This is a genomic window from Chromohalobacter canadensis, assembly GCF_034479555.1.
Classification (GTDB): Bacteria; Pseudomonadota; Gammaproteobacteria; order Pseudomonadales; family Halomonadaceae; genus Chromohalobacter; species Chromohalobacter canadensis.
In genome coordinates this window covers 3,196,264-3,426,949 of the sequence record NZ_CP140151.1, presented here as the reverse complement: position 1 = coordinate 3,426,949, position 230,686 = coordinate 3,196,264, and the positions used below count along the sequence as shown (strand labels likewise).

Annotated in this window: 210 protein-coding genes, 6 tRNA genes and 1 pseudogene (2 of these 217 running past the window's edge); 61 read left to right on the top strand and 156 right to left on the bottom strand. The window is 59.1% G+C overall.

What is annotated here, in order from left to right:
• The 36 genes and pseudogenes from SR908_RS15945 to SR908_RS15770 all read right to left on the bottom strand — a co-directional run.
• Positions 1-886 carry the 5' portion of an ISL3 family transposase gene (locus tag SR908_RS15945; protein WP_246925810.1) on the bottom strand. The gene continues 365 nt to the left of window position 1, outside the view, so 886 of the gene's 1,251 nt are visible here — the first part of the coding sequence; it begins with the start codon at positions 884-886; the stop codon falls past the left edge of the window.
• Between the two features lie 168 nt (positions 887-1,054).
• Positions 1,055-2,152 carry a glycosyltransferase family 92 protein gene (locus SR908_RS15940; RefSeq protein ID WP_246925808.1) on the bottom strand — a complete coding sequence of 366 codons (1,098 nt, stop codon included), beginning with the start codon at positions 2,150-2,152 and terminating at the stop codon, positions 1,055-1,057.
• A 15-nt stretch (positions 2,153-2,167) separates the two neighbouring features.
• Positions 2,168-3,156, bottom strand: a pseudogene (locus SR908_RS15935) (DDE-type integrase/transposase/recombinase).
• 101 nt (positions 3,157-3,257) lie between these two features.
• A complete protein-coding gene (locus SR908_RS15930; protein ID WP_246925805.1) occupies positions 3,258-3,872 on the bottom strand; it encodes a sulfotransferase in 615 nt (204 codons plus the stop codon).
• A gap of 76 nt (positions 3,873-3,948) precedes the next feature.
• Positions 3,949-4,839 carry a hypothetical protein gene (locus tag SR908_RS15925; protein WP_246925802.1) on the bottom strand — a complete coding sequence of 297 codons (891 nt, stop codon included), beginning with the start codon at positions 4,837-4,839 and terminating at the stop codon, positions 3,949-3,951.
• 209 nt (positions 4,840-5,048) lie between these two features.
• The gene (locus SR908_RS15920) at positions 5,049-6,269 is read right to left on the bottom strand and encodes an O-antigen ligase family protein (protein ID WP_246925798.1); all 1,221 of its coding nucleotides are present in this window, start codon (positions 6,267-6,269) and stop codon (positions 5,049-5,051) included.
• Positions 6,270-6,334: 65 nt separating this feature from the next.
• Entirely contained in the window at positions 6,335-7,723 is a 1,389-nt protein-coding gene (locus SR908_RS15915) for an undecaprenyl-phosphate glucose phosphotransferase (RefSeq protein ID WP_246925796.1), read from the bottom strand.
• Between the two features lie 126 nt (positions 7,724-7,849).
• Positions 7,850-8,359: a glycosyltransferase gene (locus SR908_RS15910; RefSeq protein ID WP_246925786.1), complete on the bottom strand. Its 510-nt coding sequence runs from the start codon at positions 8,357-8,359 to the stop codon at positions 7,850-7,852.
• Positions 8,356-8,784, bottom strand: a complete 429-nt coding sequence (locus tag SR908_RS15905; RefSeq protein ID WP_246925777.1) for a UDP-N-acetylglucosamine transferase subunit ALG14 — start codon at positions 8,782-8,784, stop codon at positions 8,356-8,358. The genes SR908_RS15910 and SR908_RS15905 overlap by 4 nt, the downstream gene beginning before the upstream one ends.
• Complete coding sequence (locus SR908_RS15900) at positions 8,781-9,671, bottom strand: glycosyltransferase family 2 protein (protein ID WP_246925775.1); 891 nt, start codon at positions 9,669-9,671, stop codon at positions 8,781-8,783. The genes SR908_RS15905 and SR908_RS15900 overlap by 4 nt, the downstream gene beginning before the upstream one ends.
• 99 nt (positions 9,672-9,770) lie before the next feature.
• A complete protein-coding gene (locus tag SR908_RS15895; protein ID WP_246925764.1) occupies positions 9,771-11,999 on the bottom strand; it encodes an alginate lyase family protein in 2,229 nt (742 codons plus the stop codon).
• Positions 12,000-12,043: 44 nt separating this feature from the next.
• Positions 12,044-13,795 carry a hypothetical protein gene (locus tag SR908_RS15890; protein ID WP_246925761.1) on the bottom strand — a complete coding sequence of 584 codons (1,752 nt, stop codon included), beginning with the start codon at positions 13,793-13,795 and terminating at the stop codon, positions 12,044-12,046.
• Between the two features lie 82 nt (positions 13,796-13,877).
• Positions 13,878-15,776 (bottom strand): glycosyltransferase family 2 protein, encoded by a 1,899-nt coding sequence (locus tag SR908_RS15885; RefSeq protein ID WP_246925758.1) that lies wholly within the window; start codon positions 15,774-15,776, stop codon positions 13,878-13,880.
• Between the two features lie 52 nt (positions 15,777-15,828).
• Positions 15,829-16,686 carry a glycosyltransferase gene (locus SR908_RS15880; protein WP_246925755.1) on the bottom strand — a complete coding sequence of 286 codons (858 nt, stop codon included), beginning with the start codon at positions 16,684-16,686 and terminating at the stop codon, positions 15,829-15,831.
• Between the two features lie 19 nt (positions 16,687-16,705).
• Entirely contained in the window at positions 16,706-17,584 is an 879-nt protein-coding gene (locus tag SR908_RS15875; protein WP_246925752.1) for a hypothetical protein, read from the bottom strand.
• 18 nt (positions 17,585-17,602) lie between these two features.
• Entirely contained in the window at positions 17,603-19,045 is a 1,443-nt protein-coding gene (locus SR908_RS15870) for a glycosyltransferase (RefSeq protein WP_246925749.1), read from the bottom strand.
• A complete protein-coding gene (locus SR908_RS15865; RefSeq protein WP_246925747.1) occupies positions 19,042-20,652 on the bottom strand; it encodes a phosphohexomutase domain-containing protein in 1,611 nt (536 codons plus the stop codon). The genes SR908_RS15870 and SR908_RS15865 overlap by 4 nt, the downstream gene beginning before the upstream one ends.
• A gap of 3 nt (positions 20,653-20,655) precedes the next feature.
• Positions 20,656-21,822 carry a nucleotide sugar dehydrogenase gene (locus SR908_RS15860; RefSeq protein WP_246925744.1) on the bottom strand — a complete coding sequence of 389 codons (1,167 nt, stop codon included), beginning with the start codon at positions 21,820-21,822 and terminating at the stop codon, positions 20,656-20,658.
• Positions 21,823-22,208: 386 nt separating this feature from the next.
• On the bottom strand, positions 22,209-22,997 hold the full coding sequence (locus SR908_RS15855; RefSeq protein ID WP_246925733.1) for a sulfotransferase domain-containing protein: 789 nt from the start codon (positions 22,995-22,997) through the stop codon (positions 22,209-22,211).
• Between the two features lie 412 nt (positions 22,998-23,409).
• Entirely contained in the window at positions 23,410-24,192 is a 783-nt protein-coding gene (locus SR908_RS15850; RefSeq protein ID WP_281505546.1) for an IS3 family transposase, read from the bottom strand.
• Positions 24,193-24,209: 17 nt separating this feature from the next.
• Complete coding sequence (locus tag SR908_RS15845) at positions 24,210-24,503, bottom strand: DUF1153 domain-containing protein (protein WP_322527401.1); 294 nt, start codon at positions 24,501-24,503, stop codon at positions 24,210-24,212.
• Between the two features lie 104 nt (positions 24,504-24,607).
• A complete protein-coding gene (locus SR908_RS15840; RefSeq protein ID WP_246925724.1) occupies positions 24,608-25,555 on the bottom strand; it encodes a hypothetical protein in 948 nt (315 codons plus the stop codon).
• A 30-nt stretch (positions 25,556-25,585) separates the two neighbouring features.
• Positions 25,586-27,787: a glycosyltransferase gene (locus SR908_RS15835; protein WP_246925717.1), complete on the bottom strand. Its 2,202-nt coding sequence runs from the start codon at positions 27,785-27,787 to the stop codon at positions 25,586-25,588.
• A gap of 17 nt (positions 27,788-27,804) precedes the next feature.
• On the bottom strand, positions 27,805-29,583 hold the full coding sequence (locus SR908_RS15830; protein WP_246925709.1) for a LamG-like jellyroll fold domain-containing protein: 1,779 nt from the start codon (positions 29,581-29,583) through the stop codon (positions 27,805-27,807).
• A gap of 15 nt (positions 29,584-29,598) precedes the next feature.
• Positions 29,599-30,153: a dTDP-4-dehydrorhamnose 3,5-epimerase gene (rfbC, locus tag SR908_RS15825; RefSeq protein ID WP_322527372.1), complete on the bottom strand. Its 555-nt coding sequence runs from the start codon at positions 30,151-30,153 to the stop codon at positions 29,599-29,601.
• A 38-nt stretch (positions 30,154-30,191) separates the two neighbouring features.
• Positions 30,192-31,064: a glucose-1-phosphate thymidylyltransferase RfbA gene (gene rfbA, locus SR908_RS15820; protein ID WP_246926060.1), complete on the bottom strand. Its 873-nt coding sequence runs from the start codon at positions 31,062-31,064 to the stop codon at positions 30,192-30,194.
• 61 nt (positions 31,065-31,125) lie between these two features.
• Positions 31,126-32,004: a dTDP-4-dehydrorhamnose reductase gene (rfbD, locus tag SR908_RS15815; RefSeq protein ID WP_246926063.1), complete on the bottom strand. Its 879-nt coding sequence runs from the start codon at positions 32,002-32,004 to the stop codon at positions 31,126-31,128.
• A gap of 8 nt (positions 32,005-32,012) precedes the next feature.
• Positions 32,013-33,095, bottom strand: a complete 1,083-nt coding sequence (gene rfbB, locus SR908_RS15810; RefSeq protein ID WP_246926066.1) for a dTDP-glucose 4,6-dehydratase — start codon at positions 33,093-33,095, stop codon at positions 32,013-32,015.
• A 1-nt stretch (position 33,096) separates the two neighbouring features.
• Positions 33,097-33,480, bottom strand: a complete 384-nt coding sequence (locus SR908_RS15805) for a hypothetical protein (RefSeq protein ID WP_322527371.1) — start codon at positions 33,478-33,480, stop codon at positions 33,097-33,099.
• Positions 33,481-33,744: 264 nt separating this feature from the next.
• The gene (locus tag SR908_RS15800) at positions 33,745-35,106 is read right to left on the bottom strand and encodes an IS1380 family transposase (protein WP_040244555.1); all 1,362 of its coding nucleotides are present in this window, start codon (positions 35,104-35,106) and stop codon (positions 33,745-33,747) included.
• A 79-nt stretch (positions 35,107-35,185) separates the two neighbouring features.
• Positions 35,186-35,674 (bottom strand): FkbM family methyltransferase, encoded by a 489-nt coding sequence (locus SR908_RS15795; RefSeq protein ID WP_322527370.1) that lies wholly within the window; start codon positions 35,672-35,674, stop codon positions 35,186-35,188.
• Complete coding sequence (locus tag SR908_RS15790) at positions 35,674-36,663, bottom strand: coiled-coil domain-containing protein (RefSeq protein ID WP_246921000.1); 990 nt, start codon at positions 36,661-36,663, stop codon at positions 35,674-35,676. Before SR908_RS15790 ends, SR908_RS15795 begins: the two co-directional genes overlap by 1 nt.
• 80 nt (positions 36,664-36,743) lie before the next feature.
• Positions 36,744-38,657: a sulfate adenylyltransferase subunit CysN gene (gene cysN / locus SR908_RS15785; RefSeq protein ID WP_246921002.1), complete on the bottom strand. Its 1,914-nt coding sequence runs from the start codon at positions 38,655-38,657 to the stop codon at positions 36,744-36,746.
• A gap of 49 nt (positions 38,658-38,706) precedes the next feature.
• Positions 38,707-39,060, bottom strand: a complete 354-nt coding sequence (locus SR908_RS15780) for a four helix bundle protein (protein ID WP_224114507.1) — start codon at positions 39,058-39,060, stop codon at positions 38,707-38,709.
• Between the two features lie 56 nt (positions 39,061-39,116).
• Positions 39,117-40,034 (bottom strand): sulfate adenylyltransferase subunit CysD, encoded by a 918-nt coding sequence (gene cysD / locus SR908_RS15775; protein WP_246921005.1) that lies wholly within the window; start codon positions 40,032-40,034, stop codon positions 39,117-39,119.
• 271 nt (positions 40,035-40,305) lie between these two features.
• Positions 40,306-42,072, bottom strand: a complete 1,767-nt coding sequence (locus SR908_RS15770; RefSeq protein WP_246921008.1) for an SLC13 family permease — start codon at positions 42,070-42,072, stop codon at positions 40,306-40,308.
• A 654-nt stretch (positions 42,073-42,726) separates the two neighbouring features.
• Between SR908_RS15770 and SR908_RS15765 the strand changes: the two genes are divergently transcribed.
• From SR908_RS15765 to SR908_RS15745, 5 genes are all read left to right on the top strand, one after another.
• On the top strand, positions 42,727-44,109 hold the full coding sequence (locus SR908_RS15765; RefSeq protein ID WP_246921010.1) for an aminotransferase class V-fold PLP-dependent enzyme: 1,383 nt from the start codon (positions 42,727-42,729) through the stop codon (positions 44,107-44,109).
• Between the two features lie 101 nt (positions 44,110-44,210).
• Positions 44,211-44,642 (top strand): DUF2384 domain-containing protein, encoded by a 432-nt coding sequence (locus SR908_RS15760; protein ID WP_075370550.1) that lies wholly within the window; start codon positions 44,211-44,213, stop codon positions 44,640-44,642.
• Positions 44,643-44,703: 61 nt separating this feature from the next.
• Positions 44,704-44,958 carry an RES family NAD+ phosphorylase gene (locus SR908_RS15755; RefSeq protein WP_322527369.1) on the top strand — a complete coding sequence of 85 codons (255 nt, stop codon included), beginning with the start codon at positions 44,704-44,706 and terminating at the stop codon, positions 44,956-44,958.
• Between the two features lie 28 nt (positions 44,959-44,986).
• Entirely contained in the window at positions 44,987-45,178 is a 192-nt protein-coding gene (locus SR908_RS15750) for an RES family NAD+ phosphorylase (RefSeq protein WP_322527400.1), read from the top strand.
• 156 nt (positions 45,179-45,334) lie between these two features.
• Positions 45,335-45,625, top strand: a complete 291-nt coding sequence (locus SR908_RS15745) for a HigA family addiction module antitoxin (protein ID WP_280564586.1) — start codon at positions 45,335-45,337, stop codon at positions 45,623-45,625.
• A 205-nt stretch (positions 45,626-45,830) separates the two neighbouring features.
• Here SR908_RS15745 and relB read toward each other — a convergent pair whose 3' ends face one another.
• The 6 genes from relB to SR908_RS15715 form a co-directional block, all read right to left on the bottom strand.
• Positions 45,831-46,022: a type II toxin-antitoxin system RelB family antitoxin gene (gene relB / locus SR908_RS15740; RefSeq protein WP_246921012.1), complete on the bottom strand. Its 192-nt coding sequence runs from the start codon at positions 46,020-46,022 to the stop codon at positions 45,831-45,833.
• A 116-nt stretch (positions 46,023-46,138) separates the two neighbouring features.
• Complete coding sequence (locus tag SR908_RS15735; RefSeq protein ID WP_246921014.1) at positions 46,139-46,660, bottom strand: hypothetical protein; 522 nt, start codon at positions 46,658-46,660, stop codon at positions 46,139-46,141.
• A complete protein-coding gene (locus SR908_RS15730) occupies positions 46,657-46,956 on the bottom strand; it encodes a nucleotidyltransferase domain-containing protein (protein ID WP_246921015.1) in 300 nt (99 codons plus the stop codon). The genes SR908_RS15735 and SR908_RS15730 overlap by 4 nt, the downstream gene beginning before the upstream one ends.
• 45 nt (positions 46,957-47,001) lie before the next feature.
• Complete coding sequence (locus tag SR908_RS15725; protein ID WP_246921017.1) at positions 47,002-47,310, bottom strand: HigA family addiction module antitoxin; 309 nt, start codon at positions 47,308-47,310, stop codon at positions 47,002-47,004.
• Between the two features lie 18 nt (positions 47,311-47,328).
• Positions 47,329-47,604 carry a type II toxin-antitoxin system RelE/ParE family toxin gene (locus SR908_RS15720; protein ID WP_246921019.1) on the bottom strand — a complete coding sequence of 92 codons (276 nt, stop codon included), beginning with the start codon at positions 47,602-47,604 and terminating at the stop codon, positions 47,329-47,331.
• Between the two features lie 176 nt (positions 47,605-47,780).
• Positions 47,781-48,086, bottom strand: a complete 306-nt coding sequence (locus SR908_RS15715) for a helix-turn-helix transcriptional regulator (RefSeq protein ID WP_246921021.1) — start codon at positions 48,084-48,086, stop codon at positions 47,781-47,783.
• Positions 48,087-48,212: 126 nt separating this feature from the next.
• Between SR908_RS15715 and SR908_RS15710 the strand changes: the two genes are divergently transcribed.
• The 3 genes from SR908_RS15710 (at position 48,213) to SR908_RS15700 (ending at position 49,094) form a co-directional block, all read left to right on the top strand.
• On the top strand, positions 48,213-48,446 hold the full coding sequence (locus SR908_RS15710) for a hypothetical protein (protein WP_246921023.1): 234 nt from the start codon (positions 48,213-48,215) through the stop codon (positions 48,444-48,446).
• Positions 48,443-48,631 carry an RES domain-containing protein gene (locus tag SR908_RS15705; protein WP_246921025.1) on the top strand — a complete coding sequence of 63 codons (189 nt, stop codon included), beginning with the start codon at positions 48,443-48,445 and terminating at the stop codon, positions 48,629-48,631. Before SR908_RS15710 ends, SR908_RS15705 begins: the two co-directional genes overlap by 4 nt.
• A 121-nt stretch (positions 48,632-48,752) precedes the next feature.
• Positions 48,753-49,094, top strand: coding sequence for a type II toxin-antitoxin system HicB family antitoxin (locus tag SR908_RS15700; RefSeq protein ID WP_246921027.1), 342 nt, complete (start codon positions 48,753-48,755; stop codon positions 49,092-49,094).
• Between the two features lie 69 nt (positions 49,095-49,163).
• Here the strand turns inward: SR908_RS15700 and SR908_RS15695 are convergent, their stop codons facing one another.
• From SR908_RS15695 to SR908_RS15655, 9 genes are all read right to left on the bottom strand, one after another.
• The gene (locus SR908_RS15695) at positions 49,164-49,628 is read right to left on the bottom strand and encodes an RES family NAD+ phosphorylase (RefSeq protein ID WP_246921030.1); all 465 of its coding nucleotides are present in this window, start codon (positions 49,626-49,628) and stop codon (positions 49,164-49,166) included.
• Positions 49,625-50,077 carry a type II RES/Xre toxin-antitoxin system antitoxin gene (gene parS / locus SR908_RS15690; RefSeq protein ID WP_246921033.1) on the bottom strand — a complete coding sequence of 151 codons (453 nt, stop codon included), beginning with the start codon at positions 50,075-50,077 and terminating at the stop codon, positions 49,625-49,627. The genes SR908_RS15695 and parS overlap by 4 nt, the downstream gene beginning before the upstream one ends.
• A gap of 28 nt (positions 50,078-50,105) precedes the next feature.
• On the bottom strand, positions 50,106-50,498 hold the full coding sequence (locus SR908_RS15685) for a hypothetical protein (RefSeq protein ID WP_246921037.1): 393 nt from the start codon (positions 50,496-50,498) through the stop codon (positions 50,106-50,108).
• On the bottom strand, positions 50,495-50,794 hold the full coding sequence (locus SR908_RS15680; RefSeq protein WP_246921039.1) for a nucleotidyltransferase domain-containing protein: 300 nt from the start codon (positions 50,792-50,794) through the stop codon (positions 50,495-50,497). The genes SR908_RS15685 and SR908_RS15680 overlap by 4 nt, the downstream gene beginning before the upstream one ends.
• Positions 50,795-50,853: 59 nt before the next feature.
• Positions 50,854-51,174: a nucleotidyltransferase family protein gene (locus SR908_RS15675; protein ID WP_075370443.1), complete on the bottom strand. Its 321-nt coding sequence runs from the start codon at positions 51,172-51,174 to the stop codon at positions 50,854-50,856.
• Positions 51,171-51,575 carry a nucleotidyltransferase substrate binding protein gene (locus SR908_RS15670; protein ID WP_075370442.1) on the bottom strand — a complete coding sequence of 135 codons (405 nt, stop codon included), beginning with the start codon at positions 51,573-51,575 and terminating at the stop codon, positions 51,171-51,173. Before SR908_RS15670 ends, SR908_RS15675 begins: the two co-directional genes overlap by 4 nt.
• 176 nt (positions 51,576-51,751) lie before the next feature.
• Positions 51,752-52,588 carry a 3'(2'),5'-bisphosphate nucleotidase CysQ gene (gene cysQ, locus SR908_RS15665; protein WP_246921041.1) on the bottom strand — a complete coding sequence of 279 codons (837 nt, stop codon included), beginning with the start codon at positions 52,586-52,588 and terminating at the stop codon, positions 51,752-51,754.
• Between the two features lie 125 nt (positions 52,589-52,713).
• Positions 52,714-53,025 (bottom strand): hypothetical protein, encoded by a 312-nt coding sequence (locus SR908_RS15660; protein WP_246921043.1) that lies wholly within the window; start codon positions 53,023-53,025, stop codon positions 52,714-52,716.
• 242 nt (positions 53,026-53,267) lie between these two features.
• Entirely contained in the window at positions 53,268-53,561 is a 294-nt protein-coding gene (locus SR908_RS15655) for a BrnA antitoxin family protein (RefSeq protein WP_075370438.1), read from the bottom strand.
• A 191-nt stretch (positions 53,562-53,752) separates the two neighbouring features.
• On the opposite strand from SR908_RS15655, the gene SR908_RS15650 reads away from it, so the two are divergent.
• The gene (locus SR908_RS15650) at positions 53,753-54,781 is read left to right on the top strand and encodes a CNNM domain-containing protein (protein WP_246921045.1); all 1,029 of its coding nucleotides are present in this window, start codon (positions 53,753-53,755) and stop codon (positions 54,779-54,781) included.
• Here the strand turns inward: SR908_RS15650 and SR908_RS15645 are convergent.
• Positions 54,753-55,877 carry a putative sulfate/molybdate transporter gene (locus SR908_RS15645; protein ID WP_246921047.1) on the bottom strand — a complete coding sequence of 375 codons (1,125 nt, stop codon included), beginning with the start codon at positions 55,875-55,877 and terminating at the stop codon, positions 54,753-54,755. The two genes, SR908_RS15650 and SR908_RS15645, sit on opposite strands and share 29 nt — an antisense overlap.
• Before the next feature lie 430 nt (positions 55,878-56,307).
• Here SR908_RS15645 and SR908_RS15640 point away from each other — a divergent pair, with 430 nt between their 5' ends.
• Positions 56,308-56,973 (top strand): hypothetical protein, encoded by a 666-nt coding sequence (locus SR908_RS15640; protein ID WP_246921049.1) that lies wholly within the window; start codon positions 56,308-56,310, stop codon positions 56,971-56,973.
• 83 nt (positions 56,974-57,056) lie between these two features.
• Here SR908_RS15640 and SR908_RS15635 read toward each other — a convergent pair whose 3' ends face one another.
• From SR908_RS15635 to SR908_RS15615, 5 genes are all read right to left on the bottom strand, one after another.
• Positions 57,057-57,260, bottom strand: a complete 204-nt coding sequence (locus SR908_RS15635; protein WP_040243594.1) for a cold-shock protein — start codon at positions 57,258-57,260, stop codon at positions 57,057-57,059.
• Between the two features lie 239 nt (positions 57,261-57,499).
• Positions 57,500-57,763 carry a hypothetical protein gene (locus SR908_RS15630; RefSeq protein ID WP_246921051.1) on the bottom strand — a complete coding sequence of 88 codons (264 nt, stop codon included), beginning with the start codon at positions 57,761-57,763 and terminating at the stop codon, positions 57,500-57,502.
• 266 nt (positions 57,764-58,029) lie between these two features.
• Positions 58,030-59,463: a putative bifunctional diguanylate cyclase/phosphodiesterase gene (locus SR908_RS15625; protein ID WP_246921054.1), complete on the bottom strand. Its 1,434-nt coding sequence runs from the start codon at positions 59,461-59,463 to the stop codon at positions 58,030-58,032.
• Positions 59,464-59,876: 413 nt separating this feature from the next.
• On the bottom strand, positions 59,877-60,254 hold the full coding sequence (locus tag SR908_RS15620) for a histone-like nucleoid-structuring protein, MvaT/MvaU family (RefSeq protein ID WP_246921056.1): 378 nt from the start codon (positions 60,252-60,254) through the stop codon (positions 59,877-59,879).
• A 179-nt stretch (positions 60,255-60,433) separates the two neighbouring features.
• On the bottom strand, positions 60,434-61,780 hold the full coding sequence (locus tag SR908_RS15615) for a Na+/H+ antiporter family protein (RefSeq protein WP_246921058.1): 1,347 nt from the start codon (positions 61,778-61,780) through the stop codon (positions 60,434-60,436).
• A 458-nt stretch (positions 61,781-62,238) separates the two neighbouring features.
• On the opposite strand from SR908_RS15615, the gene SR908_RS15610 reads away from it, so the two are divergent.
• The 6 genes from SR908_RS15610 (at position 62,239) to SR908_RS15585 (ending at position 67,990) form a co-directional block, all read left to right on the top strand.
• Positions 62,239-62,364 carry a hypothetical protein gene (locus SR908_RS15610; protein WP_322527368.1) on the top strand — a complete coding sequence of 42 codons (126 nt, stop codon included), beginning with the start codon at positions 62,239-62,241 and terminating at the stop codon, positions 62,362-62,364.
• Positions 62,365-62,851: 487 nt separating this feature from the next.
• Positions 62,852-64,183, top strand: a complete 1,332-nt coding sequence (locus tag SR908_RS15605) for a hypothetical protein (protein ID WP_246921060.1) — start codon at positions 62,852-62,854, stop codon at positions 64,181-64,183.
• 334 nt (positions 64,184-64,517) lie between these two features.
• Positions 64,518-65,462 (top strand): GGDEF domain-containing protein, encoded by a 945-nt coding sequence (locus SR908_RS15600; protein WP_246921061.1) that lies wholly within the window; start codon positions 64,518-64,520, stop codon positions 65,460-65,462.
• 222 nt (positions 65,463-65,684) lie between these two features.
• Positions 65,685-66,335, top strand: a complete 651-nt coding sequence (locus SR908_RS15595; RefSeq protein WP_246921064.1) for a hypothetical protein — start codon at positions 65,685-65,687, stop codon at positions 66,333-66,335.
• On the top strand, positions 66,332-67,072 hold the full coding sequence (locus SR908_RS15590; RefSeq protein ID WP_246921066.1) for a DUF3307 domain-containing protein: 741 nt from the start codon (positions 66,332-66,334) through the stop codon (positions 67,070-67,072). Before SR908_RS15595 ends, SR908_RS15590 begins: the two co-directional genes overlap by 4 nt.
• Positions 67,073-67,096: 24 nt before the next feature.
• Positions 67,097-67,990 carry an N-acetylmuramoyl-L-alanine amidase gene (locus tag SR908_RS15585; RefSeq protein ID WP_246921068.1) on the top strand — a complete coding sequence of 298 codons (894 nt, stop codon included), beginning with the start codon at positions 67,097-67,099 and terminating at the stop codon, positions 67,988-67,990.
• Here SR908_RS15585 and SR908_RS15580 read toward each other — a convergent pair.
• Positions 67,968-68,525 carry a helix-turn-helix domain-containing protein gene (locus tag SR908_RS15580; RefSeq protein ID WP_246921070.1) on the bottom strand — a complete coding sequence of 186 codons (558 nt, stop codon included), beginning with the start codon at positions 68,523-68,525 and terminating at the stop codon, positions 67,968-67,970. The genes SR908_RS15585 and SR908_RS15580 overlap by 23 nt on opposite strands.
• 149 nt (positions 68,526-68,674) lie before the next feature.
• On the opposite strand from SR908_RS15580, the gene SR908_RS15575 reads away from it, so the two are divergent.
• Positions 68,675-69,853: a benzoate/H(+) symporter BenE family transporter gene (locus SR908_RS15575; protein WP_246921073.1), complete on the top strand. Its 1,179-nt coding sequence runs from the start codon at positions 68,675-68,677 to the stop codon at positions 69,851-69,853.
• Positions 69,854-69,882: 29 nt separating this feature from the next.
• Here the strand turns inward: SR908_RS15575 and ppc are convergent, their stop codons facing one another.
• From ppc to cysM, 5 genes are all read right to left on the bottom strand, one after another.
• On the bottom strand, positions 69,883-72,534 hold the full coding sequence (gene ppc, locus SR908_RS15570) for a phosphoenolpyruvate carboxylase (RefSeq protein ID WP_246921075.1): 2,652 nt from the start codon (positions 72,532-72,534) through the stop codon (positions 69,883-69,885).
• 107 nt (positions 72,535-72,641) lie between these two features.
• Positions 72,642-73,484 (bottom strand): nucleoside triphosphate pyrophosphohydrolase, encoded by an 843-nt coding sequence (gene mazG / locus SR908_RS15565; RefSeq protein WP_246921077.1) that lies wholly within the window; start codon positions 73,482-73,484, stop codon positions 72,642-72,644.
• Positions 73,481-75,733: a GTP diphosphokinase gene (relA, locus tag SR908_RS15560; RefSeq protein WP_178998220.1), complete on the bottom strand. Its 2,253-nt coding sequence runs from the start codon at positions 75,731-75,733 to the stop codon at positions 73,481-73,483. The genes mazG and relA overlap by 4 nt, the downstream gene beginning before the upstream one ends.
• The gene (gene rlmD / locus SR908_RS15555; protein WP_246921079.1) at positions 75,717-77,144 is read right to left on the bottom strand and encodes a 23S rRNA (uracil(1939)-C(5))-methyltransferase RlmD; all 1,428 of its coding nucleotides are present in this window, start codon (positions 77,142-77,144) and stop codon (positions 75,717-75,719) included. Before rlmD ends, relA begins: the two co-directional genes overlap by 17 nt.
• 1 nt (position 77,145) lies before the next feature.
• Positions 77,146-78,042, bottom strand: coding sequence for a cysteine synthase CysM (cysM, locus tag SR908_RS15550; RefSeq protein WP_246921081.1), 897 nt, complete (start codon positions 78,040-78,042; stop codon positions 77,146-77,148).
• 148 nt (positions 78,043-78,190) lie between these two features.
• Here cysM and SR908_RS15545 point away from each other — a divergent pair, with 148 nt between their 5' ends.
• Positions 78,191-80,950, top strand: a complete 2,760-nt coding sequence (locus SR908_RS15545; RefSeq protein ID WP_246921083.1) for an ATP-binding protein — start codon at positions 78,191-78,193, stop codon at positions 80,948-80,950.
• A gap of 154 nt (positions 80,951-81,104) precedes the next feature.
• Here the strand turns inward: SR908_RS15545 and pdxJ are convergent, their stop codons facing one another.
• The 9 genes from pdxJ to rpoE all read right to left on the bottom strand — a co-directional run bounded on the left by pdxJ (position 81,105) and on the right by rpoE (position 90,596).
• Positions 81,105-81,926 (bottom strand): pyridoxine 5'-phosphate synthase, encoded by an 822-nt coding sequence (pdxJ, locus tag SR908_RS15540; protein ID WP_246921085.1) that lies wholly within the window; start codon positions 81,924-81,926, stop codon positions 81,105-81,107.
• A 50-nt stretch (positions 81,927-81,976) separates the two neighbouring features.
• Complete coding sequence (gene recO / locus SR908_RS15535) at positions 81,977-82,681, bottom strand: DNA repair protein RecO (RefSeq protein WP_097023287.1); 705 nt, start codon at positions 82,679-82,681, stop codon at positions 81,977-81,979.
• Between the two features lie 30 nt (positions 82,682-82,711).
• Positions 82,712-83,611, bottom strand: a complete 900-nt coding sequence (era, locus tag SR908_RS15530; RefSeq protein WP_097023286.1) for a GTPase Era — start codon at positions 83,609-83,611, stop codon at positions 82,712-82,714.
• On the bottom strand, positions 83,608-84,300 hold the full coding sequence (rnc, locus tag SR908_RS15525) for a ribonuclease III (protein ID WP_097023285.1): 693 nt from the start codon (positions 84,298-84,300) through the stop codon (positions 83,608-83,610). Before rnc ends, era begins: the two co-directional genes overlap by 4 nt.
• 81 nt (positions 84,301-84,381) lie before the next feature.
• On the bottom strand, positions 84,382-85,185 hold the full coding sequence (lepB, locus tag SR908_RS15520) for a signal peptidase I (RefSeq protein ID WP_246921087.1): 804 nt from the start codon (positions 85,183-85,185) through the stop codon (positions 84,382-84,384).
• 11 nt (positions 85,186-85,196) lie between these two features.
• Complete coding sequence (lepA, locus tag SR908_RS15515) at positions 85,197-87,017, bottom strand: translation elongation factor 4 (protein ID WP_097023283.1); 1,821 nt, start codon at positions 87,015-87,017, stop codon at positions 85,197-85,199.
• Positions 87,018-87,217: 200 nt separating this feature from the next.
• The gene (locus SR908_RS15510) at positions 87,218-88,651 is read right to left on the bottom strand and encodes a DegQ family serine endoprotease (RefSeq protein WP_246921089.1); all 1,434 of its coding nucleotides are present in this window, start codon (positions 88,649-88,651) and stop codon (positions 87,218-87,220) included.
• A 343-nt stretch (positions 88,652-88,994) separates the two neighbouring features.
• Positions 88,995-89,771 carry a sigma-E factor negative regulatory protein gene (locus SR908_RS15505; protein WP_246921091.1) on the bottom strand — a complete coding sequence of 259 codons (777 nt, stop codon included), beginning with the start codon at positions 89,769-89,771 and terminating at the stop codon, positions 88,995-88,997.
• A gap of 219 nt (positions 89,772-89,990) precedes the next feature.
• Positions 89,991-90,596, bottom strand: a complete 606-nt coding sequence (gene rpoE, locus SR908_RS15500; RefSeq protein ID WP_246921094.1) for an RNA polymerase sigma factor RpoE — start codon at positions 90,594-90,596, stop codon at positions 89,991-89,993.
• Positions 90,597-90,983: 387 nt separating this feature from the next.
• On the opposite strand from rpoE, the gene SR908_RS15495 reads away from it, so the two are divergent.
• Positions 90,984-92,063, top strand: coding sequence for a 3-deoxy-7-phosphoheptulonate synthase (locus tag SR908_RS15495; RefSeq protein ID WP_246921096.1), 1,080 nt, complete (start codon positions 90,984-90,986; stop codon positions 92,061-92,063).
• A gap of 58 nt (positions 92,064-92,121) precedes the next feature.
• On the opposite strand, the gene dinG is transcribed toward SR908_RS15495, so the two are convergent.
• Entirely contained in the window at positions 92,122-94,287 is a 2,166-nt protein-coding gene (gene dinG, locus SR908_RS15490) for an ATP-dependent DNA helicase DinG (protein ID WP_246921098.1), read from the bottom strand.
• 3 nt (positions 94,288-94,290) lie between these two features.
• Positions 94,291-95,565: a DEAD/DEAH box helicase gene (locus SR908_RS15485; protein ID WP_097023277.1), complete on the bottom strand. Its 1,275-nt coding sequence runs from the start codon at positions 95,563-95,565 to the stop codon at positions 94,291-94,293.
• A gap of 230 nt (positions 95,566-95,795) precedes the next feature.
• On the opposite strand from SR908_RS15485, the gene SR908_RS15480 reads away from it, so the two are divergent.
• Positions 95,796-96,044, top strand: a complete 249-nt coding sequence (locus tag SR908_RS15480) for a hypothetical protein (protein WP_097023276.1) — start codon at positions 95,796-95,798, stop codon at positions 96,042-96,044.
• Positions 96,044-96,859, top strand: a complete 816-nt coding sequence (gene xthA / locus SR908_RS15475; protein ID WP_246921100.1) for an exodeoxyribonuclease III — start codon at positions 96,044-96,046, stop codon at positions 96,857-96,859. Before SR908_RS15480 ends, xthA begins: the two co-directional genes overlap by 1 nt.
• A 29-nt stretch (positions 96,860-96,888) precedes the next feature.
• Here xthA and SR908_RS15470 read toward each other — a convergent pair whose 3' ends face one another.
• The 8 genes from SR908_RS15470 to SR908_RS15435 form a co-directional block, all read right to left on the bottom strand.
• Positions 96,889-98,157 carry a tetratricopeptide repeat protein gene (locus SR908_RS15470; protein WP_246921102.1) on the bottom strand — a complete coding sequence of 423 codons (1,269 nt, stop codon included), beginning with the start codon at positions 98,155-98,157 and terminating at the stop codon, positions 96,889-96,891.
• A gap of 3 nt (positions 98,158-98,160) precedes the next feature.
• Positions 98,161-98,961, bottom strand: a complete 801-nt coding sequence (locus SR908_RS15465; RefSeq protein ID WP_246921104.1) for an energy transducer TonB — start codon at positions 98,959-98,961, stop codon at positions 98,161-98,163.
• The gene (locus SR908_RS15460; protein WP_246921106.1) at positions 98,958-99,368 is read right to left on the bottom strand and encodes an ExbD/TolR family protein; all 411 of its coding nucleotides are present in this window, start codon (positions 99,366-99,368) and stop codon (positions 98,958-98,960) included. The genes SR908_RS15465 and SR908_RS15460 overlap by 4 nt, the downstream gene beginning before the upstream one ends.
• The gene (locus SR908_RS15455; protein ID WP_246921107.1) at positions 99,361-99,894 is read right to left on the bottom strand and encodes a MotA/TolQ/ExbB proton channel family protein; all 534 of its coding nucleotides are present in this window, start codon (positions 99,892-99,894) and stop codon (positions 99,361-99,363) included. Before SR908_RS15455 ends, SR908_RS15460 begins: the two co-directional genes overlap by 8 nt.
• The gene (locus SR908_RS15450) at positions 99,878-101,302 is read right to left on the bottom strand and encodes a MotA/TolQ/ExbB proton channel family protein (protein ID WP_246921109.1); all 1,425 of its coding nucleotides are present in this window, start codon (positions 101,300-101,302) and stop codon (positions 99,878-99,880) included. Before SR908_RS15450 ends, SR908_RS15455 begins: the two co-directional genes overlap by 17 nt.
• Positions 101,299-102,075, bottom strand: coding sequence for a DUF3450 domain-containing protein (locus SR908_RS15445; RefSeq protein WP_281504802.1), 777 nt, complete (start codon positions 102,073-102,075; stop codon positions 101,299-101,301). The genes SR908_RS15450 and SR908_RS15445 overlap by 4 nt, the downstream gene beginning before the upstream one ends.
• 244 nt (positions 102,076-102,319) lie before the next feature.
• Complete coding sequence (locus SR908_RS15440) at positions 102,320-103,246, bottom strand: electron transfer flavoprotein subunit alpha/FixB family protein (protein WP_246921115.1); 927 nt, start codon at positions 103,244-103,246, stop codon at positions 102,320-102,322.
• The gene (locus SR908_RS15435) at positions 103,243-103,995 is read right to left on the bottom strand and encodes an electron transfer flavoprotein subunit beta/FixA family protein (RefSeq protein ID WP_246921118.1); all 753 of its coding nucleotides are present in this window, start codon (positions 103,993-103,995) and stop codon (positions 103,243-103,245) included. The genes SR908_RS15440 and SR908_RS15435 overlap by 4 nt, the downstream gene beginning before the upstream one ends.
• A 381-nt stretch (positions 103,996-104,376) precedes the next feature.
• Between SR908_RS15435 and SR908_RS15430 the strand changes: the two genes are divergently transcribed.
• Positions 104,377-106,017, top strand: coding sequence for an electron transfer flavoprotein-ubiquinone oxidoreductase (locus SR908_RS15430; protein ID WP_246921438.1), 1,641 nt, complete (start codon positions 104,377-104,379; stop codon positions 106,015-106,017).
• Positions 106,018-106,069: 52 nt separating this feature from the next.
• On the opposite strand, the gene SR908_RS15425 is transcribed toward SR908_RS15430, so the two are convergent.
• From SR908_RS15425 to SR908_RS15355, 15 genes are all read right to left on the bottom strand, one after another.
• Entirely contained in the window at positions 106,070-108,265 is a 2,196-nt protein-coding gene (locus SR908_RS15425) for an ATP-dependent helicase (protein ID WP_246921121.1), read from the bottom strand.
• Positions 108,262-108,816, bottom strand: coding sequence for a DUF1285 domain-containing protein (locus SR908_RS15420; protein WP_246921124.1), 555 nt, complete (start codon positions 108,814-108,816; stop codon positions 108,262-108,264). Before SR908_RS15420 ends, SR908_RS15425 begins: the two co-directional genes overlap by 4 nt.
• 22 nt (positions 108,817-108,838) lie before the next feature.
• Positions 108,839-109,666: a TatD family hydrolase gene (locus tag SR908_RS15415; protein WP_246921128.1), complete on the bottom strand. Its 828-nt coding sequence runs from the start codon at positions 109,664-109,666 to the stop codon at positions 108,839-108,841.
• Between the two features lie 66 nt (positions 109,667-109,732).
• Entirely contained in the window at positions 109,733-110,062 is a 330-nt protein-coding gene (locus SR908_RS15410; RefSeq protein ID WP_040243652.1) for a PilZ domain-containing protein, read from the bottom strand.
• Between the two features lie 72 nt (positions 110,063-110,134).
• Positions 110,135-111,112, bottom strand: a complete 978-nt coding sequence (locus tag SR908_RS15405) for a DNA polymerase III subunit delta' (protein ID WP_040243654.1) — start codon at positions 111,110-111,112, stop codon at positions 110,135-110,137.
• Entirely contained in the window at positions 111,103-111,741 is a 639-nt protein-coding gene (gene tmk / locus SR908_RS15400) for a dTMP kinase (protein WP_040243656.1), read from the bottom strand. Before tmk ends, SR908_RS15405 begins: the two co-directional genes overlap by 10 nt.
• A gap of 18 nt (positions 111,742-111,759) precedes the next feature.
• Complete coding sequence (gene mltG, locus SR908_RS15395) at positions 111,760-112,761, bottom strand: endolytic transglycosylase MltG (protein WP_246921131.1); 1,002 nt, start codon at positions 112,759-112,761, stop codon at positions 111,760-111,762.
• A 14-nt stretch (positions 112,762-112,775) separates the two neighbouring features.
• Positions 112,776-113,591, bottom strand: coding sequence for an aminodeoxychorismate lyase (pabC, locus tag SR908_RS15390; protein ID WP_246921134.1), 816 nt, complete (start codon positions 113,589-113,591; stop codon positions 112,776-112,778).
• Positions 113,592-113,596: 5 nt separating this feature from the next.
• Positions 113,597-114,829, bottom strand: a complete 1,233-nt coding sequence (gene fabF / locus SR908_RS15385) for a beta-ketoacyl-ACP synthase II (protein ID WP_246921138.1) — start codon at positions 114,827-114,829, stop codon at positions 113,597-113,599.
• 173 nt (positions 114,830-115,002) lie between these two features.
• Positions 115,003-115,236 carry an acyl carrier protein gene (acpP, locus tag SR908_RS15380; RefSeq protein ID WP_011506901.1) on the bottom strand — a complete coding sequence of 78 codons (234 nt, stop codon included), beginning with the start codon at positions 115,234-115,236 and terminating at the stop codon, positions 115,003-115,005.
• A gap of 98 nt (positions 115,237-115,334) precedes the next feature.
• Entirely contained in the window at positions 115,335-116,078 is a 744-nt protein-coding gene (gene fabG / locus SR908_RS15375; RefSeq protein ID WP_246921141.1) for a 3-oxoacyl-ACP reductase FabG, read from the bottom strand.
• A 20-nt stretch (positions 116,079-116,098) separates the two neighbouring features.
• A complete protein-coding gene (gene fabD / locus SR908_RS15370; protein WP_097023258.1) occupies positions 116,099-117,055 on the bottom strand; it encodes an ACP S-malonyltransferase in 957 nt (318 codons plus the stop codon).
• Positions 117,056-117,060: 5 nt separating this feature from the next.
• A complete protein-coding gene (gene plsX, locus SR908_RS15365; protein WP_179703075.1) occupies positions 117,061-118,194 on the bottom strand; it encodes a phosphate acyltransferase PlsX in 1,134 nt (377 codons plus the stop codon).
• A 24-nt stretch (positions 118,195-118,218) separates the two neighbouring features.
• Positions 118,219-118,389 (bottom strand): 50S ribosomal protein L32, encoded by a 171-nt coding sequence (gene rpmF, locus SR908_RS15360; protein ID WP_040243667.1) that lies wholly within the window; start codon positions 118,387-118,389, stop codon positions 118,219-118,221.
• 29 nt (positions 118,390-118,418) lie between these two features.
• A complete protein-coding gene (locus SR908_RS15355) occupies positions 118,419-118,946 on the bottom strand; it encodes a YceD family protein (protein WP_097023256.1) in 528 nt (175 codons plus the stop codon).
• Between the two features lie 120 nt (positions 118,947-119,066).
• Between SR908_RS15355 and SR908_RS15350 the strand changes: the two genes are divergently transcribed.
• Positions 119,067-119,648: a Maf family protein gene (locus SR908_RS15350; RefSeq protein WP_246921144.1), complete on the top strand. Its 582-nt coding sequence runs from the start codon at positions 119,067-119,069 to the stop codon at positions 119,646-119,648.
• A 16-nt stretch (positions 119,649-119,664) separates the two neighbouring features.
• Here SR908_RS15350 and sppA read toward each other — a convergent pair whose 3' ends face one another.
• Genes sppA through SR908_RS15335 form a run of 3 tightly spaced genes read right to left on the bottom strand, consistent with a single transcriptional unit; the run spans position 119,665 to position 122,457 of the window.
• On the bottom strand, positions 119,665-120,744 hold the full coding sequence (sppA, locus tag SR908_RS15345) for a signal peptide peptidase SppA (RefSeq protein WP_246921147.1): 1,080 nt from the start codon (positions 120,742-120,744) through the stop codon (positions 119,665-119,667).
• A complete protein-coding gene (locus SR908_RS15340) occupies positions 120,741-121,451 on the bottom strand; it encodes an HAD family hydrolase (protein ID WP_246921445.1) in 711 nt (236 codons plus the stop codon). Before SR908_RS15340 ends, sppA begins: the two co-directional genes overlap by 4 nt.
• Before the next feature lie 58 nt (positions 121,452-121,509).
• Entirely contained in the window at positions 121,510-122,457 is a 948-nt protein-coding gene (locus tag SR908_RS15335; protein ID WP_246921150.1) for an RluA family pseudouridine synthase, read from the bottom strand.
• Between the two features lie 727 nt (positions 122,458-123,184).
• Between SR908_RS15335 and rne the strand changes: the two genes are divergently transcribed.
• The gene (gene rne, locus SR908_RS15330; RefSeq protein ID WP_097023253.1) at positions 123,185-126,658 is read left to right on the top strand and encodes a ribonuclease E; all 3,474 of its coding nucleotides are present in this window, start codon (positions 123,185-123,187) and stop codon (positions 126,656-126,658) included.
• Between the two features lie 161 nt (positions 126,659-126,819).
• Here the strand turns inward: rne and murB are convergent, their stop codons facing one another.
• The 7 genes from murB to SR908_RS15295 all read right to left on the bottom strand — a co-directional run bounded on the left by murB (position 126,820) and on the right by SR908_RS15295 (position 134,423).
• Positions 126,820-127,821 (bottom strand): UDP-N-acetylmuramate dehydrogenase, encoded by a 1,002-nt coding sequence (murB, locus tag SR908_RS15325; protein ID WP_246921153.1) that lies wholly within the window; start codon positions 127,819-127,821, stop codon positions 126,820-126,822.
• Entirely contained in the window at positions 127,808-128,311 is a 504-nt protein-coding gene (locus SR908_RS15320) for a low molecular weight protein-tyrosine-phosphatase (RefSeq protein WP_246921156.1), read from the bottom strand. The genes murB and SR908_RS15320 overlap by 14 nt, the downstream gene beginning before the upstream one ends.
• On the bottom strand, positions 128,308-129,081 hold the full coding sequence (gene kdsB / locus SR908_RS15315) for a 3-deoxy-manno-octulosonate cytidylyltransferase (protein ID WP_246921159.1): 774 nt from the start codon (positions 129,079-129,081) through the stop codon (positions 128,308-128,310). The genes SR908_RS15320 and kdsB overlap by 4 nt, the downstream gene beginning before the upstream one ends.
• Complete coding sequence (locus SR908_RS15310; protein ID WP_097023250.1) at positions 129,078-129,302, bottom strand: Trm112 family protein; 225 nt, start codon at positions 129,300-129,302, stop codon at positions 129,078-129,080. The genes kdsB and SR908_RS15310 overlap by 4 nt, the downstream gene beginning before the upstream one ends.
• 3 nt (positions 129,303-129,305) lie before the next feature.
• Entirely contained in the window at positions 129,306-130,298 is a 993-nt protein-coding gene (gene lpxK, locus SR908_RS15305) for a tetraacyldisaccharide 4'-kinase (RefSeq protein WP_097023249.1), read from the bottom strand.
• On the bottom strand, positions 130,295-132,070 hold the full coding sequence (msbA, locus tag SR908_RS15300; protein WP_097023248.1) for a lipid A export permease/ATP-binding protein MsbA: 1,776 nt from the start codon (positions 132,068-132,070) through the stop codon (positions 130,295-130,297). The genes lpxK and msbA overlap by 4 nt, the downstream gene beginning before the upstream one ends.
• Before the next feature lie 76 nt (positions 132,071-132,146).
• Entirely contained in the window at positions 132,147-134,423 is a 2,277-nt protein-coding gene (locus SR908_RS15295) for a DNA internalization-related competence protein ComEC/Rec2 (protein ID WP_246921165.1), read from the bottom strand.
• Between the two features lie 120 nt (positions 134,424-134,543).
• On the opposite strand from SR908_RS15295, the gene SR908_RS15290 reads away from it, so the two are divergent.
• Positions 134,544-135,071 (top strand): DUF2062 domain-containing protein, encoded by a 528-nt coding sequence (locus tag SR908_RS15290; RefSeq protein WP_097023340.1) that lies wholly within the window; start codon positions 134,544-134,546, stop codon positions 135,069-135,071.
• Between the two features lie 9 nt (positions 135,072-135,080).
• Here the strand turns inward: SR908_RS15290 and lolD are convergent, their stop codons facing one another.
• The gene (gene lolD / locus SR908_RS15285) at positions 135,081-135,809 is read right to left on the bottom strand and encodes a lipoprotein-releasing ABC transporter ATP-binding protein LolD (RefSeq protein ID WP_245846408.1); all 729 of its coding nucleotides are present in this window, start codon (positions 135,807-135,809) and stop codon (positions 135,081-135,083) included.
• Positions 135,802-137,043, bottom strand: coding sequence for a lipoprotein-releasing ABC transporter permease subunit (locus SR908_RS15280; RefSeq protein WP_246921168.1), 1,242 nt, complete (start codon positions 137,041-137,043; stop codon positions 135,802-135,804). Before SR908_RS15280 ends, lolD begins: the two co-directional genes overlap by 8 nt.
• A 226-nt stretch (positions 137,044-137,269) precedes the next feature.
• Here SR908_RS15280 and SR908_RS15275 point away from each other — a divergent pair, with 226 nt between their 5' ends.
• The 3 genes from SR908_RS15275 to SR908_RS15265 all read left to right on the top strand — a co-directional run bounded on the left by SR908_RS15275 (position 137,270) and on the right by SR908_RS15265 (position 140,271).
• Positions 137,270-138,367, top strand: a complete 1,098-nt coding sequence (locus tag SR908_RS15275; RefSeq protein WP_246921169.1) for an agmatine deiminase family protein — start codon at positions 137,270-137,272, stop codon at positions 138,365-138,367.
• 4 nt (positions 138,368-138,371) lie between these two features.
• On the top strand, positions 138,372-139,271 hold the full coding sequence (locus SR908_RS15270; RefSeq protein ID WP_246921173.1) for a carbon-nitrogen hydrolase: 900 nt from the start codon (positions 138,372-138,374) through the stop codon (positions 139,269-139,271).
• A 139-nt stretch (positions 139,272-139,410) separates the two neighbouring features.
• The gene (locus SR908_RS15265) at positions 139,411-140,271 is read left to right on the top strand and encodes a DNA replication terminus site-binding protein (RefSeq protein WP_246921176.1); all 861 of its coding nucleotides are present in this window, start codon (positions 139,411-139,413) and stop codon (positions 140,269-140,271) included.
• Positions 140,272-140,276: 5 nt separating this feature from the next.
• On the opposite strand, the gene SR908_RS15260 is transcribed toward SR908_RS15265, so the two are convergent.
• From SR908_RS15260 to SR908_RS15210, 11 genes are all read right to left on the bottom strand, one after another.
• Complete coding sequence (locus tag SR908_RS15260) at positions 140,277-140,561, bottom strand: YrhK family protein (RefSeq protein WP_246921179.1); 285 nt, start codon at positions 140,559-140,561, stop codon at positions 140,277-140,279.
• 122 nt (positions 140,562-140,683) lie between these two features.
• Positions 140,684-142,102 carry a Si-specific NAD(P)(+) transhydrogenase gene (gene sthA / locus SR908_RS15255; protein ID WP_261505550.1) on the bottom strand — a complete coding sequence of 473 codons (1,419 nt, stop codon included), beginning with the start codon at positions 142,100-142,102 and terminating at the stop codon, positions 140,684-140,686.
• A gap of 176 nt (positions 142,103-142,278) precedes the next feature.
• Positions 142,279-142,536 carry a (Na+)-NQR maturation NqrM gene (gene nqrM / locus SR908_RS15250; RefSeq protein WP_097023241.1) on the bottom strand — a complete coding sequence of 86 codons (258 nt, stop codon included), beginning with the start codon at positions 142,534-142,536 and terminating at the stop codon, positions 142,279-142,281.
• Complete coding sequence (locus SR908_RS15245) at positions 142,533-143,585, bottom strand: FAD:protein FMN transferase (RefSeq protein WP_246921184.1); 1,053 nt, start codon at positions 143,583-143,585, stop codon at positions 142,533-142,535. Before SR908_RS15245 ends, nqrM begins: the two co-directional genes overlap by 4 nt.
• Entirely contained in the window at positions 143,582-144,814 is a 1,233-nt protein-coding gene (gene nqrF / locus SR908_RS15240; protein WP_246921187.1) for an NADH:ubiquinone reductase (Na(+)-transporting) subunit F, read from the bottom strand. Before nqrF ends, SR908_RS15245 begins: the two co-directional genes overlap by 4 nt.
• A gap of 22 nt (positions 144,815-144,836) precedes the next feature.
• On the bottom strand, positions 144,837-145,457 hold the full coding sequence (gene nqrE, locus SR908_RS15235) for an NADH:ubiquinone reductase (Na(+)-transporting) subunit E (RefSeq protein ID WP_040243701.1): 621 nt from the start codon (positions 145,455-145,457) through the stop codon (positions 144,837-144,839).
• Positions 145,457-146,131: an NADH:ubiquinone reductase (Na(+)-transporting) subunit D gene (locus tag SR908_RS15230; RefSeq protein ID WP_075367885.1), complete on the bottom strand. Its 675-nt coding sequence runs from the start codon at positions 146,129-146,131 to the stop codon at positions 145,457-145,459. Before SR908_RS15230 ends, nqrE begins: the two co-directional genes overlap by 1 nt.
• Before the next feature lie 2 nt (positions 146,132-146,133).
• On the bottom strand, positions 146,134-146,910 hold the full coding sequence (locus SR908_RS15225; RefSeq protein ID WP_097023238.1) for a Na(+)-translocating NADH-quinone reductase subunit C: 777 nt from the start codon (positions 146,908-146,910) through the stop codon (positions 146,134-146,136).
• Positions 146,907-148,142 (bottom strand): NADH:ubiquinone reductase (Na(+)-transporting) subunit B, encoded by a 1,236-nt coding sequence (locus SR908_RS15220; RefSeq protein ID WP_075367883.1) that lies wholly within the window; start codon positions 148,140-148,142, stop codon positions 146,907-146,909. Before SR908_RS15220 ends, SR908_RS15225 begins: the two co-directional genes overlap by 4 nt.
• Before the next feature lie 2 nt (positions 148,143-148,144).
• Positions 148,145-149,494 (bottom strand): Na(+)-translocating NADH-quinone reductase subunit A, encoded by a 1,350-nt coding sequence (locus SR908_RS15215; protein ID WP_075367882.1) that lies wholly within the window; start codon positions 149,492-149,494, stop codon positions 148,145-148,147.
• 305 nt (positions 149,495-149,799) lie between these two features.
• Positions 149,800-151,254, bottom strand: a complete 1,455-nt coding sequence (locus SR908_RS15210) for a glyceraldehyde-3-phosphate dehydrogenase (RefSeq protein ID WP_075367881.1) — start codon at positions 151,252-151,254, stop codon at positions 149,800-149,802.
• Between the two features lie 273 nt (positions 151,255-151,527).
• Here SR908_RS15210 and mfd point away from each other — a divergent pair, with 273 nt between their 5' ends.
• Positions 151,528-154,980: a transcription-repair coupling factor gene (mfd, locus tag SR908_RS15205; protein WP_246921190.1), complete on the top strand. Its 3,453-nt coding sequence runs from the start codon at positions 151,528-151,530 to the stop codon at positions 154,978-154,980.
• A 159-nt stretch (positions 154,981-155,139) separates the two neighbouring features.
• Positions 155,140-156,261 carry a L,D-transpeptidase family protein gene (locus SR908_RS15200; RefSeq protein WP_246921193.1) on the top strand — a complete coding sequence of 374 codons (1,122 nt, stop codon included), beginning with the start codon at positions 155,140-155,142 and terminating at the stop codon, positions 156,259-156,261.
• On the opposite strand, the gene SR908_RS15195 is transcribed toward SR908_RS15200, so the two are convergent.
• The 6 genes from SR908_RS15195 to topA all read right to left on the bottom strand — a co-directional run bounded on the left by SR908_RS15195 (position 156,231) and on the right by topA (position 162,401).
• Complete coding sequence (locus SR908_RS15195) at positions 156,231-156,872, bottom strand: L,D-transpeptidase family protein (RefSeq protein ID WP_246921196.1); 642 nt, start codon at positions 156,870-156,872, stop codon at positions 156,231-156,233. The two genes, SR908_RS15200 and SR908_RS15195, sit on opposite strands and share 31 nt — an antisense overlap.
• A gap of 156 nt (positions 156,873-157,028) precedes the next feature.
• Complete coding sequence (locus tag SR908_RS15190; protein ID WP_097023233.1) at positions 157,029-157,292, bottom strand: Lpp/OprI family alanine-zipper lipoprotein; 264 nt, start codon at positions 157,290-157,292, stop codon at positions 157,029-157,031.
• Positions 157,293-157,663: 371 nt separating this feature from the next.
• Positions 157,664-158,776 carry a cobalamin-independent methionine synthase II family protein gene (locus SR908_RS15185; RefSeq protein ID WP_246921199.1) on the bottom strand — a complete coding sequence of 371 codons (1,113 nt, stop codon included), beginning with the start codon at positions 158,774-158,776 and terminating at the stop codon, positions 157,664-157,666.
• A gap of 189 nt (positions 158,777-158,965) precedes the next feature.
• A complete protein-coding gene (locus tag SR908_RS15180) occupies positions 158,966-159,211 on the bottom strand; it encodes a hypothetical protein (protein ID WP_097023231.1) in 246 nt (81 codons plus the stop codon).
• A gap of 98 nt (positions 159,212-159,309) precedes the next feature.
• Entirely contained in the window at positions 159,310-159,771 is a 462-nt protein-coding gene (locus SR908_RS15175) for a DUF6586 family protein (RefSeq protein ID WP_246921201.1), read from the bottom strand.
• Complete coding sequence (topA, locus tag SR908_RS15170) at positions 159,768-162,401, bottom strand: type I DNA topoisomerase (RefSeq protein WP_246921203.1); 2,634 nt, start codon at positions 162,399-162,401, stop codon at positions 159,768-159,770. The genes SR908_RS15175 and topA overlap by 4 nt, the downstream gene beginning before the upstream one ends.
• 433 nt (positions 162,402-162,834) lie before the next feature.
• Between topA and pyk the strand changes: the two genes are divergently transcribed.
• Positions 162,835-164,304, top strand: a complete 1,470-nt coding sequence (gene pyk / locus SR908_RS15165) for a pyruvate kinase (RefSeq protein ID WP_246921205.1) — start codon at positions 162,835-162,837, stop codon at positions 164,302-164,304.
• A gap of 160 nt (positions 164,305-164,464) precedes the next feature.
• A complete protein-coding gene (locus SR908_RS15160; RefSeq protein WP_246921208.1) occupies positions 164,465-166,675 on the top strand; it encodes a DUF3141 domain-containing protein in 2,211 nt (736 codons plus the stop codon).
• A 12-nt stretch (positions 166,676-166,687) separates the two neighbouring features.
• On the opposite strand, the gene oadA is transcribed toward SR908_RS15160, so the two are convergent.
• On the bottom strand, positions 166,688-168,502 hold the full coding sequence (gene oadA, locus SR908_RS15155; RefSeq protein ID WP_246921210.1) for a sodium-extruding oxaloacetate decarboxylase subunit alpha: 1,815 nt from the start codon (positions 168,500-168,502) through the stop codon (positions 166,688-166,690).
• A 13-nt stretch (positions 168,503-168,515) separates the two neighbouring features.
• Positions 168,516-169,931: an acetyl-CoA carboxylase biotin carboxylase subunit gene (locus tag SR908_RS15150; RefSeq protein WP_246921211.1), complete on the bottom strand. Its 1,416-nt coding sequence runs from the start codon at positions 169,929-169,931 to the stop codon at positions 168,516-168,518.
• A 176-nt stretch (positions 169,932-170,107) separates the two neighbouring features.
• Here SR908_RS15150 and SR908_RS15145 point away from each other — a divergent pair, with 176 nt between their 5' ends.
• From SR908_RS15145 to lipA, 3 genes are all read left to right on the top strand, one after another.
• Positions 170,108-171,082: a LysR family transcriptional regulator gene (locus SR908_RS15145; protein WP_097023224.1), complete on the top strand. Its 975-nt coding sequence runs from the start codon at positions 170,108-170,110 to the stop codon at positions 171,080-171,082.
• Positions 171,083-171,170: 88 nt separating this feature from the next.
• Complete coding sequence (locus tag SR908_RS15140) at positions 171,171-172,193, top strand: zinc-binding alcohol dehydrogenase family protein (protein WP_246921213.1); 1,023 nt, start codon at positions 171,171-171,173, stop codon at positions 172,191-172,193.
• 267 nt (positions 172,194-172,460) lie between these two features.
• The gene (lipA, locus tag SR908_RS15135) at positions 172,461-173,513 is read left to right on the top strand and encodes a lipoyl synthase (protein ID WP_246921216.1); all 1,053 of its coding nucleotides are present in this window, start codon (positions 172,461-172,463) and stop codon (positions 173,511-173,513) included.
• Between the two features lie 117 nt (positions 173,514-173,630).
• Here the strand turns inward: lipA and lipB are convergent, their stop codons facing one another.
• From lipB to SR908_RS15080, 11 genes are all read right to left on the bottom strand, one after another.
• Positions 173,631-174,287: a lipoyl(octanoyl) transferase LipB gene (gene lipB / locus SR908_RS15130; RefSeq protein ID WP_178998151.1), complete on the bottom strand. Its 657-nt coding sequence runs from the start codon at positions 174,285-174,287 to the stop codon at positions 173,631-173,633.
• Between the two features lie 6 nt (positions 174,288-174,293).
• Positions 174,294-174,590 (bottom strand): HP0495 family protein, encoded by a 297-nt coding sequence (locus tag SR908_RS15125; protein ID WP_246921219.1) that lies wholly within the window; start codon positions 174,588-174,590, stop codon positions 174,294-174,296.
• Between the two features lie 118 nt (positions 174,591-174,708).
• Positions 174,709-175,911 carry a D-alanyl-D-alanine carboxypeptidase family protein gene (locus SR908_RS15120; protein ID WP_246921222.1) on the bottom strand — a complete coding sequence of 401 codons (1,203 nt, stop codon included), beginning with the start codon at positions 175,909-175,911 and terminating at the stop codon, positions 174,709-174,711.
• A gap of 24 nt (positions 175,912-175,935) precedes the next feature.
• Complete coding sequence (locus SR908_RS15115; protein WP_035410005.1) at positions 175,936-176,850, bottom strand: septal ring lytic transglycosylase RlpA family protein; 915 nt, start codon at positions 176,848-176,850, stop codon at positions 175,936-175,938.
• Positions 176,850-177,878 carry a lytic murein transglycosylase B gene (mltB, locus tag SR908_RS15110; RefSeq protein WP_035410008.1) on the bottom strand — a complete coding sequence of 343 codons (1,029 nt, stop codon included), beginning with the start codon at positions 177,876-177,878 and terminating at the stop codon, positions 176,850-176,852. Before mltB ends, SR908_RS15115 begins: the two co-directional genes overlap by 1 nt.
• A 58-nt stretch (positions 177,879-177,936) precedes the next feature.
• Positions 177,937-179,034 (bottom strand): rod shape-determining protein RodA, encoded by a 1,098-nt coding sequence (rodA, locus tag SR908_RS15105; protein ID WP_246921448.1) that lies wholly within the window; start codon positions 179,032-179,034, stop codon positions 177,937-177,939.
• A 34-nt stretch (positions 179,035-179,068) separates the two neighbouring features.
• Complete coding sequence (mrdA, locus tag SR908_RS15100) at positions 179,069-180,970, bottom strand: penicillin-binding protein 2 (RefSeq protein ID WP_246921224.1); 1,902 nt, start codon at positions 180,968-180,970, stop codon at positions 179,069-179,071.
• Positions 180,971-181,033: 63 nt separating this feature from the next.
• Positions 181,034-181,501 (bottom strand): 23S rRNA (pseudouridine(1915)-N(3))-methyltransferase RlmH, encoded by a 468-nt coding sequence (gene rlmH, locus SR908_RS15095; RefSeq protein WP_246921226.1) that lies wholly within the window; start codon positions 181,499-181,501, stop codon positions 181,034-181,036.
• Positions 181,498-181,869 (bottom strand): ribosome silencing factor, encoded by a 372-nt coding sequence (rsfS, locus tag SR908_RS15090; protein WP_178998144.1) that lies wholly within the window; start codon positions 181,867-181,869, stop codon positions 181,498-181,500. The genes rlmH and rsfS overlap by 4 nt, the downstream gene beginning before the upstream one ends.
• Positions 181,870-182,010: 141 nt before the next feature.
• Positions 182,011-182,667 carry a nicotinate-nucleotide adenylyltransferase gene (gene nadD / locus SR908_RS15085; RefSeq protein ID WP_246921228.1) on the bottom strand — a complete coding sequence of 219 codons (657 nt, stop codon included), beginning with the start codon at positions 182,665-182,667 and terminating at the stop codon, positions 182,011-182,013.
• Positions 182,654-184,003 carry a glutamate-5-semialdehyde dehydrogenase gene (locus SR908_RS15080; protein WP_281504805.1) on the bottom strand — a complete coding sequence of 450 codons (1,350 nt, stop codon included), beginning with the start codon at positions 184,001-184,003 and terminating at the stop codon, positions 182,654-182,656. The genes nadD and SR908_RS15080 overlap by 14 nt, the downstream gene beginning before the upstream one ends.
• Before the next feature lie 63 nt (positions 184,004-184,066).
• Here SR908_RS15080 and SR908_RS15075 point away from each other — a divergent pair, with 63 nt between their 5' ends.
• Genes SR908_RS15075 through SR908_RS15065 form a run of 3 tightly spaced genes read left to right on the top strand, consistent with a single transcriptional unit; the run spans position 184,067 to position 187,270 of the window.
• Positions 184,067-184,936, top strand: a complete 870-nt coding sequence (locus tag SR908_RS15075; protein WP_246921232.1) for a hypothetical protein — start codon at positions 184,067-184,069, stop codon at positions 184,934-184,936.
• Complete coding sequence (locus tag SR908_RS15070) at positions 184,929-185,864, top strand: diguanylate cyclase domain-containing protein (protein WP_246921235.1); 936 nt, start codon at positions 184,929-184,931, stop codon at positions 185,862-185,864. The genes SR908_RS15075 and SR908_RS15070 overlap by 8 nt, the downstream gene beginning before the upstream one ends.
• A 2-nt stretch (positions 185,865-185,866) precedes the next feature.
• Positions 185,867-187,270: a bifunctional DedA family/phosphatase PAP2 family protein gene (locus SR908_RS15065; protein WP_322527399.1), complete on the top strand. Its 1,404-nt coding sequence runs from the start codon at positions 185,867-185,869 to the stop codon at positions 187,268-187,270.
• A 25-nt stretch (positions 187,271-187,295) separates the two neighbouring features.
• On the opposite strand, the gene SR908_RS15060 is transcribed toward SR908_RS15065, so the two are convergent.
• The 3 genes from SR908_RS15060 to mpl are packed head-to-tail and all read right to left on the bottom strand — an operon-like array spanning position 187,296 to position 189,902.
• Positions 187,296-187,919 (bottom strand): LysE family translocator, encoded by a 624-nt coding sequence (locus SR908_RS15060; protein ID WP_246921240.1) that lies wholly within the window; start codon positions 187,917-187,919, stop codon positions 187,296-187,298.
• Positions 187,916-188,542, bottom strand: a complete 627-nt coding sequence (locus SR908_RS15055) for a flavin prenyltransferase UbiX (protein WP_246921243.1) — start codon at positions 188,540-188,542, stop codon at positions 187,916-187,918. Before SR908_RS15055 ends, SR908_RS15060 begins: the two co-directional genes overlap by 4 nt.
• Positions 188,532-189,902 carry a UDP-N-acetylmuramate:L-alanyl-gamma-D-glutamyl-meso-diaminopimelate ligase gene (gene mpl / locus SR908_RS15050; protein WP_246921245.1) on the bottom strand — a complete coding sequence of 457 codons (1,371 nt, stop codon included), beginning with the start codon at positions 189,900-189,902 and terminating at the stop codon, positions 188,532-188,534. The genes SR908_RS15055 and mpl overlap by 11 nt, the downstream gene beginning before the upstream one ends.
• A 142-nt stretch (positions 189,903-190,044) precedes the next feature.
• Between mpl and SR908_RS15045 the strand changes: the two genes are divergently transcribed.
• Positions 190,045-191,304 carry a 6-phosphofructokinase gene (locus SR908_RS15045; RefSeq protein ID WP_246921248.1) on the top strand — a complete coding sequence of 420 codons (1,260 nt, stop codon included), beginning with the start codon at positions 190,045-190,047 and terminating at the stop codon, positions 191,302-191,304.
• A 134-nt stretch (positions 191,305-191,438) separates the two neighbouring features.
• Here SR908_RS15045 and SR908_RS15040 read toward each other — a convergent pair whose 3' ends face one another.
• From SR908_RS15040 to hemA, 5 genes are all read right to left on the bottom strand, one after another.
• The gene (locus SR908_RS15040) at positions 191,439-192,194 is read right to left on the bottom strand and encodes a HesA/MoeB/ThiF family protein (protein WP_246921451.1); all 756 of its coding nucleotides are present in this window, start codon (positions 192,192-192,194) and stop codon (positions 191,439-191,441) included.
• Between the two features lie 57 nt (positions 192,195-192,251).
• The gene (locus SR908_RS15035; RefSeq protein WP_040243754.1) at positions 192,252-192,749 is read right to left on the bottom strand and encodes an Lrp/AsnC ligand binding domain-containing protein; all 498 of its coding nucleotides are present in this window, start codon (positions 192,747-192,749) and stop codon (positions 192,252-192,254) included.
• 155 nt (positions 192,750-192,904) lie between these two features.
• Positions 192,905-193,759, bottom strand: a complete 855-nt coding sequence (prmC, locus tag SR908_RS15030; protein WP_246921251.1) for a peptide chain release factor N(5)-glutamine methyltransferase — start codon at positions 193,757-193,759, stop codon at positions 192,905-192,907.
• Complete coding sequence (prfA, locus tag SR908_RS15025; RefSeq protein WP_246921254.1) at positions 193,759-194,844, bottom strand: peptide chain release factor 1; 1,086 nt, start codon at positions 194,842-194,844, stop codon at positions 193,759-193,761. The genes prmC and prfA overlap by 1 nt, the downstream gene beginning before the upstream one ends.
• A complete protein-coding gene (gene hemA, locus SR908_RS15020) occupies positions 194,841-196,115 on the bottom strand; it encodes a glutamyl-tRNA reductase (RefSeq protein WP_246921256.1) in 1,275 nt (424 codons plus the stop codon). The genes prfA and hemA overlap by 4 nt, the downstream gene beginning before the upstream one ends.
• A gap of 257 nt (positions 196,116-196,372) precedes the next feature.
• On the opposite strand from hemA, the gene SR908_RS15015 reads away from it, so the two are divergent.
• From SR908_RS15015 to SR908_RS14975, 9 genes are all read left to right on the top strand, one after another.
• Positions 196,373-198,151, top strand: a complete 1,779-nt coding sequence (locus tag SR908_RS15015) for a tetratricopeptide repeat protein (protein WP_246921259.1) — start codon at positions 196,373-196,375, stop codon at positions 198,149-198,151.
• Complete coding sequence (gene lolB, locus SR908_RS15010; protein ID WP_246921261.1) at positions 198,148-198,792, top strand: lipoprotein insertase outer membrane protein LolB; 645 nt, start codon at positions 198,148-198,150, stop codon at positions 198,790-198,792. The genes SR908_RS15015 and lolB overlap by 4 nt, the downstream gene beginning before the upstream one ends.
• A complete protein-coding gene (ispE, locus tag SR908_RS15005) occupies positions 198,789-199,673 on the top strand; it encodes a 4-(cytidine 5'-diphospho)-2-C-methyl-D-erythritol kinase (protein ID WP_246921263.1) in 885 nt (294 codons plus the stop codon). Before lolB ends, ispE begins: the two co-directional genes overlap by 4 nt.
• 75 nt (positions 199,674-199,748) lie before the next feature.
• A tRNA-Gln gene (locus tag SR908_RS15000) sits at positions 199,749-199,823 on the top strand.
• 63 nt (positions 199,824-199,886) lie between these two features.
• The gene (locus SR908_RS14995) at positions 199,887-200,828 is read left to right on the top strand and encodes a ribose-phosphate pyrophosphokinase (RefSeq protein WP_175575845.1); all 942 of its coding nucleotides are present in this window, start codon (positions 199,887-199,889) and stop codon (positions 200,826-200,828) included.
• Positions 200,829-200,945: 117 nt separating this feature from the next.
• Complete coding sequence (locus SR908_RS14990; RefSeq protein ID WP_246921265.1) at positions 200,946-201,599, top strand: 50S ribosomal protein L25/general stress protein Ctc; 654 nt, start codon at positions 200,946-200,948, stop codon at positions 201,597-201,599.
• Between the two features lie 20 nt (positions 201,600-201,619).
• A complete protein-coding gene (pth, locus tag SR908_RS14985; protein WP_097023196.1) occupies positions 201,620-202,204 on the top strand; it encodes an aminoacyl-tRNA hydrolase in 585 nt (194 codons plus the stop codon).
• Positions 202,205-202,315: 111 nt separating this feature from the next.
• Positions 202,316-203,407 (top strand): redox-regulated ATPase YchF, encoded by a 1,092-nt coding sequence (gene ychF, locus SR908_RS14980; RefSeq protein ID WP_246921267.1) that lies wholly within the window; start codon positions 202,316-202,318, stop codon positions 203,405-203,407.
• 85 nt (positions 203,408-203,492) lie between these two features.
• Positions 203,493-203,569: transfer RNA gene (locus SR908_RS14975), tRNA-Met, on the top strand.
• A gap of 64 nt (positions 203,570-203,633) precedes the next feature.
• Here the strand turns inward: SR908_RS14975 and SR908_RS14970 are convergent.
• Complete coding sequence (locus SR908_RS14970) at positions 203,634-204,932, bottom strand: M18 family aminopeptidase (protein WP_246921269.1); 1,299 nt, start codon at positions 204,930-204,932, stop codon at positions 203,634-203,636.
• A gap of 131 nt (positions 204,933-205,063) precedes the next feature.
• Here SR908_RS14970 and SR908_RS14965 point away from each other — a divergent pair, with 131 nt between their 5' ends.
• Together SR908_RS14965 and ligB are read left to right on the top strand one after the other, a co-directional pair.
• On the top strand, positions 205,064-207,130 hold the full coding sequence (locus SR908_RS14965; protein ID WP_246921271.1) for a carboxy terminal-processing peptidase: 2,067 nt from the start codon (positions 205,064-205,066) through the stop codon (positions 207,128-207,130).
• 167 nt (positions 207,131-207,297) lie between these two features.
• The gene (ligB, locus tag SR908_RS14960; RefSeq protein WP_281504806.1) at positions 207,298-209,052 is read left to right on the top strand and encodes an NAD-dependent DNA ligase LigB; all 1,755 of its coding nucleotides are present in this window, start codon (positions 207,298-207,300) and stop codon (positions 209,050-209,052) included.
• Between the two features lie 19 nt (positions 209,053-209,071).
• On the opposite strand, the gene SR908_RS14955 is transcribed toward ligB, so the two are convergent.
• The 5 genes from SR908_RS14955 to SR908_RS14935 form a co-directional block, all read right to left on the bottom strand.
• Positions 209,072-209,147, bottom strand: a tRNA-Asn gene (locus tag SR908_RS14955).
• Positions 209,148-209,175: 28 nt separating this feature from the next.
• Positions 209,176-209,251, bottom strand: a tRNA-Asn gene (locus SR908_RS14950).
• A 21-nt stretch (positions 209,252-209,272) separates the two neighbouring features.
• Positions 209,273-209,348, bottom strand: a tRNA-Asn gene (locus SR908_RS14945).
• A gap of 201 nt (positions 209,349-209,549) precedes the next feature.
• Positions 209,550-209,626: transfer RNA gene (locus SR908_RS14940), tRNA-Met, on the bottom strand.
• A 94-nt stretch (positions 209,627-209,720) separates the two neighbouring features.
• The gene (locus SR908_RS14935; protein ID WP_075369174.1) at positions 209,721-210,671 is read right to left on the bottom strand and encodes a choline ABC transporter substrate-binding protein; all 951 of its coding nucleotides are present in this window, start codon (positions 210,669-210,671) and stop codon (positions 209,721-209,723) included.
• 239 nt (positions 210,672-210,910) lie between these two features.
• Here SR908_RS14935 and betI point away from each other — a divergent pair, with 239 nt between their 5' ends.
• The 7 genes from betI (at position 210,911) to SR908_RS14900 (ending at position 225,110) form a co-directional block, all read left to right on the top strand.
• On the top strand, positions 210,911-211,522 hold the full coding sequence (gene betI / locus SR908_RS14930; RefSeq protein WP_175575867.1) for a transcriptional regulator BetI: 612 nt from the start codon (positions 210,911-210,913) through the stop codon (positions 211,520-211,522).
• A 40-nt stretch (positions 211,523-211,562) separates the two neighbouring features.
• On the top strand, positions 211,563-213,047 hold the full coding sequence (betB, locus tag SR908_RS14925; RefSeq protein WP_097023192.1) for a betaine-aldehyde dehydrogenase: 1,485 nt from the start codon (positions 211,563-211,565) through the stop codon (positions 213,045-213,047).
• Between the two features lie 77 nt (positions 213,048-213,124).
• Positions 213,125-214,807 carry a choline dehydrogenase gene (gene betA / locus SR908_RS14920; protein WP_246921276.1) on the top strand — a complete coding sequence of 561 codons (1,683 nt, stop codon included), beginning with the start codon at positions 213,125-213,127 and terminating at the stop codon, positions 214,805-214,807.
• 258 nt (positions 214,808-215,065) lie between these two features.
• A complete protein-coding gene (locus tag SR908_RS14915; RefSeq protein WP_246921278.1) occupies positions 215,066-216,274 on the top strand; it encodes an efflux RND transporter periplasmic adaptor subunit in 1,209 nt (402 codons plus the stop codon).
• Positions 216,271-219,393 carry an efflux RND transporter permease subunit gene (locus tag SR908_RS14910; RefSeq protein ID WP_246921280.1) on the top strand — a complete coding sequence of 1,041 codons (3,123 nt, stop codon included), beginning with the start codon at positions 216,271-216,273 and terminating at the stop codon, positions 219,391-219,393. The genes SR908_RS14915 and SR908_RS14910 overlap by 4 nt, the downstream gene beginning before the upstream one ends.
• On the top strand, positions 219,390-222,494 hold the full coding sequence (locus tag SR908_RS14905; RefSeq protein ID WP_246921282.1) for an efflux RND transporter permease subunit: 3,105 nt from the start codon (positions 219,390-219,392) through the stop codon (positions 222,492-222,494). Before SR908_RS14910 ends, SR908_RS14905 begins: the two co-directional genes overlap by 4 nt.
• A gap of 165 nt (positions 222,495-222,659) precedes the next feature.
• Positions 222,660-225,110 carry an acyl-CoA dehydrogenase gene (locus SR908_RS14900; protein WP_246921285.1) on the top strand — a complete coding sequence of 817 codons (2,451 nt, stop codon included), beginning with the start codon at positions 222,660-222,662 and terminating at the stop codon, positions 225,108-225,110.
• 48 nt (positions 225,111-225,158) lie between these two features.
• Here SR908_RS14900 and SR908_RS14895 read toward each other — a convergent pair whose 3' ends face one another.
• From SR908_RS14895 to SR908_RS14885, 3 genes are all read right to left on the bottom strand, one after another.
• Positions 225,159-225,551, bottom strand: coding sequence for a septal ring lytic transglycosylase RlpA family protein (locus SR908_RS14895; protein ID WP_246921288.1), 393 nt, complete (start codon positions 225,549-225,551; stop codon positions 225,159-225,161).
• Positions 225,551-226,528: an NADPH:quinone reductase gene (locus tag SR908_RS14890; RefSeq protein WP_246921292.1), complete on the bottom strand. Its 978-nt coding sequence runs from the start codon at positions 226,526-226,528 to the stop codon at positions 225,551-225,553. Before SR908_RS14890 ends, SR908_RS14895 begins: the two co-directional genes overlap by 1 nt.
• A gap of 139 nt (positions 226,529-226,667) precedes the next feature.
• Positions 226,668-227,240, bottom strand: coding sequence for a hypothetical protein (locus SR908_RS14885; protein WP_246921295.1), 573 nt, complete (start codon positions 227,238-227,240; stop codon positions 226,668-226,670).
• 312 nt (positions 227,241-227,552) lie between these two features.
• Here SR908_RS14885 and SR908_RS14880 point away from each other — a divergent pair, with 312 nt between their 5' ends.
• The 4 genes from SR908_RS14880 to SR908_RS14865 all read left to right on the top strand — a co-directional run.
• Positions 227,553-228,305, top strand: a complete 753-nt coding sequence (locus tag SR908_RS14880; protein WP_097023336.1) for a glycerophosphodiester phosphodiesterase family protein — start codon at positions 227,553-227,555, stop codon at positions 228,303-228,305.
• 143 nt (positions 228,306-228,448) lie between these two features.
• Positions 228,449-229,267 (top strand): motility protein A, encoded by an 819-nt coding sequence (locus tag SR908_RS14875; protein WP_097023335.1) that lies wholly within the window; start codon positions 228,449-228,451, stop codon positions 229,265-229,267.
• A complete protein-coding gene (locus tag SR908_RS14870; protein WP_246921298.1) occupies positions 229,264-230,106 on the top strand; it encodes an OmpA/MotB family protein in 843 nt (280 codons plus the stop codon). Before SR908_RS14875 ends, SR908_RS14870 begins: the two co-directional genes overlap by 4 nt.
• 207 nt (positions 230,107-230,313) lie before the next feature.
• On the top strand, positions 230,314-230,686 hold the 5' portion of the coding sequence (locus tag SR908_RS14865) for a NupC/NupG family nucleoside CNT transporter (RefSeq protein ID WP_246921301.1). It continues 872 nt past the right edge of the window; the window shows 373 of its 1,245 coding nt (coding positions 1-373); it begins with the start codon at positions 230,314-230,316; the stop codon falls past the right edge of the window.

The window sequence follows — 230,686 nt, the reverse complement described above, 5'->3', positions numbered from 1 at the left end:
GATCGGCCACCAGCTCGTGCAGGGCGGCCAGCTGCTTGGCCGTCTGGTTGCCGTTATCCAGATTCTTCAAGATCGCCCAGCGGAGGGCTTTGGGATGCCCCTTCTCACGGCGCTCCTTCTTGCGAACCTCGTCCAGCGCCTTGGTGAAGGTCTGCACGATGTGAAACCAGTCGACCGTCACTTCGGCGTTGGGTAGGTGCTCGGCAACGCCGCTCAGGAAGGCCTGAGACATGTCGCAGACCACCTCGACCACGTTGTCCGGGTCGCCGCTATGTTCCGCCAGGAAGGCCTTGATGGCGGCCTTTCCGTGGCCGGGCACGGCGAAGAGCACCGGCTCCTGCTTGCGCTGCATATCGAGAAACACCGTGACATAGCGCTGACCACGCCGAGACGCGGTCTCATCCACGCCGACGGTGGCTACGCGGGACAGGTCCAGCTTACCCAGCATGCGGCCGACGTAGTGGTGCACGACGATGCGCCACAAGCGCTTGTCGGAGATCTCCAGTTGCCGGGAGACGGCCAGCACCGGCATCTCCTTGACCAGTGACATGGCGGCCTGCTCGAACAACAGGGTGAAGTCGCTGCCGGGCCGTGCCCAGGGCACCTCGATGCGCTTGACGCCATGCTCGGGGCACTTGGTGCGAGGCACCCGCGCATGCAGGTAGCAGTGGTGCTGAAAGAAATTCAGGTGCCGCCACGTCTTGTCGGTAACGTCGTGGGCCGGGCAGGCCCTGGCGCACTCCGGGCAGGGGTAGAGGCTGCCTCGTTCGGCCTCGACATAGAGATCCAGACGGTGGGGTGACACGGAGGTATCCAGGTGTTGGTCCTTGAGGATCCAGGGCGCTTCCAGGCCCAGGCCGAGGGTCAGAATCTGGGTGCCGTCCATGCCATGCCTCCTGTCCAAGTGGAGGTCATATCTTGGCCCAGATTAGGGGGCGAATTCCACACCCAACGACGAAGAGCCCACGGCACCAACGGCGGCCTGTCTCCGATGGGGTTCGAAAAGCAGTACTTTGAGCAGCTCTCAAGTGTCTAGAATATCGGGGGCTTGCCACTATTCGCCTTCTTTCATGCTTTTGTTATAACGCATCTTTATATGAGATTTGTCTGGTTCGAGGGAGTCTAGGGGAGTCTCTTTTAGCTTTTTAAGGCCTGGTTGCCAATTGGTTGTAATGCCCAAAAAATGCATAAAAAAGCCGTTTTTCGACTCTAGTTTGTCGGGTTTGTTTCGTTTTACTTTTTGTTTTATAAAGATGTTCTTGAAGGTCCATGTGTTATGCTGAGATATAATATCGACTGCGTTGTGCAGACACACAAATTTTCGGGCTGACTTTCTCCGGTTTTTCTCACGATAGCTGAAATCGTAATATGAGTAGTCGTCTTTTCCTGGGTTTACGAAAGGTACGTTGTAGCTGTCAAAATAGACGGTTCCGTTTTTCTCTAGCTCGCTGTCTATATCACTTTGGTTGGCTATGAGCAATTCGTCTATATCAAAATTGAAAAGCACGCCTTTTTTTGCAAAACGGTTTAAGCAATGGTTTAAAGCACCAGGTTGGGCGAATTTATTAAACCGTTTTTTAGGTGGGCCATAAGGGTGGTTCCAGCGGATGACTTTGGCGCGTCCCTCAAGTTTGTGCTCTAACTCATCAACATTTTTGCTGCCGTTGTCATAAATGTAGACACCATCAAGATCGTAGTTTTCTCTATAGAAATCAACCCAGTCTGAGATCCACTCAGTTTTGTTATTCTTGGATATGGCTGCGAGGACTTTGTTACCGTGCGGTATGTTAAGGCTTTTTAGCTTCAAAGTCGTACTGAAGTCTTTAAACTTAAATTCAATCTCGTAATCCTTTCCAGAAGAAATCCTCGCTTTTAAAAAGCAGATTTTGTGTTCTTCATGCTCTTTTAATGAGAACGGGGTTTGTACGCCATTTACAATTAGCTTGGCTTTTTTTATGTAATCTTTGAGGTTTAGGCATGGCGGGCCAATGGCGACCAGTGAGGCGTCTTGCTCATCAATATAGACATCATAAAATATTGTTTTATGATCGAAGTTTATTAGTTCGCCTGGCGCGAACGTATCTCTCGTATTTGGGTGTCGCTTCAGGTCCATATCACCTGGAATGAAGACTGGATTTATCTCTTTGCTCATAATTTAATTCAAGCCTTAGATGTCGGGTCCCGTGTGATTAATTACCCGTTTATTAAATAACTCGGGGCGCTTAATTTGCCATTCTTTCATCGTTGAGATCGGTGACTGATGGTGCAGCGCCTTCTGGGGGATATGGTGATTGTAAAGCCAATTGTAGCGCTTCAGTGTCTGCTCCAAATCCTCGCCTGACTCATACCGACGGGTGACGAGAACGTCGCTAATACGGCCGTTGAAGCGCTCCACCATGCCATTTGTCTGAGGTCGCCCAGGTTTGATCAGACGGTGCTCAATGCCTTTCTTTTGGCACACTTGGTCAAAGGGATGGCGGCCACTCAGTCTACGTTCACCCGCTCGCGTGAAGCGGTCCGTGAACGATTTACCATTGTCGGTAAGGACCGTCTGGATCTTGAACGGCGCCTTCTCTTCCACACACGTCATGAAAACTTGCGCGTCCTTGGAAGATTGGCTGTTCTTGATCTCCAAATATACCCAGCGAGTAGCCCGATCGATGGCAACGTACAAGTAGCGTTTCTGCTGTTCATCAGGCATCTGCGGGAGATGCCTGATATCGATTGCACATAACCCGGCTCATAATCCTTGAACGGCTTGTGTCGGGGCTTATGGTCATCGCCAGCATCTTGTCGAGCTAGTTCTGCCAGTGTCTGCACCTCGCGACGTTTGAGCATACGGTGCAGTGCGGAACGTGACAAACGAGGATTCAAGAACTCGCGTGCCACAATTAACAGGTCATCCAAGCCCAGGCGCAGGAATTCACGGGCAGCAATAACAATTTCTTCTTGCTCAGGCGTGAGGGTAGCGAGCAGATTACGACGCGTGTGCGGCCGGTCATGAACATCGTCACGGTACCGCCAGCGCCGGATCGTCGAATCGGTCACGTTAAACTGACGCGCCAATTCACTATCACTGATATTGGCAGGCGCTGCCTGAATCTCAGCACGGATTTTGGATGTCGTAGTCGCTTGCTTATGCAGTTTGATGTCCATAGGCCTGCTCCCGAATGAATTGCTGTAGAAGCTCTCTAGCGGCCAATAAAGGATAACTTCTATAGCTCATGTGATCATAAGGGACCCTACAAAACCACTTATCACCCTCCCTTTATTCTTGCTAACAGAGGCCTCTTGCTTTTATTACGATGAGGGAACAGAGACACATCCAACCGTGGAAAATCGTCGCTAAGGAAAGCTGCAATATCTTCTGGCTTCATCCGGTCAACATCGTAAATCATGAACTTTTGATTACCCGAAAAGAAACCGACGCATTCGTGATGGTGAGCATACCAGTCCATCATCCATCGCTCAACGACCTCACTATCAGTATTGCACCCTAAGGCTGACTTATACCGTTCATAAAGGGTGCCATGGTTTTTCCTGCTACGAACCCAATCAAAAGCATTTCTAGTATTAAGTATATAGTATGCATCTGGGTAATAACGATATATGTACTCAAACTCTCTGAAAGGTTCAAGCACATTCTCGTGATCAACATGAATCATATCCGAGAACGCCGTCACCGTTTCATAGTCCAGAAAAGGGTCTTCTCCCTTACTCATTCTTTCGAAGAAGGATACGGCGATTCTCCCTTCATCCCAATGAACGGAAGATATGTCATTAGCTTTAAGGAACTTGTCTATGCTAGACGTTGCACACTTATTAAAGCCAATGATGAAGATTTTTGGCATTTCTGCCGCCTTATCTGACATTCATCCCCCGGAAAGAGTAAAAACTATAGAATTCGTTTGTAACGCTTTAGAACCAAACCAGACATAAACTGGCCAATCAAGCAGCTTGGACCACTCCGCCGGGGTCCAGCGCACCGGACCGCGATTCCGGAACACAGTTTCGCAACGTTGCCCCTACTTTATCCAGCGCAATCTGCCCTCTGGTCTCACCGACCACCCGCTCCCACCACTGGCGATGCACGGCCTTAACCATCACCGGCACGCTCGGCAGGCCTAGATGCTGGGCCATCGCCAAACGATGCAGGCCCCGGTTGATCTTGAGGAGCCGCCCTTCACGTGTGACGGCCACGCCCAGCATGTCTTTCCCGCGTGTAGAGTCGAAGCCGCGTATGGCCATGTCGTCCATGAAGCTCAAGTAAACCTTCAAGAAGGTGAGAATGCGGGCCTCGCTATCCAGTAGGATACCTTGCTGATGTGATGACCAGGGCTTGCCGGCCTTCAAGCGTGCCATGTACTTGGCGAAAGCTTCCGACTGCGAGAGATCGTCGCGATGGGCATCGATATCTTCAATAAAGCGCGTTCGAGATCCTTGGCGTAGATCACCGCGCCGTAGATCCCACTCCCCGTCCCAAATGAACGCCGAGGAATTCGGGCGGTGCTTATGGGGCCAGCCTTGCCAGTGAGTGGCGCGAACCAAGTCATTCGGATTCACGTGCAAGATCAACTGATCGCCAAGCGTTAACTCAACGGCACGGCGCGGTAAACCAATACGCTCGACCCAGGCGGCGCCCGGCAGATTATATTGCCACAAGCGAAGCAAGCCACACTCCACGGGCACGCCCAGGGATTGAGCGCCCTCCCTCACCGTTTTTGCCAAGCGCGCCCGCTGTACCGGCCAGTACATGCGGGGGTCTTCCAAGGGGGCGAAGGCGGGGTCGCCTGCGGGCGGGGTGGGCAACCGGTGCTCACCAAGCAGCAAAGACTTCACGCTGCGCCTCCCTGCCTCACCAGAGAAGCAAAGGAGACGACTTGCGGAAGTCGCCCTAAAAAGTGTCGGGTAATATACGGTTGCCCATGTTCCATGCGTCGTGCCTCGTTATATGCTTCATGCTGTCTTAATAGTTAGCATGATAGCAATTAACGGACACGTTGCGTAGGACTAACGTCTGACATACCCCAAGGCGAATCACGTCGCCTTCAGGTCATCGGCAACGATTTCCTCTTCGCCTGAAAACATCCCCACAGTACCGCCAGCCAGAATGCATACACCATGGCACCGCTGTTGTGCTCCATGAGCGACTGGGTCAGCCCGAAATCGATATAGGCAACAGGCAGCAAAGTGCCTGCCGTGGCCAGCGCCCGCAACGACATATCCGGCGCGCGCAACTCCCGCGCGAACAACTTCAATGGCACCAGGTAGAGCGCCAGCAATATCACCAGCCCCAAGACACCCTGCTTGACCTGCGCATTGAGCAACTCGTTATGCGGATGGCCATAACGTTCGGCGACCCGAGAATTGACGATGCCCTCCTCGGCGAGGCGCTCCATGCCCTGGCGATACCCCGTTTCGCCCCAGCCGACCAAGGGCTTCTCGGCGACCAACCGGCTGGCGCCCTGCCACATTTCAAAGCGCGCCCCCAGCGACGAGGTCTGCCCACCGCCCGCCGCGTACTCAGCGATATCGCTGAAAGCGCTATTCACACGGTGCTGCACCCCCATTTGCGGGATGGCGTATACGGTCGCTACGCCCACGACGCATAGCACCGCCAGCACAGCCTGAGTCCGGCGTGTCATGAGGCCGCCATAGGCGCGGTAAAGCACCAGAAAAACGAATGGCAACCCAACCCAGCCGCCCCGGCTCCCCGAGAAAAGCGATCCCAACAAACCACCCAATGCACCCAGCAGCAATAGAGCGCACCACGATTTACGCTGAGGCTGCGCCAAGGCCCAGCCCAAGCCGGCGAGGCATAGAATCCCCAATAGCATGCTGATATCGCCGAACTGAATCACGTAAGTGTAACCCGTGGCTCTATCGGTACCTTCCACCAGTTTTTGCCACCCGGCCCAGCCTCCGGCGCCGAGCGCGCCGACCACTAGCCCCGACCAGAGAAAAGCGAATCGCGGCGGATACGCCATGACCAGCAACAGCACCGGTATCGCCAATAAGAACCGACTCGGCCTATCGAACTCCCGCAATGCCTCCCCAGAAACCGCGATCTCCCACAGGCCAGTCAAGCAGAACGCCAGCATCACCAGCATGATCCACTTATCCTGGCGAGAAAGCGCCAGCCGTGGGCGGGTAAACAACAGCACGGCGCTCCCCAGCAACAGCAACAGCGCGCCTAATGAGTAGCCTGAAGGAATGACCAGTGCGACGGCCCCAAGCAGCCAGACAGCCACCGATGTATAAGTGCGCATTCCACGACCCAGCAAAACACAAGACTTATCACTACGCGGCATCATCGCCTCTCAACATACATACACTAATAGGCATTCTTGTGAATAAAGCCTCGCAGAGGAGTCAAACCAATAATGCGTAGATCCAGCCAAAGCGACCAATTGTCGATGTACCACAAATCGTACTCAACCCTCTTTTCCATTTTATCGATGGTATCCGTCTCGCCGCGAAAACCATTCACTTGCGCCCACCCGGTGATCCCCGGCTTGACCTTGTGTCGCTTCATGTACGACTCGACAAGTTCCTTGTAATGCTCGTTGTGTTTCAAGGCATGCGGCCGAGGCCCCACAATGGACATACGCCCTTGCAATACATTGTAGAATTGCGGCAGTTCATCCAAAGATGTGCGACGTAGGAAGGCGCCGAAGGGAGTCACGCGCGGATCGCCCCGCTGCGCCTGGGTCATCTGGCCAGAAGGCTCATCGTGGACCTCCATCGAGCGGAATTTATACACCTTGAACCGTCGACCATTCACGCCCGTTCGATGTTGCTTGAACAATACCGGGCCTGAGGACTCACATATCAAGATAAGCGCGATCACAGCACCGACTGGCAGCGAGACCAGTAAAAACAGAGAGCCCAGCACAACATCCTCCACGCGCTTGAGAAAGCGTGCCGTTTCCGTCATTGGCGTGACACTCAAATCAATTGAGAAGCGCCCCGCCACCTCGCTGATACGATGATTGAGCAACTTCAGATCCTGAAATTCCGGCAGAAAACGCACTTCAGCGGTCTGGTGGCGCAATGCGAACATGATGTCTCGCACGGTACCGCCCATCTCCAGCGGCAGGCATAACCAAACCTCTCGCGCTCCGGATTCCTCTACACGTCGCGCCAGAGACGCTAAACAGGCCTCGTCAGGCGCCATCACCAAACGCTGCACGCCGGAGATAGCAAAGCCTTCGCCCGGTGACTGGCGCATTCCCCGTGCGACATTGAGTAGGTGCTCCTGAGGACCAACGAGAAAAACACCGCGTAGATTTTTCCCTTGTGCTCGCGCGCGTTTAAGTAACAGCATTACAAGAACGCGAAACCCGGCCGATATCGCAAACGAGAAAAGCAACGTCATCCCTAACCACAAACGTGAGTACTTTACAGACGCTTCTGCTAGATAGATGATCGATGTGGCTAATAACGCTACGATAAGCCAGACGCACAACAGCCGGAAAAGGATATTGGATAAGCGAGTGGTACGCCAGCGGACGTATGCACTATCCAAAAAATTCGCCATTATCACGAAAATGGTGATAATAAGCATGCCTAACAAAAAACGGTCATGGACATCGGTCGAGCCGAACCGAATGCAATAGGCCAAGAAACCTGACAGTAGCACAGCACCCGCATCCACTAAGGGTACGAATATCTGCGCTGGAAAACGCTCAGTTACAATTTTCTTCTGCCTAGTCGTTTTCATTGAAAAGAATAAAATCCAAAGCTATTGCATAGATGAAAGATAGTATGTACGAAACCGCTAGCACACTTTAGCTTTAATTTAGCTAATAAGTACTAATAAAATAAGACTTTACAGAAAACACAAGGCCTAAAGTTTCTTCACAAGCGCATTAAGGTTCTCGCTAAATTTACTGCGCTCAGCGCTAATATTCTCCCACATATCTGATGACATCGTCTTGGTAGGCTCGTAATTCACAATTGCGTCTATCAGCGCTTGGTGATCAAAAAAATAAGGCACGTTATATATCTTATTTACAGACTCAGCTGTAGCTATTTGATGATCATTACGGTGCTCAGAACATTGTACTAATCGCGGCATTATGATTGCCGACTTACTCGCCTCTAGACAGGTAATAATATTACCCATACCTGCATGAGTCACCACGAGCTCCGCAGCCTCAAATATAGCCTTGAACTCCTTCACAGGAAAAAGCGGGTGTACGCGCACACCTACTCGATGTGGCAAAGCATCCCCCTCCGCGCCTGGCCCAGCCTGATACACCAACGTCCAGCTCGGTCGAGCGTCCGCGACGGCTTCGATCACCCGGGCCATGCGTGGAAAAATGAATTGAGTTCCTGCCGTGAACAGTACATTCACAGTAGCTTTCCTAGATAGTGGACACGTCGTGTTTCTAGCTGAGGCCATTGCGTGAGCGTGCGAGTGGCGAACCGCTGCGCAGCACGACACGAGAGTGAAAGCCGCTGGCTATTGGCGATGCTATCAACCCAAAGCGTCTTGCGCCGCAGCAGAAACCCTGCGAATAACATCAGCAGGCCAGGTGCCGCGCCCGTGCTAACGATGAGATCCGGATTGCAGATCTTAACGATACGCAGCGCCTTAGGCAATTGACGAAGCCCCGCCCAAAGCTCGCGTACACTGAAGTCTTCCAGGTAGTAGCTCGCGGCTTTATTGTGCTGACCCCAGGTCGACACGAAAACGCTTTCGTCAGCCGTTATCAGCTCGGAAAGACGTAGCAACTGCACCCAGTGACCGCCAAAAGAAGCCACGTAGAGGATTTTCAACGTTCGCGCCCCTGTGCCATACGATTCCCGCTAAAATTTAAAGTGAGTCGATGACGAACCTTGACAACCTTTATATAGACCAATACAAGCAAAGCCCAGAAGCGCTCGCGATGCGTCATATCGGATCGCTGCCGCAGATAATCGATATCACTCAAAAAAACACTTGCCACCCGCCGTATTCCATCCAGCACCCTCTTCTCACGGTATAACGCTCGGCTCCCAGCGGAGACACGGCGAGCCTTACTGCATAGCGCCTTGAGTGTCATACGTGCAGGATGCCGAATCACCGCATTTTGACAGTAAACCAGCCGATTACCACGGGTAGTAGCCCGGCGAGTCCACTCAAAATCGCCACCGGACATCATCTCCTCGTCAAAAGTTCCGACCTGAGTAAAAACCTGCTTTCTTACAAATAAATTGGCAGTGACCGACACCCCATTCTTGACATTCTGTAGTTGACGAAATGCAAAGGCCTTCTCAAAGCATTCTGCAGGCATCAATCGCTCGGAACGATACGTCAATTCGATGCAACCAGCTAGCAAGTCTGCGCCAGTTGAATCTAGAGACCAGATCCCGGCTGCCAACCAATCGTTTTCAGGTACACAGTCTGCATCCAAAAAGGCCAGCACCTCGCCTCTTGACTCATAAATACCAAGATTACGAGCAGCATAAGAACCCGGCTTAGCCTCTTGACAAAAGCGTACATTCATTTCACTTGGTACTACTAGGTCTAATGGTGAGAAAGGCGACTTATTATCTACGACAAGTACCTCGAAATCATTAAACGAAAAGGTTTGACTGGACAAAGCATAAAGACAACATTGAAGCGCTTGCTGGTCTAAATAGGTCGGTATAATAATAGAAACCCGAGGGGCATCGTTGGTCATTTAACGCTTTCCCTTTGTATACTCATTTCCACACTTCTAAAAATAGCCCCACCTTCATTGCACAAGCACTTCATAGCAAATTAAAAAATAAAGCTATGGTCACGTAAATTGCCAAAAAGGCCTTATTCCGTCATGTGAAAAGAAAAAAGGTTTAACACATTCTTTGCTCGGGACAGAATGATCAACCTTAAAAGGAAGCTCCCCATATTTATCGACGTACACATGATAAATTGGTAACAACCTGCCTTTATCGAAATCATCAATTTGTTTATAAGGCCATTCCTTACCAAGAAAAGAAAGGATCCATTCCATGGACTTTCTCAACCCACGCCCATCTGAGCCTTCAATTGTCCACAAATCTATACCATAGCGCTCTGCTAGCTCCGCAAGGTGAATCCAGCCTTGCAGATTAAAGCAACAATAGTGTTCGGTTGTTGCTCTCTTCATTTCCTCAGGCTGGTGACCATTAGGAGAAAACTGTTGAATGATACGACATTGACTATCCAACAACGTATTTTTTAGCAGTGAAGTCTTCCCTAAAAAGGCTGCAACAGCTACAATCTGCAAATCATAATAGGTACCATGATTATTTAATGACGACCTTTCTCGCCTCCCCTGTGGACTATTAACTAGCCAGTCTAGGTAGCACTCTAACCATGTCTGAAAACAACTCATTTCCTTCTCATCCAAAGCGCCATTAGAGTACAAACACCCGACAGCATCAAGAAAGAAATAAAAATCTTTAAGCTCAACAATCCCAAAGCTGCTCCCTTGATTATTATTCCAACCACGCCTCACTTGCGCATACTTCAAGTGAGGAGACATGGCCGTTTTTGGATTAATGAACCAACGACGTACCAACGAAGCTGCATGATTTAGAAAACGAACTTCTGAAAATTCATTGTATGCCAAAGTCAATGTATAAGTATCATCAAATAGTCTTTGAACACGCGTGCGATCGTAATTGTCACTCATTGCTTCGTAAAGCCGTGTCCCGGGCACACGTTTTCCATCTCTCGGCAAATACGGTAAGCCAGGAATCGGGATGGGGTTTGGCCAATAATAAGGGGCAGGATGCCAATAGTCATGCTTATCTTTACTAGGGGGTAAGGTTTTCTTATCTGTAACAGAATAGGGACCGCGGGCCAAAGCTTCTTCAGACAATCGCCGCAAGTAATTCACCAAATCCGAAGTCGGCAAAAAACTACTCTTCTCACCTAGTTTAAAGCTACCATTAATGAATAAGTTGTTCTTGAACTCACAGCTAGATTGCAAAACTTGTAGGTCTAGCCGTTCAATCAACTCTCCAATCGCATCATTACGAGCAACACCACGGTCAACTAGCCCCGATGACGTGTTTTCCAGATGAGCTTGCCCCGAGAATAACCTAGCTACCCATCCTGCTTGAGCGTAAGCCCCAGCATCAGAGCTCAGAGATGGACGCGGCAAATCCCATGGCTCATTTTTCCAACGCTCCCAGGGCCCAGCTATACCCAGCCGCCAGAAAAGCTCAACCTTGGGCCGACGACCATAGAAGAAGTTAGGATCAAACTCTTCGTTGCTATCACTACGAAAAATTAATTGAGGTTCTTCGTGTGCCTCAGGCTGAAAGCCCTTTCTAAATAACAGGTTATTATCTTCAAGGCGTGCCATCGGCACAAGAAAATAAGGATACTCGGGGCTAAGAGAAACATCGGAAACGATCTGTTCCCAAGCCTCGGCTGTCACAAAGCAGTTCCCATCCCAAGGCAATACCCATTTGGCAAGAGACCTTCCCTGTCGCAATGCTGAATTTCTTGCTCCATTATTATTCATTACATAGTTATTCTTATGACGATAGAGCCTCATCATCACACGCTTTTGTTCCGCCTCCCCCAACTTTGAGAACTTTTTTGTATAGGGAAAATATTCTGTAGGCACGCCTTCGTAATCAATCCGAGCAGCTCGATATTCATCACAGTCAAAGGGTATATGGATATAATACAATCCGGCCGATTCCAGCATCTCAATAATTGAGCGCTCTTCATCCCGGTCAACAATACGATTGACAATAAAACGCTTTTCACACCCAGGTAGTTCCGGTTCGTTTTCTAAGATGAAAGCGAGGTTCGACTTCGATTGCCCTTTAGCGTGACGAGGAATCAAGTCGTTGCCAATAATTCTATAGAGAGCAAAACTATCTACTTGTTGGCTTGCCGGAGAATTTATATAGTCTTTTCTTAGATTTTCAGCGGCTGCTTTTTTAAATTCCCCTGTATTTTGTTTATGTAAAAAGGGTGTAAGAAGCCGGCTTATTTTATTAACAAAACAACTAGCAAGCACTTTCATGGCAATCACTGACCTAATATATATAGTAATTTACACATAACCAACTAGCGCTCACTCACAATATAAGGCAGTTGCAAGAAATGCAGCACAAAATTCATATTCTCTAGAGCAGCTTTGTAGCGTTCTCCTCGAATCGCTCTCTCCATAAGGTAGCAGGCATTAGCATAGCGTAAGTCGCCAGCTGAAAGGTTACTATTTATATCGCCCCTCTTTGTACATACTTCATCTAACAGGGGGGTTAATAAATCATCAGAAAAGGAACCAGGTATAACTGAGCCTATTGGTAATATTTCCCAGCGCCCCCATGTCATCACCAGAACATCCTCCCCACCATTGCTGCTAATTACGTTAGCCCTATTAGCATCTGGGTTATGTACATAGACTGGCAGCTCAGAAAGATATTTGACTATTGCTTTTAGATGATAACGAAAAGTGGTTAAAACAGTCTTTTCTTCACCACTGTCAATTGCAATTGAAGCTCGCGACAGAAACTCGTCACTAAAGCGCTTATGTAAGACTTTATGTGAAGCGGAATAAGCGTCAATTAATGACTTGGGGGGTTGGCAAGCCCAAATCCGTTCAAAAAGCTTAGGCTCCCATTCTCGCCATGAATCACCTTCTAGAGTAACGGCGTCACCAAATTCACATATTTGACATTCGAATGTTCCAACAGAAAAACGCGAATGTATTTGTGGAGCCATTAACCGTTCACGGGCTACATGAGAAAACAAGAACGCTTCATTTTCTAAATTGCTCAGACGATTGGGGGGATATACCTGTTGCTGATAATACTCTGTTTTTCCTTCATTCTCTATATTAATTTTAAATGTTTTTACTGCTGGTATCGTCGAATCCATCCATTCTGACGTCACATGCACATCTTCATCGCTGAACTCGAACTGCCGAGCAGCCATTATCTCACGATTCTTATTTTCAAAGAGGTCACGAAGAGCTTTGCTGTAGCGATGCTCCCTGTCTTCCAGTTGGTGTTCACGGAAAACTAATGTATTAATACGGTGACGACTCTTGGCCAGGGCAACGCAGCTAGAAAGCAATGAACTGAGCATATTCAATGCCTGTCGAATCAGTATAATAGACACTATAGCAAATAGTACATTATACCCCTGCCCAACAAGGAAAGGATAAATAATAACAAAAAAACCAATCAGGAAGTTTATGGTTTTTAGAATGCTTAAATAAGTGCCGAGCTTATATAATACCGTAGATTTTAACTTCCCTGGATTAATATCGTCAGCGCCAGAAATGGCCCAAACAGAAAAGGAAAATTCGACAGCCAAGGCAAGCAACAAGAAAACAAGAAGGTTAAAATTAACCCAATAAAGAACGATCAATACAAGAAGTATAAAAGCTGAGTACGAGACTATGGAACAGAAGCTAGAAAAATACGAAGTGGCCTTTTCACCTTGATCCGCAATGACCGTAATCTCATTTGCACTCTCGAGAATTTCACTGCTAGCTGATTGTGCGAGTTTCCTTGAGGCACTTTCAATTATGGAGGTGGTTATAAATAGGCCAACGGTCCCAGCCGACAAAATAGCAATCCATACAGACTTTTCATCTAAAGGTATAAAAAATTGAAAATACCGAGGCACCCCATCCGATCCAGCAAGCAATATAACTTTCAACGGCAAAAGCGTCGAGAGCATACTGGTAACTTGGCCTATAGCATTCAGTATAACTACTGCAGCTGTAGTCAATGGGCGTGTGTTAAAAAAAGCCCTCATCACTTGGAAAAACCACGGCCAAAAAAAGTACTGTTGACGGAACAAGTTCATGGCAAAGGGGCCTTAACAACGAAATTGCATATTTAATGACTTACATTCTAACATGTATTGCTCTCAAATTGACGACTAGAGACTATATTGAATCAATGCCAATATCAGCTGCTTTTCCCCATTTCGTCTCAAGACCGAATAGCGTTCTTAAATTGTCATCTACCGTATGTGAAGAAATTTTATAGCCACTTTTAAACTCTTGACTTGTTTCCACATCCGCTACAATCAGAATATTATTCGATTCTATGCTCGGCGGTCGATCAATCACATACACAAGCGCTAATGGATTTAGCGCCACCACTTCCGATGCGACAATATTCTCCCCCGAGACAAAAATAGAGACCTTCTTCTCGAGCGCAAGCTGCCGTAGTTCATTGTTAATTGGTTTAGTTACATCAGCACGATAATGAGGCCAATGAAATAATCCCACATGCTTCCCTTGTGCCAGAAAGTGATTAACATACTCCATATTAGTCACATGCCGCGTTCCAACCCTTCCGCAGTCCATGATCAGTAACACATCAGTACTCACGCAATTTTTCTTATCAGCCTGCATGAAGCTCGGCGCAGGAAAAGGGCGCTCACAAAGATTATTATCAAGCTGTAACTGGCTTTCGGAAACATGCTTATGCCAAAAATCGGCCATTTCGCGATACTCTCGCCTGACCCCGTAGTGGATAGACCAAACATGCGAATGGCTTTGACGAGTCAAAGATGATGGATCTTCTAAGGCAAAAGAAAGGGGGATATCTTTATAAATTTTTGCAAGTTTCTTACCCGTAAAGTGCTCAAGTCGCCATATTAATTCTGTATCACCGGTAATACGAACTTTATCCCATCCACCTAATTGCAAAAGCAATTCGCGCGACATCATAAGCGACGAATGATTCCACTGAATCATGTGGTTAGTCGGTCGCGACGTGCCTCTGAACAAAAGGTTAGGAAACACCCTAACCCAGTGCGTAACATTTGCGACAAAATCATTTCTATTAGCTAGCAAATGAGAAATTTGCGTCTCTATTTTCTGGGGGTGAGACCAATCGTCAGCATCGTGCGTTGTTATAAACTCTCCGGTCGCCTTGGACAAGGCTAAATTGCGCGCTGAATAAGAGCCTTGATTCACTTCCTGTTTGAATGCTTTAACTCGTGAATCTATCTTCTCATATTCTCTAGCTACAGAAAACGTATCATCTGGACTACAATCATCAACAATTAAAATTTCTAAATTTTCCCAAGATTGTCCAAGCAAGCTATCTACTGCAATATGTAACGTTTCTTCAGCCTTATAAACAGGCATGATTATGGTAACTTTTGGGCATTCTCTGCTTGCAACTGCAACAGGCTTTCCAGTAGCCGCCGCTATGTTTCCCATTCCTAATGGTTTTTCTTGTTGCCTAATTGATATCTCATCAAAGCCTTGCTGCATGTAAATTTTGTTAATAATGCTCAAGCGCTCGTTATCGTCATTTGATATATATGTGTTAGCTAGGGCAAGCACCAGTTGGGTATTACCCGGACGATATTCCAAGGCCGTACCCGCGACAGCTCTTGCCTCTTCATGTCGGCCAAGATTAACTAAGCAGTCTACCTCTAGTAATGCTTGAGCAAGATCGAAGGGTTTCCAAGTGCACCATTCACGTACTAACACTGCATGCTGAAGTGCGCTTTCATAATCCTCCTTACAAGCAAACCATCTTGCCAGAGCCCAAGCTGCGTACACCCTTACATGTAACTTAGCTTCTGTGTCGTCACGCAGTTCATGTAAATCTAATAGCGCCTGGGTAGAGAACCCCCCCCAGAGTTTATCTTCTAGCTTACGCGCACGGTTTTTTTGCTTTTGAAACTCATTAACTTGTTTCTTAAGAACCAAACCTTTAATTTTATCTACTTTTTCTTGCGAAAGTCGGTCTCGCAAAAAGTGCCTAAGAGACTGAGGAGTACATTGAAAGGCTAACGTTACACAGTGACGGATAATATTCATCAAAAATACTCAAGACTAGAAAACAGATAACTAAAAAATCAAAGGCTTTGTCTTAATTATGCTCAGGAGCGAAATCTTTATCCGTCAGATTAAATCTTTTTATTAACTCAGCACTCTTAGCTGACGGTGACTTTTCTTTGAGTTTCACAAAATTGGCATCACGCGTATCCTGCTCATCGTAACTCGTTCTCACATAGGCTGGCGCCGAATAATCAGCTATCATAGCGCTTTTGCTGTCTACTTTCGTATGATTTCCGACCGCATAGATATGTGAGAATTTTGACTTAAACTTACCACTCACACCATCGTAACTCGAAATGTAAGCTAAGCTCGAAGCCGTCTTAGGCACTTTCATCGACAAACTTTCTGTCAGCTTGTAATTTTCTTTATCTAACCTACAAATAAATCCGGCAGGAAATGTGACACTGAACCCGACAAAGTCTTCCCTGACATATTTCCAGAGCATTTTTAAATAATCAGTCGCGAGAAAATCGTCATCATCTAAACGAACAGTGGCTATGGTGGAATTTTTCCCCTTATTGTCTTTTTCGATATAGTCCCTGACTTTATCAAAAAATTTATCTTCTGGATCTAAGTCTATCACCTCTATCCATGTTTTGTCCCTCACTGTGGCATTTAAATCTCGCCTCGCTTTTTCTGGTAAATCTTTCGACGTATAAACCAAAAGCTTTACGTCAGATAGGCCTGCACTTTGTTTTTCCAAACTAGGGACAACATATTTCGAGAAAATATTATAATGACAGTCAAGCCTGTTTTGTTCAAAAAGCAGCCTTTTATACTCCTCAAATTCTTGTTCTCGTCCAATATTCCAGCCCTTCTTCTCTCTGGAAAGAATGCTATAGCGCATCACAAAATAGACACGTTTACGAACTTTGCTTTTAAACAACATATCGACCACCTTGACTCTGCTAAAGCAGGCCCATTATTTCGCTAAAAACGGCTTTCGTCTCTGTCCCTGAATGCCCTTCTTTATGCTCAAAAAGGAGCGTATTGAATTTCTCTGACTTTATAGGCGTCGTTCCATCGTAGCCGCGCATTGCACAATACGGAAGGTAGTGATTAGTATAGTGGTTAGTGTCTACAGTATTTTGAACCAAAATTACTCGTTTTTCTTTTAAGCTGTTCGCATCGTACATCAAGTTGAAACGTGAAGAATGTAAGCTAAAGTCAAAATCATCATACTTTTTATCAAAACAGGCTCTTAAGAAACTATTCACCGTCACCTTTGAATATTTCTTTATTTCTGTTTGCGGGTTTATGGCAATGCTAGTCATTTCAGGTATAAAATCGGCCAGCCGCATTGATGCGTATCCGCCACCGCTAGACCCGTATCCAATGATACCTGAGTTTTTTACTCCTAAATGGTTCGCTATTTCCATAACAATAGCAGATATGTTTTTTAAATGATCAACCTTTTCAGTCCCTATGTACCAGCCTAAAGACAGTGTCTCATTTAAGTATAATGATGGGTCTGATACATAAAGCACATTACCAGGGAAACGTTCCGCCCACTTCCAGCGTTGGAACACAGGTGGGCTTAATTTTTTTCTATCAACATAACCGCTAAAAACAACAAATAGCTTATCACTTTTTTTGGGTGACAGTATGAAGTCGTAGCGATGGCCCTCTACGGTTTTAACAGAGACACAAGGCTCGGCAGGTCTATGCGAAAAAATATCACTATAAGAAACTCTGGAGAGCGAATCCAAAGACGAGAGATCAACTTTACTTGGGCTAGCAAACTTGATTTTATTTAACGAGTAAGACACCAAAACCACCTCGCTCAAGAATATATTCCATACAACTCAAGTTAAAAACCCAGCAATGTCGCCAGAATAAAGATTCGTTAATTGACCTTTCCAGCTCGTATTTGAAGCGCCACTTTCAGCGAACCTAGCGACTGGAACAATCACATCCACTCCTTTATTCAAGCTCAATTCTTTTTCAAAGAACCCTCGATTCTCAACATCCTGGCCAGCGTTACAACCAGATCCTTCTATGTTGGAAGCCAATATACTTCCAAGCGTATCAGCAGTCACTGGGACAATAGCGCCTCGGTCGGCCAACCACTGTGTTGATGGTGTCACCTGCGCAAAAACCACTAGCCCCATCGCCAGGGCATCTACCAGTTTCGCTGGAAGTTGATACTGCGCCACCAAAGAGCTGGACTCTTGCAGTAGAACCGTATAATCACCCAACGCGACGATATCTGGAATGCTCTGATAGGGCTGGCCGCCGATAAAACGGTACTGCACACCGTCTATCGAGAGCAGCTCCTCTTTGAGAGAAGCGTCGGGGAAATCGCCTACAATCACGAACCAAAGGTCATCTCTACCAAGGGAGGCAATAGCTCGTGCTGTCGCCAAAAGCCCTTTGTGCTTACGCGGCGTACCAAAGAACAGTACCACTTTGTCATGCTCTGGCACTCCCCACCGCCGTCGGGCAATCGCCCTACGAGCCTTGCTAGGGACGAAGCGTGTCTCGTCTCGGACATGCGGAATGATTTCGCCACCATATCGCGCTTGCAGTGCAGGGTTCGACACCGTTACCGCTGCAAAACGCGAGGTCTGGCCCACTGCCAGGCGTGTCCAGAAGGTATTATGAAGCTTCTCTAGTGGCGGCAACCGGCCCCGGCCATCCAGCGCCTGCTGCAATGACAAGGAGTCGGTTGCCTGCACGAAACCTAGCTCCTCGTCATCGATATCCCACACCACCTTGGCGCCCCATACCAATTCATACAGTAACCCGAACACCAAGTTTGGGAAGCGTGGCTTTGAGAGATGCACGAGATCGTAGGGGTGCTTCGCCACCAATTGCAATGCGTGACTGATGAAGTTCGCCTCATCTTCCACCAACAACGTATGGCAAGGCGTCGCCATGCCGCGCATGGGTGGCCATGGTTCACGCCCCCACCGTGGGAAAATCGAACCGATAATTTCCACCTTAGCGCCTGCCCGTCGATAAATGTCGACTAAGGTAAGCACCCGGCCAGCAGGGTTGTGGGCAAGCTCCCAGCCACAGACCGCCACCCGTTGAGGACTACCTCGATGCCGAGCTTCACGACGCCGTTGCCGGTAGTGTTGTCGTGCCAACTCGAGATTGCCCTCCAGCATACTCACAAAGGGGGAGATATCACCCTCATGACGTGACATCGCTTGCAAATAATGCTGTATGGCATCCTGAGGACTGCCCTCGCGCAAAGCGGCGTTGCCTTTCTGCAACGCAGTACCGCCAGTTGGCCGCATCATGAGGTCGTCAACGCCTGATCAAGAAACCGCTGAGCCTCATCAACCAAGGTCTTCAAATGCTGCTCACTTACAAAGCTCTCGGCGTAAATCTTGTAAAGGTACTCTGTACCGCTAGGGCGAGCGGCAAACCAGCCACGGGCAGTGACGACTTTGACGCCGCCAATCGGTGCGTGATTGCCGGGAGCCGCCACCAGAATATCTTCAATGGCATCACCAGCGAGAGTCGCACCTTCAAAAAGATCCGAGCTCAAGCGTTTGAAGGCGGCTTTCTGCTCAGCGCTACAAGGGGCATCCAGCCGCTGATAAAAAGGTATACCGTATCGCTGAGTAAGCACTTGGTACGCCTGACTCGGCGACTTGCCCGTTACTGCCATACTCTCAGCCGCGAGAAGGCAGAGAATGATGCCATCCTTGTCCGTAGACCATGGCCGCCCATCCTGGGTCAGGAAACTAGCACCAGCGCTTTCTTCCCCGCCAAATGCCAGCCATCCCTGATACAGACCTTCCACGAACCATTTGAATCCCACCGGCACCTCATATATAGCGCGCTTTCGCCCTACCACCACGCGGTCAATGATGGCGGAAGACACAAGTGTCTTGCCGACCTGCAACTCAGCAGACCAACCATCACGGTGCGCTAACAGGTAATCGATGGCCACCGCCAGAAAATGATTGGGATTCATCAAACCATTGGCATCGACGATGCCATGGCGATCGGCATCCGGGTCATTGCCAAAAGCCAAGTCGAAATCGTTCTTCATGGCCAGCAGGTTGACCATAGCAGCCGTGCTAGAACAATCCATGCGGATCTTGCCATCATGATCCGGTGGCATAAACGCAAAATCAGGGGATTGCTGATCGTTCACGATGGAGACATCCAGGCTGTAGCGTTCCGCTATTGCCTGCCAAATCGGTAGCGCCGTACCCCCCATGGGGTCCACGCCCAACTTCAGACCTGACGCGGCAATCGCGGTCATGTCCACCACCTGGTCAAGCCCTGCCACATAGGTCTCGACGAAATCGTAGGGCCGAGCACGCTCACGCGCCTTGGCCAACGGTATCCGCTTCACCCCCTGCAAGTCTTGAGTGAGGTAGACGTTGGCCTGACGCTCAATCCAAGCCGTCACCTCTCCCTCTGCAGGCCCCCCATGGGCGGGATTATACTTAATCCCCCCGTCCTCAGGAGGATTATGTGAAGGCGTAATAATCAACCCATCCGCGCGCTGTGAGTCATGCTCGGCATTAAATTGCAGAATGGCCCGACTGACCAAGGGCGTCGCTACCACGCCCTCCTGACCATCGACACAAACGTCCACGCCATTGGCAATCAACACCTCAAGCGTGATCTCCCAAGCAGGTTGAGACAGCGCATGCGTGTCATGTCCCAGAAACAGAGGACCGCTATAGCCCGCCTTCTGGCGATAGTCGACGACCGACTGAGCGATAGCGCTGATATGGCTCGCATTGAAAGATCCCACGAGAGAGCTGCCACGGTGCCCTGAGGTGCCGAAGCTAACCCGCTGTTCCACCTTCTCTGGATGGGGCCTGACTTCATGAAACGCCCTCACGACAGCCTCGACTGATATCGCCGTTTCGCCCTCTACCATTTGTCAATCACTCCCAAACAAATCACGCGTATACACCTTCTCAGCCACATCGCTCAGCTCTTCCACCATGCGGTTAGCGAGAATCACATCCACCTCGGATTTGAAAGTCTCCAATTCATGAACCACCCGTGAGCCGAAGAAGGTCTTCTCTTCCAGCGCAGGTTCAAAAACGACCACTTCAATGCCCTTGGCTTTGATGCGCTTCATCACACCCTGCATTGCGCTGGCACGGAAGTTATCGGAGCCTGACTTCATGATCAGCCGGTAAACACCCACCACTTTGGGATTACGGCGCAGCACGGACTCCGCGATGAAGTCTTTGCGGGTACGGTTAGCCTCGACGATGGCCTGGATAATATTGTTGGGTACTTCATCGTAATTGGCCAATAGCTGCTTGGTATCTTTGGGCAGGCAATACCCGCCATAGCCAAAGCTAGGATTGTGATAGTGGCTACCGATACGTGGGTCCAACCCTACCCCCTCGATGATCTGACGCGCGTCCAGGCCATGGGTCTCGGCGTAGGTATCCAGCTCGTTGAAGTAGGCCACGCGCATCGCCAGGTAGGTATTGGCGAACAACTTGATTGCTTCTGCCTCAGTGCTATTGGTGAATAACACTGCCACGTCTTCTTTTACTGCGCCTTGTTTCAGCAAGCCGGCAAAGGTCTCGGCACGCTCAGAGCGCTCCCCAACGATAATGCGCGAAGGATGCAGGTTATCGAATAGCGCCTTACCTTCACGCAGAAATTCCGGAGAAAACATCAGATTCTGAGTGCCGAACTTTTCACAAGCTTCAACCGTGTATCCAACCGGCACCGTGGACTTGATCACCATCACCGCTTGAGGATTGATGCTCATCACATCCTGGATGACGGCTTCGACACTAGACGTATTGAAGTAGTTAGTCTCCGGATCATAATCCGTCGGCGTAGCGATCACCACGTAGTCGGCATCACGATACGCCTGTTCTTTATCCAAAGTCGCCGTAAAGTTCAGTTCACGATTGGCGAGAAATTCAGAGATTTCCGCATCCTCGATGGGAGATTGCTTGTCATTAAGCAACTCCACCTTTTCAGGCACAATGTCTAGAGCAACGACCTCATTGTGCTGCGCCAACAGCATGGCGTTGGACAGGCCTACATAGCCAGTACCGGCAATAGCGACTTTCACTTACAACTCCTTAGTTCTTTCGCAGTAACGTATAAGCTTCAAGCTTCTACATATCCCACTGGTTCTTCACACTCTGCGCAGTTAAGCTGGGCATGCTCGAGGTGCCATATATGCAGAGACTTATGTAGCTTTTAGTCATTGTAGTATTTGGCCCAGCGGTTAATTACGACCATGGCTTGGCCCAGCGATTCGAAATAGAGCAGCCAGATACATCTGCTTTCAAGGATCAAAAAAGCGCTCGACGGGCCCATGCTCGTTCCGGTGTATACGGCGTCGTAAACTCCTGCGTGAGTGAGATCCATGGCCCGGCGCTCATTCTTTCTGTCCTCCTGATTACAGTATAGCCTGTGCACCTCAAAAAAAGGGATAGTTTACATGAGTTTTCTTTAGCCCTTAAATTCATGCCATTTACTTGTGTCAATTTTGAACTGCTCTCTTAGATGTGCAACATCATCACTATAGAGACTTGTCAATTTTTCTATATCAGTCCGGTCGGCTATTTTGTTTTCCTGATTATCCATTACACCATTCACGCCCCTAGTAAATCCAAGCCCTCTATGAACACCTTTGGCAAGGTATTGACTGCCATCATCCGCAATCCCTGTTAGGAACTTTGACAGATCACGCCTAGCCTCGGAGTTAGAAAAGAACTCTTCGTAACTAACCACATGGATGTTATTACTGGAGAAAGTCTCAAGATATCTTAAAAGATGGGCATAATAAAAACCCATATGCACGATGCCAAATTTATGGGCAACATCAAAAAATCTTTCTGACTCATTTATACGATTTTTCTTTTTATGGTGCATAAATGCGCTCATTGCCCTATCAATGGGATTACGCAAGATTGCCACAATTTTTACATTAGGACCCAGGTTCGCGTAAATCCTTTCTGGTATAGCCTGCCTAAATTCACTTGGAGGATTCCATTCAGGATAACTGGAAGAGACCCACATATAGCCTGGAGTAACTTCTCCGATTACTGTCTCTTTTTTAACATCTTCGAAAAAATTATAATACCACTCACTTCCTTTCCTATAATTTGCCTCTACGTCAAAGAACATTAGCTCTTTTTTTGAGGGTACGTACAAATCTTCTCTCTGTGAAAACCAATGGTGAAGCCATGTAGTACCAGACTTCTGGGCACCAATACATAAAAAATTAGGTTTTTGCATAAGAACGTCCCTTATTGCACTGCGGATGTATACTTTGAGTAAAAATAGAGTATTTACTTAGTAGCCGATATAGAAAATGTATGCCCTTTGCTTTCTGAACGCCTACATATCCTTAAGAAAGGTTTTAAACCCGTTCTCCATGCTGCGTAGGGCTTCTTCAATCCAGCTTTCAATCTGGGAGACAGCGAGATCATACTGGGGCCACCTCACCAACTGTGATATTACCTTTGAAGATATCGATGACCTTGGCGGCCTTGCGGCTTCACGGTCCATCGATTGATGGGAAGGTTGTCGCGCATCCTGTCCTTTTGATGGCTTCTCTATATCCTATGCAACTTTGGAGAGGGGCACTTCACCATAGCAACACATTGTAATGCCCCCCCCCCCCTTAGTTTCTGCACACCCTACGCCGTTAATGCGGGGTGTGCTCGGGGGCCACGTAGTCCAGAGACTGATGTGGCCGCTCTTCGTTGTAGTACCGGATCCAGCGATGGATCACGACCCTGACTTGGCCCAGCGATTCGAAACGATGAAGCCAGATGCACTCCTCCTTCAAGGACCGGAAGAAGCGCTCCACGAGCCCGTTCTGTTCCGGTGTATACGGCGTCGTGAACTCCTGCGTGAGGCCATAGGCCTTTACCGTGCCCGTGTAGTGGCGGCTACTGAAAATGAGCCCGTTGTCGGAGCGAAGTGCCAGCGGTTGCTGAACGCGTCCCAGCGCCCCCAGCCGATAAATCAGTGCTTCCTCCAAGGCGGCCTCCGCTGTCTTGCTGTTACCATTGTCCGATAACCGCCAACCGAGGATCTCACGCGTGCAACAGTCGATGATGACCGCCAGGCTGGCCCGCCGATCCTTACCGCACCACACGTGGGTGAGATCCGTGGCCCAGCGCTCATCTGGCCGTGAGGTGATCGACGGCAAGCTTCTGGCGCGAGGTCGGAAGCCCTGCGGTCGCTTGCGCACCTGCCAGCCCTTGAGCTGCAGGATGCGCTGGACCGGCTTGCGGTTCTCACCCAGCACGCACGCCAGCCGACGATAGCCGTAGCTAGGAAAGCGTTCCAGCGTCACCCGGGCCGTCAGTTCCGTATTAACGACACGAGGCCGGGCCTTTGGCCGGTAATACAGACTTCGCCGTGGGAAGCCCAACCAGCGGCAAAGTTTGGCCAGTGATACCACGTGGCCTTCCTGGGCCATTTCCGCCTGCAACGACCTTACGAGTTCTCGTCCTTGTCGAGCAGGAGACGCCACTTTTTTAGTGCGTAGATCTGCAAGCGGGCCTCGCCCAGCGCCTCCTTGGTTTCCCGCAAGTCGGACTCGTATTGCTCGCGGATATCCTTGGGACGGGCCTTGACCCCGTTCTCCATGTTGCGCTGGGCTTCATCGATCCAGCTTTCGACCTCGGAGACGGTGAGGTCATGCTGTCGCGCGACCTCAGCGACCGTGGTCTTGCCCTTGAAGATGTCCATGACCACAGACGCTTTGCGCTTCGCGGTCCATCGCTTGATTGGGGGTGTCGTCGTTCATCTTCTCCTCCTGGTGACTGCACTATAGCCTGTGCAGCTGTGGAGGGGGTCACTTCAACATTTTCTCTGCTTACTGGAAGTGAACATCATTTTACAGAACTTTTAATTTCCTTCCTCAAGGGGAATGCAAGCATTTCCTCAATGCCATAGTTATATTTTAAAACATCCTTTAATTTATACATATCGCTTTGAATAAAAGCTGACCTATCGACTAAATATCCAAGCCCAAATTTAGCAAGGTCATCAAACCTTTCTTTAATAATTGACTCTAAAATAAGAACAAATAGTTTAAACCTTACGTCGAGGTGATCCTCAAGAACCTTAAAGTCACTGGCAGTGATAGTTTCTTGGAACTCTTGATAATACCCACTCCCACCCCAACCAATACTTTTTCGCTGATATGTTTGTTGTTTAGGCCCGCTTGTTCTTCCCAGCGGGTCCCTAGAAAGAGACATATGAACACCTAATTCTGGCCGTTCCCTAAAGTCGGCTGGAACCATATAACCTTTTCGACTTACAATCAAATATAACAAATGCTCGTCATTATTCCTAAGAAGATCTAGATCGGAAAGATCAGGAAGTGGATATAATTTATTATATTCTGAGAAATGTAGTCCCGTTAGTCGTTTTTTACTGTCTTCAGGGTTTCTTATTATATTAGAAAATGGGATTTTATGCTCTTTGATAAGATCCAGATGCTTTGACTTGATATCATCCATAATCATGATATCAATATCACCAATATATATATATTTTGCAACACTCTCAGGCTCTTCAACAAACCTTCTTGCATTTAAATTGATATAATTTCGGCCAGTTAGCTGGCTTTTTCTAATAACAAACCTATCACCATAAAGCTCATATAAAACTTCAACCCCTCGACACGATTTCAACAAAGGGGAATCATGATCGTCAAGAACAACTTCCACAATGGCATCTTTATTATATTTTAACGAAAAGAAAATATAAGGAAGCACAAAAATTTCGTATTCTTTGTCAGCAAATACGTAAACCAATAGCCTATCATCACACATCAAAACACCTTTTAATTTAATAAAATACAGTTACGCAAGCGCATTTAATATAGTTACAGAAGCTTTATGCACTGAGTATTCCGAGGCGGTTAAAATAGCATTTTTCTTCATAACAGAGGATAAACGATTAAAGTCAAAACGACCGTAAGCTTCGCTAAATACGTCACAAAGCATGCAGTTACTATTATCCTGAGCGTACTCTTCTACCCCGCCGAATTTAGTAATCATAACTGCAGCACCACATGCCATTGCTTCTAATCCAGTACGCCCAAAAGCCTGGTAATCAGAAAAATCTACAAAATAATCTGAGCGTTTCAATATAGAAGCGACTCCTTCACGGGTCAACACACCATAATTGTGATATGTAAAATCGCGCTCCAATTTTTGAAACCGTGGATCACTTTCCTCACAACCAAATATCTCAATATGAATATTTTCGTTCATTTCATCGAACAAATTTTTCAAGAATTGCATGGTTCGTTCAGCACCACGCCGAGGGGTTTTTGGTCTGATCATGGCTGACATAACGAGCTTATCGCTCAAACCAGCTTTGGCCTTAGCAGATACATCAGGGTGATAAATATCATGATCTATACTTGGAGAAACTTTTTTAACTTTCACACCATGAACGTCAAAAATTTTCTCACATATCCAGTCCGTTTTGGCGAACAATATAGCGTGGGGCAATAGCTTATAAGAATCGTAGGCTTCTTTCCAAGAGTTACTTCCAGGCTCCGAAAAAAGTGGTTCATAATCTTGGATATAGTAGGCTGGTATTATTTCCTTATTTACTTGGCTTATCTTTTCCACGAGCTTCATCGAAGTGTAAATAGTCCCAATGATTACGTCATACCCCCCTGAGATATCAATCAAATCTGTATCTTCAAACCCTAAAAAAATATCTTCCCGATCTTCAACATCCTCATAAACTTTCAAAAATTTATGGCGATGCTTTTGGGGTACAGCTATATTAGCCTTCACCCCGATTCGACGCATCCCTATGGTTTCCTGCACAATAGAATGGACCCCACCACCGCCACCAGACACGGGCAGTAAAAATAGAACTCTTTTTTGCAGGGGATCAGAGTATTCTTTACATGTGTTTCTAAACGCTAGTCCATTTTCAACCTTATCGCGAATATTTTGAAAAACCTTCATATCCCGAATTTGGCCAGCTAAGCTGTTCACCTTCTCGTCACCATGCTTCGCTTTCAGGCTGGCTGAACCCTTCTTGGAATATTCCTTACGCTTTTCATGGCCAAAACTTTTCGATTTAGCGTGAAAGACGTATGTATCGTCCGCTATGGCTAACTCAAACCCCGCTTGGGCAGCGCGCAGGCAGTAATCATTCTCTTCTCCATAACCAGTCGGGAACGTGGCCTCATCCAGATATCCTATTTTTTCAATAACTTCCTTAGTAATTATGAAACAGAAGCCATTAACAAATGGTACACGCGGATAAAGGTGATTAGATACTTTTAGCACCAATTCCGCCATATCATTTGGTGTCATATCATGAGGTAATTCATTGACAGCAAACTGGTTATTTTTATCATAGAGCGCCGGTACATTCTGCCAGCTTGCAGCATTCGATAAGGGACCAACAATACCTAGCCTGTCACCTGTTCTCATACAACGTACTAACCCTTGTAACCAGCCTTTGGTAACAATGGCATCACTATTCAACGTAACTACATAGTCCGATTTAGAAGCTTTCAACCCATCATTAACGGTTTTGGTATAACCACAGTTCTTCTTATGTTCAATTAGCTCAAAGCCTTTGTGCTGTTTACAAAAGCTTCGTAGAAAAGCGGTGGTATTTTCCTCTGACGCATCATCTACGATATAGGTCGTAATTCTGAAATTATCTGTATGCTTAACTACAGACTCAAGACAGCGCTTAACATCTTCAAGCGCATTATAAACAGGTATAACTATATCTACAGTGTAAAGCTGATGGTTTAGTAGGTAAGGTGCCGCAGGATGGTTTTTTGAGTAATACTCAATATTATTTACTAAATTTTGGCCTAAAACTTCATTCGTACTGACTAACTCTCTTTTACTTGGAAATGAAAAAGAAGTCGATGCTATCTTTCTTCTTGCCAATTTTATATTAAAATCAGAAAAAAAAGATACCGCTGGGTTTTCTTCTGCCGCCTTTTCATATAGATTTACAGCTTCTTTAAGCTGTTGGTTCCTGAAAGCAGAATTCCCTTTTTTTAGATAACTCATAAAACCCCTTAGCTCTTTTAATATTCGTAACAAAAATCAACATCTTCAGCCAATGCAATAGCATTCTCAGCGGCTTGAAAAACACGATAACCACATTCTTCCAGAAATTTGTATAACCTCTGAACACTGGAAAAACTAAAATGATTCGCTTCAAAATAAATAATTTTAGGCTTTATTCCATCAGATAAGGTTGAGTAAATGATGGCATCATCAAAACCTTCTGTATCAATTTGCAAAAGATCGATCTCTCGACTAAATCCTTTTTCTTTAAGCAAGGTACACAGCGATTCGCAAGGAACAATCACTTCTTCAATGGCATCTTCTAGGCTTTCAGCTGCAAGATGCTTTTTCAGCCACTGTTTGACATGATTTTTATTAGCAGATGTTACTCCGCTGGGAGCCCTATAGATCGGCCATTTCCTTTCTCTGGCATAAGGTACATTCAACTCTTTCCAGTATTCTGATTTAACGCGGTACAGTGTAAGCTGTCCTTTTCCCTCAATAGCACAGTTAACAATATGTGCATTCGGATGAAAGGCGTAGTTTTCTTTAAGGTAGGTAATTAATTGAGATTGTGGCTCAACCAATAGCAGTTGGGTATCTCTTTTAGTAGTGCGCACATACTCAAAAAGTGGATCGTTGTACTTGCCATCATTAGCACCTACAACAACCAGAGTGAGCATCTTACCTGGCAGCGCATCGATGAGTTTGTGGTAATCCAGTGAACGAACACGAGAAGCCGCTGAAGATCTGATCTGCATAGCACGCTTAAGGGCTAAATTATCCATTGGCAGAATGTTGTCCGTGTAGCTTATTTCACCCTCAGCATGATCCATATTTAATTTTGGCGGTAGCTCTCTCATCAATTGGCAGATATCAGAAGATGACAGGGCTCTATCATATAGATAAAATTTTTGAACATTAGCATCTAGGGAGCGGCCAGAATTCTTATTTCCTAAAAGTTCTACTTTGCTAGCAACAATATCTGCACCTCCCATCCCTGAAATGTCTCTTTCAGAACGAATAATCCCGTCCACGTATAGTCGACTATTTTTATCGCTCTCTTTTACAACAGCTAGATGCACCCATCTATTCAACTTAAACGAATCATTTGGAGCCCAAGAATTTAATACTACTGCCTTCCCTTTTTTCCCGCAGTAAAATTGGCCTTCGTATTTATTTTTTATCCGCAAGCAAAATTCATTTTCAGTGTCAGTTTTCAATTTTCCTACTATTTGCGTCCACTCTTGAGGCCAGCTTCTCAGGTTGAGCCATAAACAAAATGTCAAGTCCTCATTAAAGGGTCTGTTTTGTGTATGTTCAAGCTCAACACTTAATCGTTCACATTGAATTTCTGTGGTTTTTTCGTCTAACCCTACCTGTGCGTTTTGTTCTAGCACACGTGTTTTGTAAACAGACAGTGGTAGATTAATACCACCGCTCAGATTGAGTGCAGCTATGTAGTGCTCTTCTGCTTTAGCTCGATTGTCTTGTAAAGCTCTAGCTTTTCCCAAGACATTGTAAACGGAAGCTAACACCGCTCGTCGCAAAGGAACGGATGACTTCCCAAATTTTTCGCGCAATAGCTTCTTTGCTTGTATCACTTCATTGTTCTGCAGATAAGCAACCAGCTTGAAAAGCTGAACATCCTGCTTTTCATACTCATTATCCAGCTGATCAGCATCCAGCTCTTTTAAAGCCTCCCAGTCCCCTGCTTGCCACAAATTAATCGCGTGCCAATACATACTTGTTATATTTTTTATATATTTTCTGGGATCTGAAATGGCTTGATACATAACTTGGTTACTCGCTTAGATAAACTTCGGGCATTTTTCCCATTCCATCGCCTGCCCCGCTTCATCTTTAGTGGAAAGCTGCGGTTTATGACCATGCACCAGAGGCCAGTCAATTTTTAAAATGGACTCGTTCCACTGTAGAGAGCATTCATCACCAGGATTGTAGTAGTCACTACATTTGTATTGAAACTCAGCGCTCTCGCTGATCACGTAGAAGCCGTGAGCAAAACCCGGTGGAACCCACAGTAACTGCTTGTTTTCAGCACTCAGGTGAACTCCCACCCATTTTCCAAATGTCGGACTACTCTGGCGCATATCTACAGCAACATCATAAACTTCGCCTTGCGTGACACGCACCAACTTACCTTGGGGCTTTTCATACTGGTAGTGTAGCCCACGTAGAATGCCTTGTTTGGATTTACTGTGATTTTCTTGTACGAAGGTATAAGCACCACAGTGTTCTTCAAATTCACTTTGACGGAAGGTCTCCATGAAAAAGCCTCGCTCGTCGCCAAAGACTTTGGGCGTCATCAGAACGACATCAGGTATTTCCAGAGGCTGAAACTGCATTACGCTGTTCCTCTTATAAACTTGGAATAGATTGAGTGCTATGCCCCAACACGACGCAGGAGGTACTGTCCATATTCAGTCTTTTTAAGCGCCTCAGCTGAATTCACAAGCTGTTCCTTGGTGATCCAGTCATTTTGCCAGGCGATTTCTTCTAGACAGGCTACCTTTAGACCTTGGCGATGCTCTATGGTCTGCACGTATTGCGAGGCTTCCAGTAGACTATCGTGGGTGCCGGTATCCAACCAGGCGAAGCCACGCCCCAGTCGTTCTACCGTCAAGTCGCCGCGCTGTAGATACGTGTTGTTTATGCTGGTGATTTCCAGCTCACCACGTTCCGATGGCTCAACAGTCTTGGCGATGTCCACCACATCGTTGTCATAAAAGTAAAGCCCCGTTACGGCGTATTCAGATTTCGGCTCGTCAGGCTTTTCTTCGATTGAAATAGCCTTACCTTGCTCATCGTACTCAACTACCCCAAAACGCTGGGGGTCCTTGACCAAGTAACCGAATACCGTCGCACCGTTGGCTTGCTCGCTGGCTCGCTTAAGCTGATCGGAGAAATGTTGGCCGTGAAAGATATTGTCACCTAGCACCAAACAAACTGCATCATCACCGATGAAATCTTCTCCGATGATGAAGGCTTGCGCCAGACCGTCCGGCGTCGGCTGCACGGCATACTCCAAGCTCAAACCGAACTCTTCACCGCCTCCCAATAGCTTCTCATATTGCGAAAGATCTTCCGGAGTGGAGATGATGAGAATTTCACGAATGCCTGCCAGCATCAGCACCGAGATCGGATAATAGATCATCGGCTTGTCATAGATAGGCAGTAACTGCTTGGAAACACCCCGAGTGATGGGGTGCAGACGGGTACCGGAACCACCGGCAAGAATGATGCCCTTGCGCGCCATGCCACATTCCCCTAGCGAATAATGAAAGTAGTGTTGAGTGAATTGGAGAACCTGATAACGATCAGCTTGATCCAACCAGGTGTTCTTTTAGCGTTAGCGCCAATTGGGGTTGCCACTCAGGCAGCTTTCGCTCAAGCTCACGCTCCAGCTTTTCCAGCGCAAGCCGCGAGTTGAGTGGGCGAGCAGCCGGCGTTGGGTAATTAGCGGTAGGAATCGCATCGACCATTTCGGGCGATATCGCGAGCTGCTCGCCGTGAGAAGCCGCCAAGCGAAAGATCTCGCGCGCAAAACCGCACCAACTGGTCTCACCGCGTGGGGCTAGATGATAAATCCCGCTGGAAAGTTGCTGCTCTAAGGCCAGGCTGGTTACCTGAGCGATCAAGCGAGCCGGGGTCGGGGCGCCGATCTGGTCCGCCACGACGGAAAGAGCCTCACGCTCACGCCCCAGGCGCAGCATGGTTTTCATGAAGTTATTGCCACGGGCACTGTAAATCCAGCTAGTGCGGAAGATCAGGTGCCGGCATCCGCTGGCCTCGATAGCCCGGTCACCTTCGAGCTTGGTCTGGCCGTAAACGCTCAAAGGTCGCGGCTCGCTGCTTTCTTGCCAGTACTGCTCACCATCGCCTGGGTATACATAATCGCTGGAATAATGCACCAACGGTATCTGGTGATCGGCACAGTAAGCCGCAAGCTGTGCTGGAAGCTCGACATTCAAGCGCTGGGCCAAAGTTGGCTCGCTTTCCGCCTTATCCACTGCTGTATAGGCAGCCGCGTTGACGATTAATTCAGGGCGGTTGCTTTTCAACCAAGTCTCTACTGCTTCAGCGTCTGAAAGGTCCAGCTCCTGGCGCTTAGGCGCCAATACATGGCCTAGAAGTGAGAGTTGACGCTCAAGTTCGAAGCCAACTTGGCCATTTGCTCCCGTTAAAAAAATATTCATCGCTGGACTTAAGCTCCCATCCCCAAACGTTGGCCTTGATAGCTGCCATCCTGCACGCGTCGCCACCAAGTCTCATTGCTCAAATACCACTGTACCGTTTTACGCAGGCCGCTTTCGAAAGTCTCTTGTGGGCGCCAGCTGAGTTCACGCTCGATTTTGCCGGCATCAATCGCGTAGCGCAGGTCGTGGCCAGGACGATCCGTCACGAAAGTAATGAGCTCCAGATGCGAGGTACCAGGCTTGAGGTGTGCGGTGCCCACGAGCTCATCCAACAGCTGGCATAACGTTTCGACGACCTCGAGATTGGTCTTCTCGTTATGACCACCGATGTTGTAGGTCTCGCCTACCGTTCCTTCTGACGCGACTTTAATCAACGCACGCGCATGGTCTTCCACGTAAAGCCAGTCGCGAACCTGCTGTCCATTGCCGTAGACGGGCAACGATTTACCATCCAGCCCATTGAGGATCATCAACGGGATCAGTTTTTCGGGGAAGTGGTAAGGACCGTAATTGTTGGAACAATTCGTGATAAGGGTCGGCAGGCCAAAGGTTCGCTGCCAGGCACGCACCAAGTGATCGGACCCAGCCTTGCTGGCTGAATACGGAGAACTGGGGGAATAAGAGGTTGTTTCGGTGAAGAAGCCTTCTGGCCCATCCAGGTCACCATACACTTCGTCGGTGGAAATATGGTGGAAGCGAAAAGCCTCAGCTTTGGCCGGATTCTGCTCCTGCAGACCCTTCCAATAACTGCGCGCGGCCTCCAGCAACACCGTGGTGCCCACCACATTGGTCTGGATGAACTCGGCCGGGCCATCGATAGAACGGTCTACGTGGCTCTCGGCAGCTAGATGCATCACAACATCGGGCTGGTGATGCTCGAAAGCTTGGTGCATCGCTTGGGCATCGCCAATGTCGGCCTGGATGAAGCTATAGCGAGGGCTCTCGGACACGGCTTCCAAAGATTCCAAGTTGCCGGCATAGGTCAGCTTGTCGACGTTCACCACGCGATGGCCAGTGCTGGCGATTAACTCACGCACGACTGCCGATCCGATAAAACCAGCGCCGCCAGTGACAAGAAACGTCTTGGCCATGTCACGCATCCTTTTCTTGCGTTTCTTCTCGATCTGGTGTTTTTTCCAGGGCTTCGCCTTCGTTGAGAAATAACTCTTTGATCAATTCGACTTGGACCTCCGCTTTACGCAGCTCTTCTTCTAGCTGTTGCTGACGCTGATGAATTTCCTCGTTTTCTGCTTTTAGCTGGCGATTTTCCTGCTGTAATTCACTGTTGCTGGTCTGCAGTTTCTCAAGCCGTTGGCGATCTCTTTCCGCTGCTTCAAGGGCCTTTTTCAAATCACGCGATGCCTGCCCAACGCTTGTAGCGTGGTAAACCAGTTGATCAGACTGTGTCAGCACGTGTTCCAGCCGATAGCCGATCTCTTCCAAGGTCTGGAGCAGTACGAGTCGCGTCTGTTCCATCTGTGGCGTCAGGCTACCAATGGCTAGGGAAAGGTACCTGATTCCGTGAAGCCAGCGCCGACACTTCCCCTATCACCGCCAGCGAGCATTTTCTGACCGCCGATTCCGTCTCAACCGCTGAACGCATACCGGGGAGGACCAACCATGGCGACGCTGACCGACGAGAGCAGCCCATTTTGACAGGCATTTCTACCCGCCGGGCACGCTGATACTGGCTGCCGATGACCGTCAGCTCTCTGCGTGGTGCCTTTGTCCGACAGACGATCAGCATGGCGTGCCTCGGGGATAGCGCAGGCGGCTTCGCAAGGTGTTCAACACCGTCATGCGTCCGATGTCCTGCCCGAAGTCGAGGATGATCTGCCGCGCCTTGTGAATCACGAGCGCCGCACGATGCACCAGCTCTTGTAGCACGGTGCGGATCCGGCGCCGCTTGGCGGGATGGCGCACCGGGCTCAGCTCGCCGGTCATGCCCAGCTGCCCCATCAGCCGCAGGATGTTGTAGGCCAGCTGGGCGAGGTGCAGGATCAGATCGTTGGTGGCGAACTTGCCCGACGGCAGCCGCTCCAGGTCGAGATCGGTCTTGATCTCACTGTGGAATTGCTCGTGGGTGGCATGCGCCTGGTAGCGTTTGATCACCGCCTCCGGCGCCTCGTCCAGGCTGGTCCACCAGCCTTCCAACTCATAGTCCGGTTCGAGCAGCAACTGGCCATCGCGATCGGCGGTGCGCTCTACCAGGCGCATCACGCGTTGGACGACGTATTCGGTCTTGTTGTCGTCGTGGATCGAGACGGTCTGCGTCCACAGCGCCTGGCGCTTGCCAGGACGCAGCTCTTCCCAGTAGTCCGCCGCCACAGCCAACCAGGTATCCTGATCCGCCGTGGCCGAGCCGCGCGGGTTCCATTTGACGACATAGTCGAGCCGGCGCCCCTCGTCGGCAAAGACCTGGCGCTGCTGTTCGAGAAGCGCCAGGTGCGCCTGGCTGTCGAAGCCGCTGTCCTCGCGTAACAGGATCGGTTGCTTGGTCAGGCCTTGGGCGCGAGGCAGTACCCGCTCCAGAAAGGCGTTGCTCTCCTTCATGGTGTGCTGCTTGCCAGGCCGCAGTTCCAGACCCAGGCACCACCCTTCGTTGCCCAGATAGGCGGCGATCGGGGTGTAGCCATCGACCTTCTGGTAGGTCCGCGAGACGCCTTCCTTCTTCGAGTTGCTGTTGTCCATGACGAAGGTGTCGATGTCCAGGCAGACGTGCGTCGTCTCGGCGGTGATCGGTGCTTCGATCAGTGACAGCAGGGTCGTGGACCAGGTGGCGGTGCGCGCCTGCAGGTCGTTGGCGGCAAGTTTCTCCAGCCGCTGTCGCAGCGTCGCCGCGCTCGGCACCTTCTGCAGGGTCAGCAGTTGTTGGAAGGGCTTGTCGCGGCGGAAGTTCTCGACAGCGTCATAGTCGCTCATGCCCAGACACAGCAGGCCCAGGTAGCTCTTGATCACGTCACTGGTGCGCATGCCCAGCGTGGTGGGGAAGCGGCTGTCGATGCTGTCGACGCCAGCGATCTCGAAGCATTGCCCGATGATGGACAGCCCGGCGTGGCTGGTGAGGGTGCGGCGACTGGCGCGGAACTTGACGTTGGGCATGGCACTGTCTGGGTGAATGGCGATATTCGCTATATTGCCATGCAGTTCAGTAGGTTAGAAGCATTTCTGGGGGCTGGTCTCACGGATTCAGGAGGTATCCAAACCGTTGTGACAATGCATGCTCACGCATGGCGTGCAGCACTTGTTGTTCTTCACCGGGGACCTCGACCACTAACCAGTGCTGCTTATCATCCGCCAAGGTTACCTGGGTGAGTAGCTGATCCAAACTAAGCGTCTTTACTGGTGAGTTAGCAAGCTGGCGTAATCCTGGCCACCGATTAGGCGCTTTTTTCAGCGCGTGCAGGGTCGCTTGGCCACTCGCATTATAACGATACAGTGTGGCTTCGCCCCCTTTCGCCGCGACTGCCACTTCGATCACCGTTACCCTTGGCTCTTTGTGGGTACGTTGACGCAGAGACTGGGCCGCTTCGGGATCTGGCTCTACCAGTACGATCTGCTCGGCTGCGGTTGCCAGATAGGTCTGGAGCTCGCGGCATTCGCCGGCGCCGAGATGCATAATCGTGCCATCCACTTTATCCAGTGCCGATATCAGGTGCTGCTGCTCCATCAGGCTGCCCCTTTGTTTTTCTTTCCATTGAAGATATGCATAACCTTGCGCAGAGGTGCTGTCAGCGCCCATGATTTGGAGCTACGCAGGGAGTTCAACTCTTTTTTCTTTGTCTCCAGCTGTCCCCTCAACCACTTATTCTTCTGCGAGAAGCTGTGAAGCTTTTCATTCTTCTGCTGGATATTACGCTCAAGCTTCTCGACTTTCTGCCCGCCGTTCTTGTTACCTAACAAGTATTGTTCTAGCTCTTCCTGTGTCTTATGCAGTTGCTCGATCACTAGATCGTTTTCCTGCTGCACGTCCTCCAGCTTGTTCTTTAGTTCTTCGTATTCAGTACTGCTCCCTGACGACTGTTTGAGAAGATCGTAGGTGCCGTCCAGCCATTCCAATAAATCAGTCGAATTATCAAGAGGAAGAGAGCTCGCTTCCAACTCCTGCAAAAGCCGCTTGGCTGGTGGATGCTCGAGTGCCTGCCGTGCCAACAGGAGGTACATGGCCCGTTGTGACTGATGCACTGGGTCGGTTTCGGCCGTGTTCGCGGGTTTTGCAGGATCGACTCGCCCCAACGCTATACCGCTACGCGTCGAGAGTTGCTCACATAGCGCTTTCGGCTCGGCCTCGAAGTCTTCCTGTGTCACCAAGGTAATGCGTTGATAATGCTCCCGATAAAGCTCCAGCAATGCGTCAGTCTGGTTCGTCCAATTCGCCAATGCCTGGGAGGGTGCTCGGCCTTTTCCAAGACAGTTGGCTATCTGACGCTCAGAAGAGTCGTAACAGATCAATGCATGGAACCTTGGTTGCGACTGTAGCAGCGCTTTTACTTGGGACAAGTCATCAATGAGCTCTTCATGCCAAGGCTGTCCGGCATCACGCATAGCCTCTAACCAGTCCTCCCCCCCCATACTTGACAGGTTAACCAAAATCAGTTGGTTAGCTTTAGCGTTTATGTTGGTGCCTTCCGGTACCGTCCCAGCGGTAACACTCTGCATTTAGTTCTCCTTTTCAGTTCCCGGATTATTAGTGGTAGGTCTTTAATTATATGCTTTATCGAAGAAAATTAAGAAGGAGATCAAAGCACTTTAAGCAGCCGACTAATGATCTCTTGTTGGCTAAGCGTCTCAGTATTGATCTTGACCTCGGCTGCCCTAGGCACCTCGTAAGGGCTATTGATCCCCGTGAAGTCCTTGATCTTGCCTTGGCGGGCCTTTTCGTAGAGCCCCTTGGGATCGCGCTGCTCGCAGATATCCAGCGGTGTGTCGACATGTACCTCGATGAAGTCGCCGTCGTCGAACAGCGCACGGGCGGTATCGCGGTCGGAGCGGAACGGCGAGATGAAGGCAGTAATCACGATGATGCCGGCATCGGCGAACAGCTTGGCGATCTCCCCTACCCGGCGGATGTTCTCGGTGCGGTCGGCTTCGCTCATGGCGAGGTCTTTGCACAGCCCGTGGCGAATGTTGTCACCGTCCAGCAGCATGGTGTGGTAGCCGCGCCGGTTGAGTTCGACTTCCAGCGCGTTGGCCAGGGTGGATTTCCCCGAGCCGGAAAGCCCAGTGAACCAGATGCACTTGCCGGCATGCCCCTTGATGTGCGCGCGCATCTCGGGTGTCACGCTGGAGCGGTTCCACACCACCTCGGCCTTGCTGTCGTGGGTGCGGTATTCGTAGGGCGGCTCGCTTTCCAAATGCCGATGCACCATGCCCGCGCCCACGGTGACGTTGGTCAGTCGGTCGATGACGATGAAGCTGCCGGTACCGGGGCTCACGCGGTAATCGTCCACCGGCAGCGTGCCGGCCACTTCGACACGGCAGCGGCCGATGGCGTTGAGATTCAGCGTCTCGGCGGCGTGATGCTCGAGCGTGTTGACGTCGGTCTGGTAGTCGATCCGGCTGATCTTGCCCGCCAGGTCCCGCGTGGCGAGCTTGAGGTCATACAACCGGCCGGGCTCCAGCGCGGTGTCGTGCATCCACACGATGTCCGCCTCGAAGGCATCGGCCAGCGGCACCTCGGCGTTGGCAGCGACCAGCCAGTCGCCCCGCGAGATGTCGATCTCGTCGTCGAGCGTGACGGTGATCGCCTGTCCCGGATAGGCCACCTCGAGGTCGCCGTCGAAGGTGACGATGCGCGCCACCGTGGAGGACTTGCCGGAGGGCAGTACCTTGACGCGCTGGCCGGGCCGCAGGATGCCAGCCTCGAGCGTGCCGCAATAGCCGCGGAAGTCGAGGTGTGGGCGATTGACGTACTGCACCGGCAAGCGCAGATCCGTCAGGTTCCGGTCGTAAGTGACCTCGACGGTCTCCAGCAGATTGAGCAGCGCCGGGCCGTCGTACCAGCTCATGGCCTCGCTCTTGTTGACGACGTTGTCGCCTTCCAGCGCGGACAGCGGTACGAAGTGAATGTCCGGCGCGTTGAGCTTGGCAGCGAAGTCCCGGTACTCGGCGACGATCTCGTCGAAGCGCGCCTGGGAATAATCGACCAGGTCCATCTTGTTGACCGCGATCACCAGGTGCTGGATGCCCAGCAGATCGGCGATGAAGCTGTGCCGCCGGGTCTGGGTCTGCACACCGTGACGGGCGTCGATGAGGATCACCGCGAGGCTGGCCGTGGAGGCGCCGGTCGCCATGTTGCGGGTGTACTGCTCATGCCCGGGGGTGTCGGCGATGATGAACTTGCGCTTGTCGGTGGAGAAGTACCGATAGGCGACATCGATGGTGATGCCCTGCTCACGCTCGGACTGCAAGCCGTCGACCAACAGCGCCAGATCGACCTTATCGCCGGTGGTGCCGCTGGTCTTGGAGGCCTGGGTGATCGCCGCCAGCTGATCCTCGTAGATCATCTTGGAGTCGTGCAGCAGGCGCCCGATCAGGGTCGATTTGCCATCGTCGACGCTGCCGCAGGTGATGAAGCGCAGCAGGTCTTTGTTCTCATGCTCGTGCAGGTAGCTCTGAATATCGTCAGCGATCAAATTCGATTGGTGTGACATAACGAAACCTTAGATATAAGAGATAAGAAGGAAGAGGGAAGAAACCCCATCACCCCACGTCAAAGTCGGCTTGCCTACGCGTCAGGCCCGTTAACATGGCGGCGATCTCTTTGGTTTCCGCTACCCATTGGCGCCCTTTGTCTCTCGTGATGTAGTCGATTTCCATACCGATGTAGATCTGGGTCCGCAACTCGGCACACGACCCCTTGGCGATATGAAGAAACTTGACCCGGTCTTTGACGGTTGGCCTTGTCATGCCTTCAGCAATATTACTGGGCACGGAAAGACCTGAACGGGTGATCTGGTCCTTGAAGCCGAAATCGCGGGAATCGCTGAAGTGGCGATAGAGATCAGCAGATAAGCGTGCCGACCGCTTCCAGACATCCAACTGCTCAAAGTCCATGCCCTCTTCCCTCTTCTAACTTCGTTCTTCCGTCTTTCTAACGCGCCTCCGGCGCGTTAGAAGTACCCCTCCCGCTTCTTGCGTTCCATGGACCCGACTTGGTCTTTGTCGATGGCGCGGCCGGAGCGTTCGCTGGTCTTGGTCAGCAGCATTTCCTGGATGATCTCGGGCAGCGTGGCGGCGGTGGATTCCACGGCGCCGGTGAGCGGGTAGCAGCCCAGGGTGCGGAAGCGGACCCATTTCTCTTCGGGGACTTCGCCTTCTTCGAGCGGCAGGCGCTCGTCATCGACCATGACCTGCATGCCATCACGCTCGACCACCGGGCGCGGGGCGGCGTAGTACAGCGGGACGATGGGGATCGATTCCAGGTAGATGTACTGCCAGATATCCAGCTCGGTCCAGTTGGAAAGCGGGAAGACGCGAATCGACTCGCCCTTCTCTACCTTGCCGTTGTAGATGTTCCACAGCTCCGGGCGCTGGTTCTTGGGGTCCCAGCGGTGGTGCTTGTCACGGAAGGAGTAGACGCGTTCCTTGGCGCGCGAGGCTTCCTCGTCGCGGCGCGCGCCGCCGAAGGCGGCATCGAAGCCATGCTTGTCCAAGGCTTGCTTGAGCGCCTGGGTCTTCATGATATCGGTGTACTTGGCGCTGCCGTGATCGAAGGGATTGATGCCGGCGGCCCGGCCTTCCTCGTTGATGTGCTCGATCAACTCCATCCCGACCTCCGCGGCCATGCGGTCGCGAAACTCGATCATTTCCTTAAACTTCCAGGTGGTGTTGACGTGCATCAGCGGGAACGGCGGCGTGCCGGGGTAAAACGCCTTACGTGCCAGATGCAGCATCACCGACGAATCCTTGCCGATGGAATACAGCATCACCGGGTTGGCGAATTCGGCGGCCACCTCGCGGATGATATGGATCGACTCCGCCTCAAGCTGTTTGAGGTGGGTCTGGCGTTCGGGAGTTATCTCAGACATCTGAAAACCTTGGTTGTTAGAAACGGGTGTTAAGGCGATTTGAAAGCCAGAGACTGAAGAAGTAAGAAATAAGAAGGAAGACGTAAGACATAAGAGGGAAGACATAAGAAGGAAGGAAAACCAACGGCCACCCCCGTCTTCTTTGTTTTGCTTCTGCCCTCTTCCTTCTGTCTTCTTCCAGCCGCGAAGCGGCGTTCTTCCATCTCCCGGCGAAGCCGGGGACTTCCCTCTTCTAGCTTCCAGCCGCGAAGCGGCGCTCTTCCACCTTTGTTCAAAATCCCCACACCAGCGGTATAAGCCCAATGGCGATGACACCGACCAATAGGCTCATGGGGGCGCCTAGGCGCAGGTAATCCACGAAACGATAACCGCCGGGGCCGAGGACCATGAGGTTGGTCTGGTAGCCCAGCGGGGTCATGAAGCTGGCCGAGGCGGCGAACATGATGCCGATGGCGAAGGGCATGATACTCACGCCCAGTTGCTCGGCCACGGCGGTGGCTACCGGGAACATCAACACGGCGGCGGCGTTATTGGTGATCAGCTCGGTGAAGATGACGGTCAGGGCATAGACCATGGCCAGGGCCATCCAGGGCGAGAGGCCGTCCATCAGGAGTAGCCATTGCGCGATCTGGCTCGCGGCACCGGTCTTGTCCATGGCGCTGCCCAGCGCGAACGAGGCGGCGATGACGATGAGCACCGAAAGCTCCAGATAGCGCCGTGCCTTGCTCGCCGTGACGCAGCGCGTGAGCAGCATGGCGCCGCCGGCCAGAAACGCGGCCTCGAGAATGCTCAACAGCCCCGTGGCGCTGACCAGCACCATGGCGCCGAGAATACCCAACGCCCAGGGCGCCTTGCGAAAATCCGGCGGCGTGGAGTCGTTGAGCGCGCTGACGAGCAGGAAGTCCTTGCGGTACTGGTATTGCGAGACGAATTCCTGGGCGGTTTCCATCAATAGCGTATCGCCCACCTGAAGACGGATATCCCCCAACTTGCCAGGCAACCGGCGGCCATGGCGAGAAATGGAGAGGATCACCGCCTGATAGCGCGAGCGAAAACGCGATTCGCGCACCGTCTGTTCGATCCCGGTGAAGTCCGGGCCGATCACGGCCTCGACCAGGCAGCGCCGGTGGTGCGCGATATCCAGCTTGCGCACGTCGCCGTTGGCCGGGCGCAGGCCGTGGACACGGCGCAACTCACGGGCGCATTCGGGGGCACCGACGAAGACGAGAATGTCATCGGCCTGCAGCTTGGTCTCCGGCGGCACGGCGGTCATCAGCTCGCCGCCACGCTCGATGTCCGCCAGGTAACCATGCGCCAGGCTACGCAGGCCCGCATCAGCAATGCTTTTGCCTTCCAGGGGGCCTTGCGGAATCACGCGGACTTCCACGGCGTATTCCCGCGCCTGTTCGAGCTGTTCCAGCGCCCCCTGGCGGTTGGGCAGCAGGCGGTCCGCCATCAGGTAGAGGAAACCCCCGGCGATGACCACCAGCGGCACGCCTACCCAGGCCAGCTCGAACATGTGCAGCGCGATGCCCCGCTCGCTCTGCAGCAGGCCATCCACCACCAGGTTGGTGCTGGTGCCGATCAGCGTGCAGGTGCCCCCGAGTATCGAGGCGTAGCTGAGCGGCAGCAGCAATTTGGAGGTCGGCAACCGCAAGCGCGCCGCCCATTCCTGAATGGCCGGGATAAACATGGCCACCACGGTGGTGTTGTTCATGAAGGCGCTCAGCCCCGAGGCCGGAAGCAACACGCGCAACTGCGCCTGACGCAAACGTCGGGGCTGGCCGAGCAGGCGATGCGCCAGCCACTGAATGGCGCCGGTTTCCTTCAGCCCCGCCGCGACCACGTAAAGCGTGGCGATGGTCATCACGCCGGGGTTGGCGAACCCCGCCAACGCTTCGCTGGGCGTGAGAATACCGCTCACCACCAGAAACGCCAGCGCCCCCATCAGTACGACATCGGGGGCGACTCGGGTAAGCGCAAGACAGGCAAGGACGGAAAAGATGAGGACTAACGTGGTGAGTGCTGCAGGTTCCATCCCATATGCCGAATAAAGAGGATTCAAATAAAACTACGTTTGGACACGCTACCGCCCGAGGATTGTTCCGGGCGTCTTCCCAAGGCCCTTGAGTGTCGTGCAGCCACTATTAGGTAATGCCAAGAAAGAGATGCCGTACCCAAGCACGGCCGCAGATAGTGAATCCCTTTCCTCACGACACGCCGTAGTATCGCTGTTGTGGTCACGCAGGCCGCGTGACTGCGCCATCTTCCTGATCGCGCCGAGATGGAGCCATTCTATGCAAGTCCCCGAGAGGCCTCTAGCGTTATGGCGTTGAAATTTGTGTGCATTTAGGAAAAATTGTCGCCTATTAACGACGCCCCTTGTGTCGTTTTTTCCACACACGATGGGGGCTGAACGCCATTCCCTTACCTCCCCATACAGTGTAGGGCAATCTCTGCGCTCACCATTGTTAGTCAACTATCTAATATAAGGGCACAAAAAAACGCGGTCTCGGCCGCGCGTCGTCCATATTAAGGGAAGTAAGGATTCGTTACCAGAATCGTCATGCCAGCGATCCGCACCGCGATTCGCCTTTATCTAATGCAGCGGATGCTTCTATGTGCTTAACTTAACCAATAGTCGCTAATTTTACGATCCTTTTGGTTACGTTAGCTTAGGGGGCGGTTGAGAATGGCGATGCCAGGCGCGGCACATGCAAGGCAAGACCACAGCGCGGCAACGTGCGACCAGGCGATCAGCCTGCCGCCCCGGTTGCTCAATCAGGTACGGTCGCACTTCTATTACGTCGACCACTGCCCCGTTGATGGCAGGCGCATCCACTTGAACGCCGCCGGGGAGCCGCTGGCTTTGAAGGCGGCGGTGCAGGTGGGCGCGGAGCTGGCGAGTTTGCCGGCGCCGCTGGAGGCGGATGCACCGGGGTATTCAGCCCAGGCAGCGGTGGCCACCCACGGCTGGGAGGATCTCGAGACTTTGCTAGGCGCGACGCATGGCGGCTTGTGGCGAGCGCCCAGCGTGGATGAGTGCTGGGCGCGGGTGTTGGCCCTGGCGCTGGAGGCGATTCCCCCGAAGAACCATGTGGTAACCACGGCGCTGGCGTCTAGTGATGAGACTACGGCTATTGCGCTGCACGCCAGGCAGCGGGGGCTGAGCACCGCCACGGTGCCGGTGAACCCGCTGACCGGTCGACTGGAAACGCTCGATTACGCCCGCTGCGTGATGCCCGAGACGTGTGTTGCCACGCTCGTGCATACCTGCCCCGTCACCGGCATTCGCCAGGATGTGGCCGCGATTGCCCGCACCATACGCGAGGTCGCGCCCTCTTGTTTCATTCTGGTGCTGGGGGCGCATCACGCCGCGCATGGGCCGCTGGATGTGGCGCAGTGGGAGGTCGATGCTTATGTGGTGGGGTCTGAAGCGCTCTTCTGCCGCCCTCGTCAGGGATTTGCGTGGCTGTCGCGGCGGTTGTGTCTGGCCATGCGCGATGCACCGCCGAGCGGCCTGATGCCGCCGCATCGGGATGAGGAACCCGCAGTGTTGGCGAGTATCACCGAGTGGGTGGCGTACCTGGATTGGCTGGGCGGATATTTCTCCACGGCCATTCCCCGGCGCCCGCGCCTTGTAGCGGCGAGCGAGGCCATTCGGGCCCATGAGCGGGCCTTGCTGCAGCGCCTGTTGCATGGCGTCGATGATGGCATGCCGACGACGGGCGCCACCATTACCACTACCACCACCACGCCCCCGCTTTCCCGCTGCGGCTTGCAGGGGCATCCCCGCGTGCGGGTGATCGGCGCGCCGCATGCGCGATGGCGAGACGGCACCCTGGCCTTCGATGTGCGGGGAATCGAGGCGTGGGAGGTGGTGCAGTGGCTCGCGGCCACGGGGATCAGTGCCCAGCTTTTGCACTCGCCCGAAGCCGAGCGCTTGCTCGCGCCCTTCGGGTACGAGGCGGCCACGCGCTTGTCGGTGAGCCATTACAACAGCGAGGAGGAGATCGTCGCCTGCTTGCAAGCGCTGGAGCCCTTGCTGGAGCGGCCGTCGAAGGGGAAAGGATAGGCTTCGGGCCTCGAGCGCCCACATCCTGCACACTATGACCGACAATGCTATGCTACATGGAAGTAGCAATTACGTAGCATATTCGTTGCGAGGCGCTTCCCATGACCGCTGAAGTTCTGAAAGACCCCTTGCCCGACCCGGCTGAGTATCACGCACCGGCATCGTATGCACGTTTCGTTGAGGACCTGAAAGCCTCGGCACGTGCAGAAGGCGAGCCGGTCATCAGTCCACGATTGTTTGCCAGTGCCCTGCGCATGGATATTCAGACACTTGCCAGCCGCGCCCACGTGCATCGATCCACCATCACTCGGGGCCAAGGGGCCGAAAAGCTGCAAAGCTTTCTACGCGATGCCATCCGCGTGCTGGGGGTAGCTGCGGATATCAATGGCAACTTGCCGGACGCTCTATTCTGGTTCCGTAATGAGCCGATACCGCCTTTCGACTATCAAACCCCCGAGCAACTGGTGAGTGCTGGCCGCACTGATGACTTGGTGCGCTATGTACAGTCGCTTAAAGCCGGGGTCACCGGATGATCCAGCGCCTGCGGTTTGAGACAGAGGCCTATCGTGTCCAACAGAGGCCTATCGTGTCCATGTGCCTAGGTGGGCATTCGCTCCTACTAGCGGAGCCGGTGCGGGTGAGCATGGTGGTCGACTGAACCGCCCTGGGGTACCGGCACTTTACCTGGCTCTCGAAGAAGCCACCGCGTTGGCTGAATACAAGCAGCTTTCAAGTTTGATGCCGCCAGGGCTCATCGTGAGCTACGAAGTCAGGATACGCCACGTCGTAGACTTCAGCAGAGGGTACAACGAGGACTGGGACGAGATTCTGGCAAGAGCTCCACTGTGATTGGCGCAGACTATGGTTTAACGACCATATTGAGCCCCCTTCCTGGCTTCTCGGCGATATTGCCCTCGCTGCGGGCAGTTCAGGCATTCTCTTCCCTTCGCAAGCCAATCCTGCTGGCACCAACTTGGTCATCTACCCTGAATCACTGGAAGAGGACGATATGTTAAAGGTCCATGATCCCAATGGGCTGCTTCCCAAAGACTCAAGTTCTTGGGAGTGACGTGAACATGTTAGTGCGACTCGAATCGCGCCAGAGCGTGCCGTTCAGCGAGCAGCTACGCTCAGGAGGGCTGATCTAATGGAAAAACTTTTGAACTTCGAAACAGGCACTACCAAGGGAATTCGCACCGACCACGCCAAGCGTCTGAGGTGACACATGGCCCACATGCACAATCCCCCGCACCCCGGTGAGACGCTGCGCGAAGATGTGTTGCCAGCGCTGGACATCAGCGTAACGGAAATGGCTCGCCGTCTGGGGCTGGCGCGGGAAACCCTGTCACGGATTCTACACGGGCGGGCGCCGATTAGCCCCGACCTCGCCGTTCGCCTGGAACGGGCCGGCATCGGCCAGGCGCGTACCTGGCTGGCGGTACAAGGCGATTACGACTTGTGGCAGGCCGAACACCGCGCCCAGCCGGACATCGAGCGCTTCGCCAAGCTGGCGTAAGCGTGGTTTGAGAAAATTTCCCCAAGCCAAATGGATTATGGGTAGGGCGCCACAACGGCGCCCTTTGACTGTGTCGATCAACCACTAAATCCGGACACCAGTAACGACCGTCGAAGGCGAGAGAAACTGGAGCGCCAGCCCGGTGCATCACCGTTGACGGCTAGGGATATTCCCGGCGAGCGTGGAGTACGTCCAAGCACGCCACTCAACCGTTAGCATGCCGGTGCTTCTTGGACTCGATCATGGCCCGGATACGCGCCATCGCTTCGTCATGGGGGACGTTGGGGCGCGGGTCGTCGAGGCTTTGCTGAATGCGCTCACGAAACCACCGGTCGTAACGGTCGGCTTGCTCCTGCGTCTCGAACTCCGAGACGATAGGGTCTAGTGAGGTACTCATCATCAATTTTCCTCGTGTACCTTTGGTCTACTCTAACCAGCGAAGAACCGTTGGATGCATCTCGTACTAGGCGGCGGGCTTCGAGCGCCGGCTACGTAATAACTCGCGGCGCCAGCTTACTCAAGCAAGTTTCTCCGCTTGGCATCACTGAGCATGGCATGGGCAAACGCCATGAGCGTTTCCTGATAGTCATGTGCTGTATTAAGCGCGTCGGCCAGCACCTGAGGGGATTCGATGTATTCATGGATCATTTGATTACGTGTCTGACGAATCTCGAGCCACTTGTCGGCAGAATCGAGCACACCAAGCTTTTCGGCGCGATCCAGGTTGTCGGCAACGGCCCCAGTCTTCTCGCCCAGGGCACGTAGCCAAAGCGGAAGCAGTTTATCGCCGGTCGTGTCCTGAAGTCGGCAGAATCGGCTGGTGTAGGCTTCCAGCTTCTCTGCCAATGCCTCATCTTCACCCAGCCTGGCGGCAAGTTCCTCGGTGAACGGCGCGGCAAACACGCGATCCGATGAGTAGCGAAGATGGTGGATCTCACGCTCGACCACGCGTTTCAGGAAGCGCAAGCGCTCCGCAAGATTGTCGTTCATAGGGCGGCCGTTCATGGGACTGTCATTCATAGAACTGTTATTCATAGACACTCGCCTTGTTCCCGTGCCAGCTTGTGTATCGTCTGCTCATTGAGATTCGGAGCACTCAGCAGCACATCCACCTTGCGCCCGTGCATGGCGCGCATGATACGCACACTGAGCCGGGCGGCGAGCTGTGCGGGATGCTCCACCGGCGCGTCAACCTCAACGAACAGGTCGATATCGCCGCCACGGGCGCTATCATCCAGCCGTGAGCCGAAAAGCTTTACCGTGCTGCCCGGACCAAGCTCGTCGGTGACGAGCTGCCGGATGGTATGTCGTTGGCTGTCAGTCAAGCGCATGGTGTTCATCTCTGCAAGGCGTTCGGCTCGTTGCTCGTGGCAGCGTTATCCCGCCAGCTTTAGCGAGGGCACCGCGCTGACGTCTACTTCGCGCTCGGCATGCCAGGCGTCATAGGCCGCCTGGAGCCGTAGCCACAGGCCCGGACCGTTACCAAACAGCTTGCCGAGCCGCGCGGCTGTTTGTGGTGAGACAGGCTTGCGTGTGGCGAGAATGGCGTGCAGCTGCTGACGTGAAATGCCCAGCATCTGGGCAATATCGCCCTTGCTGTAGTCCATATCTTCCAGCATGTCTTCGATCACCTCGCCAGGGTGCGGCGGGCAGCGGTCGGGGTTTTGCTTCGCAGTAATAGCCATGGTGGCTTCACCTTTTAGTCAGTGGTATTGCTCAAAATTAACTTGATAAGCGTTGCCGGCCTCAAATTCAAAAGTGAGGCACCAAGGACCGTTCACATGTACGGTGTAGCGCTTTGGGTTGAAGCCCTGCAAAGCATGAAACTTATAACCTGGTAGGTTGATATCTTCGACGCTGGCAGCTTCGTTGATCACAGCCAAGCGGATAAGAATGCGCCTATGCATACGCTTGTCGATTTTGGATGTACCGGTTTCCCAAAGCGTCGCTAGGGCCTTGTTTTTGAACGTCTTGATCATTAGAGTAAGTGTAGCCTATTTGGCTACATGTGTAAACTAAAAGATTACAAAACATCCCTAGTTTGACGTATTTGCTTCGGGCTTCGGGCGGCATTGTCGCTCGTAGCCCGCCGCTCGTAGCTCGCAGCTTTTAGCTCGTGGCTCGGGTTAGGCGACGCTTTCGCGCAAGGCGATCTCTATGGCCCACTTGCTTCGTCTTCCCGCAGTACGTCGTCATGCAGGTCATCCAGGCTCACGCCGAGCACATCGGCGATCCTGCGCAGTGCCTCGATACGCCCGGTTCGGTCCCCGCGCTCGATCATGGCGACGTACGACTGGGATACGCCAGCCGGCTCGGCCAGCGCGGCCTGGGTCAAGCGGCGGTGTTCGCGCCAGACCTTGACGGGGTTCTCCCCGGCAAGCAGCCGGTCGACCACCTCTGCCGGCACCAGCTCGTCACGTCCCTCTGCCAGCTCGCGCGTCGCATGATCAAAAGCTGTCACGTCATCCAGCTCTTCAGCCTTGTGCAACAGCTCCCGGCATTCGTCATAAGGAATGACGGCTTATTCTGGCCGCCCTTCCCGTTCAATGATCTGTGCGTTCATTTGTAAATGTCTCCTCTGGGGCCGATGTCCAACACCAGAATCACCAGCTCATCGTCGACGATCTTGCTACGCGATGCCATCCGCGTGCTGGGGGTGGCCGCGGATATCAATGGCAACCTGCCGGACGCTCTATTCTGGTTCCGCAATGAGCCGATACCGCCTTTCGACTATCAAACCCCCGAGCAACTGGTGAGTGCTGGCCGCACTGATGATCTGGTGCGCTATGTACAGTCGCTCAAAGCCGGGGTCACCGGATGATCCAGCGTCTGCGGTTTGCAACAGAGGCTTATCGTGTCCATGTGCCTAGATGGGCATTTGCTCCTACTAGCGGAGCCGGTGCAGGTGAACATGGTGGTCGACTGAACCGCCCTGGGGTACCGGCACTTTATCTGGCCCTCGAAGAAGCCACCGCGCTGAGAAGGCGATATGCTAAAGGTCCATGATCCCAATGGGCTGCTTCCCAAAGACTCGAGTTCCTGGGAGTGACGTGAACATGTTAGTGCGACTCGAAGCGCACCAGAGCGTGCCGTTCAGCGAGCAGCTACGCTCAGGAGGGCTGATCTAATGGAAAAACTTTTGAAGTACCGGGGCTACTACGGCTCTATCGACGTCAGCACCGAAGACAATTGCCTGTTCGGCAAGCTACAGTTCGTTCGAGCCTTGGTCAGTTACGAAGGCGAGACGGTGGCGGAATTGGAAGCCGCGTTTCGCGAAGCCGTCGATGACTATCTCGCCACCTGCGAGCAACTCGGCGAGACGCCCGAGACGCCGTGCAAGGGGTCTTTCAACGTGCGCGTCGGCCACGACCTACACCTGGCCGCCGCCGTTTCAGCCTCGCAGCACGGCATCTCGCTCAACGACCTCACACGCCAGGCGCTGAACGACTACCTGCAACAGCATCCTTGATTGCCAGGCACTGTGGGCGGCAGCCTCGCTCGTTGCTCGTAGTACGCGCTCTGGTATTCGAGAAAAACGTCAGAGGCGTTTATCCGGGGTAAATGCCATTTCCTTGGCGCTCTCGACCATCGCCTTGAAGCCGGGGTGCTCCGGGTTAACGAGATAATTCGTTTCCCTGGGCACGACGACACTCGGTATGGCCAGCACCAGACTCGACTGACTTTCCAACCAACCGTCGCCGACCTCAGCGGTAGACGATGGCGCTGGCTCAACCATCCAATCGTCCGGTCGCCCATCCTCTGGAAGCTGCATGAGGTCATCTTCATAAAACATCACCTCGAGCAGCGCATAGTCTTCCAATAGGCGGTAGTCGTTGAGATGCACCATCACTTCGAGGATGGCCAGCGACTCCGTACTCGCGAGATATACGCAAGCTTTTCCTTTGCTGTTCCACCGCCCACCGTATAAACGGGCGCCTTCGCCATCGAAGGCGCTCTTGAGCCACTTACGCTTGACGAGACGGTATCCTTGTATCGTGCTCATGCGAAAACGCCGTGCTCAAGCCGCCCGATAAGGTCCAGCACGGCTTCCGCCCCCGCGGTCGTCGCAATCATCTCGACTGGACGCTGGCCCCCTAGCCCACGCACCGGGTTGAGCAGCCAGGTGTTGGCCCGCTGCCGGTCTCCCTCGAACAGGTCGACGGCACTTTTGTAGACTTCAGCAAAACGATACAGACGGTCGCCTTCGTCGCGCTTGAAGTGGCCTGCTTTCGCTCTCCGCTGCAAGGTGGCCGAGGAGATGACGACATACCGCGCCAGCTCTTGGCTTTCCAGGCCAGACACAGCGGCGAGATTTGTGTAGACCTCGTAGGGAACGCCTTCGCTCAGCGCTTCATGCAGTTTTGGCCCTCGAGAAGGCAAGCCCAGGGTCTGCCAGAAGCCCTTCTTCCGATCCACTGCTTTGGGACGATACTCTTTGATCGTGCTGGACATGGCCGCCTCCTTCCATCACTTGATATATCTATAGGATATCACGTGATGATTTCGGCATCGCTATTGTTCTACGCTGCGGGCTTCGAGGGCCAGGTTCGAGACGATCCAGGTTGTCGGCGACGGCCCCTGTCTTCTCGCCCAAGGCACGTAGCCAAAGAGGAAGCAGTTTGTCGCCGGTCGTATCCTGAAGTCGACAGAACCGGCTGGTGTAGGCTACCACCTTCTCTGCCAAAGTCTCATCTTCACCCAGCCTGGCGGCATGCTCTTCGGTGAACGGCGTGGCAAACACGCTATCCGATGAGTAGCGAAGATGGTGGATCTCACGCCCGACCACGCGTTTCAGGAAGCGCAAGCGCTCCGCAAGATTGTCGTTCATAGGGCGGCCGTTCATGGGACTGTCATTCATAGAACTGTTATTCATAGACACTCGCCTTGTTCCCGTGCCAGCTTGTGTATCGTCTGCTCATTGAGATTCGGAGCACTCAGCAGCACATCCACCTTGCGCCCGTGCATGGCGCGCATGATACGCACACTGAGCCGAGCGGCGAGCTGTGCGGGATGCTCCACCGGCGCGTCAACCTCAACGAACAGGTCGATATCGCCGCCACGGGCGCTATCATCCAGCCGTGAGCCGAAAAGCTTTACCGTGCTGCCCAAACCGAGCTCGTCGGTGACGAGCTGCCGGATGGTGTGTCGTTGGCTGTCAGTCAGGCGCATGGTGTTCATCTCTGCAAGGCGTTCGGCTCGTTGCTCGTGGCAGCGTTATCCCGCCAGCTTTAGCGAGGGTGATACGGTGAATGGATCGCATCGAATCTCTGGCCAACCCTCTCGATATGCTCGCGTAGGGCTTCATTATCGATATCGTGATAACGCACGATGTCGAACAAATAAGGAGTGTTGAGCTCGTCGAGGCGGTCCATAAGTGCGGAAACATCAGCCTCGGAAACATTACCATACAGTGCCAGGTCGATATCGGAGCCGGGGCGGAACGTGCCTTTGGCTCTCGATCCATAGATAACGGCCTTTTCGACGCCAGGGCATTCAGACAGTGCCCGACGAATGGCCTCGACCGTATTCTCTGGCAAGCCAAACGTCATCGTTGGCGCTCCATCGTCTCTCGAAACTGCTTCAATGCCGGATAGTAGCGTTCGACGATGTTCTTGAATTCAGTTTCCAGGATGCTGTGACGATACGCATGCACCGTATGGTTACGGGTTTCTATCATATCCATCCAGGCTTGGCCGTCTTCCAGCAGGCCGATGTTGAAGGCATGCCGGGCTGCGCTGCGTGATCCCGTCACGTTTTGAATACCTTCATGCTCCAGGTAATCCTTCATCACCTTCCAGGCGAGCTCGTGAGTGAACTCGAAACGCTGGATGACACCCTCCTTGATGATATCCAGCGTCGTGTCGCCATACGCCTCGACAGCTTGTTCCAGTTGAGCAAACGCATTGATGTAATTGGCAAATCGCTGTTGCCAGCGGATATCGTCCGCCATTGTCATCCCCTTGGGTCGTTTGTCGCAGCAGGCGACCGTTCAAGTTTTTCGGGCTTCGAGCGCCAGGTTCGGGGCGCTGTGAAGAGCGGCTTCGAGCTTCGAGCTTCGAGCTTCGAGCTTCGAGCTTCGAGCTTCGAGCAATATTGTAGCCCGCATCCCGCCGCTCGTGGCCCGGGTTAGGCGATGCTTTCGCGCAGGGCGTTTTCCCAGCGTTGGTCGCGCTGGCCGCAGACGATGAAGAACGGGTTGAGCACGCTGTCTTGTTGGTTGCAGCGCAGCGGTTCAAGCGTCTCGACATTGAGCACTTGGCCACCAGCGGCGGTGACGACGGCTTGGGCGGCGGCGGTGTCCCATTCGCTGGTGGGGGCGAGGCGCGGGTAGAGATCGGCATTGCCTTCGGCGACCAGGCACAGCTTCAACGAGCTGCCCATGGAGACGCATTCATGCGCGGGTAGGCGCTGGCAGAAGGCTTCGAAGATTTCTGCGCCATGGCGGCGGCTGCCGATGATCTTCCAGGGCTCGGCCTGGGGGTCAGGCAATGCGCGGGCGTGAATCGGTTGGTCGTCACTGCCGTTCTCGCGCTTGTAGGCGCCCTGCCCGTGCTGGCCCCACCAGGTCGCGGGGCCGCTTTCGAGCGCGGGCGCGTGGACGATGCCGAATACCGGCACGCCTTCTTCCACCAGGGCGACATTGAGTGTGAACTCGCCATTGTGGCTGATGAATTCCTTGGTGCCATCCAGCGGGTCGATCAGCCAGTAACGCTGCCATTTTTGGCGGGTCTCGTAGCGGATCTCGGCGGATTCTTCGGAGAGAATCGGCACCTTGGGAGTGATGGCTTCCAGCAACCCGACCAGGGCGTGGTGCGAGGCCATATCCGCTTCGGTGAGCGGGCTGGCGTCGGCCTTTTCTTCGATGGCGAAGTCACGACGGTAGATCGCCATGATCTCCTGGCCGGCGACGTGGACGCCCTCGATAAGGCGGTTGCGCGTGGAGTCGGTAATGAAATCGGTCATCGGGCTTCCTGGTTCGTACAAAACTAAAAGAATCGAGCTGCTAAAGGAGCATCAGGCGCGCGACCAACTGGGGTGAAAGGCCAAGGCGAGAATAAAGGTGCGGTATTGTCGGGTATTGCGGCGCTTCAGGCTGACACTTGGGGGTTATCCAGTCGGATATAAGGAAAGACGCCGGGGGCGCGTTCAGAAAACGTCCGGTAGATGCTTTCCCTGATGTCTTTGACCTTGCTCTTGTTTTTTTGGCTTCCCATCGCACCTTCATCCACGACGAGCCAGACCCAGACCGCCTCTTCGCCGGAGCTATCGATGCCGGATTCGATGCGGATATCCTGCAGGAAGTCAGAACGCAGCTCGCGCTTGAGCTCTGCGCGCAAGGTTTCCTTATCAATCGGAGGATATGCTTGCATGCCGATCACCTCTTGGTGTGAAGTATTCATTTATAGCGAAACTCATTTCCTTGCAGTTTAAAGCAAGACGTCTGCCCGAGCAGCTTCTCGCGCCCCGCGTGGCATACCATGGGTAGAGTGGCTAGTCGGCAAGGTGACTGGACGGCTCAGCTACGCTTTCTACGCTTTGTCTGAAAAATGCCTGCGCTCGCCCATACGGCGTTAAAAATCGACTCAAAATGGCGGCAAGCTCCACTAGCGATGCCCGGCGCTGCCACCATGCCTTACGCCAATCACTGACGCCTATCCAGCTCGTTGATGTCATGCTCGGCCAGAAACTGGCGAAGGGCTTTATTCATGCGAGTTTGCCAGCCAGGGCCGGATTCCCGGAAGGCGTCGATAACGTCTTGGTCATACCGCACCTTTACCGGCATCTTCTTATGCGCCAGGGGCGGTCGCCCACGGCCACGCTTGACCAGCTTGTCATCCTCGTACTGATAAGCTCCCTCAAACCAATCGTCGTCGAGCTCTGGAGCATCATCGGGATCAATCCAAGTAGTCTTTGAATCGTCTTTTTTCGCGATCATTGGCATACCTCATTGGATTATCCTTCTTTCTTTAATGTACCCCCAATAAATAATTTTGACAAGGAAAAAGCGATAGATAAGGCTCGCTACACCCACCCCGCCACTCACCGTCGAAAAACGCCTCACGCATGGATTGACAGCCTTCTTCGGGACTGGATAAATGAGCGCTCCATTCTCAACCAAGAGTCTTCATGGTCCTCCTTGCGGCCTTTGCCCTGCTTTCCATCGGGTTTTCATTTCTGTGTTCCATCCTCGAGGCGGCGCTGCTGTCGCTGACCCCGAGCTACATTGCGCAGTTGAAGGATGATCGCCCGAAGCTGCATGCTTCCCTTTCCAGGTTGAAGTCCAACATCGACCGTCCGCTGGCGGCGATCCTCACGCTCAATACCATCGCGCATACCGTGGGCGCGACGGGCGTGGGCGCGAAGGTGGCGGTGGTCTTCGGCGATTCCCACGTGGCGATTGCCTCGGCGGTGATGACGCTGGCGATCCTGGTCGTTTCGGAGATCATTCCCAAGACCATCGGTGCGAGCTACTGGCGTGCCCTCGCCCCGCTGCTGCCGCCTATCCTGCGGGTGATGATCTTCGTGCTGACGCCGTTCATCTGGCTTTCCGAGCGGATCACCAACCGCATCGGCAAGTCGGAGCACGATGTCGACATGCGCGGCGAGATCAAGGCGCTGGCACGCATCGGCCTGGACGAGAAGGCGCTGGATAGCGACGAAACGCGGGCCATCGTCAATATCCTCAATCTGCATGAGATCCGCGTGAAAAGCGTGATGACGCCACGTACGGTGTGCGTTTCAGTGCCGCCGGATCTCAGCGTGGCGGAGTTCGACGAACAGTTCGGCAAGATGCAGTTCACGCGCTTTCCGGTGATGGACGGCGGTGAGCAGGCGATTGGCTACATCCATAAGGCGGATACTTATCACGCCGAGGATGAGCAGACCATGAAGGCACTAATGCACCCTATCGAGGCGCTGCACGAGACGGATAACGTCGAGCATGTCTTCACCGCAATGCTCAAGGACCACGGCCACATGCGCGTGGTTTACGACGAGCATGGCACCTGGGTGGGGCTGATCACGCTGGAGGACGTCATCGAGACAATTCTCGGCCAGGACATCGTCGACGAGACGGACAACGTCGAGAACCTGCGACGCTACGCCAAGCAACGCTGGGTGAAGCGCCTCAAGCGTGGCGATGGCGATGCCACCTGATCCTCGCCCATTCGGCGATGCCGCCGGCGATGAGCCCCCAGAAAGGATCCAGCGCGACCGTCACCACGGCGGTCGCGGCGATCACCGGCCAGCATGAGGGCTTGCTGTCGAACAGTCGCTTGGTGATGGCAAGCTGCCAGGCAGCGACGAGCAGCAAGGCGCCCAATCCGGCACTGGGAATACCCGCGAGCAATCCTAGCCCCCACTGCGGTGGCAAACATGCCACGGCCAGCAACGCGCCGCCCAGTAGTAGCGGCGCGGTACCGGTACGCGCGCCGAAGCGGTAATGCGCCGCCAGGCCTCCGGCACCGTGACACATCGGCAAGGCGCCGAACGGCGTCAGCACAAGGTTGGCCAGACCGGTGGAGATCGAAAGACGCGCTGGCGTGACATGCGTGGCACGCTCGCCGAAGTAATCGCCGGCGACGAGCGTGGTCAATACGATGGCGTTGGTGACGGTCAATGAGAGTTGCGGCAATACCAGCATCGACATGGCACGCTCGATACTTTGCATGTCCGGCCAGCTCGCCAGCGCGGGGAACCACGCGGTGCCGGTGTCGATGAGCGGCGCGCTCGCGGCCTGGAAATATCCCAACCCCCAAGCCGTCAATAACGCCAGCACGACGGAGGGCCAGCGCGGAAAGCGCATCGCTATCAACAGCACGCTGAGCGTGGCAATGCCTATCCAGGCTTGCTCGGCCATCAGCGTGAGGCTGGTCAAGGCCAGCAGCGCCCCCAACCCCAGTTGCAGCCCGGCCAATACGGATTGCGGGATCAAGCGGTTGAGGCGTGCGATCCAGCCGGTCAGTCCCAGGATCAATAACACCACGCCGATCATCGCCCCGGCGATGGCCAGTTCCAGCGGCGACATACCCGCCGTCAATATGACGGCCGCCACGGCCTTCATGGGCTGCACGGGAATCGGCAGACGATAGTACAACGCCGTGCCTAGATAAAAGACGGCAAACCCCAGCACTACCGGCACGGGCGCTAGCCCACCGATGGCGATGCTCCCCAGCATCAACGGCAGCAAGGTCCCGAGATCGCCCAGCGCCCCATTGACCTCGCGCAGATTGAAGGCAAAGGCTGTGTTCATAACATTTTTTAACCCGACGCCATTTATTACGTTAAGATGCAGCCTTCTTGCGTGTTCTTACATCTCGTTAACAATACTAAATATCGGTGTTAATACGTTACGAATTTTCTTTTGCTCTGAGTGCATGAAAGCGCTTAGCCTCATAGCATCACCTGACCCGAACGACACAGGCCGGCATATAAGGCGGCCACAAAGGTCGCAGTCATCGTTTGTGACGAGCGATCTCCGAGTTAGGCGCCCGCCAGGACGCGGTTCGTGGTCAGGAAGACCAGCGCCACCTATTCAGCGTAGCCAGCACCACCTATTCAGCGTAGTCAGTGGCTTTTTGCTAGACTCGCTACAGTCGAACGCTGCCGGACGATACTGTCAGGCAGCGTTTTTCTTTTTCCAAGCAATACCGTTTACTTACCATCTATAAGGAGAGCAAGGAATGCTCGAGTGGCTCAACAACAACAGCGGTGCACTGAGCGCAATCGCGAGTTTCTGCACCTTGGGTGTGTGGCTTTTTTATGCGCAGCTTCTTTACCTGGGCTTTGCGCGCCAGCGGCGGCCACGCATCATCATCAACCGCGGGCGCAGCAAGTCGCCGGACGGCATGTGCCTGATCAGCAACATGAGTTCGGAGGCGATCTTCGTCTCGAATGTCATGGGGGTGTTGCACACGTCCAAGGGCGAATATCACTGCGACCTGACCGATTACACCCGGTCAGACGACAGCGGGCAAGGGGGTAGCGAGCAGCATGCCACGCGCCAGGGGCCACTGGCCTCGGGCGATTACCATCAGGTGTGTTCGTTTAGGGAGATCATCGATCACATCGCCGAGGGACACGAGCTCAACATCGACAGGAACACGCTGACGCTCGAAGATGAAATGCTGAGAATGCTGGAGATTCGGCTGGTCGCGATCTACGGTAGCGAAGACCGCCCATTGGGCGCGTACCGGACCTTCATGCTGGAGAAGAGCGAGCTCGATCCCAACGAAGAGAATAACGATTGTTTGATCGTGCCCACTACGTTCGATACCCACCGGGTCTCGCGTCGCTGGCACCAGAAGCGTATACGCAAGTGGCTGGAGTCGCTGCCGAGCAGCCGTTGATCAACCGCTACCCCAAACGCAACAGGGCCCGCCGAAGCGGGCCCTGTTATGCGAAGCTTTGCAACTTCGAATCAAACGCGAAGTTACTCGGGCTTGATGTTAGACGCCTGAAGGCCTTTCTTGCCCTGAGTGACGTCAAAAGAGACCTTTTGACCGTCCTGCAGAGACTTGAAGCCTTCAGCCTGAATTTCGGAGAAGTGGGCAAAGAGGTCATCGCCGCCGTCGTCCGGAGAAATAAAGCCGAAACCTTTAGCGTCGTTGAACCACTTAACTGTACCAGTTGCCATTTTCGATATCCTTTACACGCATTGCGCTTTCAATTGCCGGGTATTTACCCGAGTTGCAGTGGGTAAAACAAATTAGCGATACACCAGGCTCTCGAAGACATCGATTACTACTGACGGTATGCCACTTGCTAACCTACTTCGCTAAGCTTGGACCTTTGTGGGGACGCTGTCAACTCTTTCTCGTGTGTTCTCGTCGTGCCTTCCCAGCGCGCCAGTGGCGCGCCCCGAGCGATATGTCACTACGCTTCGCGTGACGCGTGACCGATCTCGACGATGGTACGCATCAGCGTGGCGACGCTTTGGCTGGATTGGTTGTATTCCTGCATCAGCGCCTGCAGGCGTTCCTCGAACGGCGGCTCTTGGGGCGTGGCATCTTCATTGCTTGCGCCGCCGCCATCGAGCTCTTGGAGAGCCGTGGCGAAGGCGTCATCGAGTTCACGAAACTTGCGGAGCTTTTCACGCTCATCCATATGGCGTGATGCGGCTTGACGATTGTTTTTCATGGAAATATTGAAATCACGATGTAGCGGTTCAAAAGCGTAATAACACGGCTTCGGTCAGGTATACCGGAGACGCTCGACGTACGGCAACGAGTCACACAGATAGGTAACGCGGAAAAACGGTTGCTCTGAATAGGCGATGTCTAAATCGCTTGGCGTTGACTCGGCCCAGTATTATAGATGATGCCAAATCTGCGAAGTTCAATCCCTACGTTTCTTTATGCGCTGTATGCGCCATGCGCCGCACTCACTGAATTGGCGTACAGCAGCTAGCGCGTGCGCGCGGAGCGCGCTGGTAACGTGTCTTGGCGCTGTGACAGCCGCCACAGGAAGGACTCGGCGGGCCGCGGCCGTCCCAATAGATAGCCTTGACCAACGGGGCAACCCAGCCCGCGTAGGACATCCATCTGTTCCTGAGTTTCTATCCCTTCGGCGACGACAGTCAACCCTAGCCCCCGCGCCAGATCGATGATGCCCTTGACCAGCAATTGGCTGCGCTCATCCTCGGCGATGGCATCGATATAGACTTTATCGAGCTTAACCTTAGTGAACGGCAGTTCCTTCAAGAAACGCAACGAGGTATAGCCGGCGCCGAAATCATCCAGCACCAGCCCAAAGCCGTGCAGACGCAAGGTGCGCATGATTTGACGTACTTGAGAAAGGTCTTGCGTGGCGACGTGCTCGGTAACCTCGAGCTCGATGCATTGTGGGGGAACGCCGTAATGCTGGCAGCGTTCCAGTAGCCAGTCGGTGAAACGATGGTCGTCGAAATGACGTATCGATAGATTGATCGCCCATACCAGGCCCTGCGTATGCGGCAGTTCGTGACGTGCCAACCAAGCGAGCATGGTGTCGAACACTTTTTCGTCCAGCGGCACGATCTGGTGGCTGGCTTCGGCCACAGGAATGAATTCACCGGGCGATATAGTGCCGAACGCGTCGTGCTGCCAACGAATCAAGGCTTCGGCGCCCACTAGTTGCCGATTGGCGAGACGGTATTGGGGTTGCAGGTACAGTTCGAAGAACGGGGACTCCTGCTCCAGGGCATCGGCCAACGTCTCCGCCAGGAAACGCCGACGCTCGGATGTCTTGAGCAGGTCGAGCTTGAATAGCTGCGGCTCGGCCCCGGCGCTGGCCAGTACTTGGTCGGCGGCATCCTGCGCGGCTTGCAACAACGCCGTGGGCGTCTTGCCATGCTCGGGCGACACGGCACCCCCGATGCGTAGTTCGAGCCGGTGCGGCACACCATGGACCTCGATGGGCGCGTGGAGCATTTCCTGATAACGCGCAGCCATCGCCAGGGGATCTTGCGCGCCGGAGGCCGTGACCGCGAAGACGTCGTCCGAGAGACGCGCCGGATAACACACGCCGCCGCAGGTATCGCGCAGACGTTCGGCGATGCCCTGCGCCGCCAGGTCGGCGCATTCGCCCCCGAACTGGGCACGCAGGTGGCGCAAAGCGTCGAACGCCAGGTAATAAAGCGAGACGGCGTAGGCATCGTCCATGAAGCGTTGCAGGTGTCGTTCGAGGAGTACGCGCCCCGGCAGATCGGTCACCAGGTCATTACGCAAGGCTTGGCGCTTCAAACGCTGCTTGCGTTCGCGCCACCGCGCCAGCCAGATGGCGAGGCCTGCCATGACAAGCGCGGCCAATGCCAAGGCGAATGTGAGCCAAGCCTCTCCCAGCGAGAGGATCGCCAGCACCAACAAAAGCCCTAGCCAAACCTGGCCTTACTAACTCCCATTGCCATGTTTACGGCCTCCTGCTGTTGATGAGAAGCCTTTCATCCTTTTACCCGAGGCCTCATCAACTAGCGTAGACGCCCGTGGCGCCTTTTGTGCCATTCCGTTATGCCTCTTGTGTTGAGCTGCGCTCCAGCCAAGCTATCAAGCCGATGTCTATTGAAACGGGCTAGCCAAGGGTCATCGATCAACCGCGAAACTCACGATACTCATTCGCTGGGCGAAGTGGCTTTCGCACGCCGCTTTTGACGATTCATTAGCCCAGTACATGGCAAATAAAAAAGGCTGATGCTCGAGCATCAGCCTTTTCCGCACAATGTACCTGAGGAGGACTCAACCACTTTCGCTGGAAAGCGCTTGTCCTCAAAGGACGCTTAGTCCTCGACGCGTACCAACCAAGACTCGACGGTATCGTTGCCGTGTTGGTCTTTCCACGCCTTGAGCGTCTTCTGGTTACCACCCCGCGTTTCCACCACTTCACCGGTGTTGGGGTTCTTGTAGATCTTCAGCTTACGCTTGCGGCGTCCGCCGGTGCTCGCCTGAGACGACGACGCAGTACGAGAAGCAGGCTGCGGATCAAGCAGCTCGATAACGGCAGCAGGCGTCTTGTCGTACTCTTTCATCAAGGTTTCGAGCTTTTCCTTGAATTCCAGCTCAGATGTCAGGCGCTGGTCCTGTTCCAGCTGCTGCAACTCTTCGCTGAGTTGCTTTAGCAGCTGTTCCTTTTTCATGTACTCGCTCAACAGAGACATTCTTTACCTCTAGACAGTTGGGATGTGTCCATATTATCGCCATTTATTCGCTTATTGCCAAGCCCCACCTTATTTTTTATTTACCTATCGCAACCTTCGCCTTTCCGAGTTGCCGTTAATTCGCTTTCAAGCAAGCAGATCGACATTAGCCTGTCTCACTTTCAAAGCAATGCCCCCATTTAAAGCCACATTGCCGCCAGCCAGCCGAAGACGATGAGCGGGATGTTGTAATGTAAAAAGGTGGGGACGACCGAGTCCCAGATGTGGTCGTGTTGGCGATCGACGTTGAGTCCCGAAGTCGGCCCCAACGTCGAGTCGGAGGCCGGCGAGCCGGCATCCCCCAACGCCGCGGCGGTGCCTACCAGTGCCACCGTGGCCATGGGCGAGAAGCCGAATTGCACGGCTAGTGGGACATAGATCGCGGCAATGATGGGAATCGTCGAGAACGACGAGCCGATTCCCAGCGTAATGAACAGGCCGACCAGCAGCATGATCAATGCGGCAAGGCCTTGATGATCGCCGATAATGGCAAAGGCGTTTTCGACCAGCGTGTCGATCTCACCCGTGGCTTGCATGACCGAGGCAAACCCCGCCGCCGTAATCATGATGAAGCCAATAAGCGCCATCATGCGCATTCCGCTGGTGAAGAGGTCATCGGCTTCACGCCATCTGAAGATGCCACCCAGCGACAATAGGGCAAAACCGACGAGACCGCCCATGATCATCGAGCCGCTATACAATTGAATAGACAAGGCCGCGACGATGGCCACGACAGCCATTACCAAACCACGAGTGTGGAGACTAACCTCACCGGAATGATGCGGGACATTACTGGTCACGACATCGCGCGTTTCATAATCACGGGGCTTGCGATAAGAATAGAAAACAGCTACCAAAAGCCCTAGCGCCATGCCAGCAACAGGAATTCCCATGGCGAGCGGCACCATGCCACGCGTCACTTCGAGTCCCACGGCTTCACCCGCCGAGTTGATATTGGCCAACAGGATATCGTTGAGAAAGATTGCTCCGAACCCGACCGGCAACAACATATAGGGCGCCGTCAAACCGAACGTCAAAACGCAGGCCACCGCGCGGCGGTCAAGACGCAGCGAATTCATGATCTTGAGCAATGGCGGTATGAGGATAGGAATGAAGGCAATATGCACGGGAATCAAGTTTTGCGATGAAATCGCTACTAATAGCAGCGCGCCCAGCAGTATGTACTTCACCGCCTTTTGGCGTTTGTGTGATGCCTCGTGCCCGAGCAGACTAATCAGACGTTGCGCCAGCATGTCGGGCAGTCCTGAGCGTGAAATCGCCACCGCGAATGCACCTAGCGTTGCGTAGGCTAGCGCCACCTTGGCGCCGCCTCCCACGCCATCGTTGAACGCAGCCAGCGTGTCCTCGAGCCCCAGACCACCGACCAGGCCGCCCACCAAAGCGCCCACGATAAGCGCAAACACTACCGATACTCGCGCTAGTGCGAGCCCCACCATGACCAGAACGGCCAAAATAACCGCATTCATTGCCTTGTTCCCGTTGAGTGTGTTGTATCAAAAGTGCGGGATATTAACAGAAGTGGCCATTAGAAGTGGCCATTAGAAGCGGCCATCAAAAGCAGCCATGAAAACGTCACATCCGTGACGCGACATTGTCACATAGGCGGCAGTGGCGATGCATGGCTCAGCAGGCCATTGGTCGTCAGACAAGGGACACTGTCGTTAAGCGCGTTAAGGAAGCATGCTGAGCTAGGAGGCTCACGGGAACCGGTAAAGCACCGGTGCGTCAGGAAGACGCCAAAGGAGCGCGGAATCTTACGCCATGGTCGGAATAACCGACCATGGCGTTTTTATGATGCTGAAAACGGTCACCACGAAACGACCACGCGGGAGCTGCTATAACGAGCTTTAGATGGCCGCCCACAATACATCGCGCTTCAGCAGTTGCCTTTCTTGGCTTGTCCGGGCGGACAGAAATCACCGCCATGCCCATGTTCATGTCGCTCATCGTGGTCATGGTGTCCATCACCGACTTCAACAACGGGCTCGGGGTCGATACGCGCGGGCGTGTAACTGCACGCCGACACGCTTGCTCCGATACCGCCTACTAGAATCGCCATTAGCCATACTTGGCGCATCTCGTTCTCCTTGTCCATGTTGTCTGCTTGCTTCCTCACCACACTCGCCCTTCTGTTCATCAGGCGTGGGTTGGTGAGGCATTATCGTCAATCGAGCGCTCAGCGTCATCTCACGATCGTTTGCCCCCCCCCCTGCGAAATGCTTTTAGAGCCCTTCATAAGCGCTCATACGGGGAATCCCCTGCCATTCCATAACACCTATTTATGTAACGGCAAGATTTAGGTATGATGCTGCTCATAACGAAAATAAAGGCAATCAAGGGAACGCCTGAATCATATCCAACGCATGGCTCGCGAAGCATGGGAACCGCCCTCGTTTTCTGGGGCGCGTCTTCGTGCATGGCATGGCGTTGTGTGCTCATCTAGAGCAAGCGATTCAGCGTTTCCCTGGCGTCAGTTCGCAAGGGCTACCCAGCCCATCCGACGACTCACGACCCTAAGCAGGAAACGGAGAAAAAAAGTGGCACAACTATCATTCAAGGCAGCCGGCCTCGCCATGGGCGTTACCGGCACACTGGCTTTTGCTGCGCCGGCATTGGCACAACAAGACACCGAGGCCATGCAGCGCCAGTTGGATGCTCTACGCGCGCAAGTCGAGCGTATGGAGCAGCAACTCGACGCTCAGCAGTCGACCACGACTGCCGACAGCGGCCAGGATACCGCGCAGACGCGTGACCTCGCCGAGGAAAACCGCTCACTGATCGAGTCGATCCAGAACTCGCAGTTCAGCGGTACCCTTCAGATGAAAGGCGTTTATAACGACTGGGACCAGGTCGACAAGGACACTGGCGGCGACATGAACTTCGGCAAGTTCACCCTCGGCGTCGACGGTCAGCACGGCGACTTCTTATATTCGTTCGAATATCGCTTCTACGATGGCTACCAGTTCCTCAAGAAGGGCTGGATGGGCTATCAGGCCAGCGACAACGACACCGTCAAGGTGGGCCTGGTCCAGACGCCGTTCGGCAACATGGATTACGGCTACCTGGGTTGGTATGGCAACCTGCCGTATCTCGCCGGCTTCAATGACAACCAGAACGCCGGTATCAAGTGGGATCATAGCCAGGGCGCCTGGGATACCTCGCTGGCCTTCTTCAAGAGCGACCAGTTGGGTGACGGCAACGAGCACTACGGTGCCAACCCCATTGGCGAAACTCCGGTAGATGAGGATGGCAACCCCACACGCCAAGGTAATACGGCAGAAAACCAGCTCGCCGGCCGTGTCGCCTATACCTTCGGCCAGGGCACTGACTACACCACCGAGATCAACTTCTCGGCCAAGGGCGGTCAGCTCTACAACAATTACACTCACGACAGCGGCAGCAACTGGCAGGCCGCCGTGGGCTTGAACGGTAGCTACGGCTCCTGGCTGACGCAACTGCAGGCCACCGCTTACGAATACGACGCCGAGAATCCTGCCAATAGCGGTATCTCCGATGATGTTATGCAAATTGGTGCATTCGGCTTCAACTACCTGATCCCCGCCGAAGGCCAGATGTATTCCGCCAGCCTAGGCTACAGCATGAACGTCAACTGGGGTGACATCGATAACCTCTACTTCTACAACGACTTCAGCTATATCAGCCCGGCAGACGATTACTCGCCAGTCAATGGCGGTTACGGTAACGTCGATGATCCGATGCTCAACGATCTGGGTATGAAGGTCACGGCCGGGCCCTACTATGCCTGGTTCAGTGTCGTTTCCAACAAGAACGCACTCAACTACTTCGGCTCACCGATCGATGATGGCTGGCACACCAGCGTGCAGACCAACTTCGGTCTCAACTTCTAAGAGCTCTTTCTTGACTAGCTGACGTTTTATCGCCCCGCTCACCAGCAGCGGGGCTTTTTTATGCGCCATGCTTCACGCCAAGTGGACCCGAGCATGTCAGACATGCCTTATCATGTATCCACTCCACTCCTTCCTCCCCCACAAATTGAACCGATACTTTAAAAGTGAAACGCAACTTCAATGTCATAGTTGATATAACGCTTTTATTAAACGTCTGTTTAAAATGATCCACATCAACTCATGAAAATTAATTTTGCTTTACTTATATGATACCTTTATTTACATCGATTGACTGTTTAGACTGACCGCTTCATAAAAAACGGCATGGATACTAATGTCTATAATATCGACGCAGGGAAAACAACCACTTACCTTCAAGAGGCAGTGGGTACGCCTGAGTGTGCTGGCGTGTGTGACCACCATCTTGCTGAGCTGGGGAATCGGTGCTTCACACTGGCCTTGGTTCATTCAGGCCATTGCGCTGTCGCTCCTGATACCGCTGGGGGTGGGTTGCGTACTGGTGAGAATCGACCGGGATTTACTGAGCCCCATGCGGCGTCTCTCGGAGCATGCTCGCCGACTCCATGAGGGTGACAATACCCACCTCATGATGACGACCTATCTCACCGAACGCTCTGATGAAGTCGGCGAGCTGGCACGCCAATTCCAGCACTTGGTCGAAGACCTCAAGATACACAATGCCCAGTTGCTGGAACAGTCGCTGGTCGATCCGCTCACGAAACTGGGCAATCGCCGCATGCTGGAAAACCGTCTCGATGTTGCTCTACCGCTGACGCGTCGTCTCGACTGTACGGTGTCGGTGCTGATGATGGACGTCGATCACTTCAAGCTTTACAACGATCATTACGGCCACCCGGCCGGCGATCAGTGCCTGGTGCAGATCTCGGGCGTATTGCGCGATACCTTCCGTCGTGAAACAGACATCGTCGTTCGTTTGGGCGGCGAGGAGTTTCTCGTCTTGCTCATCGACACCCCAAGCCAAGAGGCCTGGCGTTTGGCCGATGCCATGCGTGGCATGATCCAGGCCATGGGGATCCCTCATGAGTACTCGCCCACCGCCGAAGTAGTGACCGTCAGCGTGGGGGTCGTGACGAGCCCTCCCGGCGTCGGTGCAGACATCGACGACATGATTGCCTGCGCCGATGAAGCCCTATATGCCTGCAAGGCCCAGGGCCGCAATACCACCCAGGCGCGCATGCTCTCGTCCCCCACCGAGGCTATCGAGCCCCCTGCCGAGGCGATCGATACTCAGGACTGATAGCGCCCGGCCATGAACGCCAGGGCGACGCACAGCATGACCCTAACTCCCGCTCTACCACACAGTGGCACCTTGCGGGGTTGGCATGCCTAATATACTGTATATAATTACAGTTAAAAGATATCACGCCTAGCACCTAATCCAGTTATTTTACGATCTGCTAGAATTATCGAATTATTATACTATTATTGCCATATATCGTATTAAAAGGCGATAAAAAATATGGATAAAACCCCGCTCGGCGTATTGACCGGCGACATCGTCGGGTCACGCCGCATCAAGGACCACACGAGGCTCGATCAAGCGCTCGAGGACGCACTAGGGCTCCTCGAATCGCAATACGGAGCATGCGTGGACCGCTACCGTGGCGATGGCTTTCAAGTCGCCCTGCGCTCGCCCGCGCAAGCCATGACGGCTGCCGTGCTGACCCGTGCCGCGTTGATACGGCACTCCCCTTCTCGGCGCGAGACCTGGGATGCCCGCATCGCCGTGGCCGTCGGCCTGGGGCATTTACCCGAAGCGGGGCGTTTCGCCTCGGCCAACGGCGAGGTTTACGTGCGCTCCGGCCAGGCTTTGGATGCCTTGAGCGAGGGCGATACGCGCTTTGCGCTGTCATTGCCCGAACCCGATGACACCCTGGCCCTGTTAACGCGTTTCGCCGATGCCACCCTCCAGGGCTGGACCCATAACGCCGCTGAAGTAATGTACTGGCAACTGCAGCATGCCGAAACCCAGAAAGCCTTGGCCAAACGCCTCGGGCGTGCGCAATCGACTATCCACCAACGCTTGCACGCCGCACGTTGGCCGCTGATCGAGGAGTATCTCGCGCATGTCGAGCAACGTATTGCCGCCATCATGGAGTCTTCACGATGATTGGCTCTTCCTTGACCACGCTGTTGCTGTTGCTGATCGCGCACCTGGCCGGTGACTTTCTACTCCAGAGCGCTGCCTGGGTTCGCGACAAGAACGCTCGTCGCCAACGTTCCCGAGCTCTTTACTTGCATGCCGGCGTGCATGGCGCATTGACTTGGCTGGTATTCATCAGCTCTCAATCCCTTGCCACCGCCTCGTTGGGAGCGGCTTTCATCGCCGTCACGCATCTCGTCATCGATGCTTTCAAGAGCCACGCCCCGGCCGAACACGTGCGTTACTTCGTCATCGACCAAGCCCTACATGTCAGCGTGCTCGTTATCATCTGGGCATGGCTGGTCAGTGACGGCGCTTGGCTCGGCCACGCCGTTGCATGGCTATTGCACCCTCGAACCCTGCTGGTGGCCTTGGCGTATTTGATCGTCATGCGGCCGTTCTCGATTCTCATCGCCCTGATCATGCGGCGCTGGAGCCATGGCGTGGACAACAGCGGTACGCTCGCCGATGCGGGCGCGCGGATCGGCATGCTCGAGCGGTTTCTAGTGCTAACCTTCGTGCTGGCCGATCAACTCGTGCCCATTGGCTTCTTACTGGCCGCCAAATCGGTATTGCGTTTCGGCGATTTGCGTGAGGATCGCGACCGCAAGCTCACCGAGTACGTTTTGCTGGGCACCATGCTGAGCTTCTCATTGACGCTCACCCTGGGCATATTGATCGCCCACTGGTATGCCGCACTGTAATACGTCAACGCCGGAGACGCCGCCATGCCGACGCCATGCTTTCATTCGCACCCAGCGCGCTGGCGGCTACCCGCGCCTTGCCTTCCGCTGGCCTGCCTCATTGTCATTTGCCTGTTCACGCTGACGGCGTGCAGCGGCACACCGACAACCGAGTCGCGTGACGGCTACCGAGTCGATCATTCTTATCAGTCCACGGCACAGAGCAGTCGCGTGCGCCACTTGGTACTGCATTACACCGACAGCAATGCACGGCGTTCGCTCCGCACTCTGACGGGACCGCGCGTAAGCTCACACTATTTGGTGACGCGCGAGGCAACGCCGAGGGTTTATCAACTAGTCGATGAATCGCGACGCGCCTGGCATGCCGGGGCTAGCGCCTGGGGATCGCGTTCGAACCTCAATGACACCTCCATCGGCATCGAGATCGTCAACCGAGGGCCACGCGACACGCCCCATGGACGTACCTGGACGCCCTACCCCGCGGCACAGATCGACACGCTCATTGCCCTGGCGCGCGATATAATCGAGCGCCACGACATCGACCCAGTGGATGTCGTGGGACACGCCGATATCGCACCACAGCGCAAGATCGACCCCGGCCCGCGCTTTCCCTGGTATCGCCTGTATCGCGCGGGCATCGGAGCCTGGCCGGAGACGGAGCGCGTCATGGCCTACCAGAGGCGCTTCATGACATCGCCGCCCTCGCTCATCCAATGGCAGCGCGCACTGGTAGCGTACGGTTATCCCGTGGATGTCACCGGCCGCTTCGACGCGCTCACCCATGACACCTTACGCGCGTTTCAGATGCACTTTCGCCCCACACGCCATGACGGCTATCCGGATGCACACAGCGCCGCCATTCTCTGGGCGCTGCTGGAAAAATACCGGCCCGAGGCTAAACCTGCGGGTAATGAATGATGTCGTGAAAGCGCACCGCATGATCGCCAGGGTTGCGATAGCCATGCTCGCGGTCTGCGGCAAAACGGCGTGCCTCGCCAGTGCCGAGCGTGTCCCACGTCCCATCGAGACCCAAATCCAGCACGCCTTCGAGTACCACGACGTGCTCGACCACGCCACGCTCGTGGGGCGATGACTCGCTACACGCGCCCGGTGCCAGCTCGATCAAGAACATCTCGAAGCGCAGGGCCGGGTCGAAAGCGAAGAGCGGGGTCACCGTCATGCCGGCAGCAGCGTCTTCCAGTACCGCCGTGGCGGCGTTGTTCGGGGGGCCGCCCTCGACCGAAGCCTGTTCGAAGAAAAGCGAGAACGACACTCGGAATCCACCTGAGATTTTCCATAACGTCGCCACGGTGGGACTCGACTCACCACGTTCGATCTGCCCCAGCATCGCCTTGCTGACGCCCGTGGCGCGAGATGCCCGATCCAGGCTCCAACCTTGCGCGGCGCGCAGTGTCTTGAGTGTCGCGGCGATGTGCGGTGTCGGTTCCTGCATGTCCCTGACCTCCGAAAAACCGTCCTTGGAATGACTGCACCGTGGATTAATGCACTGCAGATTAATTGTACGTCATCGTCGGCGCTGCTATCGTGCGTTATAACGCACAACACGCCAAAATCATCCGACTGCCGGGGCAAGGAGCCACCATGGGTCAGCCTTTTTTCCTACGCGATTTTTCCGTCTCGGCAATCGTGGCGGGATTCGTAGCCGTGCTGGTGAGCTACGCCAGTTCAGCGGTGATCGTCTTTCAGGCGGCCGAGGCCGCCGGCGCCAGCCCTGCGCAGATCGGCGGCTGGCTGAGCACGTTGGGACTGGGCATGGGCGTCACTTCGTTGGGGCTGTCGCTTTATTATCGCGTGCCGGTGCTGACTGCCTGGTCGACTCCCGGCGCGGCGCTACTGGCAACGAGCCTTGGCGACTATACGCTCGCCGAGGCCATCGGCGTGTTCCTGTTCTCGGGCGCGCTGATGGTGATATGTGGAGCAACGGGGATATTCGCGCGGCTCATGGAACGCATTCCGCATGCCCTTGCCGCTGCCATGCTGGGCGGGGTGCTGCTACGTTTCGGGCTCGAGGCGTTCGCTTCCCTCGAGGATAACCTCACCCTGGTGGGTGCCATGTGCATCGCGTATCTGTTGGGGCGGCGCTATTGCCCCCGCTATGCGGTACTGGGTGTCCTGCTGGCGGGTTTGGCCGTCGCCGGACTGCAAGGCGGCATCGACACGACGCAGGTCACGCTGGCCATCGATATGCCCGAACCGGTCGCGCCACGCTTTACGCTGTCATCACTGATCGGCGTGGGTATTCCGCTATTCGTGGTCAGCATGGCGTCTCAGAACGCGCCGGGCGTGGCGACTTTGCGCGCGGCGGGCTATACGCCACCGGTATCGCCGTTGATCGCCTGTACGGGGTTGGCGACGCTAATATTGGCGCCATTGGGCGGTTTCTCGATCTGCCTGGCGGCGATCACCGCCGCCATCTGCATGGGACCCGAGGCGCATCCCGACCCCGAACGGCGCTACATGGCCGCCGCTTGCGCAGGGGCGTTCTACTTGCTGGCGGGACTCTTCGGCGGTTCTATCGGCACGCTGTTTGCCGCCCTGCCTGGCCCCTTGATTCTCGCCATCGCGGGGCTGGCGCTATTGACCACCATCGGCGGTAGCCTGCATAACGCCCTGCACGACGCGGCCCACCGCGACGCGGCGCTAGTCACCTTTCTCATCACCGCCTCGGGGGTGACGCTACTGGGTGTCGGCGCCGCGTTCTGGGGCCTCGTCGGCGGCATGCTGACACGGGCGCTGCTGACACCCGCCTATCCGTCATGACAAGCGCTCGGCGCAAGACGAAACAGCACTCACCCGGTATTGCGCAGACCCGCCGCGATACCCGCCATGGTCACCATCAGCGCCCGCGACAGCTCGGGACTGATCGCACCGTCGGCGTCGCGGTTACGCTGTAGAAGCTCCGCCTGTAGGCCATGCAAGGGATCGATATAGGGGTTTCGGACCTCGATGGCTTGGCGAATCAACGGCGTGTGCTCGAGCAGTTCATCTTGATCGAGGATATCCAGCAGCGCCGTTTCCAGATGTGACAAGCGCTGGCGCAGCGATTTGCCCAAGGCTTGCAGCGCCGGCTCGTCGACCAGGCGGCGCTCATAATAGGCGGCAATGTCGGGGTCGGCCTTGGCCAGCAGCATCTCGAGCATATCCAGATAGGTGCCGAAGAACGGCCAACGTGCGCGCATGTCGCGCAAGCGCTCGCGGCCGTCTGGTTCGGCGAGACGCGTGGCGAAGGCTTCGCCACTGCCCAGCCAGGCCGGCAGCATCAGCCGGGTCTGGGTCCAGGCAAAGATCCAGGGAATCGCGCGCAACGATTCTACGCCGCCCTCCTGGCGACGCTTCGCGGGACGCGACCCCAGCGGCAGACGGCCGAGCGCACTTTCCGGCGTCACCGAGCGGAAATACGGCACGAAATCGGGATCCTCGCGCACCACGCCGACATAGGCACGATGCGCGATATCGGACAGCCGGTCCATTTCCTCGCGCCACACCGGTTCGGGATCGGGCGGCGGCAGCAGTGTGGCTTCGAGCACTGCACAGGCATAGATTTCCATGGAACGCAGGGCGATGTCCGGCTGACCGAACTTGAAGCGGATCATTTCACCCTGCTCGGTGACCCGCAGGCTACCGTTCACGGAGCCCGGCGGCTGCGAGAGAATCGCCGCATGCGCCGGACCGCCGCCACGCCCCACGGTACCGCCACGCCCATGGAATAGCGTCAACGCGACGCCGTGCTCGCGGCAGATGCCGACCAATTGCTCCTGGGCGCGGTACTGTGCCCAGGCAGCAGCCAACTGGCCGGCGTCCTTGGCCGAGTCCGAATAGCCGATCATGACTTCCTGGCCATCGCCGGCCATGCGTCGATAACCGGGCAACGACAACAATCGCGCGATGACATCACCAGCGCGATTGAGGTCGTCGAGGGTCTCGAACAGCGGCGCGATAGGGAGATGCATGTCGCCACCGACTTCCTTCATCAACAGCGCTACCGCCAGCACATCGGACGGCTGCCCCGCCATGGAGATGACATAAGTACCCAGCGCCTCGCGGTGTTCGCGGGCGATGACCCGGAAGGTGTCAATGACCTCGCGGGTTTCCGCCGAGCAGTCCCAGCGCCGGGGAATCAACGGACGTGGCGATTCCAGTTCTTCGAGCAGGAACGCCTGTCGCTGCTCTTCATCCCACTCGCGGTAGCGGCCCAGGCCCAGGCATTCACTGAGCTCGTCGAAGACCTGGGCATGGCGGCTGGATTCCTGGCGGATATCCAGTTTGGTCAGCGAGACACCGAACACCGCCACGCGCCGTAGGGTATCCAGCAGGCTACCATTGGCGATGGTATCCAGGCCCATGTCGCACAACGAGCGATAGCAGGACAACAGCGGCGCATAGAGCTGATCGCGCGTTTCGATGATCGGGATATCGGTGTCGAAGGGGCGCCCGTCGAGACGCGCCTTGGCCCAGTCGCGCGTCGCCTCGACCCGCGCCAGCAAGCGCTTGAGCAAGGCCCGATACGGCTCCGGGTCACTGCCGACCTCGGCGCGCAACGCGCTGTTGGCCTTCCACATCGAGAGCTCGGACTTGAGGCGCAACAGGTCACGCGCGTAGAGATCGGCGGCCATCCAGCGACCCAGCAGCAGGACCTCCTCGGTGACCCGCCCGGTGACGTTGGGGTTGCCGTCGCGGTCGCCGCCCATCCACGACGCGAAACGCAGCGGCGCGGCATCCAGCGGTAAGCGTTCACCGGCGGAGGCCAACAAGAGATCGTCGAGCTCACGGTGGAAATCGGGCACCGCTTGCCACAACGAATTCTCGATCACCGCGAAGCCCCATTTGGCTTCGTCCACCGGGGTCGGGCGCTCGTGGCGAATCTCGTCGGTGTGCCAGGCCTGGCTGATCAGTTCCTCGAGCCGGCCCCGCGCGCGGCCAGCAATCTCCTCGCGCTCAGTGGCGCCTTCCATGGTGGTCAGGCACTCGTCTATAGCGTCGTACTTGCGGATCAGCGTGCGCCGGATGACCTCGGTGGGATGCGCGGTGAGCACCAGCTCCACGCGCATGGCGGCCAACGTCTCGACCAACTTGCGCGGCGCATGGCCGGCGCTGCGAATACGCTCGAACAACTCGCCGAGATCGGGCTGAGTGCCGGGCTTGTAGTCCTCGACACGACGAAAGCGCGCGCGGTAATGCTGCTCGGCGATATTGGAGAAGTTGAGAAACTGGTTGAAGGCACGCGTCACCGGCAGCAAATCCTGCTCGGGCAGCGCGCGCAGGTATTCGATCAATTCACGGCGGCCTTCGCTGTCTTCCTGGCGCCCTTGCTTGGCCAGGCTGCGAATGGTCTCGATCTTATCGACGAAGCCATCGCCCAGGTCATCGGCAATGGTGCGCCCTAGGCTATCGCCGAGGATGCGGACGTTGTCGCGCAGCGATTCATGCAAGTCGTGACTCATGATGCCCTCCGTGGTGGATGTGCCGGTCACCGCAGTGACCGACATGGCAAGTTGTTGTCTTGACTACATTACCCGGGCACGCCGACACCCACAACGGATGTTCCCTCTCAGGACACCGAGGTTTCGCCGCGCTTGGCGGCTTGCCAGTGACGCTCCATTTCGTCGAGGGAGGAGGCCTCGAGAGAATAGCCCCGCTCCGCCAGCGCACTTTCTACATGACGAAAGCGGCGCTCGAACTTGCCGTTGGCTTCGCGTAGCGCGCGCTCGGGATCGACATCGAAGCGCCTTGCCAGATTGGTGACGGCGAACAGCAAGTCGCCGATTTCCTCGCGTACATGATCGGCATCTTGATGATCCGCGGCTTCCTCGACTTCCGCCAGCTCCTCGCGGATCTTGTCATACACGCCTTGGGCATCGGGCCACTCGAAGCCGACCCGCGCGGCGCGTTTGGAGAGCTTGGCGCCACGCGACAGAGCGGGCAGCGTGCGCGGCACATCATCGAGTACCGATACCGCCTGGCGCGTCTCGCGCTCCTGCGCCTTGAGGGCCTCCCAGCGAGCCTTGACGCCCGCCGTCTCGACCTCGTCGGCCGACACACCGACCGGACGCCGCGATTCAAGCGTTCCTTCGGGGAAAACATGCGGATGGCGCGCCACCATCTTGGCGGTCAGCACGTCGACGACATCGTGAAAATCGAAGCGCCCTTCTTCTCGCGCAAACTGGCTGTAGTAGACGACCTGAAACAGTAAATCGCCCAACTCGCCGGGCAGCTCGTCGAAGGCGCGGCGCTCGATGGCATCGGCCACCTCGTAGGCTTCTTCCAGGGTGTGCGGGACGATGCTGTCCCAGTCCTGCTTGACGTCCCAGGGGCAACCTTGATCGGTGTCTCGCAACACCGCCATCAACCTCAAAAGATCGTCGAGCCCGTAACGCGCGGATGCCTCTCTCATGCCGTCTTGCCTCCTCCACTGCGCAGCCGCTTGACGTCGATGACGTTGGGGAGCTGCTGAATTCGCGAAAAGATGCGCTCCAAGGCCTCGAGGCCATCGACTTCCAGGGTGATCTTCATACGCGCCAGGTTATCGTGCTTATCGGTCAGCGTATTGACCGACAGCACATTGATGCGATCACTGGTGAGAATATGCGTGACATCACGCAGCAATCCCGAACGGTCCCAGGCTTCGATCTCGATATCCACCGGGTACTGAGCGCTGGCATTGCCCCACTCGACATCGACGATGCGGCGCGGCTCCTCGGCACGTAGTTGCAGGATATTGGGGCAATCCTGGCGATGGATGGTCACACCACGCCCTTGGGTGATATAGCCGACGATCTGATCGCCGGGTACCGGGTGGCAGCAATTGGCCATCGAGGTCTTGAGATTACCGACGCCCAGCACGGTGATGTCGTCCACCGCCGCTTTGGACGAGCGACCGGGCTTGGCCAACAGGCGGTCGAGCTGCTCCTGATCGTCGGTATCGCCGAAAAGTTGCTGCGCTTGGTGCAACACCTGTCCGATGCGCAGGTCACCGCCGCCGATAGCGGCATACATGTCGTCGACCGTCTGGTAATTGACGGCTTGCGCCAAGGCGTCGAAATCTACGCCCTCGATGTCCAAGCGCCGAAACGCCTTCTCGAACAGGGTGCGACCTTCCTCGATGTTCTGACTGCGCGCCTGGTACTTGAACCATGCCTGGATCTTGGCCCGCGCCCGCGAGGTCTTGACGAAACCCAGGTTGGGATTGAGCCAGTCGCGGCTCGGCCCGCCCTTGGTGGCGGTGAGAATCTCGACCTGCTGCCCGGTCTCGAGCTGATACGTCAACGGTACGATGCGGCCATCGACCTTGGCGCCCCGACACAGATGACCAACCTCGGTATGCACGCGGTAGGCGAAGTCGATGGGCGTGGCGATCTTGGGCATGTCGATGACATGGCCATCCGGGGTGAAGACGTAGATACGATCCGGCGCCACGTCGCTGGAAAGGCCCTCGCGCAGGTCGCCCAGCTCGCCGACTTCCTCCTGCCATTCGAGCACCTGGCGCAGCCAGGCGATCTTCTCCTCGTAGCTACGGCTTTTCGAGTCGACATCGTGCCCCTTGTAACGCCAGTGGGCACAGACACCGAGCTCGGCCTCCTCATGCATGGAGAAGGTACGGATCTGGATCTCCAGCACCTTGTTCTCGGGGCCGATCACCGCCGTGTGCAGCGATTGGTAGCCATTGCGCTTGGGGTTGGCGATGTAATCGTCGAATTCATGCGGCACGTGATGCCAGCTCGAATGCACGATGCCCAGCGCGGTGTAGCAGTCGGCGACTTCCGGCACCAGAATGCGCACCGCGCGCACGTCGTAGACCTGCGAGAAGTCGATGTGCTTGCGCTGCATTTTGCGCCAGATCGAGTAGATATGCTTGGCACGGCCGTCGACATCGTATTGCTTGATGCCTTGCTGATCGAGCAGCCCCTTGATGGTTTCCACCACGTCATGGATGTAGCGGTCGCGGTCGAGGCGTTTCTCGGCCAGCTGCTTGGCGATGGCCTTATAGTCGCTCTCTTGCAGATAGCGGAACGACAGGTCCTCGAGCTCCCACTTGAGCTGCCCGATACCCAGGCGGTGTGCCAGCGGCGCGTAGATATCGAAGACCTCGCGCGCCACCCGCAGACGCTTGTCGCGCGGCGCGTCGCGCACCATGCGCAGCGCACAGGTACGTTCGGCAATCTTGATCAAGGCCACGCGTACGTCGTCGACCATCGCCACCAGCATCTTGCGCAGATTTTCCTGCTGGTTGTGCTGCGATAACCCCTGGCGTGGCGCCTGCAGTTGGCTGATCGCAGCCATGTGCAACACGCCGTCGATCAGCGAAGCCACTTCCGCGCCGAAGCGCTTTTCGATGGCCTCCAGCGTGATCAACCCCTCGCGTACCACGCGGTACAGTACCGCCGCCTCGAGAATCGACTGATCGAGCTTGAGTTCGCCGAGAATATCGGCCATTTCCAGACCGGTGCGGAAGCTAGAGGCCGGTTCGGCCCAGTTGTGGTGAGGTTTCTCGGCGTTATAGGCCAGATGCCGGGCAAGTTCGCAGGCCTGGCGCATCTCCTCGATATCGCGCAGCACGACATCATCCTGGAGGCGCTTCAACCACAATGCGATATCGACCTCGCCGGCCGGCGTCAACGGTTGGTCTTCACGGACCTTGACCATGATCTTCCCTTTCTGCGGACATGGACCGACCGCGCGATACCTCGCGGGTCAGTAACAGCATGGACTCCAAGTGCGCGGTATGCGGAAACATATCGACCACCGCGGCACGTTCGATGCGGTAGCCACCTTGCACAAGATGTGCCGTATCCCGCGCCAGCGCAGCAGGATCGCACGAAACATACAGCACCTTTTCCACCGGATGCTCGGCGAGCCCCCGGCACAGCGCTTCGGCACCGCCACGCGGTGGGTCGAGCACGACCCAATCGACATTTTCGACATCGGGCATGCGCGTGGCCAGATCGGCCTGATGTGCCTCGACATGGTGCAAGCCGGCACGGCGCGCGTTGTCGGCAAGGCGCTCAACCATCGCCGGGCTGCCTTCAATGCCGCTGATCGCGGCCACATGCGGCGATAACGCCAAGGTGAAATTACCTACGCCAGCGAACAGGTCGAGCACCCGTTCGTGCCCTTGAGGTGCAAGCCAGCGTAGCGCCGTGCGCACTAGTTGGGCATTAACCTCGGCGTTGATTTGTAGGAAATCGCCCGGCGCGCATCCTAGTTGCAAGGTGGTGTCGTCCAGCGCCAGCGTGACATGCAGCGTCTCGCCAAACGGCGCGTGCAGCCAGCGTTGCGTGGGCGAATCGCGCCCCACCTGCCAGATCAGCGTGATGTCGCGTTCGGCGGCGAAACGTTGCCAGCGGGTTTCGTCCCCGGGGACATCGCGCAACTGACGTATCACCACACAGGCGCCTTCGGCCGTGGCGAGCAGTTCGATGTGACCGACGCGTCGCGGCGCCTCCAGCGTGGTCAGGCATTCGCGCAGCGGGGCGATCAAGTCCGCCAGTATGGGCTCGAGCACCATGCAGTGATCGATGTCGACCAAGTGTTCACTGCCCCGGGCGCGAAACCCGAGATGCGGCGTTCCCTCGGCATCGCATTTGACGCCCAGGCGCGCACGACGCCGATAGCCCAGCCCCTCGCCGACCAAGCGTTGCATCGCGGGGAGGTCGAGCCCCTGACGCGTGAACAATTCTTCGAGCGTACGCTGCTTATGAGTGCGCTGCTCCTCGAGTGCCAAGTGCTGCAAGTCACAACCGCCGCAACGCCCGTAATACATGCAAGGCGGTGTCACCCGCTGTGGGGAAGGTTCGAGACACTCGACGACATGCGCCTCGTCGAAGCGCTTGCGCTGACGATGCACGGCGATGCGCACACGCTCGCCGGGGAGCGCCTGATCGACGAACACCGTCTTGCCATGCGGGTCGCGTGCCACGCCGCGCCCATCATGCGCCAAGCGCTCGATGGTCAACGTATCTGCCGCCTCGCCACGGGGTGGCGCATGTGCCCCGCTTTCCCGACGCACTCGACCCGTGGCGGCGCGCGGTGGGCGCCGTTTGCCCAGCATCGCCATCTTAGCGCTCCGGGGCGAAAAGGCCGGTGGACAGGTAACGGTCGCCACGATCGCAGACGATGAACACGATCACCGCGTTTTCCACCTGCTCGGCGATGCGCAACGCTCCCGCCAGCGCGCCGCCGGAGGAGACACCTGCCAGAATGCCTTCTTCGCGGGCGAGCAAACGCATATGCTCCTCGGCTTCCTGCTGGCCGATATCCAACGTGACGTCGACCCGCGAGGCATCGAAAATGCGCGGCAAGTACTCATGCGGCCAGCGTCGAATGCCGGCGATACTGGCGCCATCGGCGGGTTGCAGGCCGACAATCTGAATGTCGTCGCGGCGTTCCTTGAGATACTGCGAGACACCCATGATGGTGCCGGTGGTGCCCATCGAGCTGACGAAATGGGTAATTTGCCCGCCGGTCTGCTCCCAGAGCTCCGGCCCGGTGGTGCGATAGTGAGACAAGGGATTGTCGGTATTGGCGAACTGGTTGAGCGGCTTACCCTCGCCACGCGCGATCATCTCGTCCGCCAGGTCGCGCGCGCCTTCCATGCCCGCATCCTTACTGACCTCGATCAACGTCGCGCCATAAGCGGCCATCGCCTGCTTGCGCTCGCTGGAAGCGCTCTCGGGCATGATCAAGGTCATGCGGTATCCCTTGATCGCCGCCGCCATGGCCAGTGCGATGCCGGTGTTGCCCGAGGTTGCTTCGATCAGGGTATCGCCGGGGCTGATCTCGCCACGTGCCTCGGCTTCTCCAAGCATCGAGAGCGCCGGGCGGTCCTTGACCGAGCCCGCCGGATTGTTGCCCTCGAGCTTGGCCAATAACGTGTTGTTACGCCCTGCCTGCAGCCGGGTCAAACGGACCAGCGGCGTGTGGCCGACCACATCCGCGAGAGTGGGAAATTGCATGGGTTCATCCTTTGCGATGCGCGTCGCATCAAAACGCATTCGTCGACTATTCAATGCGTCCAATTATATCCGGGACGGCCCGTCAGCGACAGGCGAACCCACTGAGTGTGGCATACTGCCGATGATGAACACGAAGGGAGCGGTCGGAATGTCACTAAGGCTGCGCTTGCTGCTTTTATTGCTGGGTCTGCCACTGGGCGTGGGGATCGCCTATGGGACGTATGACATCTATGCCGGACGCCAGGAGGCGCGTCAGGCACTCGCCACGCGCATCGCCGATGTCACCACGACGCTGGCGCCGGCTTTTACGCTGGCGCTCGATGAAGCGCGTGACGAACATCTCCGCCAACTGGCCCAACGCCTGCTGGATATCGATGAGATCGACGCCGTCAGCATTCGCGACGAAGATGGCGACCCCGTGCTCAGCCTCGGCGAAACGCAGCACGCCCCCGACCGGCCGATGCCGGCCCAGGGCACCTTGCAGGAGAACGCGCAACGCTGGCGCTGGCTGCAACCCTTGGGCACGGTCAATACGGATCAGGATGCGCCGGACGAGGCCACAGCCTACTGGCTCGATGTCGATCTGGGGACCACGGCGCTGACGCTGGCTTTTTATCGCCAACTAGCCGGCCACGGCATGGCCGGATTGGTGCTGGGCCTGCTGCTGTTCTTGGTCGTCTACCCGCTGAGCCGCCGTTTGACCAGGCCGCTACAACATCAGATCGACCTGCTCGAACGCCTCAACGGCGGCGATTACAGCGCCCGCCTTGCGCCTCGTGGCGCGCGTGAACTGGCAACGCTGGGGCACCAGCTCAACGCCCTGGGCGATCACATGATGCGTCTGCGCGAGGACACCCAGGCGCAGATCGATCAGACGACCTTCGACCTGCGCGAGTCGATGGAAACCATTGAGGTCAAGAACATCGAACTCGACATGGCCCACCGTCGCGCGTTGGAAGCCAATCGCATCAAGTCCCAGTTTCTCGCCAATATCAGCCATGAAATTCGCACGCCACTCAACGGCATCATCGGGTTCTGCCAACTGCTCGGACGCAGCGCTCTGGACAGTCGCCAGCGCGAATGGCTCGAGCAGGTACAAACGGCCTCGGACAATCTGCTTTCGCTGATCAGCGATGTGCTGGATTTCTCCAAGATCGAGGCCGGTAAGCTCGAACTGGAAACCGTGCCGGTGGACATGGTGACCTTGGTCGACGAAGTGCTTGGCCTCCAGGCTCCCAACGCGCAGCGCAAGAGCCTGCACTTGCTGGGTCTGGTCTACGACGATGTGCCCGACCAGCTGCTGGGCGATCCGTTACGCATCAAGCAGGTACTCACCAATCTGGTCAATAACGCCGTGAAATTCACCGAACGCGGCGAGGTCGTGGTCCGCGTCATGCTCGATGATCTCAGTGCCACCAGCACCAAGCTGCGTATCAGCGTCCGCGATACCGGCATCGGCCTCGACCTGGCGAGTCGCGAACGGCTGTTCCAAGCCTTCAGCCAAGGCGATGCCAGCCGCTCGCGCAAATACGGCGGCACCGGCTTGGGGCTGATGATCAGCAAGCGCTTGGTGGAGCAGATGGGCGGTGAAATCGACGTCGAAAGCGAAAGCGGAGAAGGCACGACCTTCACGTTTTCGCTGACGCTGATCGCCACGCAACAACGCGAGCGCCTTCCCGAATTGAACCTGGGCGGCTATCGCGTCGGCTTGTTCGAAGCCCACTCCGCCAGCCGACGCACCTTTACGCATCTGCTCGAGCGCTGGGATGCCCGCGTCGTGTCACTGCCCTCGCGGGATGCCTGCACGACCCCACCACCCGAGATCGATCTATTGGTGCTGGGGCTAACTCAAGACGATCTACGCCCCCGGGAGCTCACTGCCTGGCGCGAGGTGTTGGATCAGTGCGCATGCCCGGGACTACTGCTGGTCAATGCCGACCCCTTCGAGCTCCCCGACCTGACGCTTCCCTACGGTGGCGAGATCACCACCAAGCCTGTTTCGCGGCGCGGGCTGGGGAACGCCATCAATGCCTTGCTGACGAGCGAACGCGAGCGGGCGAGCGCAGTGGTGGAGGCGCCCTCATCCACGCTGGCGGGCAAGGTGCTGGTCGTCGATGACACGCCCTCCAACCGCTTGCTGGTCAAGGAGCTGTTGCAGGACCGCGGCTTGACGCCGCTACTCGCAGGAAGCGGCGAGGAAGCGCTGGCAATGGCGCATGGCGAGTCCATTTCCTTGGTCTTGATGGACATCCAGATGCCCGGCATGAACGGTGTGGACGCCATGAAAGCGCTCCGCGCGCTTGGCGGCGACTGGCAGCGGCGCCCCATCGTGGCACTGACGGCGCATGCTCTCGAAGAGGAACGCCAGCAGTTACTGCGCGATGGCATGAGCGACTGCTTGATCAAGCCGATCCGCGAGCCAGCGCTGGACACCCTGCTCGAGCGTCATCTGGGCGAGACCGTCGAGCCCGCCGCGTCCGACACTCGCCCCGCGGCGCTTCCCTCGCCATCACCCGACGAGGCAGCGACGCAAGAAGCCCAGGGCGATACCGCTGGAGATGAATTACCGGTGGTCGACATGCAGCTTGGTATGCGCATGGCCGGTGGGCGCGAAGCGCTGGCACACGACATGCTCTCCCTGCTTTTCGAGCATTTGGATGAATCCGAGCAGGCGATTCACGCCGCCTGGGTTGCCCAGGACGCCGAGGCTTTCCATGAGCAGGTCCACCGCCTCAATGGCGCCTGTCGCTACTGCGGGGTGCCACAACTGGCCTTGTTGGCGGAGACGCTGGAAACTCGCTTCAAGGCCCAGGGGCTAGAGGCCTGCGAGGGCCTCTACACTTCGCTTCAGACTGCTATTACGCGGCTACGCGAGTGGCAGGCCCAGCACTGGCAGACCGAGCACTAGGCACTGTCTGAAAAGTGCCTGCGCTCGATCAGACGGTGTTAAAAATCGGCTCAAAGTACTCATTTACGACCTGTAAACTCCGTCTTTTCACCAATTTTTGCCTTGTCTGATCATCGCTCGTCGACTTTTCAGACGAGGCCTAAGAAACGCAGAATCAACCGCCGCAGCACTCGTCGGTGTCATCATGCTCGTGGTCGTGGTCATGGCTGTGCTCGTGGGCGTCGATCTGCGCCATGACCCCGGCTTCCTGCCCGGCAATCGCGAGACGCTTCATTTCCGCCACGGCCTCTTTGAGGCCCACGAACAACGCCCGCGCGATAATGGCATGCCCGATGTTCAGCTCGTGAACGCCGGGAATCGCGGCAATGGCCTCGACGTTGTGGTAATGCAGCCCGTGACCGGCGTTGACCGTCAGCCCTAGTTCGAACGCCATCTCGGCCGCCGCCACCAGGCGCTGGTACTCGATACGCTGTGCGTCGCCGCTGGCCTCGGCATACGCTCCGGTATGCAGCTCGACGGTCGGCGCGCCCAACTCGAACGCGGCCTGGATCTGAGCGGGCTCGGGGTCGATGAACAACGACACCTCGCAGCCCGCCGCACCCAGGCGCCGGCAAGCCTCACCCACACGCTCGCAAGCGCCCACGACATCGAGCCCGCCTTCGGTGGTGAGCTCTTCGCGCTGCTCGGGCACCAGGCAGACATTGGCGGGACGCAATGCCTCGGCGAAGGCGATCATCTCCTCGGTCACGGCCATTTCCAGGTTCATACGCGTGGCCAGCGTTTCGGCCAGCACGCGCACGTCGCGCTCCTGGATATGACGGCGATCCTCACGCAGATGCAGGGTAATGCTATCAGCGCCGGCTTCTTCGGCCAGCATGGCGGCCTGCACGGGATCGGGATAGCGTGTCCCCCGCGCCTGGCGCAGCGTGGCGATATGATCGATATTGACGCCCAACAGGATACGTGGCGGATGCATGGTGATGTCCTTTCGATAAGAAATTGAAATAAGAAGAAGATGAAAAATCGTCAGGAGGTGCGTCGACGCTCGGCCAGTCGCCGCATCAACTCTCGCGAGCGCAGGGGGCGCTCACCCAGCAAGGGCGCCAAGGCCGCGCGCGTGACATGCTTGGCAACGCCTGCCAGGCCCGGTTCTTCCCAGTCGCCCCGCGCCAACCACTTGAGGCTGCGGCCGTCGATGCCGCCCTGTCCGGGAGCAACGGCACGAAAGCAATGACGCTCGGCGTGGTACAGATAATGCGTGAAGGCGTCCAGCGGGGCCTCGTGCTCATCGACGAAACGGGGCGCCATGTCGAGACTCTCCAGAAGAGTGATTTCCAGGCGCCTCAACGCTCCCGCCCGCTTGGCCGGCGATGGCAAGGCTTCGAGCGTCAGCGCGTAATGCGAGAACACCTCCCCCACCGGATACTCTAGCGGCAATACCCGCGCCATGAGTTCGTTGGCGTAAAATCCACACAGCAACCCTTCTCCGGCCAACAAGGCCGTGCTGCCCTGGCTTTCGAGCAGCCGCAAACGCTTGAGCTCGCCGTTGCCACTCCAGGTGACGTGCAGAGGGGAATACGGCTGCAGAACCCCGCGCGCTTTGCTGCCGCCGCGTTGCACGCCTTGGGCGACGGCACGCACACGCCCCTGCGTGAGCGTCAGCAACTCGACGATAGCACTGGTCTCACGGTAGGGACGCTTATGCAGTAAAAAGGCCGGTTCAGGCGTCATCGCAGCATCCATGCGCCATGGCAAGCGCCATCAGTCGAGATCGTAACCCAAGCTCTTCAGGGCGCGGTTGTCGTCGGACCACCCCCGCTTGACCTTCACCCACAGGTTGAGCATGACCTTGGCATCGAAGGCACGCTCCATCTCCAGACGGGCTTCGCGGCCGATGTTCTTGATGCGTTCGCCTTGGTCACCGATCAAGATTTTCTTCTGACCCGAGCGCTCGACCAGAATCAAGGCACTGATGTGCAGCGTCTTGCCGTCATCCTTGAATTCCTCGATCTCGACGGTCATCTGATACGGCAACTCGTCACCGAGCTGACGCATGACCTTCTCGCGCACCAACTCGGAGGCCAGGAAGCGCTGGCTCTTGTTCGTGACCTGGTCTTCCGAAAAGTAATGCACGCTTTCCGGCAAGCGTTGGGCGACTTCGGCTTCAAGCTCGGGCACGTTGGTGCCGTTCTTGGCCGAGAGGGGCACCACGGCCGCGAATTCGCGCTTCTTGCTCACGCTATCCAGCCACGGCAGCAGACTGCTCTTGTCCTCGAGCCAGTCGACCTTGTTGACGGCCAGGATCACCGGTGCCGGCACGTTGCTGAGCTTCTCGAGGACCACGTCGTCTTCCTCGGTCCACTTGGTGCGGTCGACGATGAAGATCACGCAGTCGATATCACGCAGGGCGTGCGTGGCTGCCTGATTCATGAAGCGGTTGATCGCCTTGTTGCGATCTCGCGTCTGAATGTGCATGCCCGGTGTATCGACATAGATGAACTGGGTGTCTTCCTCGGTCTTGATGCCCATCACCTGATGGCGCGTCGTTTGCGGACGCCGCGAGGTGATCGAGATCTTCTGCCCGAGAATCCGGTTCATCAGTGTCGACTTGCCGACATTGGGGCGGCCAACGATGGCCACGAAACCACAGTGTTGCGTCATGCGTGTTTGCTCTGGGAAGGTTCGAGTATTTCCAGCGCCTTTTCGGCGGCTTGCTGTTCGGCGTGGCGGCGGCTGGAACCGACGCCCAGCATATGATCCTCAAGCATCTCTACATGACACTCGATGGTAAAGACCTGCGCGTGCGCTTCGCCTTCGACCGAGACCACTTCATAACGCGGCAACGCCGATTGCCGAGACTGCAAAAATTCCTGCAGGCGCGTCTTGGGGTCTTTCTGATTGTCCTGTAGATCGAGCGCTTCCAGGCGCGTTGCGTACCACGACAGCACCCGCGCCTTGGCGACGTCCATGCCTGCATCGAGATAGATGGCACCGATCAGCGCTTCCACGCCATCGGCGAGAATCGAGTCGCGTCGGTAACCACCGCTTTTCATCTCGCCGGAGCCGAGTCGCAGGCATTCGCCCAGCTCGAACTCGCGCGCCAGCTCGGCCAGGGTCTGTCCTTTCACCAAGCGCGCGCGCAAACGCGACAACTGACCTTCTCGCGCTTGGGGAAAGCGCTGGAAAAGCGCTTCACCGATCACGAAGTTGACGATGGAGTCACCCAAAAATTCCAGGCGCTCGTTATTCTTACCTCCATAGCTACGATGGGTCACCGCCAACTCAAGCCGCGCGGTATCACGAAACTGGTAACCGATTCGTTTACTGAGGGCGTGCAAAGGGCTACTCACGACACTGCCTTTTTCATCTGTTCTGGGTGAAGCGGCGGAGAGCATGGCTCTCCCCCAGTATGAGTCATTCAAGAGTATGGTTCATTCGATGACTCTGACACTAGAGAAACTCGGCAAGCCGCTATCCCAGTGCATCCACACCGCGAACGCCTTGCCCACGATATTTTCTTCCGGCACGAAGCCCCAATAGCGGCTATCGTTGGAGTGGTCCCGGTTGTCGCCCATCATGAAATACTGGCCGTCCGGCACCACGACCTCACGCATTTGCGGACCGGGATCGTCGGGATTGTTATAAATGGCGTGCGCCACGCCATCCAATTGCTCCTCGAACTGTTCTTCGCCAGGCGCCGCCTTGATGTCGTCGTCCATCACCGACTTGCTGACCGGCTCATCGTTGACGTAAAGCTGCTTGTCTTCATAGCGAATGCGGTCCCCCGGCAAGCCGATAACACGCTTGATGAAGTCGACCGAGGGATCGTCCGGGAAGCGAAACACCATGACATCCCCCCGCTCGGGCTCGCCGACATCGACGACCTTGGTATTGATGACGGGTAGCCGCAGCCCGTAGGTGAACTTGTTGACCAGGATGAAATCCCCGACCTTGAGTGTCGGGCGCATCGAGCCGGAAGGAATTTGAAACGGCTCGACCACGAAACTCCGCAGCACCAGCACGATCAGCAGCACGGGAAAGAAGGAACGCGCATAATCCACCGCCCAGGGTTCCTTGCCTAACTTGCCCCGCGTGGCGGTATCCAGCCCACCGTCGACTTGTGATTCGGCCTTCTCCAGACGAGCACGGCGGGCTCGCCGCCACCATACGATATCAACCAGCCAGACAACGCCGGTGATGGCCACCGCCAACACCAGCAACAACGAAAAATCCATGGCTATGATTCCTAATCATTCATCTTGAGGACGGCAAGGAAGGCATCCTGGGGAATTTCCACTTTACCTACCTGCTTCATGCGCTTTTTGCCTGCCTTTTGCTTTTCGAGCAACTTCCGCTTGCGGGTCACGTCGCCGCCGTAACACTTGGCGGTCACGTTCTTGCGCAGCGCCTTGACGGTCGAGCGCGATACGACCTGACCGCCCAATGTCGCCTGGATGGCAACATCGAACATCTGGCGTGGGATCAGCTCTTTCATCTTTTCCACCAAGGCGCGCCCACGCGGATGGGCATGATCACGATGCACGATGGTGGCGAGCGCATCGACGCGGTCACCGTTGATCAATACGTCGAGACGCACGAGATTGGCCGCTTCGAAACGCTCGAAGTTGTATTCGAGCGACGCATAGCCCTTGGAGATCGACTTCAAGCGGTCGAAGAAGTCCATCACCACTTCGCTCATCGGCAATTCGTAGGTGAGCTGAATCTGACTCCCCAGGAACAGCATATCGAGCTGGGTTCCGCGACGCTGTTCGCACTCGGTGATGACATTGCCGACGTATTCCTGCGGCACCAAGATGCTGGCACGCACGATAGGCTCGCGCATCTCTTCGATGTCGGCCATGTCCGGCAATTTGGACGGGTTGGACACGTAACGTATCTCGCCATCCTTCATGACCAGCTCGTAGATGACCGTCGGCGCCGTGGTCAAAAGGTCCAGGTCGTACTCACGCTCGAGACGTTCCTGGATGATCTCCATATGCAAGGTGCCAAGGAAGCCGACGCGGAAACCGAAACCTAATGCATCGGAATTCTCCGGCTCGTAGCCCAGCGACGCATCGTTGAGGGCCAGCTTCTCCAGCGCATCGCGGAAGTCTTCGTAATCGTCGGAGCTGACCGGAAACATGCCCGCATAAACTTGGGGTTTGACCTTCTGGAACCCAGGCAGGCGCGCGACGTCGTCACCCCCCTTGGCATGCACGATGGTGTCACCCACCGGCGCGCCGTGAATGTCCTTGATACCCGCCACGACGAAACCGACTTCACCGGCACGCAAGACACCGGTTTGCTTGCGCTTGGGCGTGAAGATACCGACTTCGCTGACCTCCCAGGCCCGCTCGGTGGACTTCATGCGGATCTTGTCGCCCTTCTTGATCGTGCCGTCGAAGAGGCGCACCAGGGAAATCACGCCCAGATAATTGTCGAACCACGAATCGACGATCAACGCCTGCAATGGCGCCTCGGGATCGCCTTTGGGCGGCGGTACGTCACGCACCAGACGCTCGAGCAAGGCCTCCATGCCTAGGCCACTCTTCGCAGAGACCTGACAGGCATCGGTAGCATCGATGCCGATGATTTCCTCTACCTCATGGGCCACACGATCGGGGTCGGCCTGGGGCAGGTCAATCTTGTTGAGGACCGGCAGGACTTCGAGCCCTTGCTCCACCGCCGTGTAGCAATTGGCCACCGATTGCGCCTCGACACCTTGCGCCGCATCGACCACCAACAGCGCGCCCTCGCAGGCATAAAGCGAGCGCGACACTTCATAGGAAAAGTCGACGTGGCCCGGCGTATCGATGAAGTTGAGCTGATAGACCTGACCATCTTCGGCCTTGTAGTCCAGCGTCACGGACTGAGCCTTGATGGTAATGCCTCGTTCACGCTCGAGATCCATCGAGTCGAGCACCTGCTCCTTCGTCTCGCGCTCTGTCAAACCGCCACAGATCTGGATGATGCGGTCGGAAAGCGTCGACTTGCCGTGGTCGATATGGGCAATAATGGAGAAATTGCGAATGAGTGGAAGCGTTGCGTTATTTTCGTCGCGGCTCATCAAGTCCTACCTGAGTCAGAAACACGATCCGGTCAAGCTAGGCAGCTTGCTAGGCGAGAGTACGCGGACCGATGGACAATTCAATTGAAAGGCATTGTACCGGCAAGCACCTTCCATGGACAGCGAGGGCGTGTGATCGACACGACGAGGCCCCGACGAAGCGGGGCCTCGATTGCTAGCGTCGGCACGCCGACTCTGCATCAATCATCGGCGGGCTGCAGCCGCAGCGCCACGAACAGTGAACGCCCCTCGCGAACGATACGCACCGGAATGGCGCGGTCAGTAGGCGCGTTTTCCACCGCCTCGATCAAGTCATCGGTGTTCTCGATGGCGGTGCTATCGAAGTTGACGATGACGTCGCCGCGCGCGATCCCGGCGGCCGCCGCTGCACCACGCGGGTCGAGCTGACGCACCACGACACCGTTGTCGACGTCGAGTTGACTGCGCATCTGATCGTCGAGGTCACTGACCGCGACGCCCAGGCGCGATTGGCTGTCGTTTCCGGGGTCCTGTTGGCTAGAAGCCATGCGGCCCTCTTTCGGCCAGTTGCCAACGGTGACTTCGACTTCCTGCGGCTCGCCATCACGCAGGATGTCCAGCGTCACGTCATTGCCGGGCGACACACGCCCCACCAAACGGGGCAAGGTGGTGGAGTCCTCGACCTCTTTGCCGTCGACCGAGAGCACGACATCGCCGGCCTTGAGGCCCGCCTCGCTGGCAGGGCTGTCATCGCTGACATCGGCAATCAACGCACCCCGCGTATCATCAAGACCGAAAGATTCCGCCAAGTCGTTCGACACGGGCTGGATCACCACCCCGAGCCACCCACGGCTGACATGTCCGGAGTCTTTCAACTGATCGGCGATATCCATTGCCACGTTGATCGGGATGGCGAAGGAAACGCCCATGAATCCACCGCTACGGGTGTAGATCTGGGAGTTGATCCCCACGACCTCGCCATCGAGATTGAACAAGGGGCCGCCGGAATTGCCGGGATTGATCGCCACGTCAGTCTGGATGAAGGGAACGTAAGCATCGCTCGGCAGGGTGCGATTGATGGCACTGACGATGCCTGCGGTGACCGAATGATCGAACCCGAAGGGCGAGCCGATGGCAGCGACCCATTCGCCAACCTCCAGGTCGTCTGAATTACCCATGTCGAGAGTCGGCAAATCGTCGGCATCGACCTTGAGTACGGCGACATCCGTCTTCTTGTCGGCGCCCACCAGGGTGGCCTCGAGCTCGCGACGATCATTGAGTCGAACCACGATCTCGTCGGCACCGTCCACCACATGGGCGTTGGTCATGATATAGCCGTCATGACTGATCACGAATCCCGAACCCAATGAATGGCGCTCTTGACTGCCCTGACCGGGCGCCCTCGGCGTCATGGGCGGCATCTGATCGCCGAAGAAGTGGCGAAAGATATCGGGGACGCCCTGTTCACCGAACGGCGAGCCCTGCATGGCCCGTGTATCGACCGTACTGGTCGTGGAAATGTTGACGACGCCCGGCGCAGCGTCTTCGACCAATTGAGTGAAGTCCGGCAATTCTCGCGCCTGAGCGAACTGCGCAGCGCATAACGCAACGAACGCCAATAACAGTGGGGTGACATAACGAGAGAGACGTTGCATAAAAGACTCCTGATAAAAAGCGTGAACTCGTTAACCAAAACGAGGAGTCACATTGACGAGGTGCCGGTTCGCATTACCGGCTTACCATGGGACGGTGGCTAAGAAATCTAGCACCGCCAACTCCATTGATACACTAACGGGACAAGAGTTCACTGAACAACGTAATTAGTTCAACGCCACTAGCTCAATGCGCGGCCCAGTTGCCTGGTAACCGTGCTTAGCCCCTGCCACCCAGTGCATCGGCAAAGCGCAAAACGACAAAAGGCGCGCCCCTGACAACAGGTGACGCGCCTTGGCACGGATTCGACGGTGTCGTCACACGGGGGCGACAGACGCCATGGAATTAACGCTGACTCGACACCTCGGCACCCGAGCCATCGGATGCGCGAGAAGACGACATCCAAGCATCGCTCGAACCACCGGCCTGCTGTTGGTTCAAATACGCCTGCAGCAGTCGCGCCTGTTCATGGTCGCTGCGTGACGTTTGACGCGGCGAGTCGGAAAAGAGCGACGCGTCCATGCTGGCTTCCATGGCACCGCCGGGGCCCGAAGGCGCGAGGCTGGGAAATACCGGATTCGTGCCGGACGACGACGTCAAAAACCCGCTGCCGTCACCACCGAAGCTCGCTAACCGAGCACCAACATTGCCTCCCGAGGGCGCACTCTGCAGCGATGCTGGCTGCACACTGGCGCCGCCCTCGGCGGAAGACGTCTCACCGGAAGAGGCGTTACCGCTGGCGAACTCGGCACCTTCACCGCTGACGCCACTCGGCGAATTGGCGTTATACACCTGAACGCCGGTAATGACCATCAGCGACACCGCCGCTGCGATGGCGGCACTGCCTGCGAATGAAAATGGCACCGCACGGCGCGTGTCGGGTGTCGTCGCCTCCTGCTGGCCAGGTTCTTCGGCAATGCGCTCCATGATACCGGCAGAAAGATCGGCGCTGACATTCACACCACGATCACGCTGCATCATGCTTCGCGCCAAGTGATAACGTCGCCATGTTTCGGCGTCTTCGGGCGCGTCTTGCAACGACCTCATGACACGTCGTATCTCAAGCTCGTCGCCCTCATTATCCATCAGCGCGGACAAGGACTCTCGCACGTTCTGATTCATACCTACACCCTCACATTCGAGAAGACGAATGCCCATCGTCTACTGGGCGCTACGCAGCGGTTCACGTGTGGCAACACCTTTTTGATACCTTGCACGAGCTTCCTGCCCACCTGACGCAGTAGCGCCCATTCATTCCACTGGTACTCGTTGAGACGTCAAAGTCGCCGGACAGTTCACTTTTGCATGCGTCGAGCGACAATTTTTTATCACCCGACATGATCACTCGACCGCTGCATCGGCCTGACGCGGCGTGTTGAGCATCGGCTCGATGGCTTTGTCCACTGCCTCACGCGCCCTGAAGATACGCGAGCGCACCGTTCCCACAGGGCATTGCATGATATTGGCGATGTCTTCATAGGCGAGCCCGTCCATCTCGCGCAACGTGATCGCGGTCCGCAGATCTTCCGGCAGGTTCTCGATAGTCTCGAATACCACCGCCTCGAGCTGATCGCGCTGCAAGGCGGATTCCGGGGTTTCAATATCGGACAGGCGACCGCTATGGTCGAGTACCTCGGCATCCGCGATGTCCATGTCGCTGCCCGGCGGCCGTCGACCGCGAGAAACGAGATGATTCTTGGCGGTATTGATGGCGATGCGGTACATCCACGTATAAAAGGCGCTATCGGAGCGAAACTTGCTCAAGGCGCGGTATGCCTTGATGAAGGCTTCCTGAGCGACATCCTGCACTTCGGCGGGGTCATGCACATAACGTCCAATCAAGCCGAGAATCTTGTGCTGGTACTTCTTGACCAGGAGATCGAAAGCCCGGGTATCTCCTTTCTGGGCACGCTCGACGAGCTGGTGGTCGGTTTCCCTAGTGCCCATTCATTCCTCCCCCATGCCGGAGGCACTATAAAGCGAAGCGCCGACAACGGCGCCAGCGCAGGAAAATTGTATCTGCTGTGTGGTCATCATGTTCCAGTCGAGCCCACAGGGCGCTGAATGATCGAGATAATGGATGAAATTGGACGAAGACCTAGGGTCATGTGGCCGATCCACTTGCTTAACTTAAGTAATGCCTAGTGTTCCTTTTTCTGCCCGCCCCATCAAGACGATAAAGCGGCGGATGCGCTGATGGCATCCGAGCATTGACCACCATCATGGCGAGAAGTTCGGCCACGACATTGATTTTCCCAGCACTGACAAGCGATAGTAGCGCTTCTTCGCAAGCGAAACCGATGCCCTTCGCGACACATATCTACAGGTAGCGGAATGTCAGAACAGCAGGTCAATAACATTAACGTCCTTTCCCAGGACGTACTGGTCACACCCGAAGCGCTCAAGCGTGAAATCCCCCTTTCCGAGGAGGCCGAGCGCACGGTACTCGAAGGGCGCCGAACCGTTCAACGGATTCTCGACGGCGACGACCCGCGTCTCGTCGTCGTCCTCGGCCCCTGCTCGATCCACGATGTGGACGCGGCTCGCGATTACGCCCGCCGCCTACGCCAGTTGGCCGACGAGGTGAGCGATAACCTGTACGTGGTCATGCGCGTGTATTTCGAGAAGCCGCGCACTACCGTCGGCTGGAAGGGTCTGATCAACGACCCGCACCTCGACGACACCTTCGACATCCAGGAAGGGCTGCGCACCGCCCGGCGCCTTCTGGTCGAGCTTGCCGAAATGGGGCTACCACTGGCCACTGAGGCGCTCGATCCCATCTCGCCGCAGTATTTGCAAGATTGCATCAGTTGGTCGGCTATTGGGGCACGCACCACCGAGTCCCAGACACACCGCGAGATGGCGTCAGGCCTCTCGTCGCCGGTGGGCTTCAAGAACGGTACCGACGGTAGTCTCGACGTCGCGGTCAACGCGCTCAAGTCCGTTGCCCATCCCCATAACTTCCTGGGTATCGATCAAGGTGGACAGGTCGCCGTCATTCGCACACGCGGCAACCCCTACGGGCATATCGTGTTGCGCGGTGGCAACGGCAAGCCCAATTACGACAGCGTCAGCGTTACCCTCGCCGACAAGGAACTGCGCAAGGCAGGCGTGATCCCTAACATCATGGTCGACTGCTCGCACGCCAACTCCAACAAGGATCCGGCCCTGCAGCCCTTGGTGATGGACAACATCGCCAACCAGATCCTCGAGGGCAATACCTCGATCATGGGTCTGATGGTCGAGTCGCACATCGGCTGGGGCAACCAGAAGATCCCCGAGGATCGCTCGCAGCTGCAGTACGGCGTTTCGATCACCGACGCCTGCATCGACTGGCCGACCACCGAAACGGCCATGCGCGAGATGAACGAGAAGCTCAAGCCGGTCCTGAGCCAGCGCCAACGCGGCGAGTAAGCCCCGCCAATAGACGCCGCCGCCCACGCCTTCCACCCGGGGAGCGCGGGCGGCGCGCCTACTGCGCTATGCCGTCGATTTCACGCCGGAAAGGCGGTAACGAATCGAGCAGCGCCCTTCCATAACGACGCGTCAGGACACGACGGTCGAGCAATGTGATCCGTCCCTGATCGGCTTCTTTGCGGATCAGCCGACCGCAGGCCTGGACCAGACGAATCGAGGCATCCGGCACCGAGATGCGCATGAACGGATTGCCGCCTCGGCTTTCGATCCACTCCGCCAGGGTCGCCCCTACCGGATCGTCGGGCACGGAAAACGGCAGCCGAGTAATCACTACATGCGTCAGGTATTTTCCCGGCAGGTCGATCCCCTCGGCGAAACTGGCCAGCCCGAAGATGATACTGCCCTCCCCGGCATCGACGCGCGCGCGATGGCGCTGCAGCAGCTCGCGCTTGGGCAGATGATTCTGCGCCAACACCCGCTGACGCACCGTCTCTGGCAGCGCCTCGAGCACGGCGCGCATCTGCTTGCGCGACGAGAACAGCATGAGCACGGCTTCGCGCTCACCCAACGCTTGGGTGAAGTCGATCAGCGCACGCTCGTGGGCCTCGCGATTGCTGGGATCGACGGCCTCCGGCGGCACGCTGAGCACCGCCCGCGAATAATCGAACGGGCTGGGCAAGCGTTGATAGCGATAGCGGTTTGCAAGCCCGGCGCGTTCTTGCAAACGTTCGAAGCGATTGAGCGCGGTCAGCGTCGCCGAGGTCACCACTGCGCCATAGCATGTGCCCCACAAATGCCGAGCCAAGGTCTCGGCGGCCGAAACGGGGCTTGCCGAAAACGTCAACTCTGCCTCGCCGGCGACACGCTCGAAGGTCAGCCAACGCGCCTGAGGCACGCCGTCCTCGGGGTCCGTTGTGGACAACGCCTGCCACAAGGCATGCGCGTCCAAGGCCCGGCCGTGTAGCAGGGCGATCAACGGTAGCCAGGCCTCGGCCTGTTCGCGCGGCAAACCCGTGGCCTTTTCCGGATCGAGGCTCTCGCGCAAGATGTCAGCCATGCTCTCGAGCGTACGCGACAACTCGGCGAAGGCCGTGACCATCGCCCCGGCCTGCTCGGAAAGCGCCTCGGGCACCCGCCCCATGGAGAAACGGTGATGCACGGCGTCACTGGCTTCTTCAGGCAGCCCATGCTCCAACTCGGCGATGCTATGCCCCATGGCGAACGCCTCGCCGAGGCGCGGTTCCAACGCGGCGATGGCTTCCGGCAGGCTCGCCAACAAGCGGGCCAGGGTCGGCTGCACGGCCAGAGCGGTATTGAGCTCGGTCAGCGACTTCTTCAGCGTGCGTAGCCAGCGTAGCGTACCGTTGACCGGCAAACGGTGATAAAAGTGGTCGAGAGCTTTATCGGGCAGATGGTGCCCTTCGTCGAAGACGTAGATGCACTCCTTGGGCGATGGCAATACCAACCCGCCCCCCAAGGAAAGATCCGCCAGCACAAGATCGTGATTGGCAACGATGATATCGGCCTGATCGAGCCCCCGGCGGGCGCGAAAGAAGGCGCAGGCGCCGAAGTGGCCACAGCGACGATTGGTGCACTGGCGATGATCGATGGTCAAACGGCGCCAATCGGCATCGTCGATCCCCGTCGGCCAGCTATCGCGGTCCCCCTCCCAGCGCCCTGCCGAGTAGGCCTCGGCCATCTCGTGCGCCAGGGCCTGGAAGTCGTCACCGTCGCGCGACGTCATCGCTTCCTCGAAAAGCGACAGCGTAGGGTTGTCTTCCCCGCCTTCCAAGGCTTGATCGAGTCGCGCCACGCATAGATAGCGCCCCCGACCCTTGGCCAGGGCGTATTCGAAATCGAGGCCGCTATGCGCCTTGAGGGCCGGCAGGTCGTGATGCAGCACCTGCTCTTGCAGCGCCACCGTGGCGGTGGAGACCACCAGACGCTTACCACGCGCCTGGGCGATGGGCAGCGCGGCAAGCAGATAGGCCAGCGTCTTGCCAGTGCCGGTACCCGCTTCCAGCACGCAGACATGCTCGTTGGAGAGACGTCGTCCGGCGTCATCCGCCTCGATGCCACCCAGGGTCCGCGCGATCTCGGCGATCATCAGTCGCTGCCCATAACGCGGCGTCAGCTCGAGCCCTTCGAGCACTTTCCGGTAGGCCGTCTGAATGGTCGCCTTGAGCTCGGGGTCGAGGGCCTGGGATGCCGTTTCCGTCAAGGGTCAGAGCAACCCTTCGGGAGGATGCTGACAGGGCAGCTTGGCGTCGATGTAGGATTCGATTCCCGGCAGTGCAAAAGCATCTTCTTCGCCGACAAAACTGATCGACACACCCTCGGCACCGGCACGGCCCGTGCGGCCAATACGGTGGACGTAATCTTCGGGGTCTTCCGGCAAGGTATAGTTCACGACATGGCTGACATCATCGATATGAATGCCACGTCCTGCCACGTCAGTGGCAACCAGCACATCCACCTCGCCGTTGCGGAAGCGGTCGAGAGTGTCGATACGCGCTTTTTGCGGCACATCACCGGAAAGCATCGCCACATTGATACCAGCGTCACGCAAGGACGAGTCGAGGTTACGCACCAGATCACGGCGGTTACCGAACACGATCACGCGTTCCATGCTCTCCTGGTTGAGCAGGTTGATCAGCAAGCGCTGCTTGTCGCTGTCCCCCACCAGATAGACACGCTGGTCGATGTTGGCGGCATTCTCGAGGCTGGCCTCGATCTCGACGTGCGTGGCGTCATGCGTCCACTGGCGGGCCAAGTTGAGAATGTCCGGACTGAACGTCGCCGAGAACAGGAAGGTCTGGCGCTCTTCGGCCTTGGGCGTATGCTGGATGATGCGCTTGACGTCGGGGATGAAGCCCATCGACAGCATGCGATCCGCTTCGTCGAGGACCAGCACCTCGGTTTGCGTCAAGTCGACATCGCGTTTCTCGTGGAAGTCGAGCAGGCGCCCCGGGGTAGCGACCAGCACATCGATCTTGCGCGACAACTGATCGCGCTGCTTCTGATAGTCCATGCCACCGACGACGCTAGCCACGTTGAGCGACGTAAAGCGCGCCAGTGCCTTGGCATCTTTCTCGATCTGCAGCGCCAGTTCACGCGTCGGCGCAATGATCAACGCACGCGGCGCACCGGGCTTCTGACCGTCGGGGGCCTTCTCTTCCAGGAAATACGCCAGAATCGAGATCAGGAAAGCGGCGGTCTTGCCGGTACCCGTCTGCGCCTTGCCGACCACATCGCCGCCAAGCAGCGTATGCGTCAAGGCTTCCGCCTGGATCGGCGTGCAGTATTCGAATCCCAGGGCGTGAATCGCACGCATCAGCGGCACGGGAAGATCGAAATCGTGAAAACGCCACTTGCCCGCCACCGGCGTCACCTGGAACTGTTTGACGTCCCACTGGGACTGCGACCGGCGCGGCTTGCGACGCCGACGCTTGGGCTTGCGGTTCTGGGCCGGTGCTGGGGTTTTATCCGACTCACTCATAGGCTTCTATGTCTGTCCATATTCGTACGCAAATGCATGAATCCAGCGCGCTTGTCCGCCTTTCCGGAGCGCGCCACGGCCATCGCGACAGCCAAGCTGGATCACGACGCAAGCGAGCATTGTATCAGTCATTGCCGAGCATCGCGCGGGCATCGCGCTCAAGCACGGATGTCGCCCGGCAACGCGACTGGTAGAATGGCCCTCAAGTCAATACGACACAGGGTCACGACATGACACGCAGCAAAAAAACGCGCTCGATCGCTAACAAAGTGACGATTCGCACCGGGCGTCGCAAGGACTTCCGTAAATGGCGCCACGACAACCCCGATCAGGTCAAATCGTCGCCGCGCTATGTGCAGAAGAAACGTCAGCAACGCAAACTGCAGGCCGCTCGTCGCCTGGCACGCCAACAGCAGGCGCCGACCCTCGACGTGCATGGCACGCCGACACGCGACGACGATTCGCGGGGTGATCGCTGATGCGCTTGGTCTCCTTCAACATCAACGGGATCCGTGCCCGCCTCCACCAATTGGAGGCTCTCATCGAGGTGCATCGTCCCGATATCATCGGTCTCCAGGAAACCAAGGTGCAGGACAGCGAGTTCCCGCGCGAGGCCGTCGAGGCGCTCGGCTATCACGTCGCTTTTCACGGCCAGAAAGGCCATTACGGCGTCGCGTTACTCACCCGACAGCCCCCCGAGGCCGTGCATTATGGCCTGCCCGACGATGGCGAAGAAGCCCAGCGACGCTTGATCGGCGTCCGCGTCAGCTGTGACGACGGCGAGACCATGACCGTGTACAACGGTTACTTCCCGCAGGGTGAAAATATCGAGCACCCCACCAAGTTTCCCAACAAACGCGATTTCTATGCCCGGCTCACGGCATTGCTGCAAGAGCGGCATACGCCCAGCGAACGGCTCGCGGTCATGGGCGACTTCAATATTTCGCCCGCCGATATCGACATCGGCATCGGCGAGTCCAATCGCAAGCGCTGGCTGCGCGAAGGCAAGACCAGCTTCCAGCCCGTCGAGCGTGAATGGCTCACGCGCCTCGCCGACTGGGGGCTGAGCGATTGCTACCGCCTGCGCTATCCCGAGGTCGACGATCGCTTCAGCTGGTTCGATTACCGTTCGCGGGGCTTCGAGCGCGAGCCCAAGCGCGGCTTGCGCATCGACTACATCATGGTCACCCCCACGCTGTGCGAGCGGGTGGAAGACGCAGGCATCGATTACGAACTACGCGGTATCCAACGTCCTTCGGATCACGCCCCGGTATGGGCACAGTTGGCTTTGTAACACGTATCCACGCTCGTGGAAGGCGGGCGTCACGGCGTATCGGAGGGCGTCTGGGGCGTCGGCGCCTTCGGTGATGCGTCGACATCGGGCGCCTTCCCGGCATCCCCTTCGTCGAGCGATGCCAGCCAGGCTTCGGCCTGTGACGCACCGGCATCACGCGCCGCTTCGAACGCCTCACGCGCCGCCTCTTCATCCGACGACTCCAGTTGCGACACCCCTTCCAGCAACCAGGTTCGCGCGGGGTCAGCCCCCTGCTCACGGGCTTGGCGAAGCGCTTCTATCGCCGTCGACCACTCGCCCCAGCCGTAGGCCAGTTCGCCGAGCTGACGCCAATCAGCGGCGGCCTGGGTGTCTTCGGCCAGCGCGCGCCATGCCGACAACGCCTTCTGATGCGCGCGCGCCGACGTCCAGGCCTCGGCGAGAAGACGTCGATGCTCGCTATCGCGTGACAGCGTGCCCTTCTCGAATGCCGTTTCCAGATGCTCGGCAGCACGCGCCGGGGTCCCGCCAGCCAGATGAAGCCGAATCAGACGCTCGAGATCGTCCTCGCCCGCCAGCGCGCCTCGCCGCCAGCCGGCCTCCCATAACGCCGCTGCCAATCCGGGCTGCTGCATGCGCTGCGCCAACGCCGCGGCACGCCGCCATGCCTGAGGGTCGTCACTCTCACTTTGCAACTGATCGTCTAGCAACGCCAGTGCCGCGTCATAACGCTCGGCGTGCTGATAAACGCTCGCCGCCAAGCGACGTCTGTCAGCATCCATATCGCCGGCACGACGTGCGCGATCGACCCACTGCGCCGCTTGCGTCCACTGTTTCTGCGTCGCCTGGGCTTGCACCATCAACCACAAGCCATCGCGATCATCCGGGTGGTCCTCGAGCCATCTTTCCAGCAGCTGAGCCCCCTGCGAGGTCTGCCCCGCGCGCAGCCGCAAGCGGGCCTCTTGATTGAGCCAACGCTGGCGCGAATCGGCATCGACGCTGTCGATACGGCGCGCCTGGCGAAAAAGATCCGCCGCCTCGGCGTCCCGGCCCTGGCGCGCCTCACCAGTCGCCGCCAGTTGCAGAAACAAGGCACGCGCCCAGCGATCAGCCCGATTACCGCCCTGTAGGCGCTCAGCGGCCGACTTGGCATCATCGATGGCGCTCTCGCTGGCGTTATCCTGCATGCGCTGCTGCAGCGACTCCAGCGCCTGCACCATGTCCGGCGCCAAGGCCGGCCCGGCGGCGTTTACGCCCGTGCTAGCCATTCCCAGGCTCAGACACAGCGTCGCTACATATCCCCACTGACGCCACTGCATGCGTTACCTCTTGAGACGAAATTCTAGCCGCTGACGCGCTTCACGCGGCTGATCGCTTTGCGGAAACCGCCAATCGGCGACAGCCTTGAGCGCCGCACGCTCGAACATGCTACGCGGATCGGCATCGGTGACGTGCAAGGAATCGCGATCGACCTGGCCATTGGGCATGATCGTGAAACTCACCTCCACGAACCCCTCGATACCACGCCGCTGCGCCCGCGACGGATATTCCGGCGGCACGCGCTCGGTCGGCTGCGGCGAGCCGACTTGTTCAGCGTCCTGCTCGCTCGTTTCACCGCTCGCCGAGGATTCGGTATCCGCGGTCTCACCGCTGTCGCCTTGCGACGCCGCATCCGAAGGTGACGTTTCTTGTGCAGGCTCAGGGTCGGGCTGCGGGTCAGGCTGCGGCTCGGGATCGGGTTCCGGTTCGGGCGCCGGTTCGGGTTCGGGCTCAGGTGTGGGCTCGACTTCTTCGAGCTCGGGCAACGATTCCTCCGGCACCTCCGGCGAGGGCGGTGCCGACGCTTCCGGCTCGGGCAACGTCAGCGAACTGTCACTCTGGGCCGCGGGCACTGGTGAAGGCGGCGGAGGTGGTGGCGTTTGAGCCGGTGGTGTCGGGGCATCCGGTGCAGCCGCTGCCGGTGCCGACGCCTGTTGTGCCTCAGGCGCCTCGACGCGTGACACCGACATCGGCTGCTCGATCGGCTCACGATTATCTTCCGGTGGCGCCACCAGCAGGGCCAATAGGTAGAAAAGCCCCAACGCCATCAAGATGCCGCCTACAGCGCCTGCGATCGCTCTCATCCGTCGGCGCCCCGATCCGCCGCCACGGCGACGTTGTCAACGCCGGCATCACGAATGGCATCCATGACTTCAATGAGAAGCCCGGTGGTCGATTGGCGGTCAGCCTGGATCACGACACCGCCTTCGTCGCTCACCAGGCTGGCCACTTCATTGCCCACGCGATGCGCATCCACCGGCTGTCCATCGACCCACACGGCGTTCTCGGCGGTGATCGCCACCATGACTTGCGCTTCGGGACGCGCGGTCGCGGAAGATGACTCGGGACGGTCGATTTCCACGCCACTTTCCTTGATGAAACTGGTCGTCACGATGAAGAAAATCAACATGATGAAGACCACGTCCAGCATCGGCGTGAGATTGATTTCCTGGGCGTCGTCATTGACGTCCTGTAGTCGACGCCTACGCATTGGCATCCTCCACGGCACGTGCCATGCGGTCATGTAGCCGCTGATCCTCGCGCCGAATCACGTGTTCAAGACGGGTGGTAAACAAGAGCCCCACCACGGCGACTGCCATGCCGGTCAATGTCGGTAACGTCGCGCGGGCCACGCCATCGGCCATGGCCCGTGCCTGGTTGGCGTCGGTCAAGGAGAGGCTATCGAAGACCTGGATCATCCCGGTGACCGTCCCCAGCAACCCCAGCAGCGGGCACAACCCCACCAGCAGCTTGAGCCACGGCAAGGGGCGACGCAGTTGGCCGATGAGTTCCGACGTCCAGACCTCGCGCAGCGTCAACGCGCTCCAACTGGCGTGGTCGTGGCGCGCAACCCAGCGCGCCACCAGTGCCCGACGACGACGGCTATGCACGAACTGCCAATACAGGCCGCGCTCCAGTCCCATGGCGAAAAGCGCCATGGCAACCAGGGCAATCATCACCAGTACCGGACCACCGGCCTCGACCAGCCAGACGATGGGCTCAGCGAGCGTGGGCATCGGCCTGCGTCCTCGTATGACCGTGTGAGGCCTCGAGATGCTCGGCCAGCACGGCACTCGCCCGTCCCTCGAGCGTGCCGAGCAATTCGCGGCTGCGACTACTCAAGGCGGTATGCACGAATAGAAGCGGCACGGCGACGATCAGGCCCAGCACGGTGGTCACCAACGCCTGGCTGATCCCGCCGGCCATGAGTTGCGGATCACCGGTGCCGAACACGGTGATCGACTGGAAGGTGACGATCATCCCGGTCACCGTCCCTAGCAGTCCCAGCAAGGGCGCGACGGCCGCCATGAGTTTGACCAGGGGTTGGCCACGCTCGAGACGCGGCTTCTCTGCCAGCAGCGCTTCGTCGAGGCGTGCCTCCAACGCTTCCGGTGCGTGATCGTGACCCAGCGCCGCGAAGCGACCGAGCACCCGTCCCAGCGGGTTATCGTCGCGCAAGGTCTCGGGAGTGCGAAGCTGACGACGCAGACGCAGGCTGACCAACAGCAAATAAGCGTATTGCGCTAGTGCGACCAGCAAGCCCGCGATACCCAGCACGACAATGACATAGCCAACCGCGCCGCCTTGCTGAAAACGCTCCCACAGCGAGGGTTGCTGCGCCAGGGCATCGAGTACATTACCCTGAGTGGGATCAAGGACCACGCGCTCCCCTTCGCCATGCTGGAAGGCCTGCAGTGCATCGCTGGCATCCTCAGGCGTATGCGACACCACACGCAGTCCGGCCTCGTCTGCCTGGTTGCCAGTATCACGCGTCAGGAGCTTGCCATCGCTGAAGGCGAGAAAGTCGCCCAGGCGCACCGCCTCACGCTGCTCGACATTGCCTTCAGCATCGGCGATGGGCGCTTCGAAACGCACACCGCGCCCGGTTTCCGCGGTCAGCTCAGCGAACGTCCGCCCCAGGTTTCCCAGTGTCTGGGTATCGATGATGGCGTCGTCGTCGAGGCGTTCCGGCAGCGTCGTCCGCGTCCCCACGGTCAACCAGCCATCGCCCAACGCATCACGCAGTTCGCCGATTTGCCCTTGCGCCACATCGAATACGCCGTCGAGGTCGCCCGCTTCATCACGGCGCCGCTGATTGACCTCGTCGAGCGCTTCACGCTGGCGCGTTTGCGTTGCCTCCAGCTCGTCGCGCCGTTGACGCGCGTCATCGCGTTCGGCTTCCGCTTCTTCCACCGCGTCGCGCAGTGCAGTGCGGTCGTCCACCAGCGCGCTCAAGCGCTCCCGGTCTCTCGACTCGGCAGCCTCACTATCCGTACGCAGACTTTCTAGCATTTGCTCAAGCGAAGGGGAGGAATCGCCCTCCTGAGCCAAGGCTGAAGGCACGATGCTGGGCAGCGCCATCGTCAACACCAGCACCGGAGCCAGCGCCAACACCCGAGACCGCAGAGACTTCCATGTGCTCATGACGACTCCTCGTTATCGGCGGGAGAATTCGCGTCATCGGCCGATTGGGTCTCTACCGCTACCGAGACCGGGAGATCGAGCAATGCCGGGGCCCGCTGATCGCGCGCAATACGCAGCCCCTTGCGCAGTTCATCGAGCGCGTCGCCCTCGAGGGATTGCCATTCCTCGGCATCGGCACGCCAGACACCACCGGCGCGGCCGTCCGGCGTGGCGTAATAAAGCCCAATACGCCCCACGCGGAGATAGTCGACCTGACGGTCGTCATCGCCCACCAACGGCCCTTGCCAGGCGTCCATCTCGCGGCCGTAGTCGAGCTCGGTGCGCCAGGCGGAGAGCACGCGATCGAGCTTGTCACCCGCACTCATTTCGCTGTCATCGAGCATCGCATCGAGACTCTCGACGCGCGCCAGGCGCTCCTCGCGCAAGAAAGGCAAGTCGGCTTCGATCAGGGTGCGCAATTGCGACACCATATCGCGCAGCTGTCCCGGCAAGGCCTCGCGCGTCACCGAGAGTTGATCGATGGCCTCACGCCGCTTCTCGATCAAAGCCTGCTGCGTCTGATTGCGGCGGGCAAGTTCGTCGTTATAGCGCTCGAGACGCGAGGCTTCGCGGCTGGCATCGCGCAAGCGCGTCAGTAATTCACGCGTTTCATCGTCGGCGGCGTCTATCTTGTCCTGCAACGCCGCCTGCTCTTGCTGCGCCTGAGCACTGGCGTCTCGCAATGACGCCTGCTGCGCCGAGGCCATTGCGGAAATACCCATCAATAACGCCATACCGGCGCAAGCCGCACGCCGGCATGTCCGTGTTCGGCTTCGCGTGTCGTTAGGCACCACGCTTTCTCCCGTTGCTTGATCGTGTCAGACGCCCATTAGCGCCGACGAAAGGACGGCTAGCACGCTAATACAAACAAGAACAATTATCAATCATGGACTATGAGAAAGAAAAACCGGCCACGTGAGCCGGTTTGACAATACATCGCGCGCCAAGCCAATCTGCAGGCCGCGTTTAGACTTCGACTTACAATTTGGACTCGAGTTCGGGAAGTACTTCGAACAGATCGCCCACCAGGCCGTAATCGGCGACCTGGAAGATCGGCGCTTCTTCATCCTTGTTGATCGCCACGATGACCTTGGCGTCCTTCATCCCCGCCAGGTGCTGAATGGCGCCACTGATCCCCACGGCGATGTACAGCTCCGGTGCGACGATCTTGCCGGTCTGCCCGACCTGCATATCGTTGGGAACGAAGCCCGCATCCACGGCCGCGCGTGAAGCGCCAATCGCCGCGCCCAGCTTGTCGGCGATACCGTCGAGCAGCTTGAAGTTCTCACCGTTGCCCATGCCGCGACCGCCGGAGACGACCACGCGGGCACTGCCCAGTTCAGGCCGATCGCTACTCGCCAGTTCCTCACTGACGAACTGCGATAGGGTGTTTTCGACCGTGGCGTTGACCGACTCGACCTCGGCGCTCCCCGTCGCGTCGACGGCATCGAAGGCCGTGGTACGCACGGTGATGACCTTGAGAGCATCGCTCGACTGCACGGTGGCAATCGCGTTGCCCGCATAGATCGGGCGCAGGAAGGTATCGGGGCTTTCCACACCGATCACTTCCGACAGTGCGGCCACGTCCTTGAGGGCGGCGACGCGCGGCATCACGTTCTTGCCTTGGGTGGAGGCAGCGGCCAGCACATGGCTGTAGTCGTCGGCGAGCCCGGCGATGAGCTCGGCCAGCGGTTCGGCAAGCTGGTGGGCATAGACGCCGTCGTCGGCGACCCTTACCTTGCTGACACCGGCCAGTTTGGCGGCCGACTCGGCAACGCCCGCGACGCTCTCGCCCGCCACCAGGATCTCGATGTCTCCACCGATGGCCTGAGCCGCGGCAACCACGTGGGCGGTGCTTTCCGCCAGTTGGCCGTTATGATGTTCGGCGATAACCAGAATGCTCATGCGATCACCTTGGCTTCGTTCTTGAGTTTGTCGACGAGTTCATCCACGGAGGCCACCTTGGCGCCGCCCTGGCGTTCCGCCGGCGATTCCACCTTGAGCACACTCAGGCTGGACGCCACGGCAATCCCCATATCCTCGGGGCTCTTGACGTCGATGGGCTTCTTCTTGGCCTTCATGATATCGGGCAGCTTGGCATAGCGCGGCTCGTTGAGGCGCAGGTCGGTGGTAATCACCGCCGGCAGCTTGAGCGCGACGGTCTGCAGGCCGCCGTCGATTTCACGGGTTACGCGGACCTCCTCGCCCTCGACCTGTACCTCAGAGGCGAACGTACCCTGCCCCATGCCTGCCAAGGCGGCCAGCATCTGGCCGGTCTGATTGTTATCGGTGTCGATGGATTGCTTGCCGAGAATCGTCAGACCCGGCTGCTCGTCCTCGACGACCTGCTTGAGAAGCTTCGCGGCGGTCAGCGACTCGACCTTGTCATCGGTCTCGACGTGGATCGCGCGATCGGCACCTAGCGCCAGAGCGGTACGCAGCTGCTCCTGCGCAGCCTTGGGACCGATGGTAACGGCCACCACCTCGCTGGCCACCCCTTTTTCCTTGAGGCGCACCGCTTCTTCCACGGCGATCTCGCAGAAAGGATTCATGGCCATCTTGACGTTGGTGAGATCGACGTCGGAGTGATCCGGCTTGACCCGGATCTTGACGTTATAATCGATGACGCGTTTGACCGCGACGAGTACTTTCATGGTGTCCTCGCTTGGTTAGAACCGGCAGGCATGCCCTTAGAATAAATTCATTCAAGCGTTTGATAGGGGGCGTGTCCCGAAAAAATGTCGCCCGTTAAACACTCGGCGACCCTTTATAATATTGCGTGATCTCGTCCAATGCGGTCAAACCCTGAAGCGCCGTCATGGCCGCGTCGGACGACAAACCACACGGAAAATGACATCATACGGGCCGGCCGCCCCATGTGGAATCAAACGGCCGTTTAAAATACAATCCTTAGAATACAACCAAGAAAAACGCGACTTGTCCATGCACCATTGCTCGAAAGACACTGTGCATGCTCGGGCGCGTCGATCGCCCAACGCGAAGATGGAGGAGATCAAGCCGTGGAACGCGAATACATGGATTTCGACGTCGTCATCGTCGGCGCCGGCCCATCCGGGCTATCGGCGGCATGTCGCCTGATGCAGCAGGCCCACGAGGCCCAGCGCGAACTCAGCGTCTGCGTGGTCGAAAAAGGCTCCGAAGTGGGCGCGCATATTCTGTCCGGCGCCGTGCTCGAAACACGCGCCCTTCGCGAACTATTCCCCGACTGGGAATCGCGTGGTGCGCCGTTGACCACCCCCGTGATCAGCGATGACCTCTACCTGCTCAAGGACGCCGAAAGCGCCCAGAAATTACCCAATGCCCTGGTGCCCAAGAGCATGCACAACACCGGCGGCGCGCATGACAACTACGTCATCAGCGCCGGTAACCTGTGTCGCTGGCTGGCCGAGCAGGCCGAAGAACTCGGCGTGGAAATTTTCCCCGGCTTCGCCGCCCAGGAAAGCCTGCATGATGACGATGGCACGGTACGCGGCATCCTCGTCGGCGACATGGGCGTGGCCGCCGATGGCAGCGAAAAACCCGGCCACATGCCGGGCATGGAACTGCGCGCCAAGTACACGTTGTTCGCCGAGGGCGCACGCGGGCATCTCGGCAAGCGGCTGATCGAGCGCTTCGACCTCGACGAAGGCTGCGATCCACAACACTATGCGCTGGGTTTCAAGGAGCTCTGGGACGTGCCCGCCGATCAGCACGAACCCGGACGCGTCTTGCATGGCTCGGGCTGGCCGTTGCCCAGCGACACCCATGGCGGCTGGTTTCTCTACCATGCCGAGAATCAGCAGGTCGTGGTGGGCTTGATCGTCGATCTTTCCTACAACAACCCGTACCTCTCGCCCTTCGATGAATTTCAGCGCATGAAGCACCACCCGGTGCTCAAGCAACATCTCGAAGGCGGCTCCCGCGTTTCCTACGGGGCGCGCGCCATCACCAAGGGCGGTGCCAATAGCCTGCCCCGCATGACCTTTCCCGGTGGTTTGTTGATCGGCTGCGATGCCGGCACCCTCAACTTCGCCAAGATCAAGGGCATCCACATGGCGATGAAATCCGGCCTGGTCGCGGCAGAGGCCGTTTTCGAGGCTTTCGTCGCGGGTGACGAAGGCGGCGCAGAGCTGACCGCGTTCACCTCGAAATGGAAAAATAGCTGGGGCTGGGAGGAATTGACCGAAAGCCGCAGCTTCGGGCCGGCGATTCACAAATACGGCACCGTCAAAGGTGGCGCCTACAACTTCCTGGACCAACTGCTGGGCGGCAAACTACCCACCGTGCACGACACCACCTCCGATCATGCGCGCATGCGCCATGCCAACGAGGTGACACCCATCGACTATCCCAAGCCGGATGGCAAGCTATCGTTCGACAAGTTTTCATCGGTGTTCCTCTCCAATACCAACCATGAAGAGGATCAACCGAGTCACTTGCGGCTCACCGATCCCGAGATCCCGGTACGCGTCAATTTGCCGGAATACGCCGAGCCCGCGCAACGCTACTGCCCCGCAGGGGTTTACGAAATAGTCGAAGAAGACGGCGAACCCAAGTTCCAGATCAACTTCCAGAACTGCGTGCACTGCAAGACCTGCGACATCAAGGACCCGTCCCAGAACATTACCTGGGTGGCGCCGGAAGGCGGTGGCGGTCCCAACTACCCCAACATGTAGTCATGCCCAGGGTGTCCTCGCCAACGCGTGGGGGCATCTAAGCGGCCCTACCTCAGCTCGGCACCGCTGGTTCCGCCACATGCTCAAGCGGCGCGCGCGCGGCGATCAACCGCCGGCGCCCCGCCTGGGTGAAGCGCACCTCGATGACTGGATTGGCGGGATCGCCCTCGAGCACCACGATCTCGCCATCGCCGAAGACCTCATGCCGCACCCATTCCCCCACCGCCCATGTCGCAGGCGCTGATTCAGCAACCGGCTCTGACGCGCGAGTGACAGCCAGATTCAACCCGCAACGTTCGAGATAACGCCCGACCACCTCCGGAGCACGCACCGCCAGCGTGTCGGGCGGTGTCTCACCGAGCGCGGCGGCGGCGCGATGGCAGTCGTCCCAGGCGGTCTCGTCGAGGAAGCGACTGGGACGATGATCGCCGCCATCGTGCAGGACCAGCAAACGCTCGCGCGCCCGCGTGATCGCTACGTAGTACAGACGACGCTCCTCCTCCAGGCGCTCGGCGTCCAGAGGCGTTTCACGCGTGTAGTGTGGAAAGTCTTCCTCATTGACACCCCACAGCGCGACCATCGGCCATTCGAGCCCCTTGGCGCCATGCACTGTGGTCACCAATACGCCATCCTCGCGCGCTTCCACCGGCTGACTGAGTAGCTCGATGAAGCCTTCGGGGTCGTTGGCCAGTTCACCGGCCTGTTCGATCAACACATCGAGCAGACGCACATCGTCCTCGGCTTTGGCGCGCCTCGAGGCGGCGCGCTTGAGGGCTTTGTCCGCCTCGGTGGCCTCGACGACATGTTCGAGCAGCTTGGCCGGCGGCCAATTCGACATGCGTGGCAGTTCGCATAGCAACTGCCAGCGACGCTTGAGGTTACGCCGCTGAAGGGGCTTCAACGCATTCAACAAAGGGTCGTGCCGCTCAGGCCATTGCTGGGTCTGGGCCAGCTGGTGCGCCAAGGCGGTCAGCGTCTCGCGAGGCACGAACACCGTCGGCTGCGACAACAGCAGGTTGAGCTGCTCAGGGTCCTGCAGGCGACGCCCATCACGCGCCAGGGCCAGATACCCCGCCAGCGCCTGCACCAGCGGCAGACGAAACACGAAGCGATCCTCACGCGCGAGCCGGAACGGGATGCCGGCACGCAACAGCTGCAACTGCACGGAGACGGACAACGCCCAACTGCGCACCAGCACGCAGGCCTCGCCCAAGGCTCGCCCGTCGCCGCGCCACTGCTGAAGGGCATCGAGCAGTGCACTGCTGCCTACCGCCACGTCAGCGCGGGTCGCCGGCGTCCCGGGCGCGGCCAGGCATAGCTGATCGGGACGCCGGCGATTGGCGCGAATGGCATGGTTGGCCGCCAACGCCAACACATGGCCATGGCGAAAGGTATACGACAGCGGATAATCGTGAGCGGTACCGAACAAGGCGGTAAAACGTTCGAACATCGCATCGGGGCGCGCACCGCGCCACTCGTAGATGCACTGATTGGCATCGCCCACCGCCATCACCTGGGCGGAAGACCCCGCAAGAATCGCCAATAAGCGCTGCTGCACCTCGTTGATGTCCTGATATTCGTCGACGATGACATGATCGAGAAACCCCTGCACGCGGGCGCGAGCCTCGGGCGTCGCTTCCAGGCAACGTAACGGTCGATAGAGAAGGTCGGCGTAGGTCATCAAGGCGTGATCTTCGAGCAACCCCTCGAAGACCGCATACGCTTCGCAGAAGTGCTGGGTAGCGTCGCCAAAATCCAAGCGTTCGTGGAGTACTTCAGGGGCGCACATCTCCGCCTTGACCAGCTCGCAGAACTGCGCCAGCGCCTCGAGACGATCAGACTCCAGCGCGGCGTGGCGCTGACTGTCGTCGGCGTGTTCCAGGCTCATCTGCACCGCCTGACGAAGCAGACGCTCGCGTTGCCAATCGGCAGCGATCAACTGACGCGATGACAGATACCCCCAGCGCGTCAGGGTCTGGGTCAAGCGATGACCGATGGAGTGAAAGGTTCGCACATCGGGAAGGCGCTGCCCCGCTGCCTCGTGGGTCAGCTTGTGGGTGAAGTCCTCGCGCGCGGCGCGATTGAACATCAGCACCAACATGCGTTGCGGAGGCACGCGATTGGCCAGCAGGTGCAAGACGCGCTGCACGAGTGTGGTGGTCTTGCCGGCACCGGCGACCGCCGACACGCGCGCATGCCCCTCTACATGCGCGACCACGGCGCGCTGCTCGGGTGTCGCCTCGCTCACTGGGTCTCCTCGGGCAACCAGCCGAGGGGCTGCCAGACGCCGTCGCTATACATCCCGAGCTCGCTGCCGTTGGGCGTCTCGTGCATCTCGGCGGTATCGATCAACCGGTAGTAGACATTGCGATTGAGCCGTGCGGACAGTCCGAAGCGAATGGCGACCTCGGGAACCGGATCGCCGGACGGCATGGCACTGACCACGAGGCGGCATTCCGTGCCCAAAGTGACGCTATCGCCGAGGTTGGTGGTCAACGTCCACACCCCGTCGCGACAATCGGCGTCGGCAATCAAAAACGGACGGTCCTCGACCTGGATACGCAGCTTTTCGACCGGCGTGACCAGGTAATAATCGCCATCCGCTTCCCGGCGCAGCAGACGCGACAGCAAACGTACCAAGCGTGCGCGCCCAATCGGCGTGCCCTCATGCCACCAGCGGCCATCGGCGGCAATGGTCAACGCCATGTCACCGCAGAAAGGCGGGTCCCAGGTATCAACCGGCGGCAACGCTGCCGTGGGGGATGCGTCGAGATGCGTCGTCAATGACTCTAGTGGCATGCTCGCTCCTCGCTGCTGGGCGTTACTGACCGCTCATCTGTGCCAATGCCTCGCGCACATCGTCGGGCGCCTCGGGCAGCGCGGCACGAAACAGCCGGTAGAAATTGGCACTTGTCTGCATCGCGACTTCGTCGACACTGATGCCCCGCTCGGCGGCGATACATTCCGCCACTTCCACGACCCATTGAGGCTCATTGGGCTTGCCACGATGCGGCACCGGAGCCAGATAAGGACTATCGGTCTCGATCAATAGCCGGTCAAGGGGCACGAGGCGCGCCAGTTCACGAACCGAGGTGGCGTTACGGAAGGTCACGATGCCGGAAAGCGAAACGTAGAAACCCAGTCTCACCGCTTCCCGTGCCATATCGAGATCTTCGGTGAAACAATGCAAGACGCCCCCCACCGCGGGATCGGTATGTTCACGAATCAACGCCAAGGTATCTTCCTTGGCATCACGGGTATGCACGATCACCGGCAATTCAAGTTCACGCGCGGCGCGCAGGTGGTGAGCGAAACGCTGACGCTGCACATCGTGAGCCACTTCATCGTAATGATAGTCCAACCCCGTCTCGCCTATCGCCACCGCGTCATGACGCTGGGCACAGTCGACGATAGCTTGTACGTCGGGCTCGCGCTCGACCCGATGCAGCGGGTGCACGCCGGCGGACAGTGACACGTCATCATGGGCGCGCGCGATATCGACCAGATTAGGCACGTCATCCAGCGTGACGGCAATCGCCAGGAAGTGACGCACGCCACGCTGGCGGGCGGCTTCCAGAGCGCTATCGAGCTTGCCGTCATGGGCAGTGAGGTCGAGTCGATCGAGGTGGCAGTGGGAATCAACGAACATGCGGTACCTAAAGAATCGAAAAGGTTGTGGCCCAGCCCATGGCATTAGGCACTCTTCAGACGAGGCCTAAAGGGTATAGCTGGGGCGTGTAGCGGTAACGCCTGCGAGCTGAGCTTCGATCAGCTCCCTTACACGCTGATCGGCATCGCTGAAATGCACGCCGATCCCCGGTACGCGTCGCCCGCCGACACCCGGCGGCGACAGCCAGGCAACCGTGCCCGAGACTGGCAGACGCTCGGCGTCTTCCGGCAAGGTGACCAACAGATACACCGCATCGCCGAGCGCATAACGCTCCTGCGTGGGAACGAAGATACCGCCCCGTTCCAGCCAGGGCATATAAGCTGCCTGCAGGGTCTGCGTATCGTGGAACGTCAGGGATAAGGCTTTTTGCGCCACGCCGGGTACTCCTCGGTCAGGGTGCACGTCTAGCTGCATGCACAATGTTGATGCCTCGCCAGCGTGGCGTGATCACGAGCGCAACAGCGACGCCCATCGCACCAGCCAGGCTTCCAGCACCAACTGTGCATTGGGATTGCCCCCGGCAGCGATCAAACGACGCTGTTCGCGCGCGTAGTCGAGCAGACGAAACCAATCGCGAACCCGCGCATTCTTGGCGGCCTGGCGATACAGCGGCAGAAGGTCCGGGTTGCGCACGTGCTGTGCTTCACCGGAGACACCCAGGCGAATCAAGTCTTCGAGCCAGACGATACCGTACCACAGCACGCGGTCCAACGACTGAGGATCGAGACGCGCCGCCTCGGCGACCGGCTCCGCGCCACGTACCAAGGCATCGAAGAGTTCACGCAACTCCTGGCGCAAGCCTCGCCCCTCGGCCAGCTCGACAGCAAACTGAGGCAAACCACCGGCCACGCGCAACCAGAAACGCGCTTGCTCGGGGTCTTCGAAACGTTCGTTCAGCCACTCCAGGGCGCTGTGTGGCTCGGGCACGCCCAAGCTCCAATGCTGACACCGCGAACGGATGGTCGGCAGCATGCGCGAGGGAATGTCTGCCAGGAGCACGAACAATGTCTTCGCACCCGGCTCTTCGAGACTCTTGAGGAGCGCGTTGGAGGCCGCTACGTTCATGGCTTCTGCGGGATGCAGACGAATCACGCGATAACCGCCTTGTTGCGCTGTCTGCGACACGAAGGCATTGACCTGCCGAATCGGATCGATGCGTATCTGGCGGCGCTTTTCAGCCGGGGTGATATCGAGCAGGTCGGGATGATATCCCGACGCCAGCATGTGACAGGCATGGCACTCGCCACAGGCGGTGTTACCCGGTGCATGGCACAGCGTGCGGGCTATCAGGGCATCGGCGAAATCGTGCTTGCCAACCCCATGCGGACCCGAGATCAATAGCGCATGCGCCAAACGGCCCGCGTCCTGTTGGCGAATCAGGCGCTGCCACAAGTCACGCTGCCAAGGCAGTGGCGTCACGACCATAATGCGCTTCTCGCTGCCAGATGATCGGCGATCGACGCCTGGACTGCATCCAGCTCTTGGTCGGCATCGATCACTGCGAACCGCGCCGGTGCCTGGGCGGCGCGGGCAAGATAACTGTCACGCACGGCAGTGAAGAAGTGCTGCCGTTCGCGCTCGAAACGGTCACGTGTGGTGCCACGATGTTCGACACGGTGTTGGGCGGCCTCGACCGGCATATCCAGTAACAGCGTCAGATCGGGTTGCAGATCATCCTGCACCAAGGCTTCGAGTGTCGCGATACGCGCCTCGTCCAACCCACGCCCGCCGCCCTGATAGGCAAAGGTCGCATCGGTAAAACGATCGCAGACGACCCACACACCCCGCGCCAATGCAGGGCGAATCTTGGCCGCCAGATGCTGGGCACGCGCCGCGAACATCAGCAGCAATTCGGCGGTCTCGTCGAGCGGTTCCTGCGGCGTGGGATCGAGCAGTAGCGCACGAATCGCCTCGGCCCGCGGGGTGCCGCCCGGCTCACGCGTACGCAGTACGTCGATACCGCGAGCGCTCAACCAGTCGCACACGAAATCCACGTTGGTGGATTTTCCCACCCCTTCGCCCCCCTCGAGGGTGATGAAACGTCCTGGCGTCATGGCGATGTGCTACCCCGCTCAGCGGTTGAGAATGTAACGACGTACCGCGGCATTGTGCTCGGCCAACGTACTGGAAAATTGATGCGAGCCGTCGCCCTGGGAGACGAAGTACAAGGCATCCCCGGGGGCCGGATCCACGGCGGCTTGCAACGCTCCCTTGCCCGGCATGGCAATCGGCGTCGGCGGTAGTCCGTCGATCACGTAGGTGTTATAGGGCGTCTCGCGACGCAGGTCGGCCCGCGTGATGTTGCCATCGTAGTCGTCTCCCATGCCATAAATCACCGTGGGATCGGTTTGCAGTCGCATGCCGCTTTCGAGGCGTCGCGTGAAGACGCCGGCGATCTGGCGTCGCTCTTCCGGAACGCCTGTCTCGCGTTCGATCAAAGAAGCCAGGATGAGGGCGTCGTAGGCGCTATCGATCGGCAGGTCGTCATGCCGCTGCGCCCAGACATCCGCCAGAATGGTCGCCATGCGTTGGTAAGCGCGACGCAATACCTCAAGGTCCGTCATTCCCTTGTGGTAGCGATACGTATCGGGAAAGAAACGCCCCTCAGGATATTCATCTTCGTGCCCCAAGGCCGCCATGACCTCTTCATCGCTCATGTCTCGAGTACGATGCTCGAGCTTGGCAGCGGCATCCAGTTCGCGGCGCATCTGCGCGAACGTCCACCCTTCAGGAATGGTAAAGCGATAGGACACGACATTGTCGCTGGAAAGTCGCGCCACCATGTCGTTGCCGCTCATTCCCGGGTCGAGTTCGAACTCGCCGGAACGCAATCCGTTGACCTTGTCGGGCGACAATTGCGCCAGGACGCGATACGGCCAGGTGGCATCGATGATGCCGCGCTCTTCGAGTTCGCCGATGACGCGCAAGAATCCCGCCCCACGCGGCACTTCGTAAATCGTCGTTTCATTGAGGGCCAGCGGGGCCGCCAGGCGGGATTGCCAATACTGATAGGCCCCCAACACTGCCACGCCAGCCAATATCGCAACCCCTATGAGAACCTTCACCACTCGCATGTCGATACCTTGTCTCACGCCTCATCGAAGACGTCATGAGGATAGCCCAGCAATGGATGGGCATGCTGTTGCAGATACCAATGCGCGGTATGTACCGGCCATCGATTCAGGCAGGTACCGTCGGCATCGTCCAACTGTTTCAGGGGCCAAACCCCCTGAACCGAATTGATGACCCAGGCTGCGTCGGCCTCCATCAACGCCTCGATTCCCACTCCGCGCGTGCGGATCGACAAGCGCTCGCGTAACGCCGCCAACAGCGTGCCTTCCACGCCACATGCAGCCAGGTCGGGAGTCTCGAGAATGCCGTGCCGCCTCCAGACCAGGTTCATGCTGGTCGCCTCGACGAGATTATCGTGCTGATCGCACAACACCCCTTCGGCAACATCGGGATCGCGCCACTCACGACGCGCCATGACGTTCTCGAGACGGTTGAGATGCTTGATGCCCGCCAATAAAGGCTGGTGACCCAAGCGCAGCCGACACAGGCGAACGCGTACGCCATCGCGCCAATACGTGGACTGCGGCATGAAAGGCATGAATCGCCAACGCAGGCGCGGCACGGGCGATTCAGGAGATGCGTACCCACGACCACCGCTGCCACGGGTCACGAGCAACTTGAGCACGCACAACCCGGCCCCCGCCTGCCCTGGCAAGCTCGCCAAGGTCTGCGTATCCGGCAATGGGATTTCCAACCGCTCGGCACCGCGTGCCAACCGCCGTAGATGCGCGTCCCACAATAAAGGCTGCCCATCACGCACGAGGACGGTCTCAAAGAGACCGTCCCCATAAGCGAAACCGCGATCGTCGAACGGCACTGCGTCGTCGGTCATGACGCCTAAACGCGACCGAAGATCAGTGACCCATTGGTACCGCCGAAACCGAAGGAGTTCGATAGGCTGTACACCACCGGCTTCTCACGCGCCTCGTTGGGCACGTAATCGAGCGTGCATCCCTCGTCGGGGTCTTCGAGGTTGATGGTCGGTGGCACCACGCTATCGCGAATGGCAAGCACGCTGAATATCGCCTCGACAGCGCCGGCGGCTCCCAGCAGATGACCGATCATCGACTTCGTGGAACTAACCGCTACGGACTTGGCCGCTTCGCCCATGACGCGCTCCACGGCCTGGCTCTCAGCGACATCGCCCGCTTGGGTCGAGGTCCCGTGTGCATTGATGTAATCCAACTGACCGGCATCGATAGCGGCGTCCTTGACGGCATTGCGCATCGCCATTTCCGCCCCACTGCCATTGGGTGCGGTCATATGGTAAGCATCGTCGCTCATGCCAAAGCCCAACAGCTCAGCATAGATGGGCGCGCCACGCTGTTTGGCATGCTCGTACTCCTCGAGCACCAGTACCCCGGCGCCATCGGAGAGTACGAAGCCATCTCGTTCGCGATCCCAAGGGCGGCTTGCTGCGGCAGGATCATCATTACGCGTGGACAACGCACGCGCCGACGAGAAACCACCCAGCCCCAACGGCGTGGTGGCCATTTCGGCTCCCCCACAGACCATGGCATCTGCATCGCCATAGGCGATGGTGCGAGCCGCGTAGCCAATATTGTGCGTCCCCGTGGTACAAGCCGTGGTAATGGCGATATTGGGGCCGCGAAAGCCATGCTGGATCGCCAGATTGCCGGAGATCATATTGATGATCGACCCGGGTACGAAAAACGGCGAGATCTTGCGCGGGCCACCGCGATTCAAGGCATTGTGGTTATGCTCGATCATCGGCAACCCCCCGATGCCCGAACCGATCGCCACACCGATGCGATCCGCGTTGTCTTCGTCGCTCTCCAGTCCGGCATCGGCGATGGCCTGACCCGCCGCCGCGATGCCGTACTGAATGAACAGATCCATCTTGCGCGCTTCCTTGGGATTCAGGTAAGGACTGATGTCGAAGTCCTTCACCGAACCGCCAAAACGCGTATTGAATCCCGTAGTATCGAAGTGGTCGATCGGTGCGATGCCGCTCTTGCCCGCCAGGATGTTGTCCCAGCTTTCCTTGACACTGTTACCGACCGGGGTGACCAGGCCCAATCCGGTTACCACGACCCTTTTACGAGGCATCAGCTCTCCTCCAGACTTGCGAGTTGGCACGGCAATGCCGTGTTTGGCGCGCATTATACCCGAAACACCGACGGGATGGAGACCGCACGCATGCACAAACGACGAAGGCCGCCCTGATGACAGAGCGGCCTTCGCGAGTCGATGTCGAACCGGGCAACCCGGTACCGCTCTACTTACTGATGAGCGACGACGTAATCGATCGCTTCCTGAACGGTCGTGATCTTCTCGGCTTCTTCGTCGGGAATCTCGGTGTCGAATTCTTCTTCGAGCGCCATCACCAGCTCGACAGTGTCCAGCGAGTCGGCGCCGAGATCCTCGGTGAAGGAAGACGTGTTCTGGATGTCTTCTTCCTTGACGTTCAGGCGCTCAGCCACAACCTTCTTCACGCGCTCTTCGATGGTGCTCATTCTCTTGTTACTCCTAGTGGTACGAATCCGCTAGCTCTGGAAAGCTGCGGCTAGTTTATAGACCGCTCCCAGACGACGCAACAGCGCCTTGGAGAGCGTCAACGCATATTCATGCCGCCGTTGACCTGCAGCGTTTCACCGGTAATGTAGCCGGCATTGTCGCTGGTGAGAAAGCCCACAGCAGCGGCAATTTCCTCGGGGGCGCCCAGACGCGACACAGGAATCTGTCCCAACAACGCTTCGTGCTGGGCCTCGGGTAGCGCCTGTGTCATGTCGGTGGCAATGAACCCCGGCGCAACACTATTGACAGTAATGCCACGCGAGGCGACTTCACGCGCCAGGGAACGAGAAAACCCTTCCATGCCAGCCTTGGCCGCCGCATAGTTGGTCTGTCCCAGATTGCCCATGCTGGCAACTACCGAGCTGACACTGACGATACGCCCAAAACGCGCCTTGGTCATGCCACGCACGCACGCCTTGGTGACGCGATAAAGCGACTTGAGATTGGTGTCGAGCACCGCGTCCCACTCGTCTTCTTTCATGCGCATCAGCAGATTGTCACGCGTAATACCGGCATTGTTGACCAGTATGGTCGGTGCACCGAACTCCTCGCCAATCGCTTTGATCAAGCTCTCGACGCTGTCCTGGTCGGTGACATCGAGCACACGACCCGCGCCCTCGACTTCGTGCGCCTTTAGATCGGCATCAATCTTGTCGGCGCCGGCTTGGCTGGTTGCAGTACCGATCACCACACGTCCTTGACGGCCCAACTCACGGGCGATGGCCTGTCCAATGCCGCGACTGGCACCGGTGACCAGGGCTATCCTGCGTTCGCTTGTCATCTGGTTTCCCGCATTCATCACTAAGACTGCTCCCCTTCGCTGCGCGCCAATTCCAGTGCGCTCTCGAGCGATTCGGGGTCGTTGACGGCAAGCCCCTTGGCTTGACGTTGAATTCGCTTATTAAGGCCGGTCAGGACCTTGCCCGGACCACATTCGACAAAAACCCGAGCGCCACGTTCGTACATGGCGTTGACGCAATCCGTCCAGCGTACCGGCCGATAAAGCTGTTCGACGAGACGCTGACTGAGCGTCTGAACGTCTTCATGCGCGAGCGCATCGACGTTCTGAACCACGGTATAGCGTGGCGTTCTGAGATCGAGACGATCGATCTCCGCGGCAAGGCGATCGGCAGCCGGCTGCATCAGATTGCAATGCGAAGGTACCGATACCGGCAGCGGCAACGCCCGCTTGGCGCCGGCCTCCTGGCACAAGCCTATGGCCCGATCAACGGCGCTCTTGTTGCCCGCGATCACGACCTGTCCCGGGGCATTATAGTTGACCGCCGCGACCACTTCACCTTGCGCCGCCTCGCGACACGCTGTCTCGACCGTCGCGTCATCGAGACCGAGCACCGCCGCCATCGCACCATGGCCTTCCGGTACCGCCGCCTGCATCGCCTCGCCGCGCAGACGCACCAGGCGCACGCCTTCCGCGAAGCTGATGACGCCGGCACATACCATGGCGCTGTATTCACCCAGGCTATGCCCCGCCATAACCAGAGGGCGTGGACCTTCGAGTTCTTGCCAAATGCGCCAGATCGCGACGCTAGAGGTCAGCAGTGCAGGTTGCGTGCAGGCGGTGGCGTTCAAGGCACTCTCGGGGCCTTCTTGCACGACTTTCCAGAGGTCGTAACCTAACGCACCGGACGCCTCGTCGAACGTGGTCCGCACGACGCTGTAACGCTCGGCCAGCTCCCTCAGCATGCCGACCTGCTGGGAGCCCTGCCCCGGAAAGACGAGGGCGAGGGATTGTGTCATGACAGTCACCTTTGAGGATGGGAGTCGTCGGGTTGAGCATCGCTCGCTAACCCACTATCCGCTCGACCGCTATCAGGATCGACCGAGGGGATAGAAGGCTCGGGGCGTACCGCATCGCTCAACTCCCGTGCCAGATGCGAAGGCAAATCCATATCGACCTCGCGCACCGCGCGTGAAATAGCATAGGCAAAGCCTTTGGCGTCTGCTCCGCCATGACTCTTGACGACAATACCCGACAGACCCAGCAGACTCGCGCCATTATAGCGTACCGGGTCGAGTCGACGCTTGAGACGAAGTAACGCAGGCCTTGCCATGGCACGTACCACGCGCGTGGTCAGATGCGCCTCGAACGTCTCCTGCAGGCGCGACAGCAACATCGTCGCCAAACCCTCGCTGGCTTTCAGGATCGCATTGCCCACGAAACCGTCGCACACCACGACATCCGCTGCCCCCGAGAAGACCCCATCGCCTTCGAGGTAACCGATATACTCGAAGCCATATCCCTCTCGGTGGCACGCCACGCCCTGGCGCAGACACTCATCTGCTTCGCGTACGCTGGGCACGCCTTTATTGGCTTCGACACCGATATTCAAGAGCGCCACACGCGGCGTCGCCACATCGTCGATCACCCGCGCCATGATGGCACCCATACGCGCAAAATCGACCAGGTGGCGAGCCTGAACACCGACGTTGGCGCCCAGGTCGAGCAGATAACAACGCCCTCCGCCCTGGGTTGGCACCGCCGTGCTGATGGCGGGCCGGGCAATACCCTTGACCGTGCCCAACTCACGCCTCGCCAATGCCATCAGCGCCCCGGTGTTCCCCGCGCTGACACATGCATGCGCCTGGCCGTCGCGAACACTCGCGATGGCACCGAGCATGCTCGACCCATCGGCCTCACGCACAGCATTCGCTACCCGCATGGCCTGCGTAATGACACGCGGCGCGTGCTGCAGGACGAGACGGGGGCGATAGCCGGAAAGGCGTTTGGGAAGGGACTCTAGCTCGGCTTCCAGAGCGTCGCGAGGGCCGTGCATCTGAATCTCGAGATTCGAGTGCATGGCAAGCGCCTGGAGAGAGCCGATAACGGTGGCGCGGGGACCCAGGTCCCCGCCCATCGCATCGATAGCGATTCGCACGGTCACGTGCGCGTCGACGACGTCTTAAACGTCGAAGACTTTGCGGCCACGGTAGAAACCATCGGAAGCCACGTGGTGACGACGATGCGTAGTACCGGTTTCCTTGTCCTGAGACAGGGTCGGTGCGCTCAACGCATCGTGACTACGACGCATGCCACGCTTGGAACGGCTCTTGCGGACTTTTTGAACTGCCATGGGTTACACTCCAGAGTGTCAACGATTATTCAAAGTTTGCCTTTCAAGTTACGCAGGACCTCGAAAGGGCTTGCAGGACGCTGTTCCGATACCTCGGCATCAGCGCCACTTTCCAGCTGGTCGCGCGAAACGGCGCAATCCGCCTCGTCATGATAAACCACCTGCGGCAGACTGAGGATGAGCTCATCCTCGACGACCGGCAGAAGATTCAGCTGTTCGTTTTCCACCAAGACCGGTTCGTAATCGCTCGGCAACTCGCTCGCCAGGCTATCATCAGTGACAAGACCCAACAGAAAGCGACTCTCCAACGTCACCGGCATGAACTCCAGGCAGCGTCTGCAAGGCACCTGCACATGCGCCAAGAGATGGCCGTCCATGAGGCGCCGCCCTTGCGTATCGATATCGAAACTCAGGCGTACCTCACAGTCGCCCTGCTGCGCGCCGATCTCTTCGCCAAGACGCTGCATTGCATCAAGCGCCGCTAGCCCTTCGAGACGTTCGCGATTGGCAGCGAGCTTGTAAGGCTCGACCTGCTTGGGGAGTCGTGTGGTTAACATAGGCGCGCAATAATAGGGACTCGCCCCGACGCTGTCAAAACAAGCGCACTGTACAGAACCGACAGGGCGCGGCAGACTGCGAATTGACGCGCCATCCCGCTATCGTTTTCAGGAGACGCCATGACTCGCCTTGTCCTTGCTTCCGGCTCCCGGTGGCGCCGCCAGCTTCTCGGCCGCCTCGAGCTGCCGTATGCGTGGGCCGCGCCGGACATCGACGAAACCCCTCTCCCTCGCGAATCGGCCCACGCCCTGGTGCACCGCCTCGCCCTAGGCAAGGCCACGGCTCTCGCCGGCGAGTATCCTGAGCACCTGATCATCGGCTCGGACCAAGTCTGCCTGTTCGACGGCGAGATACTTGGCAAACCCGGCGACATGGCCACCGCCCGCGCCAACCTGCGCCGTTTTTCAGGCCGGCACGTTCGCTTTCTAACCGGCATCGCCCTGATCGATACCGCCCACGCGCGTCATTGGGTCGATCACGAACGTTACGACGTCGTGTTTCGCGAACTCAGCGACACCCAGATCGAGCGTTACGTCGAGAAGGAACGCCCACTGGATAGCGCCGGCAGCTTTCGCATGGAAGGGTTGGGCATCACGCTCTTCGAACGCCTCGAGGGGCGTGACCCCAACACCTTGATCGGCCTGCCGCTGATACGGCTGTGTGAAATGCTGCGCGAGGCCGGTCTCGACCCGCTGGGGTGATACCGGCCTGGCGCCGTCATTGCACCTGATAGCGCACGGGCGACGCATTGCTGGAGATCCCGGCCCACTCGGCCGCGACACGCCCCAACTGGCGTGATAAGCGACTCAAGGGATCGAGCGCCGGCGTATAATCATGCAACTGCACATCATCGAAGCGCTCCCTAGACAACCCATCGAGACTCTCCAAACCGTCGATCAGCCCCAGGTCGAGCGCTTGCTCCCCCGTCCAGACCAGGCCGGAAAAGAGCCTGGGGTCGTCGGCCAGGCGCTCGCCGCGCCCAGCCTTGACGTCCTCGATGAATTGACGATGAGTGGTATCCAGCACGTCCTGCCAGAACTCTCGCTGCTCATCGCGCATCGGGGAGAAAGGATCGAGAAACGCCTTATTGTCACCAGAGGTGAAGACCCGGCGTTCGATACCCAGCTTGTCGATGGCCTCCTGCGCCCCGAAGCCGGAATAAATGACGCCGATGGAGCCCACCAGGCTCGCCGGTGCAGCATAGATATCGTCCGCCGCCGACGCCATGTAATAGGCACCGCTCGCGCCGATATCCTCGATCACCGCAACGACCGGTTTATCGCCCTTTTCCGTCAAACGGCGCACTTCATCGTATACGCGCTGTGACTGCACCGGACTGCCGCCGGGGCTATTGATATGCAGCACCACCGCCCGTGACGACGGCGCCTCCCACGCGGCACGCAGCCCCTCGATGATGCGCTCGGCACTGGACTCGCCATCGGCATCGATTACGCCGTCGACCTCGACGACTCCCAAATGGGGCGCACCGGCACCCCCGGTCATGTCGCGATCGGCAAAAAATAACGCATACGTCGTCATCGCCAGCGACGACGCAATCAGCAGCACGACGACCAGGCGAAAGAATAGCTTCCAACGCCGTGACCGCCGCTGTTCGACGAGCACGCCATCGATCCAGCGATCGAGCATGCGCTGTTCGCGCAGGCGCCGCAGTTCACGCAAGCGCTCGGGATCGCTGATCGCTTCGTCGTCAGACTCGTCAGCCTTGTTGCGTTCGCGCGACGCACGCTCGACCTCGGGACCCTGCGTCCAAGCGTCCTCGCGTTTATCGTCACTCATGAGATTTCACTCCGCCTCACTGTTCCCGGCCCTGTATCACGCACGACATCGTGGTGATCCACATACAACCAATCCATCAACGCCGAGAACGTATCGGCCATCAGCACCGGTTCACTACGCACCAGGCGCTCACGGGCATGAACGCCATAGGTCACCGCCACGCGATCCATGCCCAACGCCCGTGCCATTTCCATGTCGTACTCGGTATCCCCGACCATCAACGCCTCCTCCGGCGTCAAGCGCGTCTCGGCCAGCAATTCTTCCAGCATGCGAGGGTGCGGCTTGGACAACGTTTCATCGGCCGTACGGCTAGCGTGGAACCATTCGCCACTACCTGTGCTCGTGAAAATGCGATCCAGACCACGGCGACTCTTGCCGGTCGCCACTGCCAGCTGCAGGCTCGACTCGCCTCGCAGTCGCATCATGCCGGATGCCACTCCATCGAAGAAGTGCAGCGGCTCCTGCTCGGCGGCAACGAAATGTGCCGCGTAACGCTCGCGCAAATGCTCACGCTGCTCCGCGGTCATGCCCGGGCACAGCTTGGCGATGGCCTCCGGCAGCCCCAGCCCAATAATGTCACGCACCGCCGCATCCGACAGCGGCGTCCAGCCGATGTCGTGCACTGCTGCTTGCATGCAGGCGACGATCCGCGCCGCAGAATCCATCAAGGTGCCATCCCAGTCGAAGATCACTAAACGATAGCGCAAACCACCCTCCCCCTCATCGGCGTTATTCACGGCCGCGCCCTCGCGACCCATGGGCCAATCAATTGGCACGGCGCGCTCTTGCCAACACCGCTTCAAGCGTTTCCCCCAGCGGCGCCTTGACATGCACCGGGCGACCGCTCGAGGGCTCGGGAAAGGTCAAGGCATGGGAATGCAAAAACAAGCGATCGAGCTTCAACTCACGCGCCAAGCGTGCGCCCTCGCGAGTACCGTACTTGTCGTCACCCAACAGTGCATGGCCAGCATGCCCAGCATGCACGCGAATCTGGTGCGTGCGTCCGGTCACCGGCTCGGCCTCGATCAAAGTGACACGCGAGAACGCCTCGCGCACAGCGAAACGCGTGCGTGACACCTTGCCCTGATTATCGACACGCACACGTCGCTCGCCGTTACCCGCATTGAAGCGATCAAGCCGGGCGCTGACGAACTCGCGCCGCGCTGGCCAGCGCCCCTGAACCAAGGCCAGATACTGTTTGTCCATCTGATGTGCCTTGAGCGACTGATTCAGGGTCACCAACGCCTCGCGAGACTTGGCCAACAACAGACAGCCGGAGGTATCACGATCCAGGCGATGTACCAGCTCCAGGAAATCAAGGTCGTCACGGACCTGACGCAGCGCCTCGATCAACCCGATCTTCACGCCACTGCCACCATGCACGGCGAGCCCGGCCGGCTTATTGAGTACCAACCAGTCCGGCCCCTCAACCAGCACACTGCCAGCAAGCAGATTGCGCAGCCCATCACTGACTTCACGTACGGCTTCTTCGGGCGCCAGGCGTAACGGCGGTATGCGCACCATATCGCCCAGCACCAGCCGGTAGTCCGCCTTTACCCGCTTCTTGTTGACGCGAATCTCCCCCTTGCGCACGATGCGGTAGATCAAGGATTTGGGCGCTCCCTTGAGCCGCGTACGCAAGAAATTGTCGATACGTTGTCCGACCTGCCCTTCGCTTATTTCCACCCACTGTACGTCGCGGCCCTCGGCCATGCGCACCTTCTCCTTTACGAATCCCCACCGAATTGTCGCCACTTGACGCCGGCCAACATTCTACCGCAGCGAGACCGACTTGACGCCAATTGCTGCGTTATCGCTTTACTGTTATATTCGAGGCTCGTTCAAATGGGCATCAAGCGCCCGTCATTTGCGCCTGCTTTGCAGACACGCAGGCCCGAACGAAGAACATGACATCCCCGCTGGCGACGACATCATCGCCGCACTAGGGGAACGAACGTTTGGAACGCCATGCCCGCCAGGGGCGCACGATATGTTCTGCGCCACCACACGGGGTGACATAAACACCGTGCCGGGGCCGGCGTCGCCGAATCGACTTATTGCTAGCTGTCTGGTGGATGACCGCAGGGCCGGACGGGCACACTCCCGCCGGGACATGTCCTGCCTCCACCGCGTACTCAACATGCTCTTACAGTGTTCAGGGATGTATACGACAGGATCGATACGAACGGGATAACGAAGTTGAACACCCCTCGAAGCGCTGGCGGGCCCCCTCGTCCACCGCATTCGGCGGCCATCATCACGCGCATCGTCCCCGCCGGGCGATGACGACCGTTGGTATGCCTGTCTTGTCGTCCACGACCCTTTGGGTCGCCAAGACATCGTCACGACATGCACTGAGCACAAGCATGCAAGCAAACGATTCGACGCGCCGTTGCCACGCCTTGTCGTTAGACCGGCACGCCTAGTCAGTGAGACTTGCATGAAACGAATGCTCATCAATGCGACACAGCCCGAAGAGCTGCGCGTCGCGCTCGTCGATGGACAACGCCTGTACGACCTGGACATCGAATCCGGTGCCCGGGAACAGAAAAAAGCCAACATCTACCGTGGCCGCATCACGCGCATCGAGCCCAGTCTCGAGGCAGCCTTCGTCGATTTCGGTGCCGAACGGCACGGTTTCCTCCCGCTCAAGGAAATTTCGCGGGAATACTTCACTAAAGAACCTTCCGGGCGTCCTAATATCAAGGAAGTGCTCAAGGAAGGTCAGGAAGTCATCGTCCAGGTCGACAAGGAAGAACGCGGCAACAAAGGCGCCGCGCTGACCACCTTCATCAGCCTGGCCGGTCGCTTCCTCGTACTGATGCCCAACAACCCCCGCGCCGGCGGCATCTCACGGCGCATCGAGGGTGACGACCGCGCGCAGCTCAAGGACGCCATGGGCCAGCTCACCGTTCCCGATAAGATGGGCGTCATCGTGCGCACCGCCGGGATCGGGCGTTCCCCCGAGGAACTCCAGTGGGACATGGATTACCTCGTGCAGGTATGGGAAGCGATTACCGAGGAAGCCGGCAAACGTAGCGCGCCCTTCCTCATCTATCGCGAGTCCAACGTCATCATTCGCGCCATGCGCGATTACCTGCGCCATGATATCGGCGAAGTCTTGATCGACAGCCCCGAGGTACACGAGGAAGCCCTGCATTTCATCCGCCAGGTCATGCCCTCCTACCAGAACAAGATCAAGCTCTACGCCGACGACGTTCCGCTGTTCTCGCGCTTCCAGATCGAATCGCAGATCGAGACCGCCTATCAGCGTGAAGTCAAGCTGCCCTCCGGCGGCGCCGTGGTCATCGACCACACCGAAGCGCTGGTGTCCATCGACATCAACTCGGCACGCGCCACGCGCGGCAGCGACATCGAGGAAACTGCGCTACAGACCAATCTCGAAGCCTCCGACGAAATCGCACGGCAGCTGCGGCTTCGTGACATCGGCGGCCTAGTGGTCATCGACTTCATCGACATGACGCCGGCCAAGAATCAGCGCGAAGTGGAAAACCGTGTCCGCGATGCGCTCAAGCTCGATCGCGCCCGCGTGCAGATCGGACGCATCTCGCGTTTCGGTCTGATGGAAATGTCACGCCAGCGCCTGCGGCCCTCGCTCGGCGAAACCAGCGGCGTGGTCTGCCCGCGCTGCAACGGTCAAGGCACCATCCGCGATGTACGCTCCATCTCGCTGTCCATCATGCGCCTCATCGAAGAAGAGGCCATGAAGGAGCGCAGCTCGCAGATTCGTGCGGTCCTCCCGGTGCCGGTGGCGACTTATCTGCTCAACGAAAAGCGCAGCGTGCTCAACGACATCGAGCAGCGGCAAGGCGTCCAGGTCGTCCTCTTGCCCAACCCTGACATGGATACGCCGCATTACGACATGCAGCGTCTGCGCGATGATCAAGTCAATGAAGAAGACGGCCAGCGTTCGAGCTTCGAACTGCCCACTGAGACCGAACTGACGCAGGAACCCGACCCGGCGCTCGAAAAGCCGGTGCAGCGCGCGGAAGCGGCGGTCAAGAGCATCGCACACAACGCCCCGGCACCTACCTCGCTGCAGTCCGATGCCGAGCCCCAAGGCAAGTCGAGCACCGCCACGACGCCTGCAACAGCGCCCGAAGGCGGGCTCTTCTCACGCATGGTGAAAGGGCTCGGCAAGCTGCTCAATGGTGACGAGAGCGCCGCCTCGCCCCAGGAAACTGCGTCCGGCGCCGAATCACCAAAGCGCGCGGCCAGCACGTCGTCCACGGCGGATTCCTCGCAACGGCGCAACCGTAACGGCAACAGCCAAGCGGAACGTTCAGACGACCAGAAGACCGCCAACAAGCAGCAGCGGCAAACGTCACGCGACAACGATGATACGCGCCGCGATACAGCGTCCAGCGGTGGCAACAACGCTAGCAATAACGCCCGCAATGGCAATGGCAATAACCGCCGGCGTCGCAATGGCGAGGAGTCACAAGAGCGCCAGGCATCACGCAACGAAAACCGTCGCGAGGACAGCAACAACTCGCAGTCCAACCGCAATTCGCGGCCTTCGCGTGGCTCCGGCAAGTCGAACAATGCCGAACGTAGCGAAAACGCCAGTAACAGCGAAAGCCCTAAGCAGGACACTCGTAACGGCGGTAAATCCAACAAGCCCCGCGCGGAAAACAAGGACACCAAGGCCAATAAGCCCAAGTCGGAGTCTGCATCACAAGCAACGCCCGATGACAAAGCCTCGGCCTCTCCAGCGCAAGGCGAAACGCCAAAGGCAGACAGCAAGCCGAAACGTACGCGCAATAACCCGCGTCGGCGCAGCCGCAAGCATGCCGTGAATCCGCAATCCGTCGCTGAGCAGGAAAAACTGCAAGCTCAGCAGCAAGAAGCGGCAAGCGAACCGGCACAAGACGTCCAGGAAGGGAGCGCCAGTGCCGCTCCCGCCAAACCGTCGGCAGACAAAGCGAGTGCCACGCCGAGCGAGGCAGCATCGTCCGCCGTGACCGAAACGACGCCCGAGGCAGCGACATCGCCCAGCGAGACGCAGCCGCGCACGGGTACGGATGACAGCGCCCAAGCGGACGAATCCCGCAAGAAGGCGGCAACGTCATCGCGCCCGACCGAGGCCCCGGCGGAGAACAGCGCTACCGAAGCACCGGCGGAGAACGGCACGACCGAGGCGCCGCAAGACGTAGCAGCGCAGACGCCTGAAGCGGATAGCACCGAGCGTCCCGCCGCCCAGGCGACGCCGGAAGACGCTACCGCTGATGACTCTGCACAAGCGCCCGCTGATGGCTCTTCACAAGTGCCCGCTGATGACTCTCCGGCACAGGCACCGACGCAAACCGCTCCTGAAGATGCCGGCGAAACCGCCGAAGCAGCCCCCAAGGAGACAGACTCCAAAGAGGAAAGCGGCACAGCTTCTCAAGCCGAGCAGCACGTCCCGCAAGCCAGCGACGTGCCGGTTGAGAGCGAGCAATCGGCGCCGTCTACGCCCAGCAAGCCCCTTGCGGCTCAGGCAAGCGATGACAAGCCGGCCAACGATGATGTGACGCCGTCCTCCCAGCCAGAGGACGATAACGTCGCGGCCACCGATAAGCCCGCTGCGACAACGTCTGCGGACAACGCCGAAGCACAGGCCGGCTCGGCTTCGACCCCGACGCCCAAACCGGCGCCCGAGGTCGAAACACCGGCCTCGACCGATGCTCCGGCCAGTACCGAGGAAGCGTCCGCGACCCCAGCCGAGGCTCCGGCACCAACAGCCACACCTCGCGCCGAGGAGGCATCCGCTCCGGCAGCCACTACCACGGTAGCGTCGCAAGCGCCCCAGGAATCGGCCACGCCGCGTCAGCGTCGTCGTGCCCACAACGACCCACGCGAACAGCGTCATCGTCTCCAGGAAAACCTCTTCCGCGGCGACGACAACGCCTAAGCCCCAAGGCGGCCGACTCGGCCGCCTGCCAGACACAAAAACGCCTGAAGGATCACTCCTTCAGGCGTTTTTTTATGGCCGGCTCACCTTGATGCTCAATGACGCATTGTCGCAAGGCTTGATCAGACAAGCTGGCAAGAGTAGGCACTTGGCGGACGCAGCTACCCCATCAGACGCGGCTCTCGCTCCAGCATGACCTCGAATGCCTGATGGACTGTATCGCGAATATGATCGGCCAGTGCCAACAGTTCCTGCCTGTCGCCACCACCGAAGTGCACCAGCACCAAGGCCTGGCGTTCATGCACACCAAAAGCGCCCCAGCGCGTCCCTTTGAAGCCACAACGCTCGATCAACCATCCCGCAGCCAGCTTGACGCTTCCATCCGGTTGCGGAAAATGCGGCATCGCAGGATATTCTCGCAGAAGACGCTCGGCTTGGGTCGCCTCGAGCACAGGGTTGGTAAAAAAGCTGCCGGCGTTACCCAGCACGGCGGGATCGGGCAATTTCTCACGTCTTACGGCACACACAGCATCAAAGATCTCTCGCACTTCGGGATGCACCGAGACACGCTTGGCGAGATCGCCGTAGCCCAAGCGAGGCGAAGGACTCCGCGACAGCCTCAGCACCACCTGCGTTACCACGACACGCCCCGCCAAGGCGCGTTTGAAAATACTGTCGCGGTAGGCGAATTCACAATCATCGCGCGAGAAAACGGCTTCGCGGCCATCATTACAGTGCGTGACATGGACCGCCTCCAGCACGTCGGCAAGCTCGACGCCGTAGGCGCCGATATTCTGGATCGGTGCGGCGCCGACATGGCCGGGAATCAACGCCAGGTTTTCGATGCCCCACCAGCCGCGTTCGACGCATGCCGTGACAAGATCGTGCCAGGACAATCCTGCCTGCGCGTATACGAGAATCGTCTGGTCGTCGCTTTCTTCCCACCACCAATCGTCACACGCCACCTGTAAGGTCATCCCCGAGAGACGCGGCGCCAAGATCAGATTGCTGGCGCCGCCCACGATGTTGAGCGGCGCCGCATCATCCGCTGCCATGACCAGCGCATTGCGTATCTCGTCGTGCGTGGTGGCCACGATGAAACGCTCCGCACGACAGGGCAACCCTAGCGTATTATCGAGTGTCGCGGCCTTAGCGAGCGCCATCGCCAGGCTCCGAACGCTGCACTTCAAGGCGTTGACGACAGGTCTCGATCAGGCCGTCGGCAGCCTGCTCGATCAAGGCGAACACATTGGCAAAACCATCCCCCGCTCCGTAATACGGATCCGGCACCGAGCGTCCGGGGGGCCCTGCAAAATCCAGCAGCAGACCGAGATGCGCCTGACAGTCGGCAGGCGCCATACGTCGCATATGAGCTAGGTTGTCGGCGTCCATGGCCAGCAGGTAATCGAACGCATGGAAGTCGTCGATACGGAGCTGGCGCGCGCATAGCGAGGCGATGTCGATGCCTCGTGCCCGCGCTTCCTCCTGAGCTCGCGGATCGGGCGACTCCCCCACATGCCAGCGCCCGGTGCCGCAGGAATCGAGCGCCACGGCCTCCGCGAGGCCTGCCGCATGCAAACGCGCCCTGACGATGCCTTCGGCAGTGGGCGAGCGGCATATATTGCCCAGGCACACGAAGAGAATACGGATCATGTCGCGCTCTCCTCCTCGGTGATCAGGCGACGCACCCGGTCAAGGTCCTCCTGCGTATCGACCCCCGCCGGATGGGCTTCGCTGGCCAGCGCCACCTGAATGCGATGCCCATGATGCATGGCACGCAATTGCTCGAGCTGTTCCAACTGCTCGAGCGGCGATGGCAGCCAGTCGACATACTCGGCCAGGAAACCGGCTCGGTACGCATAGAGCCCGATATGGCGCAGCCAGGCATCGGTCTCGAGATGCTCGGGACGCTGAGCGAAGCCCTCTCGGTCCCAGGGCACCGGCGCCCGGGAGAAATACAGTGCGCGCCCGTATAGATCGCGCACTACCTTGACCACGTTGGGGTTGAACAAGGTCTCGACGTCGCCGATGGGCTCCGCCAGAGTGGCGATCGAGGCACTCGCATCGTCGGCGAGACGTCGTGCCACCTGGTCGATCAGCGACGCCGGAATGAGCGGTTCATCGCCTTGCACGTTGACCACGAGGGTGTCGGCATCCAGGTCAAGACGTGCCGCCACTTCGGCGAGGCGATCGGTGCCGGAGGGATGATCGCGCTCGGTCAGCATGACCTCGGCCTCATAGGGCCGCATGGCCGTCTCGATACGCGCATCATCGGTGGCTACCACCACACGCGTCGCCCTGCTTTGGCAGGCGCGTCGCCATACGCGCGCGATCATGGGCTCGCCGTGAATCTCCAACAAGGGCTTGCCTGGTAACCGCGACGAGCCATAACGCGCCGGTATCACCACGACCACATCACTCATGTAGCGCCACCCCGTGCTTCTCCGGCGCCGCTACGGGTCTTGGCCAGCTTCTCGTCAGCGTCCATACGACGCGCTTGTTCTGCCAGCATCACCGGGATTTCGTCTTCCACGGGGTATGCCAGGCCATCGAAGTAGCACTTGAGCTCACCGCGCTCGCGGTCGTACTTGAGCTTGCCCTGGCAGTGTGGGCACACCAGCATTGCCAGCATTTGCTTATCCATGGTTCACCTCTCGGTCAGCGCCGCCAAGCGGCCTTCTAGCCAGGTCATAAGCGCCGGATCAGGATGCGCTTCGACATCTAGTACCCAGCACCGTTCGTGCGCGAAAGGACGACACTTGACCGCATCCTTGGCCGTCATGACCACCGGCCGATTGTCGGAAAATTGCAGGTCGGCGGCATCGAATCGATGGTGATCGGCCAACGGGCAAGGGTCGAATTCGACGTTCAATCCCGCCAGCGTCTCGAAGAAACGCGAAGGATGGCCGATCCCGGCCAGGGCATGCACGCGCCCATTGAACGGCCGCCCCTCGATGGGGTAGCAAACGTCATCGATCAGATGCCGCCAACGCGACGGCGCCAGATGCATGCTGTAGTGAGGCACCGGCAAGTCCTGCTGCAGGGGGCCGTTGCTGATGACTGCGTCCACGTCTTCCAACCGAGAAAGCGGTTCGCGCAGCGGCCCCGCGGGCAGACAGCGACCATTGCCGAAGCCACGCGCGCCATCCACCACCACGAGTTCGATATCGCGCCCCATGGCCAGATGCTGCAGCCCATCATCGGACAGCAGGATGTCACAACCGGCGGCGACCAGCTTGCGCGCGGCGCGCGGGCGGTCGGGGTCGACCGCAACGGGCAACCCTGTCTGCGCCGCGAGCATGACCGGTTCGTCACCTGCTTCCGCAGGCGATGTTTCCGGCGTCACGTACAGCGGATAGCGACGTGCGTGACCACCATAGCCGCGCGACACGATGCCCGGTCGCCAGCCACGCTCGGTAAGCCAACGCGCCATCCATGCCACCAAGGGTGATTTGCCGGTTCCTCCCACGGAAAGATTGCCGATCACGATCAACGGCACTGGGGGTTCCCAGACCGTCTTCGTGCCACGCTGATAGGCCCTGCGTCGCGCCCCCATGGCCGAAGCATACAGCCCCGCCAAAGGACGCAACGGCATGAGCCAGGCCGCGTCACGGTACCAGGCATCCTGCAAGCGACTCACTCGGCCTCCTGGAATTGCAGTTGGTGAAGCGCGGCATAGGCGCCATCCTGCGACAGCAATTCGGTATGCGTGCCGCTTTCAATGATCTCGCCCTGCTCCATGACCAGAATACGGTCGGCACGCTCAATGGTCGACAAGCGATGGGCAATGACGAAGGTCGTGCGCCCGCGGCATACCGTTTCCAGCGCTTGCTGAATATAACGCTCGGACTCGGTATCCAGCGCCGAGGTGGCCTCGTCGAGCACCAGCACAGGGGCATCCTTGAAAATCGCCCGCGCGATGGCCAGACGCTGCCGCTGGCCGCCGGACAACATCACCCCGTTATCGCCGACGACGGTTTCATAGCCATTGGGCAAACGCTCGATGAACTCATGCGCGTAGGCGGCGCGCGCAGCGTGCTCGACGGCTTCCCGGTCGGATTCGGGATGTCCGTAGGCAATATTGGCCCCGATGGTGGTATTAAAAAGCGTTACCTGCTGGGAGACCAGCGCGATGCGCTGACGCAGCGGCGACAGCGAGTATGTCTGGATGTCCACGTCATCCAACATCACTCGTCCCTCGGTGGGGCGATAAAAGCGTGGCAACAAGCTCACCAGGGTCGACTTGCCACTGCCAGAACGGCCCACGATAGCGATCATCTCGCCGGCGGGGATATCCAGATCGATGCCTTTGAGCACCTCGCCCTGGTCCTCGCCATAATGAAAGCGAACGCCCTCGAAACGCACACGTCCGTCGATGCGCGTCGGCACATAGGTGCCTTCGTCGACTTCAGAAGGTTGCTCGAGAAGACCAAACAACTCCTGCGAGGCCGACAGTCCCTTCTGGATCGTGCTATTGACCTCGGTGAGCTGCCGCACCGGCTTGGCCATCAACGACGCGGCAGTGATGAAGCCCACAAACTCGCCCGGCGTCATCGAGGCCATCAAGGCCGGCGACATTGCCAGCCATACCAATCCCGCCAGCGAAAGCGCCACCAATAACTGGATGACCGGCGTGCTGACGGCCTTGGTCAACGCCACCTTCATGCTCTGTTCGCGGTTGTAGTCGCTGGCCTCGGCGAAACGCGCCTTTTCATAGCCTTCGGCACCGTGAGTACGCACCACGCGATAACCCGATAGCGCCTCGGAAGCGACATGCGTGACATCGCCCATCGAATTCTGAATGCGCCGCGACAAACGCCGGAAGCGCTTGCTCGTGTAACTGACCACAAGACCAATCAACGGTGTAACGGCCAAGAAGATCAACGTCAGCATCCAGTTGGTCCAGAGGAGATAACTGACCAGGCCGATCACGAACAGGCCTTCACGCAGAATGATGGTGATGGCGTTGGTCGCCGCGCCGGTAACCTGTTCGACATGATAAGTGACGCGCGAGAGCAGATGACCGCTCGAGTGCATGTCGAAGAAACGCCCCGGCAAGCTCAACATGTGGTTGAACACTTCGCAGCGCAACGCATGGACCACATTACGGGCCACATCACTCATGTAATAGGTACCCAGGAATGTCCCCACGCCCCGCGCCGCGAACATGCCGATCACGAACAGGGGCAACATTAGGCGAAAGGCCGCATCGGGATTCTGGATGCCGTCGATCAGGCGCTTCATCATTTCCGCCAACGCGGTGCTCGAGGCCGCATAGATGGCGTACCCCACCACGGCGGCCATGAATGCCTTCCAATGCGGTTTAACGTATCCCAGCAAGCGACGGTAAAGGGACCAACTGGTAGCGTTTCTCACGGCGTCTCCGCTGGTTGAGAGGCTTGCTCGCCCCATTCAAGGGGGCAACTGCTGAAGTAAGTGACGCATGACCCGCGAGGCGGTATGCCGTTCCGAATACGATGCACGAGCATCAATCGCCGGATTCTACCCCAATGCACGCCCCTTCGACACCGCCGGGCGGGCGTACCGGATGCATGCGCAGCACCGGTACGCCCAGCGTAAAACGCAACGCCCCGTCCGTGGCGGTATTCCACAGGCAGCTGCCGGCGCGACGAAAACGGCGCACCACCTCGGGATGTGGGTGCCCATGCGCATTGTCACGGCCGGCACTGAAGATGACGTGCTCCGGCTGCGTGCGGGCCACGAACGCCGGCGAAGAACTGGTACGACTGCCATGATGCCCCGCGACCAGGACCGTCAACGGAGTCTTGAGTCCCGCCAGCAAATGCCTCTCGATGTCGCTCCCCGCATCCCCCGTGATCAACAAGCGCTGATCGCCAGCCGTTACCTGCAGCACACACGAACGATCATTGTCGGAACGCGTCACGTCACTCGCCACGGGCGATAGAAACCGGTAGTCGACGCCATCTCGCTGCCAACCCACGCCCCGGCGACACGCATGTGTGGCGATGCCTACAGGCATCCCCGGCGGCCCCCACCAGCGCGCGACATGATGCATCTCGTCAATCGTTTCCACACCACCGGCGTGATCGCGATCGCTATGACTGACGATGACATCGTCGAAGCGCCGTCCTGATGGCCACAGCGACTCAGCGGGAGTGAATCCCGAGCCATAGCGTGGCCCGGTGTCGAACAGCAAACGCTGCGTGGCACTGCGCAGCTCAACCAGCTGCCCCTGCCCCACATCGTGCACGATAACCATGACCCGCCCCGGCGCGATACCGGGCGGACGCAGGACGAACGCCAGGGCGATCAGACTCACCGAGGCCCACAGGCGTAGATACCCCACCAGTCCAGGGATCAACCATACCGCGCCCAACGCGGCCATGATCAACGCCAGCGGCCATGTCTCCCATATCGGCGGCGACCACACAGGCAGCCACGCGGCGGCCAATGTCAGCCCTTTCCAGACGCCCTGCGCGAGCCCATCGAACATCCCCCACGGCACCATCGCCAGACTCGGCGACCAGGCCAGCGCCCAACCCAGCAGCCCCAGCGGTACCATGATGCTGCCGACCAGAGGCACCGCAAGCAGGTTGACCAGTGGCCCCACCGGTGCCAACCGCTCGAAGCCGATCAGCACGGCGGCGGCCATGAAGGGTGCCAGCAGGCATTGCGAACGTCCCAATGCCCATAGCCACCCCTTCACCCCACGCGGCGCGGGGCGTCCCTGCCATGCCGCGATCAGTACGCCCACCGCCAGAAACGATAGCCACAATCCTGGGCGCCACACCGTAAGCGGATCACTCACCACGATCACTAGCAACGCCAGCCACCAGGCCTGCCAGGGCCCTGGCGCATGACGTCCGCTGGCCACCCACAATCCCAGCAAGGCCATCACCGTGGCGCGTAGCGCGGGCGGCTCGAACCCCGCCATGCCCGCATATGCCAGTGTCGCAACCCCCGCCAACCACCATGGCCAGGTCGCAAGGCGCCAATGCCCTGGTGTCACGCCTCTCGCTAGCAGGCGTAGCAACACCAGCGCCACGCTTGCCACCAAGCCGACATGCAGCCCGGATATGACCATCAGGTGCGTGGTGCCGGTCGCGTTGAGCAAGTCCCAGTCGTCTTGCGTCAGACGCTCGCTAGCGCCCAGGGTAAGCGCCGCCAACCAGCGAGTAGCAAGCTCGGACAATCCCTGTGTATCCAGAAATGCCAAGCCGGTATCGCGCATGTTCGAAGACGCGGCACTCAACCGCTGTGTCACGGACGAATCACGCACATACCCCGTCGCCTGGATGCCCTCGCGCCATAGCCAGGCCGCGTAATCGAAGCCATAACCATTGGCAAACCCCTGCGGCGGACGCAGACGCACGCGCCATCGCCAATGGTCACCGACCTGCAAGGGCGGCGCGTCGTACCAGGACAATCGCACCCGTGAAAGCGCATCGCATGATGGTAAACCGGCCTCTCGAGGCGCGCAGTGCGTGACCGCGACGCGCATGCGCGTCAGCCCTTGATCTTCACTTACCTGCGTCACCTTCCCGGCAAGCGTGACATCCTGACGCGATAAGCCCTCCGGCAACGTGCCTACGCGCTGCTCGGTAACCTGCCACGCGCATAGCCCGGCCACGACGAGCATCGCGAGCCACCGCCAGCGGCCGCATCCCACAGCCAACAGAACGGCCATCCCCCACACGCAGACACTACCCGCCAGCCCCCACCAGCCCCAGACGCTGCCGGCGAGTGCCGCCAAGGCCAGCGGCATCGCCCAACCCAGATTCATTCACCATCCTTTTCTTAGTTAATGGTGATATATCATCGACTGCTGCGCGCTGACGCGCAACGATAGCGAGAGCCCAGGGTTGTATGGATAATGAATCGACACTTCGATAGCTCGTGGATCATGCCCCGCCGACTTCTGCAGCGTTACATGCCCCGGCCGGAAACGCTGAAACGCCAAAAATCGCTGCGTTTCATGCATCACCTGCTGGGCGACCCGTCCCTATGGATGCTGTCGCGCCGTAGCGTTGGCAATGCTTTCATGGTGGGTCTTTTCGTTGCGCTACTACCGATCCCATTACAGATGGTCGTCGCTGCCTTCGGCGCTTGGCTGCTGCGCTGCAACCTGCCATTGTCGGTTAGCCTCGTCTGGCTGACCAACCCACTCACCATACCGGTGATCTTCTACTTTAATTACCGCGTCGGAGCATGGCTGCTCGATTCACCCGCACGCCACATGCCCGACAGGCTGTCGACGGCGTGGATTGCCGAGAAAATGGCAGATATCTTGCCCGCCTTGCTGACGGGCTCGCTCGTGGTGGCGATCATCGTGGGCTTGCTCAGCAACCTGATCATTCGACTGATCTGGCGTTGGCAAGTGGCGAGAAGCTGGAAGCGCCGCGCACGACGGCGCCGCCAGCGTCAGACGTAACGTCCTCACTCAGTCCTCGCTCAAGCGCCCCTGATCGAGGCGCATCACGCGGTCCTGGTGGGCGGCGAGGCCGGTGTCGTGGGTGACGATGATGAAGGCGCAGGCACTACGCGCGGCAAGGCTATCCATCAGCGACAGGATATTGCCCGCCGTGGTCTGATCAAGATTACCGGTCGGCTCGTCCATCAGCACCAGACTGGGATCGGTCACCAAGGCGCGGGCGATCGCCACGCGTTGCCGCTCCCCGCCCGAGAGTTCGCCCGGCTTGTGCTCGCAACGCTCTGCCATGCCCACTTTGGAAAGAATGTCACGCGCCTTTTCCTGCGCCTCCTGCCGCTTTTGCCCGCGCACTAACAGCGGCATGGCGACATTCTCCAGCGCCGAAAACTCCGCCAACAGATGGTGGAACTGATACACGAAGCCGATATGGCGATTGCGAAAGCTGCCCAGTGCAGCTTCCCCCATTTCGGACAGCGACTGACCGGCAATGCGTACATGCCCCGCACTCGGGTGGTCGAGACCACCCAAGAGGTTGAGCAATGTGGTCTTGCCTGACCCTGAGCTACCCACTACGGCAACGCGCTCACCGGCACGCACTTCCAACTCCAGCGCATCAAGCACGGTGACGTCCTGCGGGCCCTCGCGATAAATACGCGTCAAACCATCGCACTGCAGCATGATCTCATTGTCGGCGAACGCGGGATTGCCACTCGATGCCATCGCGGTTTCCTCATTCATAACGCAATACCTCGGCCGGTTGAATACGCGCCGCACGCCAAGCGGGATACAGCGTCGACAGGAATGTCAGCACGAAAGCCGATCCCGCGATGATCCCCACGTCGCCCCACTGAAGTTGCGAGGGCAGATAGCTGATGAAATAGACATTGGGGTCCAGAAACTGAATACCCGTCAATGCCTCGAACCAGGCAATCAAGTCCGACACCGTCAACGCCAGCACCACGCCGAGCGCCATGCCCACAACCGTGCCAATGGTTCCGATCGCCATGCCCTGGACCATGAAGATACGCATGATGGTTCCCGGTTTGGCACCGATGGTCCGCAAGATCGCGATGTCGGCGTGCTTGTCCGTCACCACCATCACCAGTGTGGAAACGATGTTGAATGCCGCCACGGCGATGATCACCATCAGCAGCAGACCGATCATGCGTTTTTCCATCTGGATCGCCTGAAACAGATTGCCGTGGGTATAGGTCCAGTCCACCCCACGATAACCACTGCCCAGGTCGTCCACGATCGCATTGGTGACCGGCCCCGCCTGGAAGAGATCATCCAGCTCCAGGCGCAGTCCACCAACCGAGTCCCCCATACGACCCAGCTTCTGCATGTCCTTGATGTTGGCATAGGCCAGGTTGGCGTCGAGATCGGCGCCTATCTTGAAGATGCCGCTGACGGTGAAACGCTTGAGACGTGGAAAGACACCCCCCGGCGTGATCGACGCCTCGGGCACCAGCAATGTCACGCGGTCCCCCACGCCCACGCCAAGGTTGCGTGCCAGCAAGTCACCCAGCACCACATGCCACTCGCCGGGCGCAAGATCGTCTAGCGAGCCTCGCGTCATGTGCTCGTCGATGATCGACACCTTGCTTTCATAGCTCGGCACGATTCCGTTGACCATTGCTCCCTGGGTGCGTCCTTCGGAGGAAAACATGCCTTGCTGTTGAACGAACGGTGCCGCGCCAATGACGTGGTCACGCTTCTCCAGGCGCTCGGCGAGTGTCTTCCAGTCCGTCATGCCCCCTTGGGCTTCGATCTTGGTATGCGGCACCATGCCCAATATGCGTGTCCGCAATTCATGATCGAAACCGTTCATGACCGACAAGACGAGGATCAACACCGCCACGCCCAGCATCAAGCCCAGCATGGACGTCAGGGATATGAATGAAATGAAATGGTTGCGACGTTTCGCGCGTACATAGCGCAATCCGATAAGAAACGGCAAGCGATCCAGCATCGACATCGATTCCTTGGTATGAGCCGGGCTCATGGTACGTGTTTTTGCATGCTCCTGCATGAGCCAATGAAGGCGAAAAAACCATTCAATGGCGTCATAATGGGCAGCGCCTGGTGATACTTGCATCCGTGTCGGCGAAGACTAAAATGCCGCGGCCGCCGTCATCATGGATATGACAACGAAATCCTGACACGGGGTCGAGCCTCAATCCCCATAGGAGACCGCAATGCTCCCACGCCTGTTCCCCGAATGGCATCCCCAAGACGCCATTCAACTCACATGGCCCAGCGCCGAAAGCGATTGGGAGCCTCTTCTCGAGCGTATCGAAGCCTCTCTGGAAGCCTTGGTCGTGGCGATCACACGATACCAGCCCGTATTGGTTATCGTCGCCGATGACGCAACACGCCAACGCCTCGATTCACGCTTTTCCCGCTTGGGCATTCATCCAAGGCAATGGCATCTCATTGAAGCGCCGTCGGACGATACCTGGACCCGCGACCACGGGCCAATTTCCATCGAACGCGACGGCCAGATCGTACTGCTCGATTATCGTTTCACAGGCTGGGGTGGCAAGTTCGCCGCCGAACGCGATGATGCGCTAACCGCGACCCTCTCGGATATTGGCATTTACGCTGCCCTGCGGGAGGCGCGCGAAATGGTTCTGGAAGGCGGCGCCATCGACGGCGACGGCGATGGCACATTACTGCTCACCGAAGCCTGCCTGCTCAATCCCAACCGCAACCCACACCTGACGCGTGAAGAGATCGAGGCCGCCTTGCGCGACGACATGGGCATCGAACGTTGCCTGTGGCTCACTCAAGGCTATCTCGAAGGTGACGATACCGATAGCCACATCGACACCCTCGCCCGCTTTTGCGATGCCGAGACCATTGCATATGTGCGCTGCGAAGACCCTGACGACCCGCATTTCTCCGCGTTGGCGCAGATGGAAAGCGAACTCAAGGCCTTTCAGCGCGCCGATGGCGAGCCTTATCGCCTCATCCCCCTGCCTTTACCCCGCGCATGCTATGACGCCGATGACGGCCATCGCCTGCCCGCTACCTATGCCAACTTCCTGATCATCAACGGTGCGGTCCTCGTGCCCACCTATGCCGATGCCGCCGATGGCGTGGCCCTAACGGCACTGGCCAGTGCGTTCCCCGGGCGCGATATCATTCCCATCGACTGTCGCACCGTGATCCGCCAACATGGCAGCCTCCACTGCCTGACCATGCAGCTGCCACGCGGCGCTTTCTTCACCGCCCCCACCGCCGAGGCCAATGACCGCGGTGCCAATGACAGCAGCGCCAATAATAAGGAGTGACGCCATGTCCTCGACGCTCAAGGTAGGACTCGTTCAGCAACAAGCCTGGCCCGACAAAGACCGCAGCCTGCAGGCAAGCGACGCCGGTGTGCGTGAACTGGCAGGGAAAGGCGCCGAGCTGATTCTGCTTCAGGAACTGCATGCCACGCATTACTTCTGCCAGACCGAAGACGACCGCCTGTTCGATCTGGCCGAACCGCTCGACGGCCCCAGTGCTCAGCGTCTGGCCGACCTGGCCGCCGAGCTCGACATAGTACTCGTCGGCTCGCTTTTCGAGCGCCGCGCCGCCGGGCTCTATCACAACACGGCTGTGGTCTTCGACCGTCAGCGCGGTCGCGTCGGCCACTATCGCAAAATGCATATTCCTGACGATCCCGGGTTCTACGAAAAATTCTACTTCACACCCGGCGATGCCGAAGAAAAGGCCGGGTTCGAGCCCATCGAGACGTCTGTCGGCCGGCTCGGTGTCTTGGTGTGCTGGGATCAATGGTATCCGGAAGCCGCGCGCCTAATGGCCCTCGCCGGTGCCGATCTCTTGCTCTATCCCACCGCCATCGGCTGGCACCCGCCCGACGACAACCCCGAGAAGCAACGGCAAAAGGATGCCTGGACGTTGATTCAGCGCTCACACGGTGTGGCCAATGGTCTACCGGTTATGGTCGCCAATCGCGTAGGCCACGAAGTAGACCCCTCGAATGCGACGTCCGGCATCGACTTCTGGGGCGGCAGTTTCATTTGCGGCCCACAGGGCGAGATATTGGCCCAGGCCGACGATGACACGACACATCTACTGGCCGAGCTCGACATGACACGTAGCGAGCAAGTGCGGCGGGCCTGGCCCTACCTGCGTGACCGACGCGTCGATGCTTACGCCGATCTCACCAAGCGTTATCGCGATCGTTGATTAGCGGGCCGCACTGGCCCGCCATCCATGAGCAAGCGCTGCCCATCCCCCACGACCGACGTTGTATGCTAGGCATACTTGCGAAGACGCACCAGGCTTGCCATTATGTGGCCATTGGAAATTAGATAACGGTATAAATATGGAGCTACAATATCACCTCTTGGCTCGGCTCGAGCATGACTTCGATCATGTCATCGAAACCTGCGAGGCACTCATCGGCCATGTCGAACACATGCCTCCGAAGGGCTGGATACTGGGCGGTATCCCTTTCGATATCGCGTGGCTACGCCATGCACTGCTCGACTTCTGGTATCAAGACGGCCAGGACGGTCGCGCGACGCGCAATTACATCGGCCTGATTGCGGCCGACTCCACATTGCTGGCCTACGTCGCCGACATCAATCACGCCAAGCAAACCTTCGCGGCGACACTGGCCGAGATTCGTCAGGATGCACCGAGCCTGCTCCCCGAAATCAAGGCCGTACTACCCTTTCGCCATCCCACGCTACACGACCATCTACGCGGCCAAGGCTTGGCGCGTCTACACCTCAAGCAATGCTGGCGCCACCTACCCGTGGCGGATGCACCGCTTTCGCGTGTGCGTCTCGCTTGGTATACCAGCGGGCGCTCCATCAAGCGACTGAGCGTGCGAGATGCCGAACGGCGACTTATGGAAATGGATACCGAGAGTCCGCACATTCGCATTCAGCTACGTCACTTGGCGGACATCCCCGATAGCGAGCCATTGGCACAGGTACAAACCCAGGCCCCCGTCATGCGCGCCAATCTGTTCTTTCGCGAAGCGCTCGCGGATGGGCGCATGCGACGTGCCATGAATCTGCCGTTACCTCTCTTCATTCCCAGCGAGGACGGTCGCCTGCCTTCGCACAACACCCCGAAGGCGACACCACCCAGCACGCGCACCCGCGCCCAACGCGCCGACACGAAACTCGAGGACACGCCCTTCCTGCCCAGCCTGAGGGTCTATCGCTACCGATAGTCGCCTCAGAATTCCTGACTACTGGACGGCAACTGCTTGAGAGTAAGCTGACGATGCAAACGGATCACCGGGCGAACCAGTAGTTGCAAACTGCCCAACACGAACAACCAGATACCCGCTTCCTTGATACTTCCTTGATAGAAAAAACAGACACTACCGATCGTGAACCACAGCCCCACCAAGAGATCGTTCACGGTACTGGCCAATTCATGACGGCGGTGGATGACCAATTCCTCGCGCCCCAGTGTGAACGTCGTTTCGTCGCTATGTTGCTTGTCTTCCCGATACATGAAACCTCCTTGTGCTAATAGGTACCAACGCAATGAGCCGGCACTTGTGCCGGCTCATTGCATGCCGAACCATGCCGGCGAACGCCTAAGGCTCTCGAACTACGAGCCCATGTCGGCTCATATCAGAATATGCGATTCAGGCCGTTTTGCGCGGCAACGCGATATGCCTCGGCCATGGTCGGATAATTGAAGGTGGTATTGATGAAATATTTCAGAGTATTGGCCTCGCCCTTTTGCTGCATGATGGCTTGGCCGATATGTACAATCTCGGAGGCTTGGTCGCCGAAGCAGTGAATGCCCAGAATCTCGAGTGTCTCGCGATGAAAAAGGATCTTGAGCATCCCTACCGTGTCCCCGGTAATCTGCGCACGTGCGGTGTCCTTGAAGAACGCCTGCGCTATCTCGTAGGGCACCTTGGCTTCAGTCAACTCACGCTCGTTCTTGCCCACCGAGCTGATCTCGGGAATCGTGTAGATGCCAGTGGGTATGTCCTCGACGAAGCGGAAGTCTTCTTCCAGGAAGTCATCGCTGGCGCTACGGCCCTGGTCGTAGGCAGCGCTGGCCAGACTCGGCCAACCGATGACATCCCCAACGGCATAGATATGCGGCACCATGGTGCGATAATGCTCATCGACCTGTAGCTGACCGCGCCCATTGGGTTCGAGGCCGATGTTTTCCAGTCCCAATTGATCGGTATTACCGGTACGCCCATTGGCCCACAGAAACGCATCCGCTCGCAGGCGCTTGCCGGACTTGAGCTTGACGATGACCCCGGACTCATCGCCTTCGATGCTTTCGTAGTCTTCGTTATGACGCACCAATACGCCGTTCTGGCGCAGATGGTAGGAAAGTGCATCGCTGATCTCGTCGTCGAGGAACGACAGCAAACGCTCGCGCATATCGATCAAGTCGACCTTGACGCCGAGCCCGGAAAATATCGACGCATACTCGGACCCGATCACCCCGGCCCCGAAGATGATCAAGGTGCGGGGCGTGTGGGAAAGCCCCAGGATGGTGTCCGAACAATAAATGCGTGGATGCCGGAAGTTGATGTCAGCGGGACGATAAGGGCGAGAGCCCGTGGCGATCACGAACTGCTGAGCGCACAACTCCTCGACGCCTTCCTGATTGTCCCGCACGATTAGGGTGTGCTCGTCACGGAAGTTCGCCACGCCGAAGAAAAGATCGATCCGATTGCGCGAATAGAACTGAGTGCGCATCTCGACCTGCTGGTCGATGGTCACCTTGGAACGTTCCAGCACGCGAGGAAAGGAAAACCAACGCGGTTCGCCGATGTCGCGGAACATGCGGTTAGTGTTGAACTGCATGATCTGCTTGACCTGGTGGCGTAGCGCTTTGGACGGGATCGTCCCCCAGTGAGTGCAGTTACCACCCACCGCTTGCTGCTTCTCGACGATGGCCACGCGCTTGCCGTGCTTGGCCGCGTTGATCGCAGCGCTTTCTCCTGCGGGCCCCGAGCCAATCACCACCACATCATAATTGTGAACTGCCATTAGGTTCGCCTGCTCCTCTCGATGCATGAGGAACCGCTGCGATAAGCCTCAACGCAAGACTGGCCACGGCAAGCGGGGGGTGACGAGGCGTGCCGCTTTCAGGGCACATACCCGGATTTCCCGCGATATCATGTCGGGACACGCCCTAGGGCGCCTTGGACTCAACCAACGATTCCAGCGTCAGTATTGATTGACGAGTGCGATCAGCGTCGAACGGCGTCGTAACCGAGGTCGGCGCCCCGGTTCTCGTCGCTGGAACGACGCGCACTCTTGCTGCGCTTTTGATTCTCTTCTTCGCAAACCTTGTCATTCCCACCGCAGATGTCACACCCCTCCTTGAGGCCCAACTGATTGAGCCCCCCGCACGAGCCTGCGATAGGCTTACGGCCGAGAATGACGCCGATGGCCATACCGGCCAGCAGCAACAGCATCAATGCAAACACCAAAAGCCATAGTGTCATTGCTTTTCCCCTTCGGATGGCTCATCCGCAAGATAGGTATGAAACGCCTCACTGAGCTCTGTCTTGAAACCCTCATCGTTTTTGACGATGAAATACGCCGCGATATCCTCGCGGTTAGCCAACGCCATGCCCTTCTCGGGTCCCAGAACCTCCAACGCTGTCGCCAAGGCATCCGCCGTCGAACAACGTTCCGCCACGACCGTCACCGAGGCGAGGTGATGCGTGATCGGGCGACCGGTACGCGGGTCAATGGTATGCGAAAAACGCTGGCCATCTTCCTCATAATAATTGCGGTAATCCCCCGACGTTGCCACCGCCACGTCTTCGAGTTCGAGCACGCGTTGTACGCTACGCTCCCGAGAAATCGGTTTTTCCACGGCAATTCGCCAAGGCTCGCCATTCGGCTTTGCGCCCCGTGTGCGAATCTCGCCGCCGACCTCTACGAGATAAGACGTCACGCCCAGCGCATCCAGACGAGCCGCCACTTGGTCGACCCCGAATCCCTTGGCGATACCCGAAAGATCGACATACACCGGCTTGGTCTTGATCAGGCGATTGCCATTCAATTTCAGTGCTTGGTAGCCGACCTTGTCCAGCGCCTGGGCGATTTCGTCATCGCTTGGCACTTCGTCCGGGCGCATCTCGGGACCGAAGCCCCACAGATTGACTGCGCTACCGATAGTGACATCGAATGCGCCATTCGAGAGATCGCCGATGTCGATAGCCTCTTTGATCACGTTCGCTGTGGGCGAGGACAATTCGAACGGCTCATTCACCGGCGCGGCATTGAAACGCGACAACTCCGAATCGGACTTATAGGTCGACATCAGGTGGTCGACCTCGTCGAGCGACTCTTTGATCCCGTTCTCCAGCGAAGCGAGTTGCTTGTCGCTGAAGTCGCCATAGACGGTCACATGATAGCCCGTGCCGAAAATGGGGCCCTCAAAGCGATGCGCCTGCGGCGATTGATCGCAACCGACCAGCACCAATAACGCAAACAGGACCAGCCCTTTCCAGACCGGTCCTGCACAATATGCTGCCGGCCTCATCCGCCGAAGTCGTCCAGCATGATGTTTTCAGGCTCTACACCCATGTCGGTCAGCATCTTGATGACGGATGCGTTCATGATGGGCGGGCCGCACATATAGTATTCGCAGTCTTCCGGCGCCGGATGATCCTTGAGGTACTTCTCGTAAAGCACGTTATGGATGAAGCCGGTGTCGCCCTGCCAATTGTCTTCCGGCAGGGGGTCGGAAAGCGCCAGGTGCCACTCGAAGTTATCGAACTCCTCGGCCAGCTGGTCATACTCTTCATTGTAGAAGGTCTCACGCCAGGAGCGAGCACCGTACCAAAACGAGATCTTGCGCGTCGATTCGAGGCGCTTGAGCTGATCGAAGATATGGCTGCGCATGGGCGCCATACCCGCGCCACCCCCGATGAAGATCATCTCCGCATCGGACTCCTTGGCAAAGAACTCACCGAAGGGCCCCATCACCGTTACTTTGTCACCCGGCTTGAGCGAGAAGGCATACGTCGACATCAGCCCCGGGGGATGGTCGGTATTGGGCGGCGGCGTCGCGATACGGATATTGAACTTGAGAATACCCTTTTCATCCGGGTAGTTAGCCATCGAGTACGCACGGATGATCTCCTCGTCATTCTTGTGGGAGATATTAAAGAGGCCGAACTTGTCCCAATCGCCGCGATACTCATCTTCAATATCGAAGTCCGAGAACTTGATATCGTAAGGCGGCGCCACCAGCTGAACATAGCCCCCGGCTCGGAAAGCCACATCCTCGCCTTCGGGAAGCTTGAGGTTGAGCTCCTTGATGAAAGTGGCGACGTTGGGGTTTTCGGTGACCTCGCATTCCCACTTCTTGACGCCGAAGACCTCCTCGGGAACTTCGACCTTCATGTCCTGCTTGACCGGCACCTGACACGACAGCCGCCAGCCCTCCTTCTTCTCACGCAGGGTAAAGTGAGACTCCTCAGTGGGCAGAATCGAGCCCCCGCCATCGACCACACGGCATCTGCATTGCGCGCAGGAACCGCCGCCGCCACACGCCGAGGAAAGGAAGATGCCATTGGCGGCGAGTGTTTGCAGCAACTTGCCGCCGGCCTGGGTCGTCAAGGTGTTCTCGGGATCGCCATTGACCTCGATGGAGACGTCGCCACTACTGACCAGACGACTGCGCGCCGTCAGGATCACGGCCACCAGACCGAGTACGATCACGGTGAACATGACGACGCCGATCACGATGATGGATGTATCAACCATGTCGGTTTCCTATTTCCGTTGCTTAGAGCTGGATGCCGGAGAAGGACATGAAGCCCAATGACATCAGTCCGACGGTAATGAACGTAATCCCCAGCCCTTGAAGGCTGGCCGGCACGTCGCTGTACTTGAGCTTTTCACGAATCCCCGCCAATGCCGCAATCGCCAGCGCCCAGCCGAAGCCAGCCCCGGCACCATAGATCACCGACTCGCCGAAGTTGTAGCTACGCTCGACCATGAACAGCGAAGCGCCAAGAATCGCGCAATTCACCGTAATCAACGGCAGGAAAACCCCCAACGCGTTATAGAGCGAGGGGACGAACTTATCGAGAAACATCTCGAGGATCTGCACCAGTGCCGCGATGACACCGATATAACTCAACAGCCCCAGGAACGACAGGTCGATATTTTCGGCGCCTTCAAGACCTGTCCAGGTCAGTGCCCCTTCCTTCAATAGGTACGTCAGGATCAGGTTGTTGACCGGCACGGTGATGGTCAGCACCACCACGACCGCGATCCCCAGCCCAATGGCCGAGGAAACCTTCTTGGAAACGGCAAGAAACGTACACATGCCGAGGAAGAAAGCCAGTGCCATGTTCTCCACGAACACTGCCTTGACGAAGAGGCTCAGGTAATGCTCGAACATCACACGGACTCCTTAATCTTAGCCTTGCTGTTGGCCACGATCCGGTACTCGGCTTTTTCGATCTGCTCGGTACGAATGCTCCGCATGACCCAGATGATCAAACCAATGACAAAGAATGCCGAGGGCGGCAACAGCATCAGGCCGTTGGGCACGTACCAGCCACCATCCTGTACCGGCGTCAGCACCGTGAAGCCGAAGACGCTGCCGGAGCCGAAAAGCTCACGGAAGAAGCCGACGATCAACAGGATCACGGCATAGCCCAGGCCATTGCCGACCCCATCAAGAAAGCTCATGGCGGGGCCGTTCTGCATGGCATAGGCCTCGGCACGACCCATGACGATGCAGTTGGTGATGATCAGTCCGACGAAGACCGACAACTGCTTGGACATCTCGTAGGCATACGCCTTGAGCACTTGGTCGACCACGATGACCAGCGAGGCAATGATGGTCATCTGCACGATGATGCGAATAGACGACGGAATATGCTGACGAATCAATGAAACGAACAGGTTGGAAAACGCCGTGACCGCGATAACGGCCAGACCCATGACCAACGACACACTCATGGAGTTGGTTACCGCCAGCGCCGAACAAATCCCCAGCACCTGCAGCGCGATCGGGTTGTTCTTGAAGACCGGCGAGAGAACAACATCTTTTACGGACTCAGCAGCCATGTTCACGCTCCTTCGGAATTGCCGTGGAAGCGGGCGAGATATGGGCCGAAGCCACTCTCGCTCAGCCAGAAATGCAGCATGTTGGTAACGCCGCGGCTCGTCAGCGTCGCACCCGACAAGGCATCGACTTCATACTCATTGTCGGCGCCGCCCTTGACCAGGGAGATATCGGGGCTCATGCCATCTTCTGCATAAATTTCCTTGCCTTTCCACTTCGATTTCCAACGAGGATTGTCGACCTCGCCGCCGAGCCCCGGTGTTTCGGAGTGAGAATAGTAGGACAACCCGATAATGGTATTGCCATCGCCTTCAATGGCGAAGAAGCCACGCATCAGCCCCCACAGGCCCTGTCCGCGAATCGGCAGAATGATCTGCTCGGGGTCATCGGGATCGTCACCCACCAGATAAACCGTCGAGTACATCTCTTCGCGTCCGATGCCCGCACTGTCCTCTTCACCGGACAGGGTGCGTGATGTCGCAGGATCTCTGGCGGCATCGAACTGATCGTAGCTTTGCGGATCGAAACGATCACTGTACTCGCCGGTTTCAAGCTTGATCACACGCGAGGTAATCAGCTCATCGAACGCATCGTCGACGTCCATCCCCGGCTCGTAGAGATTAGCCACCTGCAGGATGTTGCTCTTGCGATCGAGCTCCTGGTTCTTCTGCTGAGTAGGCTGCAAGACCACGGCGGCGGTCGATACCACCACCGAGCACACGATGCAGAGCGCGAGTGCGACCGTCAGCGTCTTCTTGATGGAATTATTACTGGCCATCACGCGGTCTCCTCGGTTGTCGCGGTGGAATACGCGGCATCACGCTTCTGGCGGCGCTTGATATTGGCCTGCACGAAGAAGTGATCGATCATCGGCGCGAACAGGTTGGCGAACAGGATCGCCAGCATGATGCCCTCAGGAAACGCAGGATTGACCACGCGAATCAAGACCGTCATCACCCCGATCAAGAGACCGAACAGCAACTTGCCACGGTCCGTCATCGATGCCGATACCGGGTCGGTAGCCATGAACACCATCCCGAAGGCGAAGCCGCCGAGCACGAAATGCCAGTACCACGGCATGCCGAACATCGGGTTGCTGTCAGAGCCAATCGAGGTGAACAGCATTGCAGTCAATGCCATGCCCACGAACACGCCCAGCATGATACGCCACGAGGCGATACGCGTGATCAGCAAGACCACCGCGCCGATGAGGATCGCCAATGTCGACGTTTCCCCCACCGAGCCGGGGATGAAGCCCAGGAAAGCGTCCCACCAGCTGTACGCTTGCTGCACGGCCCCCATGCCGTTCTGTGCTGCCGTAGAGAGCGCAGTGGCGCCGGTATAACCGTCGGCAGGGACCCATACGCTATCGCCGGAGATCTGCGCCGGATAGGCGAAATACAAGAAAGCGCGACCGGTCAGTGCCGGGTTCAGGAAGTTCTTGCCGGTGCCGCCAAAGATTTCCTTGCCGATCACGACCCCGAAAGTAATCCCCAAGGCTACCTGCCACAACGGAATAGTCGCCGGCAGGATCAGCGCATAAAGCACGGAAGTGACGAAGAAGCCTTCGTTGACCTCATGTCCGCGCTTGACGGCGAACAGCACTTCCCAGAACCCGCCGACGGCGAATGTCACCAGATAGATAGGCAGGAAGTAAGTGGCGCCGAGCACGAAGTTGGCCCAGATGCTGCCGGGATCGTGGCTACCCGCCAGCGCCATGGTGATGGCTTCACGCCATCCACTCAGCGCGCCGAAGCCGTCACCGATCGCCATGTTGGCCTGCAGGCCGGCGTTGTACATGCCGAAGAACATCGCTGGGAAGGTACACAGCCACACCGTGATCATGATGCGCTTGAGGTCGATGCCATCACGCACGTGGGCCGTGCTTTTGGTCACATCCGGGGGCGTATAGAAGATCGTATCGACCGCTTCGTACAGCGCGTAGAACTTCTCGTATTTACCACCCTGGTGAAAATGCGGCTCGAGCTTGTCGAGCGTATTACGAATTCCCATCGTCAGACCTCTTTCTCGATCATGGTGAGGTTATCACGCAGGATGGGGCCGTACTCGTACTTGCCGGGGCAAACGTAGGTACAAAGCGCGAGATCTTCTTCATCCAGCTCCAGACAGCCGAGTTCCATCGAGCTCTCGATGTCGCCCACGATCAATGAGCGCAGCAGCTGCGTCGGCATGATATCCAGCGGCATCACGCGCTCGTAGGCGCCCACCGGCACCATGGCGCGTTCGGAACCGTTGGTGGAGGTATTCGGCGAATACTGATTGAGCCCCAGAAACTGAGAAACATAGATGCCCATCACCGAATGACGCCGCAACCCGAGTGACAACCAGCCCAGGAAGGCACGCTTATTGCCCTCTTCGAGCAGCGTGAACTGTCGATGGAAGCGGCCCAGGAAGCGCCGCGAGCCTTCGGCAATCTCGCCACCGAAGACCGAGCCGGAAATCACGCGTGTGTCATCGGGCGACTCGACCTCGCCGTCCAGCACTTCATTGCTGCTCGCTCCGAGACGCGTCCGCAGCAAACGCGGTTGCTTGGCGCGCGGACCACCGACGGCCACTACGCGCTGTGTATCGAGGCGCCCTTCGGCAAACATCTTGCCGAAGGCGATGACATCCTGATAGCCAAGATGCCATACCTGACGCGCAAGACTCACTGGCGAGAGATAATGGATGTGGGTGCCCGCCAGCCCGGCAGGGTGCCGGCCGGCAAAAGCCTCGAAACGCACGCCTTCGAGCTCGCGACCCGGCAGTTCGGCACCTTGACCATGGCATACGAACACTTGGCCCGGCGTGAGATGCTTAAGCACCTTGAGCCCCTGCTCGAACGCAGCGGCGTCCTCACCGATCACTACACTGGGGTCGGCAGAAAGAGGATGCGTATCGATGGCGGTAACGAAAATATCGGCGGGGATGGCATCGGGTGCGGGCGTGCGGGAATAAGGGCGAGTCCTGAATGCGGTCCAGAGCCCTGACTCGACCAACTGATCGACGACCGTCTGGCGCTCCAACCGATCCAGCGCGTCAGCACCATGCGCCGTAAAGGGTACGGCCTCTTCGTGATCATCGAGCTTGATGACGACCGACAGCAGGCGTCGCTTCTCGCCACGGTTGATAGCCACCACCTCGCCTGCGCCTGGTGCCGTGAACCGTACACCCGGGATCTTCTTGTCGGTGAACAGCAGCTGGCCCAGTTTTACCTTGTCCCCCTCTCGGACCTCCATCGTCGGCTTCATGCCCACGTAGTCGGGACCGAGGATCGCCACGTGCCGCACGGGCGGCGCATCGTGTATGCGCTGCTCCGGCGACCCGGCGATGGGGAGATCCAGGCCTCGTTTGACTTCGATCATAGTCTCGCCCAGTTGTCGGATCTGATGTTTCGAAAGGAAAGGGGTCCATGAACGTCCACGCGCTTGCCACGCGTCTCTCAAGAATGCTGAATAGCGCGGGCAATCTTCACGGGAGTCGGATTCTTTTCTTATCAGACGATTGCTTCTTTCGGCCCATGGCCAAGGGCCGTCCCCAAAATCGGGCACCATTATAGAGAGACAAGTCCCGAATGACTACATAACCTTAGGAAGTATGAGGCTTACGATAGTGCAGACGGGAAACACAGCGCCCCGGAACGGGGCGCAAGAGATGGAGGCGAGGAAACTCAGCGCGTCTCGCGCGGCAAGTACACAAAACGCACGTTGGACATGTGCTGCAGAATACGCACGACCTGACAGCTATACCCGAATTCGTTGTCATACCACGCATAGAGCACAACTTGACGATCATCGGCGATCGTCGCCTGAGCATCGATGATCCCGGCATGGCGATTGCCCACGAAATCGGACGACACCACCTCCGGCGAGTCGACGTAATCGATCTGCTTTTGCATGCGTGAATGCAAGGCCATATCGCGCAGGTACTCGTTCAGCGCCTCGCGGTCGGTGGCCTTATCAAGCGTCAGGTTGAGAATGGCCATGGAAACATCGGGCGTGGGCACACGAATGGCATTCCCGGAGAGCTTGCCTGACAGTTCGGGCAGCGCCTTGGCCACGGCCTTGGCGGCGCCGGTTTCGGTCAACACCATGTTCAGCGCGGCACTGCGTCCCCGACGGTCGCCCTTGTGGTAGTTGTCGATCAGGTTCTGGTCATTGGTGTAGGCATGCACCGTCTCGACATGGCCATGCACGATACCAAACTCATCGTTGACTGCCTTGAGGATGGGCACGATCGCATTGGTAGTACACGACGCCGCCGAAATCACGCGGTCGTCGTCGGCAATATCATCGTGGTTGATGCCGTGCACGATATTCTTGACGTCGCCCTTGCCAGGGGCGGTCAGCAGCACCTTCGCCGCCCCCTTGGACGCCAGATGCTGGGACAGACCTTCCTCGTCTCGCCACTTGCCGGTGTTGTCGACCACCAGGGCATTGTCGATCCCGTACGCGGTATAATCGATGTCCTGGGGCGAGTCGGCATGGATGATCTGGATGTAATTGCCGTTGGCGATGATCGCCTCATTCTCATGATCGACGCGGATCGTGCCGGCGAACGGCCCGTGCACGCTGTCACGACGTAACAGGCTGGCACGCTTCTCGAGGTCATCGCCGCCGCCACGCACCACGATGGCACGTAGCCGCAACAAGTTGCCGCCGCCCGCCTTCTCGATCAGGATACGCGCCAGCAAACGACCGATGCGCCCGAAGCCGTAAAGCACCACATCCTTGGGCTCGCCGCCCATACCGGTATCGGCATGACGCCCCACGATATCGGCCAGCTCCGTTTCGAGGAAGGCCCTGATGTCGTCTTGCTCGGAGCGCTTGAAGGCCACCCCCAGCTTGCCTATATCGATGTGCGCCGGCCCTAGTTCGAGCTCGGTCATGGCCTTGACCATCGGCAACGTATCACGCACCGAGAGCTCGACACCCTCGACCTTCTTGACGTAGCGATGGTTCTTGAGAATGCGAATGACCGAGCGATTGATCAACGAACGCCCGTATAGAGATGGCACAACATTGTACTTGCGGTAGAGGCGTCCCAGCAGTGGGATCATTTCCTCAGCCAATGCTTCGTTTTCTTGCCAATCCTGAAAATAGGTATCGAGCTTTTCTTGACTCACGGCGGGCCTCGTCACGGCAGCAGGGAACGAAATCGAATGCATTATCCGTAGCCATTCACACCCTAAGCAATGCTTGCTTGGTCGCATGCGGTGTAATTTCACTACACCAATAGGCCCTTGACTACAGGGCGAAAAACAGGCATTGAACGTCGATTTATGCAGCCATTTTCGACTACAAGACCGGTGCCGGACCTGGCTTTAAATCCCCGTGTATCACCCCCAACCCTTGTTTTGCCTGCTATCATCGTCTCGACCTAAAAAATGAAGCGCATCATGTCGTATTTTTCACCGCTCGATCCACCGCATCCTCAGGGCTTGCGTGACACTGTCTACTGGCAACGCCCACATGCAGCCGCTAGCGCCCTGGCGCTGGCGCGCCTCGCCGACGATGCTCCGCTGATGGTTGTGACCCCCGATACCTCCAGCGCTCAACGGCTCGAAGGCGCGCTGCAATTCTTCGCCGATCATCCCATCTTGTCGTTCCCAGACTGGGAGACGTTGCCCTACGATAGCTTTTCTCCGCACCAGGACATCGTCTCGACACGTCTAAAGACGCTGCGTCAGCTGCAAGAAGGGACGCGCGGCATCGTCGTGGTGCCCATCAACACCCTGATGCAACGCCTGCCACCCACCGATTACATCGCCGGTCGTGTCCTCACATTGCACACCGGCATGCAACTCGACCGGGAAGGCTTTCGGGAACGCCTCTCGCGAGCGGGCTACCGTGCCGTGGAGACCGTGTACGAACCCGGTGAATACGCGCTGCGTGGCGCATTGATCGACCTTTATCCGATGGGCAGCGAACATCCCCTGCGCATCGATCTTTTCGATGACGAAGTCGATACGTTGCGGCATTTCAATCCTGACTCTCAGCGCTCCCTGGATAAGGTCGAACGCGTAGAGTTGCTGCCGGCACACGAATATTCGCTGTCGCGCTCGGCAATCGCCTGCTTCCGCGAGGGATTCGAGACATTGTTCGATGTCGACCCGCGCCAATGCCCGCTGTACAACGACGCGCTCAAGGGCATTCCATCTCCCGGGTTGGAGCAGTACCTGCCACTTTTCTTCGAGGAAACCGCAAGCCTGTTCGAGCATCTGAATGCGCATACGCGCATTGCGCTGATGCCCGGTGTCCACGACGCGGCCGAACATCACTGGAGCGCCATCGAGAGTCGCTACGACAATCTTGGCGTCGACCCCACGCGGCCCTTGCTACCACCGGCACATGCCTTCGTGCCCGTGCCCGAGGTATTCGCCTCCATCAAGCAGCACCCGCGCGTGGCATTGGTCGACGACGACGAACCGCATCCTCATGCCAAGCTACCGGCTACGCATCCCCTCCCGGATGTAGCCATTCACGCACGTGGTCATCACCCCCTCGCCAAACTGGAGGCATTTCTCGGTGCGCCCGACGCTCCACGCGTCTTGCTGGTCGCCGAGTCGAGCGGGCGCCGCGAAGCACTGGAAGAAACCCTCGCCCCCTTGGGGCGCCCTCTGGCCGTGGCCGATGGCTGGCAACACTTCCTGGATGGCAGTGCGCCGCTGGCGATTTGCGCGGGCGGCCTCGATGAAGGGCTATGGCTCGACAGCCCCGCCACCTGCGTCATCACCGAAACCGAGCTGTACGGCGATGTCGTTCGCCAGGCACGTCGCCGTGGCCGAGTGACCGATGACAACGAACTCGCCGTACGCCACCTCGCGGAATTGCGTCCCGGCTCTCCGGTGGTCCACCAGAGCCACGGCGTGGGCCGCTACCAAGGGCTTGAGACACTTGAAGCCGGCGGTCAAGCCGCAGAATTTCTGGCACTGGAATACGCCGGCGGCGCCAAGCTCTATGTTCCAGTGGACAGCCTGCATCTTATCTCGCGTTATGCCGGCGCCACCGATGAACTGGCGCCGCTGCATAAACTCGGCTCGGAAACCTGGGACAAGGCCAAGCGCAAGGCGGCCGAGAAGGTCCGTGATACTGCCGCCGAGCTGCTGGATACCTATGCCCGACGCGAGGCACGCGAAGGCTTCGCCTGCGACGCCCCCGGTGAGGAATACGCACGCTTCACGGCCAGCTTCCCCTTCGAGGAAACCCCTGATCAACACGCTGCCATCGATGCGGTCATCGGCGACATGACCGCGCCGCGTCCGATGGATCGCGTGGTCTGCGGCGACGTGGGCTTCGGCAAGACCGAGGTCGCCATGCGCGCGGCCTTTCTCGCCGTGCATTCCGGTCGCCAAGTGGTGGTGCTGGTCCCCACTACCCTGCTGGCTCAGCAGCACTACGACAATTTCCGCGACCGCTTCGCGGATACCGCAGTCCAGATCGAGCTGCTCTCGCGTTTCTCCGCCGGCAAGGGGCAGCAGGCATCGCTCGACCGCATCACCGAGGGGCGCGCCGACATCGTCATCGGCACCCACAAGCTGCTGTCCAAGTCGATGTCGCTGCCCAACATGGGGCTTTTGATCATCGACGAGGAGCACCGCTTCGGCGTCTCGCAGAAGGAAAAGCTCAAGGGGCTGCGTGCCGAGATCGACATCCTGACGCTCACAGCGACGCCGATTCCACGCACCTTGAACATGGCGATGAGCGGTATTCGCGACCTCTCGATCATCGCCACGCCCCCGGCACGCCGCCTATCGGTCAAGACTTTCGTGCAGCAGCGCAACGAAGGCGTCCTGAAGGAAGCCCTGCTACGCGAAATCCTGCGCGGCGGCCAGGTCTACTTCCTCCACAACGAAGTCAAGACGATAGAAACCACGGCCGAGCACGTTGCCGAGCTGGTGCCCGAGGCGCGAGTGGCCGTCGCCCACGGCCAACTACCCGAGCGTGCGCTGGAACGCGTGATGTCGGACTTTTATCACAAGCGCTTCAACGTGCTGGTGTGCTCGACGATCATCGAAACCGGCATCGACGTGCCCAGCGCCAACACCATCATCATCGAACGCGCCGACAAGTTCGGGCTCGCCCAGTTGCACCAGCTCCGTGGGCGTGTCGGTCGCAGCCACCATCAGGCGTATGCCTATCTCCTCACGCCACCGCCCAAGGCCATGACCAAGGATGCGCTCAAGCGACTCGAGGCGATCGGCCTGGCTGAGGATCTCGGAGCCGGCTTCACCCTCGCCAGTCACGACATGGAGATTCGCGGCGCCGGCGAACTGTTGGGCGATGAACAAAGCGGGCAGATGGAAACGGTCGGTTATAGCCTTTACATGCAAATGCTTGACCGCGCGGTCAAGGCGATCAAAAGCGGCAAGACGCCTAATATCGAGTCTCCGCTGGACGATGGCGTGGAAATCAGCCTCAACTTGCCGTCCTTGATCCCCAGCGATTACCTGCCTGACGTGCAGCAGCGCCTGATCATGTACAAGCGCATCGCCAACGCCGAGGATGAAGCCGAGCTCAAGGAATTGCAGGTCGAGATGATCGACCGTTTCGGGCTGCTACCAGGGCCGCTCAAGACGCTTTTCCGCCAGACCCGGCTACGCCAGCGTGCCGAACGCTTGGGCATCGTGCGCCTTGAAGCCGGTGCCGAGCGTGGCCGCCTCACTTTCGGCACGCACACCGCCGTCGACCCCATGACGTTGGTCCAGATGATTCAGAAGGACCCAGCACACTACCGGCTGGACGGCGCGGACACGCTACGCTTTGAAGGCGACATGAGCGACGAGGAACGGCGCTTTTCTCTGCTCGAAGCGTTACTCGAACAACTCAACCGCAAGACAGAAGCAGCGTAACAGGCAGCACCCGCCCATGCGGGTGCTTCCAAGCCGCTCGTACAAACGCACGGATGCGCGCCACAAGCACGCTGAAGGCTTGTGTCGGCATGAAAATACGCCAGAATGCAGGTAACCGTGGCGTCCGCCACTTGCCTGAATGAAAAAGAGTCCATATCCATGCCGGTTACTTTTCGTGGCCTATCGCCTTTACTGCTGGCCCCGTTGCTCTCTCTCTCCACGCTGGCGCTGGCCGATCCCGCGCCAGGCCCCGTGATCGACCCCGAAGCGGCCAACTTGCCGCAGACCGAAGCGGCTCCCCACGATCAACGTGTCACGCGCTTCGAGATCGACGAAAACAGCAATATCGTCGGCGAAGCGCGCGTCATCGAAGCCGAAAAGGAAGACACGCTGCTCGATATCGGTCGCCAATATGGGATCGGCTATGAGGAGATGCGCCGCGCCAATCCCGGCGTCAGTGTCTGGTACCCCGGCGAAGGCACCAAGGTCACGGTCCCCACGCGCTTCATTCTTCCCGATGCCGACTACGAAGGTGTCGTGGTCAACATCCCCGAAATGCGCCTCTATTACTATCCCGAGCAAAAGGAGGGAGAGCCGGCACGAGTGGAAACCTACGCCATCAGCGTCGGGCGCATGGACTGGTCGACGCCATTGGGAGAGACACGGATTACCGAAAAGCAGGCAAACCCACCCTGGTATCCGCCCCAGTCAATCATCGAAGAGCATGCCGAGGACGGCCGTGAACTTCCCGACGTCGTGCCGCCCGGCCCCGACAACCCGTTGGGCAAGTACAAGATGCGGCTGGGCATTCCCGGCTACCTGATCCATGGCACCAATCGCCCGCAAGGTGTCGGCATGCGCGTGACGCATGGTTGCATTCGCATGTTCCCGGAGGACGTGGAGCATCTCTTCGGCAAGCTCCCGGTGGGCACCCAAGTGAACCTGGTCAGCGAGCCGACCAAGTTCGGCTGGCGCGACAAGACGCTCTACGTACAGTCCTTCCCGTTACTCGAGGAAGACCGTCGGTCGCCGGTGATCAAGCGTGTCCTCGACGCCGATGAAGCGCTTGTTGCCACCTTGAAACGCCACGATATCGACACCGATATCGATCACCGGCGCCTAGCGGACGCGGTGTTGATTCCCGATGGCGCAGCAGTGGCACTGAACGTCGAGCCAGAAGAAAAGGCGCCGCGTGAACCGCTGCCCGGCAGCCTGTACGACGCCTTGCCGATGCCGCCGCATCTGCTTTATCAGTCAGTCGAGGTTCTAGAATCGACCTGAGGCTTGTCATGCAAGGCCGCGATCGGCGCATCGTCGTCCCCTCGGATCACGACGCGTGTGCCGATCGAGACCAGACGCGTCAATTCTTCGATCTGAGGGTTGGTGACGGCCACACACCCTTCCGTCCAGTTAAAACGCCGGTGAATATCGGGATCGCTGGCGCCTAAACCGTGAATGCCAATATAACCGCCCAGTACGGTATCTTGCGGTGGCGCACCATCACGATAATAGGCATCCTGGAAATCGGCGTATTCGGTCGGCGACATCAACCCGGCTTGCATCGCCTCGCGTGCCGTATCGAGCTTGGGGTAATCCAGTCCCAGGAAGATATTGAACTTGCTGTCGCGGTTGATGCGGTTGATATGAAATTCGCCGGTAGGCGTCATTCTGCTGCCTTGCTCACGCACGCGCGCCGTACCTCCCCGCCCCAACGCCACTGGTTCATAACGTTCGATGCGCGTATCGCCGCGATAGATATCCAGCGTGGAATCATTGTCGTCGATCAAGATCCACACCTCGTCATCGGCGTTCGCCAGCGCGCATGACCCACTCCAGACCGCTAACGACAACACACTCAAGGTCATTACCAACGCACGCGCCCATCGCCTCATGTTCCACTCCGAATGATCGTGACAAGGCTGTTAGCGTACACCGAAAGCCCCCCGGGGCGTCATCCCCATCAGCTGCAAGCGAAAAGGGCCCCACCAAATGGTGGGGCCCTTTCCTGGACCAGACGCTGAAACGCCGGCCCTATACTTGCCTACGCATTACTTGCGCATGGACTTTTCGAACATACGGTCCATCTCGGCACGGTTACGCTGAGTCGCTTCGAGAGCGGCCTGCGCGTCACGCTGAGCTTGCTCGGCAGCATTCATTGCCTGCTGAGACATGCTCTTGGCTTCAGACGCGTCAGCCTGCGCCTGATCGATATCGCTCTTCATCTGTTCCTGGCCAGAGGCACAACCTGCCAACACGGCCAGCGAGCCAGCGGCAACCAGAAGCTTGAGCGTGTTCTTGCTGTTGGACAACATCTGCGTTCTCCTTGAAAACCTTTCTGTGTGTGGTGATGAAGCCCTGATACATCAGGTCCCTCATGTACCGCCCACAGGATAATACGAATACCGCTAATATCGCCAATATCAATTGCCTGAGACACGGTAAATTTTCCCACGCTGCCCATGATCAAAGGGTCCAGAGATTCCTAATCGTCGCCGAATGGACACACCAGCGACGCCGTTAGCACCCCTTGGAGAAGCGATGACTTACCGTTACATGGCAGGAGAAGTCAGCGATTAACGCTCCCTCAGGAGCATCTTCATTGAAGTTCAACGCGAGCCCCACCTGATAGAACGCCCCCACATACGAGTATGCGAGGGCGAATACCAGACCAGAATGGCGAAACTCAGTCTTGCCAGACGGCCTTGGCGATATCCACGACGTGGCGCAGCTTGTCCCACTGCTGCGTTTCGCTGAGCAAATTGCCCTCCTCGGTCGAGGCAAAGCCACACTGCGGGCTCAAACAAAGCTGGGAGAGCGGCGCGTAGCGCGACGCTTCGGCAATGCGAGCGCTAACCGTATCGGCGGGCTCGAGTTCGCCGCTCTTGCTGGTAATCAGCCCCAGGACAGCCTGCTTGTGACCTTCTGGCAGGAAACGCAGCGGCTCGAAACCGCCCGCCCGCTCGGTGTCGTATTCGAGGAAGTAGGCATCGACATCGACGCGTCCCAGTAGCGTCTCGGCCACCGGTTCATAGCCCCCTTCACTGATCCACGTCGAGCGAAAGTTACCCCGGCAGACGTGCAGGCTGACGTGCAGATCGTCGGGGCGATCGGCCAGCGCGTGGTTGAGCACCTCAGCATAGATGTGTTGTAGACGGTCGGCGTCCTCGCCACGCTCACGCGCCGCCGCCAATTCCTTCTCGGAGCACAAATACGCCCACACCGTGTCATCGAGCTGAAGGTAACGACAGCCCGCCGCATAGAAATGCTTGACCACGTCACGGTAGGTGTCGGCCAGGTCGGCGAAGAAAGTATCCAGAGAGGGATAGACGCTAGTATCGATATTGCGGCGACCGCCACGGAAGTGCAGCACACTGGGGCTCGGCAGCGTCATCTTCGGCGTCGCCTTGTCGACGGTCTCTGCCAAGAAACGGAAGTGTCCCAGCATCGGGTGCTCGGGATCGAACCCCAGCTTATCGGTCACACGCACGCTGCGCGCCTGCGTCTGACGCCCCTGAAACTGGATTCCCTGATCCGAGCTATAGCCTTCTACGCCCTGAAGGCCTTCGAGAAAATCGAAATGCCACCAGGCGCGGCGAAACTCGCCATCGGTGACCGCCTTGAGGCCCAACGCTTCCTGCTTGGCGACGACACGTCGAATCTCGGCGTCTTCAACGGCACGTAGCGCCGAGTAGTCACTCTCCCCGGCTTGGAAACGGCGTCTCGCCTGCTTGAGCTCGTCGCTACGCAACAGGCTGCCCACGGTGTCGGCACGAAATGGAGGCTGATACTGGCTCATAGCGTTTCTCGACTCTCGGCTCGAAGATTAGGGCGCTCACTTTGCCGCGCCATAGGGGCCATGACCACTGCATATCATTCAAGTGATCATGAAGGAAATTCATGATGCCATAAATAATGACGCCCGGCGCCTTATCGGCAGCCGGACGTCATGGCGATAACACTATCATCGACCCTCAAGCAAAGCGCATCAATGCACCGTTTCCGGAGCCTCCTGCGACTCTTCCTCATTGTCACTGCCTTCCCACAGGCGCGTGCGCGTGATCGCATGGTCGATCATCTGACGCGCTACCTCGAAGCGGCTCTGACGCAATAAGTCCAGAGCTTCCTCCGAGAAGCGAATGCTTACCAATGGCTCACCCTCGGCTTCGGAAGGCCGAAGCACGACTTCGCCATCGGCGAGCTCGACAATTTCCAGAATCGCGGTATCGGACACGCTATATTCTCCCGTCTGTCCCAATAAAAAACGACCAAGGCAAACGCCATGGTCGTTTCTTTTCATTGCCTGCAGGATACCACCGCATGCAGGCGACGTCACCACTCCTCGCTGGTCTGGCGCAGTTCGTCAAGCTGAGCCTTGAACGCCGTGATACATGCGTCGAGCTCCTCGGATAAGGATATCCCCGAGGCGCTGGCGATCATGCTCGAGCCGACGACACGGCGACGCGACGCGCCCTCGATATCATGCAAATACTCGAGATGCGCCAGCAAGCGCTCCAGCCAGCTGTCTTCTCGTCGCGCCAGCTCTCGCAACTGCACGACACCCGCTAATGCCGGGCCTTGCTCGGCCAGCAGCTCGCGCCAATCGTGTCGCGAGAGTTGCGCGTGTTCGGTCAACTCTCGCAGCGCCGCATTAAGCGCCAACTCCAGTGTGGCCAGAGCACCTTCTTCATGCGCCATACGACGAGCATCGGTATGCTCGTCGTCGGCCCAGGAGGTATCCAATAACAACTGAGCATGATAGAGCAGTTGGTTGGTACGGCCTCTTGGCGTCATTTGCGCTTATCCTCGATCCGCCACTTTCCGTCTTCGAACTCGGCCCGCCAGCCGCTGGCCTTGCCGTCGCGCTCGCTCATCACGTACTGGCTCTTGGTTTTGCGTGAAAACCGAATCTGCGCGTCACGCCCTTCGGGATCTTCATCCGGCGCGTCGAGCAGGAAATGGTACTTCTCGGGTAGCTCGTCGCGATGCGCCTTGAGTTCCTTGACCAGGGGGGGACGCGTTTCACGGTTCTTGGGAAATTGACTCGCCGCCAGAAACAGGCCACTGGCGCCATCGCGCAAGACGTAATGATCCTCTACCTTCTGGCAGGCCAGCTCGGGCATGGGGATCGGGTCCATCTTGGGGGGTGCGACTTCGCCGCTCTTGAGCAGCTTGCGGGTGTTCTTGCAGTTCTCGTTGGTACAGCCGAAGTACTTGCCGAAACGCCCGGACTTTAGCTGCATCTCGCTGCCGCATTTGTCGCACTCGATGACCGGACCGTCGTACCCCTTGATACGGAACTTGCCCTGCTCGATTTCATGCCCGCTGCAATCGGGACTATTGCCGCAGATATGCAGCTTGCGTGTCTCGTCAATCAGGTAACTATCCATCGCCGTACCACATTCCGGGCAGCGATGCTTGGCCCGCAAGGCTTCGGTTTCGGCCTCCTCATCGGCATCCGACGCCACGGCTTCGTCACCGGGGATAAGGTCGATGGTCGTCTTGCAACGCTCCTTGGGGGGCAGGTTGTATCCCGAGCACCCCAGGAAGACACCGGTCGATGCCGTGCGAATCTGCATCTTGCGGCCACAAGTGGGGCAGTCGATGTCCGTCGGCACCGGCTGATTCGGCCGCATGCCCTCTTCGGCCTCGGCATGCTCGAGCTTGGTCTTGAACTCGGCGTAAAAGGCGTCAAGCAGCTCACGCCATTCCCGGTTGCCGGTGGCGATCTCGTCGAGGTGATCTTCCATGCGTGCGGTGAAGCCGTAATCCATCAGGTCGCTGAACGATTCGGCCAGCCGGTCGGTGACGATATCGCCCAACTTCTCGGCATAGAAACGACGGCTCTCAAGTTTGACGTAACCGCGATCCTGAATCGTGGAGATGATCGAGGCATAGGTGGAAGGTCGCCCGATTCCCCGCTTTTCGAGCTCCTTGACCAGGCTCGCCTCGGTATAACGCGCCGTCGGCTTGGTAAAATGCTGCTGAGGATCGAGTGCTTGCAGGGTCATCGATTGCCCTTTCTCGAGATCCGGCAGCGCCTGATCCTCTTCCTTCTTGCCTGCCGGCTTCATCACCCGTGTATAACCATCGAATTTGAGCACTCGGCCACGCGCCTTGAGCTCGAACTCTTCGGCCTCGACGGTAAGCGTCGTCGCCAGGTATTCCGCCGGCACCATCTGGCAGGCCACGAACTGGCGCCAGATCAACTCATAGAGACGCTGGGCGTCGCGCTCCACCGCAAGCTCGTCGCCGTTTTGCGCCACCTCGGTGGGACGAATCGCCTCGTGCGCTTCCTGCGCCCCCTCCTTGCTGGCATAACGGTTGGGCGATTCGGGCAGGTACGCTTGGCCGAAACGCTCGTCGATATATGCTCGGGCACTCTCAACCGCGTCTTGCGACAGATTGGTCGAGTCGGTACGCATATAGGTAATATGCCCCGCCTCGTAGAGGCGTTGCGCCAGCGTCATGGTCTTCTTCACCGAGAACCCGAGGCGCCCGCTGGCGGCTTGCTGCAGTGTCGAGGTGATGAACGGGGCGTTGGGCTTGGAGCGTGTCGGCTTGGTTTCACGATCGGTGATCGCCAACGCCGCCTCGCGCAGCGGCGCGATGCGCTCTAGCGTTTCCTGTTCGGAGGTGGGACGAAACGCCTGGCCTTTATGACGCGCCACCTCGAAGCGAACTGGCGCCGTATCGCCCTTTTCAGGCACGAGGTCGGCGTGGACATCCCAGAACTCCTCGGGAACGAAAGCGCGAATCTCACGCTCACGTTCGACGATCAAACGAACCGCCACCGATTGCACCCGGCCCGCCGACAGCCCACGTGCGATCTTGCTCCACAGCAATGGCGACAGCATGAAACCTACGACACGGTCCAGGAAACGCCGTGCCTGCTGCGCCTCGACGCGTGACAGGTCCAGCTCGCCGGGCGTCTTGAACGCCTCCTGAATGGCATTCTTGGTGATCTCATTGAAGACCACGCGACGGTAGCGGGACGCATCGCCGCCAATGGTTTCCTGCAGGTGCCAGGCGATGGCCTCCCCTTCGCGGTCCAAGTCAGTCGCGAGATAGACGGCGTCGGCCTTCTCGGCATGCTTCTTGAGCTCAGCGACGACTTTTTCCTTGCCCGGCAAAATCTCGTAATTGGCGTCCCAGCCATGCTCAGGGTCGATCCCCATGCGCCGCACCAACTGGTTCCACTGTTTGTGCTTTTTATAGGTGGCTTTCTCATCGGGCGACATCTTGCGTGTCGCCGCTGCCTGGCGGGCTCGCTCCTTGGGATCGGTGGCGTTCTTGCCGCTGCCACTTGTCGGCAAGTCACGGATGTGCCCGACACTCGACTTCACCACGAAATCGTTGCCGAGATACTTGTTGATCGTCTTGGCCTTGGCCGGCGACTCCACGATGACCAGTGACTTGCCCATAACGCTCCGCTCGAATGGCCAACGCGCCCTGTCAGGGCGTCGGCAGTGATATCATGACCGAGGAACCCCCGGCGAAAAATGCGCCTACCCTACCTTAGCGCCTCGTTGCGCGCCAGTCCGTCGCGACACGGGCCTTTAAGCCAGGTCCATGACGATCTTTACGCCACTGGCTTGCAAAACACTAGACGCGACGCCTTGCCACCGGCAAGCAAAACCCGAATCCAAATCGTCATACTTTCCATGGTGGTGTCACTGGCAAGCACCTTCAGAGTCATCCAACCTAGGGGCATGTCCATCATGCGAAAAGTGATAATCTGACGTTCACGACCTGGGGGTCATCGCACCTGTCGAGACGATGAGGCACAATGTAGTAAAATAACGACATGGCTCGCACGGAGCCGCTACAACCTTTCATGAGGCCAAGGAGAATTCCATGCAGAATGCGTTTCACGGTCCGATTCGCCGCACCAAGATCGTCGCGACCCTGGGCCCGGCCAGCGACCGCGACGGGGTCCTCGAAGACATGATCTCCGCGGGCGTCGACGTGGTACGGCTCAACTTCTCCCACGGCTCCGCGGACGATCATCGGCGGCGGCTAAAGGCGGTACGTGACGCTGCCGCACGCGTCGGGCGCACCGTCGCCGCTCTGGGCGATCTACAAGGCCCGAAGATCCGCATCGCACGCTTCAAGGACGAGGCGGTCACGCTCGAGCAAGGCCAAGCTTTCGTCATCGATGTTTCCCTCGAACGTGATGCCGGCGATGCACAGCGGGTAGGCTGCGATTATCAGGACCTGGCCGATGATGTCGCCCCGGGCGATGTCCTGCTGCTCGACGATGGCCGTCTGGAACTACAGGTCGAGCGCGTCGACGCCCCGGCTATCCATACCACGGTCAAGGTCGGCGGCAAGCTCTCCAATAACAAGGGCATCAACAAGCAAGGCGGCGGCCTGTCTGCAGCCGCTCTGACCGACAAGGACCGCGAGGACCTCAAGACCGCCATCGACATCGGTGTCGACTACCTGGCCGTGTCCTTCCCACGCCATGGCGACGACATGCGCCTGGCCCGCGACCTGCTCGGCGAAGCGGGCAGCGAGATCGGCCTGGTCGCCAAGGTCGAACGCGCTGAAGCGGTCGCCGACGATGACACCCTGGACGACATCATCCGCGCCAGCGAAGCGGTCATGGTCGCGCGTGGCGATCTTGGCGTGGAAATCGGCGACGCCCAGCTGATCGGTGTGCAAAAGCGCATCATCCAGCATGCCCGTAGCCTCAACAAAGTGGTGATCACTGCGACGCAGATGATGGAGTCGATGATCGACTCGCCGCTACCGACCCGTGCCGAGGTCTTCGACGTGGCCAATGCAGTGCTTGATGGCACCGACGCCGTCATGCTCTCTGCCGAGACTGCCGCCGGCGGTTATCCCGTGGAAACCATCAAGGCCATGGAACGTCTCTGCCTGGGCGCCGAGCGTGAGCGCGCCGCACAGCAATCGCAGCATCGCATTCACGAAGGCTTTACCCGGGTCGATGAAACCGTGGCGCTGTCGGCCATGTACGCCGCTAACCATCTCGACGGGGTCTCCGCGATCGTCTGCATGACCGCCACCGGGTACACGCCGCTGATCGCCTCACGCATCCGTTCCGGTTTGCCGATCGTGGCCTTGGCGCATACCGAAATCACCCAGCGCCGCATGGCATTGTATCGCGGGGTCGTCTCTCTGCCCTTCGACACACAACGTCTCGCGCCCACCGAGTTCAACCGCTACGCCGTGGACAACCTCATCTCTCTGGGCATCGTCAAGCAGGGCGATCACGTCATCCTGACACGCGGCGATCATATGAATGCGCATGGCGGTACCAACACCATGAAGATCATTCAAGTCGGCGACGATATTGATTGATTAGCATCTTGTGCCGGCAAGCTGCACGCAGCTTGCCGCTTTGAAGCACTAAGACGCATGCTGCGTATTTGCGGCATGCGTCGATTTCACATGCCAGATATGCGTTTTCGGGTTACGCTCAATATTGCAGTGCAGCAATTCGTGACCAGGAGCGCCCTTCATGTTTCCCATGCACGCCGCTTGGCTGGAAGCCGCCAGCCCCGTTCTCGATCCCTTCGGCCTGATTCGTGCCACGCAGGACTACTGGCAGGATACCTTCGAACGTAGCGTGCTCTACTGGGATGTCATGCGTCAGCGTGGCAACCAATATCTCGAGCACATGGCGCAGACCAAGCCCAACGTGTTGGGATTCGAGGCCGAGGTGCTCGTGGATGGCCGCGACTTGCCGCGCCCGGTCAACTACGAATTGATGCGCATCCTGCCTCCGCCCGACGTAATGATCGACCCGCTCAAGCGCCCTTTCGTCATCGTCGATCCGCGAGCCGGCCATGGGCCCGGCATCGGTGGCTTCAAGCCCGATAGCGAGATCGGCGTCGCCATGCGCGCCGGCCACCCGTGTTACTTCATCGGCTTTCTGCCGTTTCCGGTGCCGGGACAGCACGTCGAAGATGTCGTCGACGCCGAGATCGCCTTCATCCGCGAGGTAGGGGCTCGCCATGTCGAGGCCAATGAAAAGCCCGTGGTGATCGGCAACTGTCAGGCGGGCTGGCAATTGATGATGGCCGCCGCCCTTGAGCCGGACGCCTTTGGGCCGATTCTCGTCGCCGGCGCACCGCTGTCCTATTGGGCTGGAGAGCGCGGACGTTACCCCATGCGCTATAGCGGCGGCCTGCTCGGCGGTAGTTGGTCGACCGCCCTTGCCGGCGATCTGGGCGCAGGGCTTTTCGACGGCGCGTGGCTGGTGCAGAACTTCGAGCGCCTCAATCCAGCCAACACGCTCTGGAGTAAGCAATACCGGCTGTATGCCGATGTCGATAATGAAAGCGAGCGCTATCTGCAATTCGAGCGCTGGTGGGGCGGGCATATCGTGCTCAATGCCGAGGAAATCCAGTACATCGTCGACAACCTATTCATCGGCAACCGTTTGAGCACCGCCCAGTTGATCACCCGTGACGGACGTCGCGTCGACCTTCGCAACGTGCGCTCGCCCATCGTGGTGTTTTGTTCGCAAGGGGATAACATCACCCCACCGCCCCAGGCGCTGGGTTGGATATCCGACCTTTACGACGGCGTGGAGGACATCGTCGCCAACGAGCAAACCATCGTGTATTGCGTCCACGATTCGACCGGCCATTTGGGTATTTTCGTGTCGGGCAGCATTTCCCGACGCGAGCACACCGAATTCACCGCCAACATGGACTATATCGACGTTCTGCCGCCCGGCTTGTACGAAACCGCCATCACGCCACGCGCTGCGACCGAGGATGCCACCGACGGCGACTATCTGCTCGAATTTCGCCCGCGCGGCGTCGATGACCTGCAGCCGCTCGTGCAGCGTCGCGATGACGATGAGCGCCGCTTCGCCACCGTGGCGCGCCTTTCCGAAAGTGGCCTGGCACTCTATCAGCAATACGCCCAACCGTGGATGCAGGCCGTGATGACGCCCGAAGCCGGGCGCTGGCTACGCCGATTGCACCCCATTCGCCTCGGCTACAAAATGCTTTCCGATCGCAATCCACTGATGTCCACCGTGCCGGTGCTGGCCGAGCAAATTCGTCGCCAGCGCCAACCGCTTTCACCGAACAACCCACTGGCGCAATGGGAACGCAGCGTGGCCACCCGTATCGAGGAAAACCTCGAGGCCTATGGCGAATGGCGCGACCGTATCAGTGAAGCTCTGTTCATGAACGTTTATGGTCAGCCCTGGCTTCAGGCATTCGCTGGTATCGGCCCGGACACAGCACGCATACGTCCTCACCCTGGACGCGCACCGGAGCATCAACACTTCCTGCGCACGCGGCGAGCCGCCTTGCGAGAACGCATCTCCAGTGGTGGCGCACGCGAGGCGGTGGTGCGAGCCTTGATCTACATACTGGGTGGGGCGCCGGCCACCGATGAGCGCAATTTCAAGCGCCTCAAGGCCACGCGCGAGGAACTCGGCAAGAGCCTGGACCTTCAGCAGTTCAAGATGCTGGTCCGCGAGCAGTTCTTCATTCTCAAGCTCGACGTGCGCGAGGCGCTCGAGGCGCTTCCCACGCTCATCGCACGTAGCGACGCCACGCAGGTCGATGACTACTTGACCCACATCACCCACATCCTCGACGCCAGCGGGCCACAAAGCGAGCATGTGCAAAAGCGCCTGGAGCGCGTTCGCACCCTGTTCGAGAAAGCCAGGCCTGCAGCGCCGAATCACGAGGCGCCGCAGGCATGAGCAACGTTCCCGTTAGGTGATCTCGATCAATACCTCGCCCGGCGTCACGCGGTCGCCCTTGGCGACGTGGACGGCTTCGACGGTGCCCGAGACCCGCGCCTGGACCTCGGTTTCCATCTTCATCGCTTCGGTGATCAAGACCGCCTGGCCTTCTTCGACGCGATCACCCTTGGCGACCAAGACATCGACGATATTGCCTGGCATGGACGTCGTGACATGGCCCGGCTGCGAGGCACGTGCCCGGCCCGAGGTCTCGCCGCCGACGAAGGCGTCTTTGGCCTCGAAGACGACCTCTTCCGGCATGCCGTCAAGCGTCAGATAGACCTGACGCTTGCCCCCGCTATTGCCACCCACGCCGGTGATCTGCACTTCATAGGACTCGCCGTGCACGTCGATGACGAACTCGGTGGGCACTCCTTCGGTCACCGGTCGGCTAGCGTCTCCTGCATCGGGAGCGGGGACCGGCTCCGAGATCAGCGACCCGTCGCGCCGCCCCTGCAGGTAATCGTGCCCCAGCTCGGAGAACATGGCGTAGGTCAGCACGTCCTCTTCACTCTCGGCCAGGTCGCCGATGTCCTTCGTCAAGCGCTCCATCTCGGGGTTGAGCCGATCGGCGGGGCGCCCTTCTTCCATCGGGGAGTTGCCGATGGCCTGACGACGCACGTCGTCGTCCACTGGCGCTGGCGGATGACCATAACCGCCCTGAAGATAGCGCTTCACCTCGTTGGTGATGGTCTTGTAGCGCTCACCGGTAAGTACGTTCATGACCGCCTGGGTGCCGACGATCTGCGAGGTCGGCGTGACCAGAGGCGGATAACCGAGATCGGCACGCACACGCGGAATCTCGTTGAACACGTCACGGATCTTGGACAGCGCGTTCTGTTCCTTGAGCTGATTGGCGAGGTTGGACATCATGCCACCCGGGACCTGGTTGATCTGTACCGAGACGTCCTCACGGGTGAACTCGCTTTCGAAGGCGGCATACTTCTGGCGCACGCCGCGAAAATAGTCGCCGATCTCCTTGAGCGCCTCGAGATCCAAGCCACTGTCGTATTCAGTGCCCTGGAAGGCGGCGACCATGGACTCGGTCGATGGATGGCTGGTACCGCCGGCAAACGCCGAAATGCAGGTATCGATATGCCGGCACCCGGCTTCCACTGCCTTGAGATGACACATCGGCGCCAGCCCGGAGGTGGCGTGTGCATGCAGATGGACCGGCACGTCAACGGCCTCGACCAGGGCCGCCACCAGCTCACCCGTCGCATACGGTGTCAAAAGACCCGCCATGTCTTTGATGGCAATCGAGTCGGCGCCCATGTCGACCAGGCGCTTGGCTTGGTCCACGTACATCGCCAGAGTATGCACCGGGCTGACCGTATAGCAGATCGTGCCCTGAGCGTGCTTGCCACTGGCCTTGACCGCGCGCATGGCGGTTTCCAGGTTGCGCAGATCGTTGAGCGCATCGAAAACACGAAACACATCGACGCCGTTATCCGCCGACTTGGCGACGAAACGCTCGACGACATCGTCGGCATAATGGCGATATCCCAGCAGGTTCTGGCCACGCAGCAGCATCTGCAGCGGCGTGTTGGGCATCGCATCCTTGAAGGCACGCAAGCGCTCCCACGGGTCTTCCTTCAGAAAGCGCACGCAGGCATCGAAGGTCGCCCCGCCCCAGACTTCCAGCGAATGGTAGCCAATAGCGTCCAGCTTGGCACAGGCGGGCAGCATGTCCTCGGTGCGCAGACGCGTGGCGATCAAGGACTGGTGGCCGTCGCGCAGCACGACATCGGTGATCTTTACCTGGGAAGATGATACGGCATTCATGATGGGTATCTCCTTATAGACCGGCGTGAGCGGCGATGGCGGCGGCAATCGCCAAGGCGACTTCCTCGGGATTGCGTTTGACCGAATAATTGAGCAATTCGGGGTGGTTGGGCACGAAGCCCGTATCGAAGTGCCCGCTGCGGAAATCGGGATGGCGAAGAATTTCCTGGTAATAAGGCGCGGTGGTCTTGACCCCCTGCAGACGCATGTCGTTGAGGGCGCGAATCCCTCGATCGAGCGTTTCTTCCCAGCTCATGCCCCATACGATCAGCTTCAGGCACATGGAGTCGAAGTACGGCGGGATCGTATAGCCGGTGTAGATCGCGGTATCGGTGCGCACTCCTGGCCCGCCCGGAGCGTAGTAACGTGTGATGCGTCCGAACGACGGCAGGAAATCGTTCTTGGGATCTTCAGCGTTGATGCGGAACTGGATGGCATAGCCGTGGTGGCGTATGTCCTCCTGGCGATAGGCGAGCTTGAGCCCCGCAGCGATGCGCAATTGCTCGCGCACGATATCCACCCCGGTGATCGCCTCAGAAATAGTGTGCTCGACCTGCACGCGGGTATTCATCTCCATGAAGTAGACCTCGTTACCCTTGACGAGGAACTCCACGGTGCCGGCATTTTCGTAGCCCACCGCGCTGGCCGCGCGGACCGCCATTTCGCCGACGTAGGCCCGTTGTTCGGGCGTCAGCTGGGGGCTGGGTGCGATTTCGATGAGCTTCTGGTTGCGGCGCTGGATCGAACAGTCCCGCTCGAAGAGATGGATCACGTTGCCGACGCTGTCCGCCAGGATCTGCACCTCGATGTGATGCGGCTCGACGACGCATTTCTCCATGAACACATCGGCACTGCCGAACGCCTTGGTCGCTTCGGAAATCACGCGCTCCCAGGCCTGCTCGAGTTGCGCCGGCGTGTCACAACGTCGAATGCCGCGCCCGCCACCGCCCGAGGTCGCCTTGAGCATCACCGGGTAGCCGATGGTATCGGCTAGCGACAAGGCTTCCTCGCAGGTCTCCAGGTTACCTTCCGAGCCGGGTGTGATGGGCACACCAGCCTCGCGCATCGCCGCGCGCGCCGCTGTCTTGTCACCCATCCGCGCGATCACCTCGGCGTCTGGCCCCACAAAGGCCACCCCGGCTTCTTCACAGATGCGCGCGAAGTCAGCGTTTTCCGAGAGGAAGCCATAGCCGGGGTGAATCGCGTCACAGCCGGTCTCGCGTGCCAGGTCAACGATACGCCGCGGATCGAGATAGCCCGCCAGCGGGTCCTCACCGACGAAATGCGCCTCATCGGCGCGTTTGACGTGTAGCGCGAAGCGATCGGGCTCGGTGTAGATCGCTACCGAGCGGATGCCCATCTCAGCGCAGGCGCGTACAATGCGTACAGCAATTTCGCCACGATTGGCGATGAGAAGTTTCTTGAACACCGTCTGCCCTCCGGTTGCGGACGTCGCGTTGACACAGCGTGTCATCGTGGCGCCCTCTGGGTCGCTGAGTGCTTGTCATTATCGTACTCTCACGCTACCCACCGAAGGATCAATAGAAAAATTGATATTTTTTTGCCAAGCTATAAGTAATAGCTTATGACCACGCCGGGGGCGTCATGTCACGACCCAATCTGCTCAACCGTCTGACCTTTCGCCAATTGCAGGTCTTCCAGGCCGTGCACCGGCAGCAGTCCTATTCGCGGGCGGCCGAACAGCTCGGCCTCACACAGCCCGCCGTCAGCGCTCAGATCCGCCAACTCGAGCAGGCGCTCGAGCAGCCGCTGTTCAAATACGCGGGCAAGACGCTGCACGTGCTGCCGGCGGCCGATGCGCTGGCCGCCTCGGTACAGTCGATCTTCGGTCAGGTTTCCAGCCTGCAGATGGAGCTTTCCGAGCTGGCGGGGACCATTCGCGGTGAGCTCAATCTCGCGGCCGTCAGCACCGCGCAGTATGTCGTGCCCCATATCCTGGCCCGCTTTCGTGCCCGTTACCCGGAGGTGCAGGTGCGCCTGCGCGTCTGCAATCGCGGCCAGGCGCTGGAACGTCTCGCCGAGCGCCGCGACGACCTGGTGATCATGGGCATGGTCCCCGAGGACGCCAATCTCGCCTTCATGCCGATTCTCGACAATGAAATGATTCCCGTGGTGTGGCCCGGGCATCCGCTGTTGACGGCAGACTCGCCCACGCTCGAGGATTTCACACGCTATTACGTGCTGATGCGCGAGCCCGGTTCAGGGACACGCACGGCGTTCGAGGATTTCGTCGCTCGCGAGCGGGTATCGCTACGCCATACCCTGGAGCTTGGTACCAACGAGGCGATCAAACAGGGAGTCATGGCGCATCTCGGGGTCGCTGTGCTGCCACGCCTGGCGGTCCAGCTCGAGCTTGCTTCGGGGCTGCTGGCGTCACCGACACTGCCCGGCTTTCCGCTACGCCGCTCCTGGTGCACCGTGCATCCAAAGGATCGTTACCCAACGCCCGTGACCGAGCTTTTCCTGCGCTTCGTCCGCGAGCTGTTGCCTGAGCTGAACGATCACTTCAAGGCGCCGCTGGTGCCCGCACCCGGCCCCAGCTTCGCCTGTACGCCCTGAATCAGCCACGCTTGACTTGACTCCGACCTGGAAGGCCCTCATCTAAGGGGTATCACCATCACGTTCCACTTTTTACAGGGAGTCAGTCATGCAAGTAGTCGCCACCACCGGCCAGCCTCAGGCAGCGCCCCTGGACGCTTTCGAGCTCCATGAACGCGAGATGCCGAGCCCCGGAGAATGGGACCTTCTCGTGCGCCTCGACGCGGTGTCGGTCAATCCGGTGGATACCAAGATTCGCCAGGGCGCCTTCCTTCCCAGCGACCAGCACAACGTCCTCGGCTGGGATGCCGTGGGCCGGGTGGAGCACGTCGGCGCCAACGTCGAGCATTTCGCCCCGGGAGATCGCGTGTACTATGCCGGCGAGGTCGAGCGTCCCGGCTGCAACGCCGAATACCAACTCGTCGATGCGCGCCTGGCCGCCAAGGCACCGAGCAAATTGAGCGCCGAGGAAGCGGCCGCCATGCCGTTGACTTCCCTGACCGCCTGGGAGGCCCTGTTCGACAAGCTCAAGCTGTCACAGGGCAAAAACACCCATCGCGAGCAGACCCTGCTGATCATCAACGGCGCCGGCGGTGTCGGCTCGATCGCGACGCAAATGGCCCGCCAGCTCACCGGCATCAAGGTCATCGCCACGGCGTCGCGCGATACGTCCGTAGAATGGTGCCGGCGCATGGGCGCGCATGAAGTCGTCGATCACCACGACCTCGTGTCGAACATGCAGCAGGCCGGCCACGAGCAGGTCGACTACATCTTCAATTGCCATGATATCGGCGACCACTGGGAGAACATGACCACGCTCATTCGGCCCTTGGGCCACATCGTGGCCATCGCCGAGACCCAGAAGCCCGTGGACCTCAATGCTCTGCAAGGCAAGGCGGTGACGTTCAGTTGGGAGTTCATGTTCGCACGGCCGTTGCACGGCGCCGACATCGCTCACCAGGGCAGTATCCTGGCCACGTTGGCCGAGCACTTCGACGCCGGCCATCTGCACAGCACGCTCAGCGATATCGTCGGCCCTTTGACCCCGGCCAATCTCGGGGAAGCCCATCGCCGCCTCGAAACCGGTCATACCACGGGCAAACTGGTGTTGAGCGCCATGCCCGAGGCGTAACCTTCCCATAACCGAGACAGCCCTGCACAAGACGCCATGCCCGGCATCAGCCGGGCGTGGCGTCGCGTGCAGCCAGGCGCTCTCCTTGACACTGACGCGCCATTGCCAGCCTGTCCAGCACTACGCCTTTTGTGGTATGTTGGACGTATCAATTCACGCATCATCAGACGTGCCAGGCCCCCCGGAAACGTCGACCGACGCCCTTCCCCTCCTTCTGTGGTAGCGTCGCCTCGGCGCCGTCGGCCGGCTTGCAGAGAGGCTCACGCTATGAGCGACACTCCTACCCAACGCGTCACCAGCGGCAACAAATACCGCAACGACCAGGGCATCGCCGCCATCAAGGATGGCATGAAGTCACGCGAGCAATCCTCAGGCGATGGCGTCGGCGGTCGCAAACCATCATGGTTACGCGTCCAGATGCCCGGCGGCGAACGCTTCGAGGCGGTCAAGCGCAACGTGAAGGAGCATCGGCTCAGCACTGTCTGTGCTGAGTCCCACTGTCCGAACATGGGTGAGTGCTGGAGCAATGGCACTGCCACCATCATGTTGATGGGGTCGGTATGCACCCGGGCCTGTCGCTTCTGCGCCGTCGATACCGGCAACCCGCGTGGCTGGCTGGACCCAGAGGAACCGGCGAACACCGCCGAGTCGGTGGAACTGATGGGACTGCGTTACGTGGTACTCACCTCGGTGGACCGCGACGACCTGCCTGACGCTGGCGCTAGCCACTACGCCGACTGCATTCGCGCGATCAAGGCGCGCACACCTCAGGTGGCGGTGGAAGCCCTGACGCCGGACTTCGACGGTATCCCCAGTGCCGTCGAGCGAGTCGTCGATTCCGGCCTGGAAGTATTCGCCCAGAACGTCGAGACCGTGGAGCGTTTGACGCAACGCGTGCGCGACCCACGTGCCGGTTATCGCAAGACCCTCGACGTGCTGGCACATGCCAAGCGTCACCGTCCCGAGGTGATCACCAAGACCAGTATCATGCTGGGACTTGGCGAAACCGAAGAAGAGATCCTCGAGACCTTCGATGACCTTCGTGCCATCGGCGTCGACATCGTGACACTGGGCCAGTACCTGCAACCGACCCGCAACCACCTGCCGGTGGAACGCTGGGTGACGCCCGACGAATTCGAGCATTACCGCCAGCAGGGCCTGGCTAAAGGCTTCATGGAAGTGCCGTCGGGGCCGTTGGTGCGCTCCAGCTATCGCGCCGATCGCGTGTTCGAGAAGAACAACCTGGGACTGGCCGAACCCGCTGAGGTACCCGGTCAGTCGCCCGATCCCGACCGCATTGCGGCCGTCAACGTCGGCTGAGCGTGACGCTAGGCCTCAGTGCCCCAAGACAAACGGCCCGCCGTGGACTGAGTCCACGGCGGGCCGTTTTCATTGGGACGCGCCGCTCGGTGTCGAAGGACGCTGAACGACGGTGCGTCAGACGCCGACGGTGGCAACTGGCACGAGCGTTCGCTCCAGCGTTCGCGCCAGACGCTCGGCCAACTCGACGGCGACCGTATCGCTATCCGGACAATCGTCGACCAGATCGGCAAGCCGCGTCATGGTCATGCCGGCATAGCCGCAGGGGTTGATGCGCTGGAAAGGAGATAAGTCACCATCGACATTGAGCGCGACGCCATGGAAGCTGGCGCCGCGTCGAATACGCAAGCCGAGCGAGGCAATCTTGGCCTCGCCGACATAAACACCCGGCGCGTCAGGGCGCGCATGCGCCTCCACACCATACTCGGCCAGCAACGCGATCACCGTGTTCTCGAGCGCCGATACCAACTCCCGTACGCCCAGCTTGGCACGACGTACGTCGATCAACGGATAAAGCACGACCTGGCCCGGCCCATGATACGTCACCTGTCCGCCACGATCGGTGGCGACGACCGGAATATCGCCGGGCATGAGCAGATGCTCGGGCTTGCCGGCCTGTCCCTGCGTGAATACGGGTTCGTGCTCAACCAACCAGAATTGATCGGGCGTGGCAGCATCACGCTCGTCAGTGAGCTTGCGCATGGCCTGCCACACCGGCTCATAGGCGCGACGCCCTAGGCGATGCAACTGCACCGACGGGCGCTCTTCGCTCATCGCCACCTATAGCACCATGTGCACACGCCCCGTCGCTTTCAGCGAATGGAACAGTGCATTGAGCTGATCTTGCCCGGTGGCGCGAATCACCACGCGCACGGATTGAAAGCGACCATTGCGGCTATCGACCATGCGCACGCTGCGACGGTCGAAGCCAGGCGAATGCTGCTCGACGATATCGACCACGGTGACCTTGAAGTCCGGGGCCGCGTCACCGACGATCTTGATAGGATACTGGCAGGGAAATTCAATCTTGGGCGCTTGTTGCGACGCACCCTGCTCGGTTGGTGAAGTCTGTTGCATGGAGAACGGCCTCACATGGGCACGGCATGATATTTCCAAGTATTCTACTCAACCTTGACTTTACGACCAAGGGTGAAGCCGCCGAACCGCTTCACCCTTGGCGAGAACCCATCCCTGGTCAGTCGAAGAATCCATACACGAATTGCAGCACGCTATCCCATAGCCGCTTGAAAAAACCACCTTCAGGTACTGGTTCCAATGCTACCAGGGGCCGTTCATCGAGTACTTTTCCATCGAGCTTGATCTTCAATGTGCCGAGCCGCTCTCCTTGCTCGACCGGCGCATTGATGGTTTTACGGATATCCAACTGAGCATTCAGTTCATCGATACGACCACGCGGCACCGTTATAAAGACATCATTGGCCACCCCCAAGCGCAGCGTATCCTGTTCGCCGCCCCAGACACGCGGCTTGTTGAGCACTGCGCCACTTTTATAGAGTTTCTGAGTCTCGAAGAAACGAAAACCATAACTGAGCAGCTTCTGGGTTTCTTGAGCCCGCGCCTCGTCGGAGTCGGTGCCCATGACCACCGCAATCAAACGCGTACCGTCCTTCTTGGCGGACGCGACCAGGCAATAGCCGGCGGCCTCGGTGTGCCCCGTCTTCAAGCCATCGACGTTCGGGTCGCGCCATAGCAGGCGGTTGCGGTTCGGCTGGCGAATGTCGTTCCAGGTGAAGTACTTTTCGGAATAGACCTCGTAATGGTCGGGGTAGTCCTTGATGATGTGCTGAGCGATGACCGCCAGATCGTGCGCCGAGGAGTAGTGTTCCTCGTGGGGCAGCCCGGTGGGGTTCATGAAATGCGTGTGCTCGAGCTTCATCCGCGCCGCCTGCTGATTCATGAGATCGGCAAAGGCGTCCTCGCTGCCCGCGATATGCTCGGCCAGCGCCACGCTGGCATCGTTACCCGACTGGATCACCACGCCCCGGAGCAGATTGTCGATGCTCACCTTGCTGCCCGGATTGAGAAACATCCGCGAGCCGCCGGTCCGCCAGGCGTTTTCGCTGATCGTGGCCTCGTCGTCGCCACTGATGTTGCCGGCATCGATTTCGCGCTCGACGATATAGGCCGTCATCATCTTGGTGAGACTGGCCGGCGGCAGTTCCTTGTCGGCATTGTGCTCGACCAGGATCTTGCCGCTATCGGCGTCCATCAATACCCATGCCGACGCCGCCAGCTCCGGCGCGGACGGTACCATGGAAGATGGTACCGGCGACGGTTCCGGTGGATTCTGGGCATGTGCCGTTGGCGCGAGGACGCCGATACATAGCGTGACCAGTAGAACAACGCGTAACAGTGACGATTGAGCGAACACTCTCATGACAACATTTCTCGCTAAGCGGGGTTACTCGGTAGCGGAAACCACAAACGGCTGGTCAAATCCCGCCGCCTGCAATTCCGCTTTGATGGAATCGAGTTGCGAAGTATCACGCACAGGGCCTACCTGGACGCGATACAATGACGCCTTCCTGCGTATGCGTACGGGACGCGATACTTGTGCTTGCAAGCGCTTTTCCAGCGCCTTGGCCCGAGCCGCAGAACTCAGTGCTGCGACCTGGACATACTGCATGCTCCCCTGACGCTTGGTGACACGACCTTGTCCAGGCGCTTCAGCAACCGGGGCTTTATTCTCTGCTTTTTGTACTGTGCCTTGAACCGGTATGCCTGCAGCCGCCCTAGCCATATCCCTTTTGCCAGGTGAGGACTTAGTGCGCTTATGCTGCTCGGCCCACTGCCTAGGGTCAATAGCTTCAACGCGCACATGCCCCGTACCGGCATCGAGAATCTTGAGGCGCGCCGCCGCCGCATAGGAGAGGTCGATCAATCGATCGCCATGAAACGGGCCTCGGTCATTGATCCGCACGATAACGTCACGCCCGTTGTCGAGATTGGTCACGCGCGCATAGGTCGGCAGCGGCAGTGTTCGGTGGGCCGCCGACATCTTGTACATATCGTAGGGCTCGCCACTGGCGGTGTCATACCCCTGGAACTTGGTGCCATACCAAGAAGCCTTGCCTTCCGCCTCATAGTCACTGGCGTCGGACAAGACATGATAGGTTTCACCCCACACCTCATAAGTGGCGCGATTACCGCTCTCGGCCAGCGGCTCGACCTTGGGAACCGCATCCGGCACCTGAGACACATCCGGTGGCGCGTCCGGATACGCGTCATTTTGCTGCGCATAGCGGCCACTACGGTCACTCGCACAACCTGCTATCAACAATATCAAGGCACACGCCAACACCCCACCGACTCGCATCAATCCACCTCGTCTAGAGATGCCTGAATACGCGACGCAAGCTCGGTGACGGCCATCGCATACAGATAGCTGTGGTTATAACGCGTGATGACATAAAAGTTGTCGTGTCCCAGCGCGTAACGGTACTCGCCCGACTCGAGTGCCAAGGATAAGGGAATGACATTTGATATCTCGAGCTCACCACGTGGATACACGCCGGCATCGGCCAACCGCGATACTTTTGCGTAAGGCTCACGCGTACGGTTGAAGTCAACCGATTGTGGCGGCGTAGCGGGACCATCGGCAGGCGTCACCACAGGCGCGCCCCGGCGCCATCCATGCTCGGCGAAGTAATTGCCCACGCTACCGATCGCATCCACGGGATCGTCCCATAGATCCCGCCGTCCATCGTCATCGAAATCGATGGCATAAGCGCGATAACTGGTCGGAATGAACTGCGGGTAACCCATGGCACCGGCATAAGAGCCTTTAGGGGCCTCCGGCGAAATCCCCTGATCCAAGGTGATCTCGAGGAACGCCGCCAATTCGCCACGAAAGAACTCGCCGCGTGAAGGGTGATGAAAAGCCAGCGTCGCGAGCGAGTCGAGTACGCGATGCTTTCCCTTATACTGGCCATAGCGCGTCTCGACACCGATGATCGCGGCAATGTAGGCAGGCGGCACGCCGTATTCGCGTTCGGCACGCGCGAAGGCATCACGATGCTCACGAATGAACGCCACGCCTTCTTGAATACGCTTGGGCTGCACGAAAATGTCGCGATATTCGTGCCAACTCAAGCGACGCTCGGCTGCCCCTTGCATGGCGTCCAGCACTTCCTGGCGAAACCGGGCGTGCCGCAATGCCTGAGTCACGTCATCGCGAGAAATGCCACCTCCCGATACGTCATCGACCCACGCGCGGATATCAGCGTGCGAGGCCGGATCGAATTCCTCGGCTGCATGCGCCGACGGAAACAGGACCATCCCGCACAGCAACAACGCTACCGGGGAGAGCCCTCGCCAATGGGACCGTGCACTATTCCATTTCATCAGGCTCTTACTCCTTGACCCTGGGCTGTCGTCGCTTCCTTTCCGCGTCTCGCCCTACCTAGCGCGGCAACAACCGTCGGTGGGTATGAACGGACATGAGGATACCGAAACCGACCAGCAAGGTCACGCTGGACGTGCCGCCAAAACTGACCAGTGGAAGCGGCACACCGACGACGGGCAAAATGCCGCTGACCATGCCGATATTGACGAACACATAGATGAAAAATGTCAGCACGATGCTGCCCCCGACCAGACGCCCGTAGGTGTCCTGGGCGGTATTGGCGAGAAACAACCCGCGCCCCACGATGAGCACGTAGAGGGCCAGGAAGACCAGCATCCCGACCAACCCCCATTCCTCCCCCAGTACGGCGCCGATGAAATCGGTATGGCGCTCGGGAAGAAATTCCAACTGAGATTGAGTCCCCAAGCCCCATCCCTTACCGAAGACGCCGCCACTGCCAATGGCCGTTTTCGACTGGATGATATTCCAACCGGCCCCCAGCGGATCGCTTTCAGGATTGAGAAAAGTCAATACGCGTTGGCGTTGATATTCGTGCATGTTGAACCAGAGCAATGGCAAGGCAGATGCAAGCAGCACCGCCAGTAAGCCGATTACCCGCCATGACAGGCCCGCAAGAAGGATGACGAACACCGCCGCGCAGGCCACCAACAATGACGTACCCAGATCGGGCTGACGCATGATCATCATCACCGGCACACCGATGATCAAGGCACAGACCAGCAGATCGCGCATGCTCGGCGGTAACGGCCTCTTGTAGAGGTACGCCGCGACCATCATGGGCACCGCCAACTTCATTAGCTCGGAAGGCTGAAAGCGAAGCAACCCGGGAATTTCGAGCCAGCGCTGCGCCCCCATGCCGATATCGCCCATGATCTCAACGGCGAGCAGCATCGCCACACCTAGGCAGTAAGCCAGGGGCGTCCAGCGATACAAGGTGTCTGGAGCAAACTGAGCGATCACGAACATGGCCAGCAAGGCCACACCGAAACGCGACGCCTGCCCCAGCGTGACGGCGAGACTCATGCCACTGGCACTGTACAATACGACCAACCCCGCTCCCATTAGGCTCAGCAGCAGCAAAAGCAGCCAAGGGTCGAGATGCAGGCGTGACCAAAGGGAACGCTTGCGCCCCATGCCATCTGCCGGTGCTCGACTGAAGCGACGCCATTCAAGTCCCTTCAACTTCGACGTCCTCCTCGATGAGTTCTTCGGCTTGGTGGGTGTTCTCGTCATCGGGCAGGAGCCATTCGTCTGCCAGGGCGCGCGCCAGGCCCGCAGCATGCGAACTACCTCCCCCAGCGTTTTCGACGATCACGGCGATGGCTATCTGCGGATCGTCCACTGGAGCGAACGCCGTGAACAAGGCGTGATCACGCAAGCGCTCCTTGAGCTCATCGGCATCGTATTTTTGATTTTGCCCCAAGGAGAACACCTGTGCCGTACCCGACTTGCCCGCCATGTCATACTTCAGCCCCTTACCGATATGGCGTGCAGTGCCCTCTCTGCCACTGACGACTTTCTGCATGCCGTTGAACACGTCATCCCACCAGACATCCTTATCGAGCTTCACGTCAGGCTTGGTATTCTTGAAAGGCGGTTCGACCGAGGTCTCACCGACGCGCTTGGCCAAATGTGGACGCACCCAATCCCCACGGTTGGCCAGCGTTGCCTCCGCCGTTGCGAGCTGCAACGGCGTCACCATCCAATAGCCTTGCCCGATACCCGCCGAGAGCGTTTCACCGGGATACCACACTTGGCCGTATTTCTCGCGTTTCCACTCACGCGAAGGCACGGTCCCCGATGAGGCTCCTTGCACATCCAATGAGGTGACTTCCCCAAACCCGAACTTGTACATGAAGCTGGATAAGGCATCGATGCCCAAGCGATGTGCCATGGTGTAAAAATAGGTATTGTTGGAAACGGCAAGCGCGCGCTCCAGATCGACACGACCATGCCCCCAACGCAACCAATTGCGGTAACGGCGCGTCCCATTAGGCAGTTTGTAATACCCGGGGTCATAGATAACTTCCTGGGGCGTTACAACCTCGTTCTGGAGCGCCGCCAAAGCTTCGAATGGCTTGATGGTGGAGCCGATCGGATACTGGCCGCGCACGGCACGATTGAACAAGGGTAAATCGGGGTTTTGTCGCAGCGCACGGTAATCCTCATATGAAATACCGGTCACGAACTTATTGGAATCAAAGCCCGGCGCAGAAACCATCGCTAGAATATCACCGGTCTGGGGTTGGATCGCGACGATGGAGCCGCGCCGACCATCCAGCAAATCGTAAGCCATCTGCTGAAGCCGCGTATCGATGGTCAGCGTCAAGTCCTTGCCCGGTTCTGGTGGTGTACGCTCGAGCTCGCGTAGCACACGACCTCGGGCGTTGGTTTCCACCTTACGCAGACCCGCCTTCCCGTGCAGCGCTTCTTCATACTGCTTCTCGATGCCGGTCTTGCCGATATAATGCGTGCCCGCATAGTTGCCGCTATCAAGCGAGGCCAATTCTTGCTCGTTGATTCGCCCGACATAGCCCAGCACATGCGCCATGATCTTGGGGGAGGGATAGTGACGCAGCCACTGTGCTTCGACCTCGACCCCTGGAAGCCGGTAACGATTGACGGCTAAGCGCGCGATTTGCCGTTCGCTGAGGTCGCTCATCAACAATGCCGGTTGATAGGGTCTTTGACGTTGACGCGACCGCTTACGAAACGCCTCGACCTGCGTTTCGTCCAGCCCCAGGATATCGACCAATCGGTCGAGAGTGGCATCAATATCCTGGACCCGCTCGCGTACGATGGTCAGGTTATAGGTTGGGCGGTTTTCAGCGACCAATTCCCCTTGTCGGTCGTAGATGAGCCCACGCGTCGGCGGCAACGGTTCGACGCGCACACGGTTCTTCTCAGAACGCGTGGTGAAGACATCATGCTCAACGACCTGAAGATAGAAAAGACGAGCGCCCAGCCCCCCGGCCATCAATAATACGAGTAACGCCGCCAGTAGCGAGCGAGCCCGGAATACACGGACTTCTCGAGCGGTATCCTTGATTGGGTCGCGTCGTTTACGCATGGGTCCCCGTTAACAGGCGGGAAGGTGGAAGGTAGCCGCTGAGCAGGTGTCGAGCCCCCTCGCTCATCGGTGATAGGGATGACCAGCCAACACGGTCCAGGCACGATACAACTGCTCGGCCAACAGAATACGCACCAGCGGATGAGGCAACGTCAATGCCGAAAGCGACCAACGTTGCTCGGCCCGCGCCAGAAGGCGTGAGTCGAGCCCGTCCGGCCCGCCCACCAGGCACGCGACGTTGCGACCGTCCTGGCGCCATTGATCGGCGTTGGCGGCCAATCGTTCGGTACTCCAACTTCGACCCTCGACATCCAATGCGATGACACGCTCCTGATCGCGCAGCTTCGCCAGCATGGCATCGCCTTCACTCTGAATCGCACGGGCGACATCGGCGTTTTTGCCCCGTTTGCCGGGCGCTATCTCGACGATGTCCACGCTGAAATCACGCGGCAGCCGCTTGAGATATTCATCGACTCCCTGCGTGACCCAGTCGGGCATGCGAGTGCCCACGGCGAGCACGCGAAGCTTCATCCACGCACCTCGCCAAGCGCCCCCTCAACGGATACCCCATCGCTGGGCAGATCCGACCACAAGCGCTCGAGATCGTATAACTGACGAGTCTCGGGCAGCATGACGTGGACCACGAGATCGCCCAAATCGACCAGGACCCAATCGCTCCCCTGGTGCCCTTCGATACCCAAGGGGCGGCACCCCGCTTCCTTGACTTTCTCCACCACGCTCTCGGCCAGGGCGCCGATGTGTCGACTCGATGTACCGCTAGCGACGATCATGGTGTCGGTGACGCTGGTCAGCGAGGCGACATCGAGTTCGGCAACATCACGTGCCTTGAGTTCCTCGAGCGTGTCCATTACCAGCGTTTTGAGTGCTTCAGTCTGCATAGCTCCTCGTTCATATGTCATACCCCTGCGGGCAAGGCCCGCATTCTACCGCGCTGACACCAAACCGCCAGGGGCAAGGTTAAAAAGGCCTTTAGGTGGCACCACCACTCGCCAGGTCCCTTTCATTGATGGATGATGACATCATCGATAAAGACGATGCGCTAGGAGATAGCGTTCCACGGCATCGGGCAGCAAATAGCGCACGCTTGCACCGCGCTGCAATCGCTCCCTTATCGCTGTAGCCGAAATCGCCATGCGCGTGGGCAGACTCAAATGCAGCACCCCCCCTGCAGGCGACTGCATCAATGCCTCGACACTCGTCACTTCACGGCCTTCGATCAGCGTTTCGAGCGCCGTCGGAAGCGGCTGTTGATGATCGGGGCGATCGACGACGACGACATGCGCCAACTCGAACAACCGTTGAGGTTCGTGCCATTCGGCCAAGTGCAGATAGGCGTCGTATCCCAACGCCATGACCAGGCGCGCGTGCGTGCCCAGCTCTTCTCTCAGAGACGCCAGAGTCGCGGTAGAATAGGATGGCCCCTCGCGGCGAATCTCACGGTCATCCACGTAGAGACCCGGCGTGTCGGCGATGCCCAGCGCCAGCATGATCGCGCGCTGTTCGGCATCGACGCCAGGCGTGGCGCGGTGCGGCGGCACCCGTGCCGGGACCATGTGAACGCGATCGAGTACCAGGGCTTCGCGTAACTCGATAGCGCTACGCAGGTGACCCACGTGCACGGGGTCGAAGGTACCCCCCAGCATCGCGACACGCGGTGGGGCCTCAGCTGCGCACATGGCCATCGCCATATACGATGTACTTCTCGCTGGTGAGACCCTCCAGACCGACGGGTCCGCGCGCATGCAGCTTATCGGTGGAGATGCCGATTTCCGCCCCTAGCCCATATTCAAAGCCGTCGGCGAAACGCGTCGACGCATTGACCATGACCGAACTGGAGTCGACCTCGGTCAGAAAGCGCCGTGCGTCAGTCAGATTCTCGGTGACGATGGCATCGGTATGGTGCGAGCCATAGGTATTGATGTGCGTGATCGCATCTTCCAACGTATCGACCACGCGAATGGCCACGATCGGCGCAAGGTATTCGCTATGCCAATCTTCTTCCGTTACGGCGATGGCGTCCGCTACCCAGGCCCGTGTCCGTTCACACGCACGCATCTCAACCCCCTTGCGGCGATAGATATCGGCCAACTCGGGAAGTACAAAAGGCGCCGCCTCGGCGTGTACCAGTAGCGTTTCCATGGCATTGCAGGGCGAGTAACGCTGGGTCTTGGCGTTGTCGGCAATGGCCACCGCCTTGGCCGGATCGGCGGCCTGGTCGACATACACATGGCAGATGCCATCGAGATGCTTGATCACTGGCACGCGCGCGTCTCTCGAAATGCGCTCGATCAACCCCTTCCCGCCGCGCGGCACGATGACATCGACGAACTCCGGCATAGCGATCAATGCGCCGACCGCTGCACGATCGGTCGTCGCCACGACTTGCACGCAGGCCTCGTCGAGCTCTGCCGCCTTGAGCCCCTGTCGGATACAATCCGCAATGGCCCGGTTGGAATGGATCGCTTCGGAGCCGCCACGCAGGATCGTGGCATTGCCTGATTTCAAGCACAGGCTGGCGGCGTCCACGGTCACGTTGGGGCGCGATTCGTAGACGATGCCTACCACGCCCAGCGCAACGCGCATCTTGCCCACTTGAAGCCCCGAAGGTAGATAGCGCATGTCACGAATCTCGCCGATCGGGTCGGACAAGGCAGCCACTTGACGCAAGCCTTCGATCATCGTGTCGATACGCGCCGGCGTCAGCGCCAGACGATCCAGCAGCGACTCGGCGAGGCCGTTGTCGCGCCCCGCCTCGAGATCGCGGCGATTGGCGGTGTCCAATGCATCGCGCGCCTCGTCCAGGGCACTCGCCATGGCGAGTAGCGCGCGGTTCTTTTGCGCGGTAGTGGCGCGGGCCAACACACGTGACGCACCACGCGCCCGTTCGCCCATCGCATGCATGTAAGCATCGACGTCGACGATCTCGGACTCGGAAGTTTCAAGGGCCATGCGGGCAATTTTCTCCTGGGTATCCGCCGGGAAGCATATGATAATCGGTGCTTTCCGAAGCATGACGGCAGAGGCACAACGGCTATACTGCCGGCACCGTTGGGAAAGGAATCACTATACGGCACCATGCAGAGCAAATACAAAACACCTCTAACCGGGCTTTTCCTGCTAGGCGCGGGGCTAATGACGATCACCGCCTGGCAGGAAGACGACTCGATCACACAAGGCCTGCTCATCGCCGCCATCATCGGGTTGGCGACGCTTGCGTGGTGTCACTTATCACGTCGCGCCTGGACATTGACGATCCCATTGTGTGCCTTGCTTTTACTGGCGCTACTCTGGCAAGCCCCCATGGCGTACGCCATCAGCGTATGGCTGTGGCCGATCATGCTGCTCGCACCTCAGCCACGGCCCATGCGTTACATGCTCCTGGTGGCTGCCGCACTCGGCTGGTGGCACATTCAAGCGCCCCTCGGGATGGCGCAAGCTGCGTTGAGTGGCGCGTTATTGGCCGCCCTCATGGCCTTGGGGATTGCCAAGGCCATCGAGCATAGCCGGCTACGTCAAGAGCTAGAGCGTCGCCACCGTCTCACCCCGGAGGACTCGCTCTGGTCACTCAATCGTCTGCGCCAGGACCTAGCCGTCGAATGGTCGCGGCGCCAGCGCGAAAACGTCTACGCGGAGCTGCTCGTGGTACGCCCACATCAACGCGGCCACAATGTTCGGCGGCGTCTCAAAGAGCGCCTGGCCGCGTTTATCTACGCCTTCGAGGGTTGTTACCGCGTGGATGCACAGACCTTTGCGGTACTGCTGGTTTCAAAGGACGAGCAACACGCCGCCTTACGTCGTGACGCGATCTCAACCGAGCTTCAGGAGCACTGTCGTATACGCATCGCGCCCGTCACTCCCCATCTAGACCCCATCACGCTGGGCCATGAACTCTCGCTGCAAGCCAGCGGCCTGCATTTCCGACAGGAGACAACCGACCATGCCTGAACGTCTCTCGTCGTCACGCCTCCACGCCATGGCGTATGCCTGCGGGGCGCTCGTGCTCGCTAGTCTCGCGGCCTGGCACTACCTGATGGGCCATTACCCGCGCATCCTGCCGGTCACTATCCTGGCCATCATGGTGTCTATCGCCGCCCTGATGGCAGAAAACGCTTACGCTCGTCGACTACCTGCCTACCTGGTGCTGATCAGCGGCTATCTGGCGATTGCCGTGGAAGCACCCTACCTCGAGGCGTCCGGCGCACTTTGGATGGGGGTCCCGCCGATACTCGCCACGCTGCTCTTACCGCCTGGTGCCGCGCTACTTCTCAATGTACTGCTCGCCCCCATATGGCTATTCCTGATCAACTCTGTTCTATCGACGCCCGCGGGTGGCCTGCAGTACTTCACGCTAGTCATCATCTCAATACTGCCTCTCGGGTGGTACATGCAACAGGCCCGCTTACTCAAGACTACCGATCAACTCGATACGCAAAGCGGTATGCTATCGCGCGATGCGCTCAGCGAGCGGCTTATCGCCGAGGTCGCTCGCGCCCGTGCATTGAACCAATCACTAAGCGCGCTAGTCATTCATTTACCCCAACTCGACATGGCCAACGAGCAGTTCGGCCAAACGACACAAGACACGCTATTGACGACCTTCTATCAGGTGGTACAACGCAACTCTCGACGTGGCGACGCCATGGGGCGGCATCGCCATAGCGTCTTTTGGCTGCTGCTTGCCGACGCTGGGGAAGCCGGCGCTCTCATCGTCCGTGAGCGCTTGACGCATGCGCTCGGGGAAGCCCCGCTTCGCGACATCGGTGCCATCGAGGCCCAGGCACGTATTTGCCACCTGGCAGATGACGAGTGCGCCGAACGTTTCGAGCAACGGCTGATCAAGCGTGGATTCAACCTGCTGGAGCCCGATACTTGAACGTGACCGAGTGGCTGTATCAATTTTCTCCCTCACCGGCGTTACTGATCTTGATCGTGCTATTGGTGGCGCTGCTTGAGTCGCTCGCCGTGATTGGTCTGCTAGTGCCCGGCATCGTGCTACTGACTGCCGCCGCGTCACTGGCGGGGCATCAGCACCTTTCCCTGCCGTTATTGTTGGCGGCGGCCTTTGCGGGAGCGACCCTCGGTGATGGTCTAAGCTTTTGGCTAGGCTACTCTCAGCGCGAACGCGTGCATCGAATGTGGCCCTTCACCCGCCACCCCGAATGGCTAGCCCGCGGCGTCGATTTCTTCAAGCGCTATGGAGATCTGTCCATCCTCATCGGTCGCTTCGTGGGTCCGGTACGCCCCATCGTACCGATGGTCGCTGGCATGCTGCACATGCCGACATGGCGCTTTGCCGCCGTCAATATCGCTTCCGCCTTGCTTTGGGCTCCCGCCTACCTATTGCCCGGTTATCTACTCGGCCATTCATGGGACAAGCTCCTCGCCTTGCCTGCAAGCAGCGAACGATGGCTCGTTACCCTGGGGCTCATGCTGATAATGCTAGGGGTAGGGTTTTCCTGGTTTCGTCACCATCTCGGGCGCGGCGGCTGGGTTTACATGCGCCTGGCCCGCTTTTCCCGCACGACGCCGCGGCGGCGACGCCTATGGCTCGCCCTGGGCGCCGCTCACCCGCGCAACGAAATACCGCTGGCGTCACTCGCTCTTCTCGTGGCCAGCCTAGTCGCCCTGTGCGGATGGACGCTCTGGGTACTCGAGCACCCTGCCCCCTCGTTGCCGATGGACCGACAAATTCAGGCATTGCTGGCGCCTCTCGCGGATAGCTGGCTAGGCGAATTCAGCAACTTCATGGCCCTGAGCGGAGATGTCTTGGGTATCATCGCACTGGCCATGCCATGGCTGGTGTGGCTGCTTTTTTCGCGGCGTATCGCGGCCTTCCTGCATATCAGTAGCGCGTTGGTGGGTGTAGGGTTCGCCAACCTGGTCTTCAAGCATCTCGCCGGTCGCGCTCGCCCCGATACGCCGGACTACCTCATGGGTTCATTTTCCTACCCCAGCGCCCATACCTCGACGAGTATCGTGCTGATTGGCCTGGCAGCAGCGTTTACGGCCGAGGCTCTGCCCGTGAAACGGCGGATGTGGGTATACTGGGGGGCGACACTGGTATGCCTGCCGATGGCCCTGTCACGCCTCGTTCTGGGCGTGCATTGGGCCAGCGACCTGATCGGCGGCGCACTTCTCGGCCTGGTGGTGTGCGCCATTACGCGCCTCAGCTATCAACGCTTCGTACACGTACCACTCCCCCCCTGTCCATGGCCACCGCTGGTCGTTACCTCTTTGCTGTTGTTAGCGGCACGTATTGTCTGGCTACCCTACGTCTAGGCCAAGCACCCGCGACGGATAACGTTCAGCCCAGCGCCAGCCAGACACCGACACCAACCATCAAGCTCCCCGCCACTCGATTCAGCAAGCGAACATTGCCGTCGCGGCGCAGGAAGCGACTGGCGGTACGACCGCCACCAGCATAGATCAGCAAGCAAGTCAGCTCCAGGGTGAGAATCATCCCCACCAAGACCGCCAGTTGCGGTGCCATCGGCCGGCCAGCGTCCAGGAAAGGCGGCAGCAGAGCGATGAAAAACGCCCAACCCTTGGGGTTGGCGACCGCCGTGACGAAGCCTTGTACGATCAATTGCATCGGCGTCACGCTGGGCGCGGCATCGCTGGCGTCGGGAATCGCCATGCGCCCCTTGGAGCGCCACATCATCACCCCGAGATAGATCAGGTAGGCGCCCCCGAGCCACTTGAAGGCCGCGAAGACCTCGGGATACCGCAGCATTAGCGTTGCCACGCCGATCACTGCCGATACTGCCACCAGGCCGACACCCACCAGCTCACCGAGCATCATCCACATGGCACGGCGTACGCCGATCGTCATGCCCAGCGTCATGGAAAGCGTCATGCACAAGCCCGGCGTCAACGAGACCATGAAGAATGTCGGCACGAAGACCGACAATACCGACAGGCTGATCATGTCGTTTCCCCCCAGCGCGGCATCAGGGTATGGGCAATGCCCAATTGATTGAGGATGCGCGCCACGATGAAGTCGATCATGTCATCGAGTGTCTGCGGACGGTGATAGAACCCGGGCGCGGCGGGGAGTATCACCGCGCCCATCCGGGTCAGCGTCAGCATGTGCTCGAGATGGATCGCCGAAAACGGCGTCTCGCGAGGCACGAGGATGAGCTGACGCCGCTCCTTGAGCGCCACGTCGGCGGCACGCTCGATCAGGTTGTTACTCGCGCCGGTGGCGACCGCCGACAGCGTTCCCGTCGAGCACGGGCAAATCACCATGGCGCTCGGTGCGCCGGAGCCCGAGGCCACGGGCGCCATCCAGTCCTCGCGGCCGAAGCAGCGAATCTGGCCCGGCGCGGCGCCGCTTCGCTCTTTCAACGCCTCACTCAGACGTTCGGGATTCGATGGCAAGCTCACATCGGTTTCGGTGGCGATCACCATTTGTGCTGCCTTGGAGACCAGCACCAAGACCTGATGGCGTGCCGCCACCAGGCAATCGATGAGTCGCAGCCCGTATTGGGCACCGGAGGCGCCCGTCAACGCCACCGTCACGGGCTTCTCGAACGTCGTCTCATCCGCCATGCCGAGCCTCCAGTGCCGCCAACAATTTCTCATGGATGCCACCGAACGCTCCGTTCGACATCACCACGACTCGGTCGCCCGTGCGCGCCTCGGCCACGATGTCCTCGACCAAGGCGGGCATATCGTCGCTCACCGTCACGGGCACCGGGCAGGCCGCTGCCAGTGCATCCAGCGACCATGTCACCTCCGGTGGCCGATACCACCACACGCGGTCCGCCGACGCCACGCTTTCCGGCAACCGCTCGCGCATGCTGCCCAGGCGCATCGTATTGGATCGCGGCTCGATCACCGCCAACAGCCGTCCCGCATCGCTCGACGCAGCCAGACCCTCGAGCGTGGCGGCGATGGCCGTGGGATGATGGGCGAAATCGTCGATGACCTGAATACCACCGACCTCACCACGCACCTCCTGACGCCGTCGAGGCGATTCGAAGCGTGCCAACGCCGCCGCGCCTTCTTCCAGCGTGACGCCGCAGGCCGACGCCGCGGCCAGGGCAGCCACCGCGTTGGCGACGTTGTGACGCCCGCTCAGCGGCCACTCGACACGCGCGGCACGCTCGCCATGGCGCACCTCGAAGCGACGACCATCGGCGCTTTCCAGCCGCCACTGCCATTGCGCGCCGTCAGTGTCACCAAAACGCACGACGGAGCTCCAGCAGCCTTGTGCCAGCACCCGCTCGAGCGCCGGTTCTTCGGCCGCCACGACCAACTGGCCATTACCGGGAACGGTGCGCACCAGATGATGAAACTGACGCTCAATGGCGGCCAAATCATCGAAGATATCCGCGTGATCGAACTCAAGATTGCCCAGCACCGCGATATCCGGACGGTAGTGGACGAACTTGGAACGCTTGTCGAAGAAGGCCGTGTCGTATTCATCGGCCTCGACCACGAAAGGCGCGCCGGCATCGCCCAAGCGCGAGGATACCCCAAGGTTGCGAGGCACTCCGCCGATCAAGAATCCCGGGGCGTGGCCGGTCGCTTCCATGATCCAGGTCAACAAACTGGCGGTCGTGGTCTTGCCGTGTGTGCCAGCCACCGCCACCACTTGTCGCCCAGGCAGGACATGCTCGGCCAGCCATTGCGGCCCCGAGACATAGGGCAGCTTGGCGTTGAGGACCGCCTCCACCTCGGGATTGCCGCGCGATAGCGCATTGCCAATGATCACGAGGTCGGGACGTGGCACCAAGTTATCGGCGGCATAACCCTCACAAAGGGCGATGCCCGCCTCTTCGAGCTGAGTGCTCATCGGAGGATAGACGTTGGCATCCGAACCGCTGACATGATGTCCGAGTGCCTTGGCCAACCGCGCCAGGCTCCCCATGAACGTACCGCAAACCCCTAGAATATGGACGTGCATCTGAGCCTCCTGCCATGATGCGGCGAGCCTAGCATGGCGCCGCGCGGCCCACCAGCCGAGCGCCGCGGCATAGGCATCGACGGTCAATGTCGGCTATCATTCGCTCATTCATGCGCCCAGACCCAGGAGCACCATAAGTCCCATGGCCCAGCACAATGCCTTTTACGCCCAGTCCGGTGGCGTCACCGCCGTCATCAACGCCAGCGCCTGCGGCGTCATCGAAACCTGTCGTCGCCATTCGGACAAAATCGGCAAGGTCTACGCCGGCCACAACGGCATCATCGGCGCCCTGACCGAGGACCTGATCGACGTGTCCCAGGAAAGCGACGAGGCGATTGCCGCACTGCGCCACACGCCGGGCGGCGCGTTCGGTTCCTGCCGCTACAAGCTCAAGGACATCGAGACGCACCGCGCGCAATACGAGCGCCTCATCGAGGTGTTCAAGGCGCATGACATCCGTTACTTCTTCTACAACGGCGGCGGGGACAGCGCCGATACCTGCCTCAAGGTATCGCAGCTCTCCGAGAAGATGGGTTACCCGCTGACCGCGATCCACGTTCCCAAGACCGTCGACAACGACCTGCCGATCACCGACAACTCACCCGGCTTCGGCAGCGTGGCCAAGTATATCGCCACCTCGACCCGCGAAACAGCGCTGGACATCGCCTCCATGTGCGCTACTTCCACCAAGGTCTTCGTGCTCGAAGTGATGGGCCGCCATGCAGGCTGGATCGCCGCCGCCGGCGCCTTGGCGGGTAACGGTGAGGGCGAGCCGCCTCACCTGATCATCTTCCCCGAGCTGCCCTTTCAGCGCGCCCAGGTCATGCAACGCGTCGACGAGGCCGTCAAGAAATACGGTTACTGTGTCATCGTCGTCTCCGAGGGCGCCCGCTACGAGGACGGCACCTTCCTCGCCGATGCCGGCAATACCGATGCCTTCGGCCACCGCCAGCTGGGCGGCGTGGCGCCGACGCTCGCCGGTATGGTCAAGCAGGACCTGGGCTACAAATACCATTGGGCAGTCGCCGACTACCTGCAGCGCGCGGCGCGCCACCTGGCTTCCAAGACCGATGTCGAGCAAGCCTATGCCGTGGGCCAGAAGGCCGTCGAGCTAGCCCTGGATGGCAAGAACGCCATGATGCCGACCATCAAACGCGTCAGCGAAACGCCTTACGAATGGCGTATCGAGGCGGCACCGCTGGCGGAAGTGGCCAACAAGGAAAAGTTCATGCCCCGCGAGTACATTCGCGAGGATGGCTTCGGCATCACAGAGGCGGGACGTCGTTATCTCTCGCCGCTGATCCAGGGCGAAGATTTCCCACCATTCGAAAACGGCCTGCCCAAGGTGGCCAAGCTCACCAAGGCCAAGGTGCCGCGCAAGCTGCCCACCTTCGAGCTCTGACGAGCCTTATCGGTCGCCCGACACACGACGCCCCAGCTCACTGAGCTGGGGCGTTTGTATGTGCTCGGTAATTCACACCCACTCGTGATGAGACCTTTCGGCATACGGATGCAGTGGCGTGACAAGCTCCAACGTCAGGCGGGATTCGACGCGCTGCAGACAGGGCATGCGGGATCGCGACCGACATTGAAACGCCGCCATTCGCCGCTCAGCGCGTCGAAAGTCGCCAGCCCGCGATGAGGATGCCCGACACCGGCGAGCAACTTGAGCGCCTCGAGCGCCTGAAAGGTACCGATGACTCCCACCAAGGGGGCGATCACACCGTTTTCGGCGCAGCGTAGTGCCTCGTCATCGCCATCCTCGCCGTAAAGACAGGCATAACAGGGCGAGGCCGCATCACGCGCATCGAAGACCGCCAGTTGCCCCGAGAAACGGATTGCCGCCCCCGAGACCAACGGTCTCTTCGCCGCAACGCAGGCACGATTGATGGCGTAGCGACTGGAAAAACGGTCCGTGCAGTCGAGCACCACATCCGCCGCCGCTATCGCGCGCTCGAGCCTTTCTCCCTCGAGACGCGAGTCAATGACCTCTACCTCGCAGCCAGTATTAAGGCGCCGCGCCGCCACCGCCGCCGACTCCGCCTTGGCCTGTCCTATGTCGCTCTCACCATGCGCGATCTGGCGCTGCAGATTGGAAAGCTCGACGACATCGTCATCGGCGATCGACAACCGGCCCACTCCCGCAGCGGCCAGATACAGCGCCGCCGGCGAGCCCAGGCCGCCGGCACCGACAATCAGCGCATGACCGTCCAACAAGCGCTGCTGGCCGTCCACATCGAGTTGTTCGAGCATGATCTGGCGGCTATAGCGCAGTAGCGCGGTATCGTCCATTTCCTTCATGTGAGTCCATCGCCTCCCGCGTGAAGAGCGCCTCCCGGCATGCGCCCGTCAGGTGTCCAACTGCTCGGTATCGGGCACATGCAATGAGACATCTTCTTTGACCTCTTCCATGACCACGTAACTCTTGGATTCCTTGACCCCGGGCAGCGTCAACACGACATCGCCAAGCAGTTGACGATAAGCGGACATCTCCGGAATCCGGCACTTGAGAATGTAATCGAACTGCCCGGAGACCAGATGACATTCCTGAATCTGCGGTAGCTTGGCCACGGCCCGGCGAAATTCGTCGAATACCGCCGGCGACTGGGTCTCCAGGCTGATCTCGACGAACACCAGCAAGTTGGCCTTGAGCGCCTTGGGGTCGAGCAACGCCTTGTAACCGCGAATGATACCGGCCTTCTCCAGACGCTTGACGCGCTCCAGGCAGGGCGTCGTGGACAAGCCGACCTGGGACGCCAGGTCGACATAGGAAATACGCGCGTTGTCCTGCAGGCAACGCAAGATATTGAGATCGATACGATCCAACGAACGGGTCTTGGCTTTCATTATATTGTTGTTCCGAGACAATGAATGACAGGAGAAACCGCAACCGGCCCCTATGACAAGTAAGGCTTATCCAGACAGGGCCCTCGGTGCGAGACGTATTACTACCACAACCACCGCCCGCGCCTCCAGGCAGCCAACGGTGTTGTTTACCGCAGTCAATGTTGGCCCTGCATCACTGGCGCTCGCCCCAGCGTGAGGCGCTCACGTGCCCCGAGGTCGGTCGCGCTGAAGACATCCTCATACCCGGCCTGCGCGAGCACCTCACGAACCCGTGAGGCCTGCTCCCAGCCATGCTCCAGCGCCAGCCAGCCTCCTGCCACAAGGTGTCCGCGCGCCGTCATCGCCAGATAACGCAAATCGGCCAGCCCGGCATCGCTCGCCACCAGCGCCGAGCGTGGCTCGAAGCGCACATCACCTTGCGCAAGATGTGGGTCACCCTCGGCGATATAAGGCGGATTGGCGGCAATGACGTCGAAGGTCGCGTCCCCCAGCGCGGCAAACCAGTCGCTGACGAGGAAGGTGGTGTTCGCGATCTCCAAACGCTGGGCATTATCTTTGGCCACGGCCACGGCAGCCACCTCCCGATCAACGCCGGTGACATGCCATGCCGGTCGCTCGGAGGCCAGCGCCAGGGCAATCGCGCCCGTCCCCGTCCCCAGGTCGAGCGCTCGTCCTGGCCCATGCGGCATCTTTGCCAACAGTGTTTCAACCAGGCACTCGGTATCGGGCCGCGGAATCAGGGTCGCTTCATCGACCCGCAGACGTAGCCCCCAGAACTCGCGTTCGCCGATGAGATACGCCACGGGATGGCCCAGCGCCCGTGCCGCCACCAGCGCCTCGAAACGTGCCCGGGGCACGCCTGCGAGTTCGCGGTCGCCCCAAGTATATAGCCATGCACGGGTCACCGAGGCCGCATGCATCATCAGCACTTCGGCATCCAGGCGCGGTGAGGCACTGTCCGCTGCCTGCAACCGCCGCGCCGCGCGCGTCAGCAAGGTATCGTAGGTCATCAGTCCGTCTGCAGCGCCGAGAGCTGCTCGGCCTGGTACTCATGAATCAAGGGATTGATCACTTCATCGAGCTCGCCCGTCATCACGTCGCTCAGCTTATAAAGCGTCAGGTTGATGCGATGATCGGTGATGCGCCCCTGAGGGAAATTGTAGGTCCGGATGCGTTCACTACGATCACCCGAGCCGACCAGCGAACGGCGCGTATCGGCCTGTTCCTGGCGCTGTGCGTCCACGGCGGACTGCTTGAGACGCGCTGCCAGAAACGCCATCGCCTTGGCGCGATTCTTGTGCTGGCTACGCTCTTCCTGGCACTCCACCACTACACCGGTCGGCAAGTGCGTGATGCGAATCGCCGAGTCCGTGGTATTGACGTGCTGCCCACCAGCGCCACTGGAGCGGAACGTATCCACACGCAGGTCGTTGCTGTTGATCTCCACATCACCGACGGCAGACGCCTCGGGCATGACCGCCACGGTACACGCCGAGGTATGGATACGCCCCTGGGATTCCGTGGCCGGCACCCGCTGCACGCGGTGCGCGCCGGACTCGAACTTGAGCCGCGCGTAGACATTGTCGCCACGCACCCGGGCGATCATTTCCTTGTAGCCGCCTTGCTCGCCATGACTGACGTTGATCACATCGATTCGCCAGCCCTGGCGTTCTGCGTAACGCGAATACATGCGAAACAAGTCGCCGGCGAATAGCGCCGCCTCGTCACCGCCGGTACCGGCACGAACCTCGAGAAACACGTTGCTGCCATCGTCGGGATCCTTGGGCACCAGGAGCTGCTTGACCTCCGCATCCAGTTCCTCGAGTCGCGCCTGCGACAGACGCGACTCTTCCTCCGCCAGCTCGCGCATCTCGGGATCGCTGTCCTCGCGCATCTGCTCGGCCGCCTCGATATCGCCCTCGGTACGCCGATAGACCCGCCAGGTTTCGATCAAGGGCTCGAGCTCGGCATATTCGCGTGAGTAATCGCGAAAGCGGGCCTGATCGGCGATCACGTCTGGCTCGGCCAGCAAGGCAGCGAGTTCTTCGAAGCGTTCCTGAAAGGCATCGAGACGTGTGCGCAGAGTCGCTTTCATGCAGGGTCCTGTGTCGATGCGGCCGGATCGATCAGCAACGTATCGGCCGCCTGGAGGATATCGTGCCGCTCCTCGCCCGATGCTTCGCGTAAGCGTAGCGTCGGGCCGTGCAGCAATTTATTGGTCAGTTGACGCGACAGCCGCTGCAGGACTTTCTCGGGGTCCTCGCCGCGGGCGAGTTGCGCCAGCGCTTGGCGTTCGGCTTCTTCACGTAGCGCCTCTCCCTGCTGGCGGTAACGGCGAATCAAGTCGCCGGCGCCACGCACGCGTCGCTCACGCTGCCAATGCTGGATGCCATTCTCGATCAAAGACTCAGCCTGAGCCGCGGCAACGGCACGCTGCTTGCGGTTTTCCTCGATCACTTCCTGCAGGTCGTCAACGCTATACAGGAAGACATCGTCCAGCTCGCCGACCTGGGACTCGATATCGCGAGGCACGGCGATATCGACCATGAACATGGGGCGATGGCGGCGCTTCTTCAGTGCGCTCTCGACCATTCCCTTGCCGAGAATAGGCAATGGGCTCGCCGTGGAAGAGATGATGATATCGGCATGCGTCAACGCCTGGGGGATCTCCCCCAGTGAAATTGCCTCGGCATCGAAGGCATTGGCCAAGGTCTCGGCGCGCTCACGTGTACGGTTGGCGACGGTCAGTCCGCGAATACCCGCCTCACGCAGATGTCGCGCGACCAGTTCGATGGTTTCGCCCGCCCCGATCAACAACGCACGTGCGCGCCCGAAATCGTCGAAGATATGGCTGGCCAAATTGACGGCAGCATACGCCACCGAGACCGGGTTTTCGCCGATACCTGTCTCGCTGCGCACCTGTTTGGTCACGGAGAAGGTATGTTGGAAAAGCCGCTCCAGCTCGCCCCCTAAACCGGCGTTGTCCCGTGCGAGCTGATAAGCCTCCTTGAGCTGGCCCAGGATTTGCGGCTCGCCCAGCACCATGGAATCAAGCCCCGCCGCCACACGCATCAAATGGCGAACGGCCTCGCCATCGAGGTAATGATAGGCGCTTTGCATCAGGGTTTCGGGCGGCAGCCCGTGGAAGCGCCCCAACCAGTCGAGCACCGAGCGCTCTCCCTGAGCGTCAGTCACACAGTAGAGCTCGGTACGATTACAGGTCGACAGCACCGCCGCTTCGTTGACGCCGGGCAGCGATTTGAGTTCGGCCAACGCGCCCGCCAGCTCGGCCGGCGTAAAGGCGACCTGCTCGCGAACCTCGATGGTCGCTGTCTTGTGGTTGATTCCCAGGGCGAGAAGCGTCATGAAATCACAGTCATCACATCGGTCTATCGGCAGCGTCCGGCCTTTGCATTCGGGCGCGGCGGACAATGTGGGGGTGACGAAGCCGGAATACTAGCCCCGCCTAATGCGCTGCAGGATCGATATCCTAGCATAGGACTGAGACATTTGGGCATGGGGCGGCAAGTTGCCGCGCAGCGCGAGGTTTCCCCCGCCTGACGCTTTGCCCGACCTGATCGAGCCGGTATGCTGATGCTTTCAAACGCACATTCGAGGATGGCATGCGCATACGCTTGACCCTGGCTTCCGTCCTGGCGTTGCTGCTGGCGGGCTGCCAAAACGCTCCAACAACGCCCAACGCCATCTCACTCGATGACCCCATGGAAAACGCACCACCGGTGACCAGCGGCTTCGATGCTGAAGGCCTGTCATCGTTGCTGATTGCCGAGCTCGCAGGGCAGCGCGGCGATTACCGGCGCGCCGCCGAGGGCTATCTCGATGTCAACGAACGTTACGCATCACCGGCCCTGGCAGAGCGCGCCACCCTCGCAGCGCGCTACGCCGACGACAGTGCCCTGCTCGAACGCACCGCACTGCGCTGGCAACAGCTCGATAACGACGCCACCACGCCACGCCACGTCCTCGCCAGTCTCGCGGTACAACGCGGCGACTGGGAAACTGCCCTGGCCCAACGCTTGCGCATTGCCGATCAGGAGCCCGAGGCAGACCTGGCCGCGCTAGCCGAGCTCGCCATCGAACAAGATGCTGACGTCGCGCCACTACTGAAACCTCTGCGGGATTTCGTCGAGCGTCATCCCGACCACCTTGACGCCCAGCTAGCTACTGCCCAACTCGAGGCGGCGAACGGCGACACAGAAAGCGCCGATTCTCGACTCGCACGCCTGGCCGATACGGAAGAGGCGCCCGCCGAGGTATGGCTGACGCGCAGCATGATCGCCCTGAACAATGGCGCCCTGGACGATGCCCAGCGCTATGCCCGCCAAGGGCTCGAGCGCTTTCCGGACGATAGCCGCCTGCGTCTGACCCAGGCGCAGGCACGCCTCGCCGATGGCGACATCGAAGCCGCCGACGAGGATGTCGAGCGCTTGCTTGCTCGCCATGACGACACGTCATCGTTACGCTTGGCGCTCGCCCAGCTGTATCTCGACGCCGCGCATCCCGATGGCGCCAGGCGCCTCCTTCTTCCCCTGCTCGATCGCGACAAAACGCCTACGCCCGCCTACCTGATGCTGGGTAGCATTGCCGAGCAAGCCGGCGACATCGACAACGCCCTGCTTTACTATCGCCAGGTACCCAACGGTGACGGTTTCATCGAAGCACGCGCGCAGGCAGCCAAAATGCTGGTCGGCGCGGATCGGGCGCAGGACGCCAGCGCGTTTTTACGCATCGAACGGCTTCGCCACCCCGATCAACGTATCGCCTTGCTGCGCCTCGAGCTCGACGTACTCGACGCCCAGGACCAACGCGCACGCGCCGACGAACTGCTCGACGAAGCCATCGCCAAGACGCCCGAAGCCACCGAGCTACGCTTTCAGCACGCCATGCGCGCCTATCATCAGGGCGACCTTGAGACCATGGAAGCGGACCTGCGCACGATCATCGAACGCGAGCCCGATAACGCCGAAGCGCTCAATGCCCTCGGCTATACGCTGAGCAACGATATGAGCCGTCATCAAGAGGCTTTGCCGCTGATCGAAAAAGCCCACCGCCTCGAGCCCGAGAGTCCCGCTATCCTCGACAGTCTCGGCTGGGTCTATTTTCATCTCGATCGCGCGCAAGAAGCGCTACCTTATTTGCGTGAGGCCTATCGCGGCCAGCCTGACCAGGAAGTGGCTGCCCACCTCGCCGAGGTACTCGCCGCCACCGGACGCGATGCCCAGGCGCGCGCCCTGGTAGAAGAGGCGCTACAGCGCTTTTCGCCGCATCCGCTCATCGATGAATTACTGCGCCGACACCCCGAACTCGCCCCGGCCGACGAGAATGATGCAAGCAGCAACGTCGGCCCAGACTCTACTCGCGACACGGAAGCCAGCTCATGATCCGCTCTCTCTCATTACGCCTTCGCCATGGCTACGCCGCTCCTCGTGCTTGGCTCAGCCTGCTGCTCATCGTCATGCTAGCGGGTTGTGCCAGCCAAGCCCCTGGCCCCGACCAAGCCCGTGAGCGTGGCGATTGGGACGCCCAAGCCGAGCGACTTCAGGCACTGGAAGCCTGGAGTCTCGCCGGCAAGGTCGGACTGCGCACCAATGAAGGCTCCGAAAGCGCCAATATCGACTGGCAGCAACGTCCCGACACCTACCGCATCCTGATCAGCGGCCCCTTCGGGGCTGGCCGTACCCTGCTGAAAGGAACGCCCGGGAAGGTAACTTTGACCAACGGCGAAGGGCGCTTCGACGCCGAGACACCGGAAGCCTTGATGGAACAACAGCTAGGCTGGTCGTTGCCCATTTCCGCGCTCGATTACTGGGTGCGCGGCCTGCCTACCCCCGATGCCAGCGAGCGCCTCGAGCACGACGACCTGGGCTTCCCCAAGCGTCTGCAACAACTCGGCTGGACGATCGAGTACCGTGACTGGACGCATGCCGACGACTTATGGCTACCACGCCGCTTGGTCATGACCTACGGCGATCTGCGCGCCACGCTCGTCGTCAATCAATGGAAAGCCGTGTCCGATTCATGAATGCACGACTCAGCCTGCCCGCGCCCGCCAAGCTCAACCGCATGTTGCACATCGTCGGCCGCCGTGCCGACGGTTATCACGAACTGCAGACGCTGTTCCAAATCCTCGACCGCGGCGACACACTGCACTTCGCGCCACGCGAGGATGGGGCTATCCATCTGCACCCCCCGGTGGCTGGCGTCGATCACGAGGCCAACCTCATCGTGCGCGCTGCACGCCTGCTGAAGCATGAAAGCGGCACGTCGCTGGGCGTCGACATCCACCTGGAAAAACGCCTCCCCTTGGGCGGTGGCTTGGGTGGCGGAAGCTCGGATGCGGCCACCACTCTGCTCGCACTTGACCGCCTTTGGTCACTCTCGCTGGGGCTCCCTCGCCTGGCCGAGCTGGGCCTTTCTCTCGGCGCCGATGTGCCGGTCTTCGTATACGGCCGGAGTGCCTGGGCAGAAGGCATCGGCGAACGCCTGACGCCCGTGACGCTCGAAACGCCGTGGTTCGTGGTTCTTCACCCGGGGGAAGAAATATCAACGCCTGCCGTGTTCGGTCACCCCGAATTGACACGCAACACCCCGCCCATTAGTATGGCGCGCGCACTGCGAGGGGAAGCCGAACAGGGGCGCGTCTGGCGCAATGACTGCGAAGCAGCAGTGAAACGCCTGTCGCCAACGGTCGCGCAAGCGCTCGACTGGTTATCGGCTTTCGGCCCAGCCATGCTGACGGGGACAGGTAGCTGTCTATTCTGTCCCTTGACGAGTGAGCAACAAGCCGATAGGATTTTGCGCCGTGTTGATAGCCATTGGCATGCATTCAAGGCACGCGGCTGCAACACATCCCCCCTCCACGAGGCTCTCGACATTCACGATGAAATGTCATTCATGAGCTAATACGGGGACGCCTGATATCGACATCGTGTTCTATGTGGGCAATAAGACACACGAAACAACGAGTCGATGTGTTGCTGGGGTATAGCCAAGTGGTAAGGCACCGGTTTCTGGTACCGACATTCCCAGGTTCGAATCCTGGTACCCCAGCCAATTTCTCAGGGCGCCCGACGAATCCCACTCCGAGATCCCTCAAGACTCCAAAGGTGGCTGCGCGTGTCTAAATTGATGGTGTTCGCGGGAAATGCCAATCCCGAACTCGCCCGCAAGGTGGCCGAAAGCCTCGACAACCGGCTGGGCCATGCAACCGTCGGTCAATTCAGCGATGGTGAAATCGCGGTCGAGATCAATGAAAACGTTCGCGGCAAGGACGTTTTCGTATTGCAGTCCACCTGCGCACCGACCAACGACAACCTGATGGAGTTGATTCTCATGGTGGACGCACTGCGCCGTGCTTCCGCTACACGAATCACCGCCGTCGTACCGTATTTCGGGTATGCTCGTCAGGATCGCCGAGTGCGTTCCGCACGTGTGCCGATCTCGGCCAAGCTGGTCGCCGACATGATGGTCAAGGCAGGTGTCGACCGTGTCATGACCATGGACCTGCATGCCGATCAGATTCAGGGCTTTTTCGACGTTCCCGTCGACAACGTCTATGGCTCGCCGATCCTGCTCGATGATATCGAACGCCAGAACTACGACGATCTCGTCGTGGTCTCCCCCGATGTCGGTGGCGTCGTCCGTGCACGCGCCATCGCCAAGCAGCTCAACGCCGATCTGGCGATCATCGACAAGCGTCGGCCGCAGGCTAATCAAGCCCAGGTCATGCATATCATCGGCGAAATTCAGGATCGCACCTGCGTGGTGGTCGATGACATGGTCGATACCGCCGGCACCTTGTGCAAGGCGGCTGAAGCGCTCAAAGGCCATGGCGCTCGGCGTGTCGTCGCCTATGCGACACACCCCATCCTGTCTGGACCGGCCGTCGACAACATCGTCGGCTCGGTACTTGACGAACTCGTCGTGGCCGATACCATTCCGCTTTCCGAGACGGCGTCCCGTAGTGGCAGGATCCGCCAACTCTCGGTCGCCGGTCTGATCGCGGAAGCCATTCGCCGCGTCAGTAATGAAGAATCCGTCAGTGCCATGTTCCACTGAGGCCATACGCCACAGGGAGCATGCACGGATACGCGGGCCGCGAGGCCCTCACGGAATCGGCATCGCCTGGTCGCGGGCGGTGCCGCTTTCCTTACATAACCTATGAGGTGACAATCAATGTCCCAATTCACTCTATCCGCCGAGGTTCGTCACGACCTGGGGAAAGGTGCGAGCCGCCGCCTGCGTCGTGAGAACCAGAAAGTCGCCGCTATCATCTACGGTGGCGACAAGACGCCGCAGCCGATCACTCTCGATAAGCCCGCCTTTTACAAGGCCATCGAGGATGAAGCCTTCTTCTCGTCGGTAATCAACATCGACCTCGAAGGCAAGTCGGAGCAGGTCATCATCCGTGATATCCAGCGCCACCCTTACAAGGCGTTGGTGACCCATGCTGACTTCATGCGTATCGATGCCACGCACGAAATCACCATGAACGTGCCGCTGCACGTCAACGGTGAAGACACGTGCAAGGGCGTCAAGGAAGAAGGCGGCGTGCTGCACGTGCTGGCCAACGACGTCGAGATCAGCTGCCTGCCCAGCAAGCTCCCCGAGTACCTGGAAGTCGATGTGGCCTCTCTGGGACTGGGCGAGACCCTGCACTTGTCCGACCTGCCGCTGCCTGAAGGCGTGTCCCTGGTCGCCCTCAACCATGGCGAGGAGCATGACTTCGGCGTGGTTAGCGTCACGCGTGCCGATACCGGCACCGACGGTGACGAAGATGGCGAGGAAGGCGACGACGCTGCCGCAGAAGACGGCGAAAAGACCGAGTAATCGGTTTTCGAGGGGCCCGCATGAGTCACGTCAAAGCGATTATCGGCCTGGGGAATCCGGGTTCCGAATATGATGCCACGCGACACAATGCGGGCGCCTGGGCCGTTGAAGCCCTGGCGCGCGACAGCCTGACCCCGCTACGGGTCGAGCGTAAGTTCTTTGGGCAATATGCCAAGATCCATTACGCCGGCCATGACCTTCATTTGTTGGTGCCCAGCACCTACATGAATCGTAGCGGAAAGGCTGTCGCCGCTCTTTGCCAGTTCTTCAAGCTCTCCCCGGACGAGCTTCTCGTCGCCCATGATGAACTGGATATCGCTCCGGGCACGGCACGCTACAAACACGGAGGCGGCCATGGCGGTCACAACGGTTTACGTGACATCGTCAGCGCCTTGGGCAACGACAAGTCCTTCCATCGCTTGCGCGTTGGCATCGGCCATCCGGGCTCGGCCAAGCAAGTGACCCACTATGTCCTCGGACGCCCCGGCAAGGCGGAACGCACCGCCATTGATGCCGCCATCGATGAATGCCTGCGCACTCTCCCCGATGTTGCCGCCGGTAACTGGGCAAGCGCCATGAATCGCCTGCATAGCTTCAACGGCTAAACACGGCTTCTTTTCGGCAACCGCCTCGCGCCCATAGCCCCACACCCGCCACATCGGTAGAATGCGGGCCACGTTCATCACGCCCTTTCGCATACGATTCAGGAAGATCCCATGGGTTTCAATTGCGGTATCGTCGGCCTTCCCAATGTCGGCAAATCCACGCTGTTCAATGCCTTGACCAAGTCGGGAATCGACGCCGAAAACTTTCCTTTCTGCACCATCGAACCCAACGTCGGCATCGTCCCCATGCCGGACCCGCGTCTGGATGAGCTTGCGGCTATCGTCAAACCGCAGAAAGTAATTCCGACGACCATGGAGTTCGTGGACATCGCCGGCCTTGTCGCGGGCGCCTCGAAAGGCGAAGGGTTGGGCAACCAGTTCCTGGCCAATATCCGCGAGACCCAGGCCATCGCCCACGTCGTGCGTTGCTTCGACAACGACAACGTCATCCACGTCGCCAATGAGGTCGACCCCCGCGCCGACATCGAGACTATCAATCTCGAACTCGCGCTTGCCGATCTGGATACCGTAGAGCGCGCCATCCAACGCCTCGCACGTGTGGTCAAGGGCGGCGACAAGGAGGCCATGGCCACCAAAGCCATCCTCGACCGCATCCAGCCCCATCTAGCCGAGGGCCAGCCGCTACGTAGTTTCGGCCTCGATGACGACGAGCAACGCCAGCTCAAGAGCTTCGGTTTCTTGACCCTGAAACCCACCATGTATATCGCCAACGTCAACGAGGACGGCTTCGAGAACAATCCCTATCTCGACACCGTTCATGCGATCGCAGCCGAGGAAGGCGCCGTGGTGGTACCAGTATGTAATCAGATCGAAGCCGAGATCGCCGAGCTCGATGAAGAGGAGCGAAGCGCCTTCCTCGAGGAAATGGGCATGGAAGAACCTGGCCTCGACCGGGTCATTCGCGCCGGTTACGCCCTGCTCGGCCTACAGACGTATTTCACCGCGGGAGTCAAAGAAGTCCGCGCCTGGACCACGCCTATCGGGGCCACCGCCCCGGAAGCCGCTGGCGCGATCCATACCGACTTCCAGAAGGGTTTCATCCGCGCCGAAGTGGTCGGCTATGACGACTTCGTGACACTGGGCGGCGAGCAAGGCGCCAAGGATGCGGGAAAATGGCGCCTGGAAGGCAAGGAGTACATCGTCGTCGATGGGGATGTCGTGCATTTCCGTTTCAACGTCTAGTGCACCCAAGAGTCGCCGGGCGGCCTGATGGCAATGAATAGTTGACACATCAGGGAGTTACACGTAGTATTCGCCCGCATTGAACGGCTACGTAGCTCAGTTGGTTAGAGCACATCACTCATAATGATGGGGTCCCCTGTTCGAGTCAGGGCGTAGCCACCAAGATATGCAAAAAAAGCCCGCCAACATCCTTGTTGGCGGGCTTTTTCGTATGCCAGTATCCGGGCTAGCTCAACTCGGCGCGATTGACGTAAGCCGTCAACGCACGAATCAGATAGTCGGCGTCACGGCTGCCGGCGGTTTCGCGAATCGAGTGCATCCCCCATTGTGGCACTCCAACATCCAGCGTCGGCACCCCGAGTTCGGTGGAGGTAATCGGCCCGATGGTGCTGCCACATCCCATGTCGGCACGCGTGACGAACGTCTGGACTGGCGCTCCCGCCTCGCGGCAGATATCTCGAAACATCGCCGCCGTGGCACTATTGGTGGCATAGCGCTGATTGGCGTTGACCTTGATCACCGGGCCGCCGTTGATCGTCGGGCCATGATTGGCATCATGCTTTTCGGGGAAGTTAGGGTGCAGGGCGTGGGCATTGTCACAAGAAATCATGCGTGAGCCCTGAATCAGACGCACCCAACCTTCTTCGCCTCCCTCGCCCAACTGGGCATGCACGCGGCGCAGCACGTCCCCCAGAAACGGGCCCTGGGCACCGCTGGCGCTGGCACTCCCCACTTCTTCATGGTCGTTGGCGACGAATACCGCGCCTTGCTGGCCATCGCTGGCCAACAGCGCTTCGATACCCATAAAGCACGACAGTAGATTATCGAGGCGCGCGCTGGCGATCAGCTCGCCCTCGACGCCCACACGCGACGGCCGCTGCATGTCGTAGAGGGCGAGTTCATAATCCATCAGCTGGATGTTTTCCAAGCCGTGCTGCTCATACAACCAGCACTTGAGCCATTTCTCCAGGTCGGGCTCGCTACCGCCCTGCAGCATGACCGGCAGCATCTGTGTCTGAGCGTTCAGCGCGCGCCCATTATTCGCCTCGCGGTCGAGATGAATCGCCAAGCTGGGGATGATCGCGACGGGACGATCAACGTGCAATAATACGCCCTGCAGTCGCCCATCCTCGCGTCGTACATGGACACGCCCGGCCAGGCCCAAATCTCGGTCGAACCAAGGTGCCAACAACGCCCCACCGTAGACTTCGACACTCAATTGAAGCCAGTCGTTGCCGGTGACCACTGGCTGGGGCTTGAGCCGCAGCCCCGGGCTATCGGTATGCGCCCCGATCATGCGCAACCCGCCTAGGCCCTCCTCCGGCACCTGCATGGCGATCAACGACGAATCATTACGGGTCACGTAAAAACGTTCGCCGGGCGCCAACTGCCACGTCTCGGTTTCCTCGAGGCGACGGTAGCCCGCTTGCTCGAGTCGTCGGGCCATATTGTCGACGGCATGCCAAGGCGTGGGGGAACGTTCGAGAAAATGTAACAAGCGATCAAGGGTGGGGGCGTGAGCCATGGCGTCCTCGGAGAAGTGTCTGTGACGGATGATACAGACTGCTACAATGCCAGTCCGGTCTGAGAAAACTCAACTCAAGGAACCGGCAATCTGGGAACGAGAGTGTACATGAAACCGGGAGTGCTTGATTAATGAGCCTGTTTGCAGCCGCTCGGCGCGCGGCGATCTTGTCACTGTGGCTGGTGGTTTGTGCCCCGGCATTGGCCGATGCCCCGACACCCACCGACGAACAGCGGCAAGCAGCGACGGAAGTCGCTGAATCGCTGCGATATGGATATTACGCCGATATCAACCTGGACGATGAGTGGTCGTCGAGAGCGTTTCAGCGCTATCTTGATGTACTAGACCCCCAACGCGCCTACTTGCTATCACGTGACGTAAAGGACTTTCAGGATCTCGACTCCTCTTTCGACGAGGCGCTCGACGAAGGGAAACTGGAACGCGTATACGAACTCTACGCTCGCTACCAAGAGCGCCTGGAAGCACGTCTGAAATGGATGATCGAGCGCCTCGATGATGGCAACGATTTCGATTATCAGAGCAACGAGCGCCTGGCGCTGGACCGTGAAGACGAACCCTGGGCCGAGGAGCAGGATGCGCTCGATCGGCTTTGGGAAAAGCGCCTCAAGAATGCCGCGCTAACCCAATCTCTCAGCGCCCCGGAAGAAGATAACGCCGAGGACATCGCCGAGACCCTGCGCGATCGTTATGAGAACCAGCTCTCCCGCGTCGAACAGACCAACGCCGAAGACGTCCTAGTGCTCTTCCTCAACGCCGTCACCGGCACCGTCGACCCGCATACTGACTACCTTTCGCCCAGTCAGAGCGAATCCTTCGATATCCAAATGAAGCTCTCGCTCGAAGGTATCGGTGCGCTACTGCAAAGCGAAGGCGAATACGTCAAGGTGTCCAGCCTGGTGCCCGGCGGCCCCGCCGACAAGGGCGATGCCTTGGAGCCCGCCGATCGTATCGTCGCGGTGGGACAAGACGAGAATGGCGAAATGGTCAATGTCGTGGGCATGCGCCTCGACGAGGTCGTCGACCTGATTCGTGGACCCAAGGGCTCGACCGTGCGTCTCGACGTCATTCCTGCCAAGGCCGTCGACGTGACGCGCACGCACACTGTTCGCATCACCCGCGACACCGTCAAGCTCGAGGATCAGGCTGCCAGCAGCGAGGTCGTGACCGTGACTCGCGGAGGCGAGGATCACAAGGTCGGCGTGATCGACGTGCCCACCTTCTATGTCGATTTCGATGCCTGGCAGGCCGGTGACAGCGACTACCGCAGCAGCACGCGAGACGTCGCCAAGGAGATCGACAAGCTCAAGCAGGAAGGCGTCGAGGGCATTGTCCTGGACCTGCGCAACAATGGCGGCGGCGCCCTGCAAGAAGCCAACTCGCTGATCGGCCTCTTCATCGATCGGGGCCCCACCGTGCAGGTGCGCGACGCCCGTGGCCGTATCAACCTCTACGGCGACTCCGACCGTGGCACCCACTACGACGGTCCGCTGACCGTGCTGGTCAACCGCCTCTCGGCGTCCGCCTCGGAGATCTTCGCTGGCGCGATCCAGGATTACGGTCGCGGCCTGGTGGTGGGCAACCAGACCTTCGGCAAGGGAACCGTGCAGACGCTCAATGACCTCAGCCATGGCCAGGTCAAGCTGACCCGCGCCAAGTTCTACCGCATCACGGGCGAGAGCACCCAATTGCGCGGCGTCGAACCAGACATCACCTTCCCCAGCCTCATCGGCAAGGACGACATCGGGGAAAGCGCACTCGACAACGCCCTGCCTTGGGACAAGGTGCGTTCCGTACAGTACCGCCGATACGGCGAGCCACAACGCTATCTCGACACGCTGCAAGCGAAGCATGACGAACGCGCCAAGCAGGACCCCAACTTCGTCTATCTCGAACGCGAGGCCACGCTGGCCAAGCAGCTCCAGGAGCAACGAACCAGCATCAGCCTGAATCGCGAGCAGCGCCAACGGGAGATGGACGCTCAGGAGGCCGAGCAACTCTCGCTGGAGAATCAACGCCGCAAGGCGTTGGGGCTCGATCAGCTCGAGGAATGGACCGATGCCCGCGAGAGCGACGATCCAGAAGACGAGGAAGAGGACGACAAGCCGGTCGATCGCGCGCAAGTCATCGAGGCAGCGGAAATCCTGCTCGACTATGCACACCTGAAAGAAACGCAGTAAGCGTCAAGCCGCCGGCATACGCCGGCGGCAATACTCGACGCCAGAGGGTTGGCCTTTTTCATCGTTTCCAGTTAAATGAGATTTAACTAATAACTGGAAGCCTTGAATCCTTTATGCCAGCCTTCTGTCGTTCTTTCCGCGTCGTTTTATCCCTTCTACTCTGCAGCATGCCCCGCCTCTCGGGACGCCGGCTCCTGTGGGGCCTCGTTGCCTATGCTCTCGTCATGGGCACTCCGGTATCGGCTACGACGTGCCCTCAACAACCACCTCGGACGCTGCAAGAAGATTACCAGGCGCTCAATGCCCAACTCGCGCGTTGGGACCAGGCCTACTATCACCAAGGACGGCGACTGGTCGACGATGGCACCTACGACTCCGCCAAGCGCCAACTGGCCCACTGGGCGCACTGCTTCCCCTCCTTGGCCGCCTCGCGCATCGCCTTGCATGAACCCGACGGCGCGCAACGCCACCCGATCCCGCAGACGGGCGTGAACAAGCTTCCCGACCGCGTCGCCGTAGCACGCTGGATCACACAGCAGACAAGCCATCCACTGTGGATACAACCCAAAGTCGACGGCGTCGCCGTCACCCTGATGTACCGGCAATCGCGCCTGGTCGCGGCAATCAGCCGTGGAGACGGCATCGAAGGACAAGACTGGCTTGCCAAGGTATCGCACATCGCGACGATCCCGTTGAAGCTTCCCGACACGGCGCCCACACGCGTCATTTTACAAGGCGAGCTCTACGCACGCCGCGACGCGCATACGCAATCCCACGATGGCCTCGACGGCGCACGCGCCCGTGTCGCCGGGCTAATGGCTCGCGATTCACTGACGGATCGCCAGGGCGAGGAAATCGGCCTATTCGTCTGGGGCTGGCCCGATGGGCCAGCCACCATGCCCGCTCGTCTTGCCACGCTTGTCGACTGGGGATTCGACGAGGTCGCCGATACCACGCACGCAGTCACCACGCCGGAAGACGTCGCCCGGTGGCGCGAATACTGGTACAACCACGCCCTGCCCTTCGCCACCGACGGGATCGTCGTCAAGCGTGGCGACCGTCCCGACGGACACGAGTGGGAGGCCTCGCCTCCCGACTGGGCCATGGCCTGGAAGTATCCCGCCCAGCAGGCGATCGCACACGTCGACGCACTCGACTTCACAGTGGGCCGCACCGGCCGCATCACTGCCGTTGCCACATTGACGCCGGTCATGCTTGGCGACAAGCGCATCACCCACGTGAGCCTTGGCTCGCTGGCGCATTGGCGCAAAACGAACGTGCGCCCAGGCGATCAAGTCAGGCTGCGCCTGGCCGGCCTGACCATCCCGCAGCTCCAGGACGTGGTCATACGCACGCGACCGCGTCCACCGGTCGCGACGCCCGCTGCCGACCGTTACGACCGCCTGTCGTGTCTACGCCTGGCACCGGCGTGTCGCGAACAATTCCTCGCTCGGCTCGAGTGGCTAGGTAGCGACAACGGCTTAGACTTTGAAGGCATCGGTCCCGCCACATGGCGCCAACTCGTCGATGCCGGGCTCATCGAGGAGCTTCTCGACTGGCGCACGCTAGATACCCGAGCCCTCAAGACACTACCCGGCGTCGGCACCAAGACCGCACATGATTGGCGCACACTCTTTGCAACGGCCGATAAACGCTCCCCACGGCGCTGGCTACGTGCTCTGGGACTCCCTGCCATCCCGCAGGACGCCCTCGAGGCGATACTCGCACGACACGACATGCGTGAGCTCACGCAATGGACGTCATCCGCTTGGCAAGGCTATTCAGGCATTGGGGAAACGCGCGCGAAACAGCTGGGGGAGTTTTTCCACCATCCGGAAATACGACGCTTATTGAAATCACTGCAGAAAGAAAAGATACCGCGCGAGGAAGGGGCGACCGAAACGGTCAACAGTGCGCGTTAATGCTGCATAAAATATCGCTTGGCTCCCCGAACAGGACTCGAACCTGTGACCCAATGATTAACAGTCATTTGCTCTACCAACTGAGCTATCGGGGAATATCAGCGATGTCACTCGGCGGGAAGTTGGCTCCCCGAGCAGGACTCGAACCTGCGACCCAATGATTAACAGTCATTTGCTCTACCAACTGAGCTATCGGGGATCGCCGAGCGCGATCCGGTTTTGGCTCCCCGAGCAGGACTCGAACCTGCGACCCAATGATTAACAGTCATTTGCTCTACCAACTGAGCTATCGGGGAACGATGCCGGAGCACGCGGCGTAGTATACGGATTCGATCGAGGGCGTCAAGGCTGAAAGTAAATTCGTTCCCATGAAGGGCGCCGAAGGCATCGAATTTCCCGTTGTGAAACAGGGAGCTGCGCATACGTCATGCATGACGAGGGCCAATCGGCAAGGGTACAAGAAAACGACTTGCGGAAGATGACAGCTAGGGGGGAGGTGGTGGCTACGCCCTGACTCGAACAGGGGACCCCATCATTATGAGTGATGTGCTCTAACCAACTGAGCTACGTAGCCACATATCGCATAGCAGGAACGCTTGGCGACGGAGGCGGATTATGCACATGGGCTTGCCGCTTGGCAAGCCCATGGCAGTGACAAGGTGCGACGCTTATGCGTCGATGTCGAGCTTACGCTTCACGACATCCAGGCCGGTTTCGCCATTGACGGTGGTCACCCCATCGAGCCACTCGTCGAGCACGTCCGGATTGTCCTGCAGCCAGGCACGGGCAGCATCACGCGGATCTTCGCCGTCATCCATGATCGCGCCCATGATTTCGTTCTCCATGGTCAGAGTAAAGCTCAAGTTATTGAGCAACTCGCCCACGTTGCCGCATGCCTCGGCGTAATCGGCACGGGTGTTGGTATACACCGTGGCGCCGCCCAGATTAGGACCGAAGTAGTCATCGGCATCTTTCAGATAGGCCATGTCGTAGTTGGTGTTCATGGGGTGCGGCTCCCAGCCGAGGAACACCATCCACTCGTCGTTTTGGGTTCTGGAGTTGAGCTCGGCAAGCATGCCCGATTCGGACGAGTCGATCAGGTCCCAGTCGCCCAAGCCGAAAGCATCATCGTCAATCATCTGCTGAATGATCTGGTTGCCGTCATTGCCCGCTTCGATGCCATACAGGCGGCTGCCGAACTGATCCGCATGATCGTCCAAGTCTTCGACCGAGGTGACACCGGCATCATAGACATACTGCGGTACTGCCAAGGTGTACTTGGCGCCCTCGAGGTTCGCGCCCAGGCGATCAACTTGGCCCTTGTCGATGTACTCGTCGCTGATCGACGCCATCGACGGCATCCAGTTGCCCAGGAATACATCGAAGTCGCCATTCTTCATGCCGGCGTAGGCCACGGGTACGGAAACGGAGTTGGAGGTGGTCTCATACCCCAGCCCTTCGAGGACCTCACGCGTCAATGCCGTGGTGGCGGTGATATCCGTCCAGCCGACTTCGGCGAAACGTACGGGCTGGCATTCCTCCGGCGTATCCGCCATGGCCAGCGGCGAAAGCAACGTGGCACTGCCCAGCAGCGCGATCAATGGAGTCTTGTTAGACATGGAGTTCTCCCTTGCGTTGATGTTGATATAGTCATTGAATGACGATTCAATAACGTTTTTTTATGCTAAATGAATTCGGCAATTCTTTTCCACTATGGATTTCATTTACCATGGAAAGATAGCAGATTTTTTATTGATTGAACGTTCAATAAAAACATCCCATAATGAGGTAGACGTTGGGTGGCGCTTGAAGGTCCGAGTGCTAGGTCGCCACACCCGTCAGCAGAGGAGAACGCTCGGTGCCCAAACTCGGTATGCAACCCATTCGCCGCCGCCAACTCATCCAGGCGACACTGGAAACCATCGATGACGTCGGCCTGGCAGACGCCACCATCGCCCGCATCGCCAAGCGTGCTGGCGTTTCGGCTGGCATCATCAGCCATTATTTCGGCGGCAAGGACGGGCTACTGGAATCGGCCATGCGCCAGATTCTCTGGGATCTTGGCGACGCCGTCGCCAAGCGCCGAGCACGCGGCGGCGTCGAAAGTCCACGGGAGCACATCCGTGCCATCATCGATGGCAACTTCGACCGAAGCCAGGTCAACAAGACCGTCATGAAGACGTGGTTGGCGTTTTGGTCAGTTAGCATGCACCGTACCGATCTACAACGGCTGCAACGCGTCAACGATCGATGGTTGTATTCAAACCTCTGCCACCACTTTCGGCGTTGCATGCCCAGGCCCGAAGCACAACAGGCGGCACGCGGCCTGGCCGCGATGATCGACGGACTTTGGCTGCGCGGCGCACTGGCGCCACAAGGCATCGATGTCGACCGCGCCCGGCAACTGGCCTATGACTATGTAGAAGAGCAGCTCGCTCATTCCACATGTCATGCGCCGACGGATGCCTGAACGGCATCCCATTTTTTACTTTCACGATGCGGGAGGACCCATGGCCACTTTCGAGACACAGAAGCTCTACATCGGCGGTCGATTCGTCGACGCCACATCCGGCGAGACCTTCGACACGATCAACCCAGTCGATGGCAGCGTGCTGGCAAGCATCCAACAGGCCGCACAGGCAGATGTCGATCATGCCGTCGCGTCGGCCCGCGAGGGACAACGCGTCTGGGCGGCCATGAATGGCATGGAGCGTAGCCGTATCCTGCATCGTGCCGTCGCGCTGCTGCGTGAACGTAACGACGAGCTGGCCCATCTGGAAACACTGGACACCGGCAAGCCAATCAGTGAAACGCAAGCCGTGGATATCGTCACCGGCACCGACTCGCTGGAATACTATGCCAACCTGGCACCTTCGATCGAAGGTACCCAGGTGCCGCTGCGCGAGGACTCGTTCTTCTACACGCGCCGTGAACCGCTGGGCGTCATCGGTGCCATCGGCGCCTGGAACTACCCCATTCAGATCGCCTGCTGGAAATCCGCGCCGGCGCTGGCCGCGGGTAACGCAGTGGTTTTCAAGCCCAGCGAGGTCACACCGCTGACCACCCTGAAACTGGCAGAGATCCTCACCGAAGCGGGCCTGCCGGACGGTGTATTCAACGTGGTGCAGGGCGACGGCCGCGTCGGGCAGATGCTTACCAACCACGCCGACATCGACAAGATCACCTTCACCGGCGAAGCCGGCACGGGCAAGAAGGTCATGTCCGCTGCCGCCGGCTCGACGCTCAAGGAAGTCACCATGGAGCTGGGCGGCAAGTCGCCGTTGATCGTCTTCGAGGACGCCGACCTAGAGCGCGCCGCCGACGCTGCGATGCTGGCCAATTTCTATTCCAGCGGTCAGGTCTGCACCAACGGCACGCGCGTTTTCGTCCACCGCTCGGTGCAGGCGGACTTCGAGGCCAAGATCAAAGAGCGTGTCGAACGTATCAAGGCGGGCGATCCCCTGGACCCGGCGGTCAACTTCGGCCCGCTGGTCAGCTTCGAGCACCAGGAAAAGGTGCAGAGCTATATCGATCTTGGCGCCCAAGAAGGCGCGCGTCTGCTGGTCGGCGGCGGTCGCTGGAATAAGGCCGATGCTTCTGGGGTCGACTGGGCCAAAGGTGCTTGGGCCGCGCCCACGGTCTTCACCGATTGCCGCGACGACATGCGTATCGTGCGCGAGGAAATCTTCGGCCCGGTGATGTCGATTCTGGTCTTCGACGACGAAGAAGAAGTGATCCGGCGCTCCAACGACACCGCCTACGGTCTCGCCGCCGGCCTGTTCAGCGAAAGTCTGAACCGCGCGCACCGCGTCATTCATCGCCTGCAGGCCGGCATCTGCTGGATCAACACTTGGGGCGATTCGCCGGCGGAAATGCCGGTGGGCGGCTACAAGGAGTCGGGCATCGGCCGTGAAAACGGTCTCTCGTCGCTCGATCAGTACACGCAAATCAAATCGGTACAGATCGAAATGGGGCCCTTCCCCGCCGTGTTCTGATGCGTGTCCGTGGCCGGTGACAGCCGGCCACGTCCGCATCCCTGTCATTCGTTCGACCACGTGAAGGAGGGCCGCTCATGACACAGGCTCGTGAATTCGACTACATCATCATCGGGGCCGGTTCCGCCGGCAACGTACTCGCCACTCGCTTGACCGAGGACCCGAACGTCCAGGTCCTGCTGCTCGAGGCCGGCGGTCCCGACTATCGCTTCGACTTCCGCACGCAGATGCCGGCGGCGCTGGCGTATCCGCTGCAAGGCAAGCGCTACAACTGGGCGTTCGAGACCGATCCCGAACCCTACATGAACAATCGCCGCATGGAGTGCGGACGCGGCAAGGGCCTCGGTGGTTCCTCGCTGATCAACGGCATGTGCTACCTGCGCGGCAACGCGCTGGATTACGACAACTGGGCCAAGATTCCCGGCCTGGAAGACTGGAACTACCTGCAATGCCTGCCCTACTTCAAGCGCGCCGAAACACGCGACATCGGGCCCAATGATTACCACGGCGGCGACGGCCCAGTTTCGGTAGCCACGCCCAAGGAAGGCAACAACGAACTCTACGGCGCCTTCATCCGCGCGGGCATCGAGGCCGGCTATCCCGCCACCGAAGACGTCAACGGCTACCAGCAGGAAGGCTTCGGCCCCATGGACCGCACGACGACCCCGAACGGGCGTCGCGCCTCCACGGCGCGCGGCTACCTGGATATCGCCAAGCAGCGTTCCAACCTGACCATCGAAACGCATGCCACGACCGATATTATCGAATTCGAGGGCAAACGTGCCGTCGGCGTGCGCTATGAACGCAAAGGCCAGACGCAGCAGGCCAAAGCGCGCCGCGAAGTCCTGCTATGCGGGGGCGCCATCGCCTCGCCGCAGATCCTGCTGCGCTCCGGCGTGGGCAACCCCGAGCACCTCAAGGAATTCGATATTCCCGTGGTACACGAGCTGCCGGGTGTCGGGGAAAACCTCCAGGATCACCTGGAGATGTATATTCAGTACGAGTGCAAGAAGCCCATTTCTCTATACCCAGCGCTCAAGTGGTACAACCAGCCCAAGATCGGTGCCGAATGGCTGTTCTTAGGCAAGGGCGTCGGCGCCAGCAACCAATTCGAGGCAGCCGGCTTCATCCGTACCAACGACCAGGAAGAGTGGCCCAATCTTCAGTACCACTTCTTGCCGATCGCCATCAGCTACAACGGCAAGAGCGCGGTACAGGCCCACGGCTTCCAGGCTCACGTCGGCTCCATGCGGTCCATGAGCCGCGGGCGTATCCGCCTGACATCGCGCGATCCCAAAGTCGCGCCGAGCATCCTGTTCAACTACATGTCCGAGGAAAAGGACTGGCAGGAATTTCGCGACGCGATTCGCATCACGCGTGAGATCATCGAGCAGCCAACGATGGACGAGTATCGCGGACGCGAAATCTCGCCGGGGCCGAATGCGCAAAGCGACGCGGAGCTCGACGAATACGTGCGTCAGCACGCAGAGACCGCCTACCATCCCGCCGGCACCTGCAAGATGGGCAGTGCCGATGACGAGATGGCTGTCGTCGACGGCGCGGGACAGGTACATGGCCTCGAAGGGCTGCGTGTCATCGATGCCTCGATCATGCCCGTGATCGCCACTGGCAACCTCAATGCGCCGACGATCATGATCGCCGAGAAAATGGCCGACAAGGTGCGCGGGCGCGATCCGCTACCGCCCGCCGATGTCGATTATTATGTCGCCCATGACGCACCGGCACGCCGCAAGGCATGACGATGCTTGCGTCGACATGACGTCTGCCTCGAACACCCGGTGCACTTCGCATCGGGTGTTTTTGCATTATCCTTCCTTAATTCTTGCCCACCGCCCCCGTAGAATGTGCACGATCGCCTTACCGATTCATCGCTAGGGAACGCTGAATAAAAAGGGAACCTTCCGTTACAATGCGCCTCACAACCCGGTGACTCGTGTCCGCCCCGGCGCAAACACGACCCACAGCGGAATGTCTCTGACAAGGACCAATGCCACGTCATGCCCCACTCTCGTCGTCTCTGGATCGCACTACTCATCGTCGTCTTGATCGCCCTTGCCGTGTGGTGGATCCCCAACTGGCAAGCCGACGACCCGTCAAGCGATGCGCCGGCCAATGCAAGTAGCGACAGAAGCACGGCCGTGGCCGCCATCGAGGCCCAACGCGGCGATCTGGAGATTACCGTCGGCGCGCTGGGCACCGTACGCTCGCTATCGAGTATTGACGTGTATTCGCGTGTCGAGGGCGAACTGCTCACGGTGGATTTCGAGGAAGGTGAGCAGGTCGAGAAAGGACAACTCCTGGCCACCATCGACCCACGTGACTATCAGGCGCAACTCGCCGCCGCCCAGGGGCAATTGGTTCAGGATCAGGCACAACTGAACTCGGCCCGCGAGGACCTCGAGCGCTACGAGTCACTGGTCCAGAGTCAATCGATCTCCCGTCAGGAACTCGAACAGCAGCGCCAGCTAGTCCGTCAGTACGAAGGGGCCGTCGCCAGCGACAAGGCCAATATCGACAGTGCCCAGGTACAGCTGGACTATACCGACATCGGCGCGCCCAACGCCGGCATCATCGGCATCCGCAACGTCGACCCTGGCAACCTGGTCGCCAGTGGCGACGACGATCCCATTGCCACGCTCACCCAGCTCGACCCGATCTCGGTGGTCTTCTCATTGCCCAGCCAATACGTACCGACGCTGCGCGAGCAACTTGCGTCAGGAGACGCGCCCAGCGTTTCGGCAACCACGGTGGGCGACGAACACTTCGAAGGCCAACTGACCAGCATCGACAGCCAGATCGATACCGCTACCGGTACCGTGCGGCTACGCGCGCGCTTCGATAACCCGACGGACCGCCTCTACCCCAGCGCCTTCGTCGACGTACGCCTGACGGTCAACACGCTGCATGATCGCGTCATCGTCCCCGCGCCCGCCATTCAGACCGGCCAGGACGGCCTTTTCGTGTATGTCGTCGGCGACGACGATACGGTGACTCGACACGGTGTCGACGTCAGCGCCCGCGAAGATCATCGTAGCGCCCTGGCCAGCGGCGTCTCGGCGGGCGAACGCGTGGTCGTGGACGGCGTCGATAGTCTGCGTGACGGTGCCAAGGTACGTGTCGTCAGCGACGCCCTGCCGGGAGAAGCCAGCGCCTCTTCGACGGCTGACGATGACGCCGACACGCAGACGCCGCGAGACGCTTCATGAATCCATCGCGGCTATTCATCCTGCGCCCGGTCGCCACCTCTCTGGTGATGCTGGCCATTCTGATCGCGGGCGCGCTCACCTATCGGCTACTGAGCATTTCGTCGCTGCCCGAGGTCGACTTTCCCACCATTCAGGTCACCACGCTGTACCCCGGCGCGGGACCGGATGTCATGCTTTCCCACGTCACCGCCCCGTTGGAAGACGAGCTGGGAGAAATCGCCGGCCTCGAGGACATGAGTTCGACCAGTACCGGGGGCGCATCGCTGATCACGCTGCGTTTCGGCCTCGATGGTGATCTCGGCGTCGCCGAACAGGAAGTGCAGGCCGCTCTCAACCAGGCGGAAACCCTGTTGCCCGACGACCTGCCACGCCCGCCGAGCTACAGCAAGGTCAATCCCGCCGATACGCCGGTGCTGACGCTAGCCGTCACCTCCGACAACCTGCCGTTGACCGAGGTCCACGACCTGGTCGATACCCGTTTGGCGCAAAAACTTGCCCAGATCAGCGGCGTCGGCGAGGTGCGTCTGTCCGGCGGTAATCGCCCTGCGGTACGAATCGACGTCGACTCGCGCCAGCTTGCCGCGCACGGGCTCGACCTTTCCAGCGTGCGCAGCGCCGTGGAAAGCGCCAACGTCAATCAGGCCAAGGGCACCATTTACGGTCCCTACCGCGCCTATAGCATCGAGGCCAACGACCAGTTGACCTCCGCTGCGGGGTATCGCGACCTCATCCTCAAGTACGAGAACGACGCGCCCCTACGCTTGAGCGACGTGGCAAGCATCGACGACGGCGCGGAAAACGCGCAATTGGGGGCCTGGGCCAATGGCGAGGGAGCGATCCTGGTCGACGTGCTGCGCCAGCCCGGCGCCAACGTGGTCGGCGTGGTCGACGATATCGAACGTCGCTTGCCGGCGTTATCGGAGAGCCTGCCGGGCAGCGTCGATGTGGACATCTTGAGCGATCGCACCACCACGATCCGCGCCGCCGTCGAGGATGTACAGTTCGAGCTGGTCCTCGCCATCGCGCTGGTGATCATGGTCACCTTCCTGTTTCTGCGTAATCTGCCGGCAACGCTGATCCCCAGCCTGGCGGTGCCGCTGTCGCTGGTCGGCACCTTCGGCGCCATGTACCTGGCCGGCTTCAGTCTCAACAACCTCACCTTGATGGCGCTGACCATCGCTACCGGCTTCGTCATCGACGACGCCATCGTAGTGCTCGAGAACATCACGCGTTACCTGGAGCGCGGCGAAACGCCCTTGCAGGCAGCGCTCAAGGGATCGCGCCAGATCGCGTTCACCATCCTCTCGTTGACGGTTTCGTTACTGGCGGTACTGATCCCGTTGCTGTTCATGGGCGGGGTGGTCGGTGTGCTGTTTCGTGAATTCGCCATGACGCTGGCGATTTCCATCGTCATCTCGGCGTTCGTCTCCCTGACCCTGACGCCGATGCTTTGCGCGCGCTGGCTGCGACGTCGCACCGACGATGCCGAGAGCGACGCTCACGCCCTCGATGACGAATCCATGGTACGCAGCCGCCAAGGCCTCTTCGGGCGCCTCACACGCGGCTACGAACGTGCCCTGGACACGGTGCTCAGGCACCAGACGGCGACGCTATGGGTGGCACTGGGTACCTTCGTGCTGACCGCCGTACTGTTCTGGATGACGCCCAAGCAGTTGTTCCCGATTCAGGACACCGGCACCTTGCGCGGCATTACCACAGCCACGCAGACAACGTCCTATCGTGCCATGTCGGCACGTCAGCAGGATCTCGCCAAGCGTTTGATGGACGATCCCGCGGTAGCCAATATCGCCTCGAGCATCGGTATCGACGGCACCAATACCACGCTCAATGGCGGCCGGCTGCAAATCGACCTGGCCGATCTCGACGCGCGCGACGCCGACTTGGATACCATCGTCTCGCGGCTGCTCGATGCCGCCGCCGATGTGCCCGGCATCGATCTGGCACTGACACCGGTGCAGGACCTGACGCTAGAAGACACCGTCAGCCAGTATCCCTATCAGTTCGCCTTGACTCAGGGTGATCGCGACCAACTGGCACAAGATGTATCGGCGATGACCGAGCGTCTCGAGGATGCACCGGCCATCGCGCATATCGCCACCGACCTTCAGAACGCGGGACGCAAGCTCGAGGTCAGTATCAATCGCGATCGTGCCAGTCGACTCGGTATCTCGGTCGCCGACATCGACGATGCCCTCTACGATGCCTACGGCCAACGCTTGATCTCGACGATTTTCACCCAGTCCAACCAGTATCGTGTGGTGCTGGGCGCGGCGCATGGCGAGGACTCAGGTCCCGAGGCTCTCTCCCGGCTGTATGTCAGCGGTAGCGATGACGCCATGGTGCCTCTGTCGAGCCTGGTGAGCATGGAGGAGGCTCCCACCGCATTGTCGCATCAACGCCTCAACCAGTTCCCCTCGGCGTTGATGTCGTTCGCTGCCGCGCCCGGCTATTCGCTGTCGGATGCCTTCGATGCCGTGGAAACGGCCCGCGATAAGGTGCTCAGCGCCGATACGCAGCTCGATTTCCGGGGTACCGCGCTGGCGTTCACGACCTCAACGCGCGACACGCTGTGGCTGATCGCCGCCGCCGTCATCACCATGTACATCGTGCTAGGCGTGCTCTACGAGAGCTACATTCATCCGTTGACCATCCTCTCGACTCTGCCTTCGGCGGCCATCGGCGCCTTGCTGGCCCTGATGCTCAGCAATAACGCCCTGGGCATGGTGGCCATCATCGGCATCATCCTGCTGATCGGCATCGTCAAGAAGAATGCCATCATGATGATCGACTTCGCGCTCGAGGCTCAGCGGGAACAGGGCATGTCGGCGTATCGCGCGATTCACAGTGCCGCGCTGCTGCGCTTTCGGCCGATCATGATGACCACCTGCGCCGCCCTGCTCGGGGCGCTGCCGCTGATGCTCGCCAGCGGTTACGGGGCCGAGTTGCGACGCCCTCTGGGCATGACCATGGTCGGTGGCCTGTTGCTGAGCCAATTGCTGACGCTCTTCACCACGCCGGTGATCTATCTGTTCTTCGACCGGCTGGCCGAACGCTGGCGCCGGCGTGGCAATGCGCATGACACCGAGGTGGACGCGTGAGCGTCTCCAGCCCCTTCGTGCGCCGTCCGGTAGGTACCGCGCTGTTGGCGCTGGGGGTCGTGCTGCTCGGGCTGCTGGCCTACCAGCGTCTGCCCGTGGCACCGCTGCCCAACGTGTCGTTTCCCACCATCGTGGTCAACGCCAACCTGTCCGGCGCCAACCCTGAGACCATGGCCTCCACCGTGGCCACGCCGCTGGAACGCTCGTTGGGGAGCATATCCGGTATCTCGCAGATGACCTCGAGCAGCTCGGACGGCTCGACACGCATCACCGTCCAGTTCGCGCTCGACAAGGATATCGACGACGCCGCACGTGAGGTGCAAGCCGCGATCAACGATGCCCAGCCATTGCTGCCCAGCGCCATGACCAGTCGCCCCAGCTATCGCAAGATGAACCCGGCAGCGGCGCCGATCATGATCCTCTCGGTCACCTCCGACACGCTGCCCACCAGCGAGCTTTACCAGCTCGCCGACGAACGCATCGCACCACCGATCCTGCAAGTGCCCGGGGTCGGCGACGTCAATGTCGGCGGTAGCTCCTCCCCGGCGGTACGCGTGTCACTCGATCCGCGGCGGCTCGAGCATGCGGGCGTATCGCTGACGGCCGTGGCCAATGCGATACGCAGTGCTACTACCAGCACGCCCACCGGTTTCGTGGCATCCCCCGCTACACGCTGGGAGGTCGACACCGACTCGCAGCTGATGAAAGCCGAGGCGTTCGAGGATCTCATCGTGGCGCGTGGCGAGGACGGTGCGGTGATGCACTTGAGTGATGTCGCCGATATCGAAAACGGCGTGGAAGACCGCTACAACGTGGGCTTTCAGAATGAGCAACCGGCCGTGCTGCTGGTCATCAGCGCCAGCAGCGGCGCCAATGTCATCGACACCATCGCCGGTATCCGCGAGCGCATGGCATCTATCGAAAGCCAGTTGCCGCAAAGTGCCGCGCTCAGCGTGCAGCTCGACCGAGCACCGGGCATTCGCGCCTCGCTTCACGAAACCCAACTCACCCTGATGCTGGCCATCGCGCTGGTGGTGCTGGTGGTGTTCCTGTTCCTGCGCAACGCCCGCGCCACGCTGATTCCCAGTCTGGCGATTCCCGTGTCGTTGATCGGCACCTTCGCGATGATGCATGTCATGGGCTTTTCGCTCGACACGCTGTCATTGATGGCACTGATCGTATCGATCGGCTTTCTCGTCGATGACGCCATCGTGGTGGTCGAGAACATCGCCCGGCATATCGAACAAGGTGTGCCACCCCGGCAAGCCGCCCTGCAAGGGGCGCGCGAAGTGGGCTTCACGGTGACCTCGATGAGCGTGTCCCTGGTGGCGGTCTTCCTGCCGTTGCTCTTCATGGGCGGCTTCATCGGACGCATGTTCTTCGAATTCGCGATGACCCTGTCGCTAGCGGTGCTAGTCTCGCTGGTGGTCTCGTTGACCCTGACGCCGATGCTCTGTGCACGCTGGTTACGTCCGGGACGCAAGCGCCGCCCCCCGCGCTGGGAAGCGGCCCTGCTCGCCTTCGGCCAAGGGTGCCAGCGCCTATATTCGCGCAGCCTGGATATCGCCCTGCGTCATCGACGATTGACGCTACTCTCGCTGGTCGGCGTGATCGTGCTCAACGGTTACCTTTACGTCGCCGTCGACAAGGGCTTCATTCCCGAGCAGGACACCGGTCGACTGATCGGTTTCGTACGTGGGGATCAGAGCCTGTCGTTCGATGCCATGTCGGCCAAGTTGCGCACCATTCGCGAGCGTCTGGCTCAAGCGCCCGAAGTACATAGTGTGCTGGGCTTCATGGGCGGTCGTGGCGGGGGCGCCTCGGCGACCTTGTTCGTCACCCTGGAGGAAGGCCAGCGCACGGCAGGTACGCAAGCCATCGGCAACCGTTTGGGCGCGTCGATGGGCGATATTCCCGGCGTCAACACCTCGATGATGGCCCTGCAGGACATCCGTATCGGTGGCCGAGAGAATACCGGCACGCAATACGAAATCACCCTCAAGAGCGACGATCTCGCGCTGCTCGATACCTGGTCGCAGCGCGTCAGTGACGCCATGCAGGATGTCGACGGGCTGACCGGCGTCGACAGCGATAGCCGGGGCGAGGGCCAGGCCGTGGAGCTCAAAGTCGACCGCGATACCGCCAAGCGCCTCGGCGTCGACATGCAAGACGTGGACACGCTGCTCGGTAACGCCTTCGCGCAAAGCAGCATCACCAGCCTTTACGATGCCGACAACCAACGCTACGTGATCCTCGAAGTGGACAGCGAACACCGCAGCGAGCCGGAAGCCATTTCACGACTGCACGTCATCAACGATGAAGGCGATGCGATTCCCGTCTCGGCGTTCAGTCATCTCGAAGAAAGCACTACGCCGGTGAGCGTCAACCACCAGGGACAGTTCGCCTCCACCACGGTATCGTTCAATCTCGAAGACGGCGTCACACTGGGCGACGCCACCCAGCGCATCCGTCGGACGGTGGAGGACCTGCGTCTACCCACCGCCGTGCAGGTGGACTTCGAGGGCAGCGCGGGAGCCTTCCAGAGCGGCATGCAAGCCATGCCGTGGCTGATTCTGGCCGCACTAGTGACGGTCTATCTGGTCCTCGGGATTCTCTACGAAAGCTACATTCACCCGCTGACGATTCTGTCGACGCTCCCCTCGGCGGGGGTCGGCGCCCTGTTGGCGCTGATGCTGCTCGATACGCCGTTCACGCTCATCGCCCTAATCGGCATCATCCTGCTGATCGGCGTGGTCAAGAAAAATGCCATCATGCTGGTCGACTTCGCCGTCAGTGCCGAGCGCGAACGCGGCCTGAGCGCACTCGAGGCCATACGCGAAGCGGCAGTCGTACGCTTTCGTCCGATCATGATGACCACGCTGGCCGCCATTCTCGGCGCGATTCCGCTACTGCTGGGCACCGATGAAAACGCCGCATTGCGCGCGCCGCTGGGCATCACCATCATCGGCGGCCTGATCCTGAGCCAGCTCTTGACGCTCTACACCACGCCGGTGGTCTACCTCTACCTTGATCGGCTACATCACCGATTGCGTCCAGGCCGACTCGACAACGCATCGCAGCGCTCGACATCAACGACCTGAACGCCCTACCCCGTGCCGCCCCGTGCGGCGCGGGGCCTCTCATCAAACTTGAATGACGACCTCCATCTTGAATGACGGCTTCCACCATCGATGACTGGTCGTAGCGACACGAGTACGCTAGGCTAAATTCAAACAAGCGTTAGAAATTATCCAGGGAGAGTCCGAATGTTGGAACTGTTGCTCATCATCGTGGCGCTGGGCGGCCTAGTCTGGATCATGCGTCGGGAAGCGGGCGCCCCGCCGGCAATCGGGCTTTTATTGATCCTCGGCGCCATCGGCATCGTCTTCGGCGCAGTGGTGGTGGGCATTCTGCTATGGCTCGGCGCCTTGGCGATAGCCGTCTGCGGGCTTCCCATATTGCGGCGGCGTTGGCTGAGTCCGCGCCTGTTCGCGGCCTTCAAGAAATCGGCGCCCAAGGTCTCCGAGACCGAGCGTATCGCCCTCGAAGCGGGCAGCGTGGCCTGGGACGGCGAGCTCTTCTCCGGCCGCCCCCAATGGCAACGGCTGCTGGATTTCGGCACCACGGAGCTGAGCGAGGAAGAACAGGCTTTCGTCGACCATCAATGCTCCGTGGCCGCCGGCATGTGCAACGCCTGGGAGATCGCCCGCACGCGTGCCGACCTGCCGCCCGAGCTGTGGGATTACCTCAAGCGCGAAGGTTTCTTCGGCATGATCATCCCCAAACGCTATGGCGGGCTGGAGTTCTCAGCCAAGGCGCAATCGGCAGTGCTGCAAAAACTGGCCGTCAACGAGACGCTGATGGTCACGGTCGGCGTGCCCAATTCCCTGGGCCCAGGTGAGCTGCTGCTCAAATACGGCACCGAGGAACAGAAAGACCATTACCTGCCGCGCCTGGCCGATGGTCGCGAGATCCCCTGCTTCGGGCTCACAGGACCGCGCGCGGGTAGCGATGCCACCTCGCTCCCCGATGTCGGCGTCGTCTGCCGAGGCAAGCACAACGGCGAGGACGTCCTCGGGCTCAAGCTCACCTTCGAAAAACGCTGGATCACCCTGGCGCCCATCGCCACCGTGGTCGGTCTGGCATTTCGCATGTTCGACCCCGATGGCTTGCTCGGCGACACCGAAGACCTTGGCATCACCTGCGCGTTGATCCCTCGCAATACGCAGGGCATGGACATCGGCCGCCGCCATCATCCCATCGGCAGCCCTTTCATGAACGGCCCGATTCGCGGCCAGGATGTCTTCATCCCCCTCGACTGGATCATCGGCGGCACCGAGATGGCCGGACAAGGCTGGCGCATGCTGGTCGAATGCCTGTCCGTGGGGCGCTGCATTACCCTGCCCTCCGGCGCTTCGGGTATCGGCCGCTACGCGCTGGGCTGGGCCGGTGGTTATACCCGCATCCGGCGTCAATTCAACCTGCCCGTCGCCGAGATGGAAGGTGTTCAGGAGCCACTCGCGCGTATCGCCGCGCATGCCTATATCGCTCAGGCGGCCGTCATGCAGACCGCCAACACCATCGACCACGGCGTCAAGCCGGCGGTGCCCTCGGCCATCCTCAAGAGCCAGTTGACCGAATTCCAACGCAGCATGCTCGCCGACGCCATGGATGTGCACGGCGGACGCACCGTCACGCTGGGGCCGCGCAACTACCTGGGCATCGCCTATGCCGCCAACCCGGTGTCGATCACCGTGGAAGGCGCCAATATCATGACGCGCAATCTGATGATCTTCGGCCAGGGCGCGATTCGCTGCCATCCCTATGTGCTCGATGAGTTGGCCGCCAAGGACAACGATGACCTCCCGGCGTTTGACCAGGCTATCTTCCGCCATGCCGGCATGGTGTTCGGCAATGCCGCGCGAGCCTTTACCCTGGGCCTGGGTATCGGCAAGCCAAGCGTTCCTTTCGACGAGATCGCCGCCCCTTACGCGCAGGAAGTCGCACGCCTGTCCGCGGCCTTCGGGCTTTGCGCCGATGCCGCCATGGCCAGTCTCGGCTCAGGCCTCAAGAAGCGTGAAATGCTCTCGGCACGCCTCGGCGACGTACTTTCCAATCTCTACCTGACCTCGATGCTGATCAAACAATGGCACGAGTCGGACAATGTCGAGCATGAGGCGACGCTTTTGCATTACAGCTGCCGCACGCTGCTCCACCGCGCCGAGCAAGCCTTCATCGAATTGTTCGACAATCTGCCCAACCGGGCCTTGGCGACGACACTATCGGGCATCGCGATGCCGCTGGGACGGCGTTGGCACAAGCCTCACGACCGCTTCACGCGCGAGATCGCCCATGCCGTCTCCACCGACAGCGCCTTGCGTCACAAGCTGATTGAAAATACTTGGAATACACAGGACGCCGGGCAAAAGGACAACCCCCTGGCGCGCTACAATGCCCTGCTCGCCGACAGCGAGCATGCCGAGCCGCTCTATCGGCGCATCGCCAAAGCGTATGGCAAGGGTGAACTACCCGCCGAGGCACTGCATCCTGAGCAGCGCGTGGAAGCAGCCTGGGAATCCGGTTTGATCGACGATGCAGAAGCCGACTTCATGCGGCGATTCGAGGGTGAGGTGCTGGAGATGCTAAGCGTCGACGATTTCGCTTTCGATGCCTTCGCTCTCGATAAGGAAAGTGTGGTGTGGCACGACACAGCATGAAGAACATGCGGCCGCGTCTCGGTGAGGCACGGCCGCACGGGATGGCTCTTACGGCAACGGCGTCACGAGTACCGGCGCCGTGCCGGCCTTGATGATGCCAAGACGCTCGGCTGCACGACGCGAAAGATCGATGACTCGCCCCTCGGTAAAGGGGCCTCGGTCGTTGATGCGCACCGTCACGTGGCGCCCGTTATCCAAGTTGGTGACACGCACACGGGTGTCGAACGGCAGCTTGCGGTGCGCGGCGGTCAACGCCTCAGCATCATAGAGCTCGCCGCTGGCCGTGCGTTGCCCCTGATAGCGATCATGGTAATAGCTGGCCTGGCCATGCTCCGAGGTCGCGCCAGACGTTTCGCCACCGTCGGTGGCGCATCCCGCCAACGCCACCACGGCAATCGCCCAGCCCGCGACCGCCACCAGCCGAGATACACGACGCCACATCAGGGCAGAAGTACCGTCGAACCGGTGGTCTTGCGCGCCGCCAGGGCTTCCTGTGCCTGGGCAGCGTCACTCAAGGGGTAGCGGTTGGCGACATCGATAGCGACCTTGCCGCTGGCGATCATCTCGAACAGCTCCTCGGCCATGGCCTCGAAGCGCTCACGCGTGTCGGCATAACCGTTGAGGCTGGGGCGCGTCACGAACAAGGCCCCCTTCTGATTGAGGATGCCGATGTTGACGCCTTCGACCGGGCCGGACGCATTGCCGAAGCTGACCATCAGGCCGCGTTTTTGCAAGCAATCCAGCGAAGTTTCCCAAGTATCCTTGCCCACCGAGTCGTACACCACCGGCACCATCTCGCCACCGGTCAGCTCGCGCACGCGTTCGACGACGTTTTCCTGTGTGTAGTCGATGGTCGCCCAGGCCCCATTACGCTTGGCCAACTCGGCTTTCTCGGGTGAACCGACGGTGCCGATCAACTTCACCCCCAGCGCCTTCGCCCATTGGCAGGCGATCGAGCCAACGCCGCCCGCGGCAGCATGGAACAGAATCGTCTCGCCTTCTTTTACCCGATACGTCTGACGCAGAAGATATTGCACCGTCAGTCCCTTGAGCATGGCCGCCGCCGCGGTCTCGAAGCTGATAGCCTCGGGCAACGCCACGACCTTCTCCGCCGGCAACACGTGCAGCTCAGCGTAGGCACCTAACGCCCCTTGGGCATAGGCGACACGATCGCCCGGCGCGAAGCCTTTCACGCCCTCGCCGACCGCGTCGATTTCTCCGGCCCCTTCGGTGCCCAAGCCGGACGGCAGGCTCGGCGCGGGATAAAGCCCGGTACGAAAGTAGATGTCGATGAAGTTCAATCCCACCGCGCGATTGCGAACGCGCACCTCGCCCGGTCCGGGCTCGACGGGAGTCACATCGACATATTCCAGGACCTCGGGCCCTCCGGTACGCGCGAATTGAATACGCTTGGCCATACATTCTTCCTTATGAAGCTAACGAATATAGGCTTTCATCCAAGCGCCGAACGCTCGCCGGGTCAAGCCGTCCCGCCCCGAGAATGCGTCCGGAGCAGCGCATTGCCACTAAAGTCGCATGGCATCACCCCGGCCACCGTCACACTTGGCCGTCGAAACGCTCCAAGCCGGCGATGAAACGCGCCTTGTATGATTCGAAGGTCTCGGGCTCACGCTTGAAGGTCTGCACGACCCCTTCGGCGTTGAAACGCAGCGGCTTCGTCAAGGCATCGGGCGTCACTTTCTCATGACGCGGTCCCAGGCCAAGACGCACGCCATCCGGCATGTCCAGCCATTGGGTAATGCCGCAATCGCGAAAGAAGGCTTCGCTGGTATCGTCGGGGGCTTGCACACGCAAGGGCGCGCGCGTGGCCATTTCCCTTACCAGGCGTTTGACATGCTCTTCGTCGCCTCCGGTTTCCGGTGTCGAGAGTAATGTCACTTCCATGCCTTGGCCTTCAATATCCGAGACCAGCAGCAACATGGCGAGAATCGTCTGTTGTTCGTCGGCCAAGACGAAAATGCGCGCCGCGTCCTGCTCGAACAACACCCCCAACGTGCCTGTGAAGGTCACCAGGGGATCGAGCCCGGCTTTTTGGCCATACACATTGGCGCAAAGCTGTGCGAGGCACGCCTCGCGGCTTTCCGGGTTCTTAACATGAATGATTTTCATCGGTCTCTCTGCCGGTCGGGCGCCGTCTGTCGGCCAAAGCGCCAGACGACTGATCTCGAAACAAGGCGCGCAGATTAGCATATCCCCGAACGCTGCCCCATGGCGACACGGTCATGATCCTGTCAAAAAGGTGCCTCAATCTAGGCGGCGATACCGAGGCGAGCGGCATGCCTCCAACCACTGAACCAATACCGGTACGACATGCCATAATGCCCATCGGCCATTCGCGAGTTCGTTGACATGCCACTTTCTGCAAGCAGTACTACCTTGCCGCCGACACCCGCCACCCAACGCGCGGCACACGCCTCGCCGATCAGCGAGACAGGCCTCGTGCTACCCCGCGTTATCGCGCATCGCGGGCTTTCCGCGCATGCCCCCGAGAATACCCTGGCCGCGGTACGCGCCGCTCACGCGGCCGGATGCCGTTGGGTGGAGCTCGATGTTCAGCAACTCGGCGATGGCACCCCGGTGATCTGGCACGACGCCGGCGTACGACGCTGTTCCAACGGACGCGGCAAGTTGCGGCATCTCGATCTCGCACAGGCACACCAACTGGACGTGGGCAGTTGGTTCAGCCCGGCATTTCGCCATGAGCGCATGGCGACGCTCGACGAAATGCTGGCACTAATCGCCGAATGTGGCATGGGGCTCAACCTCGAACTCAAGATCAGCTACCGGCATAGCCCCGCTGCCCTGGCCAAGGCCGTCGTTCCGCGCCTGCTGGCAGCGCTTCCACCTTCGCGCCTGCTGGTGTCCTCATTCAATCGAGACGCGCTGCACACTGCACGCGAGATCGAGACCGATCCACACCGTCTACGCCTAGGGCTGCTCTACGACAAGCTTCCCAAGGACTGGCGCGCGGATGCCGAAACCCTCTTGGCGTATAGCGTCCACCTCGACTGGCGTAAGCTGAAACCCGCCGGCGCCAGCGCCGTACGGGACGCCGGCCTGCACCTGCTGTGCTATACCGCCAACGACCCGGCGGTTTTTCTGCCCCGTTGGGCATGGGGCGTCGACGCTGTCATCAGTGACGACCCGCCTTGTTTCAAGGACGCCCTAACCTAACCGTCCTCTAGTCGTTGAAAAGCGCACAAAGCACGCGGCAAATACACGCTTTGCACGCCCCAGCCACGCGTATCATGCGTCATGGTGGCCGTTGGCCACATCGCTTTATCGCTTTCATGCTGCTCCTGCATCGGACAACGCCCATGAACCCGTCGACTCTGATCGGCATCGCCGCCAGTGTGCTGCTGCTCGCCACCGTCGTGCTCTTCACCGCGCAAACGCCCAGCAGCTTCTTCAATTTCCCCGGCCTCGCCATCGTTATCACCGGCACGCTGGCCGCCACGTTCATCAGCTATCCCATGCGCGAAGTGGTGCGCGTTTCGCGTCTGGTGGGACTCGTCTTCCGTCGCGAGAACAGTCGTATCGACGATGACATCCAGACGCTGGTATCCATGGCCCGGCACTGGTTTCGTGGCAATATTCGTGCAATCGAAGCCGAGCTCGAAGACACGCGCAACCCCTTCCTCCGCACCGGGGTATCGCTGGTTATCGCCAACACCCAGGATGACGAGATTCATGACGTCCTGCGTTGGCGCATCGCGCGCATGCGAGCGCGAGAATATGCCGAGTCGCAGATCTTTCGCACCATGGCGACCTATGCCCCAGCGTTCGGCATGCTGGGAACCCTGATCGGCCTGATCAACATGCTCGAGGTGATCGACGGCGGCGACTTGACGGTGATCGGCCCGCGTCTTGCCATCGCCCTGATGTCGACATTTTACGGCATCCTGCTCGCCAACCTGATCTTCAAGCCGGTTGCGGTGAAATTGGAACGCCGCACCGAGGAACGTCTGATCGAAATGCACATGGTCATGGAAGGGGTGATGCTGATCGCCAAGCGCCGCCTGCCGTCATTCGTCGAGGACACGCTGAATTCCTTCATGGCCGAGCACCAGGACGAGATTCGCGAACCGGCACCTCATACGTCCAAGCGGTCACGTGAGGAGGAAACGGTGGCATGAGCCGTGCGACGCATCGCTACGCCATCGACGCCAGCGATACCTTGATCGCCCCCGTAAATCACGCGGGCGATGAAGGCGGCGGCTGGCTGATGAGCTATCTCGACATGCTCACCCTGCTGATCACCTTGTTCGTGCTGCTATTGGCACTCACCGGAAACGATGACAGCACCGCCAGCGACAAGGCGCTCGCCTTCCCGGCCCTGGGCGTACCCACGCTGCAAGCACCCGCGTGGTCACCGAATTTCTACACCCCACCGCGTTCGAGCAAACGCTACGTTCCGCCGCGCGACACCGCTTTCTATACGCCACCACCGATGGCGCCGCGGCCTCCACGCGTGATCATGGTCAACCCGGATCCCGCCAAGGCCGTGATGACCGGTGTCGAGGCTTCACGCGATACCCGTCGTGTGCGCCAGCTGACGAGTACGCTCAAGCCCTTGATCGATGGTGTGGTCGTGACACAAAGCGCCCAAACGCTGAACTTCCGAATCGAGAATCGTTTGCTGTTTTCCAGCAGCCGCGCTGGCCTCACCGACGAAGGACGCGAGGTACTGCGCCAGTTGCTGGACTCGCTACAACAATACGAGGGCGATATCACCATCGAGGGCCATACGGATAGTCGGCCCATTGCCACCGACCGCTTCCCCTCCAACTGGGAACTCTCGACGGCGCGTGCCACTGCCGTCTTGCGGTTCCTGGTCGAGGAAGGGCTCGATAGCGATGAGCTACGCGCGGTGGGATATGCCGACACACACCCGCTGAAAAGCAACGCCACGCCCGAGGGGCGTGCGGCGAATCGTCGTGTCGAGCTGGTTCTGCATGAACCCGAAAGCCAATGATCGGCTAGGCGACCGCCCCTGGCATACATTGCCCCTCACATCGGCCAGCGATCCTGATAAAGTACGCACCCTTTGAGGCGACCCGACGGTCGCCTCTCGCGTGCCACCCCACCCCAGCGCGCCTTCGACGTCCCTCGTGAAGGCGGCGTATCGGCATCATGGCCGCACTTCTCGTAACCCAGACCGCATGTAATTCAGGAGTATTCGATGCAAACCCTCATGGGGCTCGTCGGCGTGGTGGTCGTCCTGCTGATCGCCCTCGCCTTGTCCGAAAACCGTCGGGCCATTCGTCTGCGCACCGTCGCCGGGGCGCTTGCCATCCAAGCCGGTCTTGGCCTGTTCGTGCTCGCCATCCCTTTCGGCCAAGACGTCCTGCTGGGGCTCACCAACGCCGTACAGTCGGTCATCGACAGTGCCCAAGCGGGTATGGATTTCGTCTTTGGCGGCCTGGTCAGCGACACCATGTTCGACGTCTTCGGTGACGGCGGTTTCGTCTTCGCCCTACGCGTGTTGCCCATCATCGTCTTCTTTTCTTCACTGGTCGCCGTGCTCTATTACCTGGGCATCATGCGCTGGGTGA

Coding starts and splice junctions, on each gene's coding strand:
- SR908_RS15940 (WP_246925808.1), bottom strand. CDS start 2,152: ATGAGCAAAGAGATAAATCCAGTCTTCATTCCAGGTGATATGGACCTG.
- SR908_RS15930 (WP_246925805.1), bottom strand. CDS start 3,872: ATGTCAGATAAGGCGGCAGAAATGCCAAAAATCTTCATCATTGGCTTT.
- SR908_RS15920 (WP_246925798.1), bottom strand. CDS start 6,269: ATGCGCACTTATACATCGGTGGCTGTCTGGCTGCTTGGGGCCGTCGCA.
- SR908_RS15915 (WP_246925796.1), bottom strand. CDS start 7,723: ATGAAAACGACTAGGCAGAAGAAAATTGTAACTGAGCGTTTTCCAGCG.
- SR908_RS15900 (WP_246925775.1), bottom strand. CDS start 9,671: ATGACCAACGATGCCCCTCGGGTTTCTATTATTATACCGACCTATTTA.
- SR908_RS15895 (WP_246925764.1), bottom strand. CDS start 11,999: ATGAAAGTGCTTGCTAGTTGTTTTGTTAATAAAATAAGCCGGCTTCTT.
- SR908_RS15890 (WP_246925761.1), bottom strand. CDS start 13,795: ATGAACTTGTTCCGTCAACAGTACTTTTTTTGGCCGTGGTTTTTCCAA.
- SR908_RS15885 (WP_246925758.1), bottom strand. CDS start 15,776: ATGAATATTATCCGTCACTGTGTAACGTTAGCCTTTCAATGTACTCCT.
- SR908_RS15880 (WP_246925755.1), bottom strand. CDS start 16,686: ATGTTGTTTAAAAGCAAAGTTCGTAAACGTGTCTATTTTGTGATGCGC.
- SR908_RS15870 (WP_246925749.1), bottom strand. CDS start 19,045: ATGATGCGGCCAACTGGCGGTACTGCGTTGCAGAAAGGCAACGCCGCT.
- SR908_RS15865 (WP_246925747.1), bottom strand. CDS start 20,652: ATGGTAGAGGGCGAAACGGCGATATCAGTCGAGGCTGTCGTGAGGGCG.
- SR908_RS15855 (WP_246925733.1), bottom strand. CDS start 22,997: ATGCAAAAACCTAATTTTTTATGTATTGGTGCCCAGAAGTCTGGTACT.
- SR908_RS15850 (WP_281505546.1), bottom strand. CDS start 24,192: ATGGCCCAGGAAGGCCACGTGGTATCACTGGCCAAACTTTGCCGCTGG.
- SR908_RS15840 (WP_246925724.1), bottom strand. CDS start 25,555: ATGTGTGATGATAGGCTATTGGTTTACGTATTTGCTGACAAAGAATAC.
- SR908_RS15835 (WP_246925717.1), bottom strand. CDS start 27,787: ATGAGTTATCTAAAAAAAGGGAATTCTGCTTTCAGGAACCAACAGCTT.
- SR908_RS15830 (WP_246925709.1), bottom strand. CDS start 29,583: ATGTATCAAGCCATTTCAGATCCCAGAAAATATATAAAAAATATAACA.
- rfbC (WP_322527372.1), bottom strand. CDS start 30,153: ATGCAGTTTCAGCCTCTGGAAATACCTGATGTCGTTCTGATGACGCCC.
- rfbA (WP_246926060.1), bottom strand. CDS start 31,064: ATGGCGCGCAAGGGCATCATTCTTGCCGGTGGTTCCGGTACCCGTCTG.
- rfbD (WP_246926063.1), bottom strand. CDS start 32,004: ATGAATATTTTTTTAACGGGAGCAAATGGCCAAGTTGGCTTCGAACTT.
- rfbB (WP_246926066.1), bottom strand. CDS start 33,095: ATGGCCAAGACGTTTCTTGTCACTGGCGGCGCTGGTTTTATCGGATCG.
- SR908_RS15805 (WP_322527371.1), bottom strand. CDS start 33,480: ATGGAACAGACGCGACTCGTACTGCTCCAGACCTTGGAAGAGATCGGC.
- SR908_RS15800 (WP_040244555.1), bottom strand. CDS start 35,106: ATGCCCAACGTCAAGTTCCGCGCCAGTCGCCGCACCCTCACCAGCCAC.
- SR908_RS15795 (WP_322527370.1), bottom strand. CDS start 35,674: ATGGAGCAGCAGCACCTGATATCGGCACTGGATAAAGTGGATGGCACG.
- SR908_RS15790 (WP_246921000.1), bottom strand. CDS start 36,663: ATGCAGAGTGTTACCGCTGGGACGGTACCGGAAGGCACCAACATAAAC.
- cysN (WP_246921002.1), bottom strand. CDS start 38,657: ATGTCACACCAATCGAATTTGATCGCTGACGATATTCAGAGCTACCTG.
- SR908_RS15780 (WP_224114507.1), bottom strand. CDS start 39,060: ATGGACTTTGAGCAGTTGGATGTCTGGAAGCGGTCGGCACGCTTATCT.
- cysD (WP_246921005.1), bottom strand. CDS start 40,034: ATGTCTGAGATAACTCCCGAACGCCAGACCCACCTCAAACAGCTTGAG.
- SR908_RS15770 (WP_246921008.1), bottom strand. CDS start 42,072: ATGGAACCTGCAGCACTCACCACGTTAGTCCTCATCTTTTCCGTCCTT.
- SR908_RS15765 (WP_246921010.1), top strand. CDS start 42,727: ATGGCGATGCCAGGCGCGGCACATGCAAGGCAAGACCACAGCGCGGCA.
- SR908_RS15760 (WP_075370550.1), top strand. CDS start 44,211: ATGACCGCTGAAGTTCTGAAAGACCCCTTGCCCGACCCGGCTGAGTAT.
- SR908_RS15745 (WP_280564586.1), top strand. CDS start 45,335: ATGGCCCACATGCACAATCCCCCGCACCCCGGTGAGACGCTGCGCGAA.
- relB (WP_246921012.1), bottom strand. CDS start 46,022: ATGAGTACCTCACTAGACCCTATCGTCTCGGAGTTCGAGACGCAGGAG.
- SR908_RS15735 (WP_246921014.1), bottom strand. CDS start 46,660: ATGAATAACAGTTCTATGAATGACAGTCCCATGAACGGCCGCCCTATG.
- SR908_RS15730 (WP_246921015.1), bottom strand. CDS start 46,956: ATGCGCTTGACTGACAGCCAACGACATACCATCCGGCAGCTCGTCACC.
- SR908_RS15725 (WP_246921017.1), bottom strand. CDS start 47,310: ATGGCTATTACTGCGAAGCAAAACCCCGACCGCTGCCCGCCGCACCCT.
- SR908_RS15720 (WP_246921019.1), bottom strand. CDS start 47,604: ATGATCAAGACGTTCAAAAACAAGGCCCTAGCGACGCTTTGGGAAACC.
- SR908_RS15710 (WP_246921023.1), top strand. CDS start 48,213: ATGTCCAACACCAGAATCACCAGCTCATCGTCGACGATCTTGCTACGC.
- SR908_RS15705 (WP_246921025.1), top strand. CDS start 48,443: ATGATCCAGCGTCTGCGGTTTGCAACAGAGGCTTATCGTGTCCATGTG.
- SR908_RS15700 (WP_246921027.1), top strand. CDS start 48,753: ATGGAAAAACTTTTGAAGTACCGGGGCTACTACGGCTCTATCGACGTC.
- SR908_RS15695 (WP_246921030.1), bottom strand. CDS start 49,628: ATGAGCACGATACAAGGATACCGTCTCGTCAAGCGTAAGTGGCTCAAG.
- parS (WP_246921033.1), bottom strand. CDS start 50,077: ATGTCCAGCACGATCAAAGAGTATCGTCCCAAAGCAGTGGATCGGAAG.
- SR908_RS15685 (WP_246921037.1), bottom strand. CDS start 50,498: ATGAATAACAGTTCTATGAATGACAGTCCCATGAACGGCCGCCCTATG.
- SR908_RS15680 (WP_246921039.1), bottom strand. CDS start 50,794: ATGCGCCTGACTGACAGCCAACGACACACCATCCGGCAGCTCGTCACC.
- SR908_RS15675 (WP_075370443.1), bottom strand. CDS start 51,174: ATGACGTTTGGCTTGCCAGAGAATACGGTCGAGGCCATTCGTCGGGCA.
- SR908_RS15670 (WP_075370442.1), bottom strand. CDS start 51,575: ATGGCGGACGATATCCGCTGGCAACAGCGATTTGCCAATTACATCAAT.
- cysQ (WP_246921041.1), bottom strand. CDS start 52,588: ATGACCGATTTCATTACCGACTCCACGCGCAACCGCCTTATCGAGGGC.
- SR908_RS15660 (WP_246921043.1), bottom strand. CDS start 53,025: ATGAATACTTCACACCAAGAGGTGATCGGCATGCAAGCATATCCTCCG.
- SR908_RS15655 (WP_075370438.1), bottom strand. CDS start 53,561: ATGATCGCGAAAAAAGACGATTCAAAGACTACTTGGATTGATCCCGAT.
- SR908_RS15650 (WP_246921045.1), top strand. CDS start 53,753: ATGGTCCTCCTTGCGGCCTTTGCCCTGCTTTCCATCGGGTTTTCATTT.
- SR908_RS15645 (WP_246921047.1), bottom strand. CDS start 55,877: ATGAACACAGCCTTTGCCTTCAATCTGCGCGAGGTCAATGGGGCGCTG.
- SR908_RS15640 (WP_246921049.1), top strand. CDS start 56,308: ATGCTCGAGTGGCTCAACAACAACAGCGGTGCACTGAGCGCAATCGCG.
- SR908_RS15635 (WP_040243594.1), bottom strand. CDS start 57,260: ATGGCAACTGGTACAGTTAAGTGGTTCAACGACGCTAAAGGTTTCGGC.
- SR908_RS15630 (WP_246921051.1), bottom strand. CDS start 57,763: ATGAAAAACAATCGTCAAGCCGCATCACGCCATATGGATGAGCGTGAA.
- SR908_RS15620 (WP_246921056.1), bottom strand. CDS start 60,254: ATGTCTCTGTTGAGCGAGTACATGAAAAAGGAACAGCTGCTAAAGCAA.
- SR908_RS15615 (WP_246921058.1), bottom strand. CDS start 61,780: ATGAATGCGGTTATTTTGGCCGTTCTGGTCATGGTGGGGCTCGCACTA.
- SR908_RS15610 (WP_322527368.1), top strand. CDS start 62,239: ATGCCCATGTTCATGTCGCTCATCGTGGTCATGGTGTCCATCACCGAC.
- SR908_RS15600 (WP_246921061.1), top strand. CDS start 64,518: ATGTCTATAATATCGACGCAGGGAAAACAACCACTTACCTTCAAGAGG.
- SR908_RS15595 (WP_246921064.1), top strand. CDS start 65,685: ATGGATAAAACCCCGCTCGGCGTATTGACCGGCGACATCGTCGGGTCA.
- SR908_RS15590 (WP_246921066.1), top strand. CDS start 66,332: ATGATTGGCTCTTCCTTGACCACGCTGTTGCTGTTGCTGATCGCGCAC.
- SR908_RS15585 (WP_246921068.1), top strand. CDS start 67,097: ATGCCGACGCCATGCTTTCATTCGCACCCAGCGCGCTGGCGGCTACCC.
- SR908_RS15580 (WP_246921070.1), bottom strand. CDS start 68,525: ATGCAGGAACCGACACCGCACATCGCCGCGACACTCAAGACACTGCGC.
- SR908_RS15575 (WP_246921073.1), top strand. CDS start 68,675: ATGGGTCAGCCTTTTTTCCTACGCGATTTTTCCGTCTCGGCAATCGTG.
- ppc (WP_246921075.1), bottom strand. CDS start 72,534: ATGAGTCACGACTTGCATGAATCGCTGCGCGACAACGTCCGCATCCTC.
- mazG (WP_246921077.1), bottom strand. CDS start 73,484: ATGAGAGAGGCATCCGCGCGTTACGGGCTCGACGATCTTTTGAGGTTG.
- relA (WP_178998220.1), bottom strand. CDS start 75,733: ATGGTCAAGGTCCGTGAAGACCAACCGTTGACGCCGGCCGGCGAGGTC.
- rlmD (WP_246921079.1), bottom strand. CDS start 77,144: ATGGCGATGCTGGGCAAACGGCGCCCACCGCGCGCCGCCACGGGTCGA.
- cysM (WP_246921081.1), bottom strand. CDS start 78,042: ATGCAATTTCCCACTCTCGCGGATGTGGTCGGCCACACGCCGCTGGTC.
- SR908_RS15545 (WP_246921083.1), top strand. CDS start 78,191: ATGTCACTAAGGCTGCGCTTGCTGCTTTTATTGCTGGGTCTGCCACTG.
- pdxJ (WP_246921085.1), bottom strand. CDS start 81,926: ATGCATCCGCCACGTATCCTGTTGGGCGTCAATATCGATCATATCGCC.
- recO (WP_097023287.1), bottom strand. CDS start 82,681: ATGACGCCTGAACCGGCCTTTTTACTGCATAAGCGTCCCTACCGTGAG.
- era (WP_097023286.1), bottom strand. CDS start 83,611: ATGACGCAACACTGTGGTTTCGTGGCCATCGTTGGCCGCCCCAATGTC.
- lepB (WP_246921087.1), bottom strand. CDS start 85,185: ATGGATTTTTCGTTGTTGCTGGTGTTGGCGGTGGCCATCACCGGCGTT.
- lepA (WP_097023283.1), bottom strand. CDS start 87,017: ATGAGCCGCGACGAAAATAACGCAACGCTTCCACTCATTCGCAATTTC.
- SR908_RS15510 (WP_246921089.1), bottom strand. CDS start 88,651: ATGCAACGTCTCTCTCGTTATGTCACCCCACTGTTATTGGCGTTCGTT.
- SR908_RS15505 (WP_246921091.1), bottom strand. CDS start 89,771: ATGAATCAGAACGTGCGAGAGTCCTTGTCCGCGCTGATGGATAATGAG.
- rpoE (WP_246921094.1), bottom strand. CDS start 90,596: ATGGGCACTAGGGAAACCGACCACCAGCTCGTCGAGCGTGCCCAGAAA.
- SR908_RS15495 (WP_246921096.1), top strand. CDS start 90,984: ATGTCAGAACAGCAGGTCAATAACATTAACGTCCTTTCCCAGGACGTA.
- SR908_RS15485 (WP_097023277.1), bottom strand. CDS start 95,565: ATGAGTGAGTCGGATAAAACCCCAGCACCGGCCCAGAACCGCAAGCCC.
- SR908_RS15480 (WP_097023276.1), top strand. CDS start 95,796: ATGACACGCAGCAAAAAAACGCGCTCGATCGCTAACAAAGTGACGATT.
- xthA (WP_246921100.1), top strand. CDS start 96,044: ATGCGCTTGGTCTCCTTCAACATCAACGGGATCCGTGCCCGCCTCCAC.
- SR908_RS15470 (WP_246921102.1), bottom strand. CDS start 98,157: ATGCAGTGGCGTCAGTGGGGATATGTAGCGACGCTGTGTCTGAGCCTG.
- SR908_RS15465 (WP_246921104.1), bottom strand. CDS start 98,961: ATGAGAGCGATCGCAGGCGCTGTAGGCGGCATCTTGATGGCGTTGGGG.
- SR908_RS15460 (WP_246921106.1), bottom strand. CDS start 99,368: ATGCGTAGGCGTCGACTACAGGACGTCAATGACGACGCCCAGGAAATC.
- SR908_RS15455 (WP_246921107.1), bottom strand. CDS start 99,894: ATGCCCACGCTCGCTGAGCCCATCGTCTGGCTGGTCGAGGCCGGTGGT.
- SR908_RS15450 (WP_246921109.1), bottom strand. CDS start 101,302: ATGAGCACATGGAAGTCTCTGCGGTCTCGGGTGTTGGCGCTGGCTCCG.
- SR908_RS15445 (WP_281504802.1), bottom strand. CDS start 102,075: ATGGCGTTATTGATGGGTATTTCCGCAATGGCCTCGGCGCAGCAGGCG.
- SR908_RS15440 (WP_246921115.1), bottom strand. CDS start 103,246: ATGAGCATTCTGGTTATCGCCGAACATCATAACGGCCAACTGGCGGAA.
- SR908_RS15435 (WP_246921118.1), bottom strand. CDS start 103,995: ATGAAAGTACTCGTCGCGGTCAAACGCGTCATCGATTATAACGTCAAG.
- SR908_RS15430 (WP_246921438.1), top strand. CDS start 104,377: ATGGATTTCGACGTCGTCATCGTCGGCGCCGGCCCATCCGGGCTATCG.
- SR908_RS15420 (WP_246921124.1), bottom strand. CDS start 108,816: ATGCCACTAGAGTCATTGACGACGCATCTCGACGCATCCCCCACGGCA.
- SR908_RS15415 (WP_246921128.1), bottom strand. CDS start 109,666: ATGTTCGTTGATTCCCACTGCCACCTCGATCGACTCGACCTCACTGCC.
- SR908_RS15405 (WP_040243654.1), bottom strand. CDS start 111,112: ATGGTCGTGACGCCACTGCCTTGGCAGCGTGACTTGTGGCAGCGCCTG.
- tmk (WP_040243656.1), bottom strand. CDS start 111,741: ATGACGCCAGGACGTTTCATCACCCTCGAGGGGGGCGAAGGGGTGGGA.
- mltG (WP_246921131.1), bottom strand. CDS start 112,761: ATGCGAGTGGTGAAGGTTCTCATAGGGGTTGCGATATTGGCTGGCGTG.
- pabC (WP_246921134.1), bottom strand. CDS start 113,591: ATGACCGACGACGCAGTGCCGTTCGACGATCGCGGTTTCGCTTATGGG.
- fabF (WP_246921138.1), bottom strand. CDS start 114,829: ATGCCTCGTAAAAGGGTCGTGGTAACCGGATTGGGCCTGGTCACCCCG.
- acpP (WP_011506901.1), bottom strand. CDS start 115,236: ATGAGCACCATCGAAGAGCGCGTGAAGAAGGTTGTGGCTGAGCGCCTG.
- fabG (WP_246921141.1), bottom strand. CDS start 116,078: ATGACAAGCGAACGCAGGATAGCCCTGGTCACCGGTGCCAGTCGCGGC.
- fabD (WP_097023258.1), bottom strand. CDS start 117,055: ATGACACAATCCCTCGCCCTCGTCTTTCCGGGGCAGGGCTCCCAGCAG.
- rpmF (WP_040243667.1), bottom strand. CDS start 118,389: ATGGCAGTTCAAAAAGTCCGCAAGAGCCGTTCCAAGCGTGGCATGCGT.
- SR908_RS15355 (WP_097023256.1), bottom strand. CDS start 118,946: ATGTTAACCACACGACTCCCCAAGCAGGTCGAGCCTTACAAGCTCGCT.
- SR908_RS15350 (WP_246921144.1), top strand. CDS start 119,067: ATGACTCGCCTTGTCCTTGCTTCCGGCTCCCGGTGGCGCCGCCAGCTT.
- sppA (WP_246921147.1), bottom strand. CDS start 120,744: ATGAGTGACGATAAACGCGAGGACGCTTGGACGCAGGGTCCCGAGGTC.
- SR908_RS15335 (WP_246921150.1), bottom strand. CDS start 122,457: ATGGCCGAGGGCCGCGACGTACAGTGGGTGGAAATAAGCGAAGGGCAG.
- rne (WP_097023253.1), top strand. CDS start 123,185: ATGAAACGAATGCTCATCAATGCGACACAGCCCGAAGAGCTGCGCGTC.
- murB (WP_246921153.1), bottom strand. CDS start 127,821: ATGGCGCTCGCTAAGGCCGCGACACTCGATAATACGCTAGGGTTGCCC.
- SR908_RS15320 (WP_246921156.1), bottom strand. CDS start 128,311: ATGATCCGTATTCTCTTCGTGTGCCTGGGCAATATATGCCGCTCGCCC.
- kdsB (WP_246921159.1), bottom strand. CDS start 129,081: ATGAGTGATGTGGTCGTGGTGATACCGGCGCGTTATGGCTCGTCGCGG.
- SR908_RS15310 (WP_097023250.1), bottom strand. CDS start 129,302: ATGGATAAGCAAATGCTGGCAATGCTGGTGTGCCCACACTGCCAGGGC.
- msbA (WP_097023248.1), bottom strand. CDS start 132,070: ATGGGGCGAGCAAGCCTCTCAACCAGCGGAGACGCCGTGAGAAACGCT.
- SR908_RS15295 (WP_246921165.1), bottom strand. CDS start 134,423: ATGAATCTGGGTTGGGCGATGCCGCTGGCCTTGGCGGCACTCGCCGGC.
- SR908_RS15290 (WP_097023340.1), top strand. CDS start 134,544: ATGCCCCGCCGACTTCTGCAGCGTTACATGCCCCGGCCGGAAACGCTG.
- lolD (WP_245846408.1), bottom strand. CDS start 135,809: ATGAATGAGGAAACCGCGATGGCATCGAGTGGCAATCCCGCGTTCGCC.
- SR908_RS15280 (WP_246921168.1), bottom strand. CDS start 137,043: ATGCTGGATCGCTTGCCGTTTCTTATCGGATTGCGCTATGTACGCGCG.
- SR908_RS15275 (WP_246921169.1), top strand. CDS start 137,270: ATGCTCCCACGCCTGTTCCCCGAATGGCATCCCCAAGACGCCATTCAA.
- SR908_RS15270 (WP_246921173.1), top strand. CDS start 138,372: ATGTCCTCGACGCTCAAGGTAGGACTCGTTCAGCAACAAGCCTGGCCC.
- SR908_RS15265 (WP_246921176.1), top strand. CDS start 139,411: ATGGAGCTACAATATCACCTCTTGGCTCGGCTCGAGCATGACTTCGAT.
- SR908_RS15260 (WP_246921179.1), bottom strand. CDS start 140,561: ATGTATCGGGAAGACAAGCAACATAGCGACGAAACGACGTTCACACTG.
- sthA (WP_261505550.1), bottom strand. CDS start 142,102: ATGCATCGAGAGGAGCAGGCGAACCTAATGGCAGTTCACAATTATGAT.
- nqrM (WP_097023241.1), bottom strand. CDS start 142,536: ATGACACTATGGCTTTTGGTGTTTGCATTGATGCTGTTGCTGCTGGCC.
- SR908_RS15245 (WP_246921184.1), bottom strand. CDS start 143,585: ATGAGGCCGGCAGCATATTGTGCAGGACCGGTCTGGAAAGGGCTGGTC.
- nqrF (WP_246921187.1), bottom strand. CDS start 144,814: ATGGTTGATACATCCATCATCGTGATCGGCGTCGTCATGTTCACCGTG.
- nqrE (WP_040243701.1), bottom strand. CDS start 145,457: ATGTTCGAGCATTACCTGAGCCTCTTCGTCAAGGCAGTGTTCGTGGAG.
- SR908_RS15230 (WP_075367885.1), bottom strand. CDS start 146,131: ATGGCTGCTGAGTCCGTAAAAGATGTTGTTCTCTCGCCGGTCTTCAAG.
- SR908_RS15220 (WP_075367883.1), bottom strand. CDS start 148,142: ATGGGAATTCGTAATACGCTCGACAAGCTCGAGCCGCATTTTCACCAG.
- SR908_RS15215 (WP_075367882.1), bottom strand. CDS start 149,494: ATGATCGAAGTCAAACGAGGCCTGGATCTCCCCATCGCCGGGTCGCCG.
- mfd (WP_246921190.1), top strand. CDS start 151,528: ATGTCGTATTTTTCACCGCTCGATCCACCGCATCCTCAGGGCTTGCGT.
- SR908_RS15200 (WP_246921193.1), top strand. CDS start 155,140: ATGCCGGTTACTTTTCGTGGCCTATCGCCTTTACTGCTGGCCCCGTTG.
- SR908_RS15195 (WP_246921196.1), bottom strand. CDS start 156,872: ATGAGGCGATGGGCGCGTGCGTTGGTAATGACCTTGAGTGTGTTGTCG.
- SR908_RS15190 (WP_097023233.1), bottom strand. CDS start 157,292: ATGTTGTCCAACAGCAAGAACACGCTCAAGCTTCTGGTTGCCGCTGGC.
- SR908_RS15185 (WP_246921199.1), bottom strand. CDS start 158,776: ATGAGCCAGTATCAGCCTCCATTTCGTGCCGACACCGTGGGCAGCCTG.
- SR908_RS15175 (WP_246921201.1), bottom strand. CDS start 159,771: ATGACGCCAAGAGGCCGTACCAACCAACTGCTCTATCATGCTCAGTTG.
- topA (WP_246921203.1), bottom strand. CDS start 162,401: ATGGGCAAGTCACTGGTCATCGTGGAGTCGCCGGCCAAGGCCAAGACG.
- pyk (WP_246921205.1), top strand. CDS start 162,835: ATGCAGAATGCGTTTCACGGTCCGATTCGCCGCACCAAGATCGTCGCG.
- SR908_RS15160 (WP_246921208.1), top strand. CDS start 164,465: ATGTTTCCCATGCACGCCGCTTGGCTGGAAGCCGCCAGCCCCGTTCTC.
- oadA (WP_246921210.1), bottom strand. CDS start 168,502: ATGAATGCCGTATCATCTTCCCAGGTAAAGATCACCGATGTCGTGCTG.
- SR908_RS15145 (WP_097023224.1), top strand. CDS start 170,108: ATGTCACGACCCAATCTGCTCAACCGTCTGACCTTTCGCCAATTGCAG.
- SR908_RS15140 (WP_246921213.1), top strand. CDS start 171,171: ATGCAAGTAGTCGCCACCACCGGCCAGCCTCAGGCAGCGCCCCTGGAC.
- lipA (WP_246921216.1), top strand. CDS start 172,461: ATGAGCGACACTCCTACCCAACGCGTCACCAGCGGCAACAAATACCGC.
- lipB (WP_178998151.1), bottom strand. CDS start 174,287: ATGAGCGAAGAGCGCCCGTCGGTGCAGTTGCATCGCCTAGGGCGTCGC.
- SR908_RS15125 (WP_246921219.1), bottom strand. CDS start 174,590: ATGCAACAGACTTCACCAACCGAGCAGGGTGCGTCGCAACAAGCGCCC.
- SR908_RS15120 (WP_246921222.1), bottom strand. CDS start 175,911: ATGAGAGTGTTCGCTCAATCGTCACTGTTACGCGTTGTTCTACTGGTC.
- SR908_RS15115 (WP_035410005.1), bottom strand. CDS start 176,850: ATGCGAGTCGGTGGGGTGTTGGCGTGTGCCTTGATATTGTTGATAGCA.
- mltB (WP_035410008.1), bottom strand. CDS start 177,878: ATGAAATGGAATAGTGCACGGTCCCATTGGCGAGGGCTCTCCCCGGTA.
- rodA (WP_246921448.1), bottom strand. CDS start 179,034: ATGGGGCGCAAGCGTTCCCTTTGGTCACGCCTGCATCTCGACCCTTGG.
- mrdA (WP_246921224.1), bottom strand. CDS start 180,970: ATGCGTAAACGACGCGACCCAATCAAGGATACCGCTCGAGAAGTCCGT.
- rlmH (WP_246921226.1), bottom strand. CDS start 181,501: ATGAAGCTTCGCGTGCTCGCCGTGGGCACTCGCATGCCCGACTGGGTC.
- rsfS (WP_178998144.1), bottom strand. CDS start 181,869: ATGCAGACTGAAGCACTCAAAACGCTGGTAATGGACACGCTCGAGGAA.
- nadD (WP_246921228.1), bottom strand. CDS start 182,667: ATGTGCGCAGCTGAGGCCCCACCGCGTGTCGCGATGCTGGGGGGTACC.
- SR908_RS15080 (WP_281504805.1), bottom strand. CDS start 184,003: ATGCTTCGGAAAGCACCGATTATCATATGCTTCCCGGCGGATACCCAG.
- SR908_RS15075 (WP_246921232.1), top strand. CDS start 184,067: ATGCAGAGCAAATACAAAACACCTCTAACCGGGCTTTTCCTGCTAGGC.
- SR908_RS15070 (WP_246921235.1), top strand. CDS start 184,929: ATGCCTGAACGTCTCTCGTCGTCACGCCTCCACGCCATGGCGTATGCC.
- SR908_RS15060 (WP_246921240.1), bottom strand. CDS start 187,919: ATGATCAGCCTGTCGGTATTGTCGGTCTTCGTGCCGACATTCTTCATG.
- SR908_RS15055 (WP_246921243.1), bottom strand. CDS start 188,542: ATGGCGGATGAGACGACGTTCGAGAAGCCCGTGACGGTGGCGTTGACG.
- mpl (WP_246921245.1), bottom strand. CDS start 189,902: ATGCACGTCCATATTCTAGGGGTTTGCGGTACGTTCATGGGGAGCCTG.
- SR908_RS15045 (WP_246921248.1), top strand. CDS start 190,045: ATGGCCCAGCACAATGCCTTTTACGCCCAGTCCGGTGGCGTCACCGCC.
- SR908_RS15040 (WP_246921451.1), bottom strand. CDS start 192,194: ATGGACGATACCGCGCTACTGCGCTATAGCCGCCAGATCATGCTCGAA.
- SR908_RS15035 (WP_040243754.1), bottom strand. CDS start 192,749: ATGAAAGCCAAGACCCGTTCGTTGGATCGTATCGATCTCAATATCTTG.
- prmC (WP_246921251.1), bottom strand. CDS start 193,759: ATGACCTACGATACCTTGCTGACGCGCGCGGCGCGGCGGTTGCAGGCA.
- prfA (WP_246921254.1), bottom strand. CDS start 194,844: ATGAAAGCGACTCTGCGCACACGTCTCGATGCCTTTCAGGAACGCTTC.
- hemA (WP_246921256.1), bottom strand. CDS start 196,115: ATGACGCTTCTCGCCCTGGGAATCAACCACAAGACAGCGACCATCGAG.
- SR908_RS15015 (WP_246921259.1), top strand. CDS start 196,373: ATGCGCATACGCTTGACCCTGGCTTCCGTCCTGGCGTTGCTGCTGGCG.
- lolB (WP_246921261.1), top strand. CDS start 198,148: ATGATCCGCTCTCTCTCATTACGCCTTCGCCATGGCTACGCCGCTCCT.
- ispE (WP_246921263.1), top strand. CDS start 198,789: ATGAATGCACGACTCAGCCTGCCCGCGCCCGCCAAGCTCAACCGCATG.
- SR908_RS14990 (WP_246921265.1), top strand. CDS start 200,946: ATGTCCCAATTCACTCTATCCGCCGAGGTTCGTCACGACCTGGGGAAA.
- pth (WP_097023196.1), top strand. CDS start 201,620: ATGAGTCACGTCAAAGCGATTATCGGCCTGGGGAATCCGGGTTCCGAA.
- ychF (WP_246921267.1), top strand. CDS start 202,316: ATGGGTTTCAATTGCGGTATCGTCGGCCTTCCCAATGTCGGCAAATCC.
- SR908_RS14970 (WP_246921269.1), bottom strand. CDS start 204,932: ATGGCTCACGCCCCCACCCTTGATCGCTTGTTACATTTTCTCGAACGT.
- SR908_RS14965 (WP_246921271.1), top strand. CDS start 205,064: ATGAGCCTGTTTGCAGCCGCTCGGCGCGCGGCGATCTTGTCACTGTGG.
- ligB (WP_281504806.1), top strand. CDS start 207,298: ATGCCCCGCCTCTCGGGACGCCGGCTCCTGTGGGGCCTCGTTGCCTAT.
- SR908_RS14935 (WP_075369174.1), bottom strand. CDS start 210,671: ATGTCTAACAAGACTCCATTGATCGCGCTGCTGGGCAGTGCCACGTTG.
- betB (WP_097023192.1), top strand. CDS start 211,563: ATGGCCACTTTCGAGACACAGAAGCTCTACATCGGCGGTCGATTCGTC.
- betA (WP_246921276.1), top strand. CDS start 213,125: ATGACACAGGCTCGTGAATTCGACTACATCATCATCGGGGCCGGTTCC.
- SR908_RS14915 (WP_246921278.1), top strand. CDS start 215,066: ATGCCCCACTCTCGTCGTCTCTGGATCGCACTACTCATCGTCGTCTTG.
- SR908_RS14910 (WP_246921280.1), top strand. CDS start 216,271: ATGAATCCATCGCGGCTATTCATCCTGCGCCCGGTCGCCACCTCTCTG.
- SR908_RS14900 (WP_246921285.1), top strand. CDS start 222,660: ATGTTGGAACTGTTGCTCATCATCGTGGCGCTGGGCGGCCTAGTCTGG.
- SR908_RS14895 (WP_246921288.1), bottom strand. CDS start 225,551: ATGTGGCGTCGTGTATCTCGGCTGGTGGCGGTCGCGGGCTGGGCGATT.
- SR908_RS14890 (WP_246921292.1), bottom strand. CDS start 226,528: ATGGCCAAGCGTATTCAATTCGCGCGTACCGGAGGGCCCGAGGTCCTG.
- SR908_RS14885 (WP_246921295.1), bottom strand. CDS start 227,240: ATGAAAATCATTCATGTTAAGAACCCGGAAAGCCGCGAGGCGTGCCTC.
- SR908_RS14875 (WP_097023335.1), top strand. CDS start 228,449: ATGAACCCGTCGACTCTGATCGGCATCGCCGCCAGTGTGCTGCTGCTC.
- SR908_RS14870 (WP_246921298.1), top strand. CDS start 229,264: ATGAGCCGTGCGACGCATCGCTACGCCATCGACGCCAGCGATACCTTG.